This is a genomic window from Prevotella sp. khp1 (assembly GCF_900102205.1).
Taxonomy (GTDB): Bacteria; Bacteroidota; Bacteroidia; order Bacteroidales; family Bacteroidaceae; genus Prevotella; species Prevotella ruminicola.
Genome location: NZ_FNJZ01000001.1, coordinates 403,700 through 634,385 on the forward strand (window position 1 = coordinate 403,700; position 230,686 = coordinate 634,385).

The following is a 230,686-nucleotide window of genomic DNA, read 5'->3' on the forward strand; positions in this document are numbered from 1 at the left end:
ATCAGGGGCAAAGGTAGACATTTTTGCGCAAACAGCCAAAAAAATACGGCTTAATTTGCATAAGCCGTATTTTTATTCATATAAACTTTCAGTTTTTTAATTTCTACAATCTAAAACCTTACAATTTTTACATTTTCTAATTGTTACATTTTTACATTATCAGAAAGTGTATCCGATGGTAAGCAAACCTTGGCTGCGCTTGTTGCTAACCTTAGTAACACCTGTGCTAACGCTTGTTGAAGAAGTGAGACTCTGATAGTCCTGGAATGGGTGGAACTCACCATCAGTATTGCTCAGCTGGTAAGCCAGGTCGATGTTCATCTTACCTACCTTGAAACCTACACCGCAGGTAAAGCGATTAGTATCCTTCCAGTTTACATAGTCGGTTGTAGAAGCGTACATAGTGCCTGGGCTGTCGACAGTCATATCGCGAACACCATCCATCTTGTAACCGCTGGTGATGTAGTTGTAGCCTACACGGAATGCTACTTCAGGAACGGGCTTGTACTCTGCACCCAACTTCAGGGTTGATACACCCTTGAGCGAACGCTCGGTATTGGCCTTCATGGCTACATCCTTCGAGGTCTCGGCATTGTCGTAATAGTCGTAACCATCGATGATGCGGTTCTGGCTGGCGCTGTAGTCGGTGTACTCGTAACCTGCACCCAGAGCAAACTGGGTACCGATGGTGGTTCCAAGGCTCAAACCAAACTTCCAAGGTGTGTGGTAAGCAAAGTCGTAGCTCTCCTGACTCTGACCCTTATCCCAAGAACCGTAAGGGGTGTTGTTAACCATAGCGCTTGAGTTGCTCGAGGTAAGCTCGTACCAGGTTGGTGTGTGGATGTAAGCACCGATGCGGAATGGCGACTCCTCGACAGGACGGAAGATAGCACCAAACTTCAGGTTGATACCAGTACCGGTAATCTTACGCTCGTCGCCATAAGCCAGCGAACCAGTTTTAATACCTTGCGAATCAAGGATGGTCTCGGCATACTCCGAATAACCCTTATAGTGTACATCCTGTACGCCAACAGTCAGTCCCCAGAAGAAACGGTCGTTGTAGTTACCGCTCAGGTTGAAGTCGTAATCGGCAATCCATCCGCGATGGGCACGATCAAAGCTGTAGGCACCAGCCTCGCTCCAATAAAAGTACTGATCATCAGGATCGAGCAGGAACACGTTGGCGTTCATATAGTCGGCCTGATTATAGCGGTATGAGCGATAGTCGCCCTCCCATCCCATCACTTCGCCTTGCTTGTTCTCGTCGAACTCATAAAGTCCGCGAGCGGCCTTCTCGTAGGTGAGTCCGTTCTGTGAGCAACCGCGCAATGAGTTGGCAGCCGACAGAATCTGGTCGAAGTTCTTACTCTTGTGGTAGTTGAAGCCCACATTAATAAAAGAGGTGGGACTAACGCGAGCCGAGTAAACAAATCCAGCCTGATCAAAACTCATATTGGTCTTATTCAGTCCGTCGAACTCCTTAGCGTCGGCCTGCGAAACCACGCCGAAACTCAAACTGGCTGTTGAGTGACGGAAGAGTCCGATACCAGCAGGGTTAGTACCCATGGTTGAGATATCGGCACCCAAAGCCTCCATTGCTCCACCCATACCTACATAGCGGGCGGTTCCGTTCAGATCGCTACCCAGCAAGCGGGCGCTCTCGTATGTATCCTGTGCAGCTGCTGGCAAAACTAAGCCCATAGCAATCGCTGCCAATAAAACCTTCTTCATAATGGCAATATAATGTTTAATGTATTAATGTTCAATGTTCAATGTCAGCGGCGTCCTCCCATACGGCTACCACCGCCGCCACCGCCACCAGAGCTACGAGAGCCTCCGAAGCTACCACTGCTACTGCTGCTGCCAAAGCTACCGCTGCTTGAGCGTGATGGACTGCTGTAAGTAGAGTTAGAGCGAGTTGGTGACGAGTAATTATAATTAGAATTAGAGTTGTTACCACCACGGCGACCGCTGAAGTTACCAGAGCTGCTGCGCTGTGTGTTACCGCTGCTATATACACGGTCGCCACCCATTCTGCTGGCGCGATCTCTCAGGCTACCCATACGCGAACTGCTGTTGGCAACAGAGTTGCGGTATGAAGGTCGACGACCTGTGCTGCCCTTGATGTCGATAGAACCGGCATTGCCAGTGTGACCGTAGTAGTGTGTTCGGCCACCGCCGCCACCACCATAGTAATAGGGATAACCCCAGTAGCGATAAGGCGAATACCAGCTGTAGTAGCTGTAGTAGCCATAATATGGCCAACCCCATGTGCTCCAATATGGATCGTACCAGCCGTAGTAGTAAGGATCCCACCAGCTCAGGTAGTATGGATTGTTCCACATTACGCTGCTATACCATGAACCATAGTACCAGGGATCGTACCAGCCGTAACGACTGTAGTACCAAGGTGAGTGCCAACCCCAAGTGCTTGAACCGGCACGATAACCAGCCCAGAAAGCAGCATTGCTGCTCACGTCGTAGTCATCAAAGCGAACCATGTTCTTGGTCAGGGCGAAATCCTCAGCCTCAAGAGTGTCGGCAGGATAAACACCCTTTCCATCAGTAAAGTCGATTACATCTAACTTGGTAGTATCACCGTCAATCACCTCGTAGCTGCTCTTGGCTTTTGACTGCGGAGCCACCACGGGGGCGATATCCTTCACATGCTCTACCTGTGCCTTCTTCTTCTTTGGTACGAAGTAGAGGTCGTCGTCCTGAGCCATCATCGAGAGAGGCATGGCTCCGATCAGCATTGAAATTAGTAACAGTTTCTTCATTTTCTTCTAAGTTTAATGATTCACGTTGCAAAAATACAACGAATTTTGGTGCAAAAATAGGGAAAAACCCTAACTTATGATAGGATTTTCCCTAATTTTTGTAATTTTGCCTCAAAAATTAACGATTATATGAAGTATTTTGAGGTAGAATTCACCATTTCACCCTATTCGGCCGATGCTGCCGACCTGTTTGCATCGCTTGCTGGCGAGGCTGGTTTCGAAACTTTCGAGGAAACCGAAACAGGCTTGAAGGGTTATGTGCAGCAGTCGCTCTTCGATGAAGATGCACTGCGCGAGTGTATCGAGGATTTCCCTTTCGAGGGTACCTCTATTATATATAATGTACGCGAGGCCGAGGATCGCGACTGGAATGAGCAATGGGAACAGGAGGGTTTTGAGCCCATCGTGATTGCCGACCAACTGGTGATTCACGACGGTCGCCATCTGCCCGAGGTGGATAGTAAGATACAGATCGAAATCGATGCCAAGCTGGCCTTTGGTACCGGTACCCACGAAACCACACGTATGATTTGCACCCAGCTGCTGAAGTTGGCCAAAGGTCGCGTGCTGGATTGCGGCACAGGTACGGGTATCCTTTCTATCTGCGCCCTGAAATTGGGTGCAACCGAGGCTGTAGGTTATGATATCGACGAATGGAGCGTAGATAATGCCCGCCATAACGCCGTGATTAATCGTGTTGACGATCGATTCACTTCGCTTTTGGGCGACGCTAAAATACTCGAAAATATCGACGAAAAATTCGATATTGTGCTGGCTAACATCAACAGAAATATCCTTTTGGCCGACATGCCGATGTTTGTTAGCAAGATGCATGAGGGCTCGCTGCTTATCCTAAGTGGCTTCTACTCAGACGATTGCGAAATTCTGATAGAAAAAGCCCATTCCATCGGACTAAAGTTGGTATCGAAGACTACCGACCATGATTGGGCTTGCCTGGTACTGAAGCATTAATATGCAGATAATATAAATATTGTTAAGAATACACCGAAACATTTGGTGATTACATTTTTAATCAGTACCTTTGCACTCGATTTTAATGGTTAAGGTTTATGGTTGATTAATTTAGTTTTTTAACGAAAGAGGCTAGCAGTGAATGCTCGCCTCTTTTTGTTTTATAAAAAATCGCAGAAAAACGCATTTTCGTTTGGCGGTTAGCAAAATTTGCCTTATCTTTGTCGCCGATAATTCATTTATCAACTATTTTGTACAACCAATTAAAACTTTTCAGAAATGAAGAAACTAACAATGATGATTGCTGCCCTTGCAATGGCTATGACTATGCAGGCACAAACCAAGTTCCACGACGTTGAAGCTAACGAGGCTAAGGGCGCCGTTAAATCAATCAGCATGACCGTGATGGGTATGCCACGTAACACCACCTTTACCGAGGACGGTAAGATGCAGCAGGACGGTCTGACCGATGCCAAGTACGACGAGAATGGCTACATTCAGAGCGCCAAGATGAGCATGCAGGGCCAGGAGGCTGAGGTTAAGTTCACCTGGGAGAATGGCAAGCTTGTCAGCCAGACCACAAACGTTATGGGTCAGGAGATTAAGCAGGTCTTAGTTTACGACGAGAACGGACTGGTAAAGGCTCAGAAGATGAACATGATGGGTCAGGATGTTGAGGTACCCCTCACCGACTATAAGTTCGACGATAAAGGTAACTGGATTAGCCGTAAAATGAGTATGATGGGACAGGAAATGGAAATGACCCGTACCATTACTTATTACGAGTAAAACGCATAAACATTTAGTTTATATCTAAAGGGCTCACTTTTTAATAAGTTGGGCCCTTTTTTTAACACTTTACAAGACGCTGTTTTTGGAAGTTTAAAATAAACTTCGTATCTTTGCAAGCGATTTTATGCAATCTTCAAAATAAAAACCAATACGAATATGAAAAAAGAACTGAAAAAGGTGCTGGTTCTCGGATCAGGTGCCCTGAAAATCGGACAAGCAGGAGAGTTTGACTATTCAGGCTCTCAGGCCCTAAAGGCACTTCGCGAGGAAGGCATCAAGAGTGTACTCGTAAACCCTAACATCGCAACCATTCAGACCAGCGAGGGTATTGCAGACAAGGTGTATTTCCAGCCGGTAAATACACACTTCGTAACTGAGATTATCAAGAAGGAGCGCCCCGACGGCATCCTCTTGGCATTTGGTGGACAGACCGCGCTTAACTGTGGTACTGAGCTTTACTTGAACGGAACTCTGAAAGAGTATGGTGTTGAGGTACTTGGTACAAGTGTAGAGGCCATAATGAACACCGAAGACCGCGACCTGTTTGTAAAGAAACTGGGCGAGGTTGATCTGAAGGTTCCTGTAAGCCACGCTGTAGAGTCGATGGAAGATGCCCTGAAGGCAGCTCACGAGATTGGATTCCCCATCATGATCCGTTCGGCTTATGCACTGGGTGGTCTGGGTTCAGGTATCTGTCCCGATGAGAAGAAGTTCATCGAGTTGGCCGAGTCGGCCTTTACTTTCGCTCCACAGATTCTGGTTGAAGAGAGTCTGAAGGGCTGGAAAGAAATCGAGTTTGAGTGCATCCGCGATGCTAACGACCGTTGCTTTACCGTTGCCTCGATGGAGAATTTCGACCCACTGGGTATCCATACTGGCGAATCCATCGTAGTTGCGCCTACTTGCTCGCTGCGCGAGGAGCAGGTTAAAATGCTGCAGGAAATCACTATTAAGTGTGTAAAGCACCTGGGCATTGTGGGTGAGTGCAATATTCAGTTCGCATTCAACGCTGAGACTAACGACTACCGTATCATCGAAATCAACGCGCGCTTGAGCCGTTCTTCGGCTTTGGCATCTAAGGCTACTGGCTATCCCCTCGCCTTCGTTGCTGCCAAGATTGCACTTGGATATACACTCGACCAAATCGGCGAAATGGGCACTACATCAAGTGCTTATGTAGCACCAAGTCTCGACTATATGATCTGTAAGATTCCTCGTTGGGACCTGACTAAGTTTGCTGGTGTGAGCCGTCAGATTGGTTCGTCGATGAAATCGGTTGGTGAGATTATGAGTATCGGTCGCAGCTTCGAGGAGATGATTCAGAAGGGCTTGCGTATGATTGGTCAGGGCATGCACGGTTTCGTGGGCAACGACCACACCAAGTTTGATAACCTCGACGAGGAGTTGGCTAACCCAACCGACCTGCGTATCTTTGCTATCGCTCAGGCTCTCGAAGAGGGCTACACCATCGAGCGTATCGAGCAGCTTACCAAGATTGACGTTTGGTTCCTGGAGCGCCTGAAGCATATTGTTGACCTGAAGCACGAGCTGCTGAAGTATAATCAGCTTGAGGAACTGCCCGATGAGCTGCTGCTGGAGGTAAAACGTTGCGGTTTCAGCGATTTCCAGATTGCCCGCTTCGTTCTCAAGCCACAGGGTGGAAATATGGAGAAGGAGAATCTGGCTGTTCGCAAGTATCGTAAGCAGCGCGGCGTAGTGCCATCGGTTAAGCGCATCCCAACAGTTGCCTCTGAGCATCCTGAGCTTACCAACTACCTCTACTTCACCTACACCCATGTTCCAGCATTCGGAAATCCTGAGGGTGAGAAATATGTAGCTGCACACGACATTAATTATTATAATAATGAGAAATCGGTGGTAGTACTCGGTTCGGGTGCTTACCGTATCGGTTCGTCGGTTGAGTTCGACTGGTGTTCGGTTAACGCCATCAACACCGCTCGCAAGCTGGGTTACAAATCTATCATGATTAACTACAACCCTGAGACCGTTTCGACCGACTACGACATGTGCGACCGCTTGTATTTCGACGAACTTTCGTTGGAGCGCGTGCTCGATGTGATCGAATTGGAGTCGCCTCGTGGTGTCATCGTTTCAGTGGGTGGTCAGATACCTAATAACCTGGCAATGAAATTGCATAGACAGGGAGTTCCCGTGCTTGGAACCTCGCCTGTTGACATCGACCGCGCTGAGAACCGCGACAAGTTCTCGGCCATGCTCGACAAGCTTGGAATCGACCAGCCAGCATGGCAGGCACTCACCAGTTTCGACGATGTGAAGGATTTTGTGGCCAAGGTGGGTTACCCCGTTCTGGTTCGTCCTTCGTACGTTCTTTCGGGTGCCGCCATGAACGTTTGTTACGACGAAGCAGAGCTGCTTCGCTTCCTGAATATGGCTACCGAGGTATCAAAAGAGTTCCCTGTAGTAGTATCTAAGTTCATGACAGAGACTAAGGAGATAGAATTCGACGCTGTAGCCGACAAGGGCGAGGTAATCGAGTACGCTATCTCTGAACATGTGGAGTATGCAGGTGTTCACTCGGGCGACGCCACGATGGTTTTCCCCGCTCAGAACATCTATTTCTCTACTATTCGTCAGATAAAGAAAATTGCACACAAGATTGCAGCCGAATTGAACATCTCTGGACCGTTCAACATACAGTTCCTCGCCAAGAACCGCGAGGTTAAGGTTATTGAGTGTAACCTGCGTGCCAGCCGTTCATTCCCATTTGTGTCAAAGATTTTAAAGCGTAATTTCATCGAAACAGCTACCAAAATCATGCTCGACGCACCTTATCAGAAGCCTGACAAGAGTGAGTTCGACATCGACCGCATTGGTGTGAAGGCCAGTCAGTTCTCGTTCGCCCGTTTGCAGAATGCCGACCCAGTTCTGGGTGTCGACATGAGCTCAACTGGTGAGGTTGGTTGCTTGGGCGACGACCTGAACGAGGCCCTGCTCAACTCGCTCATCGCAACCGGTTACTCTATTCCTAAGGATGCCGTTCTGATTTCTTCTGGTGGCGCCAAGGGTAAGGTAAGCTTGCTGGAGCCAGCTCAGCAGTTGGCCAAGAAGGGTTACACCATCTACGCCACCGCTGGAACCGCTAAGTTCTTTAACGATAACGGTGTAAAGGCTGTAGCTGTAGCATGGCCCGATGAAACCGGCGAAAATAATGTGATGGATCTTATCAGTCAGCACAAGGTTGGTTTGGTTATCAATGTACCAAAGAATCACACCAGTCGCGAGCTCACCAATGGTTACAAGATCCGTCGTGGTGCCATCGATCATAACATTCCTTTGATGACTAACGTGCGTTTGGCCAAGGCATTTATCGAGGCCTTCACCGCTATGAGCATCGATGATGTGAAGATCAAATCATGGCAGGAGTATAATAATTGATTGAACATTGACCATTGACGATTGACCATTATTGCTGCGCCTTTAGAGACAGTACAATATAAATGGTCAGTGGTCAATGATAAATGGTCAATGTTCAATGGTCAATGTTCAATGATAAATGATTGACGAGTATAAAACACTAAAAAGCGGAGGTGAGGGATATTACACTGAAAAGCGTAGCAAGTTCCTCGCCTTCGCTCATCATGTAGAAACCCTTGACGAAATCAAGGAATTATTAGCCGGATATCGTAAGAAGTACTACGATGCCCGCCATGTTTGCTATGCGTATATGTTAGGTGCCGAACGATTGGAGTTCCGCGCTAACGACGATGGCGAACCATCGAGCACAGCCGGCAAACCCATTCTGGGACAGATTAATAGCAACGAGTTAACGGATATCCTGATAGTAGTGGTGCGTTATTATGGTGGTGTGAACTTAGGTACATCGGGTTTGATTGTGGCCTATCGCGAAGCAGCTGCCGATGCCCTCGCCCACTCCGAGTTTGAAACCCGTCAGGTTGAGGAGATTGTGACCTACACTTTCGCCTATCCGCTGATGAATGATGTGATGCGAATTGTGAAAGAGATGCAGCCACGAATTGTTTCGCAAACCTACGATAATACCTGCGAAATCAAGCTCAGCATTCGTAAATCGGAAGCCGAACAACTGCGCAACCGACTCTCTAAGCTGTCATTCGAATAAAAATCGCATTTTCCGCAAAAAATGTTTGGTGGTTTCCTAAAAAAGCATTACCTTTGCACTCGCAAATATAAAACGAGTACATCGATTTGCTTAATCTTGATTGGAGAGTTGGCAGAGTGATCGATCGCGCTGGACTCGAAATCCGGTATACCCCTTTCGGGTATCGGGGGTTTGAATCCCTCACTCTCCGCAAAGAAAAGAATAAGGCTTCGGAATTTCCGGAGCCTTATTTCTTTATTATCCCTCTAATGGAGCATCTTTGAGTTTCTCAAGTGCCCGGCATAACTGATCGGGGCATGATGTACCTTTGGCACCACAACGAATGCCGTTGATCTTGGGTATCACATCGTCTATCTTCTGTCCGCGCACCAACTGGCTTATTCCCTGAAGGTTGCCGTTGCAACCTCCAAGGAAAAACACCTGCTGTATCACGTTGTTCTCATCGGCAGTCACGTCGATCAGTTTCGAACATGTGCCCTGAGTTTCGTACTGTATATGCTTAGTCTTCATCGGCTTAGCTCAACTTGTGAATTACCAGTCCTGAACGCAGCTTTGGCTCGAACCAGGTTGCCTTTGGTGGCATAATCTTACCGCTGTCGGCAATATCCATAATCTGCTGCATTGATACGGGATAGAGAGCCAGCGCAGCACGCATCTCACCTGAGTCAACACGGCGCTTCAGCTCTTTCAGTCCGCGCAGTCCGCCTACAAAGTCGATGCGCTGTGATGAGCGTAGGTCGCCGATGTTCAGAATCTCGTCCAGAATCAGGCGGCTCGAGATATCTACATCCAGCACGCCGATAGGATCGGTATTATCGTATGTTCCCTCCTTAGCCTTCAGACTGTACCAGTGCTGGTCGAGATAGAGCGAGAACTCGTGCAGCTGCTGGGGCTTGTAAATCTCGGGACCCTTATCCTCAACCTCGAAGTTTACCTGCAGGGCAGCCAGAAACTCTTCTGATGACATGCCGTTCAGGTCCTTCACTACGCGGTTGTAATCCAGAATAGTGAGCTGCGATGCCTGGAAGCAAACAGCCATAAAGTAGTTATACTCCTCGGTACCATTGTGGTTGGGGTTCTGCTTCTGCTTCTCGGCACCAACCAGAGCGGCAGCAGCCGAACGGTGGTGACCATCGGCGATATACAGCGATGGCATCTGGGCAAACTGCTCAGTAATAGTCTGCATATCCTTAGCGTCGCTGATTACCCAGAACTGATGACGGAAACCATCGATAGGAGCTACGAAATCGTACTCAGGCTCGGTAGCAGCATAACGCATAATCAGCTCGTTCAGTACAGTGTTGTCGGGATAAGCAAAGAATACAGGCTCGATGTTAGCATTGTTCACACGCACATGCTTCATGCGGTCCTCTTCCTTATCTCTGCGGGTCAGCTCGTGCTTCTTGATGTTGCCCTTCATGTAGTCATCTACATAAGCGCCAACCACCAGTCCGTACTGCGTCTTTCCGTTCATGGTCTGCGCATAGATGTAATAGTGGTCGTCGGCATCCTGTACCAACCAACCCTTATCCTGGAACTTCTGGAAGTTCTCGGCAGCCTTCTCGTATACACGTGGGTCGTACTCCGAGGTACCAACTGGGAAATCAATCTCTGGTTTGATAATGTGATAGAGGCTCTTCTCGTTGTCGCCAGCCTCTGCTCTCGCCTCTTCACTGTCGAGCACGTCGTAAGGACGGCTCTCAACTTGCTCTACAAGTTCTTTTGGTGGGCGAATACCCTTGAATGGTTTGATAATAGCCATGTTATATGTTGTACATTAAAGATTAAACATGAAACTTTAAAGATTGGCCTTGATTTTTTCGATCATCTCGGCATATTCGGCATCAGTCAGATATACCTTGCCTGGGTTCATCTGGAACACGCCGCCGTAATCGGGGCCATCTACATATTTGGGAGCCAGATGGAAGTGCAGATGCGACAGCTTGTCGCTATAGGCACCATAATTGATTTTCTCGGGGTTGAATGCTTTCTGCATGGCACGAGTCACCTTGGCCACATCGGCCATAAAGGCATTGCGATCTTCGTCGCTCAACTCGTTCAGATCATTCACGTGGTCCTTATAGGCCACCAGGCAGCGACCGCGATAGGTCTGCTCCTTAAAAAGAAAAGCTCGCGACACCGACAGTTGAGCAAACTCAATCATCAGGTCGTGAAGCGTCTGATTATTCGTGCAGTACAAGCACTGCTTGGGATCACTTTGCATAATTAAAATAGGTTTTAGGAAAATACAAAAGTGCACAAGTAGGGCTTAAACCCTCCTGTGCACCTTATATATCAGTAAATTACTTATTTACCTGGAACTTGGTGTCGCCATCCTTGAAGAAGGCGTTGATCTGCTTGGCAGCAGCGATACCAGCATTGATGTTGGCCTCGGCTGTCTGAGCACCCATCTTCTTAGGAGTTGAGAAGTAGCGACCCTCGAACTTAGCGAACTCATCGTTAGCATCTGGCATGATGTCGGTCACGAACTTCAGGTCCTCACGCTCAGCCATCAGCTTAATCAGCTCGGGCTCGTTGATAACCTCCTTACGGGCTGTGTTAACCAGCACGCCACCCTTCTTCATCTTGCCAACCAAAGCAGCGTTGATGCTCTGCTTGGTCTCAGGAGTAGCAGGGATGTGGAGTGAAACAACATCGCAAGTCTCGAACAACTTCTCCTGGCAGCAAACAGCATGCACGCCAGCAGCCTCGATAACATCTGCAGGGCAGAAAGCATCGTAAGCGTAAACGTCCATACCGAAGCCCTTGGCGATGCGAGCCACATTGCGACCTACATTACCGAAAGCCAGGATACCCAGCTTCTTGCCCAGCAGCTCACTGCCGCTCTTACCGTTGTAGAAACCACGAACGGCCATCACGAGCAAACCGAATACCAACTCGGCTACAGCGTTTGAGTTCTGACCTGGGGTGTTCTCGGCTACTACGTTGTGAGCAGTAGCAGCAGCCAGATCGATGTTGTCGTAACCAGCACCGGCACGAACCACAATCTTCAACTGCTTAGCAGCGTCCAATACCTCAGCATCCACCTTATCGCTACGGATAATGAGTGCGTCGGCATCAGCAACGGCTGCCAGGAACTGAGCCTTTTCTGTATATTTCTCGAGCAGTACCAGCTCATTGCCGGCTGCCTCAATCTCTGCCTTAATACCATTAACAGCAGCTGCTGCAAATGGCTTCTCTGTTGCAACTAATACTTTCATTTTACTCATTGAACATTGAACATTGACCATTGACCATTATTTCTCATCGACAGTTTTTGTTGTTTTGATAATTTTGGTCAGGGTTGCTGCGATTTTTCCACAATCATTATAAATAGATTCAAATTGCATTTCATCCAGATAATCTGACTCATGGAGCAACTCCAGCCAATATTCAGTTTCGTTTGCCTCCTTTAAAGCAATATTTAACTTGTTAATAAAATCCATTCGACTTTGAGCATTAACGCTTTCGCGAATGTTGGCTCCAATGCTTGTGCCACTTCTCAGTACTTGCTTTGACAGGACATATACCTGTTTTTCTTCTTTCAGATAATTATATAATCTGATAATTCGAAGAGCAAAAGCTTTACTGTCATTCAGCACCTGATTGTCCGCCTTCATAATGGTCAATTGTCAATGCTCAATGGTCAATGACTTAATGATTTGCTTCGAATTCCTTCATGCAAGCTACGAGAGCGTTGCAGCCTTCGATGGTCTGGGCGTTGTAGCAAGATGCACGGAAACCACCAACTGAGCGGTGACCCTTAACACCAACCATACCCTTCGAAGTAGCGAAGTCGAGGAAGTCCTTCTCCAGCTCCTTGTACTCGTCAGCCATTACGAAGCAGATGTTCATCAGCGAACGATCCTCAGCCTTAGCTGTACCTACGAACATCTTGTTGCGGTCGATCTCGCCATAAACAATCTCTGCACGCTGCTGAGCCAGCTTATCCATAGCCTCTACACCACCCTGGGCCTTGATCCAACGCAGATTCTCGAGAGCGCTGTAGATAGGAACTACAGGAGGAGTATTGAACATACTGCCCTTATCTACGTGTGTACGGTAGTCGAGCATGGTTGGGATCTCACGTGGAGCCTTACCCAGAGCGTCGTCCTTAACAATCACGATAGTAACACCTGCCATAGCCAGGTTCTTCTGAGCACCAGCGTAGATGGCATCGTACTTAGCAACGTCAACAGGACGGCTGAAGATATCTGATGACATATCGGCAATCAGACGAACGGGAACGTCGAGGTCCTTACGGATCTCAGTACCATAGATAGTATTATTTGTTGTGATGTGCAGATAGTCAGCATCAGCGGGAACAGTCCAATCCTTAGGGATGAAGGTGTAGTTGGCATCAGCTGAAGAAGCCACCTCTACTACCTCACCGAAAAGCTTTGCTTCCTTCATAGCCTTCTTAGCCCAAACACCGGTGTTCAGGTAAGCAGCCTTCTTAATCAGGAAGTTATAAGGAATCATACAGAACTCCAGACTGGCACCACCACCAAGGAAAATCACGGAGTAACCCTCGGGAACGTTAAGGAGTTCCTTTACGAGAGCTACAGCCTCGTCAACTACAGGCTGAAAGTCCTTTGCACGATGGCTGATCTCCATCAGAGAGAGACCTGAGCCGTTGAAATCAAGACACTGCTGTGCGGTCTTCTCAATCACCTCGCGAGGAAGCATCGAGGGACCGGCGTTAAAGTTGTACTTCTTCATTTGATTGTTTATTTATTAAATGGTTTATATTCTATGTCTTTGAAAAACGCTGCGAAATTACACTTTTTATTTTAATCCACCAAATATTTAAGCAGAAATTCACAATATTTCCTCTTTTTCTTTCATTTTGTCAACTCAATATGGCATTTTTCTACCGCTTTTGATAGATTGCTACACCTTATTATATATATTGACCTTGCAAAGGTAATGAATATTTTTGTATTCAATGCGGGTTCGGTAGATTTTTTTTGAAATCATTTGGAATTTTGCACGCTTATTTATACCTTTGCAATCGTTATGATACAGAAAGAACATCATATTATTATCAGTCTGGCTTCGAATATCAATCACGAGGCCAACTTAGAGGCTGCCCGCACCCAGCTCACCCAGCTGCTCAGCGAGGTACATTTCACCTCCGCCATCTACACCGAACCCGTAGGAAATGGTCAATGGTCAATGGTCAATGGTCAATGTCCCAAATATCTTAATCAGTTGTGCAAAGGCACCACTGCCTTGGGTATGAACCTGCTGAACGAGGTGCTGAAGGAGATTGAGAAACGTCTGGGTCGCACGCATAACGAGGATGGTATTGTAACCGTCGACCTTGATTTGCTGGAGTACGATGGCGAGCGTTTTCACCATCGCGACTGGGAACGAAACTACGTAAAGGATTTAATTAACGAATTATGAGGAAATTATTTATTGTCAGTGCGTTACTTTTATCATATTTTAGCGCACAAGCACAGAACTTCGACGATTATTTCGAAGATAAAACCCTGCGATTAGACTATACTTTTGCAGGCGATGCTACCCGTCAGCAGATATTTGTCGACGAGTTGGTAAGCTTGCCCCGCTGGTACGGTCGCAAGCAGCATCTGGCCGAGCTGCCACTCAAGGGCAACGGACAGATTACCGTGCGTTCGCTCGCCGATGGAATGGTGATTTATCGCCACTCGTTCTCAAGTTTGTTCCAGGAGTGGGTATCTACCGCCGAAGCCAAACAAACGCAGAAATCGTTCGAGAACGTGTTTCTGGTGCCCTTCCCCAAATCGCCCGTCGAAATCAAGGTCGAGCTCTTTGATTACCACGATCAGGTCATCAGCTGTCTTACCCACAAGGTAGATCCTAAGGATATTCTGATTCGTAAGGCTGGCGAGCGCCAGATTACACCCCATGTCACCCTGCAGCAGGCTGCCGATACCGCACGCTGCATTCGCGTGGCTTTTGTGGCCGAAGGCTATCAGCAGCAGGAGATGGACGTGTTCCTGAACGATTGTCGTATAGCGATGGAATCGCTGTTCGAACACGAGCCCTTTAAGCAGAACCAGCTGAAATTCAATATGGTAGCTGTGATGCCGCCATCTGTTGAGAGCGGCACCAGCGAGCCCAATAAAGGCATCTGGAAGAATACCCCACTCGGCTCGCATTTCGACACCTTCTATAGCGAGCGCTACCTCACTACCCTGCACCTGAAGAAGCTGCACGATGTGCTGGCAGGCATCCCTTACGAGCACATCATCGTGCTGGTAAATACCGATCGCTATGGTGGCGGCGGTATCTACAACTCTTACAACCTTACTTATGCCCACGGCAAGCACTTCCGTCCCGTTGTGGTTCACGAGTTTGGTCATTCGTTTGGCGGTCTGGGTGATGAGTACCCTTACGGCGACGACGATCCTATGTATTTTGCCGATACCGAGCCTTGGGAGCCCAATCTCACAACAAAGCACGATTTCAACGGCAAATGGGAGAACCTGATTAAGGATAAAAAGGCCGGTTTTATCGAGGGCGGCGGTTACCTCTCAAAGGGTGTTTGGCGTGGTTACGAGAACTGTCGCATGCGCACCAACGAGGAACCCGAGTTCTGCTTGGTTTGCCAGCAGGCCCTGCAACGTTTAATTGATTTTTATACTAAATGATTACTGAAATACAATCCTTACAACAGCCTGGCATTGAGGTGTTTGGGGCGCTCACCGAAGCGCAGCTCCGAAACAAACTTGATGCCGAACGCGGCTTGTTTATTGCCGAGAGTCCTAAAGTGATACGTGTGGCCCTGCAGGCTGGCTATCAGCCCCAGGCGCTGCTTTGCGAGCGCAAGCATATTACAGGCGATGCAGCCGATATTATTGCCGCCTGTGGCGATATTCCTATCTATACTGGCGAGCGCCAACTGCTGGCCCAACTTACCGGCTATACCCTCACCCGTGGCGTGCTCTGCGCCATGCGTCGCAAACCTGAATTGAGCGTACAACAGGTGCTGGGTAGCATTCCCAGCGGTCAGAAACATCGCATCGTGGTGATCGATGGCGTGGTTGATACCACCAATATCGGTGCCATCTTCCGTAGTGCAGCCGCTCTGGGCATCGATGCCGTATTACTTACCCGTAACAGCTGCGATCCCTTGAATCGCCGCGCTGTGCGTGTATCGATGGGTTCGGTATTTTTAGTTCCCTGGACTTGGCTCGACTCTTACGATACCCTGCGCTCATTGGGCTATCAGACAGCCGCAATGGCCCTCACCGATAAATCCATCTCGCTCGATGATCCTGTGCTGAAGCAGCAGGAGCGCCTGGCATTTATCATGGGTACCGAGGGCGACGGTCTGCCCCAGCAGACTATCACCAACGCCGATTTCACCGTGCGCATACCGATGTCACACCAAGTTGATTCACTCAATGTGGCAGCGGCAGCGGCAGTGGCTTTCTGGGAACTCAGAAAGTAAGTACTTATTTATCAGATAGTTTATCTACGTATTTCATCTCGCGCATAATCCTTCCTTGGCGCTTGTACATATAGCCCGAAGGATTCTTGCTCGAGAATTTACGTGGATTAGGCAGTGTAGCTGCAATCAGGGCGCATTGGGCCTTTGTTAGCTCCGATGCATCGGTATTAAAGTGCTCTTCGGCAACGGCCTGTGCACCATAGATACCATCCCCCATCTCAATCGAGTTCAGATACACCTCCATAATTCTCTCTTTACTCCACATCAGTTCGATAAGTGCTGTAAAATACACCTCGAACCCTTTACGCACCCACGAGCGTCCCGGCCAAAGGAACACATTCTTAGCCGTTTGCTGCGAGATGGTAGATGCACCCAGCTTACGTTTCTCGGGGTGCTTGCTGTTACGTTTGGCAGCCTTTTCGATAGCCTGGAAGTCGAAACCGTGATGCTGCAGGAATTTAGCATCCTCGCTCGCCATCACCGCCATGGGCAACGATGGTGATATCTTGTCCAGCGATACCCAGTGGTGTTTCAGCTTCAGGTCCTTACCCTCGCTAATCTGCTGCGAACAGCGTATAAACATCAGAGGTGTAAAGTAAACCGGCAAGAAACGTAGTGCCATAACAGCAAGAATAGTGGAGGCAAAAAATACCACCACTATCCATTTTATTATGCTCTTAAATACTTTCAATTGAAAATGGTCAATTGTCAATGTTCAATGTTCAATTATTTAGAAGCCTCAGCATTAGCATCCTTAATCATCTGCTCCGAAGCGTACATGTAAACCTCAACGCGACGGTTCTGCTTGCGGCCCTCGGCTGTGCTGTTGTCAGCAACTGGGTTGGTAGAACCCTGACCGTCAACCGATTTAATCTGTGAAGCAGGAACACCCAGCGACTTCAGATAATTAGATACGCTCTTAGCACGGTTAACCGACAGAGGATTGTTGATAGCATCGCTACCAGTATTATCGGTGTGACCGTAGATAGCAACGTCGCAAGCGCTGTTGTTCTTCAGTACGGTAGCAAACTGCTGCAGTGAGCTCTTTGACGAGGCATTCAGGTCAGCCTTGTTAGTAGCAAACAGAATACCCGAATCAAATGTAACCTTTACAGCCTCAAGTCCGTTAGCGTCGGTGATAGTCTCAACCTGAGCGTTCTTAACGGCCTCAGCCTCCTTCTTAGCCTTGTCCATCTTCTTACCGATGATTGCACCAGTACCAGCACCTACAGCACCACCGATAGCGGCACCAACAGCTGTGTTACCAGCAATCTTACCAATAATAGCACCCAGGGCAGCACCGCCACCTGCACCAATCATTGTACCCTTAGCTGTGTTACTCATGTTACATCCAGCCAGCACCATCGAAGCGCACAGTGCTACGGCGATTGATTTCATTCTTTTCATACTCGTTCTAAATTTGTTAATTAATCGTTTACTATTGTTTCTGCCTGCAAAGATAGTACATTTTTTTAAAGCGAGTATCATTATATCGATATTTTTTTGTATTTTTGTTCCGATTAATGATTTTTATGTAGAGAGATGCAGAATTTTACTCAGCAGTCGATTTCAGACTAAAGCAGAATGGCTTGTTATAGTGGCGCTGCGAATAATAGGTAACCGAAGGGTGCTTCAGGTTCATCACCATGGTCCACGCTGTACCCAGAAACCCTTCGCGCTGTGGTTGCGATACCGATGCAATCGCGTTTGTAAGCTGCTCCATGTTCATTACACCGCTGTTTTCGGCATATCGCTCGCATAGCATGTCGTAACGCTTATCGCCAGGCTCCAACCCCGCGTTCAGCTTCTGCTCGCACAGATAGTGGTTAGCCACAGCAGGCGATTCTACCACCACCATTTTATTGTCAACATACTCCACAACTACACTTTTGCCCGTAGCATCGGCCATTGCGTAATGGTGAGCCGAACCTATGTCCGAGTGCATATCTATGCCCTCCAGCAGTTTCAGCGCCTCGTCAACGGTAGCAGCATTTTTCAGCATATAAGGTATGGCGGCCGTTGTAGTCAGGTCGGGTTTGCTGGTGTTCTGGTGCGTCTGCACAGTGTCGCCCGCCATCAGGTCGGCAATGGCCAGTCCCTTCTCGTTAATACCGTCCAGCGCCACAAACAGTCCTGTAAGCGCCATATACTGATTCTTAAAACCCTCGGGTTTGTAATTCTCGCCAAAGTTGTAGAACTCCACGTTAAAGGTGGTGATTGTTTCGTAGCCTTTGTCGGGGATGCAATGCATTATCACGCCAATGGCCGATGTGAAATCAAAGTTGCGCCCCATCAGAATATCGCCCTCAGGCGTGTTTACGGTTAGTGCCGAGCATCCGTATGCCTGCTTCGATGTACTGATTTCGGGCTTGTAATGACCCTTCGACAGGAATTCGATGGCATATCCGGCCAGCTCGTCGGCTTTAGCTATGCCCCCCTTGGCCATCAGTCCGTCAAACCCGTCGTCGCCCTTGTACTCCATGTAGTACAATCCGTCGTCCAGTTTCACACACGAGTTTGCACCTTTAACCAGATGGCCGAACTCTAACCACACGGCAATTCCCAGCAATACAACCAATCCCATGACGCTGAATAGCGCAATTATCAATACTTTCTTCATTAGTTTATAGTTTATAATTAACGTTTTCAAATTTATGTTTGATGCTGCAAAGATACAAAAAAGTTTCTTCTAACTTGCTTTTTTCCGAAGAAATTCTTAATTTTACACCCGAGATCTATAATTTGCGAAGAATTAAATATGACTATGATGAAAGAAATAAGCCATGCTCTTGCGCACGACGGCTATGTAGGTGGCTGGTTTAATAAAGATATAAGCTTATGAACGAAGACATACTGCGAATTAATTTAGACGACTATATCCAGACTGGTGAGGGCGGTACTGCTCTTACTTACACCCATAAGGATGGCCTTTCGCTGGCTAAGCTTTATAATCCTGGATTCGAAGCCGACAGAGCCAAAGCCGAGTTTCTTACCGCCCGCGCCGTGTTTGAGTTAGGCATCCCATCGCCCGAACCCTTCCGATTGATTACCGATGGCCAACGGAGCGGCGCCGAATACGAACTTATCAAAAACAAGCGCTCATATACCCGTATTATTTCCCAGGAACCAGAACGATTAGAGGAGATATCGCTCAAATTTGCACGTATGGCTAAGGAGCTGCATGCCAAGCAGGCCGACACCACGCGCCTTCAGTCCTATAAGCAGAGAATCGCTAACTTCTATCACGAAAAGGATATGGTACCCGAGGATTACAAGCAGCGAGTATTGCAATTTCTGGATACTGTACCCGATACCCCACGCTGCCTGCATGGCGATCTACATATCGGCAACATCATTACCGACGGCCAGCGCGACCTTTGGATAGATTTAGGCGAATTTGCTTACGGTGCACCCGAGTGGGACTTGGCGCTACTCTGGACCATGTGTCACAATATGCCTGGCGATCGTGTTGAACACATATTCCATATCACACACGATACGATGATGGCCCATTGGGACATATTCTTCCCAGCCTATCTTGGCACCAGCGACCCGCAAGCCATCCACGAGGCCACCCAGCGCTTGCTTCCTTATTACGCTGCAAAGGTGCCCTACATCTTCCACATGGTATTCAATCGTCCCATGCCCGATGCTGCCCTGCAGAACATCGGGAAGTATTTATGAAAAGTAATTACCCTAACACTAAACAGCCTTTAGTATCAAGGTATAACACCTTTTGTATAAGGGTAAGTTTATATTGATCCAGATAGTCTCTATCATATATTCGGATAGTCTTAATGAGTTGTTCAGATAATCTCCATACCCCTATAGGGATTATCTGAATGTTTTGTTCGTGACGTCTGAACAAACGATAAAGCCTATCTCTATGACGATTTTGAAATCTAACTGGTTTTCAATAGAAAAGTGCCTAGGCTGTAATATTTCTTTAGGTACTTTGCAAATGAATTAAAGAAAAGAGTGCTATTTTCTTGTAGAGATGTATGCTACCATCAAGGCGCTGTTTAATAATGCAGAGGAGCGCAGAAGCAGTGAGCTAAAATATCTGGACATATCGCTGACCGAATTGGATGATGGTTTCCAAATGACCATCAAGGACTGCGGACGGCCTTACGACCCGGTGGCCAATGGTATGGATGCGGCATCGTTCGGGGCACGATCGGCCTCGCTACATGTTTACCATGAATGTTACAACGATAGTATGGGATAAAATATAAAAATAAAAGCTATTTTATTTTGTATTTCGCGCGATTTTCAGTACCTTTGCACGCAAATTAGGAAACATAGAAGAAAAATATGGCAAAAGAATTAAAAGAATTAACGAAAAGAGCCGACAACTACAGTCAGTGGTTTAACGACCTGGTAGTTAAGGCTGATTTGGCAGAGCAGAGCGCTGTACGTGGCTGTATGGTTATTAAGCCTTACGGTTATGCTATCTGGGAGAAGATGCAGCAGCAGCTCGACAAGATGTTTAAGGAAACTGGTGCTCAGAACGCATACTTCCCACTGCTTATCCCAAAGTCGTTCCTCTCGAAGGAGGCCGAGCACGTTGAGGGTTTTGCTAAGGAGTGTGCTGTGGTAACACACTACCGCCTGCGCGCAAAGGAGGATAAGAGCGGTGTTGAGGTTGACCCAACAGCTAAGCTCGAGGAGGAACTGATTGTACGTCCTACTTCGGAGACTATTATCTGGAATACATATAAGAACTGGATTCACTCATGGCGCGATCTGCCACTGATGTGCAACCAGTGGTGTAACGTAATGCGTTGGGAGATGCGTACTCGCCCATTCCTGCGCACATCGGAGTTCCTTTGGCAGGAGGGCCACACAGCCCACGCTACTCGCGAGGAGGCCGAGGAGGAAGCACAGAAGATGCTGAAGGTATATGCCAAGTTTGCTGAAGAGTGGATGGCTGTGCCTGTGGTACAGGGTGTGAAGAGCGAGACTGAGCGTTTTGCCGGTGCGTTGGATACTTACACCATCGAGGCTATGATGCAGGACGGTAAGGCACTGCAGAGCGGTACCAGCCACTTCCTGGGTCAGAACTTTGCCAAGGCATTCGAGGTAACTTATCTGAATAAGGAGAACAAGCCTGAGTACGTATGGGCTACATCGTGGGGCGTTTCGACCCGACTGATTGGTGCGCTGATTATGACTCACAGTGATGATAACGGACTGGTATTGCCTCCACGTCTGGCTCCTATCCAGGTGGTAATTATTCCTATCGCTACCAAGCCTGAGCAGATGGAGCAGGTTAACAAGGAGGTGACACCTATCATCGAGGCTCTGCGCGCTAAGGGTATCACCGTGAAGTTTGACGATGCCGACAACAAGCGTCCTGGCTTTAAGTTTGCCGATTATGAGCTGAAGGGTGTTCCCGTACGTTTGGTTCTGGGTGCTCGCGACTTGGAGAACGGTACTATCGAGGTGATGCGCCGCGATACGCTGGAGAAGGAGACCCGCTCGATTGACGGTATCACCGAGTATGTAGAGCAGCTGCTTGAGGATATCCAGAAGAATATCTTTGAGAAGGCTAAGGCTTATCGTGATGCCCGCATCTACGAGTGCGAGAACTACGAGGAGTTTAAGGAGAAGGTGAAGGACGGTGGATTCTTCCTGTGCCACTGGGACGGTACTGCCGAGACCGAGGCTAAGATTAAGGAGGAGACTCAGGCCACTATCCGCTGCGTGCCTTTCGGCGTAGAGCAGACTCCTGGTGTGGATATGGTAACTGGTAAGCCAGCGAAGGCTCGCGTGATTATAGCTAGAAGCTATTAAACATTAAAGATTAAACATTAAACATTTAAGATTTAATGATAAAAGTAAAAGAGGAACCTTCTCAGGTTCCTCTTTTTTTAACCATAAACTAATGTTCTAAAAAAATATATTCAAACATTACTTTATGGAGGCCGAAATATCACTTACCTCACGATAAATCCATTTCTAATTAACCTTAATAATCTAATACCATGAAAAACACATGTGCAAAGGTAATTCATTTCTTCTGAAAGTGGAAAATCAGAAGCCATAAACTACATTAATTTAACGTTTGTTTAGCAATTCGTCGTCCCGCTTCAGGATATTTTGCATTTCGAAACGCTTAATTCTTTGGCTTTGTGCTTCGGTAAATTGGGGTGCTGCGATGGGCTGCCAAGCGGTGGTAAAGTAGTGTACCCTACTCTGTCCGTAGATGGAATCGACGGTAAACGTTTCGATCATCACTACGGTGCTGTCCATCAGCAACATATCGGTTCGCAACGACGGGTTCATGCGGATAGTGAGACTATCATCGCCCAGCGCAATCATCTGGCTGGTTCCGCCTAACTGATTCTTTACTTCGGCCTTCATCCCTGAATCCAAAAAGTCGATAAAATCCAAACGATTATTCTTGGAGAGATAAGGCATCAATGAGTCAGGCATCTGCTTGAACACTTCACGCAGGGTGACGCTCTGAGCTGATGCCTGATTAAGTGTTGTGGCCAACAAAAGGGCCATCATGAATTTCTTCATCCGCGACTGGGTCTTTTATCTATTACACGAACGGCCTTGCCCTCGCTTTGTGGCAACGAGCCCTTCTTTACAAGTTTTACTACTGGGGTGAGCAGAATCTCGTCCTTGAGTGCACGCTGGATGTCCTTCATCATCTTCTGCATCTCGGGATAAATCTCGGTCTCAAGGCTGTCGAGCTCAACCTCAACGGTCATCACATCGTTGTCGTCGATGGTTTCGAGGGTGATGAGGTAGTTGCTACCCAAACCAGGATACTGCACGAGAATCTTCTCGACCTGCATGGGGAATACGTTTACACCCTTGATGATGAACATATCGTCGGTACGGCCCTTGATACGGTCGATACGACGGTGGGTACGTCCGCACTTACATGGCTCGGCGATGATGCGGGTGAGGTCGCGCGTACGGTAACGCAGGATAGGCATCATGGTGCGGTCGAGTGTGGTAAGTACCATCTCGCCCATCTCGCCATCGGGCACAGGCTCGAGGGTGTCGGGATCTACAATCTCAACGATATAGTTGTCCTCCCACAGGTGCATACCTTCCTGATACTTACACTCGAAGGCTACACCAGGACCGTTCATCTCGGTCATACCAAACGAGTTGTAGGCCTTTACGCCCAGCATACGCTCGATGCGGCGACGCTGCTCCTCAGTGTGGGGCTCGGCACCAATGCAAAGGGTGCGCAGCTTGGTGGTGGCGGGATCGACGCCCTCTTCCTTGAACACCTCGGCCAAACGGATGGCATAGGATGGAATGGCGTGCAGGCAGGTGGTACCAAAATCCTTAATGAATTTGATCTGACGCTTAGAGTTTCCGGCTGCGGCTGGTACCGTCATAGCGCCCAACCACTCGGAGCCGTACTGGAAACCAAGTCCACCGGTAAACATACCGTAACCTGAAGAGTTTTGGAACACGTCGCTCTTGCGGCATCCTACCATATACAGATTGCGGGCAATCATGTTAGCCCACGAGCAAATGTCGTGTTCGGAGTAAACAACCACACATGGATTACCGGTTGTACCACTGGTAGAGTGGATACGTACGGCATCGTCGAGATTGCCGCCAACGAGTCCGTAGGGGTAGTTATCGCGCAGGTCCTGCTTTGTGGTGAAAGGAATCTTACGCAGATCGTCCAGACTGTTGATTGAGTCGGCTGTGATACCCAGTTCGCCTAATCGTTTCTTGTAGAAAGGCGACTTCAGACAAACGTTGATCGTGTCCTTTAGTTTCTTAACTTGCAACTGCTGGAGTTGCTCTCTTGGCATTTTCTCGATTTCGGGCTGCCAGCACTCGCCATCGGGCTTGATGGTAGCCATAATCTTCTCGTCAGTCATATCTTATAGTTTATTTGGTTTATCGTTCTATGTAATTGTTATTTCTGTGCCAGCTGCATCATCATCACGGCGGCTAAACCGGCCGTTTCGGTGCGCAGGCGACTTGAACCTAAGCTTACTGATACCCAACCGGCAGCTACGGCAGCTTTCACCTCGTCGATAGAGAAATCGCCCTCGGGACCTACCAGCACGGTTGCATCCTGACTGTCGGATGGTTTGCGCAGCTCGTCGAACAGCTCTACACGGGGTACCTCCTCGTAGCAGTGGGCGATGTACTTACGACCCTGAATGGGCTGCTCGAGGAAATGGTTGAAGTGTACCATCTCGTTGACCTGGGGCTTCCAGGCTTTGTGACTCTGCTTAACGGCGGCGGTTACAATCTTATCCAGGCGCACCAGCTTTACCAGACGGCGCTCGGAGAACTTACAGTTAAGGAACGACACCTCGTCGATACCAACCTCGGTGGCTTTCTCCATCATCCACTCCATGCGGTCCATCATCTTGGTGGGCGCAATGCCTAAGTGCAGGTGGCCTTTCCACTGGGGCTCCTGTGGCAGTTTCTCCAATATTTCGTAATAGCAGTGATGGGTGGCTGCAACCGTAACCTGCGCACGGAAGTAGTTACCTACCCCATCCATCAGAAACAGCTCGTCGCCACTCTTCAGGCGCAGCACACGCATGGCGTGCATGGCCTCGTCGGTAGGCAACTCGGTCTGGTTCTCGGCATCAGGCACAAAAAAATATCTTGCTTCCTTCATATTCTATTTAGAGTAATCTGTGTTATTTCTTTTCCGGATGGAAAACAAGGGCGAACGATATACCTACTGCGAGTGCAAATGCGGCAAAGATAAACCAGCATGTGGTCCACTCGCCCTGCAGGAATCCATTCTCCCAATAACAGTAATGGTTTACTATCTCGCCGGCTGCCAGCGTACCTACGGTAGCGCCAACGCCATTGGTCATCATCATGAACAAGCCCTGAGCCGATGCCTTGATGCTGGGTTCGCACTCCTGATCGACGAAGATACCTCCCGACACGTTGAAGAAGTCGAAAGCCACACCGTAAACGATGCAAGAGAGGATGAACATGATAACACCTGGCATGGCGGGGTTACCAACACCGAAGAATCCGAAACGGAACACCCAGGCGAACATAGACATGAGCATCACAGTCTTGATGCCATAACGCTTGAGGAAGAATGGTATCATGAGGATACACAGGGCCTCGCTAATCTGCGAGATACTGGTAAGCAGGGTGGCATTGTTAGCGGCAAACGAACTGGCTATGGCTGCATCGGCACTACCCTTGAAGCTGGTAATGAACGGACCGGCATAGCCATTGGTTACCTGCAGGCACATGCCCAGCAGGGCCGAGAAGATAAAGAACAGGGCCATATTGCGGCTCTTGAACAGCTTGAAGGCATTGAGGCCAAGGCTCTCGATGAGCGAAACCTTCTCCCTTACCACCACCTTACACTCGGGCAATGTGAAGCAATAGAAGCAGAGCACAATGCTGAGGATGCCTGATACAAAGAACTGCATGTAGGTGTACTGGAACTTATAGGCGCTGTCGGCGAGCGTCATGCTGAAGCTGCCATCCTGCCATACGGCGCAGTTAACAAACCACATGGTGACGATGAAACCCACGGTACCCAGCACGCGGATAGGTGGAAAGTCCTTAACGGTATCAAGGCCGTTGTTCTTCAGAATGGTGAACGCGGCTGTGTTAGACAGCGCGATGGTGGGCATGAAGAATGCCACACTGAGGGTGTAAAGGGTGATGAACAGCGACTTATCGGCCAACTCGTTGCCGAAGCCTGCCTGGAGGCCTAACCACCAGCAACCCAGCATAAAGCCGCCTGCTGCCATGTGGCACAAGCCCAGCAAGCGCTGTGGCTGAATATACTTATCGGCTACAATACCCATCAATGTGGGCATAAAGATACTTACAATACCCTGAATAGCATAGAACCAGGAAATCTTGTCGCCCAGTCCGGCCACTCCGAGGTAATTTCCCATACATGTAAGATAAGCTCCCCAAACTGCGAACTCCAGGAAGTTCATCAATGACAAACGGAATTTCAGATTCATAATTATTACTTAGATACTTGGTTTTACTTTTTGGTTTCTTTCTTGCGCATCTTCTGAATATCGCCAATGGTTAACGGGCGTCCGGCTACATGGCGGCCTGGGCGGCGTAGCGAATCGTACTGAGCCGTATCGGGCTGCAGTTCATGGATGCTGTCGGGCTGTTGTGGCACAACGGGCTGATTGGTAAGCTTGTTATGGAAGCGGAACAGCTGGATGTTGTTGACAAACAGCAGACAAAGATTGCTGGTGGGGTCGGTAGATGGGCGCATGCCACACATCACAAAGCCCTTGATTTCTTTGACACGCTCCTTACAGTAAGGTATGCGCAGGTTTGTGATGCCCGACGACGAAACGGTAGAATACTGCTTAACAGTACTATCGTTGGCATAGGTAACGGCCATATACACCGAGGCCTGACGATTGCCTTGCTGCATAAGCCATGTGGTGTTCATACTCAGCATAAAGCTGTCGCCTGCGCGATAGGCAGTGTCGGCTTTCTGAGCAAACTGATAAAGATGATACGGACGATCGTTGAACAGCAGGAGTGCACGGTTGCCTTTCCATATATCGGCCGTATCGCCACTGAGCGAGGCAGCTGCAATCTGCACATCGCCAACAGCGGCACCGTATTTCTCGGCCTCGGTATTCAGGCGTTCCTGTACATGCTTGTAAATCTCTTGGAATCGGTCGGCACGGGTATAATAATATACCAACGACGAATCGAATTCGGCTTGTGTGAGTCCGTGCTTCTTGAGCACTAACTCGAAAGTCAAACGGCGGTTGTAATCCTGATTACCCTCCTGCTGCGCGGCAATGCCTTGCGCTACGTGGTAATCGTAAATCAAATCCTCCATATCGTCGGGCTGGATATACTCCGATGGCACCGATGGCTTACAGCTAATCATGAAAGCAGCTGCGGCCACCAAAACAATATGTAAAGCCTTACTCTTCAACGTTATTCGTTTCTTTCTTAAGTGTAATCTTACTTATTTCTTCACGATAGAACAGCAACAGCAGCACTACGCTGACACTGATGCTGGCATCGGCAAAATTAAATACCGGACTAAAGAACACAAAGTGCTGTCCGCCCACAAACGGCATCCATGTGGGCCATTCGGTCTCAATCAGCGGGAAGTAGAACATATCTACCACCTTACCCATGAGGAAAGGTGCATAACCCGTACCAAAATCAACTAAGTATGACAGATAGTAGGGCGACGACTCGTTGAACATCATGCCGTAGAACATGCAATCGATGAGATTGCCTGCAGCACCGGCCAGCACCAACGAGAGGCACACGATATAGCCTGTTCGGGCATTACGTTTTACCTGCTGCCAGATGTAATAACCCAGCACACCGATGGCAACCACACGGAACAACGACAGCACGATCTTGCTGCCTAACTGCATGCCAAAAGCCATGCCCATGTTCTCGATAAACGTGATGTAAAACCAATCGGTAACGCGGATACTCTCGTGCAGCGTCATCGACGTTTTCACCCAGATCTTGATAGCCTGGTCAATAAGGAGAATGGCGACTATGATTAATGTCGCCAATCTTCCTTTTGTCATCAGAGGTCCGTGCGTCACTTTTTCTGGTTCAGCTTAGACTCTACACTCAGTGTTGCATGAGGAACAGCACGCAGACGCTCCTTTGGTATCAGCTTACCGGTAATACGATCGATACCATAGGTTTTGTTCTCGATGCGAACCAATGCAGCCTTCAGGCCCTGAATGAACTTCTGCTGGCGGGCGGCCATCGAGATCAACTCCTCTTTCGACTGGGTAGCACTACCCTCCTCCAATGCCTTGTAGGTGGGTGATGTATCGTCGACGTCGTTGCTGTCCTCGTTGGTCAGTACGCGCATCATCTGTTCGTAATCACGCTTGGCCAAAGCCATCTTCTCATTGATAATCTGACGGAACTCTTCGAGCTCTTCGTCAGTATAGCGAGTCTTCTCTGCCATAATACTTAATTGTTTAGTTATTGATTATTTTTAATTCTTTGTAACTGTTATGTTCAACTTGAAGTCATCGAACTCAACCTCCTGACCGTCATTAGGTTGTAGGGTAACATCATCGGCCAGAACCTGAGTCTTGATGTAGTCGGCAAAGCTGCTTACTGCCTTCTCAACCTCGGCATTTGGAGCAAGTACCACGCTGATACGGTCGGTAATCTCGAAGCCGCTCTCCTTACGGATGTTCTGGATGCGGTTGATGAGCTCGCGGGCCATACCCTCGTTCTTCAACTCCTCGGTGAGTTCAACCTCGAGTGCTACAGTAAGGTTACCCTCGTTGGCTACCAGCCAGCCTGGAATGTCCTCGCTGATAATCTCAACATCTACGGCCTCGACAGTGATGTCCTGACCCTCAACATTGATACCGATGGTACCCTGCTTCTCGAGTTCGGCAATCTGCTCCTGTGTCAGGGCGTCCATTGCGGCAGCTACACTCTTCATGAGCTTACCGAACTTCTTACCCATGGTACGGAAGTTACACTTTACCTTCTTAACCAGCACGCCAGCACCCTCAACAAAACGCAGCTCCTTAACGTTAACCTCGTTCATAATCAGGTCCTTAACGGCTTCGATGTGCTTCTTCTGAGTCTCGTCGACAGCAGGAATCATGATGGCCTGCAGTGGTTGGCGCACCTTGATGTTTACCTTGCGGCGCAGGGCTAGAACCATCGAAGTGATCTTCTGTGCCATCTGCATGCGAGCCTCGAGATCCTTATCAATCTGTGCCTCGTCGGCTACTGGGAACTTATCCAGGTGTACTGAGTCGAGCTCACCACCCAGGTCCTTATACAGCTGGTCGGCATAGAATGGTGCGAATGGAGCCAGCAGCTTGGCAACGGTCATCAAGCAGGTGTAGAGAGTCTGATAAGCCGAGAGCTTATCCTCGCTCATCTCCTTACCCCAGAAACGTTTGCGGTTCAAACGTACGAACCAGTTACTCAGGTCGTCGTTTACAAACGCATCGATCAGACGACCGGCACGTGTAGGATCGTAGCCATCCAGCTCGGCCTCGACGCCCTTGATAAGGGTGTTCAGGCATGAGAGGATCCAGCGGTCGATCTCAGGACGCTTATCGAATGCCACCTGTGCTGTTGCGGGGTCGAAACCGTCCACATTAGCATAGAGTGCGAAGAAGCTATAGGTGTTATAGAGTGTTCCGAAGAACTTACGACGTACCTCATCTACGCCCTCTGGGTCGAATTTCAGGTTGTCCCAAGGCTCTGAGTTGGTCATCATATACAGGCGTACAGCATCGCTACCGTACTTGCCAATCATATCGAATGGGTTTACTACGTTACCAACGTGCTTCGACATCTTATTACCCTTGGCATCGAGCACCAGACCTGAAGAAATTACATTCTTGAAGGCTACTGAGTCGAAGATCATGGTAGCAATAGCGTGCAGGGTAAAGAACCAACCACGGGTCTGGTCGACACCCTCGTTGATAAAGTCGCATGGGAAGGCGATACCCTTGTCGATCAGGTCCTTATTCTCAAATGGATAGTGGATCTGTGCGTATGGCATAGAACCAGAATCGAACCACACGTCGATCAGGTCGGTCTCGCGCTTCATGGGCTTACCGCTCTCTGATACCAGAATGATGTTATCAACGTATGGACGGTGCAGGTCGATCTTATCGTAGTTCTCCTTGCTCATGTCGCCAGGAACAAAGCCATTGTCCTTCAATGGGTTGCTAGTCATAAAGCCGGCCTTAACAGCCTTCTCGATCTCGTTGTAGAGCTCCTCAACCGAACCGATACAGATTTCCTTGCCATCCTCGTCGCGCCAGATAGGCAGTGGTGTACCCCAGAAACGTGAACGAGAGAGGTTCCAGTCGTTCAGGTTCTCCAACCAGTTACCAAAGCGGCCTGTACCTGTGCTCTCGGGCTGCCAGTTGATAGTCTTGTTCAGTTCGAACATACGATCCTTCTTGGCAGTTGAGCGGATGAACCAAGAATCCAATGGATAATAGAGTACAGGCTTATCGGTACGCCAGCAGTGAGGATAGTTGTGCACGTGCTTCTCGATCTTGAATGCGGTGCCCTCCTGCTTCATCTCCATACAGATAACGATGTTCAGGTCCTCGGCCTTAGCGGCTGCCTGCTCGTCGTACTTACCATCCTTGTTGAACTCGGGTGCATAGGCGTTCTTTACGTAGTCGCCAGCGTGGTGACCGTAAGCCTTTACATCAACACACTTCTCAACAAAGTTATTATCCAGTTCGTCCATTACATAGTACTTACCCTGGAGGTCGACCATTGGACGTGTTTCACCTTTCTTATTAATAAGGAACAGGCTTGGGATGTGAGCATCCTTAGCTACCTTGGCGTCATCAGCACCGAAGGTAGGCGCAATATGTACGATACCTGCACCATCCTCGGTGGTTACGTAATCACCAGGGATAACGCGGAAGGCCTCGCTCTCCATCTCAACAAACTGATCCTTGCCATTCTCGCTGGCGAATACCTTCTCAGGATGTGCTGCGGCATACTCCTTTACATAGTCGGCAGCATTCTGATCGAGCTTAGCCGATGGTTTTACCCAAGGCATGAGCTGCTGGTACTTCATACCTACCAGCTCCTGACCGGTATAACGGCCTACGATGCGGTAAGGTACAAACTTCTCGCCCTTGTTGTACTCAGGCATCTCGTCGCCATCGGTGATGTTACCCTCGGGTGAGAGATAAGCATTCAGTCGGCTCTCGGCCAGAATGATGGTCATCTTCTCGCCGTTGTAGGCGTTGTATGTCTGTACTGCTACGTAATCAATCTTCGGACCTACGCAGAGTGCGGTGTTCGAAGGCAATGTCCAAGGAGTGGTTGTCCAGGCTACGAAGTAAGCCTCGCCCCACTTGGTCCACTCTTCCTTAGGATCGAGGGCCTTGAACAGCGCTGTAACAGTGGTGTCCTTTACATCGCGATAGCAACCAGGCTGGTTCAGCTCGTGTGAGCTCAGACCAGTACCGGCACCTGGCGAATATGGCTGGATGGTGTAACCCTTGTAAAGCAGGCCCTTGTTGTAGAACTGCTGCAGGAGCCACCACAGAGTTTCGATATACTTGTTGTCGTAGGTAATGTAAGGATTATCCAGATCAACAAAATAACCCATCTTCTCGGTGAGGTCGCGCCACTCCTGTGTGAACATCATCACGTTCTCGCGGCACTTCTTGTTATAATCCTCGGTTGAGATGTACTTCTCTGATGCTTTGTTGTCGATATCAGCCTTGGTAATGCCCAGCTCCTTCTCAACGCCCAACTCTACGGGCAGTCCGTGGGTATCCCAACCAGCCTTACGTTTTACCTGATAACCCTTCATGGTCTTATAACGGTTGAAGGTATCCTTAATGGTACGAGCCAGCACGTGGTGAATACCAGGATGACCGTTAGCCGAGGGAGGACCCTCGAAGAATACAAACTGTGGACATCCCTCACGTTCGTCGACCGAACGCCAGAATACGTTCTTCTCGCGCCACATCTCCAGGATATCATTGTTAACCTGGGTCAGATTCAAGCCGTTATGTTCTGCAAACTTCTTTGCCATATCCTACTTTTTTAGCTTCTATTTTTTAACCTTTATTATTTAGCGTGCAAAGGTAGTGAAATTATCTGACCTGACCAAAGAAATAAATAATTTTAAGATTTATCCGCGAAAAAATGCGCAAAAATTTCGTATATCCAAATAATTTGCCTATATTTGCCGTCATAATTCTAATAATAACAACTTAAAACAATCGAATTTTAACGTATGATTACATTTACAATGGTTCTGCAGCTCTGTATCGTTCTTGGTGCACTGTGGGTTGGTTCCCGTTATGGCAGTCTGGCCTTGGGAGCTATTTCGGGAATTGGATTGGCTATTCTGGTGTTTGGCTTCGGACTTAAACCAGGAACGCCACCAACAGATGTTATTTACATCATCATTGCTGCTGTAACGTGTGCAGGAATCATGCAGGCTTCGGGCGGTATGGACTGGCTGATACAGATAGCCGAAAAGCTGCTGCGCAAGCATCCTGACCACATCACGTTTTTTGCACCGCTGTGCACATTCTTCCTGACGGTGCTGGTAGGAACAGGTCACGTGGTTTACACGCTGATGCCTATCATCTGCGACATCGCGCTTAAGAAAGGCATCCGTCCGGAGCGCCCGTGTGGTGTTGCCTCTATTGCCTCGCAGGTTGGTATCACGTGTTCGCCTATTGCTGCGGCTGTGGTGGCCTTCGTCACCATTTCTAATGCCAACCACTTCGACATCACCATTCCTCGTGTACTCATGATCAGCATTCCTGCTTGTCTTTGCGGACTGATGGCAGCTGCTGCCGCTTCGTATCATCGCGGACTGGACCTGGACAAGGATCCTGAGTTCCAGAAGAAGATTGCCGATCCTATTCAGCGCGAGTATATCTACGGTTCGAACGCTACCACACTCGACAGACAGATTCCACAGTCGGCTAAGAATGCCGTATTTATCTTCCTGGGTGCGCTGGCTGTTATCGTAGTGTTTGCTGCCCTACCCGACCTGCTGCCTTCTTACCCCACCGTTAAGGCGGTTAAGGGTGCTGGCGATTTGACGCTTGCAAGCGGTGTTACCATCACGGCTTCGGCGCTGGCAAAAGCTGGTGTTGTGGCCGAAGGATTTACCGAGAAAGGTATGGTGGACCTGAAGATGAACTTGGTGATTCAGATTGTAATGATTTCGGCAGCTGCGCTGATGATTATCTTCTGTAAGGCACAACCTAAGAAGGCGGTGGCTGGTCCGGTTTGGCAATCAGGTATGGTTGCGGTAGTTGCCATCTATGGTATCGCCTGGTTGGCCGACACATACTTCTCGAACTACATGAGCGAGATGCAGTCGATGCTGGCTGACATTGTCAAGGAATATCCATGGAGTATTGCTATCGTATTCTTCCTGGTTTCGGTGCTCATCAACTCGCAAGGTGCAGTGGTTGTAGCCATGCTGCCGTTGGCCTATAAACTGGGTATACCTGGTCCCGTACTGCTGGGTGTACTGCCAGCCGTTTACGGTTACTTCTTTATCCCTAACTACCCATCGGATATCGCTACCGTTAACTTCGACCGTTCGGGTACTACGGTGATTGGTAAATACCTGCTGAACCACTCGTTTATGATGCCTGGTTTGATTAGCGTATTCACCTCTACGATAGTAGCTTATCTGCTTTCAATGATATTCTACTAAAAGGTATAAAAATAGCCCTCGCCGATGTGACGAGGGCTTCTTTTTTTTTATGTATATGCTTTAGAGATTCAAGCTCTTCTTCAGGGCCTCGATCTTCTCCTCGGCAGCCTTGGTGCAGCGCTCGTAATCGGCAGCATCCTTAAAGCTGGCATCCTTCACCTCGGTGTAGAACTTAATCTTTGGCTCGGTACCTGAAGGACGAACTGATACCTTTGTACCATCCTCGCAGAACCACTGCAGAACGTTGCTGGTGTCAGGCATATTCAACTTCTCAACACTACCGTCGGCCTTCTTAGCCTCTAGAGTCTGATAGTCCTTCCACAAGCAAACCTTGCTACCGCCCAGCTCCTTTGGAGGATTAGCACGGAAGTCGGCCATCATCTGCTTAATCTCGTCGGCACCGGTCTTACCAGGACGAACCACATTGATGGTTACCTCCTTAGAGAATCCGTACTCCTTGTAGATGTTCATCAGCAGGTCGTACAGAGTCATACCGTTATCGCGAGCCCATGCAGCAATCTCACAAATCAAGCAGATAGATGCTGGAGAATCCTTATCGCGAACCTTATCGAATGGCAGGAATCCGAAGCTCTCCTCACCACCACCGATGTACTTCTTAACGCCCTCAGAGATGCGAATCTCGTTGGCAATCCACTTGAAGCCTGTATAGCAGTCGCGATACTCTACGCCGTTCTTCTTAGCAATCTCGGCAATCACCTCGGTAGTAACGATGGTCTTTACCAGGAACTCGTTGCCCTTGAGCTGACCGAGCTTCTTCTTGTTGGCGATGATGTACCATGAGAACATCATACAGGTCTGGTTACCATTCAGAATCTCCCACTCGCCCTTAGCGTTGCGGCAAACGATAGCCAAACGGTCGGCATCTGGGTCAGAAGCGATTACCAGGTCGGCATTCAGGCGTGTACCCAGCTTCATACCCAGTGTCATAGCCTCGGCATTCTCGGGGTTAGGACTAACTACTGTGGGGAAGTTACCATCGATAACCATCTGCTCGGGAACCACGTGGATATTCTGGAAGCCCCATGAACGCAGAGCCTCAGGAATAATGACGCGACCAGTTCCGTGCATGGGGCTGTAAACGATATTCAGGTCCTTCTGGCGCAGGATGACATCCTGATCAACCATAGCCTCCTTAACAGCCTGCAGGTAATCCCAGTCCATCTCACCACCGATGATGTCGATGAGCTCCTTGTTACCATTGAACTTAACGTCCTCGATCTTTACCTTGTTAACCTCGTCGATGATACCCTTATCGTGTGGAGCCAGCACCTGAGCACCATCGTCCCAGTATGCCTTGTAGCCATTATACTCACGAGGGTTGTGCGATGCGGTTACGTTTACGCCAGCCTGACAGCCCAGCTGACGGATGGCGAACGAAATCTCAGGTGTTGGGCGAAGGCTCTCGAACAGATAAACCTTAATGCCGTTAGCCGAGAAAATGTCTGCTACAGTCTCAGCAAACATACGACCGTTGTTGCGGCAATCGTGACCTACAACAACCGAGCTCTGCTTGCCTGGGAATGCCTTCAGGATATAGTTGGCAAAACCCTGTGTAGCCATACCTACAATGTACTTGTTCATGCGGTTGGTACCAGCACCCATAATACCACGAAGGCCACCTGTACCAAACTCAAGATTCTGATAGAAAGCATCGATCAGCGCTGTCTTGTCAGCATTGTCGAGCATTGCCTGTACTTCCTTACGTGTCTCCTCATCAAAGGCTGGAGAAAGCCATTCCTTAGCCCGTGCCTCGCACTGAGCAATCAGTTGAGCGTTGTCTGCCATAATCTTTCTGTTTTATTTCTTTAGATTATAAATAAATTCTATTTTGCGAAATTACAAAAATAAAACGAGAAACGACCTAAATCATCTCTCGTTTTATAATTCATTAACTAATTAATTCTTCTTATCTTACTTCTTCAACAGTTTATCGATTTCATCAAACTGTTTACCCATATTCAGGTTGAAGTAGATGCGATATAATGCGGGCGCCCACTTATCGAGCTCCCTTGGAGCCATTTCGCGATATTTTTCCATATAGGGGCGAGCCTTTTCGTACATCTTCAGAATCTGCTTCTTGTTCTTTCGGGGATCCATGCGCTGAGCAATGTTCAAGCAGGCCAAACCGGCTGTGTAATAAATGTCGGGCTGCTCTGGGTTTACCTCAATCAGCTGCTCGCTGAACTTCAGGCAGTCGCTATACTTCTTCATGTTCAGCATCACGGTGCTCTTGGCAAACAGATACAGCTCGTTGAGCGAGTCGATAGCCAATGCCTCGTTAACCACACTGTCAGCCATCTGATAGTTGCCGCGAGTGTTGTAAACATCCATCAGTCGGGGAAAGAAGTAGTTGGATTTGGGGTACTTCTTAAAGCCCTGCCAAAGGGTTGCGATATGCATCGAGTCGTCGTTGAGTTTATCCCATGCTTCGGCCATATACTGCAAGGTGTACTCCAGCTTCTGCTCGTCGCGCTGGGCTGTAGCTGCATGGCGCAGGGTAAGTACAGGGTCGTTCAAGCGATAGCCGCAATAGGTAGCCCAGTAAGCCACCTCGCCCATCTTGGGGTCCTTGTACATATAGTCGTAGCCTGTAAACAACGGCTGTCGGTCGCAGTCGAGATAGGTCTCAAAGAATTCAAGTGCGGTCTTGAAATCGCCCTTCTTCAGATGGTGGGCGCCTCCGTAATAGATATTGGGGCGATAACCATTCATCTTGGCAGCGTTATCCTTGCGATATTCGGGGTGCGAGTTACCTTTCTTGTCGGGTATGGCATCGATAGAATCCAATTTCTCGGCTACGGTAAACATACGCTTAGCCAGATTAAAGAAGGCAGCTGTATCAACCTTCTGCTTGATATACATCTTCTCGTTAATGGCCAGATACTGCTTCTCAACCGACTGCAACCAGATGTCGTATATACGTACGTTCTGCTGGTTGGCAGAATCCTTCAGCAAGTCGGTCATCAGCTTCTCTGCCTGCTCTAAATTCTTCCCACTCTTCAGTATGGTTCGTGCTTCGCCAATCTGCTTACGCTGAGCGCTCATAGGGGCACTCATTATCACGCAGCTTATGGCCATAATTATCAATCTCTTCATCCAGTTTATACCTTATTATATATATAAGCGGGTGCAAAGGTATAAAAAAATGCTTAAAATGTTTGCAAACTACAGATTTTTTAGTATTTTTGCATCGTATTTATCAACTAATAACCTATTTGGGGCATGAAAAAGAAATATCTTTTATTGGGTTACGCAGTTATTGCGCTTTGTATTTTTATTATTCTATTAGCCATCACTGTTACGTCAATTGCAGGCGCTCAGGGAGCGCGAAACCATATGGCCAATCCGGAGAATCGTAAAGGTATCTACGATACGGCCGCCAAAGTGAGCAGAGATACGGGACTGAAGTTCCCGGAGTTCCGCATTAAGGAGCACAAACCAGGCGAATATCTGGACGGTGGACAGTTCCGCGATACTCTGATTGTGTACTTCTACAAGGGTATCCCCGACTCTGTTTATCGTTCGTTCGAAGAGCGTGCTAAGAGCATCGAGGCTGGTAACGACAGCTGCAAGAGCGTAGAGATCGACAGCGTTACTTATAACTATCAGGACTTTTATGTAGGTGGTTTCTCAAGCTATGTAGGTGTGCAGGTATCCAGGAATTCGCCTTACGGTCGCATCATCTTCGGCAACTGGAAGCCTGCAAAGAAGTAACATCCAAATAAACTTTGCAAAGATTTCAAGGAAAAGTTTGGTAGGTTCGAAAAAAATAACTACCTTTGCAGCCGATTTCTTAAAAAGAAGTCAAACAAGGCTGGTTCGGTAGCTCAGCTGGATAGAGCAACTGCCTTCTAAGCAGTAGGTCTTGGGTTCGAGCCCCAACCGAATCACGAAAAAGTGGGATATTATATAATATCCCACTTTGTATTTTTATAATAAAAATCCTGCTTTTATTTCTTATCGGCAAAGTCATCTATCTCCTTGATGGTTTTATTAAGCGTACGCTTCTCGCGGTAGAAGATATAGAAAACAAATGAAAGACCTATAAGAATGATTACGGCATCCTCGATTAAATGGGTAGTTGAGGGTAATGGAATATTTGTGCCATAATAAATATCAAATAAAATCCATACTATCCATAACAGAAGGATTGGTAAAACAATAAAAAAGGAAAGTTTCTCCCTGCGCCTGAAAGCTGTAAGTCGCTGCTGTACACTGAGCACGTTGTCACATAGCAGATGCTTATCACGAATGGTACTTATGTTCCAGATGCCGAAGGCAGCACTAAGGATAAGTATCAGTTCACAGAACAGAATCGGGCCCCATGAACAACCTACAATGTTTCTAAATACCAGAATCACTATTGGTATCATCACTATATTTATGATAGCTCCCCCGATATTAAGCTGTTTTATCCATGAAATATGTCCTTTTGTTGTTGCAGCCATCAATAGTTTTCTATTTACTATCTCCTGCTCATCCATGCGGTTCTTAAAATCGGCCACTTGTTGGCGAAGTAATTCCAATTCCTGCAAGTTGTCATTCTGATTTTCCATAATTTTGTTTTTATTCGTTTGACATGTTTTTTAATTCCTCCTTGATGCGATAGAGTCGAACAGAAACGTTTTTGACAGTGATTCCCATAATGGCGGCAATCTCCTCATAGCTAATATTCTCCAACCACAGCAAGATGATAGCACGATCGAATTGGCCTAATTTGGCGATGCGTCGTCGTAGCATATCCATCTGTCGTGAGTTCTGGTTGGATTCTGTTTCCTCAAAGGGATTGACACCCATTGTTAAAGGAACTGTTTTGCGACGGCGCTTCTTGCGGTCGAGCGAGATGCACACGTTAAGGCTTACGCGGTAGATCCATGAGCGCACATCACTACGTCCCTTAAACGATGGCAAACTGTTCCATAGGTTTATAAGCACCTCCTGAAACAAATCGGCCACTTCATCCTGGTCGTTAGAGAACATGTAGCAGACGGTGTAAATTGTGCCTCGATGTTCTCTCACTAATTGTTCAAACTCTTGTTCTAAATCTTTCATTTTAGTCTTGATAAATAAACTTTGATAATAAGTCGCAAGAAGGATACAAAAAACTACATAAAAACAAAAAAATGTTGGAAATTCAAACGTTTATTATAAAGTCTGAAAGTTTTTGGTTAGGGATTTTGTTCTTTAAGTAATAGTTGTTATTTGTCATTATAATGGCCCTCTAATTCCAAAACAAGGACAGTTACTACTTCATCATATATATCGTATATTATTCGGTCATGACCAGACAAATGACGTGAATATGTCACATCATTGCCTCCTTTAAGTGCCTCAGGATGCCCTGTGCCTGTTCTTGGATGCTCTTCTAGTTCTGGTAAGAGTTTATAGAGTTTCTTGAAAGAATTAGGATTCGATTTCTTCCACTTCTTAATGACTTTTTGTGCGTCCTCAGAAAATTCTATCTTATAATTCATAATTCCTCCATCCATTTCTGGGCATCTTTTGCACTCTCAAACTTAAGTGTTTTGCCTTCCTGGTACTCTTTTCGAGCCTTCTCTATCTTTTCTGCCATTTTTGGCGTGATAGAGAGATCGTCATCATCCATTAACACGATTGCATATTTCTTTTTATTGCCTCGGTTAATGAATACAAACTCACCAGCATCGACACGGTCGAATGAACTGGCCATGTTCTTTCTGAAATCGGTAAATGATAATGCTGTCATAATTCTATTCATTTATATGTTACGGCGGCAAAGATAGGCAATTTATTATAATCTTCCAAATGTTTATGTACTTTTTTAAGTACTTTTTAATTATTTCTTGATATAATTTGGTGGTAACACAAAAAATGATTATCTTTGCATTGTCCTAAACAACTAACTAAGTTAGTTAGTAGGAAAGGAGCAAAGGGATGCTCCCTGAGAATTGATATACTGGAGTGAAGATCACTTTTGCTACCGCTGTCCACTGGGTAACAAAAAGGCTCGTAAATAGTTGATTATCAAGGTAGGTTCTAGCCCCAACCGAATCACAACAAAAAAGGTTAGCAACTCGCTAACCTTTTTGTTTTTTACTTAAATATTACCTTGCTTCGGCAACATTCGGTATCGCCATCTTTGCAGATGCGGATGCAATATTCGTTCTCGCCTGTCTGCATGCGGTAGAACGAGAGCGTATCACCCTGATGGGCCTCGGCTACGTAAGCTATTTCGAAACGCTTAATCTGATGCTCACGATACCAATCCAAATCCCATAAGTCGAGCACATGCTCGATGTACTTCACGGAATTGATATGCCCATTGATATCTACATCGTTATATTTGGTTTCTACTGTACCAACCAGCTGGGCGCTATCGTCCATCTTTACACGACCGCCTTTATCAATGGGGCATTCCTTGTCATCTACAATCCAGTTGTTGATGGCACCGTTGTCAATCGCAAAGATATCGGTTGGCTGGCGGGTTTCGGTATCAATCATGGCCCAGATACTGCGTCCGTAGCCATATACCTTACCATCCTCGCCTACTACACGGAAGTTACGACTGGTAAAGAAACGCATAGCACTCTCAACCCATGTCTCAACATTAAACTTAGTGTACATCTGTGGCATCTCGTCCATCTCGATGGCCAGTCGTGAGAGTACCCACGAACGCTTGATGGTCATGAGATATTTCATGCCAAAACCACGTGCCGACGAGTGATAATCGGCAGCATTCAGCATGTGATTGCCCATATGGCCCATAAACAATCGCTGCGAAAAGTCGCAGTGAAAGGGCTCTGCTAAAAATTCATATTTTCCTACTTTATCCATTCTCCTGTCTCGACTCTAAGAATTCACTAACCTGCTCCTGCATACCACGGGTTACGGCAATACGTCCACTACGGGTGTACTGTAGCACGCAACCAAACGTGTCGAGGGCGCGGAACAACGAAATAATATCCTCGGTTACACCATGCATCTGTACAATGGTATAGGTGGGATTCACCTCGATCATGCTGGCCTGGAACCTGCGGATAGTACGCGATATCTCAGGATTCTCGAGCACCATCGGGGTTGACAGCTTGTAAAGACCCGATTCACGGATAAACAGCTGTTCGTCGGTAAAGAAGTTGGCCTTTACCACATCTATCTTCTTCTCAATCTGACGGGTAATCTTTACTATCTGATCTTCGTTGCTCCAAGCAGTGATGGTGTACTTATGTACGCCAGGAATACTTGATGCCGATACATTCAAGCTCTCGATATTTACCTGGCGACGGGTGAATACAGCTGTAATCTGATTCAGAATACCAGCCACATTCTCCGAGTAAACCAGCAGTGTATATAATTTCTTCTTATTTTCCATAATTATCAAAACTATTAAATCTCAAGCTGCATTTTGTCAACGTCCATACCTGGAGGTGTCATTGGCAGAACATTATCCTCCTCGAGGATGGCGCACTCCAGCAGGAATGGGCCATCGGTAGTAAGCATCTTCTTTACAAGGCCGGGCAGATCCTTACGATCGACTGCTGCCGCATAGTTAATACCATAACCTTTGGCAATGAGCTCGTAGTTAGGGTTCATCATCTTGGTGAACGATTTACGGCGCATCCAGAACATATCCTGCCACTGGCGTACGTTACCCAGGTAGTGATTGTTCATCACAATCATCTTTACAGGCTTCTGCTGCTCCATGATGGTGCCCAGTTCCTGAATACACATCTGGAATCCGCCATCGCCCATAAAGCAGCATACCGTACGGTTAGGGTCGGCAAAGGTTGCACCGATGGCTGCGGGCAAACCGTAGCCCATAGTTCCCAAACCACCGCTGGTACACAAACTGCGCTTGTGGTGATACTTAAAGTAACGGGTTGCAAACAGCTGGTTCTGACCAACATCCGTAACAAGAACGGTGTCGTCTGGAGACATCTCGGCTACCACGTTTACTACCTCGCCCATCTTCAGCGGACCTTCGGTTGGATGGATGGCTGGCTCGATGACCTTTTCGCGCTCCATAGCGTCTAACTCCTTAAACGAGTCGCGCCACTTCTGATGGTCGTTGGCCTCAATCAGCGCTGTGATAGCAGGTAACGATTCCTTACAATCAGCTACTACAGCTACGTCGGTCTTTACGTTCTTATCTATCTCGCTACGATCGATATCCAAGTGAATAATCTTGGCCTGTTTGGCGTAGGTTTTCAGATTACCAGTTACGCGATCGCTGAAACGCATACCGATAGCAATCAGCACATCGCACTCCTGCTCCTTCAGGTTCACGGCATAGTTACCGTGCATACCCAGCATACCCACATTGAGTGGATGGTTTGATGGCAATGCCGAGAGGCCTAACATGGTACGACCAGCAGGGATATCAGCCTTTTCGAGGAATGCCTGCAGCTCTTTCTGTGCATTACCCAGCTCTACACCCTGACCAACAAGAGCCAAAGGTTTCTTGGCATTATTAATCAGTTCGGCAGCCTTGCGTACAGCCTCGTTATCCAGCTTTGGATAAGGTACATACGAACGAATGAAGTCGCACTTCATGGGCTCCCAGTCGATCTCCTCTACCTGTGCGTTCTTGGTAAAATCGAGTACCACAGGACCAGGACGACCCGTACGGGCAATATAGAAAGCACGACTTACAGCCCAGGCAACATCTTCGGCATGACGAATCTGGTAGCTCCACTTTGAGATAGGCTGCGATACGCCAACCAAATCTACCTCCTGGAAGAAGTCTGTACCCAGAGCGCCTGTTGGCACCTGACCGGCAATCACCACGATAGGTGTAGAGTCCATCATGGCATCGGCAATACCTGTTAACGTATTGGTGACACCAGGACCGCTGGTTACCAAAACTACACCTACCTCGCCACTAACGCGGGCATAGCCCTCAGCGGCATGGGTTGCACCTTGTTCGTGGCGCACCAATATATGGTCGAAACATTTCTTTTCGCCTCGTGTATAATCAAAGAGCGCATCGTAGGTAGGCATGATCGAACCGCCGGGATAACCAAAAATGGTTTTTACACCCTCGGCCTTCAACGCCCTCATCAGCGCCTTTGCACCTGTTATTCTATCCTTCATAATTCATTGTACATTGATCATTGACCATTTAGTCGATTATTCTAACACCGCCTTTATCGGCACTCGATACACTCTGGGCGTAGGCGCGCAATGCCTTGCTAACCACGCGGTTACGCTTAAGTGGCTGCTGTGGGCGTGCTGCCAGTTCGTCGTCGCTCAGTTTTACGCTGATAGAACGACTGGGAATATCAATCACGATGATATCGCCATCCTTTACCTTGCCGATGTTACCACCATTGGCAGCCTCGGGTGAGATATGACCGATACTCAAACCTGATGTACCACCCGAGAAACGACCATCGGTAATCAGCGCACACTCCTTACCCAGGTGCATGCTCTTGATATAGCTGGTAGGATACAGCATCTCCTGCATACCAGGACCTCCCTTTGGTCCCTCGTGGGTAATCACCACGCAGTCGCCACTCTTTACCTTGCCACCCAGAATGCCCTCGCAGGCATCCTCTTGTGAGTCGAACACCACAGCAGGGCCCTCGAAGTGCCACAGACTCTCATCTACACCAGCGGTCTTAACTACGCAACCGTCCTGGGCAATGTTACCAAACAGTACGGCCAGTCCGCCATCCTTGGTGTAAGCATGGGCCAAGTCGCGGATACAACCGTTTTCGCGGTCGGTATCAAGTGTGCCCCACTCTTCGCTCTGCGATCCCATCTTGGTTGAGAAGCGATTGCCAGGAGCCGTCTGATAAATGCGATTAGCTTCGGCATCTACAGCACCATCCACAATACTATATTTCTGCATGGCCTCGTTGAGTGTCAAGCCATCCACACGTGGGGCTGTGCCATCAATCAATCCACCTTTATTCAGCTCGTTCAGAATACCAAGAATACCACCTGCACGACCGCACTCCTGTACCGAGTACTTCTGGGTGTTAGGAGCCAGCTTACACAAGCAGGGAACCTTGCGGCTCAGAGCGTCGATATCCTTCATGGTGAAGTCGGCACCAGCTTCCTGAGCCACAGCCAACAAGTGCAGCACCGTATTGGTACTACCACCCATAGCGATATCCAGAGCCATCGCATTCATAAAGGCCTTGCGGGTAGCAATATTGCGTGGCAATACGCTCTCGTCGCCATTCTCGTAGTAAGCAAAGGCGTTCTTTACCACCTGACGGGCAGCAGCCTTGAACAGTTCGATACGATTGGTGTGAGTTGCCAAAATGGTACCATTACCAGGCAGCGACAGTCCGATGGCCTCAGTAAGCGAGTTCATCGAGTTGGCTGTAAACATACCCGAGCAGCTACCGCAACCAGGACAAGCACACTGTTCTATCTCCTTGATTTCGTCGTCGGTCACACTTGGGTCGGCACCTTTAATCATGGCGGTAATCAGGTCGGCATTCTCGCCGCGCCATTTACCAGCCTCCATCGGGCCACCACTACAAAACACCGTAGGAATATTCAGTCGCATTGAGGCCATCAGCATACCAGGTGTAACCTTATCACAGTTTGATATGCAAATCATGGCATCGGCCTTATGGGCGTTTACCATATACTCTACGCTGTCGGCAATAATATCACGACTGGGCAGCGAGTACAGCATACCATCGTGACCCATAGCAATACCGTCGTCGATAGCAATCGTATTGAATTCGGCAGCATAGCAGCCCATCTTTTCGATTTCCTCGCGCACAATCTGACCAATCTCGTGAAGATGTGTATGACCGGGCACAAACTGGGTAAACGAGTTCACAATGGCAATAATGGGTTTGCCAAACTGCTCGTGTTTCATACCCGTGGCTACCCACAATGCGCGGGCTCCAGCCATTCTACGTCCTTCTGTGCAGACTGCGCTGCGTAACTGGTGTTTCATATACCTATTTACTTTTAAAATCCGAAATTTAGCCGCAAAAATACAAATAAACTATCAAATAGCCAACTATTTCGGAAAATTATTAGTAAATTTGCAGCAAAATAATGATTACTAATAACAAATTGAAATGAAAAAGGGACTAATTACAATGCTGTTGGCAGCCCCGTTATCGGTGTTTGCCCAACAGCGACAGGAAATCACATTGAGCGATAACTGGCTCTTCTCACAAAACAAATCCGATTGGCAAACCGTTTGTGTGCCTCACGATTGGGCTATTGCAGGACCGTTTGATAAGAAATGGGACTTGCAGAAGGTGGCTATCGAACAGAATGGCGAAACCGAAGCAACCGAAAAGAGTGGACGTTCGGGTGCCCTGCCCTGGATTGGCGAAGGACATTATAAGCGAACCATCACTATCCCAGAAGGTTACAAGCATGCAATGCTGGTGTTCGATGGGGCTATGTCCGAACCTACCGTAAGCATCAACGGCATGCAGGCCGGCTATTGGGCCTACGGCTACAATACCTTCCGCGTGAATATCACCCCATTTATACAAACAGGCGACAACCTGCTGGAGGTTGATCTGCAGAATGTAGAAGAGAGCAGTCGCTGGTATCCTGGCGCTGGTATCTACCGTCCTGTAAAACTGGTACTTACAAAATATGGATGGATTGATCCTTGGAAAACTTATATCCGCACCCGCGAACTGAGTGCCAACCAGGCTGTACTTGATGTAAACGTGGGTATCGGCAGTGCGCTGGATGGTGGTTTGAAATTCGATGTGGAGATTTGCGATGCTACTGGTAAAGTAGTAGCAAGCGGCAGTAGTGACGACCTGAACAACGAAGGCATTGCACAAATGGCTATAACCGTTAATCAGCCCCAGCTGTGGAGCCCTGAGTCACCTTATTTATATACTGCTCGCATCAAATACTCGCAGAGTGGCGAACTGCTTGATGAAGTAACACAGAAGTTTGGTATCCGTACCATCAAATGCTCAAAGGATGGTGGTTTCCGGCTTAATGGCGTATCGCGCAAAATTAAGGGTGTTTGCTTGCATCACGACCTTGGTCCGTTGGGTGCCGCCATCAACAAGAGTGCCTTGATCCGTCAGATCAAGATGATGAAGGAGATGGGCTGCGATGCAATTCGTACATCGCACAATATGCCCAGTCAGATGCAGATGGATGTTTGCGATTCGTTGGGTATGATGGTGATGGCCGAGAGCTTCGACATGTGGAAATATCCCAAGTGCAAGAATGGTTATGCACGTTTCTTCGATGAGTGGTGGGCGAAGGATATCACCAACCTGGTGCTTGCCAACCGTAATCATCCCAGCATCATCATGTGGAGTATCGGCAACGAGATTCCTGAACAAGGCAATAAAGTCGAAGGTCCGAAGATGGCCAAGGCCCTGCAGGATCTCTGTCATCAGCTCGACCCCTCACGTCCCGTTACACAAGGTATGGACCGTGTAGATGAAGCCGTAAACTATGGTTTTGCAGCCGTGATGGATGTACCTGGCTACAACTACCGACTGCCTAAATATAAACTGTATTACGATAAGCTGCCACAGGGATTCCTGTTAGGTTCCGAAACGGCTTCAACCGTCAGCAGTCGCGGCGTATATAAGTTCCCTGTCGAGATTAAGGACAACTCGCAGTATGCCTCATGGTCGCCTGGTTATATTCCTGGTGCCGTACTGAAAGAAGACGGACAGTGTTCGGCTTATGATGTGGAGCATTGCTCGTGGAGTAATCTGCCCGACGACGATTGGGTGATGCAGGACGATCTGCCTTGGGTGATTGGTGAGTTTGTTTGGACAGGTTACGACTATCTGGGTGAGCCTACACCATACGATGAGTACTGGCCTGCACGCAGCAGCTATTTCGGTATCTGCGATTTGGCCGGTCTGCCTAAGGATCGTTATTTCCTGTATCGTTCTAAGTGGAACAAGGATCAGCATACTATCCATCTGCTGCCTCACTGGAGCTTTGGCAAGGAACGTGTTGGCAAGGTAACACCAGTTTATTGCTACACCGATTATCCTGCAGGCGAACTCTTTGTAAATGGTAAGAGTCAGGGTAAGGTAACTAAGAATCCAGCCGAGCGTTTGGACCGTTATCGTCTGCGTTGGAACAATGTGGTTTACAAGCCAGGCGAGGTAAAAGTGGTGGTTTACGACACCCAAGGCAACAAGGCTGGCGAGCAGACCATCCGTACAGCTGGCAAACCATCAGCCATCGCTTGTGATGTTTGGACACAGCACGATGCCCCATGTCTGAAGGCCGATGGCGACGATTTAGCCTTCGTTACTGTATCACTTACTGATAAGAATGGCATCATGATTCCAGAGGTCGACGATCAGTTGACTTTCGAGGTAACGGGTGCCGGTAGTTTCGAGGCTGTCTGCAATGGCGATGCCACCAGCTTAGAGTCGTTCAAACAGCCTACTATGAAACTGTTTAAAGGTCAGTTGGTAGTTATTGTTCGTGGTGCTAAACAGCCAGGAACAGTCATCTTGAAGGTAACCGATAAGAGCAGAAAACTGAGTAAGACTATCGAGATTAAAGTAGGCTAATAAGACTACTTGCTAACACGATAACAACCATGATGATTTCAGCTGTGCGATTTACTCGTACAGCTGTTTTCATATCTGCTGTAGTCAACTCGCGATCGTTATCACCAATATAAGGTTTATCGAATACTTCGCCGAAATACTTATGTGGTCCACCAAACCTGCAATTCAGAATGCTGGCTAATGCAGCCTCAGGATAACCGCTATTTGGTGAAGCATGACAGCAACCGTATTTGCGCACGAAACCAAGGCACTTTGGGCACCAAATAACCATCAGTAACGCAGTTAAGCGCGCGGGGATGTAGTTGGCTACATCATCGATACGGGCAGCCCAGCAGCCAAACTGCAGGTAGCGTTCGGTATGGTAGCCAATCATCGAGTCGAGTGTGTTCACCATCTTATAAGCCAGCATACCAGGTGTGCCCAGCAACATCAACCAGAACAGCGGCGCTATTACTCCATCGCTCAGGTTCTCGGCCAAAGTCTCGAGTGCTGCCGTACGTACCTCTTGGGCTGTGAGTTCTGAGGTGTCGCGACCAACGATACGGGCCACCTGCGCCCTACCCTCGTCCAGTGAACGGTCTAAGGCCAGAAACACCTGGCGCACCTCACGTATCAGCGTGGTGCCAGCTAAGCAATAGAATACGATGAGGACATCGAAGATAAGTGAGAACTGAGAACTGAGAACTGAGAGGTATGAATGGATGAGGCATGTGATGGTGAAGACACCGACTATCAGGGATACGGCCAATAGGGCGCCTTTTAGTTGGCGGTGGGTGCCGCGATTCAGATGCTTCTCACCAAAGGCAATCATCCGTCCAAACCACACGATTGGATGCGGCAACCTCACTGGGTCGCCGAATATCAAATCGAGTAGCCAACCTATCAATAATGCTATCGGATTAATCATGACTCATAATCTCATAAATACGCTGTATATCAACATGCTGGCGCACGTGGGCTGCCAACTTATTATACTGCTCGTTCTTAAAAGAATCGGCATCCTGCGCTGTGACAGTCTGCTTAGTACCCAACAGATAGTCGATAACCGACTGATTGTCGAGGAAACCGTGAATATATGTACCAATACAATGATCCGTCTGCATGATCATCTCATCGGTATCACTCACGCCCTGATGAATCTCGTAACCCTGACAGGTCTGACCATTAAACTGGAAACTCACCTGACGGGTGGTCTTCTCTGCGCTCATGGTGGTGTGGATGGGCAGCAGTCCAAGACCAGGCAGACTGGCTATCGAACCTTCCACACCATCAGGATCATCCACCGAAAGTCCCAGCATCTGATAACCACCACAGATACCTATCACCATCTTACCATCGCGATGGGTGCGCATGATAGTCTGTGCACAACCGTTCCGACGCAACTCCAACAGGTCGTCGAGGGTTGATTTCGTGCCAGGCAGGATGATGATATCAGCCTGCTCCAGATCCGAGATATTATTGGTATAAAACAGGTTCACACGCGGATGACGCTCCAGGGTGTCGAAATCGGTATAATTGGAGATATGTCGCAACAGCACCACTGCCACGTTCACCTTTCCAGCTATCAACTGCCGGCGCTTCTGCTCCAGCGCCACCGAATCCTCCTCGTCGATATAGATATCCTTATAGTATGGCACCACGCCTAACACAGGTACTCCACACAGATCCTCGAGCATCCGTCGCCCCTCGTCGAAAAGACGCATATCACCACGAAACTTATTGATGATAATACCCTTGATGAGTTTTCTATCCTCAGGTGTCTGCAGTGCAATACTGCCATAGACCGATGCAAACACGCCACCTCTATCAATGTCACCCACCAGTATCACATCCGCCTGCGCATGGCGTGCCATCGGCAGATTCACCAAGTCGGTTGCACGCAAATTGATTTCCGAGATACTGCCAGCGCCCTCCATCACGATGGGATTATAGCGAGCCGCCAAGCGATCGAAGGCTCCGCATACTTCCTGTCGGTAATCGATATCGGAACAGCCCCGCCGCCAGTAGTCGTAGGCATGCTTGTTGCCCAATGGCTTGCCATGCAGCACCACTTGCGACGTATGGTCAGAACTGGGCTTAAGAAGTAGCGGATTCATATCCGTCTCACAAGGGATGCCAGCTGCCTCGGCCTGTACAGCCTGTGCACGTCCTATCTCGAAACCGTCGGGTGTGGCATAAGAGTTAAGCGCCATATTCTGTGCTTTAAAAGGCGCTGGCGCATATCCATCCTGACGGAAGATGCGACAGAAGGCTGCAGCTAGGATGCTCTTACCCACATCACTGCCTGTACCAACGAACATCAGGGGGTGTAACTTCTTCATAAGTCGCGACCAGGTTTTAGTTGTGCAGCATCATCAAAAGTCAGAATCGCATTACAGAGTGTCGCAGCCAGATTGCTACCGCCTTTACGTCCTTCCACTATCAGTTTGGGAATATCGCGGAAAGGTTTCACCATGTGTTTCGACTCGCACACATGCACAAACCCCACAGGTGCCGCGATGATACCGGCTGGATGCGCTTTGCCTTTGCGCACCAGTTCACACAGTTCCATAAGCGCTGTTGGTGCATTGCCAAAAGCAAACAGTGCATCAGGATGCTCCTCCACAGCCAGACGAATGCCAGCCTGCGTACGCGTGATACCCAAGCGCTCAGCCATCTCAGTGGCACGTGGGTCTGAGAGATAACATTTCACCTTAAGACCCAGTCGCTCTACCGCCCCCTTGCGGATACCACTGGTCACCATCGTCACATCGCTGATGATCGTCTTCAGTGTGCCATCCTTCACCTTCTGATAGAGCGTTTCTACAGCCCCTTCGTCTGAATACAGGATATTCTCCATATCAAAGTCGGCTGTAGTATGGATGGCATGCAGCAGTGCCCATTTATGGTCGAGCGGATAGTCCTGTCGTTTCAGTTCCTTTGCGATGGTGCGGAATGAGGTTATCATGATGTTCTGCCCCACTTTCTCGCCTTCAGCCACCACCTCACGGTAGTAACCGCGTGGCGTAATCAGTCGGCCGTCAGCTATATAGGACTGGGAATTACCGATGATGATGACGGTAAACATATCCACATCCTCAGGGTCGAAAGCGCCGAGAGTCGTCAACTTCACCACCTCGTCGTCGCGACCCGCCTGGCGCACATAGCCCACAGGGGTTTCAGCCGAACGATGCTGCAGGAATATCTCTTGCAAGCGATAAAGCTGCCAGTAGCGCCCATGCGATTTGGGATTATAGACTGCCGTCACAAAGTCACCCATCGCAGCCGCCACTATGCGACGTTCTATCACCTCCCAAGGCGTCATCAGGTCGCTCATCGAGATGATACACATATCATGCCCGATAGGCGCACCCAACAGTGAGGCAGCCTTCTGGAAGGCGGATATGCCCGGCAGCGACACGATCTCGATATCCGAGCCACGTTCGCGGCGCATCTCATAGATCAAGGGCGTCATACCGTAGATGCCGGCATCACCCGAAGAGATCACCACCACCGTCTTATCCTGTTCGGCCAGTTCAAAAGCCTGTTCAGCGCGCTGGCGTTCCTTCTTCATGCCCGTATCGATACACTCACAGTCGGCCTTTACATAAGGCATGATAAACTGAAAGTAATACTGATAGCCCACTATCACGTCGGCCTGTCGCACTGCCTCGAGCACTGCAGGTGTGATGTCCTGCTGCGAACCAGGACCAATGCCAGCTACGATAATCTTTCCCATATCCTTTTAGTTTTTGAATTTCACTTTCAGTCCTACCACCAGCATGCGTCCTGGTGTGTAGAGCGCATACTTGCGCGTAGAAGAGTCTAAGCGACGGTCAACCTTATCGAAGATATTATCTACACCGATGCTAGGCTCCAGATAAGCCCACTTGGGCACATCAAACGCATGCGTGGTATGCAGGTTCCACAAACCGAAACCAGGCGCATCTTCATAACTGCCCGTATAATAAGTCTTCGACTGCAATCGTCCATTCAAGTTCACGGTGAGTGCATATTTTCCCCAGGCATGATGGTAGTTGGCTGCCACCGTAGCAGCGTGGCGCATACTGCGCTCCAGCACCGTCCACACCTCACCACTATGGGTGCGGGCATACGTATAGACATAGTTGGCTGAGAGGTTGAAACCATTGAAGAGATTAGCCGACACATTCATCTGCATACCCTTCACGTCGCCTTTATCACTGTTCTGATACAGGGCGTAGCTCACCATCTTGTCGGCCTGGTCCTGTGTCATCTCCGGGAATTCTGTCATGAGCATCTGCCTACTGGCATCATCCACATCCACATTCTGTTTCACCACCATATCGTTGATACGGTTCAGATAGCCCGTCACACTCACAGCCAGAGCCTGTGTGCGATATTCAGCATTCAGTGCGAAGTAGTTGCTCTTCTCAGGCTTCAGGTCCTGATTGCCAAAGCTGATCTGTGCCTTACCACGATTCACTGAGAAATAGTGGTAGTAGAGTTCATCGAGCCCAGGTGCACGGAAACCGGCAGAGTAAGTAGCTCGGAATCTGAAGTTTCCCGTTGCATACATCAGTGTGGCTTTTGGTGTGAGATGCTGGTCAAACGTCTCATGATGCGTCAGTCGCAATCCCAGTGTCGCCGTCAGGTTCTTCAGCAGCGTCATCTCGTGCTGGGCATAGGCAGCGAGCGAATACACATGACTGTCGATATTACCGCTGGTGGCATTGAGATACTCCTTGCGCCAGTCGGCACCGAAGATGGTGGTTGAGTGAGCCGTCAGTCCTAAGATAGTTTTCAACTGTCCCTCCATCATGCGCTGCTTCTTCGACTGCACGTAGTCGCCAATGGCATTGGTCTTCGTGGCCACATCATACTCCTTGCCATAACGGAAACGGTCCACCACGAAATCGGCCTGAATCGAGTTCTTGGCCGTAAACTTATAGATTCCGCCCACGTTCCATCGCAGTCCTTTGTATCGCATCTCGTAGTCGGTACCGCCAGTGATATCGCTGCGTGTTTCTGGGCGATCGGTTATCTTATATGAATAGTCTATACCCGCATTCAGCGCCAAATGCTTATTGGGGGTATAAGTAAATTTCTGTCCGATGATATCAGAGCGATAGCCGGTGAACAGCGGGGCTATCGACGCCTGAGTTTCTGTGTCGGAACCTTTCACCAGTTCCAGGTCGTTGTTACGATAACTGTCGGCCCTATCATGCATGAACGAGGTATAGGAGCCGAAGCCATTCTTGAAGATGTCGAGACCAACCGACTCTGTGAGCACACCATGCCCTGACAAGCGCGTGTCGCTGCTGACGCTCATCATTTCCTGTGTGGGCTGATCGGTGATGATATTGATAACGCCTGCGATGGCATCACTACCATAGAGTGACGAGGCAGCCCCATCAAGCACCTCGATACGTTTTACGCGCGACATGTTGATACGATTCAGATCCACATTGTTTGAGATGTCGCCCGATAGTTTCTGACCGTTTATCAGAATCAGGATATATTTATTGCCAAGTCCGTTCAGTCTGAGAAAGCTACCCATCGAACTGGGAGCCATCGATGCCTGAGGCATCATACGTGTGAGTGCGCCGTCGAAGGTCGTGATACCTTGTTCACGCATCTCCTGACTAGAGAGCACCCTCACAGGTGTGGCTGTTGATTTCAGGCGCTGGTGATGACCAGAACCGGTAACCACAATTGGATTAAGGTTGTAAGAACGACGGACAGCCGACGAGTCCGTCTGATGAATTTGCGAAAAAGCGGTACTCCCCGAAAGGAGTACCACTAGTAATGCGAATAAATTATACCTCATTTAGCAATTTTAAATCATGATTATTCTGCTGCTGTTGTAGGAGTCGAGAGGGCGTCGTCGGTGCCCAGCTTGGCGATAGCCTCACGGGTGTGGTTCATCCACAACTTGCGCACGGCACTACGCTCAGCCAGTCCGGGGATATACTCCTCGCCGCTCTTATACTTCTTCCAGCAAGCCTCAGTGTAGTTGGTCTCATAGGCAGCAGTCTCAATGCCTGCAGCATTAAACATAGAGAACCAGCTCTCATCATCCTCATCATCAGCCATATCGTTGTGGGCGTGATCACCGGCGATACTCATCAGCACAAACAGCTGAGCCTTCTTGCTTGCATTCTCAGGATAAGATATGGTCTTGGTTACATCGCCAATCTGATAGTCGAATGTGCCACCAGCAATGTGGTTAAGAACATCCTCGGCATAAGTCTCGTCCATATCAACGGTACCTACATAGAAGTTAGGATTGATTTCGCGCAGATACTCCTCGAGCTGCAGATAACGTACGTTACCACCATAGTAGTCGTAACCCTCTGGATTACCATGACCCATGAAAGCCACGATACCCTGAGCCACAGCGGCCTTCACGTCAGCCTCGTTGTTCAGTGTGGTAGCCAGTGTCTTGGCGTCGCTCTCCTCTGCCATCAGTGGGGTACCTACCACCACCTGTCTGTCCAGACTCTTCATGTAAGCATCAGTAAAGTCGCCATTACGGTTGTTCATGAAGTCCTTCACATAGCTGTCGCGCACACGGCGATACTCTTCACCAGGGATTACCTGCAGCGACTGCACCACCACCTGCTTGTAACCAGCCAGTCCGATAGCAGTGAGCCAGTGCTCTGGGTCGTAGTAGTCCTTTGGATCCACATTCTCACCCGCACGGGCATTGTTGATACAGATGGCCGAAGAGAATGAGAGATATACATCCCATCCACCGAACTGAGCCTTGTAGTCATCCACCACCTTATCAAAGGTATCGTAAGCCTGCTCCCAGGTAGAGCCGAAGGCTACCAGCAGGATCACCTTGTCACTCTTCTTCTGTGCATTCACTGTCTGGTTCACAGCCTGCTGATACCTGTCATAGTTCGACTGTGTTGATTTGTTGTCATCATCGCTGTCGCAAGCTGTAAACAGTGCGCTGCCCACTACTGTCAGCATGGCCAGCATCAAAAACTTAATCTGTTTCATTGTTGTTGTAATTAAAATTAGACTTATACTTATTTGATAGTTTCTTACCTTGATTGAGTCTCAGCGTGAGCGAGGCATAGATAGTTCTGCCTGGCGAGGTGGTGCCCAGATGCAGTCCGTGAGGCGTGCGGTCCACGAAATCAAAGATGTTGTCGATACCGGCATCCACTTTCAGCAGTCGGCCTATCTGATGATTGGTTGAGAGTCGCCACAATTGATAACCCTTGCCGTCGCCGTCTATCTGATAGTAGCGCTTACTGCTCAAGCGTCCGTAGATACCCACGCCCAACTGGTATTTCTTTGAGAACTGATGGTTCCAGGTGGCATATACGTTGGCCTTGTGATGCGCCATACCGTCGATGGTCACCTTCTGCATCACGTCGTTCTCAGTGTCATACTGGTTGGCTTCGGTGTCCAGATAGCTGTAGCTACCACCAGCGGTGAAGTGCTTACCCTGATAGCGCACGGTGAAATCCACGCCATAGGTCTTGGCATCTTCCATATTCTGATATTGGCGCACACGGATGGGGTCGTATTTCGTAATCAGTTCGCCCGGAGCCTGCTTGGTAGGTATGGTCACCAGCGTGATCATGCGGTCCACCTTATTAATATAAGGCGCCAAGGTCAGCGTCAGGTGCCCGATGGTATATTCCACGCTGGCACCGAAATAATTCGAGGTCTGTGCCTTCAGGTCTTCATTGCCCAGGTAGAGATACACACCATTCATATTCTTGATATACTGATAGTGCAACTCCTTAGGCGTAGGTGTCTTGTAACCCTGACTCCAGGTGGCTCGCAGTCGCAGGTCGCCCAACTTCAGCATGGCTGACAGTTTGGGTGTCAGTCGGGTGCCGAATCCCTCATTGCGGGTCAGTCGCAAACCGCCTGTGATGTAGAGTGGATCCAGCAGTGCCCACTCGTCCTGCACATACAGTGCTTCGGTATTGTCAGTCGCTTTTCCGCCAGCCACACGCATCGGCGCTTTCAACCAGTCGTAGCGATACTCCAGTCCGGCACTCAACTGCTGCTCATAGGGCAACGCAAAGATTCCTTTCAGCGAGATGTTGGTCAGTCGCTGGTCGCTCTGCAGTTCCTTATCACCGGGGAAGTAAGGGAAATAATTGGTAAAACGGCCGTTCACATAGCCATCCGTCAGCGTGGTGTCGGTATAGGCGTAGTTATAGGCATGCTTCTTCCAGTCGGCATCCAGCGTAATCACGTCGGTCTTGTTCAGCTTCCACTTACCACCTACCGACGCCGACGCATTGTTGTACTGCAGATCCCATGTCTTCACGTCCACACCGGGATGATGACCGCAGGGGCGATAGATGCGCTTCCAGTAGATGCTACCGTCGGCATAGAGTTCGATGGCAGGCGTGAGCTGATAAGTCAGTCGCTCAGCTATCTGCCAGTTGGTATGCCGGTTCACCGTCTTGTTGCGCGAGTCGGTGATGTGGTATTCCGTTTGTTGGATAGCTTCCTCGGCGGTGTTCTGCCAACCGTCGGAGTGCTGCAATTGGAAGTTGGTGTAGCTCGACAGTTTACCATAGTTGAGCGCCACGCCGTTATGCTGCCTGATGTCGCCATAAGAGCCCACGCGCGTGGTGTTCTCCACCATCACGCCCTGTTCGCGATGCTTGCGGGTGATGATATTGATCACACCAGCTATCGCATCACTGCCATAGAGGGCACTCGAGGCACCCTTCACGATTTCTATCTTCTCGATATTATGCGGGTCGATAAGACTCAGGTCGTTCTCGCCACCATTATCACCATGCAGGCGCCTACCGTCTATCAGTATCAGCACATACGCGTTGCCCAGACCATTCATCTGCAGTCTGCTACTCATATCGTTCTCGCTGAAATCGAACGATGCCGTGAGTCCCGACAGGATATCCTCGATACTCTTGCCGGCATACTGCTGCAACTGCCGGCGACTGATTACCTCGGTCTGCACGGGCGCATCTTTCAGCAGGTGCTGCGTACCAGTACCTGTCACCACCACCTCCTGCAAACTATCAGCACGCCAAATGTCCGTCTGGGCATTTACACCAATAGCAAGCAAACTCAGGCCTATTGCCAATTGCTTCTCTAGTTTCATTACTATCAAATTATCACAACCGCTAACTCCTGAACGGTCTAAAGTTAAATTGTCAATCTTCAATTGACATTCGGCAGGTCTTCTGACTTTCCTCAGTCTGCCTTACCTTCCCGAGCCTGTGGCTCAGTGGCGTTATACAGGCAAACCCTTTTTGCGAGGATTACAGCTGCAGGTACAGTTACGGATTCTCACCGTATTCCCTTTTCATCGTAGTGGCATCGGCCACCAGATGACCTTATTTTGGCGACAAAGGTACAACTTTTTTCGGTTAACCACACATATTTAGCAGAAAATTTATATATTTGCACCCAAATCAACTTCAGAAGATGTCGAACAAGACAGCGTTTATGATAGCAGCACCCACCAGTGGTTCAGGCAAGACAACCATTGCCCGAGGCCTGATGCAGTGGTTCACCCAGAACGGTTACCGGGTGCAGCCTTTCAAGTGCGGGCCCGATTATATCGATACTAAATTCCACACAGCTGTCTGTGGGCGCCCATCGGTCAATCTCGATACCTTTATGACTACGCCCGCACACGTACGCGCGCTATTTGCGCACTACGGGACTGATGCTGACATCTGTATCGTCGAAGGTATGATGGGCCTTTATGATGGCTACGATCGCGAACTGGGTTCGTCGTACGACATCGCCCGCGTGCTTGATATTCCCGTGATTCTGGTGGTCGATGCTAAGTCGGCAGCCTACTCGATGGCAGCCCTCTTATCGGGCTTTATCCACTTTCGCGGCGACGTTCGTATCGCCGGTATAATATTTAACAAAGTTGGTTCGCAGCGCCACTTCAACATGCTGCGCGAAGTGTGCGATGAGCTCCATGCCAAGTGCCTAGGCTACCTGCCTAAATCGCCCGACCTGGAGCAAAATTCACGCTATCTAGGGCTCGATTTCTCTCAGCTACCCGAGTCAGACCAGCTGACTGCCCTTTTAGAGGAGAATATCGACCTCCCATCTCTCAAAAGTCTCACTACCACACTCCTTGACGAGGTGGAGTCCAAAACAAGAAACTGCGAGTTCCAGCATCTGGAAACAAAAACGCTTATAGCCAGGAATCATGAAAGTTTTTCGTTCATCTATCAGGAGACTTTAGACCAGTTTGGCGACGTCATTTTCTTCGATCCTGAGAAAGATGTGCCAACTTTTGATGGCATCGACCTGCTCTATCTGCCAGGCGGTTATCCTGAGAAGCACCTGGAGGCATTAGTGGCCAATCAGGCATGTCTGCATGCTATCAAAAAATTTGCGGAGGATGGCGGCAGGATTGTTGCCGAATGTGGCGGCATGATGTACCTCTGTCAAGCCATCATTACCGACGATGACAGCTACCCCATGTGCGGTGTACTGCCCTACTCGATCACTGCCCGCAAAGCTGATCGCAAGCTGTCCTTAGGCTACCGCCAGTTCACCCTCGATGGCAAGACCTATCGAGGGCACGAATTCCATTACACGCAATTCATCGGCGATACCCCTGAGAGTATCACGCAAGTCTATAACGCTAAAGGTGAGCCTGTACCAACGCCAATTTTCAGATATCACAACGTACTGGCCAGCTACACGCACCTTTATCAAATACCCAGCATCCTATGAAATTCATCGTCATCGGTATCACAGACAACCCCAACCCCTATTTCCCCCCTGAGGTGATGGCCATCATACGCGATGGAAAGGTGTTTTCTGGCGGCAAGCGCCACCATGAGATTGTAGCCCCACTGCTGCCTGCAGATGCCGAATGGATAGACATCACTGTACCGCTCGATGCCGTATTTGATAAATACTCTCAACATGCATCACTCCACTCGACCTTTGGTCGCTCGCAAAGCGAGAACACTAGACACTCAACAGAAATCATCGTCTTTGCTTCTGGAGATCCGCTGTTCTTTGGGTTTGCTAATACGATTCGTAGGAAGATGCCTGATGCCGAAATCATCGTCTATCCTACCTTCAACTCGCTGCAGTTGCTGGCCCACCGATTGGTGATGCCCTATCACGACATGCGTATCGTGTCGCTCACAGGGCGCCCCTGGGCAGAATTCGACAGAGCACTCATCGAGCGCGCACCGAAGATAGGTATCCTGACCGACCGCGTACATACACCTGCCACGATAGCCCAGCGCATGACCGACTACGGATATACCGATTTCATCATGCACGTGGGCGAGAAATTAGGCAATCCATCGGAAGAGCACCTTTCTACGCTTTCGCCGAAAGAGGCAATCCATCGTGATTTTGCCATGCCTAATTGCATCATCCTGGAACACCGTGGCGCAGTGCCACCACGACCATTCGGCATTCCCGATGCTGCCTTCACGCTCCTCGACGGGCGCGAAAAAATGATCACCAAGATGCCCATCCGCTTGTTGACGCTGCAGGCCCTCCAGTTGACCGGTCGCCATGTGCTCTGGGATATCGGCTTCTGCACAGGTAGCGTCAGCATCGAGGCGCGACTGCAGTTCCCACACCTGCAAATAGAGGCTTTCGAGATTCGTCCTGAGTGCGAATCCATCATCCAGCAGAACACCCGGAAGTTTGGCGCGCCAGGCATCCATACCCATATAGGCGACTTCCTTGAAACAGACTTGACCACCCTTCCAAAACCCGATGCCGTGTTCATTGGCGGGCATGGAGGAAAACTTAAAGAAATCATAGCTAAGTTGCTGACAGTCATATCAGATAACGGCATCATTGTATTCAATAGCGTCACCTCACCGAAGGTCACCACCGACAGTCATCAGCTCTGGGATGAAGCCTGTGCCGAACTCGGTTTGCAGCAATTCCCACCCCAACGCATACAGTTAAATGATTATAACCCCATAGTGATATTATCATGCAAAAAATAGCCATCATACAGATTAGCGAGGCAAGTAGCGAAATAGCTGCGACACTCAAAAGAGAACTCAGTGCGGATTTCATCCAGCGAACCGACGTCGGTAAACAATGGAAGGCATACGACGCCTTTGTGTTCATAGGTGCTATGGGCATCTGTGTGAGGACGATCGCTCCTTATATCGATGACAAGCACACAGACCCGGCCGTGGTCTGCATCGACAGTTTCGGGCTCAACGTCATCTCCGTTCTCTCCGGCCATATTGGTGGCGCCAACGACCTGACACGCCACATTGCCGCCCATCTTGGTGCGCACGAAGTGATCACCACCCAGAGCGACAATGCCGGATTGTGGCCTCTCGACACGCTGGACAAGCAGTTCAACTGGAATATGGTGGGGTTTGACGATATCAACGCGTGCATCAGCGCTTTCGTGAATCGCGAGCCCACTGCACTGCTCATGGATATCCGCGACGCAGGTACCGACTTCCTGGAGCGCACCCTGCCCGACCATGTCACCATCGTCAACAGCATAGATGAGGTTACCCCCAAAAGATTCAGACTGCTTATCCAGGTGACGCCCTACATCATCGACACCCCACCAGGCGTACTCGAGGTGTGCTATGTGCCAAAGGTAGGCGTACTGGGATTTGGTCTGGCTAGTCATCCTGCCAACTACGAGTACATCCTTGATGAAATCGATACTGCTCTCGGCGAGTTCGGCTTGATGCCTTGCTACAAGCGCTTCTGCACCATCGATGTGAAGCGGGATGAGGAGTTCTGCGCCGAGCTCAGAAAAGAACCAAATAGCGAGGTGGTTTATTACACCGCCGAGGAGTTGGCCAAGGTAGAAGTACCCAATCCCAGCGAAACCGTAGAGAAACATGTAGGAACGCCCTCTGTCTGCGAGGCAGCCGCCATTCTCGGGTCTAATCACGGACAACTGATTGTCCCAAAGATAAAAGGCAAGAACTGGACGGCGGCCTTGGCCATCGACCACAAATACCTGCGCGAGCAGAAAGGACACATAGAGATTGTAGGTGCCGGACCGGGCAATCCCGACCTGATTTCGGTGCGTGGCCGCAAGATGCTGGAACGTGCCGACCTGATTCTCTATGCCGGTTCACTGGTGCCCAAGGAACTCACCTACTGCCACAAGCCAGGCGCTGTGGTGCGCTCTTCGGCCGATATGGCACTCGAAGAGCAGTGCGCACTGATGAAGGAGCATTACGACAAAGGCCATTTCATCGTTCGTCTGCACACCGGCGATCCCTGTATCTTTGGAGCCATTCAGGAACAGATGGCCTTCTTCGATGCCAACCACATGGAATACCATATCACCCCAGGCATCAGCTCGTTCCTGGCGGCAGCAGCCGAACTGCAGAGTCAGTTCACGATTCCAGAGCGCTGTCAGACGATTATTCTGACCCGTGGCGAAGGACGCACACCCATGCCCGAGAAAGAACAGTTGCACCTGTTGGCCAAGAGTCAGAGCACGATGTGCATCTTCCTCTCAGCCAGTATCGTAGATGATGTGCAGCGCGAACTGCTGCAGGAGTACCCCGAGGATACGCCCGTAGCTGCCTGCTATCACCTCACCTGGCCCGACCAGAAGATCTATCGCGGAGTACTTAAAGATTTAGCTCAGATAGTTCACGATAACCACTTGACGCTCACCACAATGCTCGTCGTTGGCGAAGCCATCGATAACCGTCAAGGACTGTCTGAACTCTATTCAAAAAACTTCACTCATCTATTCCGAAAAGGCAAAGCATGATACTGGTATTTGGTGGAACAACAGAGGGACGCAAAGCCGTGGAGGTGCTGGAAGAAGGGGGGGCGCCCTACTTCTACAGCACAAAGACCGGCGAGCAGGACATCACGCTGCAGCATGGTGTGCGCATAGACGGCGCACTCGATGAGGCAGCAATGATGCACTTTTGCACCGAGCACGGCATCCGGATGATAGTGGATGCCGCCCACCCCTTTGCAGCACTGTTGCACCAGACCATTGCCAAGACTGCCAGCGCACTCTCGCTGCCCGTAGTACGCTTCGAGCGCATCTACCCGCCATGCGACCCTGCCATCACCTGGATTGACGACTACACCCAGATACCACGCGACATCCATAGCCTTCTCGCCACCACCGGCGTGCAGAGCATCAGCAAACTGAAACCGCTCGCGGCCGATGGAATCAGTATTTTTTATCGCATCCTCAACCGACCGTCGTCGATCGCCTTAGCTCTGAAACAAGGTGCCACCCAAGCGCAGCTATGCTATTACGACGACCCCAACGATATACCCGTTCAAGTAGACGCTATCTTATTGAAAGAAAGCGGTTTATCAGGCGGATTTACAGAAAAGGTAGTAGCAGCCAAAGCCTGCGGCATGCGGGTGATAGCCATCAAGCGCCCAGAACAGCCCAAATCATTCATCGTGGTTGACGGTCCTTACGGGCTACGGAGAATGGTAGAGAAGCTACTGCCAGAGTTCTATCCCCTGCATAGCGGACTCACCACGGGCACCTGTGCCACAGCAGCAGCGGTGGCAGCCTGCATCCGACTGACTTCAGGCGAGATGCCTGCCGAAGTGCCTGTGATGCTGCCTAACGGCGAGACCATCCATGTAGCAGTGAGCTATGGCGACGACTATGCCGCCTGCATCAAAGAAGCCGGCGACGACCCGGATGTTACCAATGGCATCGAGGTCAGGGCCCAGGTCACCGAATCCGATCACTTTGAGATTCTTGGTGGCGAGGGTGTTGGCAGGTTTACGCTGCCTGGCTTCGATTATCCCCCAGGCGAGGCTGCCATCAACAAGGCACCAAGGGAGATGATTCGCCAGAACTTAGAAAGATTGAAGATGGAAGATGGAAGATTGAAGATTGTGATTAGTGTGCCGCAGGGGGCTGAGATTGCGCGCAGGACTTTTAATCCGCGATTGGGGATTGAAGGGGGCATCTCCATCATTGGTGTTTCGGGCATCGTAAAGCCGTTTAGCGAGGAGGCGTTTGTGGATAGTATCCGTAAGTGTATGACGGTGGCTAAGGCGTCTCAATCGGCAAGAGTGGTGATCAATAGCGGCGGAAAGAGTGAGCGGTTTGTGAAGGCCCTCTACCCCGAGCTGCCCCAACAGGCGTTTGTGGAGTATGGCAACTATATTGGCGAGACGCTCAAGATAGCCCACGAACTGGATATACGCAGCATCACACTCGGCGTGATGATAGGCAAAGCCGTCAAACTGGCGGCTGGTCATCTCGACACGCATAGCAAACGCGCCACCATGGATAAAGCGTTTATCAGTGAGATGCTGCACGAGGCCCATTGCGATATCGACATCAGCGATATCACCTTGGCACGCGAGATATGGGAGAGACTCTCCCCAGAACAACAACAGGATTTTGCCGACGTCATCATCAGCCATTGCGCCGTTTATTGTCAACCGCTACTGCCCAATGGCGAGTTGACTATTCTTCTGATTGCCGACGACGGAACAATACTACCGCTATCACCGGCGCACCAACCAGTGCCGTCACGGAGTTAACGGGCAGTGCACCCTCGAAACCAGGCATACGGGCTATGAGGTTGCATACCAGCGCCAAGGCCGCCCCACAAAACATCGTGGCAGGCATCAGCACGCGGTGATCGCTACTGCCAAACAAGGCGCGCGCCAGATGGGGCACCGCCAATCCGATAAACATGATAGGTCCGCAATAAGCTGTGACGATGGCCACCAGCACACCCGAGCTCAGAATCACCAGCAGTCGGGCACGCTTGATGTTCAGTCCCAGATTGGCAGCATATCTATCGCCCAGAAGCAGCAGATTCATCGGTTTCACCAGCAGGCAGGCCAGCGGCAGCAGCACACACATCAGTACCACAAACAGCACCATTTCATCGCCCGATACGCGCGAGAACGAGCCTAAGCCCCACACCACAAATGCCTTCACATCCTCTTCGGGCGAGAGAAACTTCAGTACACCGATGATGGCATTGGCCAGATAACCTATCATCACACCGATAATCAGCAGCGTGACATTTCCCTTCACCTTCTGCGAGAGCCATACGATGAGCATCATCACCGCCAGGGCACCGATGATAGCCGCCACACTCATGGCAGCATCGCCCAGATAACCCAGTCGGCTCAGTGCCACGCCACCTATCCTACCCGACAGTAGCACCACGAAAGCCACACCAAGCGCCGAACCATTGGAGATACCCAATACCGAAGGTCCTGCCAACGGATTGCGGAACACCGTCTGCATCTGCAGTCCGCTCACCGCCAGTCCGGCACCAGCCACAACAGCCGTCATCACCTGTGGTAGTCGTGATTGCCAGATAATATTCGTCCATATCTCGTTGGAGGTATCACCAGCCAGAATGCGGCACACATCCCCCACCGGAATCTCTACCGACCCCAGCAGCAGGTTTACAATCGCCAGCACAGCGATACCCAGCAACAGTGCTATGAACTTCGGTGCTTTCATTTCAGCAAGCGATAGAATGTAGGTTTATAATCAGACTCCACCAGTTCTGGATGGAAGATAGCCACAAAATCCTTCAGCAGCACGTCGGGCCTCACGGGCGATATCTCGTAATAGGCCGTCTGCTTCATGTTGCAGTAGATCACCTTTTTCTCCTTATAAGCCTTGAAGAGCTCGTTGCGCGGTTCAGATGCCTTCAGCGCCTCGTACGAGAACTCACCGGGATAACTATTCAAGATGCGCCAGTAGTCGGCATTGGCCGCCATGGCGTACATCTTCTCAAACTCCAAGTCTTCGCCACTGGTCTCCTCATCGTCGATCACGTAGTCGGCTCCTGCATCGCGGAATATCTGAGCCAGATAGTTCTTGCCGCCCACCGCATGCCAGTTGCCGTAGTGCATCTCACCACTCAGCACGGTGGGGCGTTTTGTCACGTTCTGTGTTTTCTCTTTCAGAGCGTTATACCGACTCTCTATACCGGCAAACACCTCGTTGGCCTGCTGCTCCTTACCTATCAGCATACCCACAAACTTGATCCATTCAGCCTGTCCCAGTGGGTCGAGCTCTTTATAGCCCAGATGGGGCACTAGTGTGATACCCGTCTCCTTGATGGCATCATAACCGCCACGTTTAGAAGGAGATATCAGGATTATCTGAGGATTTGCTGCAAGCACTATTTCGGTATCAAAATTACCCTCCATACCTATCTTTACAATCTTGCCATCCTTCACGCGTTGCAGGATATCCTGGTTATAGAGGTTCTTGGTGCCAGTGATGCCCTTCACCACATCGTGCGCATCCAGCGCGGTGAAGTTAGACAGTTGCAGTGCCGTCATACAGATGGTGCGCGTGATGGGCACCTGAATCCTGGTATAGCCCTCAGGCGCGTCGGCATCCGATTTCATCAGTGCAAAATGATACTTGTCACCGATATCTACCAGTCGCACGCCGGCCGAATCCTTCACGCTGAACCCTGTGGCATATTTCACGGTGATAGCAGCGGTAGAGTCGGCCTCACCATCGCCCTGCGCCTGTTGCACACCCTTACCCTTGCACCCCACAAAGAGTGCTGCAGCCACTATCATCCATGCTATTTTCTTCATTTTTTATCATTTTATTGGTTTCGTGTGTGCAAAAGTACAAAAAGTTTTCATATCTTTGCCCTCAAAAACGAAAATTATGCAGATAAATATTGATCAGACACATTGGTACGACAGGATATGGGCGGCACTGATATTTTTTACGCGGTTGCCTTTCTGGCGATTGCATCAGCCGCCTAAGGCTTGTTATGCCACGGTAGTGGAACACTGGCCACTGACAGGTTGGCTCACCGGCGGCACCATGGCTGCCACGCTCTATTTCGGCAGTTGGTATCTACCTTATTCGATAGCCGTATTGCTGGCTATCGTGGTACGATTGCTGATTACAGGTGCGCTACATGAGGACGGTTTGGCCGACTTCCTGGATGGCTTTGGTGGTGGCGGTAACAACCGAGAACGTATCTTGGCCATCATGAAAGATTCGCATATCGGCACCTATGGCGTTATCGGTTTGATTTGCTACGAACTGTTGCTATTTGCTGCTTTGTTCGCCATGCCTCCCGCTTTGGCAGCACTCACCATCTTGGTCGCCGATCCATATGCCAAAATGGTTACTTCGCAACTCATCATTATGATGCCATATGCCCGCAATATCGAGGAGTCGAAAGCTCGTACCGTATATCGTAAAATCAGTGTAAAGGCTGGTATAGGGTTAGCCATTCAAGGGCTCCTGCCAATGGCGGCTTACATCTGGTACACGGGCATGCGCTGGGATCTGATTATCTTCCTTCCTGCCCTCGTGATGTATTTCCTTTATCTGCTCATCTGGCGCAAGATTCACGGCTATACCGGCGACTGCTGTGGTGCCGTTTGCTTGTTGGTTGAGTTGAGTGTTTATTTGGTTGTTTGTACGCAATGAAAAAGATTATATTGATTACAGGCGGTCAGCGCTCGGGTAAGAGCACTAAGGCCGAAGCACTGGCTTTAGAGTTGAGTGACAATCCCGTTTACCTGGCCACGGCTCACATCTGGGACGAGGAGTTTCGCGAGCGCGTGCGCAAGCATCAGGAGCGTCGCGGTCCGGAGTGGACGAATATCGAGGAGGAGAAATACCTCTCGAAGCACGACCTGACTGGCCGCGTGGTGGTGATAGACTGCGTGACGCTGTGGCTGACGAACTGGATTTCGACTGAAACCACCGACATCGACACAATCCTAACAGCAGCGAAACAAGAGTTCGACCAATTCACCGCTCCCGATGCCACCTATATCTTCGTGACCAACGAGATAGGACTGGGTGGTGTGAGCACCAACCAACTGCAGCGGCGCTTTACTGACCTGCAAGGCTGGATGAACCAATACATCGCCCAGAAGGCCGACGAGGTGATTCTCATGGTCAGCGGCATCTCAGTAAAAATCAAATAAATCCGTGTTAATCCCCGTTAATCCGTGCCTAAAAAAATGAAGTCATTCGCAATACATCCCATAGATAATTCCTTTGCGCCACAGATTCAGGCAAAGATAGACAATCTGAACAAGCCCAAAGGGGCGTTAGGCAGATTAGAAGATCTGGCCCTGCAGATCAGCTTAATCCAACAGACATTAGAACCCTCACTCGCTCACCCTTGTCATTTGTTATTAGGTGGCGATCATGGTATTGAGCGCGAAGGCGTGAGCGTGTCGCCACGCGAGGTCACCTGGCAGCAGATGATCAACTTCACCCATGGCGGTGGCGGTGTGAACATGTTCTGTAGGCAGCATGGTTTCAAGTTGCGTATTGTGGATGTGGGCGTGGATTATGATTTTACAGGTATCGATGGCATTATTAATCGCAAGATAGCCCGAGGCACCAAGAATTTTCTGTATGAAGCAGCGATGACCGAAGCAGAGCTTGATCGAGCCATCCAGATTGGGTGCGACCTGGTAGATGACTGTATCGCTGAAGGCTGTCGTGTGCTGAGTATCGGCGAGATGGGTATTGCCAATACCTCACCCTCCAGCATCTGGATGCACCTGTTTACAGGCGTCCCATTACAAGAATGTATCGGTGCAGGTGCCGGTCTCGATACCCCAGGCATCCGCCACAAGTACGAAGTGCTCTCAAAGGCATTATCAAACTACCAAGTTACCACCCCAAACCAAGCACCTATCACCCCACTCGCCTACTTCGGCGGCTACGAGATGGTAGCTGCTATCGGCGCCATGCTAAAAGCCGCCGAAAAGCATCTGGTGATACTCGTCGACGGCTTTATTATGACGGCCTGTGCGTTGGCTGCTATTCAGCTATATCCTGCCGCTCAGGACTACATGGTTTTTACACATTGTGGTGATGAGAGCGGCCACAAGCGCATGCTCGATGCGATGGGTGCAAATGCCTTGCTGCATCTGGGTTTGCGGTTAGGCGAAGGCACTGGTGCTCTCTGTGCATTCCCGATAGTTGATTCAGCCGTTCGGATGATGAACGAGATGAACAACTTCGAGAACGCCAATATCACCAAGTATTTTTAACGGAGCATTTCCTTTACAGCACGCTCCAACTGACGGTCGCGACCGTTGATGTAATCCTCGGGTGTGTTATACACCTCGATATCAGGATTCAGTGTAGTGTTCTCGCCGAACACACCACGCATATCGCGACAGCCCACCTGAGGAATACCGAAAATCATTCCGTTCTGCAGGGTCTCCCACCAAACGGCAGTCATTGTTCCGGCTACAGGTGCACCAATCAGCTTACCAATCTTCAGCTCCTTATATACCCATGGGAAACCATGTCCGTTACTGTAGTCATCCTCGCAAATCAGCACGCACGATGGCTTCAGCCATTTGTTATAAGGATCAGAGCCCACATACTTACCATGAGGCACAAACTCCTGATACTTCTTACCGCTCAGCAGGGTGCACAAATCGTCGTGTAACCAACCACCACCGTTATGACGCTCGTCAACTACAGCAGCCACACGATTGCGGTTCTTGTCGCTCAGCAGCTCACGGTAAACCGTACGGAAGCTGGGACTGTCCATAGCCTTTACATGCACGTAGGCCAGCTTGCCATCCGAGAGACTGTCGGTCATCTCACGCTGACGGTCAACCCAACGCTTGTACAGCAACTCAGTCTGTGCACTACGACTGATGGCTTTGATAGTCACATCGTTACGCTTACCGGTTGAAGGATTCAGAATGGTTAAACGTACGCGCTTTCCAGCCTTTCCATCCAGCAGTGGGAAGTAGTCGTCGTTAGCCTTGATGGCTACACCGTCGATAGCCTCAATCACGCATCCGGCTACCACACCAGTCTTCTTCTGGGCCAATGGCGAACGCTTGATAACCTCCTCGATACGCAGTCCGTCGCCCTGATAGTTCTGGTCGATAAACACACCTAATGTGGCGGTGCTGAGTGATGCACCATTAGGATAATATCTGGCACCTGTGTGCGATGCATTCAGCTCGCCCAGCATCTCGCTCAGCATATCCCTGAAGTCGTACTCATTATTGATATATGGCAGGAAACGGCGATAGTTATCACGATAGCCTTCCCAATCTACATTGTGCAGATTCTCTACATAGAACTTATCCTTAACCTGGCGCCAGATGTGGTCGAACAAGTAGGCACGCTCCTCGTAAGGACGATAGTTGAATACGGTCTCGAAGTCAATGTTCTTGGTAGATTTCTTACCGAGATCCAACTTCTTGATACCACCATGCGATACCAGGAACAGGTTATTAAACTTCTTGTCGGGCTGCATAGCGCCGCCGCCAACACCCTTTATCAGCAGCTCGGTCTTATCCTCGCGCAGGTAGTGTACCCACAGGTCTCTGCCACCTTCGAACGAGGCCTGATAATACAATGTGTCGCCCTTCAGTACAGCGTCGCCCATACGAGCAGAATTATCAGTTACGCGCACAATGCGATCGCGACAGTTTTCTAAGTCGAATGCCAGCAGTTTCTCGGTCTTTGGCTTCTCGGCAGTTTTCTTCTTACTGTCTTTTTTCTTCTTAGCATCCTTATCGTCAGCCTTTTCATTCTTCTTAGCCTCCTTCTCAGCCTCTTCCAGGATTTCCTTATCCTCCTTACTCATGGTAAAGCGGTCGTAAGCATCTACATCGAAGAACATCACGTAATAGTCAGACTCGGCACCCCAGCTACCGTGACTGCGATAGCCGGCGCGATCACTCTCAAACAGCATGGCCTTACCACCAAGCACCCAACGGGCTGAACTCTCGTTGTAGCCACTCTCGGTCAGGTTGTGTACCTCGCCATTACCGCTGGCGTTTACCAAAGCGATATCGCTGCTGTTCCAACCGCCAGTACCTATATAGCTGGCCAACAGCCACTTGCTGTCGGGACTCCACTCAAACCAAAGGTCGCCATCGCGGTACGAGAAGTTGTACTTACCATCAAGCACAGTGCGCTCCAGTCCGGTCTTCAGGTTAATCACGCACAGCTCCGAACGGTTCTTGAAGTAAGCTACCTCTTTGCCATCAGGACTGTACTTTGGCTGCAGCGATGTCTCGTTGCTGTTAGTCAGACGCTCCTCTTGCAGGGAGGTAGCGTAAGTAAAGAGTTTCTCGTTCTTATTCTTCAGTTTGGTCTGATATATCTGCCATACGCCACCACGCTCTGCACAGTAAACCAGACTGCGGCCATCAGGTGCAAAATCCACACTGCGCTCCTGCTGTGGTGTGTTGGTAATCTGCTTGGTAGTCTTGTACTCAACCGATGTCACGAAGATATCGCCACGCAGAATAAAGGCCACCTCTTTGGCATCGGGCGAAAGACTGATCTCGGTTACACCACTCGAACGGAGCTGACGAATCAGGTCCTTATCCTGACGGTCGCCGGTAATAGTTACCTTTACCTTCTGTGGCTCAGAACCTTCCTTCAAGGTATAAATCTCGCCATTCTGACTGTAGCAGAGTGTACCCTCGTTGCTTACCGAGAGATAGCGTACGGGATTCATTGTGTGGTGCGAGAGCTGCTTTTTACCTGTGCCGTCGATATTTCGGCGATACACATTAAAAGTACCATCTTCCTCGCTGGTGTAATAATACGAGTTGGCATCAGCCCAGCGTGGTGTACGATCCTCGCCCTTAAAGTCGGTCAGTCTGGTGTAGTGTCCATCCTGCATCATCCAAATGTCGCGACAGATAGGACTCTGATGGTGCTTGCGGAAAGGATCCTCGTAACCCTTATAGTCGTGATACAATATACGACCATCCTTGGCAAAGCTAATATCCTCCATTGGCAGTGTTGAGAACATGCGAGGACGACCGCCCTTGATGCTCACCTCGTACACCTGATTCTCGCCAGGGAACAGAATCGACTGTGCCGATGGCATCCACGAAGCCGAGAACAACACATGTTCGTTGTCTCGCCAAACCACAGGCATCTCGTTGGTGCTGTTGGTTGTCAGGCGCACAGGTTCGCTACCTTGCGCATCCATCACATATACATCCATGCTACCCTCACGACTCGAAGCAAAAGCCAATTTGGTGCCATCGGGGCTCCATACCGGACAAGCATCGTAAGCCGCATTGGTGGTAAGCTGTCGGGCCTGTCCGCCAGTTGATGCTACTGTATATACATCACCTTTATACGAAAAGGCAATCCTTTTGCCATCAGGCGAGATGGCAGTGTACCGCATCCACAGCGGACCTTCTTCGGCATGCGAACTAAGCCCCGCCATCAGGAGCCCAGCAGCCAGAATCAATTTACTAGTTTTCATCACGTTATTTTAAGTTTATCTATTGTGTTTGAAATTTCAACAAAATCGGGTGCAAAGATAAGAATTTATACGCATTATGCAAAAAAATACGCTAAATTTTCGCATTTTTCGTTACTTTTTGTTACTTTTACAGCCAAAAAACAGTCAATATGAAACGATTACTCACATTTGCATGCGCCTTTTGCCTGGCATCGGCAACATTAAATGCACAAACAACTAGTACCGAAGTGCTCTTCGAAACCACCAAGGGTAACATCCGTATCGCCCTTTACGACGAGACACCACAGCACCGCGACAACTTTTTGAAGCTTACCAAAATGGGCTCGTACGATTCGCTGCTGTTCCATCGTGTGATTAAGGATTTTATGATCCAGACGGGCGATATCTTCAGTAAGAAAGCCAAACCCGGACAGTTGTTAGGTTCGGGTGATTACGATTATACTACCGAGGCTGAGTTCCGTTTGCCTAAGATATTCCATCGTCGAGGTGTGGTAGCTGCTGCACGCGAAGGCGACGAAAAGAATCCAGAGCGCCGTTCTGGTGCCAGTCAGTTCTACATGGTTTGGGGTAAGGTGTACGACGATCGCCGACTGGATTATACCCAGCAGAAGATCGATTCGATTACCAATGGCCAGGTAAAGATTACCCCAGAGATGCGTGAAGTTTACAAAACCATCGGTGGCACGCCCCATCTGGATGGTCAGTACACCGTGTTTGGTGAGATTGTCGAGGGGTTGGATGTAGTCGAAGCTATCCAAGGTGTGGCTGTAGATAAGAACGACCGCCCCTTAGAGGATATCCGCATCCTGAAGGCCACCGTTACAAAGGACCTCCCTGCCCCACCTGCTCCCAAAGCTACTCCCAAACGTAAAGTAGCACCAAAGAAAAGAAGATAATACATATTATTTATTATTCATATCGCAAGCGATATTTAGTTAATTCTTCTTAAAGTGTTATCTAAATCGCTTGCGATATAAATTATTCTTATTACCTTTGCACCGCTTTTAAGTTGATAACATCACAAAAACAACAATATATATTAAATACAATGATTTACGGAAAAACGAAAGGTACCGATTTTGAAAAGCTGTGCGACGGAGCTGCTAAGGCCGAGGCGCAGGGAGTAATGGTTTATTATGCGCTGGCTCGAATGGCTCGCGAACAGGGCTATCCCGAAGAGGTTTCGGCTACGTTTATTGAGATGGCGAATCAAGAGGCAGTACATGCAGGATTCTATGCTACCCTGATGGCTAAGTACGATAGCGATATCTGGAAGATTGCCGAGAACTTTGCCAAGGGCGAATATCACGGCGAGCAGCAGGTAAACCAGTTTGCTCAGGCATTACGTGCTGTAGGACTGGATGAAGTAGCCAACGAGATGGATGTGTTTGCCAAGCAGGAACGTCATCATGGTGATACGCTTACAGAGTTGATTAGCAAGTATAAAAAGTAAATCAGTATGGAAAGTCAGAGTGCCATCAATTTGGCAGAATACATGAATGGCAGCATTCGCAATATAATGGCTACAGCCTATAAGAATGTGCTGAGTAATCCCCGTGAAGCGAAGTTTGCCTTCAAGATGCAGCGCCTGTTCGAGAAATCGGAAAAACGCCGTAAGAAGATGGCAGAAAGCGAAGGTTTAGATGTGCCACCTTTCTTAATTAGTAGTATCTCAACCACCTGCAATCTGCATTGCAAGGGTTGCTATGCCCGCTCCAACGGAATAGCCGAGGATAAAGAGTCCGACCGCAAGGCCACACTTACTCCCGAGCAGTGGCGCCACATTTTTGAGGAGGCTGCTGAGATGGGTATCAACTTCTCGCTGCTGGCTGGTGGCGAACCTATGATGCGCAAGGATATTCTGGAGCAGGTGGCTGAGGTTAAGGACATGATATTCCCCATTTTTACCAATGGCACACTGATTGGTCCATCGTACATGGAGTTTCTGCGTAAGAATCTGAACATGGTGCCTATCATCAGTCTTGAGGGTACTGCCATCGGTACCGACGAGCGTCGAGGTCAGGGTGTGTTCAAGCGTGCTATGCAGTCGATGGAGATGCTGAAGACCGAGAATCTCTTCTTTGGTACCAGCATCACCGTTACTACCGAGAACATGCAGCTGGTAACATCTGCTGATTTCATTAATCAGCTACGCGGCTATGGTTGTAAGATCGTGTTCTATATCGAGTATGTGCCCACAGAACCAAGCACTGAGCATTTGGCATTTAGCGATGCACATGTGGCCCAGATGGAGCAGGTACTCGAAGAACGCCGCACGATGTATCAGGATATTATCTTCCTGTCGTTCCCCGGTGACGAGAAGGCTTTAGGTGGCTGTCTGGCCTCAGGTCGCGGCTTTTTCCATATCGGTCCAGATGGATCGGCCGAGCCCTGTCCGTTCTCTCCATTTAGCGATAGTAATGTGTTAGAACTTGGTGTACGACAGGCACTTAAATCACCTTTATTCAAGAAGATTAGAGCTGCCCGTGCATTAGGTTGGGAGCACACAGGCGGCTGTACCCTCTTTGAGCACCGCGAAGAAATAGAACAGATGATGAACAAATAAATAAGCTCAAGTAGATTAAGCTATAGCACAACTGCAGTGCCGCTGGCGGCTACCATCAGCATAGAGCCGTTAGCACCAATGGTTTCGTAATCCAGGTCGATGCCTACGATAGCGTTAGCACCTAACATCTGGGCGCGCTCCATCATCTCGCGCATAGCCTCGTCCTTGGCCTCGCGCAGCACCTTCTCATAGCTACCGGCGCGACCACCTACGATATCACGGATACCAGCAAACAGGTCCTTAAACATGTTTGCACCGATGATTGTTTCACCTGTCACTACACCCTTATACTCACGGATAGTGTGACCTTCGATTGTTGGAGTTGTTGAAAGTACCATAATTTTAAAATTTAAGTTATTATTACCAATATTCTTTTGCGTCAAGTATCACATGTTTCTGCTGGCCCTGTGGCGTCACGATATCAAGCTCGTGGCGTGGTGCTTTGTGCAAGGCTTCCTCCTCGTCCCAGGTGTAATCCTTTACATCGCGACCATTAATGGTGGTAATCGTGTCACCGATCTCTACACCAGCCTCATGGGCCTCGCTCGAGTGGTTCATATAATACACCACCCAACCGCGACAGATATCCGTACGGTTTCGCCAGCCGTAACCATATCTCTTACCGATGGGGGCATCAGCCTTATGCCGGCGCAGATAAAGTTTCATGTTCTGGGCATCGATAATAATGTTAAACCTATCCCAAACGTCGTTACCGATAATACCCAGATAAGGTCGGTCGCTCATAGCCCCTACCCCCTCGGGTACATAGCTGATGTCAGTATAACGGATGGTGTCGCCACCTATCAATATATGGTCGCTCATCATTTCAACCGATGTCTCCATCGCCTTGTCGCCAATGCCAGGCTGAGCCATATCTGCCAGGTAGCGCTTGCCTTCAATCTTATCAAGAGCGAACTCGGTCACGGCACCCGACGTAAAGGTAACCGAACCACCACTGCCCGTATCCATCAAGTACCAGCCACGTATCTTCTTGCCACCCAACTGTACCTCGGCCTGCAGCATAATCCTATTATTCTCGTATTTTATGGGTAACTGCTGATAGCCCTCGGTATTGGGCTTGGTGCTGGTGTACTGCTTAAGATACTGCTTCTCGAAGTTGATCTCGAGCGGATATTTCGAGATATCCTTGATACCCCAGATACCATCCACATGGCGACTTACAATGTCACGCAACTTAAATATCGGCACTATCTGATATTGCTGCACCACATTTCCCATCTGTACCTTGGTGCCATCGGCTATCACACGTACCATGGTCGATCCTGCGGCACCACCAGCTCTGGCCTTACCTACTTTCTGTGGATGCCAGGAAGATTGCGCAAGCGCTACGCTGTCGATACCAAAGATGTTAGCTGCACCTGTATCAAACAGCGTATTTACGTGCAGATTATCGTTAATGGTAGTCTGCAGATAGATATGTCCATGATACACAAACGGCATCGTATTATCGTTGGCTTTATTCTGTGCCAAGCCATTCAGACTGCTTAATGCAAGTATGATAGTTGATAACAGTTTCATAAAATAGCGTTTTTAAATAATCCTATCTGTTGCAAAATTAAGCATAATTTCTGAAAGGCCCAAATATATTAGCGTTTTTTGGTAATAATTTGCTAAACCAATATTTGGTGGTAAACAAAATAATATGTACCTTTGTCAGCGAAAACAAACAATAAATATCAAAAACAAACAGCAATCAAGATGATAAAAAAACTGATTTTTGCACTGGTGATTGGAGCCAGTAATAGCGCATTGGCTCAGGTAAGTATGGTAAAAATGCAACCCGCATGTGGGGCACATGATGTAAATATCGATACCCATTTGGAGCTCACACTTTCCGACACTGCCTCAATCGGCCAGAAAGGTTTCATCTCGGTTTACGATAAACAATCGGGCAAACTGGTTGATCGCTTGGACTTAAGCATACCTGCCGGTCCTACACAAGGACAGTCGCGTAATCCTGCAGCACAATACACGCCTATACCTTATATGTATAAGGCATCACAAAACATCACCAACCGCAACACCAAAGCCGGAACACCATCGGGCGTAAACGCTATCGATAGGTCGCGCTATCAGTTGGATATCATTGGCGGATTCTCCGATGCCTTCCACTTCTACCCCATCATCGCTCACGAGCGCCGCTTTACCATCTACCTACATCATAACATGTTGGAGTACGGGCACGAATATTACGTAACCATTGATAACAACGTCATTAAAGGTTTTAAAGGTATAAAAGGAAAAAATGCGTGGTCTTTCAAGACAAAAAGTAAAGCTCCCGATGCAAATAAACGCACGCTAACAGTTTCTGCCGATGGACAAGGTGATTTCTCTACGATACAAGGTGCCATGGATTTTATCCCTGATTCGCTAGCTACAGAATACAGCCGTTATTGCGTGCAGGTAAAAAATGGCGATTATCAGGAGTTGGTATATTTCCGCAACAAGCGCTTTGTAACCATCCAAGGCGAAACACGCGATAGCGTGGTTATCCATTACCCCAACAACGAGGTGTTTAATCCTCATCCATCTGATATCAAGACCAACGAGGTGCGTGGCACATTCCCATCACGACGAGCAGCCTTTGCAGCCGACAACTGTAGCGATCTGATTTTCAAGGATATCACCATTAAGACCGATTGTAAAGGTCAGGCCGAAGGACTCTTGGTTAATGGCGAACGGAACTACTTTGAAAACGTTCATGTTATCGGCGACGGCGATGCCCTGCAGGCCAATGGTAGCTGTTACTGGTTAAACTGCCAGATTGATGGTGGCGGCGATACGATATTAGGTCGAGGTCCTTCATTCTTTAATCATTGTACGATAACCAGCTATGGTGCGTTTATGTGGATACGCAACACTGCCGAAAACCATGGTAACGTGTTTGTTGATTGTCACTTCAAAGGCTTGTCGGATTACGCAGAATTGGGTCGTTTACCCGACAATAAGGGGCGTAACTATCCCCATGCCGAGTGCGTACTACTCAACTGCACACTCGAGAACATCCCTGCAAGAGGCTGGGGCGTGATTGATAATGGTGCCCAAACAGCCACCATCCTCGAGTTTAACAGTCACGATACCGAAGGATATCCTGTAGATACTACCAAACGTAACCCTCTCATGCGTCAACTGCATCCAGTCCGCGATGCCGAGCTGATTGGAAAATACTCGGATGCCAACTGGGTACTTTACCATGGGATTTAAGATTATATAGGAAATACAAATGCAGACAAGCTTCACAGCTTATCTGCATTTTTAAGTTGTTTTATTATAAATGATTTACTCAAAAAGTTAATTCACTTATTTCAGTCGCTGGTAGCCGTAAGCAGCTGTACTGCCCAGCTCTTCCTCGATACGAATCAGCTGATTGTACTTGGCCATACGGTCGGTACGAGAAAGTGAACCAGTCTTGATTTGCCCAGAGTTTGTGGCTACTGCGATGTCGACAATCGTGGTGTCCTCTGTTTCACCTGAGCGGTGAGAGGTCACTGTGGTGTAGCCGTGACGGTGCGCCATTTCAATAGCCTCCAAGGTCTCTGTCAACGAACCAATCTGGTTCACTTTAATCAGTATCGAGTTAGCAGCGCCCATCTTAATACCCTTCTCCAGGAACTTGGTATTAGTCACAAACAGGTCGTCGCCTACCAACTGGCAGCGGTCGCCAATCTTCTCGGTCAGTTTTACCCAGTTATCCCAGTCGTTCTCATCCAGTCCGTCCTCGATAGAATCGATAGGATACTTGGTGATGAGCTGCTCCAGATAAGCAATCTGCTCATCGGCCGAGAGCTTCTTGCCGTTAGGATCCTTCTTCGCACCGTTCTTAAGCTGACGGTAGTCGTAGAACCACTGTCCGTTCTCGCAGGTAGCAAATTCAGATGCAGCACAGTCCATTGCAATCTTTACATCCTTACCAGGCTCATAACCAGCTTTCTTGATAGCCTCTACAATGGTGTCGAGTGCATCCTCGATACCGTCGAAGTTAGGCGCATAGCCTCCCTCATCACCTACAGCTGTTGACAGTCCACGTGCCTTGAGCAGCTTGGCCAGGTTATGGAATACCTCAGCACCCATACGGATGGCCTCGCGCTCATTGCTGGCACCTACAGGACGAATCATAAACTCCTGGAAAGCGATAGGGGCTGCAGAGTGTGCACCACCATTTACAATATTCATCATAGGCACGGGTAAGGTGTATGCATTGCAGCCGCCTATATATCTATAAAGAGGTATATTCAGTGCCTTAGCTGCAGCCTGAGCGCAAGCTAACGATACACCGAGGATAGCGTTGGCACCCAGTTTCGACTTGGTAGGAGTACCGTCGAGAGCCAGCATCTTATAGTCGATGGCACGCTGTTCCAGTACGCAGTCTCCCTTCAGCGCAGGTGCAATCACTTTGTTTACGTTGTCAACGGCCTTCAAAACACCCTTGCCCAGATAGCGCTCTTTGTCGCCATCGCGCAGTTCCAGGGCTTCGTTCTCGCCGGTTGATGCACCTGAAGGTACAGCGGCACGACCCATTACACCATTCTCGAGTGTTACTTCTACCTCTACTGTTGGATTACCTCTTGAATCGAGAATCTCTCTCGCATGAATCTTTTCAATTTTCATTTTTCTTCTTACAATTATAACTAATAACTAACAAAATTGCGCTGCAAAGGTACGGCGAAAAAAAGAAGTGCGCAATACCTAAAACACGGGGTTTTAAGCACGGCGCACTTACCACGTATGCAGAAACGGATTAATTATAAGTAGGTATTACTTATGTTTCTTGTAATAATCCAAACCGGCTTGTACGTTCTTAATCACCGCTTCGGATGTATAGGTGGCGCCGGTCACGCCATCTACCTGCAACTTCTGAGCCTCGCTCACCTTCAGATTGTTCCACTTCTCAAACAGCGCCTTCTTCACACGGGCATAGTATTTGGGAGTCTCCTGATTCTTCAGAGCTTCAATCTTAACCACCTTGTTCTTCTTGATGTAGATTTTCAGCGGGGTTGGACCGTTATAACCCTCGATATTCTTACCCAGTTCCGTGGTGTTAATGATGTACGTACCATCCTCTTTGGTGATGTTATCGTCCTTCAGACCAGCACTCTGTATGCAGAGCGCCAGTCCTAGGATACTAAAAAGCTTGATCTTACTATTCATATTCTTATTTTGTATGATTTTGATTAATATCCGGGATTCTGTGTCAGGTTGCGGTTACGACCTATCTGCTGTTCGGGGATGGGCAGCAGCGACTTGTACGACTGCCAGTTCACCTTTTTATAGCTGTTCTGACTGTAGATGGCATCGGCACGACCCGTACGGTTCAGATCCATCCAGCGATGACCGCACTCGAAGAAGAACTCCTTGCGACGCTGACTCTCAATCTCCAACAACAGCTCGTCCTTACCCTGCCCGCCTGCATAGTTGCTAAGTGCGGCACGATGGCGAATCTTGTTGATGTCGGCTATGGCCTGTGCTGCATCACCCAGATGTGCGCTTGCCTCGGCACGAATCAGATACATCTCGGCCAGTCGCAATATCACGTAACTCTCGTACGAGGCCGCACTGGCTGGGGTGGTCATATTCTTATATTTATAAGGATAATAGTATGTCTTACCACCGCTGCCGGCCTTCTCCCCTATCCACTCGTTACGCAGGTCGGTTGGCTCCGAACGCAGGTCGTCCACCAACTCATCACTGAAGTAATAGCTGGCATAAGTGGCGCGGGCATTGGGGATAAACAGATTGCCGATACGGGTGTAGCCCACGTAGCTGCCTGTGCCGATAAATCCCTCCTGATTACTCTGCAGGATAGCCTCGCTACTGGTTGAGAGGAATACGCGCTGGGCTGTTTCGAGGGCATATTTGCTACCCTGTCCGCCATCGGCTGTAGGTATCAGCTTGTTGGCCTCACTGATGGCTTTATCCCACTGTTCGGTATAAAGATACACACGGGCCAACAGGGCTGTAGCAGCATCGGCCGAGATACGGGTGGTACCATTGCCGGCATCCTTCAAATACTGCTGTGCCTGCTGTAGGTCGGCTATAATCTGCTGATACACTTCGGCCTTTGGTGCACGTGGTGCTGTAGCCGTCACACTCACATCGTAAGTAGTGAGCAGAGGTACATCGCCAAACAGGTTAACCAGATAGAAATAAGCGTTGGCACGAAAAAACAGTGCCTCGCCACGATACTTATTCAGCTCGTCGGCAGGTATCACTGTCGACCCCTCTACATGTCCCAAGAAATCGTTAGCGCCATAGATACTTGAATATGGGGCGCTCCACAAATTGGGAATATAGCTTGTTGATGAGTTGTAGTTGTTCTGATACAAATCGGCAAACTGACCTGAACGTGCCAGCAGCTCGTCAGTTATCTGACTCACGTAGAGCTCCAGTCCCTGATAGTACATCAGGTTGTTCAGAAAGTTGTCTGTATAGAATCCAGTTGCGGCGGTACGTATGCCTTCTGGGGTTGAGAATGTCACCTCGGCTGTTAGCGAGTCGGTAGGCGGATCAATCTCGAGTATGCTTTCGCACGAGGTGAGTGCAAGAGCGGTTGTTAATGATAATGCGATATATTTCAGTTTCATACCTATTAATAATTAGAATGTTACGTTTAATCCGAATACAACCGACTGCGTTGGTGGCACAGCCTTCACGCTGGTCTCAGGGTCGTACGCATCATAGTTGGTAATGGTTACCAGATTCTTGCCCTGAACGTATAGCTGCAGGGCGCTGATGCCCAGTCGGCCAATCACTTTCTGGTCGAAGTCGTAAGCCAGTCGCACGTTCTGCAGGCGCAGATAACTACCTGTGCTGAATGCTGCGTCGCTATACGACATGTAGCGGTAGTAAGCATCGTAGATGTCGCTGGCACTGGTGGTCGTCAGTCCGGGATATTTGGCATCAACTCCCGGTGTAGTCCAGTAGTTGCTGGCCATCTCACGGGTCACGTTCTCGCTCATACCCAGTGGATAGTAGAATATCCACAGGTAGCCGTATTCAATAGGCTTGTTACGATAGTACAGATTAAAGTCGAAGGTCAGGTTCTTCCACTTGATGGTGTTCTGCAATCCGGCGTAATATTTAGGATCTTGACTGCCCAGTGTGATGTAGTCGTCGTTGCTGTTAATCTTACCGTCGCCATTCTGATCCTGCACCATTGGCACACCCGTCTGATTGTCAACGCCTAAATACTTGTAGCCGCGGATGATGTTCACCGACTTGCCTATCTCGTAGGTGTTGTAGTAGCCCGAGTTCTCCAGGTCGGCAAACTTGGTCAGTTTGTTGCTGGGGATGGTCAGTGTCAGCTGTGTGGTCCAGCGGAAGTCCTTGGTCTTGATGTTCTGGGTGTTCAGTTCCAACTCCAGTCCCTTGTTCACAATCTCTGCATCCAGGTTCGTCATCATATACGAGAATCCAGTCTGGTTGGGCAGATACTGTCGCGTCAGCAGGTCTTTGCTGGTGTTGTAATAGTAGTTGGCGGTCAGCAGGATGCGATCGCTGAAGAATCCAAGCTCCAGTCCAACATCAAACTTGTCGGTAGTCTCCCAATGCAAATCGTCGTTAGCCAGATTGCTAGGCACGATACCCACGCTGCCCTCGTAAGGATACTGGCTGGTGGTATACTTGGTCATATACTGATAGTCGCTGATACCATCGTTACCAGTACGACCTAACGAAAGGCGCAGTTTACCATAGCTCAGCCACTTCAGGTTGTTCTTGATAAACTTCTCGTTACTGAACAGCCAACCCAGTCCTATCGAGTAGAAGTTACCGTAGCGGTGATTCTTACCAAATCGCGACGAACCATCGCGACGGAATGTGGCATTGAGCAGATAGCGGTCCTGCCAGTCGTAGGTGATACGTCCGAAGAACGATGCGCTTTTGGTCTGTGTCGAAGGGTTCTTGTGATAATTGATGAGCGATGCTGCGTTGGCATCCTTCAGGAAGATATCGCCAGGATATTTCTGTCCATAGAGATATAGCACGTGAGTATCCGAACTCTGATAGGTCGTACCCAGCAGGAAGTCGGTTTTACCTCCCAGAATCTGACAGTTGAACGTGAGTTGTGGCTCAACAATCAACGTACTGGTGTTCATCGAATAATATCTTGCCTGATTATAGGCTGTTGTGCTCAGTGGATGATAATAGCTGCGTGGATACAGGTCTTTCTGGTCGCTCGAGCTGTAGTTATAACCAGCCTGCAGCTTAAAGGCCAACTGGTCCCAGATGCGATAGCTACCATTGAAGCTGGCATTGAGCGATGTGGCATCGTTGGTGCCACTATAGTTCAGAATACTCAGTGGAGAGCTGTAGTTACTGTTCTCCATCAGCCAATAGGGATCGCCGTTCTCGTCGTATGGTGGCATGTTGGGCTGCGATACTACAGCCGAATAGCCCGAACCAGCTGCATCGGCATCCATCTTTAGTTTGGTCAGAGATATGCCTGCATCCAGATGCAATCGGTGGTCGTCGCTCTGGTGCTGCACGTTCGAACGACCTGTCCAACGGGTGTACTTATCGTCGCCTACGGTTACTGTACCCGAACTGTAGTAGCCACCGCTAATCATAAACGATGTGTTCTTGTTACCACCCGACACGTTCAACTGTATGTCGGTGCCCCAGGCGGTGTTGCCAAACAGAATGTCCTGCCAGTCGTAGGTGGTGTGTTGGTCCCAAAGTGTCAAGTCTGGAAATTTTGCGGGTGTCAGGTCGGCATCAGTCACATAGCCCTTAGCCTTATCAGTCTCGAAAGCCTTGTGGCGCAAAGCGGTGTATTCCTCTGTATTCAGAAAGTCGAGTCGCTTGCTCATAAACTGGGCTGTGGTACTCATCTTCAGGTTTACTTTTACGCGACCCTCGCGACCTTTCTTTGTTGTAATCAGTACCACACCTTTCGATCCGCGCGTACCATATATAGCAGTAGCGTCTGCATCCTTCAGTACTTCGATACTCTCAATGTCGCTGGGGTTGATGAGCGACAACTCATCGGGCAGACCCAACAGTCCGGTTGATGTGTATGCGATGGGGTTCTCTGGGTTTGAGTTCAGGGGTACACCATCCACGATATATAATGGATCCTTGCTACCGGTAAGCGTGTTGGCACCACGGATCACCATACTGGTAGAACCGCCTCCAGGCACACCTGATGCCTGTGCCACATACACACCCGATGCAGTTCCTTGCAGTGCCATGATAGGAGCATCCTGTGTGGCCTCGCTCACCACATCGCCCTTCACCTTTGATACGGCACCTGTCAGTTTCTTACGCGACTGCTGACCATAGCCCACAACCACTACATCGTTGAGCGAGTAGCCATCCTCGTGCAGCTTGATGGTACCCAGGTTGCTCTTATTACTAATTACCTTCACTTCCTGTTTCTCATAGCCCAGGTAGTTGATGGTGATGACCACCGGCAGTTTGTTCGAAGTCAACTGCAGGTTGAAGTTTCCCTCGGCATCGGCTACGGTTCCCTCTTTCGAGTTGTTCACCCTGATAGTTGCGCCTATCAGCGGATTGCCGTTGGCATCAACCACCTTACCTTTAAGCGGATGAGCCTCTGTATTTTGAGAAAAAAGGAAAATTAGTGTTAATAATGCGAAATATACTCGTGTTTTCTGAGGCCACCCTACGATGGTCTCAACCAAATTATATACTTTTGCCATGCTTATCTAAAAATAAGTAAGGCACCACCGCTGTTGCACTTCTATTGCCGTAGTACCGCAACAGCGTGGTGCCTTTTTATTAATGGTTAATGTTACTTCTGGGCCTCGGCCTCTTTCTTGGCGTGGTGTCCGCAGCCTCCATGACCATTCTGGCCTTCGTGCTTACCGCAACCACCTTCCTTACCTTCGTGCTTGCCGCAGCCACCCTTGGCCTCTTTGCCATCGCACTGTTTCAGGATCTCTGCCTGGTACTTAGCATCGGTCAGGGTCTTCAGCAGGGCCTCTGCATTAGCCTTCGAAGCATCGTAGCTCACGCATACGGTCTTGGCCTGCAGGTCAACATTAACCTCCTGTACAGCCTCGTTTGCTTTAAGCGTCTTCTCTACGCGCTTAGCGCAGTTCTGACAGCGAATGTTGGTTACCTTGAACTTCACGTTGTCTGCCAATACGTTCATCGCGAACAGGGCGGCAAACATCATCATTACAATCTTTTTCATCTCTTTTAAAGTTTAAATTAATAATGTATAAAAATGGTTGTTTAAAAACGAGTGCAAAGGTACGGCGAAAAAATGAGTTGCGCAATACCTAAAACACGGGGTTTTAAGCATTGCGCAACATTTAAACGCAACATTTGCGATTAACCATAAGTAGGTATTCGCATTACATAGAGATGGGCACTACCAGTTTGAAGGAGATGTTGCGGCCCATGTTATATACGCCTCGGCGACCGGTAACCACATTCTCGTCGGCATACTTCAAACGACTCAGGTGATTCTGATAGGCCTTGTTCAGCAAGTTATCGGCGGTGATGTATAACTCTGCTATCTTCTTACCTTTTACCTGAATATCGGTTCCTGCCGAGAGATTCAGCAACGCATAGCCGGGTGTGACAGTTTCGGTATCGTCGGCGCTATAGATATGCGACTGCTTCAGATAACAGTCGAGACCAGCTGCAATATAGAGGTTGTTCAGCACCGAACGGTGGGCTGCATCGGTAGTATGGTGATGATTTACCGTGGTATGCGAGTGGTGGAACAGCTCCCACTTCAGTTCCGAAGCCCATTTGGGTGCTGGCGTAAAGGGCAGATACTTGGTGCCAGGATCGGCATGCATCTGCTGTGCATCAACGTACGAGAAGGTATTCGAGAAATGTACGCTGTGTACAGGATGTAAATCCACGCCAGCCTCGAAGCCTAACAAGCGGGCATCGCCCTGGGTATAGGCATAAGTCAGGTAGCCTTCTTCAATCTCCTCGGCCAATCGATGGGTGAAAATGTAATTATCGATGCGATTGGCAAAGAGTGCCAACTGTGCTGATACATATTGCGAAGTAAACTCCATTCCCAGATCGGCCTGCATACTATATTCAGCCTTCAAATCCTGGTTACCAATCTCGTAGCGCAAAGAACCCTCGTGTACACCGTTCGAAGCCAGTTCACTCATGTTTGGTGTGCGGAAACCGCGGGCCAGATTCAAGCGTACATTAAAATGCTCGTTAATGTTGCATACAGCACCGATGCTACCTGTTACACCATTGAAATGGCGACTGAAGTTGGCGAAACGAACGTCGCCATCCTCCATCAGCTCGTAACCGTGCAGTCGGCGATGATCGTAGCGCAATCCACCATTCAGTGTCCAGTTGTCGCCAAGACTCTTGGTGGCAGTGGCATAGAAACCGAAGTCGAACAGTCGGTAGTCGGGAATCAGATACTCCTCACCCTCGTTACCCGACTTCTGATACATACCACCAATACCAGTCGACAGTTTCCAACCGTTAAACTCGTTGGTAACGTAACGCAGGTCGTATGTCAGTGTGTGCAACTTGAAATACAGCTCGTACTCATCCATTTCCTCCTCGAACTCCTGACGGCGGTTCTGCTGGTAGCCGATGATGGCCTTGAGATAGCCCGACGACAGGTTCAGCGAGTTGTCCCATACCACCTTGTAGTGCTTTACCTGCTGGAATGGGAGTGCTTTCGAGTACTGATGTCCGGTCCAACCCTCTTCGTGTTCCAGTTCACCAGTCTCGGCATCACGCTCTCCTTCAACGATTCCCGGTGTTAAGTGATAGGCGGTCCACGTCAAGCGCGAGTGCCCCCACCCTTTGTTCAGTCCCAGCATCAGTCGTCCTGCTCTTTCGCGGAACTGTGAGCCAGGCACATAGCCATCGTACTTATTCTTATAGGCATGTGCCATCTTATCGCTATAGCGGGCGTCCCACACAAAACCTTTCTGGTTGCCTGCCATTTGCAACGAGTAATTAAAAAGACCATTGTTGGTTTGGTATTCGGTACTGATATTGCCTTTCAGCTCGCCATCGGCCAATGTAGGTTGAGCGTGCAGGATAACCACACCTGCCATAGCATCCGATCCGTACATCAGCGAGGCAGGACCTTTCAGAATCTCGACACTGCCCACGCTGCTGCCATCAACCTCAACGCCATGCTCGTCGCCCCACTGCTGTCCTTCCTGGCGCACACCTTCGCTCATCACCACCACGCGGTTATAACCCAGTCCGCGAATGATGGGTTTCGAGATGCTACCACCGGTAGTGAGCTGACTCACACCTGGCTGATGGGCGATGGCATCGATGATATTGGTAGAGGCCGTGGCCTTTAATATCTGTGGTGTAACAATGCTCACGGGTGCTGTAGCGTGTTTCAGTTTTGTATCGCCCGTTACGCCTGTTACTGTTACTTCGTTTAAGTTCAGATGGCGGAAAAACACATCTGTTGAATCTTCAATATGGTGATGTTTACTATTATCCTGAGCTGCCACGGTCATGCATACGCACAACAATGGCAGAATGATATATCTTGCTTTCATTCTGTTTTGTAATTAATTGTATGTTATATAAATATGTATGTAAATAATCCGAGGTAATCAGAGTGTTGGAGGACCTCGGGTTACGATGTTGCCACAGCTGTTGGTGCGAAAACCGCACAAGGGCTGGGCATAACTCTTGATACATACATGAACATATAACGTAACAGCCATCACAGCGGCTGCCAACATAGTCAGCGTCAGGAACTGGCACAGCACGCAGTCGTGATCCCACGAGGCCACCGACGAAAGGTGACCATGACAACTATGGTGTACGCAGTCGTTACACTCGGTAGTTGTTGTGTCGCCAGTTTCATGAATGTGAATAGACGACAGCAGCAGTATTGGCACAAAAACTGCCAATAGCATCCAAGCCGCCATATGTCGTTTATTCGCTAGTTTCATATATCGGCTGCAAAAGTACGAAAAAAACTGCTACAAAGTAACTTTTTTACTTTTTTTTTCGTATATTTGCCACAGATATGTACAATGGAACGATGAAAAAGATTATTCAAACTGCTTTATTACTGACACTGACAGTACCTCTGACAGCACAGACGTTACGCGACTCTACGTCAGTGACGGGAGCCACGAGTACGGTAACGCAGGAACGCATGAACAAAGGTATGATAACCAACTCGCTCGATGCTCTCAGCGGGCAGGCCGCAGGTGTGCAGGTGCAGTCTGGGGGTAATCACGAGGCCATGCTGTCGGCAGTACGAGTACGTGGTACCACATCACTCACAGGTGGCAACGACCCGTTGGTGGTGATCGACGGTGTACAATCCGACATCATCACACTGAGCACCATCTATCCTGCCGACATCGAAAGTTTTACTATTCTGAAGGACGCATCCGAGACATCACAATATGGTAGCCGCGGTGCTGCCGGTGTGATACAGGTGGTAACGCGTAAAGGTACAGCTGAACAGTTCCATATAGCCTACGACGGTAGCGTTGGTTTAGAGAGAACCTACAAGAATCTACACATGCTCAACGCCAGTCAGTTCCGACAGGCAGCCAGCAATTTGGGTATGAGCATACTCGATAAAGGCGCTGATACCGATTTTACCAAAGCCCCTATCCGTACGGGCCTTGTACAGACTCACCACTTGGCCTTTGGTGGTGGTTCGGAAACGGCCAACTATCGTGCCTCAATTGGTATGACCGACCAAAAGACTACCGTTAAGAACTACAATCTGCGTAACTACATAGCCAAGCTCGACTTGCATCAGAAGGCTTTCGACAACCATCTGACAGTTGATCTCGGCGTATTAGGTTCGTTGCAGAACAATAATGTTATCCCTTCCAAACAAAAACTATTCTATTCGGCAGCCACCTTTAATCCCACCATCCCAGCTGGAACCAATGCCTCTGGTGGTTACGACGACGTAACCGAGGCCTGGTGGATTAATAATCCTTATGCCTTGCTCACCATGAAGGAGGATGAAGACGATGCCCACGTGAATGTACACGCCAAGGCAACCATCAACTTGGGTTACGGTCTCACCTTGGGCCTTTTCGGTAGCTACTCCTATTCCGACTTTGGCAACGCCCACTATTATCCCACCTACGTGTGGAGTCATGGCGAGGCCTATCAAGGCGACAAAAAACGCATAGAACTGTTAGGTAATATAGCTCTGAGTTGGAACAGACGTATAGCCATGCGCCACCAGTTGGAGCTGCTGGCACTGGTAGAGGAAAGCCGGGAAAGGATTAAAGGATTCTATGCCACCTCGTCGAACTTCAACACAAATGCCTTCGGTTACGACAACCTATCTGCTGGATCTATCCGCCCTTGGGAAGGTACCAACTCTTATAACTATAGCTCGAGCTTAACATCGTATCTGGCTAAGGCACAATATACTTACAACGATCGCTACACACTTAACCTCAGCACGCGTATCGATGGTTCCTCAAAAGTGGGCGAAAACAACCGTTGGGGTTTCTTCCCCTCTGTCAGTGCCGCCTGGAACGTTTCTAAAGAGCCTTGGATGGCGCCGCTCAAGCGAATTATCCCGAAACTCAACCTGCGTGTAGGCTATGGTAAGAGTGGTAATCTTGGTGGTATCGATGCCTTCCTGTCGCAACAGCTCATTCGCCCCAACGGCGTAGTGAGCGTGGGTGGTATGCCTACCACTACCTTAGGTATCATTCGCAATGCCAATCCCGACCTGAAGTGGGAAATCAAGCGCACCTTCAACGTAGGTGTGGACATGGCCTTCTGGGACCATAGGATTGTGCTAACAGCCGATTTCTATACCTCGCGTACCACCGACATGCTCTACAACTACACCGTACCCGTACCACCTTTCACTTACGACCATCTGTTGGCCAACCTCGGCAGAATGCGTAACCACGGTCTGGAGATAGGCTTTGGTATCACACCGTTGCAGAAACAAGATATCGAGCTGAACATCAACATGAACTGGACCTTTGAACGCAACAAGCTTGTAACCCTCAACGGATACTATCAGGGACAATACATTACAGCGCCCGACGTGCAGGGCATCAGCGATCTCTATGGAGCCGGCTATCATGGGGCCAGTGGTGTGTGCTTCCAGATTGTAGGTCAGCCGTTAGGCGTGTTCTATCTGCCTCACTGCAAAGGCTTTACGATAGCAGATGACGGTTCGAAGCGTTACGACCTGACATCAGAGTCATACATCTGTGGACAGGCAACCCCCAAGGCGTTGATGGGTTCAAACTTTGCCTTCCGTTACAAGCAGTTCGACATCACCATGCAAGTAAACGGCGCCTTTGGTCACAAGATATACAACGGTACGGCGCTGGCCTACATGAATATGGCTTCGCTACCCAACTACAACGTGATGCAGGGAGCACCCGAGATGAATATTCAGGACCAGCACATCAGCGACTACTGGTTGGGACCCGGCGACTATGTAAACATCGACTATGTCACGTTGGGTTGGAATGTTCCCAACCGCTCCCGCTACATCAGCAAAATGCGCGTGGCCTGTTCTGTAAACAATCTCGCCACCATCACCTCTTATTCAGGTCTTACACCTATCATCAACTCATCGGTAGTAGATCCTACACTCGGTGTCGACGACAAGCGCACTATACCGCCCTACCGCATCTATTCACTCGCACTTAGCATACAGTTCTGAGAATTGATAATTAAGAATGAAAAAATATATAACCCTCTGCATCATCATCGCACTTGCCTTTACGTCGTGCTCGCTCAACGAAACACCAAGCAGCGAGTTACCCGAGAGTGAGGCCTACACATCCAAGGAGAACTTGTATCTCAATACCGTTGCCACCTTATATAATTACATAGGCGGATACGAAGATGGACAGGGACTGCAAGGCACCTGTCGAGGTATCTATGATCTGCAGACCTTTGGCAGCGACGAGGCCATGATTCCCCAACGTGGTGGCGACTGGTACGATGGTGGTCTGTGGCAAGCCATGTATAAGCACTCGTGGACAGCTGGTCACGATTTGATGAAGAATTCATGGATATATCTCTATAAGGTTATCACCCTTTGCAACAGATCGCTCGAGACACTCGACACCTACAAAACTCTGGCAGGCGAAGATAATCATCGTGCCTGGACAGCCGAGGTGAGAGCGTTACGTGCCATGTATTACTGGTATCTCATCGATCTCTTTGGCGATGTGCCTTTAGTTACCAACAGCAGCGTTTCGATGAACGAGGTGAAGCGCGAGCAGCGCGCCGTTGTGTTCAACTTCTGCGAAGATGAACTCCTCAGCGTTCTCAACTTCCTTCCCGACAAAAACAGCACCCACGAGGGCGACTACTACGGGCGTATTACCCAACCCGTGGCATTCTTCATTCTGGCTAAGCTGATGCTGCAGGCGGAGGTATATACAGGTGTGCCCCGATGGAACGATTGCATCAGCTACTGCAACGAACTGGATTTCCTGGGTTACAGTCTCGAACCTGTTTATAGCTCTAACTTCCAGGTTTACAATCAGAATTCAAAGGAGAACATCTTCACCATCCCCATGAACAAGAATCTCTTCTCAAATCAGCAGCAGAATATCATCCGATCGTTGCACTACCGTCATGCAGCAGCCTACGGTTACAATGGCGAAAATGGTGCTTGCGCCACGCTTAAAACACTACAGGTGTTTGGATATCCCGACGACCTTGATCCACGTTTCATCGACTGCTACCATTACTCAAATGTATATGGCCCAGAAGGAGAACATGTAACCGACCGGACAGGGAACCCACTGACGTACGAACCCGACAAGATACAACTTGACCTCAGTGGTTCGCCATACGTAGAGACTGCAGGCGCCCGTATGTTCAAATACCAGTTCGACAAGAATGCCATCAAGGATGGCAAACTGGTCGACAACGACATCGTACTTTTCCGCTATGCCGATGTGCTGCTGATGCGTGCCGAATGTAATGTGCGATTGGGAAAGGATGGCAGTGCCGACTATAATGCTGTGAGGAAACGAGCCGGCGCTACAACTCGGGAATGCACTCTGGATAACATCCTCGACGAGCGCTTGTTGGAATTAGCTTGGGAAGGTTGGCGCCGCCCCGACTTAATCCGCTTCCATCGTTATGGGTCGCTTTACGAAGGACCTGATGCTATCAATGAGTCGGATGGCCACACCGAGGTATTCCCCATCCCAGCCGATGTACGGGCATTAAACCAAAATCTTACTCAAAATCCTGGGTATTAAGCCAATTCTATTGAGATATTCAATGCTTTTTCGAGGTCATGATGTTCAAAACCATATCATCGGTTTTACACATGGCCTCGGCACCAATGCTGGTAAGATTGTGAATGCTCTTATCAACACTGTCGTCCACGATACCTTCGTCCTGCGATACGCATTTGCCCTCCATAGCCAGCAGTGCTGACAGCAAAGCCGTGCTGACGCCACTGGTAATCTTCAACGAGCACGATGGTTTGGCACCATCACAGATCATACCCGTCAGATTGGCAATCATATTCTTTACAGCATAGCAGATACGCTCGTAGTCGCCTCCCATCAGGTAGGTAATGCCACAACTTGAACCTATCGAGGCTACCACACAACCGCAGAGTGCCGACAGTTTTCCAAGACTCTGTTTGATATAGATGGCCGTCAAATGACTCAGCATCAGGGCACGCAGCAGTTCCTCCTCCGTATTCTCGTTTTCTTTGGCATACACACATACGGGGTTTGTGGCACATATGCCCTGATTACCCGAACCTGAGTTACTCATCACGGGAATCATGGCACCACCCATACGGGCATCACAAGCCGAAGCTGTTCGCGAAATAATGTGCGAATAGATGCTGTTACCGAAGATGCCTTTGGCCAGCGGACGATCGATAGTCTTACCCAGATTATGACCGTGGTTGCCCTTCAGCGCCTCGCGGGCAGCATTCATGTTGTAGGTGCGTGTCTCCTCAATAAAACGTATCTCGTCCAAAGGAGCGGTAGTTGCAAAGTCGTACACCAGTCGCATGTTCAGTGCTATCTCGTCATCTTCATCGCTCGCCGCAGTCCTGGCGTAACTGGCATCACCCGAAACAAAATGGGTATGACTGCCTGCGATGATAGCCGTTTCCTGTCGGTCGCCTGCCGATGCAATAATCTCAATGTACAGTTTGTCGCACTTTCCATCCTTTAACCGGATGTCAATTCTATCCTCCGTGATATATTGTTTGCCCTCTTCAAGTGCCTCAGGAGTAAGGTCCTTCAGCACCTCCAACTGGTATTTGCTCTTGCCTATGAGCGCACCCAGGGCGATGGCAATGGGAAGTCCTATCATACCTGTGCCTGGAATACCAACACCCATAGCATTCTTTAGGATATTGGCACTCAGCAGGGCCACAATCTTTTCTGGTTTACAGCCTAACTGCTCTTTAGCTTTTGCCGTACACAGTGCCACCGCCATCGGTTCGGTACACCCGATAGCAGGCACCACCTCTTTATGCACCAAAGCTATTATCTGTTCGCGTATATCTTTACTTATCATAGATTTTTAATAATTTGGTTGCAAAGATACAAAAAAATCCCAAAGCATGTTGATTCTGCCTTGGGATTTATGATTTATTTGGTATCGTTTATATTATCGAAGCAAGTGCCACTACCTTCCGTTTGGTTTCCTCGGTCTTCTGCTCGTCAATCTTGGCAGTAACAAAGCCCATGTTCTCTACCTTCCAGTAGTTGCAGATATCGCGGAACTCGGCTTTAGCACCATCATATACACCAGGCGAGTACGACGATATCAGCAGCGCCATCTTCCTCACGTTGGCTGGCTTGTTTACGCAGTACATGCGCTGGATGGCAGCCTGAATCTGTGCACAGATTGTAAAGTAGTAGATGGGTGCAGCCAGTACAATTACCTCGGCCTCGTTCATCATGGGGCAGAGTTCCTGCATGTCGTCCTTCTGGATGCAGGTGCCGTTGCCCTTCGTATGACAGTACTCGCATGCCAAGCAGCCTGCAATTTTCTTTTTGGCTACGTTCACCAGTGTCACCTCATGACCTGCTGCCTCGGCAGCCTTCTTGTACTCTTCCGCCATCCAAGCGGTGTTTCCATTAGCTCTTGGAGAGCCTTGTAAAATCAAAACCTTCATAATCGTTATTGTTTAGTTATTATAATATTGTCGCAAAGTTACAGCACAACTTCCATGGTTATTTTCTGTACTTTCATGCCCATGTTTTTGTAGAAGGATAATGCGGCATCGTTGCCCTCCCACACATTCAGGGTGATGTTATTGCATCCAATTGATGCGGCGTAATCGCGCACGTATTCGTACAAGGCCTTGCCCACATGCTGGCCGCGTGCATTTTCATCTACACAGATGTCATCTATATACAGTGTTTTGATGTCCTGCAGCAACTTGTCGCCCTTTACTTCGGTTATCTTGCAGAAAGCATGGCCTAACACTCCCCCATCTTCGAAAACAAAGATAGGTTTGCTGTCATCGCCTATCAGAGCCTCCAGTTCCTGCTCGTTATACTTGGTGGTATAGGGCTTGAACAAATCGGGGCGCAATACATGATGCACCATGTTAACCTGATGCAACAGTTCAATAATACCTGGTATATCTTTTATTTCTGCTCTTCTAATCATCGTTTTAATTAATTAATTATTTAGCTAACTCTTTTTGCATCTCCAGTCCTATCTTGTTCCAATAAGGTAGGTGCTACTTTCGTCCCTTAAACGTATATCCTATACCCTCAACTGCTGTGCGGATGGCCTCTTCGGTGGCAGTACCTTTGATAGTAAGGGTGTTGGCAGATGCACTGGCCTTAGCTTTCTCAACGCCAGGCAAATCCTCAACGGCACGAACCACGGCTGCCTCGCAATGACTGCAATGCATGTCCTCAACTCGGTAAAGAGTTACATCTGGGTCTAACGTTTTTTTGGTGGTAAACTTGCTGAAAAACTTCATCATAAGCGCAAATATAATTAATAATGTTAATACTGTGGCACAAACAATCTTGAACACACTTGGCATAGCCGATTCATTCATGCAGCAAGCATCCTGAACGGCAACGGCAAAGTCGAGCCCCGTAGCATTGAGCAGCAGACCGAAGAGAACGGCAAAGCCTACGATGGTCATCAGATAAATCGATGTAAAACGACGCCCCATCGACTTATGAACCACCAGGATTGATGCGAGATTAACGGCAGGCCCTGCCATCAGCATCACCAATGCTGCACCAGGCGAGAGTCCCTTCATCATCAGCGCGGCTGCCACGGGGATGCTACCCGTAGAACAGATATACATCGGCACTGCAATGATCAGAATCACCAGCATCTGCAACAATGGCTGACTGCCGAAACTGAGGAAAAACTCATCAGGCACAGCCACCTGAATCAGCGCTGCTACAATCAGTCCGATAAGCAGTCGCAGACCGATGTCGCGAAGCATATCGTAATAGGCATATCGCAGAACACGCCAAATTCTGTTTCCACTTTCCACCTCACACGAAAAGTTGTCGATGCTGGAGATATCATCCTCGCGAACCAGTCGGTTCACCAGCAGTCCGCCGCAAACACCGGTGATAAGTGCAGCCACAGGACGGATAATGGCAAAGCCAAGTCCCATCAGCGAGAATGTGGCCAAAATAGAGTCGATACCCGTCTGTGGTGTGGCAATCAAGAACGAGGCAATGGCTCCCTTCGAAGCCTTCTCGTTCCTCAAACCAATAGCAGTTGGGATTACTCCGCACGAACACAACGGCAGTGGCACACCCAACAGCGCCGCCCAAAGCACTGAAAACTTATTATTACGCGAAAGATAATTTGCATAAAACCTCTGCGGCACAAACACATGTAGCACGCCTGCGATGAAGAATCCCAACAGCAGATAGGGAGCCATCTCGCAAACTACATTCAAAAGCGATATAAAGAAACTCTGTAAATCTATAATCATATTTGTCATAGTCATATTGTTTAGTAATTATTTTGCAAAGATACGAAAAATATCCCAATGCAGTATCACTTTGCCTTAGAATTTAACTGTTCTTTTGTTTTAGGATGGGTGTCAGCATTGCTTGGTGATGATGACTACCCCTATGCCGTTCCCATCAGTTATGTCTATTATGAAGGGAAACTGTATTTCCACAGCGCTTTAAATATACTTAAATCATCTTAAATGTTGCCACAAAAGTACTGAATTCTGCTGGATTTTTACTACTTTTGAACAATCAAATTAACATAAACACATTGGAAGAATGAAAAAACTACTACTAGTATCACTTACATTACAATTGGCTCTGGTTGGTTGTACGGTCGATAACTCTGTCGATAACCCGGTAAAAGATTTGTCCACTCAAGAGGCTTTCGACGAGTATAAATCATCGTATATAAGCTATCAGTTGGCTGAGGCGAATTTCTTTGAACCTGAAGCATCGTTCCGTCAAAGTTCGCTCTACAGAATGTGTCAGGCAATGCCTAAGGGAGCCGACCTGCATGTGCATTGTGATGCATTATTGCCCATCGTGGAACTGATAAAGTTTGTGAGCGATCATCCAAACGAATTGGTTGTTTGTTGTGTTGCGGGAAAGGACTTTGGCATGTTGCGCTATATTGGCGACGGTACGCCTTGTCCCGAAGGTTACAAGACCATGGCCGATGCATTGAAAAGCGGATGCACGCAAGATGATTTCGTCCGCGCTTGGACGATAAAAGGCACAGGAACTCAGCGTGCATGGGACTGGTTTGAGGGAATCTTTGACAAAAACATAAACCTGACATCATCGGTTTCTTTGTTAGAGGACTATTACACACGCGCCTTCAATTTCTATCTTGATCAAGGCGTGGTTCACATGGAGCTAAGGCCTCTGTTCTTCGGCGACCATGCTGCGGCTTTGGAACGAGGCCGTGCTTTCTATCGTGCCATGAACACTGCTCGCAAGAAGAACCCCGAGTTCAGCGTGCGCCTTATAGGCTGTGGACTCAAGGCCAAGACTGATGCGTATGACAAAACGCAATATAACGAAATGCTTATTGATAATGCCGTCTATGTAAGTCTGAATCTGAAGGACACCGTAGCCGGGCTCAAGGATTTCCTCGTCGGCTTAGACTTGGTCAATGAAGAAGACCTGAGCGTGAGGCTTACGGATTTCAAAGAGCTGTTGGCGAATGCCCGCAAACAGAATCCTAACCTGCACCTCACACTTCATTCAGGAGAGAGTCTGAAGTCAGACAACGTTGAGATAAGCAGTGCCCTGTCGCTGGGTGCAGAGCGTATAGGTCACGGTTTCAATCTGTATAAATATCCCGATGTACTTGCGCAAGTCAAACAAAAGGGTATCGCCCTGGAGGTGTGTCCTATCTCGAACCATTACCTGGGTTATGCAGATGACCTCACCCAGCATCCTGCCAAAGACTATATCCGTCAGGGAGTTAGTGTGGTGCTTTGCGACGACGACCCTGCCTACTTAGAGGGCAACCCCTATGTCGATGATGTTTTTGCTGCAGTAGTGGCATGGAATCTCAGTCTTGACGAACTGGAGCAGCTCTTCCGCTTGAGCATCACGAAGTCATTCTTGACAGAGGATCTTAAACAACAGCATCTCGCTTCGTTTGAAAAGCGATGGGCAGCGTTCCGAGCTCAGAAATGGCAGTAAGAATTAATCCGAACGATGATGAGAACTTGCAAAAGGAGATTGAGAGCGGCTTCTCCCGTATGCTGATTTTTTCATTGTCATTCGCTATAATTATGATCCACTACGACAACCACTTGCTGGTCGGGAACTAACGGCTGAAGTTCTGCGGTAAGCTGACTGATAAAGGCAGCCTCGTCGTGGACGGAGATATCAGGCACAACATCTACAGACAGATACTTCCTTTTCTCAGAATAGTAGAAGCCATGCACCTGTACGATGTCCTTGTGGGCTGCGAGGGTCTGCGTCACCGTTGCTTGCAACTCAGCCCGCTTGTTATCGCCCGTAGCGATGGCATATACGCCAACAGTCATGATAATACCATGCTTCACATACATCTGCGTAGAAATCCGTCGTGTCAAGCCGTGAATCTCATGGGCTGTCATCGTATCATATACGTTGATGTGCAGCGAACCAATCTTTACGTCAGGGCCGTAGTTGTGCAGTATCAGGTCGAAAACACCATGAACACCCTCGAAGTCTGCGACCTCCTTCTGTATCTGTTTGGCAAAGTCTTGCGAAATACTCGTACCCAGCAGTTCGTTGACGGGCGAAGCCAGCATCTCGATACCTGCCTTGATAATCACAACTGATATCAGTGCACCCAGAATACCATCCAGCGACACGCCCCACAGTAGCATAACACCAGCCGAGATAAGCGTTGCCAACGTGATAACGGCATCGAACAGCGCATCAGAGCCGGAGGCAATCAGGGCATCGCTCTTCAGTTGTTCGCCCTTCTTCTTCACATACTGGCCGAGGATGAGTTTTACCACGATAGCCACCACAATAACCACCAGTGTCGTCGTAGTGTATTCTGGCTCTGTGGGGGCGAAGATTTTCTTCACCGACTCGATGAGCGAGGTGATACCTGCCGACAGTACAATAACGGCAATGATGATGGCGCTGAAATACTCGATGCGGCCAAAACCAAAGGGATGCTTTCTGTCGGCAGGACGCTGCGAGAGCTTGGTGCCTACGATGGTGATGACACTCGACAGTGCATCACTCAGGTTGTTGATGGCATCCATCACAATAGCCACACTACTGGCCAGTATTCCTACAGCGGCCTTAAAGCCTGCCAACAGCACGTTGGCTATAATACCTATCCAACTGGTACGGATGATTTCTTGACTACGATCCATTGTATCTTGTATTAAAGTCCAGTTTGTGTGGGATTACAGTACGTTGTCCTCTATCACCACCTTCCCAAGCGAGAGAATGGTGGCACCTTTGTTGATAGTGACATTCTTGTAGACAGAACCCGTAGCATCTATGATATCAAACATACCTTATTGTTTTTATTATTTGGCAAAGATACGAATAAGTGATAACAAAATGGTATTAATTAACATTATTTAGGATATGCCAGGTACCAGGTCCCTGACATACGAGAAGAAAATCCCAAGGCAAAAACGCTATGCCTTGGGATTTAATGATTTTTATTTACTTGGGCTGAAGGTCGGCGTACTCTTTTGTAACACTCTCGATGCACGGGCAGGCCTTCATCGGGTTCAGATCGTGGTGGCCCACGATAACCGCACGGGGATAGCGCCGGTGCAGATCTTCTAATAGTGTGCGCAGGGCCGCCTTCTGTTCCGGTGTACGCGTATCAGCGGGTTGTCCGCGGGCATTCAGTCCTCCCTCGTAGCACACACCGATGGAGTACTTGTTATGGTTCATGCAGTGAGCCCCAGCCAACCATTCCGGTCTACCCTGCTCTATCTCTCCGTTACGACGCACCACGTAATGGTAGCCAATGCCGAGTTTAAAACCTCGCTGGCGATGCCATGTATCTATCTGGGCTGCCGAGGATGTCTGGTTGGTTCGCACTGCCGAACAATGAAGAACAATCATTGTTATCGACCGCATGACTGTACAGCAATAGTTCCCAGAACTGTTGTAATCACTGTTGCTGCAAATCGCAACCACTTAGCTACTCTATTCCAATTTACTTTTATCATAAAATTACTTTTAAATTTAAAATCGTTTTTTTCACAACCTCCTTAGTCCTCCTTATCCTAAGGAGGATCTCAAACCACTCCCCAAACCCCTCGCCAATCTTTGGCAAGGGACTTAACCGCTCCACCTGTCGCTCTTTCATTAAGGTACGCTCAGGGCGTCAAAGCCCTGGCGTGATTGTTTATATTAGCGGCCAAAGGCCGCTGGGGTTTGGGGGCTCGCCCCCATTAAGCAATATAGGCCGAAGTCCCGGACTGCCAAAAAGGTAGGAGGAATTTGCGGTTTTCCCAAATCCCGACTTTACATCCCCTCCATATAGGGAGGGGCTTGGGGAAGGTGGATGCTTCTTTTACTTCTTTTCTTCGCGCCGAAGAAAAGGAGAATCTCCCCTCTTCGGCTTACGAAGAAATTGGCTTAATCACCAATAGGCTCGTGACTTGAGTTACCGCCACCTGAGGTATTACCGCTGCCACCGGTATTGCCACCGCCATTACCAGTAGAGGGTGATTCGCTCTCGGTGTTCATGGAGTTATCATGTGTCTCCTCGAACACCACATCCTTCAGCAGGGAGATGGCCGTAACATACTTCTGCTTAACGGTGCCATCCGTGCGCTTCTGCTGACCAACCACAACACGCTCTGTCTCAGGCTGGAACAGGATGCGGCGGGTAGTGATGGTTGAAGCCGAGCACTCTTCGGCCTTACTTACACCGATACTCGAGAAACCAACCTTCAGGATACCGATGCCCTCCAGCTTAATCTTCTGTCCCATCTCAAAGAAATGCTTCATGGCCTCGCCCAGCTCCTGCAGCACAGCCTTGATATCGCTCTTCTTAACCGAGGCCTGGCGCTGGATAAAATCAGCAATCTCGTCGGTACCCACAAAATGGTTGTCGTAAACTGCAGTGGCAAAATACTTACCGTAAGCCTTCGCATTGGCGCGGTTGTTGTTCTTAAGTTTAATAAACTTCTGACTCATAATTTTTTTGATTGTTACATTTTTGAATTTTTACATTTTTCGGCAGCCGAGGTAGGTTGTGGGTTGCTCAGATAGTCTGCGTGTGCTATCCGGATAGTCTTTACCAGGTGTTCGGATAATCCCTATAGGGGTATGGAGATAATCTGAACGAGTGGTTCGTGACGTCTGAGCGAGGCATAAGTGCCATCCCCACGGCTCATCTTGCTTACCGCTTACAAAGATACCACATTTCGGAGAGCGTTTTGTCTGCATATTCAGCACTATCCGTACAATCGGCAGATTCTGCAATAATTTAACATTCATTCAAAAAAAATCGATTTTTTCTTTGTTGCAATCATAATTAATCGTATATTTGCGCAATATAACAATCTTACTCTACTAATTATTTTACAATCTATGGTGACATTCTTGATTATTTTACAACTGTTTATCGTATTGGCCCTTATATTTATCGGCGCCAGGGTTGGTGGTATCGGACTGGGCATCTACGGTATGGTGGGTGTGTTCATACTCGTGTTTATCTTCGGCATGCACCCCGGCAAGGTGCCCATTGATGTGATGCTGATCATAGCATCGGTAATTACGGCTACGGCGGCGCTGCAGGCTGCTGGTGGCTTGGATTACCTGGTAGGATTGGCAGCCAGGTTCCTGCGTAAGCACCCTACACACATTACTTATTATGGTCCGCTCACCACCTGGTTGTTCTGCTTGGTAGCAGGCACAGCCCATACCTCTTACTCGTTGCTGCCTATTATCTCGGAGATTGCCAAGAATTCTAAGATACGTCCGGAGCGCCCCATGACAGTGGCCACCATCGCGGCCTCGCTGGGTATCACTGGTTCGCCCATGTCGGCGGCTACGGCAGCTGTTATATCCACCGACCTGCTTGGCGGACAGGGCATAGAACTGAAGGATATCCTGCTGGTGTGTATCCCAGCCTCGCTGATAGCCATCCTGGTGGCTTCGTTTGTGCAGAACCGTGTGGGCAAGGAACTTGAAGATGATCCCGAATACCAGCGCCGTGTACGTGAAGGACTGATTGACCCGGAAGCCGAAGCCATGGCGATGGCACAGATGGAGCAGAGTCCCAATCCACGTGCCAAGTGGAGTGTGCTGGCATTCCTGTTGGGCGTTGTGCTAGTGATTGTTTTTGGTAGCGCCCCTTCGCTGCGCCCATCGTTCGAGGTTGACGGCGTGGTTACCCAGCTATCGATGCCTGAGACCATCGAGATACTGATGATGTCGATGGCAGCAGTGATTCTGCTGGTTGGTAAGGCCAGTGTGAAGCAGGCTGTGAGCGGCAATATATTCAGTGCAGGTATGAATGCCATGATAGCCATCTTTGGTATTGCCTGGATGGGCGACACCTTCTTTAATGGCAACCTGGAGTTCTTTAAGAGTCACATAGCCGACGTGGTAACACAGTATCCGTTCCTGTTCAGCGTGGCCCTGTTTATCATGAGTATCATGCTGTTCTCGCAGGCAGCCACGGTACGCACGCTCTTCCCGCTGGGTATTGGCTTGGGCATTCCGCCATTGGCACTCGTGGCTATGTTCCCCGCTGTCAACGGCTACTTTTTCTTCCCCAACTATCCTACCGAGGTGGCAGCCATCAACTTTGATACCACGGGTACTACCCGTATCGGCAAGTACGTGCTTAACCACTCGTTCCAGCTTTCGGGCTTTATCACCACTTTTGTGAGCATTGGCGTAGGCTATCTTATCATAACATTCCTATATTAAACTTATATTTTACTAACTTCTTAAAACAATTATTGTATGAAAACATGGCGTAATGTATTGCTGCTTTTAGCAGTGTTGGTTTCGGTCAACATCGTGGCCAAACCCAAAATCCGTATTATTGCTACCGGCGGTACCATCGCTGGTGTAAGCGCTTCTTCTCAGCTATACCGATAAGGCAAAGGCATTTGGTGCCGATGATTACAGCACCAACCGCATTTCGTTAGGTTACATCTGGCAGTTGCCGATGTTCTGATACATGAAACATGATACATTAAACATTAAAGATTAAACATTAAACATTAAAGATTAAAGATTATGGCAGAACAGAAATATAGAATAGAGTCTGACCTTTTAGGCGAACTCAAAGTACCAGCCGATGCACTCTACGGCGTACAAACACAGCGTGGTATTAACAACTATCATATCTCGCGCAAAAAAATGTCGTGGTATCCCGACTTTATCATTGCCATTGCTTATGTAAAGCTGGCAGCAGTTGAAACCAACCACACCCTGGGCGTGATTAACGACGAGATAGCTGGCGCCATTTCGCAGGCCTGTCGCGAGCTGATTGACGGCAAGTGGCACGATAACTTCCCCATCGACATGATGCAGGGAGGTGCTGGTACGTCGGTAAACATGAATGCCAACGAGGTGATTGCCAACCGTGCCCTTGAGATTATGGGTTACGAGAAGGGCGACTACCAGCACTGCTATCCTAACGACCACTGTAACTGCGGACAGAGTACCAACGATGTATATCCTACCACCATCCGTTTGGCTTTGATACGTATGAACAAGAGTCTGGTAGCTGCACTCACAGGCTTGATCAGTGCCCTGCGCTACAAGGGCGACGAGTTTGCCGACTGCATCAAAATGGGTCGTACCCAGCTGCAGGATGCCGTGCCAATGACCAGCGGACAGGAGTTTAATGCCTATGCCAACAACTTGGAGGAGGAGATTCTGAACCTGGAGCGCAACGTAAAGCTACTGCACGAGATTAATATGGGTGGTACAGCCATCGGTACAGGCTTGAACGCCGTTCCTGGCTTTGCCAAACTGTGTGCTGCCAATCTGGCTAAGCTCACTGGCGAGGCATTTGTAAGCGCTACCGACCTGGTAGAGGCAACACCTGATACGGGTGCTTACGTAAGCTACTCGTCGGCCCTGAAGCGCCTGGCCGTGAAGCTCTCTAAGATCTGTAACGACCTGCGACTGATGGCCTCGGGTCCACGTTGCGGTCTGAACGAGATCAACCTGCCACCTAAGGCACCTGGATCATCAATCATGCCAGGAAAGGTTAACCCAGTTATCCCCGAGGTGGTTAATCAGGTTTGCTTCAAGGTCATTGGTAACGATACCGCCGTTAGCTTTGCTGCCGAGGCTGGTCAGCTGCAGCTTAACGTGATGGAACCTGTGATTACCGAGTGCCTGATTGAGAGCCTGATTTGGCTGAAGAACGCCATCGAGACCCTGACCGAGGAGTGTATCCTGGGCATCACCGTTAACAAGGAGCGCTGCATGGAGATGGTTAAGAACTCTATCGGTATCGTAACCGCCCTGAATCCTTACATTGGCTACAAGACCTCTACCAAGGTGGCCAAGGAGGCTCTTGAAACCAACCGCTCGGTTTACGACATTGTACTGGAGAAGGGGCTGATGACGCAGGAGAAACTGGACGAGGCCCTCGACCCGAAGAACATGCTTGTATCCCACAAGTTTATCAAGTAAGATACTTAAGGATTTCCTGATAAAAATCTCCTGTCGCATAGTTTTTGCGGCTGGAGAATTTTTATGATGCATCGCCCCCACCCCGTTAGTCAATACACAGCCAGTATTTGATGCGCTCCACCATCTGGGCTGTAAACCCCGTATCACCGCTATGGTAGTGCAGGCGGTACAGATCGCGCAACAAGTCGGGGCACCTGTTAATATCGCGCCACAGCTTTTTCATTCGGCTCTCAGGTTTAATGTTACCGGCATACAAAGCATCCGCCAGTTCCTGCTTAGAATAGTCTTTTACTTCTAACATAATCAATTCAATTTTTAATTTTTCTCCTGCGTACGTGCAGGAAGTTTTTTTTCGGTTTTGAAGTTCCTGCACGTACGCGAGGAAAGTTTAAAATATCACTGCTCCGGTGCTCCGCCCTCAACAGCTGTACCCATTCGCTTGCTTTTATTGTACTTCTTTTCCATGTCGTTATAGCGGTACACCCAGTAGCCACGCTTCTTGTTGTGCTGCGTACGCTCAAAGCCCAGTTTAGCCATAGCCGGACCGATATTCTCTATCTTGAGTTTAAGCGTAGGGTTCCAACTGATAGTCTGGAAAATGATGGTACGAGTCACAAACTCAACCGTATCGCCGGGTTTGGGGAGTCGGAAATTTTCCTCAATCATTTCAAGCTCAGGCATCGCACTCTCAAACGCTTCGTTGTGCTCCGAGAGCTGATCCATCTCGTTCGACTTCACCCAGTGACAGAAGCCCTGTTTATACAGTGCATAAGCTTCGGCAAATACGCCCTCGTAGTCGATAGGATGAGTGCGTGGATTATGAATACTCTCTACCTCAAAAGGCATCCAGCGGCGGTTACCTGTATTATCAGTCAGAAACTGCACCTTATTACCCGTAGCACAAAACGAGGCTATATGCTTGCGGTGCTCGTGATAGCGGGCATAGGCAGCACGCTCGTCGATACTCTGCATGGTTACTGCAGCCTTCAGCTGGTTCAGCTCGGCATCGCGCATGGTGTCAAGCTCCTCGTAACACACCAAGCCGTACTGCGCCAATGTCAAAAGATCGTCGCGCGACATACGGTTAGCATTCGTTTTAGTGTAAAAATAATTACGCAGTTCTGGCGGAAGCAGATACTGGAACCAGGTAGTTTTGTAAATTCCCTGGTCGCCTACAAGCACCAGTATCTCATGGTTCACCTCGTTTTTGTCAACCCAGCCAGCCACCATACCCACCAGCCACTTTCGCAGGTATTCATAAAACAGCATCTGCTGATCTAAATCGCCTTTTACTGTCACACTCATCGATAGCGCCAGAATATTGTTACCGCCATCCCATGGTGGCAGACTTTCGAGATAGCTGGTAAATGGGTTAAAATCAGGCACATAGTCCGATTCAATCACTCGAAACATATCCTGTACTCGCACAGGTTTATCGCCCGACATTTGGGCCCAGAGCGAGTTTACCACACGGTCGTCGATAGGTCGCCAATCCATGTAGCTATCAGGCTTACGATACTCCACACGCGATATAATCACATTACGCCGCAGCATCATGTGATTATCCAGGAACACGCGTATATCCTGCACACTGGCATACAGCTCTTTCCAGTTAGGTTTACGTTCCTTGGGTTGACCACGGGGTTTGCGCCCCTCGATTTTAGCCGCATTAGCCTCTTTTATCTCCCACACATAAAACGGCTCGGCATAGGTTTGATAATACACCTCGGCATCGTGAACCAGCTGCACCATACGCCCCTTATCCTTACGGTTGGCACTCTGCCCCATCAGCTGGTCGTAATAATCGCATCCAAAGTCGTAGGCCTTGGCATAAAACAGCCTTTGTTGTCGCAACTCGTACGCCCGGTCAAGTTCGTAGCTGAACACAATGTGTATCACATCGGCAGTACCAAACAGCAATAGTGTGTGCGGGTCGGCTCGTGCCTCCTCACGGAGCTCCGCCACACTATTGCCATCGGTACCATGATAACTAACCACCGATAAGCCCGTAAAACTTATGATGTCCTTCAGTCGGTAGCCACCCTCTAAAATGGCGGCCACCGAGCATAGCGGCATCGACAGGTTGCTGCCTGTGGTTATCAACTCTACCACCTGCTCAAGCGTCACTGTGCGCGGGCAGGCATCCTTGCTGTGTAGTAATAATGATAGTTCCATTGTTGTTGTATTTTATTATGTAATATATTTCATCTGTCGGTTCAGATTGTGTCGAATGGTCTCAGTCCTGATGTCGAAATCCTCGTTTTCGGCGATATTAGAGTAATTCGCCAAAAATCTCGCCATCTCTTTAACCGACCTGAACCGTGTCCATTTCTTATTAAAAGCACGCATCAATTCGCGATATACATCGTGCTTTTTATGATTCTTGAAGTCGAACGTCAGATGCTCCCACTCTTCCACTGGCAGCCACTGCAATTCCTCGCACATCATGTCGCGCCACGACTCCATAACTATTTTCATTTCCTCTTGATAATGGGGCCATATTTTTCCCAAAAGGAAGCTTTTGCTTTCTTTTACCATTGATAAAATTGTAAAAAGTTATACAATCTTATTACACTCTCTTCGTAACAGGTTTACACCTATAGTTGTTGTTAAGTAGTTGCACCTTTTGTGGGTGGTTTGGGTCTCAGGGCGGCAATTCTAAGAAATGCTGCCCAACCTATTAGGTTAAGTTGATAGATACTCATTGTAATTTAAGCTTTATGTTTATTTTCCACAAAGGTACGAGTAATCATTTGCACTTGCAAAATAATCATCGATTATTTTATTTATTAAGCCCGATATTACGAAAAAACATGTACCACCCTTTATTTTTCTCCTAAATTCTTGCATATTTCCCAATTATTCTCTACCTTTGCACCTGATCACCAGCGTAAACTTCAGAGGAAGGTTGGTGTGACATCGTGGGTAAATTAATAACAGCATTAGCAGTTATTCGGCGAACATAGAAACCTGAGAAATTTCTAAAGATGTATCCAAACAACCGATAATTGTGAATGTCTGCGCTTTTAGCGTGGACGTCACTTATCAGTTTGGTGGGCTTTCTCAGGGCCTCTATGTTCGATAAGGAGCGGACACGCTTTTTTCGTGCATAGAGGTCTTGACGTTTCAAGCCCAAAAGAATCCGATAAGTGCTTTTGCCATTAGCTATAAGCGCAAAGAATGCCAGACAACGACAACAGTTATCCCTGTGTAGATATCAGGGAGAACGACCTGTTGGAATTGTCGCGTGATGTATTGGATGCTTTACTACGCGACCATACCACAGGACGCAACATATTCTGGGCAACTCATGACTATGAGGCGCTTGGATGTGGATATGATTACCATTCGGAGATATTGCCAGAACTGATTACGGGCGATAACGGAATGGTGATAAGACCTCGTGTGCTCAAATCAAAGGAGAACCAGACCGATCGTGCCAAAGATATGGCCGAGGTATTCACCCCATCGTGGGTTTGTAATGCCCAGAATAATCTGGTTGACGAAGCCTGGTTTGGCCGCAAGGATGTGTTTAACACCGAAAACAGCGAAAACCATACGTGGAAACCCAATCCCAAACACATCTCTTTTCCTGAAGGCAAAACGTGGCGTGATTACGTGAGAGCCACCCGCATGGAAATGACATGCGGAGAGGCACCATATCTGGTAAGTCGGTATGACACCACCACAGGCGAAATGATTCCTTTAGAACAGCGTATAGGACTACTTGACCGCAAACTACGTGTGGTGAGTGAAAACACGGAAACCAGCGGTGATTGGTTAGACTGGGCACAGATTGCTTATCAAAACACTTATGGTTTTGAGTGGCAGGGCGATAACCTGCTATTGGCTCGTGAGGCTCTACTTTGGACGTTCATTGAGAACTACCAAGCCAAATTCCATAAGCAGCCTATGCTAAAAAGCATCAAGTACATTGCTTACATCATTTCGTGGAATATTTGGCAGATGGACGGCCTAAAAGGTGTGGTTCCTGGCAGTTGCCACGAAGAGATAGAAATGACCGATATGTTTAGTGGCGAAGGCAAAAGGAAACCTTGCCAAGGCTGTTTGGATGGCGGCTACTATCACCACAATGGCATCTACTGCAAACTTCGTGATTGGGGGGCTAAAGATCCTCTTACCGGCGAAAACAATCGCAAAATACGTTTTATCGACCTGATTAACAAGAAATAAAATCACTGACCTATGGCAACATTCGAATCCTCTTTAAAACCCAGGCTCATCTACATCTTTGCCATTAACGACGAGTGGCATAAAGACTGTTTGAAGATCGGTGAGACCACACTGGATGAAGATGGTGGCGATTTTGTAGCACCCAATGATCCCCTACTCCAACAGGCTGCACGCAATCGTATCGATCAATACACAAAAACAGCAGGTATTGCCTATCAATTGCTTTATACCGAACTAACCATCTACTTCAGTGGTGGTAAGGTGTGCTCGTTTAACGATAAGCAAGTACACACAGTATTAGAGCGTAGCGGCATCAAAAAGAAAACCTTTGATACCGTAAAAGGAGCCAATGAGTGGTACTGCTGCGACTTAGAAACAGCCAAGAAAGCCATCAAAGCCGTAAAGGATGGTATGAGCAGCTTAAAACCTGGCGATATTACCCAAGAGCAAACGCCCATCGTGTTCCGTCCTGAACAGAGCAAGGCCATCGAGATGACCATCAAGCAATTCGGTCGTAGCAATCAGATGCTTTGGAATGCCAAAATGCGTTTTGGAAAAACACTGTCAGCACTAGAAGTAGTAAAACGACAAGGCTACCAGCGCACACTGATATTAACCCATAGGCCTGTGGTTGACGAAGGTTGGTTTGAGGATTTTAAGAAGATATTCTACGACCACAACGATTACCATTATGGTTCAAAGAACAAAGGCGAACAATACGACAAATTAGAAAAGCTGGCCGCAAAAGGCGACAGTTACGTTTATTTTGCCTCGATGCAGGACTTGCGTGGTTCCGACCTTGTTGGTGGTAAATTCGAGAAAAACAGCCAGATATTCAACACATTATGGAACTTGCTGATAGTTGACGAGGCCCATGAGGGCACTCAAACAGAATTAGGAAAGAACGTGGTAAGCGAACTGGTTAAGGCTGACACCAAGGTACTACGACTATCAGGCACCCCGTTTAATCTGCTTGACGATTATTCCGAGAACGAGATATTTACCTGGGATTACGTGATGGAGCAGCGAGCCAAAAACGAATGGGACTTAACCCACTTTGGCGATCACAACCCTTACGAATCGCTGCCTGCCATCAATATCTATACGTACGATTTAGGAACGCTGTTAAGCGAATATATTGAAGACGAAAAGGCCTTTAACTTCCGTGAGTTTTTCCGAACCAAGGATAATGGCACGCTGGTTCACGAAAAAGATGTTGACAGATTTCTAGATCTTCTGTGTAAGGATGATAACGAAAGCCTATATCCATATAGCTGCGATAAGTTCCGACGCATCTTCCGCCATACGCTATGGGTAGTGCCAGGCGTTAAGGCAGCACGTGCACTGAGTGCAAAATTAAAAGCACACCCAGTATTTAGCTTATTCCAAGTGGTAAATGTAGCAGGTAATGGCGATGAGGACGAAGAGAATGCCGAAGCCCTGCAGATGGTTGACAAAGCAATAGGCCCAGATTCGGACTTGACCTATACCATCACTCTGAGTTGCGGACGACTCACCACCGGTGTTAGCATTAAACCATGGACTGCCGTATTTATGATGGCAGGTTCGTTCAGTACCTCAGCTGCACAATATATGCAAACCATCTTCCGTGTTCAAACACCATACACCCACAACGGCCGAATGAAGGAACAATGCTATGCTTTCGACTTTGCACCCGATCGCACTCTGCGCGTACTTGCCGAAACAGCCAAGGTTAGTGCCAAAGCAGGCAAGCAATCTGATGAAGACCGCAAGATACTTGGCGACTTCCTGAACTTCTGCCCTATTATCTCAATAGATGGTAGCCAAATGAAACCATACGATGTAAACAAGATGATGAGTCAGCTTAAAAAGGCTCAGATTGAAAAGGTAGTACAAGGTGGTTTTGAAGATTTCGCACTCTACAACGATGAGTTGCTGAAACTGACAGATGTGGAACTCCATGACTTTGATGAACTTAAAAAGATTATTGGTGCTACCAAGGCCATGGGTAAAACTGGTGATATCGACATAAATAACCAAGGCTTCACCAACGAACAATATGAAGAAAAAGAGCGACTTGAAAAGAAGCCAAAGAAAGAACGTACACCCGAAGAACAGGCAAAACTCGACGAACTGAAAGCCATGAACAATCAGCGTCGTAACGCCATCAGTATCCTTCGTGGTATATCAATCCGTATGCCGTTGCTCATATATGGAGCTGAGCTTACAAATGAGGACGAAGAAATCACTATCGATAACTTTGCATCACTGATAGACGACCAATCATGGGAGGAGTTTATGCCCAAAGGTGTAGATAAGAAGAAGTTCGAGAAGTTTAAGAGATACTACGAGCCAGATGTATTCCGTGAAGCCGGTAAACGTATCCGTGAGATGGCACGTGCAGCTGACAAGTTCACCATCGAGGAACGCATTGAGCGCATAGCCACCATCTTTAACACCTTCCGTAATCCCGATAAGGAGACTGTATTAACCCCATGGCGTGTAGTAAACATGCACATGAGCGACTGTTTGGGTGGCTGGTGTTTCTACGACGAAAGCTTTAAGCAGATGCTAGCAACCCCGCGTTATGTTGACCAAGAAAAAGTTACAGCAGATGTATTCCGTACCGATAGCCATATTTTAGAGATCAACTCTAAGAGCGGTCTCTACCCTCTCTACATTGCCTATAATATATATAGGTGTAGAGTGGAAGAAGCCAAGAAGAAATATGGTGAGGTTGGTATTGGATTCTCAAAAAGCCTTTGGGATGCCACTATCGAAGAGAACATTCTAGTGGTATGCAAAACCCCAATGGCAAAAAGTATTACCAAGCGCACCTTGGCAGGCTTCCGCGATACCAAGGTCAACGCACAATATTATCCCAACTTAATAGAAAACATTTCAGAACGTCCGGAGGCCGTTGTCAACACATTCCGTGATGGCAAGCACTTCTGGCATATCAACGAAAATCAAAATATGAAATTAGACGCAATAGTAGGCAATCCACCGTATCAGGTTATGGATGGAGGTGCAGGAGTTAGTGCAATTCCTGTTTACAACAAATTTGTAGACTTTGCTAAAAAAATAAATCCTCATTATATATCTATGATTATGCCTGCAAAATGGTATAATGCAGGACGAGGATTAGAGCAGTTCAGATACGAAATGCTTAATGACAAATGCATTTCTAAACTCTATGACTACATAGACCCACACGATTGTTTCCCAACAGTTGATGTTGCTGGCGGTGTTTGTTATTTCCTCCGCGACAACAAATATAACGGGCTTTGCAAGTTTGTTTCTTGCAAATCAGGCTCTCAAATTCCTCATATGAGAGATCTTAGTGAATCAGAAATCCTTATACGTCACCAAGAAGAAATATCCATATTAAGCAAAGTTCTGATTGAAGGTCAAACTTATCTGAACGAAATTGCATATTCTCAGAAGCCATTCGGATTACGTACCTATGTAAAACCGATGGAAAAGGGAAATATATTATTACGTTATAACGGCGGTATTGGCCCCTATGATAGAGATTGTATCACAGTAAACAAAGATCTTATTGATTGTTGGAAGATAGTAACTTCGTGTCTTACTGCGGAACATGCAGGAGAAACAGACAAGAATGGACAAAAGCGAATATTCGCAACCTTAGAGATGCTTGAACCTGGAACAATATGCACCGAGACTTATATGATGCTATGCACATATAAAAGCAAGACAGTATGCGCTAATGTGTTGAAATACCTAAAAACTCGATTTGTTAGGGCTTTAATTGCAATGGCGACATCAACCCAACATATGTCAAAGGCTAATTTCCGATTCGTACCCCTCCAAGACTTCACCAAGTCATGGACAGATGAAGAACTCTACAAAAAATACAACCTAACAGACGATGAAATCAAATTCATCGAATCGATGATAAAACCAATGTAATAACCTGATATTATGCTTTTTTCGCCAAAAAATTTGGAACTTTCAGAAAGAGTTCGTATCTTTGCAGCGTGAAAGGTGGAACCAAGTAGAGCCACGATGTGCGGAACGGTGGCATGGCTGCAGTAATGCAGAGATGATGAGCAATTCGACCTTGCCGCTTGGTTTCATAAGCATAGCGACCATCACTTGTTTGAGTGGTGGTCGTTTTTATTTTACCTTTTTATATTTTGGTAAAGTAAACTCCATCGGATCTTTAACGCGTGTTGCCGTAATGAAGTTTACAAGCTTTACTTGTTCGCGATTTACTTTCATTTTATAGTTCGGATGAATGATGAATTTAGAAACTTCGTCGGTATAGATGAAGCATTCGCCATCGTAGTATAGATCCATCTTAAATCGGCTTTTAGGAAAACGCACAAGCTCTTCTGCAGAAACAACCAGCCCCTTGGCACCTTTTGAGGCACGCATGCAATGCTGTAACTGTTTGGCGCTCATATATAATTGCTCGCAGGCCAAAGCTATTCCGTTGTTCTGAGCAAAGTGTTTCATGCGCAGTTCAACATCACCAATACTAAACGGCTGTATAGCAGAAAAACCTTTCTGCTCTATATCAATCAAAACAGCTGTGATCTGTTCTTCTATCGTTGGCTTATCTGATTCCATATACTTTCTTAAGCAAATCAACGACAAAGATACGATTTTATTTTAAAACTTACAAGCATATAGGCAAAAAACAAGAAAAAAAATCCACGATGTGCGGTGCTCGTCCCAGACTTCCGAAATATCATTGAAGGTCGCAATAAGTTGGTCTTCTTCATGAGGATCACATTCCCCCTAAAACGCATCTCGTTCTTAGGGAATAATGAATAAAAAAACGACCATCACTTAAGCAAGTGGTGGTAGTTTTTTATACTTTATGCGGTTTCTAATTCGTAGTCCGCAACTTTTACAACTTCAGTTTCAAGAGCAGCAGAAATCTTACATATCGTGGCAAGAGTCAGATTATGTGTACCAGACAACCAACGGCTCACTTCTGTTTCTGTTTTACCAAGTCGCTTTGCAAGATCTTTCTGCGTCATTCCTTTCGCTTCGAGAATCTCATAAATACGATTAGCAATAGCAACCGACATTTCCATCTGCATTTTCATCTCTGGTGAGATGCTGCTGCGAATCTCATCCATAATCTTGTTTGTTTTCATACTCATTCCTCCATATTAAATTATTTAATCGTCATTAATAGTAAAAGTAAGCTCACCTAAAAGCTCGGTACCTGATACTGTTATAACTTTGTCCTTTTCTTTTTGTTTTATTTGTATATCAATCTTCTGCAGTGTTTTCACTTGACGATGTAGATTCTCGTCTTCTTCATAAGTGGCTGTTGTTTTCAACCCGCCATTACCCAAAATAAGAATCTTAGCCTGGATGTTTAGCAAGTAGAGCCTTAGTGACGTAGTTTCAAGATGTGATGGTAGAGCCATCACTCTATCACGGCGTGTACCCTCGTATCTGAAATGTCTATCGAGAGCTCCATCTCGCTTAATAATGTCGAGTCGGTATACCAACTGACGTACATCATTAGGATATGTATCCTTATAAGCCAGAAGAAACTTTTCGAATTCAGAGTATTCCTCACCCTCAAAGTGAGGTGAGTAGAGACTAACATTGTCACCGTCTTCCAACAGTTCTATAAATAGGTTTCTTTCCATATTATTCACTATTATGCCGCAAAAATAAACATAAAAGTTGATATTGCCAAATATTTATGGCATAAAATAAACTTTTATGCTGATTTTAACGTTTTATACAATAAAAACGCATCTCGTTCTTAGGGAATAATGAATAAAAGCAATTCTCTTAGAAAAAGTTTGGAAGTTTAAATAATCTTCGTATCTTTGCCTCCAGTAACGGAACCAAGTAGAGCCACGATGTGCGGAACGGTGGCATGGCTGCAGCAATGCAGAGATGATGAGCAATTCGACCTTGCCGCTTGGTTTCATAAACATAGCGCCCATCACTCAATCGAGGGATGGGCGTTTTCTATTTCTTATTCAGGGCTATTTGTTGCCGGAAAAATTGTCTATTTCCTCTACATCAGCAATCATCCTGTCGATAACACTTTTCATCCTTGGCACGTCTTCCTGCACAGTGCGAAACACGACGTCGGTGTCAACTTCAAAATAATGATGAGCTATTTTGTCGCGCATCCGCATCACACCACTCCAATAGATTTCGGGATAGCGAGGCAGCAGATCACCGTGCGTCTGCTTGTCAAGCCCCTTCACTGCCTCACCCAGTGCAATCAAATTCATGCAGATGGCATCAAGGCGCATCATGCCTCCCGGCGATTTAAGAAGTTCATTGGGGTCGCTGACCACGGCTGAACGCTCCAGAATTGTTTCAATGGCCTTACTGATTTTTCGCAGGCTATCCATCACAATCTCGTGATCAAACATAGACAGCCTCCTTTCTGATGCGCTCACGGAGCAAACTGTTCATACCATCACGGACACGCACCAAATCGACGCGACTGCCCAGCATACGCTCCAGTTCTGTCTGAATGAGGTCGAGCGTAAGCAGCGATGGAGCCTTGCCTTCATAGCACACATCAACATCGCTTTCATCGGTCTGTTCGCCACGAGCTACGGAACCAAAGATACCGATGCGCGTCAGTCCGTACTTGCTCTCTGCCGTCGGCTTATAGACACTCAGCAGATGTAAAATTTCGTTTTTTGTCTTCATCGCGTTTGTTGTTTTCTATAATGGACTGAATGATTTCAGTTCGACTCATATCTGCTGCAAAATTACGACTTTATTTTAAAACTTACAAGCAAAAAGGCAAAAAATAGGAAAAAATTACTTTACCACGAGCTTATCGCCGGAGAGATCTACTTCGAAGAAATGGGGGATGCGGACGGTGCGGCCTAGGGAGTCTTTAGCATGACTGTGAACCGACATCATCCACTGACCATCGAAACGCTGGAACAGCATACTGTGACCGTAAGTGGGAGGTGTGATGGGCTCGGGCTCCTGAATCCATGGACCATCAAGGGTGCCGCTGGCAGAATAAGCCACACCCTGGGTATAAACATCATATACCCACGATGTCCACAGCATACCAAGACGACCAGTACCGGTGCGGAAAAGCCATGGACCATCGGTTACTTTATTCCACGTAATGTTGCCCTTATCATCTTTTTCGCGACTCCAGGGCGAATCGCTGGCACGGAACAGCAGCTTGGGCTCGCCAACCGTTCCACTCAGGTCGGGCTTCAATTCAATCTTCTCGATGGTGCCGTTCCAATTCTGCAGCCACTCGCCACAGAACACCATATAGGGTTTGCCATCGGTATCACGCCAAAACGTACCATCAAGTGTAGGCCGATTGGCAGGTAGATAGGTGGCATCGCCAAAAGCACGATATGGTCCCATAGGGTTATCGGCACGTAACACCTGACTGGCACGGCGCTCGATGACATTACCACGAACGGTATCAATCTTTACAGCCTGATTGGTAAACGTAGCAAAATAGTAATAAAAGCCATCGCCCGTCTGGTGCAGCTCGGCAGCCCATATCATAGGATGTGCGCCCATCCATGAGTTGGCATCGAACTCGGTAACGCGAAATGGTCCCTCCCACAGTTTTAAATCTGCACTACGCCACATCATACCGCCAGTACCCGTCATGTAGTACATCTTTGTTTTCTGATCGGCCAGGATGGCTGGATCGCTTAATCGGATTGAGTCGGTAGGAATATTACTACGAACCTTAAAGGCCCGGGGCTGAGCCTGAACCATTGTCAGACACATCAAAGCGACAATACTGAGAAATACTCTTTTCATACAAAATATTATTAGTCAAAGTACTATACACAAGATTATTTCTTCTTGGTTTTTCTTTTGGGGGTGAAGAGCTCGGAGATAATGTCAAGTGTGGTGTCGAGAAGGGCATCGCCAAAGGAGTAATCTCCATACAGTTTCTGGCGCTCTTCCTGATCTTCAAATAATCCTTTCTGCTCAGGCACCCATACAACGCCGGGGATTTTGAAGGCATTGGGATTGGCTTTAAGATGGCCATAGCGATTAACAAGCAACGACTGTTGATGCTCGGATTCGATACGCAGCAGATGATACGGATCGTACTTCGCCTGCAACTCTACCATCACAGAATCGACATGATGCATCTCGGCTGTTAAGCTCTGTGCCAAGCCTGCAACAGGAGTCACCAACAATAGCGCTATTAAAGATGTAAAGAATCCTTTTGCTGATATCATACACTTATATTTTGAGGGCAAAAGTACAAAAAACTAATCAGTAGTCTCGATAACGAGTGTATCGCCGTTGTCGAGAGCAGATTTGATGTCGCGGCCACCACTCTGCACCTTACACAGACTGATGTCGTCGCCCTGAACTTCCTCGATCTTCAGCTTGCCAATCTGCTTCTTGGCCTCCTTACCGGCAACGGTCTTTACGGTATATACACCCATGTGCAGACCCTTGTAAGCACCCTCGGCACTGCCCAGGTCGATATACACTTCCTTCTGTTTGTCCTTCTTGTCGCGAGCACCCTCCAGTACGTTAGCGCGCAAAGGCAGCCAGCGGTTGCAGTATCTGTTTACATAATATGAAAGACGGTCAAGGGCCTTCAGCATAGCGCCGTCTTCGGTCTCAATCCACGACAAGTCGGTTTCGGTTACGTTGAACGTAGGACTGGCCAGAATCTCGTCGGTCTTGGCGCTCTTAAACTGCATGGTGATACCAATCAGAGCCTTGTAATAGGTCTTGGTGCGGGTCTTTTTCTTCTCCTTGTCGATATACTCTGTTTCGGTTTTAGATGTGGTCGATAAGGTAGATACAGTAGCATCTACATAGCGTGCGCCTGGGAGTGCAGCCTCCTGAGCCGACAGCTGTCCGTCGATAGCCGACATGCGGTGCGACTGCGATATTCCCTTCAGGATAGCAGCCCTAACGGCATCCTGATACTTCGACTGATCCTTCGAAACCTCACCTGTCAACAGTACATCCAGTACCTTTTCAAGTGTCTTTGTCTTTTTCACCGTATAGGTAAGATTGTTCATACCTACCACTACACGGGCATTTCTCTCATCCTGTGCCCAAGTTTCCAGTCCAAAAACCAGACAGAGGGCCATTATCAGCAATTTTCTCATACGTTGTAATATGGTTAATGTTAATATTTGGCGGCAAAGATAGTACTTTATTATGAAACATACAAGTGCTTGCTGAAGAAAAAAGCAGGTTGGCTGAAATTATTTTGCTGGTATTGAGCATATTACTATCTTTGCAGCGTCGTAATACAACATCGGCGATATTAATAGTAATAACAATTTAAATAACTTAGAAACAATGAAAAAGATTTTATTAGTAATGATGGCCCTGCTGACTATGACTACAGCAATGGCTCAGCCATCGGACCGTAAGGCTCCCAAGAAGATGACGCATCAGGAGATGACAACCCAGATGACCTGTAAGCTGAAGCTGAACGATGCACAGAAAGCCAAAGTGGCTGCGCTGAACAAGGAGTATCAGGATATACTGATGCCACCCGAGCCACCTAAGAATGCCGATGGCAGCCGACCTGAGCCACCAAAGAATGGCGACAAGGCTATGCCAAAGAAACCCGACAGCAAGCACAAGGCTAAGCGACAGGAGTACGAGAAGAAGCTGAAGCAAATTCTTACCGACGAGCAGTACAAGAATTACCAGAAGATGCAGCCGCCACACGGTAAGCGACCAGGAAAGAAAGAATAAACAAATATAAAAGCGAGCCTGTTATCAAACAAGCCCGCTTTTATAATTATTTTTCGTATCTTGAAAATACCTGATCTACCAGGGCAGCGAATTCTTGGAAAGCATCGGTGTCGCTGAGCGACGAGAGACTTTTTACCAGTTGGCGATAATACCAGGCGTGGCACGCTGGATCTTTCTGATTAAAGCGCTGCCATACCTGCTCGCCCTGCTCATGATAATGAAGGAGCATGGCGCGCATGTTTGACAGTTTATCGCCAAGCGCCACAATCTTAACATCGCGACTGGCTGCTGCGAGATGATCGATAGCAGCCTGTTTGCGTATCTGCCAGCTATCAATATGACTCATGCCAGGCACCTCGCTGTCGGTCTCGGAATCAACCAGAGCTGCTACACGGTCGCCGAACTCGGTGCGGATATCGGCCACATTTACACCGGCATCCTCAACCACATCGTGCAGTACGGCTGCTGCCAACAGTTCCTGATCGTCGGTAATACTACCTACGATAGCCATCGCCTCGAGAGGATGAGCAATGTAAGGAATTTTAGTACCCTTACGAACCACACCCGAATGGGCTTTGGTAGCAAAACAGATAGCACGATCAACCATGCTTGAATCGATGGTTTGCTTTTTCTTGTCGTGAGGTTTCTCGTTGGTAAGATGCTTCAGCAAATCACTCTGAATGATGCCATTGGTAGCTACCACACTGTTGCCTTGGGTAAAGTCGGTCTCGCCTTCGTAATTGGTTACGGTGCCGCCTGCCTCTTTTACTATCAACGCACCAGCCATGAAATCCCACTGACCGATGTACTGCTCGGCATAACCGTCGTATCGGCCTGCTGCCACATAGCACAATGCCATGGCAGCCGAACCGCACATACGGATGCTACCTACATGGCCGTAAAGCTCATCGATTAAGCGCTTGATAACGGGCTTATAAGCATCGCTGTTATAAGGCAGTTGCAAGCAGAGCAAAGCATCATTTATTTTCTGTGTACTTACGTGCAGCAGTTGGCCGTCCATATAGGCGCCCCCACCCTGCCAGGCGTAAAAACACTCGTCGTGACAAACCTCGTAAACCACACCTAACAATACCTCGTGGCCTTGCAACAGCGCAATGCTAACGGCGTAAGGTGCATACTGATGAATAAAATTGGTGGTACCATCAAGCGGATCTACCACCCATAAAAGCTGCTCCTGATTGTGACCAGCCAATCCTTCCTCGGTAATAAAACCTGCCTCGGGCAGTAACTGGCGCAATGCGGTTACAATCAGTTGCTCGGAGCCCTTGTCGACATACGACACGTAGTCGTGTGCATGCTTGCGCTCCACGCTCTCTAACGAGAACTTGCTTCGTTCGTTCCTAATGTAAGCGCCCGCCTGCCTAGCAATCTGGCAGACGGCGCTTGTTAATTGTCTTAACTCCATTTATTTGATTTCCTGGATAATCTTAGCACCCTCTTTCAGGGCTTCCATATTCAGAGGAATCAGTCCGTGGTGGCGCTCAGGCAGAGTTTTGTAGAGAGCCTTCTCTACACCCTTGTCGCTTACCACAGGGGCTACCTTTAAGAGTCCACCCAAAACGATCATGTTGAACACTTTACCGTTTTTCATCTCGGCAGCCTTGTCCATCGCATTGATCTCGTAAACGGTGATATCCTTACGGGTTGGCTTGTTGATGATACCAAAGCCATCGTAAATCAGAATGCCACCGGGCTTGATTTTGGGCTCAAACTTCTCGAGTGAGGGCTGATTGAGTACCACAGCGATGTCGTACTTACTGAGGATAGGCGAAGAGATGCGCTCGTCGCTAACGATCACTGTAACGTTGGCTGTACCACCACGCTGCTCAGGACCGTAAGCAGGCATCCATGTTACCTCCTTATCCTCCATCAGTCCACTATAGGCCAGAATCTTACCCATTGAGAGCACGCCCTGACCTCCGAAACCAGAAATAATTATTTCTTTTTTCATAAAACTTCGTTTTATGCATCATCGGCTGCACCTCAGCAAAGAGTAAACTCTCTGCATTCGGTTTGCACGATAATTCATTATTTATTTGTAGTATCTTTTAAGTCACCTTTGGGATAGAAGGGGAACATATTCTCCTTCATCCATTCGTTAGCCTTAGCGGGCGAAAGTTTCCAACCGCTGTTACAGGTTGAAACAAACTCTACCAGCGATGAACCCTTACCAGCCATCGAAGCCTCGAAAGCCTTACGCAGAGCCTTCTTAGCCTTGTTGATTGAGGCCACGCTCTCTACACTCTGACGGGTAACATAGCAGGTACCCTCGAGCTGAGCAGCGATATCGGCCATCTTCAAAGGATAACCGTGAATCTCAGGATCACGACCATAAGGACAGGTAGAGGTTTTCTGACCAATCAGTGTGGTTGGAGCCATCTGACCACCCGTCATACCATAAATGGCATTGTTAACGAAGATAATCACGATGTTCTCGCCACGGTTCAGTGCGTGGATGGTTTCGCAGGTACCGATACAAGCCAGGTCGCCATCGCCCTGATAGGTGAATACCAGGCGATCGGGCCAGGTGCGCTTGATACCAGTGGCCAGTGCGGGTGCACGACCATGGGCAGCCTCCTGCCAGTCGATATCAATATAATTGTAGGCGAAGACAGCACAACCTACAGGCGAAACACCTACGGTCTTGTCTTCCATACCCATCTCTTCGATGACTTCGGCAATGAGCTTATGTACCACGCCGTGGCTACAGCCTGGGCAGTAGTGCATATTGTTGTCGTTCATCAGCGTCGGCTTCTTGCAGACGATGTTCTCTGGTTGAACTATTTGATTTCTATCCATTTTCTATTAATTTTGGCAACGGACTTGCTACATAATTTTCTCTTTTAACGCATCTACAATTTCCTCGGGATCGGGAACGATACCTCCCAGGCGACCGAACTGCTCTACGGGAACTGCGCCGTTGGCAGCCAGACGAACATCCTGTACCATCTGACCAGCATTGATCTCGGCTACCAGGATACCCTTTACCTTCTTTGAAAGCTCGGCAATCTGCTTCTCGGGGAATGGGAACAGTGTGATAGGACGGAACAGACCTACCTTGATACCCTGCTCGCGGGCAATCTCTACGCTCTTCTCAGCAATACGGGCAGCACTACCGAATGCTACGATAGCATACTCGGCATCGTCCATCTGCTGCTGCTCAAAGCGTACCTCGTTCTCCTGAATCTTGCGATACTTCTCCTGCAGAGCCAGGTTGCGCTGCTCCATGATCTCAGGCTTAAGCTCGAGTGATGTGATGACCACACGCTCGCGGTTCTTTGGCTTACCAGTTGAAGCCCAAGGACACTCCTTAATAACCTCCTCGTCGGTACGACGGGGCTTGAATGGGGGCAGAACCACCTTCTCCATCATCTGACCGATAACACCATCGCTCAGAATCATGGCAGGGTTACGATACTTAAATGCCAACTCGAAAGCGAGATCTACGAAATCGGCCATCTCCTGAACTGACGATGGAGCCAGAACGATAACCTTATAGTCGCCGTTACCACCACCACGGGTAGCCTGGAAATAGTCGCCCTGCGATGGCTGGATGGTACCCAGACCTGGACCTCCACGCTGAACATTGACAAACACACCCGGCACCTCGGCACCAGCCATGTAAGTGATTCCCTCCTGCATCAGTGCGATACCAGGAGACGAAGATGAGGTCATGGCACGCTTACCGGCACCGGCAGCACCATAAACCATGTAGATACTGGCCAGCTCGCTCTCGGCCTGAACTACCTGCATACCGGTAGTCTCCCAAGGCTTCAGCTCAGCCAATGTCTCGATCACTTCACTCTGCGGAGTAATAGGATAGCCGAAATAGCCGTCGCATCCGCATCGAATAGCAGCGTGGGCAATAGCCTCGTTGCCTTTCATCAATACAACTTCCTTTTCCTGTGCCATAATTACTCCTCCACTTTTTTACGATACACGGTGATACAACCATCGGGGCAGACGATGCCACACGAAGCACAGCCTACGCAGGCCTCTTCGTTGACTGCCTCCACGTAGGGGTAGCCGTGCAGATTAACTTTGTTGGCAAGGGCGATAACCTTCTGAGGGCAAGCAACGATGCAGAGGCTGCATCCCTTACACCTCTCGGTATTCACCTCAATAGCGCCTTTCATTTTTGCCATATTCAGTATTTGTTTATGGATTATACATATCTTTACAATAGAAAGCCATGATGTCGTCGAGCATACGCTTGGCTTCCACAGCGGGACTCTCGGGATCGAGCTCAATAGCCTGGATATAGCTATTGATAGCCTCGTGCCACTGACCGCGCTTGCGGGCCTCATTGCCTTGCTGGTAATACTCTTCGGCTGTCATTACTTATAGTACTCTTTTTTACCTGCGGCTAAGGTATTCTTCATGAGCGAACAGATGGTCATAGGACCTACGCCACCAGGAACAGGTGTAATATACGAGCACTTTGGTGCAACCTCGTCGAACTTCACGTCGCCATTCAAACGGAATCCGCTCTTACGGCTAGCATCGGGTACGCGAGTGGTACCTACATCCACAATCACAGCACCCTCCTTCACCATATCGGCGGTAACAAAGTCGGGCTGACCGATGGCTGCGATAATAATATCGGCGGCACGGCACTCCTCCTTCAGGGTTTTAGAACGCGAGTGGCATACGGTAACGGTAGCGTCGCCATACTGCTTCTGCATCATGAGCTGAGCCATGGGCTTACCTACGATGTTTGAGCGACCCAGAATGACACACTTCTTACCGCTGGTTTCGATACCATAGCGCTTAAGCAGGGTGATAATTCCAAGAGGTGTGGCCGAGATGAAGCAAGGCAGTCCGATAGCCATACGACCCACGTTAATGGGGTGGAAACCGTCGACATCCTTACGGTAGTCGATTGCCTCGATAATCTTCTGCTCGTCGATATGCTTTGGCAAGGGCAACTGCACGATGAAACCATCTACATCGTCGTCCTTGTTGAGCTTATCAACGCAACATAAAAGCTCATCCTCCGAGATATTATCCTCGAAACGGATGAGCGTACTTTTAAAGCCACAGGCCTCGCAGGCCAGCACCTTATTTTTTACATAAGTCTCCGATCCCCCATCGTGACCCACCAAGACGGCAGCCAGATGGGGTTGTTTGCCTCCTTGGGCAACAATCTCTTTTACCTCCTCAGCGATTTCGGCCTTGATAGCCGCCGCTGTTGCTTTTCCATCAATCAGTTGCATATGTGTTGTATTTAGAACTTGGGCATACCACCTCGCATCTTCATGGCTGCAGCCATCTGAGCCATTTTCGACGAATTGAGGCCGGTAACCATCTTCATCATCTTGCGAGTCTGTTCGAACTGCTTCATCAGTCGGTTCACATCGTCCAATTTGGTACCAGAACCGGCTGCGATACGACGGCGACGGCTTGGATTGATGATATCGGGATTAGCGCGCTCCTTTGGTGTCATCGAGTTGATGATAGCCTCGATACCCTTAAAGGCATTGTCGTCGATATCCAGATCCTTAATCTGCTTGCCAACACCAGGAATCATAGCAGCCAGATCCTTGATGTTACCCATCTTCTTGATCTGCTGTATCTGACCCATGAAGTCGTCGAAATCGAACTTATTCTTGCGGATTTTCTTTTCAAGTTTCTTAGCTTCCTCCTCGTCGAACTGCTGCTGGGCACGCTCAACCAGAGAAACGATATCACCCATACCGAGGATACGGTCGGCCATACGCTCAGGATAGAACACATCGATAGCCTCCATCTTTTCGCCCGTACCTACAAACTTAATAGGCTTGGTAACTACGGTGCGGATTGAAAGGGCAGCACCACCACGGGTGTCACCATCGAGCTTGGTAAGGATTACACCATCGAAATCCAGACGATCGTTGAACTCCTTAGCGGTGTTAACGGCATCCTGACCGGTCATTGAGTCAACTACGAACAGAGTCTCGTTAGGATTAACGGCCTTCTTCAGGGTCTCGATCTCCTGCATCATCTCCTCATCTACAGCCAGACGACCAGCGGTATCGATAATCACCACATCGTTGGCCTTCGACTTGGCCTCCTGGATAGCGTGGCTGGCAATCTCTACCACATTTTTATTATCAGGCTCGGAATATACGGGAACACCTACAGTCTCGCCCACTACCTTGAGCTGCTCGATAGCAGCAGGACGATACACGTCGCAGGCTACCAGCAAAGGCTTCTTGTGGTTGCGCTCCTTCAGCATCTTGGCCAGCTTACCACTGAAAGTAGTCTTACCCGACCCCTGCAGACCCGACATCAGAATGATGGCAGGCGCACCGGCACGACCCTCGATCTTCAGCTCGGCAGCCTTACCACCCATCAGCTCGGCCAGCTCATCGTGAACAATCTTCACCATCAGCTGACTTGGCTTAACGGCTGTAAGCACGTTCATACCCAAAGCTTTCTGCTTAACGGTATCGGTAAAGCTCTTAGCTACCTTATAGTTTACGTCGGCATCCAACAGGGCACGACGTACATCTTTCAGCGTTTCGGCTACGTTAATCTCGGTGATTTTACCCTCACCCTTCAGTATCTTAAACGAGCGTTCTAGTCTATCACTTAAATTCTCAAACATATTACTAATCTATTTTTAGGGCGCAAAGTTACAATAAAAAAACGACACACCCAAATTTTACTCGTCGTTTTTTACATTTTCTTTTATTTCTGTTGATTTTGGCCGCATACTGAACTCACAGCCGCAATACTGCTGATTATAGAACTGATACTCCTTAAGCAGTTGGTTGCGGCGTTCGTACAGGCCACCCTTGCGCCAGTTCTGCGCCCAGAATTTAACTTCATTGAACATTGACGATTGACCATTGACCATTTCCTCTGCGATATGGCCGGCACGCTCAATCTGCTCCAAACTTTTCCAGCGGCTCGATGCCAGCGTGGTGGTGAAATACTTAATACCTAATGCCTGGGCCTGCTTGGCAGCGGCTATCAGGCGCAATGTAAAACAGCGTTCGCAACGGCGCCCGCGTTCTGGCTCGGCCTCCAGTCCGCACACGCCACCCAACCACTCCTCGTGGTTATAATCGCCATCAATCCATCGTAGTCCTAAGCTCTCGGCATGACGCTTACTCTCCTGTTTACGAATCTCGTATTCCTCTCGGGGCCAGATATTTGGATTAAAATAATAAATCACAGGTCGAATACCGTTAGCCATCATCCATTCGACGATAGCCGACGAGCAAGGTGCGCAGCAAGCATGCAGCAATACCTCGCTGATATCTTCGGGTTTCTGTATAGCTGGTTGTTTCATCGGGTGCAAAATTACACAATATTATTGTTAATCTTCCCAAATTTTGCATTTATTTCGCCTAAAATGTGTACTTTCGCAAAAAATTTATACTTTACTACAATTAATATAACGATGATGAATTTAAATCTAACTAACAGTATTAAGATGCCTAACCACGAGCTTAGACGTCAGGTAATCGAACTGTGTGAGAAGGTAGAGAAGCCACTGCTGAAGCTTTCTACCAAGGATTATGTTGAGAATGGACTGGGACACCTGGTTGAGCAATTCGACGGTCAGGCCGGTCTGGTAAACATCGAGGTGTTTAACGAACTGCAGCACACCATTACTGGTTGGCCCGGCGGCAAACCCAATGTAGATGACAGCACCCGTCCCGAGCGCGCAAAGCCCTACCCCAAGCGTGTGATTGTATTCTCGCCCCACCCCGACGATGATGTGATTTCGATGGGTGGAACCATTCGAAGACTGATGCAGCAGAACCACGATGTGCATGTAGCTTACGAGACATCGGGTAATATTGCTGTAGGCGATGAAGAGGTACGCCGCTTTATGCACTTCATCAATGGCTTTAACACCATTTTTGCCAACGGTAGCGACGAGGTTATTAAGCACTCATACCAGGCAGTAAAGGCCTTTATCAAGGGTAAGAAACCAGGCGATCTGGACAACGAGCAGATTCTGCGTCTGAAGGGACTGATTCGCCGTGGCGAGGCCCGACTGGCTTGTGAGTACAGTGGTATCGACAGTAAGCATATCCACTTCCTCGACCTGCCTTTCTACGAGAGCGGTAAGATTGAGAAGCTGCCTATGACCGAGGCCGACGTAACCCCCATTATCGAGTTGATTAACGAGATTAAGCCACACCAGATTTACGTGGCTGCCGACCTGGCCGACCCACATGGCACACACCGTAAGTGTACCGATGCTGTGCTGGCTGCCATCGACGAGACCAAGAAGGCTGGTGCCGAGTGGTTGAAGGACTGTCGTGTATGGATGTACCGTGGTGCCTGGGCTGAATGGGATGTAGCCGATATCGAGATGTGCGTACCTATGAGTCCTGAGGAACTGCGCGAGAAGCGAAATGCTATCCTGCGCCACCAGAGTCAGATGGAGAGTGCCCCATTCCTGGGTAACGACGAGCGCCTGTTCTGGCAGCGTGCCGAGGATCGCAACCGCGAAACAGCCAAGCGCTACGACAATCTCGGACTGGCATGCTACGAGGCCATGGAGGCGTTTGTAGAGTACAAATTCTAAACGTAATAGATTAAACATTAAAGATTAAACATTAAAGATTAAACATTAAAGATTAAACATTAATGAAGACCGTAAACATGAAGTTTAAAGGAATGGTGTTAACAGCACTCATCTCGTTAGGCTCAATGACAGCTGCGGCTGGCGAGCCTGCCAACTACAACGTGGTACCACTGCCACAGTCGATTGTGATGACAAAAGGTGCAGCCTTTGAGGTTGACGCCGACGTACAGATTCTGGCTCCTGCCGAACTGCAGAACGAAGCAGAATTCCTGAAGCAGTACATCAAGGAGCTGACCAAGTGCGACCTGACCATCGTGAACAAGCGTGCTAAGAAGGTGCGCTACATCGAGCTGGCCGTATCGCCAAAGGTAACCGCTAAGGAAGGTTATGTATTGAACATCAACCAGAAGGGTGTTACCATCCAGGGTGGCACAGCAGCTGGTGTGTTCTATGGTATCCAGACCCTGCGCAAATCGCTGCCTATCGCCTGCAAGTGCGGTAAGCACAAGGGTGGCAGTCTGCCTGCCGCAACGATTACCGATGCCCCACGCTTTGGTTATCGCGGTATGATGCTGGATTGCTCGCGCCACTTCTGGAGCGTGGATTTCGTAAAGAAGTTCATCGACCTGCTGGCTATGCACAACATGAACACCTTCCACTGGCATCTGAGCGACGACCAGGGTTGGCGTATCGAGATCAAGAAGTATCCTAAGCTTACCACTATCGGTTCGCAGCGTTCGGGTACTATCCTCGGCACCAACTCTGATTTGGACGATGGTATCCCCCACGGTGGTTTCTACACTCAGCAGGAGGCTCGCGACATTGTGAAATATGCCCAGGAGCGCCATATCACTATCATCCCTGAGATTGACATGCCCGGACACATGCTGGCTGCACTGGCTTGCTATCCCGAACTGGGTTGCACAGGCGGTCCTTACGAGGTAGGTCACTACTGGGGTGTTTACACCGATGTGCTGTGCGTAGGCAATCCTAAGGTTTACGAGTTTGTAGAGGGTGTGCTGGCCGAGATTATGAATATCTTCCCATCGGAGGTAATCCATATCGGTGGCGACGAAACTCCAACCGTAAAATGGGAGGCATGTCCTAAGTGTCAGGCCCTCGGACTGAGCAAGGATAAGCTGCAGGCTCACTTTACACAGAAGGTATTCGACTACCTGACAGCCCATCAGCGCCGTGCCCTGGGATGGGACGAGATTCTGGATGGCTGTCCACAGGATGCCATGATTATGTCGTGGCGTGGTAGCGAGCCAGGTGCAAAGGCTGCCGAGTTAGGTCACGACGTGGTGATGACGCCTACATCGCATGTTTACTTCGACTATCTGCAGTCGAAGGAGGCTCAGTTCGAGCCAAGCCGTTGCGGTGGTTTCATTCCTGTAGAGAAGGTATATTCGCTGGAGCCTGCTCCCGACACCCTGTCAGTCGAAGCCAAGAAGCACATCTTGGGTACACAGGCCAACCTGTGGGCTGAGTATCTGCTGACTGAAGGACTGGTGGAATATCAGGCCCTGCCACGTATGTCGGCTCTGTCGGAGGTACAGTGGACACAGCCTGAGCTGAAGAACTACGACGCCTTTAAGGAGCGCTTGACACGATTCACAAAGCTGTTCGAGTTCTACAACTACAAATATGCCAAGCATCTGTGGCCTGAGCGTCAGTTGCCAAGTCGCTGGCAATTCTAACAAATTCAAAACATCTACCAACACTTTTTATGAAGAAAATCATTTTACTGCTATTTAGTATCCTGAGTCTGGGCATCCAGGCTCAGGTTAACTTAGTACCTGCGCCACAGAAAGTAACTGTTGGCACAGGCGAGTTTAATCTGGCACAAGGCACTACCATTACCTACTCATCGGCTGCACTGAAGCCTGCTGCTGAGTACCTGCAGGTATGCTTACAGCGCTATGCAAAGGTAAACGCCACGCTGGTTGCCGGCAAGCAGGGCGACATCCGACTGACTACCAAGAAAGGTATAGCCAAGGACGGCTACCAGTTGAATGTAAAGGCCAACGGTATCGACATCAACGCTGCCAACTACAGCGGAACCCTGTCGGCTATTGCCACCTTGAACCAGTTGCTGCTACAGAACGATGGCAAAGCTGCCATCCCTACTGTTGCGGTTACCGATGCACCACGCTTTAACTGGCGCGGATTCCATCTGGATGTATCACGCCACTTCTTTACCGTGGACGAGGTGAAGGAGATTATCGACCTGATGGCACTGTACAAGCTGAACCGATTCCATTGGCACCTGACCGACGATCAGGGCTGGCGTATCGAGATTAAGAAGTACCCACTGCTGACCGAGAAGGGTGCCTGGCGTATCTACAACAACCAGGACACTGCTTGCATGCAGCTGGCTGCCCGCGATGATAATCCCAACCTGCTGATTCCGAAGAAGAATACCCGTGTAGAGAATGGCGATACCCTGTATGGCGGTTACTACACACAGGATCAGATTCGCGACGTGGTGGCTTATGCCAAGCAGCGCGGTATCGAGATTGTACCCGAGATTGACATGCCAGGTCATTTCCTGAGTGCCATCGAGAACTACGAGGGTCTGTCGTGCTTCCCCACCATCGGCTGGGGCCAGTATTTTACCACCCCACTCTGTCCCGGAAAACAGAAGGTGCTGGATTTCTGCAAGGATATCTGGAGCGAGATTTTCAAGCTGTTCCCCTATGAGTATGTACACGTAGGTGGTGACGAGGTGCGTAAGGATACCTGGAAGGAATGTCCCGACTGTCAGAAGCGTATCAAGGATAACCATCTGAAGAACGAGGAGGAACTGCAGTCGTGGTTTATCCATCAGATGGAGGCATTCATCAATAAGAACGGTAAGAAGATGATGGGCTGGGACGAAATCCTGGAGGGTGGACTCTCGAAGACCGCTACCGTAACCTGGTGGCGTACCTGGGTGCCCGATGCACCAAGTCAGGTAACAGCACAGGGCAACGATGTCATCTTCTGTCCTGGTTCGCCCATGTATCTCTCGCAAGCCGAGGAGAAGACCAGCATGCGCAGCATCTACGATTACGACAAGGAGATGCTGAAAGGCATGAACGCCAAGCAGAAGCAGCACGTGATTGGCGTACAGGGTAACATGTGGTGCGAGTATATCCCTACCCGTGAGCGTGTGCTGTTCCAGTACTTCCCACGTATCTTAGCGCTGTCGGAGCTGGCATGGACCAAGCCCGAGCTGAAGGATTACGATGAGTTCTACAGTCGCCTGCCTAAGCAGTTTGCCATGCTGCACAAGCTGAACGTGCCTTTCCGCACCCCAAGTCTGGATGGTGTATATCACATAAACGCCTTTACTACTGAGGGTACCATGGCAGTGAGCTGTGCCGACCCATTGGCAACAGTACGTTACACCACCGATGGCAGCTTCCCCAACAAGAACTCGCAGCTATATAACGGACCTGTGAAGGTTGATGAGACCACGCACTTTATTCTGCGTACGTTTGCACCTAACGGACAGGCTGGTGAGATGTTGAAGGCCGACTTCCTGAAGCAGGGACTGCTGGAGCCAGTAAAGGCAGATGCCAGTAAGCTGACTCAGGGTTTGAACGCAGCCTGGTACAACTATCGCGGTGAGAAATGTCGCGAAATCCACAAGGTCCCATTCAATGGCAACTATGCAGCTAACGATGTGGTGATTCCCGAGGGTGTAAAAGGTAACATCGGACTGATTATTACCGGTTACCTGCGTGTGCCTGAGGATGGTGTATATACCTTCTCGCTGATGAGCGACGATGGTAGCTGGCTGAAGATTGATGGCAACATGGTGGTAGATAACGACCGTCCACAGAGCCCTCACGAGGAAGTAAGTCAGCAGGCACTGAAAGCCGGACTGCACAAGATAGAGGTTCGCTACTTTGATAGCAACGGCGGTATGCTTCGCCTCTGGGTATTTGATACCAAAGGCCAGAAGATGCAACCCGCCGACATCTACTTTAAATAAAAAAGAAATCCCGCTTCAGTTTGTTTGAAGCGGGATTCTTTTTATAGATTATTCAATAACTCGGTTTTGCCATCAGCTATGAGTTTTAATACCAACTCGCCAAAGAGTGTGTTCTGCCAAGCAAACCACGGACGGGTGTAATCGTTGGCATCATCCTTATTAAAACTCTCGTGTATAAAACCTGTACCGGCATCGGTAGCTAACAGGGTTCGCATGCACCAGCGAATCTCATGATCATCGGTGGCGGTAAAGCACTTCATCATAATCGACATAGGCCATACCATATCGTAGCCGATATGCGGACCGCCTATACCCTCGCCAGCCTTGCCACGGAAGAACCAGGGGTTATCCTCGCTCCACACAAAACGACGGGTATTCTGATAGACAGAATCGTCCATAAGCACATCGCCTAAGTAACCCATACCCAACAAGCTGGGCACGTTGGCATCGTCCATCAACAGATGATTACCGAAACCATCCACCTCGTAGGCATAAATCTTTCCGTACTTAGGATGATCAACCACGGCATACTGCTTCAGGGCGGTTTCTACCTCACTGGCCAAAGCCTGGCACTCGGCAGCCTTTTCGATCTTGGTGTTAACCTTAGAAAGAATCTCAGCCATCTTTTTAAGTGATGACACTGCCATGAAGTTAGAAGGCACCAGGAAAGGTAACGAGGTACGATCATCAGATGGACGGAATACCGAAGCTATCAGACCTACAGGTTTTACTGGAGCGCCGTAGCCATTCCATCCCACGGTATCGTAGGTACGATCGGTCATACGGAAGAATCGGTACGGACCATGTCCATCCTTACGCTGCTGCTCGCGGAAGGTTTTTACGATGTTATCAACTGCCTGCAACCAGATGTCGCCAAAGATAGTAGCGTCGCCCGTTACCAGCCAATACCAATAAGCCAGGCGCACGGGATAGCACAGCGAGTCGATCTCGTACTTACGCTCAAACACATCCTTGGTCATCCTGGTCACATCCTTCTGCCAACCGGCACCGGTAGGACCATCGTTAAAGGCATTCGCGTACCTATCTATATTAATACACTTCAGCTGGCGCAGAATCACACCACGCAGCATTTTTCTGAGTTTCTTATCCTTGGCACACAACTGCACGTAAGGCCATACCTGAGCACCCGAATCGCGCAGCCACATGGCAGGAATATCGCCGGTATATACAAAGGTATCATCCTCGCCATCTACCACACGGTAATGCACGGTAGATTCCAAGGTGTTAGGAAAGCAGTTGGCAAACATCCAAGCTAGACGCGGATTGCCACTGAGCAGTTTCTGCACCTCGCGGATCTTGGCCTCTACGGCATCCGACGTAAAAAGGCGCTCGACTACCGGTGGACGTTTGGAAGGATACACCTTAGTATTATCAGAAACCACAGAGGTGTATCGGGCATTGACTTGCTGTGCTGAGGCTGTGAATAGTGAACAGTGAATAGTGAATAGTATCACTAAACACCATCTCACACAGCTCACACTTAGCGTATATCTAATCATCACAATACTTTTCACTTTTCACTCTTCACTAAAATTAAGGACGATTCTTAATCTGAGTACCCCATGCTGAAGGCTTATTGCCCATCTCGAGTTCGAGTACACCACCCTTTACGATATCCTGGAACATCAGGTACGACTTAGCATAAGGCTTGCCGTTCAACTTGGCACTCTGCACGTAGATATTCTCCTTGCTGTTGTTATGAGCCTTAACAGTAAATGTCTTACCGCCACCTACGTTAACCTTTGCCTCGTTGAAGAGCGGACTGCCAATGATGTACTTACCACCTGCAGGCTCTACCTGATACAGACCTAACGACGACATGACATACCAAGCCGACATCTGACCTACATCCTCGTTACCCGACAGACCGTCGAAATCGTTGAAGTAGAGCTCACTCATGGTCTGGCGCAGCAACTTGGCTGCCTTCCAAGGCTGACCTACGTAGTTATACATATATAATATGTGGTGACTAGGCTCGTTGCCATGTGCATACTGTCCAATCAGACCAGAGATATCGGGCGAAGCCTCGGCACCCATATCGCCACTGACGATGAAGAGTGAGTCGAACTTCTCAACAAAACGCTTCTCGCTGGGGAACAAACTAACCAGTCCGTGTACATCGTGAGGTACCAGCCAGGTGTACTGCCAAGCATTACCCTCGGTATAGTCGTCGGCGGTGTGTACACTCTTGAATGGATTGAATGGCTCGTGGAAACTACCATCGCTACCACGTCCACGCATAAACAACGTCTTGCGATCGAAATAATGCTTATAGCCACGACTGCGGTTGTAGAAGTACTTGTAATCGGCCTTCTTACCCAACAGCTTAGCTACCTTGGCGATACAGTCGTCAGCCAGTGCATACTCCAAGCCCTTAGCCACCGTCTGGAAAGTAGAATCCTTATCGTAAGGCAGATAGCCATACTTTTTGAGCAGATCCATACTGCGCTCATCAAGCATAGCCGATGTCTTCATCGCATTAAAGGCAGCCTCCTTATCGGTTACAAAACCTTTCAGAACCATATCGGCCAGCACAGCTGCACCGGGGTTACCCACCATACAGTCGGTCTCGTTACCCATCAGGTGCCATACAGGCAGCTTGCCCTGCTGCTCAAAGATGTGCAGGAAGGTGGCAGCCATATCCTTCTGCTTCTCAGGATGAATCAGCGTCATCAAAGGATGAGCTGCACGATAGGTATCCCAGAGCGAGAAGGTGGTATAGTTGGTAAAGTCGCCATGATGCACCTTACCATCGGCACCACGGTAGTTGCCTGTAACATCGCTGAATACCGATGGTGCAGTCATGGTGTGATAAAGGGCTGTATAGAAGATGGTACGAACGGTATCATCGTCGGTATCTACATCAATCTTACCCAGCTCGTCGTTCCATGCCTGATTAGCAGCAGCTACGGTAGCCTTGAAATCCCAACCTGGCAGCTCGGCCTTGAGGTTAGCCTTGGCATCCTCGACACTAACAGCAGATATACCACATTTTACCATCACAGGCTTTGAAATATCCTCGAAGGTAAGCACCATGATAGAGTCGCCTACCTGCTTCTTCACTTTCACAGGGGTTGAGAACTCGGCAGCAAAGAACACATGCTGATTACGGGCCCAACCTGACGACTGACGGAAGCCAGTAACCATGGTAGGACTCTCAACAGAAAAACCGCTCTTACGCCAGTTGTCCCAACCGGTACCCTGTCGCAAATCGATACGCAGCATACCTTTATGATTGTCGGCACCGAATGTATAACGGTGGAAACCAACGCGTTTTGTAGCAGTGAGCTCAACAAATACATTAGGCTGCTGCAAACGGATGGCATAGTAGCCTGGACGAACCGACTCGTTGGCATGTGAGAACTTAGTCTCGGTAGCGCTGCAATGAGCCACTGGCAGGAAACCGATATCACCCAGATCGCCGATACCCGTACCACTCAGGTGGGTATGACCAAAACCTACCAGTACCGAATCGCTGATGTGATAGCCCGAACACCAGTCCCATCCATGGGTGTGCTCTGTTGGTCCGAGCTGTACCACGCCAAAGGGCACGTTTGCACCCAAGAATACGTGACCGTGACCACCGGTACCAATCCAGGGATTAACATAATTTGTAAACTCGTTTTTGTGTTGGCAAGCATCTGCCGCCATAACCTGACCAGACACTGCAGTCATGGTCAACGCCAGAATAAATTTATTTAAGCATTTCATAATTTAAATAGGTATATTAGCAATTCGCTTACAAAATTATAAAATAGTGTACGATAACAGAACAAAATGCAAGATTATTATATGAATTTAACCTAAATTAACCTAAAAGTCTTGCTAGTTTGTATAATTATGTTTAGATTTGCACCGTTTTTTATAACTATAATTACTATTCAATTAATTAAAACCAACAACATGAAAATGGGAAATTACTTTCTTAGCTCTCACATGAGAGCGTGTATGATGGCCATTTGTCTGCTTTTTGCAGCAGTTGTCAATGCACAGAATGTTACGGTTAAGGGAAGTGTTCTCGACACTAAGGGTGACCCCATTATTGGAGCCACTATTAAGGTCGAAGGCGCCCAAGCCGGAACGGTTACTAACTACGATGGCGACTTCACCATCTCTTGTCGCAATGGAGCTACGCTTAATGTCAGCTACATTGGCTTTGCCCCAAAACAGGTAAAAGCCGAGACAGGCAAAGTTCTCAAAATTGTTCTTGAGGAAGAAGCAACTACACTTAACGAAGTGGTTGTAACTGCTCTCGGTATCAAGAAGGATCAGAAGAAACTGGGTTATGCCATCAGTTCGATCAATAGCGACGAGCTGATCAAGACTGGTGCCTCTAACTTCGCATCAGCCCTGTATGGTAAGGCTCCTGGTGTTCGCATCCAGTCAGCCCCTGGTGGTAACACATCTGCTGTATCTATCTCGGTACGTGGTATGTCATCAATCACTGGTAACACCCAGCCTCTGATCGTTATGGACGGTGTGCCCATCCACAACGGTAATACCAATAACGAAGGCTACTGGGACAACCAGCGTATCCGTTCAAACGGTTTGGTTGATATCAACCCAGAGGATATCGAGAACATCTCAATCCTGAAAGGTGCTGCCGCTTCTGCACTGTACGGTTCTGAGGCTGCCAACGGTGTTGTAATGATTACCACCAAGAAGGCTGCCAAGGGTACTGGTACACGTGTAAACTTCAGCGCTAACGTAAGCTGGGACAAGATTGCCTACATGCCTGACATGCAGACAGAGTTCGGTCCTGGTTACGACAACTGGGTACTGGGTAACGACAACCAGGAGGCTCTGACCGGTATGCGTAATGTATATGTTGACCGCAATGGCAACAGCATTACCACTCCACGTGCAGCCTACTATTCTTATGGTCCTCGTTACGATGGCCGTGAGGTAACTTACTTCGATGGTACCAAGCGTGCTTACTCACCTATCGGTGGTAACCAGTGGAACGAGGTATTCCGCACAGGTTTCAACCAGAACTACAACGTTGCTATCACTAACAGTTCAGAGCGTAGCAACATCCGCTTCTCATACAACTTCAACGATGTGAAGCCCATGCAGTTCAACTCTGCTAACCACAAGCACAACTTTAATGTAAATGGTTCATTTGATATCACCAACACCATTAAGTTGAACTATACCGCTACTTATCAGAAGCAGTTCATTAAGAACCGTCCTTATCGTATCAGCCGTATCGTCCAGAACTACTCTGGTATGTTCGGTAGCTTCACAGATGTTAAGTACATCCGTGAGCACACCATGACAAGTCTGGGCTATATCAATAGCGTATATGCTGCAAATGGTGGTACAACCAACACTCTGACTCCCGACGAGCAGTTCCTGTACAGCCCAATGGGTTCTACCTCATTGATCAGCGAGTACTTCTGGAACATCCTTGGTAAGGAGCAGCTTGAGGATCACCAGCGTTTCATCGGTAGCGTGAACCCAACATGGGAGATTATCCCTGGTCTGACTCTCGGTGCACGTATTGCTACCGACCTGACATCAGATAAGATTGAGAATAAGAACCGTGCCGAGAGCGCACACATCTTCTCTTCTAACGGTCAGTACAGCGATGCATACGCACTCGAGAACAGCAAGTATGAGATTGTTTACGGTGACGTGATGCTGAGCTTCGACAAGACATTTGCTGATGTTCACAACGTACAGGCTAACTTCGGTTACAACGCCCGTCAGGAGACATACTACATGTCAAGCGTTAGCACCAGTCAGGGTCTGAGCCAGGAGAACTGGTTTAACCTCGCAGCTTCTGTAGGCACCAAGAACGCCAACATGAACAAGCAGGATATGCTTCGCACAGGTATGTTCCTCACCGCCAGCTACGGCTACGACAACTGGGCATACATCGAGGGTACTATCCGTAACGAGAAGACCTCTACCCTGAAGAAGGGCAACAACTCATTCTGGTATCCATCAGCCAGTGCCAGCATTCTGTTCACAGAGCTGATGAAGGATAACAAGCCAGCTTGGTACGACTATGGTAAGATTCGCGCTTCTTACGGTATCGTAGGTAACGCTCCTGAGATCTACCGCGCTAACTTGGCTTACAGCCAGGGTAACCTGCAGCACGGTGATACTTACATCTACAACTACATGAGTACATCAGTAGGTAACGAGAGCATCAAGCCTGAGAAGAAGTACGAGTTCGAGATTGGTCTCGAGAGTAAGTTCTTCAACAACCGCTTAGGTTTCGAGTTCTCTTACTACCACAATGATATCAAGGACCAGATCCTGCAGACAACTTCTGCCTACTCTATGGGTGCACAGAGCATGCTGATGAACGTAGGTGAGCTGACTAACTCAGGTGCTGAGTTCAGTATCTATGGTACTCCATTCGAGAATAAGGACTGGCGTGTTGACCTGCGTGCTAACATCGCTGTTAATAAGAATAAGGTAAAGAAACTGGCCGATGGTCTGGATGTTCTTTCACACGCTAACTGGGATAACGGTGCAGCTACCCTTGAGTCACACGTTGGTGAGCCTATGGGTGACTTCTACACATACACTTGGAAGACCGACGAGAACGGTAACCGTATCGTAGGCGAGGATGGTTTGTACATCACCGATACTTCTGAGCGTCACAAGGTAGGTAATGCTATGCCAGATGCCGTTGGTGGATTCGCTGCTTCGGTAAGCTACAAGAACTTCACACTGGATATGAGCTTCGACTACCGTATCGGTGGCGACGTTATCAACCAGCCTTGGCAGTACTACATGGATACCGGTATCATCAAGGACGCTGTTGGTGCTCGTGACTACCAGAGCGGTGGTATCTTCTACTACAGCACTACCGAGAATGTTGACGATAAGGCCAGCATCGTACGTGTTGATCCTTCACAGGTTCCTAACTACCAGCGTGGTGTAACCAAGATCGATGGTCACTATGTATGGGATAACGGTGTTATCCAGAAGGGTGTAAAGGAGGATGGTACTCCTAACGACATCATCACCACTCAGTTCGCTATCAACGACATGCAGTATGGTTGGGGTACCAGCGCTACTCAGAGCTATCAGGAGGCTATCCAGAAGAACAGCTACGTGAAGTGCCGTGAAATCAGCCTGTCATATCAGCTCCCAGTAGAGTGGACCAAGCGTTTCGGATGCAGCAACCTCACAGTATCTGCATTTGCACGTAACCCATTCTATCTCTATCGTACATTGAAGTTGTTCGATTCAGAGACTACCGATGGTACTAACTGGATCTACCAGGCACAGGTTGGTGGTTCAACTGCCAGCGCACGCACATTCGGTGTTTCACTCCGTGCAAGCTTCTAATAGATGGTGCAATAGAACATTTGAAACTAACTAAAAGATTATAAGATTTATGAAAAAGATATTTTTTACAGTCTTTGCCGCAGTGGGAATGATGTCTCTCGTATCTTGTTCTGATTCAGACTTTAACGAGAAGTATGCTGACCCATCAAAGACTACAACAGTAGGCGTTCCACAGGTGTTCACCGGCGTACTTGATGCTGGTAACCGTTGGATGAACCTGGATTATTGGCGCTATTACACCCAGTCAACCACATCAGGTTGCTTCTCGGGTGTAATCGGTAACGCTAACGGACGCGGTCGTTTCCGTGGAGCCAGCGAGGGTTACTTCAATATCCGTTGGCAGGATTTCTACAACATGCTGACTCAGTTCCGTGTGCTGGAGGATACCTATAACAACCTCTCTGACGACGAGAAGGTTGCCAACAAGATTTTCTTCTATCTGGGTCGTACCATCATGCAGGCTCAGCTCCACGAGGTTATCTCAATCTGGGGTGATGCTCCCTACTCTGGTGCAGGTACTCTGTGGAAGACCGGTAACTACGATGCCGCTAAGACAGCAGCTACATACGACGACGACGTACAGATTTACAAGCAGATTCTGGCCGACCTGAAGGAAGTTGGTGATTACTTCGCCGCTGGCAACTTGAATGCAGCTGGTGTCAGCGCACTGAAGCGTCAGGACTATACTTCTGCCGCTGGTTCTACCGACATCTGGCAGCGTTACGTTAACTCACTCCGTCTGCGCATCGCTCTGCATCTGGCTACCAATGGTGACCTGACTGCCGACGCTAAGAGCGCTATCCAGGAGATTCTGAGCAACCCAACACAGTACCCTCTGATTGAGAGCAACGATCAGAACATCGGTGTAAACGGTGATACAGCTACCGACCACTTCAACTATGGTAAGGGTATTGCTCAGGCTCTGGGTGGTAGCAGCTCATACGCTGCTGGTTCACAGGCTATGCTCGACGCTATGAACGTTCCTGCTAACGGTGTACCCGATGAGAATACCGACCCACGTCTGGCTGCTATCTACGATTGCAACCCCGACGGTGAGTATGTAGCTTACGACAACTCACTCACCAGCAGTGAGATCGACGACATCGCTGATAAGAAGAATAAGGAGTATATCGATCGTGGTATCACCTCTTCAAATTATTACTGTCGTATCGATACCATCGCCTTCGCTGGTTGGGCTTCTTTACAGGGTAATGCTAACCTGAATGGTACTTGGATCAACGCTGCTGAGGTAGCTCTGAGCAAGGCCGAGGCTTACCTGATGGGTTACGGTGTGGCTGCCAACGAGGCTACAGCTAAGGAGAACTTCATTAAGGGTGTAGTACTCTCTAACGAATACTACTGGAACATGAAGACCACTTCTTCACTGTACAAGGAGGGTAACGACTCATACAGCGGTTTCCGTGCACTGACCGTTCCTACATCAGCCGACTTCGAGGCATATGCCAACAAGATCTGGAAGGCTACTCAGGAGTGCGTTGCTACTCAGCTCTGGCTGAACTTCGCTTACCTGAACGAGCTGGAGGCTTGGAACGTAAACCGTCGTACTGGATTCCCCAACGTGAAGTTTGCTAAGGACACCCAGATGGCTGACTATCCTACTCCTCCAAACCGTCTGCCTTACCCAAGCGACGAGTTGAACTTCAACAAGGACAACTGCGAGGCTGCTAAGGCTATCAACTACTCAGAGAGCACTGGTTACTACACTAACCTGTTCTGGGCTAAGCAGACCTACTACTCACTCTATTAAAAAATAGATTGAAACACAATAATTATCCCGAGACCCTTTGCGGGTTTCGGGATTTTTATTAAAACCCAACAAACCCAAAACTGAAATGAAAAGACTTCTATTGCTAATTTTCGGATTATGCGCATTCTGGTATGGTTATGCCGGAAAGCTAGTAACAAATCGTGTAGTGGTAGCTTATGTTACCGCAGGTACAACAGAGATTCCCGATCCTACGTTGATGACCCACATCAACTATGCATTCGGAACAGTCAACAAAACATTTAATGGTGTAGATATCCAGAAGCCAGAACGCCTACGGGTGATTGCTGGTTTGAAACAGCAGAACCCCGACTTAAAAGTGCTGCTGTCGATTGGTGGATGGACAGCAGGACGATTCAGCGAGATGGCAGCCACCAAACAGAACCGCGCTGCCTTTGCCAAGGACTGCAAACGCATTGTAGATGAGTTCGGACTGGATGGCATCGATATCGACTGGGAATACCCGTCATCAAGCGAGGCTGGTATCTCGTCATCACCCGACGACATAGATAACTTTACGCTGCTGATGAAGGAACTGCGCCGCGTGTTAGGAAAACAGAAACTGCTTACCATCGCCACCATCTGCACCGCAAAGTATATCGACTTTAAGAAATGTCTGCCTTATCTCGACTTGGTAAATGTGATGTCGTATGATATGAGCGATCCCAATAAGGCACACCATGCAGCCCTCTACCCCTCGCCTATCTCAGGTTACTGCACCGGCTCTGAAGCTGTCGAGGCACACCTGAAGGCAGGCGTACCCAAGGAGAAACTGGTGATGGGTATGCCTTTCTACCAAAAAGGCAGAAGACAGGATGCTGGTGTTGACGAATACCTGCGTACGGGTATCCTGCCCGTTGGCTACACACGTCAGTGGAGCGATGTGGCACAAGCCGATTATATTTCCAACGAAAAGGGCGAGTTTGTATGGGCCTACGAAACCACACGTTCGTTAGGTGCCATCTGTCAGTATATCCTGGATAACAACCTGCGTGGCGGTATGTACTGGGAATACTCGAACGACAGAACGGGTGAGTTCAGTTCGCTGCTCAGTAAAATGCTATTAGAACAACCTACCACTGTAGGCCATAAAACCGCAGCCCTTAACACATCAGCCTGGCAGAATGCCGAATGGATTTCGGTTGTGAATGCCCCTGTAGTAACAGGTCGTGCCGACAAAGTGATTCGTGCTGCCGATGGCGCTAACTGGTTTGTATCTACCATCCAGAACGAAAAGCCCGTTACCAAAGCCGTATGGATGACAACGGGATTAGGTGTGTTTGAACTTTACCTGAACGGACAACCTGTAGGCGACGAAATCCTGAAGCCCGGATTTACACACTACACCAAAACCAAGCGTTCGTTTACTTACGATATCACAGAGGCTTTCCAGAAGCAGACTGGTAACGAGAATGTACTCTCGGCTCAGGTCACACCGGGCTGGTGGGCTGATAAGATTATCACTCCAGGCGATCACGAAGGGATGATTGGTAAGAAGTGTGCCTTCCGTGGTGTATTGGAACTGACATTTGCCGATGGCACCAAACAGTACTATGGCACCAACTGCAAGGATTGGAAAGCAGGTATTGCAGGTCAGGTAAAGCACGCCGGTATATTTGATGGCGAGGCTTATGATGCCCGCGAACTGCCTGGATTTGCTACCCCTGAAAAACTCTCAACTCCCGAGGTAAATAGCGAGTTTACAGGCGAGATTGTACCATCCGATGGTGCTGAGGTTTATCTGCGTCGCGACTTGGCATTACGCCCCGCCATTGCCTATATCTGGCAAGGTGTAACCGGCGAGAAGCAAGCCGCCGACAAGAAGGATATCGAATATGGTAAGGTTATCATCAAACGTAACTATGCCCTGGGCGAAATCATCACTCTGAATCCTGGCGAAACGCTGATTGTAGATTTCGGACAGAATACATCAGGTGTACCATTCTTCAGCTTTAAAGCCAACGAAGGTACTACCCTGACTTGTCTGCCAGCAGAAATCCTGAACGATGGCAACGGTGCCGAACGACGAGGTATGGACGGACCAGAAGGTAGCGTGCATCGTCGCAACCTGCGTATCCAGAACACTGGTATCCGCATCGATTACACCTTTGCCAACAACCCCAGCTTTGTAAGCTACTATCCCCACTGCACCTTCTTTGGCTACCGTTATATCTCGGTAACCGCTACCGATAAGGTAGAGATTCAACGCGTTGAATCACTACCTGTAACCAGCATCGCTAAAGGACTGGAAATAGGTAAAATCACCACAGGTAACGACCTGATTAACAAGCTGATTTCGAACACCGTTTGGGGCCAGCGCTCTAACTATCTCTCGGTTCCTACCGACTGTCCGCAGCGCGATGAGCGATTAGGTTGGATGGCTGATACTCAAGTGTTTACCGAAGCCGGTTCGTTCTTTGCTAATACCGACGGATTCTTCCACAAATGGACCCGCGATGTACGCGACTCACAGAGTGCTACAGGTGGATTCCCAGGCGTATCGCCTACTGCCCAGTATGGTAATGAGATGATGCGTTTGGGTTGGGCCGATGCCGGTGTGATTGTGCCATGGACAGTATGGAAGCAGTTTGGCGATAAAGCCATCGTAGATGAGAACTGGGAAGCGATGGAACGCTTCATGAATCACATCAACGAGGTGAAATACAACCACGAGGCACTCGTAAAGGAAAACGGCAACTACCAGTGGGCCGACTGGCTGAGCTGTGAGGCTTTGGAGACTTGTATCAACCTCGCTTTCGACGAGAACTGGAAGCCACGTCCCGATGCCATTGCCTACTGGAATTACCTGAGTGCCTGCTACTGGCAGATTGATGCCGAGATGATGCGTGACATGGCACTGGCAACAGGTCGCGATGCCTCGAAATACCAGCAGATGGCAGAGGCTGCCCAGACCTATCTGAAGCAGCAGTTCCTGAATCAGGATGGTACCTTTAAGACTGACGTGCTGAACACCATGCAAACCCCTGCCCTGTTTGCTTTGAAGAACAGTCTGGTAGATGGTGCTGCCAAGGAGCGTATGATTCAGCGCCTGCGCCAGAACTTTGAGGAACATGGCAACTGCTTGCAGACCGGTTTCCTAGGCACCAGTATCCTGATGGCTACACTCACCGAAAACGGCATGGTAGATATTGCTTACGAGCTGCTTTTCCAGCGTAAGAACCCCAGTTGGATTTACTCGATTGACAACGGTGCCACCACCATCTGGGAGCGTTGGAACAGCTACCGTCGCGATAATGGCTTAGGACCTAACGGCATGAACAGTTTTAACCACTATGCCTACGGTGCCGTATGCGAGTGGATTTGGGAGACTGCAGCCGGTATTGCCACCGACCCCCATGTACCAGGCTTTAAGCAGATTATCATGAAGCCTATCCCCGATAAGCGTTTAGGCTTTATGAAGGCCGAATACCAGTCGGCAGCCGGTTTGATTAAGAGCGAATGGAAATACGAAGGCGACCTGTGGTTGTGGAACTTCACCGTTCCCGAAGGAGCCACCGCCATCGTTTCCCTACCCGGCGAGACAACCCCGAAGACATATCCAAGTGGCACTTACCACTTACAAAAGAAACTCTAACAAAAAAGCCGCCCTTCAGCATTTTGAAGAGCGGCTTTCTTTTTGGAATATCTGATTAGTTAATCGGAGTTACCTCAATCACAGGACTCTGACCTCTACCATCCTCAGCTTTCCATTCGATGGTAACCACCTTCTGTTCGCCAGGCATCAAGGTGAAGTAGTTATCGCTGTAAATCACAGGCAGAATCTGCTCGCCATCGGCACCCTTCAGATTGATACGCAGGAATGGAGCTACCGACTTACCAGTGTTCTTCAATGTCACAACAGCCTTGGTACCAGTAACCTTCACGCTCTGCTGCAAGGCTGGTTTTGGCAGGGTGTTCAGGGCACGGTAGTTATTCTCCTCGCGACCCATGATATACTCGTTCTCCGAAATCACACCACGCTTACCGGCAAGTGTCAAACGCAGGAACCATACATCTGATGGCGCCTGAGCCTGCAACTTAGCCAACTTCAGGATGGCCTTGGTGGTATCCTCGTTGCTATTCAAACGAACCTTCTGCTGGCGCACTTTCTTACCATTCAGATCGAATACCGTTACTGTAGCGGTGATACCAGCCACATTTCCTGCAGAGTGGTTCACTACCTCAACGCTATCCGTCAGAGCGTTATACTGGATATGTAAGGGCTCGCAGGCCTTCTTTACACCAAAGTAAGCCGCTGTGGGGTCGAAATAGTAATCGTAAGTCTGCCAAACCATTGATGGCCAGCAAGCATGACTCATCCAGATCAACAGTCCTGCACGACTCTTGCTGGTGCTCTCGTACATGCCACGATAACCATTATAGTTAATGAGCTGAGCCCAACGGGTAAACTCCTCGGCGCTGTTAGCCTTGCCAAGACCCTCTTCAACCAGTCCGTTAAACTCGCGGGCACGCTGGGCACCTAACAGGGTGTAATCGTGCATACCCCACTGTACGCTCTGTGGCCAGAGTGAATCAGGACTCAATGTACGCTTCAAGCTCTCGATATTCATCACGTTAGGCATACCACGCTCGGTGTGAATCTTACCACTCTGACGAGAGAAGTACTCCTTCATAGGCAGTGCCCAGTATGGACCGTGACCACTCACACCATCATCAGCCGAGCTTGAGATAAACTCCAATCCAGGCGACAAGGTATGTACATACTCACGCAACTTGCGATCGATAGCCTCAGGTGGGAATCCCTCGTTACGTCCTACCCAGATACCAATGCTGGCATGACTGCGGATACGGCGCAGATAATCCTGTGCATTGCTCAGGAACAGCACATCGTCGTGGGGATCAGGTCCGTCGGCTGGGTTAGCCAACCAGAAGTCCTGCCATACCATGATACCATGCTTATCGCAAGCCTCGTAGAAAGCCTCGTCGCCAATCTGTCCTACCCAGTTACGAATCATGGTGCAGTTCATCTCCTTGTGATACCCTACAGCAATATCGTATTCACGTGAGCGGTACAGCAGATTGTGCTCATCGAAGCCCCAGTTACCACCCAGTGGAATAAAGCGGCGTCCATTGATATACATGATGAGCGAATCCTTCAGTCCCTCGTATTTCATCTCGCGGATACCTGCCTGATAGTTGATGGTAGATGCCACGCCGTTATCAGGTGTGAAGGTAAAGCCTGCCTCGTAGAGATAAGGCTCACCATAACCGTTAGGCCACCACAGCTTAAAGTCGCTGCTGGTCAACTGCTTGTTGCAATGAGGACAGAAGCTTACCTCCTGCTCGGTGTTGGCAGGCAGCGTCATCTTCTTCTCAAACTTCACGTCACCAATCCAGCCCTTCAGGGTACCAGTAACTGGCTTGTTATCGTTGTTGCGTACAAACACAGCAGGCTTTACACTGGCGGTTTTGCCATCAGCAGCCAACTTGGTTTTTACATATGGATCGCTCACAGTCACATTACCTGTTGAGGTGAGATAAACCTCGTTCCAGATACCAACCTCGCGTCCACGTACAGTGGTAATCCAGTCCCATCCGATAGTAGCGTGGAAGGTAGGATTATCGGCACCAAGCAGTCCACCATTCAACTGGGTGGTGTTGCGGTCCTTCTCCTTTACGGCACCAAAGTACTTGTTGCACTCCACCTCTACTGCCAGGTAGTTCTTACCCTTATGCAGCAGACCGGTTACATTGAATTTGCCACGCATAAAGGCACCCTCAATACGGCCCAGACGCTGTCCGTTCAGATAAACGTTAGCTTTCCAGTTGATACCATCGAAGTTGAGCCACTGCTGCTCGCCATCGATACGCTCTACGTTGAACTCCTGACGGTACCAGAAGTTTGAGCGGAAATATGATTCTGAAATCTGATTGATATCGTCGGCATAGTTTGGATCGGGCACAGCGCCGATATTCATAAACGATGCCAATACGGTGCCAGGTACTGTAGCAGGCACCCAACTTCTACTATCATAATCAGCCGATGCAATCTGCTCGCCACGGGCATCCACCTCCGATGCACGCAGCAACTGCCACATACCGCCACTCAACTCGTAGCGTCCGTTCTTCATACCAGCCACAGCATGTGGGGTGTAAACCTGTTTCTGTTTCGACAGCACCTCCAACTCACGCAGGGCATAACAGCCAGCCTCGCCGGGCTCCTGGAGGAGCAAGCGCACGTAGCGGGCAGCACATTGAACATTGACCATTGAAGATTGACCATTGAGAGATGCCACCTTTTTCCAGGTTTTGGCGTCGTCGGATATTTGGATGATACCTTTCTTGGGGGCATAAAGCCAGTCGAGATTAATCTGCTCGATAGGCAGACTCTTTCCAAGGTCGGTGTATATCCACTGCTCGCCACCGCCATCGCTCATCCATACGCTGCTGAACTGCTGCGATGGCAACAGCTCTACATACTCGCCGATGGCATTCTGGAACTGCAACTCGTACACGTCCCAGTGGGCAGCACCAGTCATATCCATGACCACACGCAAATGCTGGGTGTTTACAGGTGTTTTAAACTTAATCAGCTCATCCAACTGGCGTGCTGGCAACAGGCTCTCCTCGGTCTGTTTGTTGGGGTCGGAATGCAACTTATAATACAGTGGCTTACCAGGCAGTTTGTCGCCCTTCAGTTCGCCAACCACCTGCCAGTCTTTTCCGTTTTCCGAAACCTCGCAACGAATGCTGTAGCCCTCGGTAGCCAGCTGGTCGTTATAGGCCATCATACCTACCACACGTACCCCGGCAGTTTTTACTGTCATGGCACCGCTGTAGTCGTACTGCAGCCAGGTTTTCTCGCCCATCAGGATATTCTTTGAATAGGCACCGCCATCGATGGCCCATTCAGCCTCCTTACGTGGCAGCACACCATCCTGGGTAGAAACCTTCAGCAGGATGGGATCGGCAGTATCGCAGATACCATCTGTTACCAGATGTGCCGTCAGGTTGTAGTCGATAGCCGACGAAGCCCAAGCGGCTCGGTGGCGTGCTACATTTGTTAATGTCTGGCCATTCTCCACCCAGCTCAGTGTGGGTGCGTAATACTCACTCTTGGCACCCGGATACTGTCCGATGCCACGCGTGTAATCAGTTGGTTGAGGTGCAGCCACAGCGCACATGCCGATACACGAAAAAATTGCTGTAAGATACTTCATATTGTCGTAGTTTCTGATTTTTGTGGGCAAAAGTACAAAAAAAATGGATACCATACTAAACTTTCGTCATTTTTTTGCTATCTTTGCACCCATAACTAATAAACAATTTCATTTCATGCAAAAAACTAGAAAGATATGTCTGGCCTTAGGGCTGGCAGTGTGCCTGACGGTAGGCGCACAGGAAAACGAAATTCATCAGCGTTCCGAAACCTACGAGTGGCCAACCGACCAGCTGGTAGTAAAGAATCTTAAAGCATGGCAGGACCTGAAGTTCGGCGTGCTGTTTCATTGGGGATTGTATGCCGTACCAGGCATGGTAGAATCATGGGCTATCTGCGACGAGAACTGGATTACCCGCGACTCCACACGCACCTATCAGCAGTATATGGACTGGTACTTCGGACTGGCCGACGAGCTGAAACCCACCAAGTTTGATCCTACCCAGTGGGCCGAGGCCTGCAGCAATGCGGGTATGAAATATATGATTTTCACCACCAAGCACCACGATGGTTTCTGTATGTGGGATTCACAGGAAACCGATTTTACCATTGCCAAGCACGCCTTTAAGGACGATCCACGTCGCGATGTACTGAAGCATGTGCTGGATGCCTTCCGCCAGAAGCAGTTCACCATCGGTACCTACTTTTCGAAGCCCGACTGGCACTCGCAGTACTACTGGTGGGATGTATATGCCAAGAAAGGTCGCAACGTGAACTATCCCGTTGACCAGCACCCCTGGCGCTGGCAGCAGTTCAAGAAGTTCACCCACAATCAGATGAACGAAATTCTGTCGCGTTACGGTAAGGTAGATATCCTGTGGCTCGATGGCGGCTGGGTAGCTAAGGAAAACCGCGGTCAGGATCTGGATATGCCCGAGGTGGCCCGTATCGCCCGTAAGAATCAGCCTGGCATCATTATCGTAGATCGTACCATCCACGGTCCTTACGAGAACTACCAGACACCCGAGCGCACTATCCCCGAGACACAGTTGGATTTTCCCTGGGAGAGCTGTATCCCTCTGAGCGACGACTGGGGATGGGTACCTCGTCCACGTTTCAAGAGTCCTGAGAAGGTGATTGGCACCCTCATCGAGATTGTAGCCAAAGGTGGTAACCTGGTATTAGGCGTTGGTCCTACTCCCGAAGGACTGATCGAGCCTGAGAGCGTGAAGCGCCTGAATGCCATTGGTGCCTGGCTTAAGCTGAACGGTAAAGCCATCTATAACACCACCATCACCCCTTATTACAACGAGGGTAATGTATGGTTCACCAAAGCCAAGGATGGTAGTCGCTATTATGCCATCTACCGTTTGAACGATGGCGAGAAACTGCCTACCAGCATCACCTGGAGCCAGAATCTGCCAAAGAAAGCCATCCGTTTGGTTAGCAACGGCAAACGTGTAAAATACAAGCTGCAGGGCAATCAGGTAACCGTTTATCTGCCCAAGCAGCTGCCACAGCAGTCGGTTGCACTTGAAATAGAATAACACTTGCAAAACTAAACTTTGAACTTATGAAGACATTAAGCATGAAGAAGGCTTTCGTTGCCTTGTCACTTTTAACATGTCAGTCGGTTGCTTTTGCTAAGATGCAGCCGGTGGATTACGTGAGTACCTTGGTAGGAACCGAGTCGAACTACAACCTCTCAACAGGTAACACCTACCCTGCCGTAGCCATGCCTTGGGGCATGAACTTCTGGGTAGCACAGACCGGTAAGAATGGCGATGGCTGGCAATACACCTATACCGCCAACAAGATTCGCGGCTTGAAACAAACCCACCAGCCCAGTCCTTGGATTAACGATTACGGACAGTTCTCGCTGATGCCAACGGTAGGCCCTAAGGTGTTCAACGAAAACAAGCGTGCCAGCTGGTTCTCGCATAAGGCCGAGGTAGCCACACCCTATTATTACTGCGTGTATCTGGCTGATTACGATGTAACTGTCGAGGTGGCTCCTACCGAGCGAGCCGCCGTAATGCAGTTTACCTTCCCCGAGACTGATGAGGCCAACGTGGTGATTGATGCCTTTGATAAAGGTTCGTACGTAAAAATCATCCCCACCGAGAATAAGGTGATAGGCTATACCACCAAGAACAGCGGCGGTGTACCCGAGAACTTCAAGAACTGGTTTGTGATGGTGTTCGATAAGCCATTCGCCAGCAGCGTAACGGTGCAGGATAGCATTTTTACCAATCAGTTGGAGATGACAGCCCATCATGCCGGTGCCATCGTATCGTTCAAAACCCGTAGAGGCGAGAAGGTATGTGCCCGTGTGGCATCATCATTCATCAGTCTGGAGCAAGCCGAGCAGAACCTGAACGAGATTGGCAAGCGTTCGCTGCAGCAGGTAAAAGCTGCCGGCTGCCAACGCTGGAACGAGGTATTGGGACGTATCGAGATCGAGGATAATGATATCGACCACCTGCGCACGTTCTATAGCTGCTTGTACCGCTCGGTACTCTTCCCCCGCAGTTTCTACGAGCTCAACGCCCAGGGCGAGCCCATCCACTACAGTCCTTACAACGGCGAGGTCCGTAAGGGTTATATGTTTACCGATACCGGCTTCTGGGATACCTTCCGCTGCCTGTTCCCACTGCTTAATCTGGTTTATCCCTCGATGAACACCAAGATGCAGGAAGGACTGGTGAATGCCTATCTTGAGAGCGGTTTCCTACCCGAATGGGCCAGTCCAGGTCACCGTGGTTGTATGGTAGGCAACAACTCAGCCTCGATTGTAGCCGATGCCTACCTGAAGGGTCTGCGTGGCTACGATATCAACAAGCTGTGGGAAGCTGTGGTTCACGGCACCCAGGCTGTACACCCCGAAGTGAGCAGCACAGGCCGTTTGGGCTACGAGTACTACAACAAGTTAGGTTACGTGCCTTACGATGTAAAGATCAATGAGAATGCCGCCCGCACCCTGGAGTATGCCTACGACGACTGGTGTATCTACCAGTTAGGTAAAGCCTTAGGAAAAAAGAAAAAGGAGATCGACGTGTTTGCCAAGCGCGCCATGAACTATAAGAACCTGTTTGATGCCGAGACCAAGCTGATGCGAGGTCGCCTGAAGAATGGCGAGTTTATGAAGCCCTTCAACCCTTTGAAATGGGGCGATGCCTTTACCGAGGGTAACTCATGGCATTACACCTGGTCGGTATTCCACGACCCACAGGGACTCATCAACCTGATGGGTGGTAAGGCAGCCTTTAATCAGATGCTCGATTCGGTATTTGCCCTGCCTCCCGTGTTTGATGACAGCTACTATGGCTTTACCATCCACGAGATCCGTGAGATGCAGATTATGAACATGGGTAACTATGCCCACGGCAACCAGCCCATACAGCACATGATCTATCTGTATGGCTACAGCGGTGAGCCATGGAAAACCCAGTATTGGATTAACCAGACGATGAACCGTATGTACAATCCCTACCCCGATGGCTATTGCGGCGATGAAGACAACGGACAGACTTCGGCCTGGTATGTGTTCTCGGCTTTGGGATTCTATCCCGTTTGTCCCGGCAGCAACCAGTATGTCATCGGTACCCCATACTTTAAGCAGGCCACCGTACACCTGGAGAACGGCAATACGCTCTCTATCGATGCCGACGGCGAAGGCTGCTATATCCAGCAGATGACGCTGAACGGCGCCGACTACCAGCATAACTACCTGGATCACAACCAGCTGATGCAGGGCGCTACCATCCGTTTCGGTATGAGTACCACCGCCAACAAGCAGCGCGGCACCCAGCCACAGGATGCGCCGTATTCATTCTCGAATGCACAATAATAACACAAAATATGAAACAATTACTTTTACTATTCAGTTTTAACTTCCTACTACTCCCTACTTATGCCCAGAAGCAGGCCCCCGCACCAGTTGCGCCCCTGCCTACAGCCCATCAGGTGGCTTGGCAGAAGTTAGAGACTTATGCTTTTATCCACTTCGGTCCCAACACCTTTGGCGATCGCGAGTGGGGTTATGGCGATGCGCCATTGAGTGATTTCAACCCCACCAAGCTTGATACCGAGCAATGGGCCCGCACCATCAAGGCTGCCGGTATGAAAGGTGTGATACTCACCGCCAAGCACCACGACGGTTTTTGTTTGTGGCCCACCAAGTACACCGACTACAGCGTTCGTTATACACCTTACAAGGATGGTAAGGGCGATATTGTAGGCGAGTTGGCAGCCGCCTGTAAGAAGTACGGCCTGAAACTGGGTCTGTACCTCTCGCCATGGGATCGCCATCAGGCCTTCTACAGCACCCCACTCTATGTGGAGTATTTCTATGCCCAGCTCGAGGAGTTGCTCACCCAGTATGGCGAGCTTTTCGAGGTGTGGTTCGATGGTGCCAACGGTGGTGATGGCTGGTATGGCGGTGCCAAGGAACAGCGCAAGATTGATCGCCGTACCTACTACGATTTCCCCCGTGCCCACAAATTAGTGTATAAGCATCAGCCACAAGCCATCATCTTTAGCGATGGCGGCCCCGGTTGCCGTTGGGTTGGCAACGAAGAGGGTTATGCCGATGCCACCAACTGGTCGTTCCTGCGAATCAACGAGGTTTATCCTGGTTACGATAAGTACTACGAGTTGACCAGCGGACATGCCGATGGCGACACCTGGGTACCCTCGGAGTGCAACACCAGTATCCGTCCGGGCTGGTTCTATCACGAGAGCGAGGATGCCCGTGTAAAAAGCATCCCACAGCTCACCGACCTGTACTACCGCAGCGTGGGTCATAACGGCACATTCCTGCTCAATTTCCCCGTGGATAAGGAAGGACTCATCCATCCTATCGACTCGGCTAATGCCGTAAACTATCACCAGCAAGTAGCTGCCGAACTGAGTAACAACCTGTTGCATAAAGTCAGCATCAAAGCCTCGAACGTACGTGATAAGAAACTGTACGGAACGGCAAATCTGACCGATGGCAACTACGATACCTACTGGGCTACCGAGGACGGTGTAACCACTGCCACACTCGAGATAGCACTCAAAGGCACACAGAAGATTAACCGCATCATGCTGCAGGAGTATATTCCTCTGGGCCAGCGTGTTAGCAAGTTCCACTTAGAGTACTTTAACGGCGGCAAATGGCAGCCCATCAGCATCAAGGAGGCTACTACCACTATCGGTTACAAGCGTCTGCTGCGCTTCCAAGCCATTACCGCCAAGAAGCTGCGTGTATGCTTCGACGAGGCTCGTGGTCCGCTCTGCATCAACGGCATCGGTGCCTACTATGCCCCCAAGGCAATGGAGAGCTACCAGCAGCAGGAACTGAATCTGAAAGGCTTTGATTACACCATCCAGCAGCAGGATGCCAAAGCCATCACCATCGACCTGGGTCGCACCCGTCAGATCCGTTCGCTGCATTACAAGCCAACCACTACTGGTATGATCTCTCACTACGAGATATGGGCTGGAAATTCCCTCGACAACATGAAGCGTATTGCCGCAGGCGAGTTCTCGAACATCCGCAACAACCCCATTATGCAGGACGTGTATTTCGCACCCGCCGACTGCCGTTACGTACAGCTGAAAGCCGTACACCTGGTTAACGAATCAGAATCAGCATCTTACGATAAACTCATCATTCTGTAAACATGAAACGAATACTGATATCAACAATGGCTTGCTGCATGGCCCTGAGCCTGTCGGCCGCCAAAAAGAAAGCTAAGGAACTACTGCCCTACCAGAACCCGAAACTCTCGGTAGAACAGCGTGTAAACGACCTGGTTAGTCGTATGACATTGCAGGAGAAAGTGGGCCAGTTACGCTGCACCTTGGCATGGAACTACTACACCATCAAAGGAAAGAATGTAGAACCCTCGGAACTGTTCAAGAAGGATATTGCCGAGGGACAGATTGGTATGCTCTGGGGTACCTACCGCGCCGACCCCTGGACACAGAAGTCGCTCGAGAACGGACTCACCCCCGAACTGGCTGCCAAGACTGGTAATGCCCTGCAGAAGTACGTGATAGAGCACACCCGACTGGGTATCCCCCTGTTCTTAGCCGAAGAGGCACCCCACGGACATATGGCTATCGGCACTACCGTATTCCCCACCGGATTCGGTATGGCTGCCACCTGGAACCCAGCCCTGATTGAGAAAACCGGCGAGGTGATTGGTCAGGAAATCCGCTTGCAGGGCGGCCATATCAGCTACGGACCGGTATTAGACCTGGCCCGCGAGCCCCGTTGGTCGCGTGTAGAGGAGACGATGGGTGAAGACCCCGTACTGGCAGGCGAGTTAGGTGCTGCCATGGTAAAAGGACTGGGTGGCGGCATTCTGTCGAAGCCGTACAGCACCATTGCCACGCTGAAGCATTTTATCGGCTACGGCACCACCGAGGCCGGACAGAATGGCGGTATCACCATTGCCGGTGCACGCGAGTTGCAGGAGAGTTTCCTGCCCCCATTCAAGAAAGCCATCAATGCCGGCGCCCTGTCGGTGATGACCAGCTATAACTCGCTGGATGGTATCCCCAGCACCTGCAGCAAGGCGCTGCTTACCGACCTGCTGCGCACCCAGTGGGGATTCAACGGCTTTGTAGTCAGCGACCTGTATAGCATCGACGGTATCCACGGCACCCACCGTGTAGCCGAGACCAAGCAGCAAGCAGGTGTGATGGCGCTGAAGGCTGGTGTTGATGCCGACCTTGGTGCCCTAGCTTTCGGCAGACTGGAAGATGCCGTACAGAAAGGCATGGTAACTGAGGCTGAGATTGATGTAGCTGTCAAGCGCATCCTGAAGATGAAGTTCGAGATGGGCTTGTTTGAGCATCCTTATGTAGATGCAGCCCAGGCCAAACAGCTGGTTCGCAGCGATAACAACAAGGCTGTTGCCCTGCAGGTGGCTCGCGAGGTTATCACCTTGCTCAAGAACCAGAACCACGTGCTGCCACTTAACAAAAACAAAAAGGTGCTGGTGTGCGGACCTAATGCCGACAACGTGTATAACATGCTGGGCGACTATACCGCACCACAGGAAGATGGCAACGTAAAAACCATCCTCGCTGGCATCCGCAGCAAACTGCCCGCCAGTCAGGTAACCTACGTCAAAGGTTGTGCCGTACGCGACACCACCGCATCGAACATTGCCGAGGCAGTAGCTGCAGCCAAACAGGCCGATGTCATTGTGGTAGCTGTGGGTGGTTCGAGTGCCCGCGACTTCAAGACCAGCTATAAGGAGACCGGTGCTGCTGTTACCGACAGTAAGACCATCAGCGATATGGACTGTGGCGAAGGATTCGACCGCGCCACCCTCACCCCATTGGGTCATCAGATGCAGCTGCTCAAGGCCCTCAAGGCCACAGGTAAGCCTCTGGTAGTAGTTTATATCGAAGGTCGACCCATGGATAAGAGTTGGGCCGCCCTGCATGCCGATGCGCTACTCACAGCTTACTATCCCGGACAGGAAGGTGGTACCGCCATTGCCGACGTGCTGTTTGGCGATTACAACCCAGCCGGACGCCTGCCTGTATCGGTACCCGCCAACGTAGGGCAGATTCCAGTTTACTACAACAAGAAGCCACCTATGCCACACGATTATGTAGAGATGAGTGCCCGTCCGCTGTATGCCTTTGGCTACGGCTTGTCGTACACCACATTTAAGTACGACGATCTGAACATCGAGGAGACCGGCGACACCCAGTTTAAGGTAACCTTCAACGTTACCAATACCGGCGATATGGATGGCGACGAGGTGGTGCAGCTGTATCTGCACGACGAGTTTGCCTCTACTGCCCAGCCTATGATGCAGCTCAAGAAGTTCAGTCGTATCTTCATCCCCAAGGGCGAAACCAAGCAGGTATCGTTCACCCTCGAAGCCGAGGACCTGGAGATTGTAGATCAAAAGATGAACCACGTCGTTGAGACTGGCGACTTTACCGTGATGATAGGTCCCAGCTCGGATAACATTATTCTTAAAGCCACATTTACCCAGAATTAAATGAAAAAGCTCATTTTTACATTTTTAAATTGTTACATTTTAGGCTCTCTGTCTATCAGCGCCCAGCAGCCCGTGGATGACGTCGATCCCTTTATCGGCACCACTAACTACAGCGTGTGCAATCCAGGTGCCGTGTGCCCCAATGGCATGATGAGTGTGGTACCCTTTAACGTGATGGGTAGCGACCTGAACATGTACGATAAGGATAAGCGCTGGTGGTCGGCGCCTTACGAATATAACAACAAGTATTTCACCGGCTTTGCCCATGTAACGCTGAGTGGTGTGGGTTGTCCCGAACTAGGCACCCTGCTCACCATGCCTACCACCGGCAAACTGGATGTGGATTACCGCCACTACGGCTCGGAATACAGCAACGAGCAGGCCACCCCTGGCTACTATGCCGTGAGTCTGAAAAAGTACGGCATCCGTTGCGAGGTTAGTGCCACCACCCGCAGTTCGGCCGAGCGCTTCACCTTTCCTAAAGGCGAGGGCCATATCCTGCTGAACCTGGGCAACGGACTCACCAACGAGGTAGGTGGCATGGTGCACCGTGTCAGCGATACCGAGATTGAGGGGTATCGCCTGGTGGGTACCTTCTGCTACAATCCGCAGGCCGTGTTCCCCATTTACTTTGTGATGCGAGTGAACAAACAGCCCGTATCGGCAGGCTACTGGAAAAAACAGCCACCGATGGACGGACCCGAAAAAGACTGGGACCCCGATCAGGGCAAATACAAGCTCTACACAACCTACGGCAAGGAGTTGGCAGGCGATGATGTAGGCTACTATTTTAACTACGATTGTACCGAGGGCGAACAGATTGAGGTGCAGATGGGCGTATCATTCGTATCTATCGAGAATGCCCGCCAGAACCTGAACACCGAACAGCCCCAGTTTGCTTTCGACAACACCCGTCAGCAGGCCCGTCTGACTTGGGCCGAAACGCTGAACCGAGTTACCGTCGAGGGTGGCACCGAGGCCCAGCGCCGCATGTTCTACACCGCCCTGTATCACACCCAAATTCACCCCAACATCCTGCAGGACGTTAACGGCCAGTACCCCGAGATGGAGAGTTTTAAGATAGGCACCACTAGTACCAACCGCTACACCGTTTTCTCACTCTGGGACACCTACCGCAACGTGGGTCAGCTGATGACACTACTCTACCCCGACAAGCAGTTAGATATGGTACGCTCTATGATTGGCATGTACAAGGAATGGGGCTGGATGCCAAAGTGGGAACTGTACAGTCGCGAAACGTGGACGATGGAGGGCGATCCTGCCATCCCCTTTATTGCCGACACCTGGTTGAAGGGTCTGCGCGATTTCGATATCAACACCGCCTACGAGGCTTTCTATAAGTCGGCCACCATGCCTGGCAAGGATAACAAGATGCGCCCCGATGTAGACAACTACTACAAGCGCGGCTACGTGCCTATGGGCGAATATGCCGCCGATATGTCGGGCGACAACTCGGTATCGCACGCCTTGGAGTACTATATTGCCGATGCCTCGCTGGCTAACCTGGCCGAGGCCATGGGTAAGAAACAGGATGCCAAGCGATTCCGCCAACAGAGTCTGGGCTACCGTCATTACTATTCTAAGGAGTCGGGTACGCTGCGCCCCATCAATCAGGATGGCACGTTCCTCACACCTTTCGATCCCAAGGATGGTGCCGACTTCTCGAATGCTCCCGGATTCCACGAGGGCAGCGCCTGGAACTACACCTTCTACGTGCCTCATGACATCAAGGGACTGGCACGCCTGATGGGTGGCGACAAGAAGTTTGTGCAGAAGTTGCAACGTGTGTTCGATGAGGGTTTGTACGACCCCGCCAACGAACCCGACATTGCCTACCCTTACCTGTTTACCTATTTCAAGGGCGAGGAATGGCGCACCGAGAAGATTGTTACCAGTCTGATTAACAAATACTTCAGCGATAAGCCGAACGGCATTCCAGGCAACGATGATTGCGGCACCATGTCAACATGGCTCATCTTCTCGATGATGGGCCTCTATCCCGATTGTCCTGGCACACCCAGCTATGCACTTACCAAACCGGTATTCGATAAGGTAACGCTGCATCTCGATAAGCGTTATTACTCCAAGGGCGACGTCATCATCGATGGCACCAAACCCCTCAAGAAATATCGCATCTCGCATAGCGAGCTGGTGCATTAAACATTAAACATGAAACATTAAAGATTAAACATTAAACATTATATGAAACGAACATTAGAAGTATGTACTGGCAATATGGCCAGTGTGATTGCAGCTGCTGAGGGCGGTGCCGAGCGCATCGAATTGTGTACAGCTTTGGCATTAGGCGGTGTTACCCCCACCATAGGTATGATGAAGTGGATTCGCCAGCAGTATCCCGAACTCAAGATTCAGGTACTCATCCGTTCACGCGAAGGCGATTTTGTGTATAACAAGGCAGATATCGAGGCGATGCTCGAGGATATCCGTCTGTCGTTGCCATACTGCGATGGTATCGTGTGCGGCGCCCTCACTGCCGATGGCGATATCGACGTAGAGGCATTGAAGCTGATGGTTAAGGCTTCGGGCGACAAACCCTTTACTTTCCACCGTGCTTTCGACCGCTGTCGTGAGCCCGAGAAGGCCCTCGAGCAGATTATCGCTGCCGGTTGTGCCCGCATCCTCACCTCAGGTCATGAGCCATCAGCCGAGAAGGGAATTCCCCTGCTGCGTAAACTCGTAGAACAGGCAGCCGGACGTATCATCATCATGCCAGGCGGCGGCGTAACAACAAAAAATGCCCGTCTGATCATCGACCAGACGGGCTGTATGGAAATTCACGGTTCATTCTCGGCTGGCAGTGGTGTTACCAGTGCCGACGACGTGAAATACGTGCTTTCTACAATTGACGAATAACCTTGATCAGCTGCTCACCTAAGTTGATGGTGTAGCCCTGCTGAACAAATACCACGCGGTTAAACGAATCGCAAATCAGGAACACAGGGAGTGCTGGGCTCTGCAGTTTCATCTGCTGCCACACTTCCTGTTTTATTTTACCCTCTACATCGGTTCCCCAAACCACGGTGTTAGGCAGCTTGTCGAACTCGGCAAAGTTAAAGCGCTGTGCCTCGTCGTCGTTCTGGAACAGGAATATCATCTTTCTACCCCACTCCTCAAACTGCTGCTTGTAAACCGAGATATCGCGCATAGCGTGGTTGGTAGGCTCCTGGTTAGGTGCCACAATAGCCAACACATAATACCCGCGCCCAGTAGTAGAAAGCAGACTCTTATCGCTATCGGTAGCTTTGTCGTGATAGATATCCTCGGCATTTAGCGACCCAATCACCTGTACATCCTCCTGATTCTCGCGCAGGGCATAGCTGATGGTGGTATCGACGTTGAGAGTAAAGCGCTGCATACGAGCCAGTACCTTACCGCTGGCCATACGCACACCGGTAGTAAGGATATACTCACCCTTATCCAGCTCCTGTCCGTTCACGAAATCCTGCTGGGTGGCATCTTCGGGGAATGTCTGCAACTGCAGCTGTCCATCCACCACCTTGCTCAGCGTAAAGTGGATGTAGTACTTAGGATTATCGTTGTGAGCCGACAGCTTGTAATACAGCTTCAACTTAGCGGTGTTAGCCTGTTTGGCGTTCTGGGCCTTGGCAAACACGTCTACCCAACGTCCATCGGCATAGTACTGGGGCTTGCCGTTCACCTCGTTGATACGGGCAGGCATGCCTAAGCTGCGAGCCACCGATACAAAGAAGATGTTACGACCCAGATCGTCGGTCAGCTTTTCGCGATACACACTCATTGGCTGCATACGCAATCCCTGTGGGTTATGATCGTTGTCGATGCGGATGTTCTGGTTGCACCATGCCTCCAGCTGGGCAGGACTCTTGATGCTGCCCATGTGCTCGCGGAAGAAAGCCTTATAAGGTGTAAGCCACTCCAGCTCTACACGGGGGCACAGCACATACTTCAGATAGATATCCGATGTATCCACGGCAGCCACCTGATTATCCTTCAGTACAGCCAGTTCGATATCACGCAGGTCCTTCTTAGCCAATACGCCGAGCAGTTTCTCTGCCATCAGCTGGTTGGGAGCCTCGTTCAGGAACTGCTGGATGGTTCGGTGGTTACCGCGCCAGTCTTCAACCGGCATGGTAGCCTCGTAGGCATGACGGATACTGTCCTCGTAAGCCGAACGACGGTTGTTCTCGGCACGCTGCTCAGGAGTTACCAAAGGCAGCTGACCACTAACTGGTGGTGGCACGATGTCGAGATCCACCAAATCAGGCAATTCCTTGCTGTTCAGCACGATTTTCACCTGCTTGTCCTTACCGAACGATACCTTACGGGTAGCCACCAAGCCACCTTTCGATACCCACAGCAGCATGTCGCCCTTACCGGCAGTCAGCGAGGCATGTCCCAGCTTGTCAGTAGTCTTGTTAGCTACGGTGTAGAACTCAGCATAGTTATACAGCTTAAACTCTACGCGGGCACCCGAAACAGGCTTGCCTTTAGCGTTAACCACCTGTACGTTAACCTGCGCTGTAGGTGCATAGTTATCTACCACGTTAATCTCTGTGTAACAAGGTGTCTGGCTCATCACCTCCTCAGGTCCGTCGTAGTTACCAAAAGCCTTGGTGTGCATCAGCATACCACGCGAGGCACTCTCGTTAAACCAACCCAGGTTCAGCACAGGCTCTGGCTCGCAGGCACCCAAGAAGTACCACTTGCCATCGGCCCAGGCCTCTACCCACGCATGGTTATCATCGGTATGCGCCCAACGCGGGGTGTACACCTGACGGGCAGGAATACCCACGGCACGCAGGGCTGCAACAGTAAAAGTGCTCTGCTCGCCACAGCGTCCATAAGCCGTACGGAGCGTTGCCAGCGGACTGCTGGTTCTGCCATCCGACGGACGATACGTCACGTGCTCGTGGCACCAGTGGTTCACCTCGAGGATAGCCTCTTGCATACTCAGTTTCTCAACACGGGGCTTGAGGGCCTTATAGAACACCTCGCGACTGTTGTCGAGATTCTCGTTGTTAACTCGCACGGGCACCACAAAATGGCGGAACTCGCGCTCTGGAATGGTTTTGCCCCATGGCATCTCAGCACGTGCTTTGAGCGACAGGGCAACGTTCTGCTGGTAGAACTCGCGACTGTAATCAGTCTTGTCTGGCTGTGGCATAAACTGGTAAAGGTAGTCCACATAGCTGTCGCGGGTTTGAGCGCTGGCTGGTAGGCACATGGCGCTCAGCAGAATGGTGAAAATAGTTAGCGTTTTGTACATGTAAAATATCTAGTTAGCGTTTAATCTCTATGTCGTTCTTTACGTTGTTGCGAATCTTCGTCAGATAGCCCTTCATACCAGCAGCATCCTTCTGGTCGATAATCTCCAGCAGCTCCTTCAGCTCGGTACGAATCTGTGCCACCTGATCGTGCGTGTAGGGGTTGAACAGGATTTCCTGCAGCAGGTAGTCGTCCTCATTCAGCACGCCCTTGGCAATACGCATATGGCGCTTAAAGGTGGTACCAGGTGCATCCTGATGCTTCATCACAGCAGCGAACACAAACGTTGAAACAAATGGAATACTCAGCGAGTAAGCCACCGTTTTATCGTGCTCCTCGAAGGTATACTCGTAGATGTTCAAACCCAGCTTGCGATACAGCTCCTTAAAGAAGCAACGACCCATGCAGTCGCCCTCCTGGATAATGATGGCATTCTCCTCGCTCAGCTGTTGCAGGTTGGCGAAGGTAGGACCAAACATAGGGTGCGTAGATACAAAGCGCATACCGGTCTGCTCATAGAAGTCCTTCAGATCGGTCTTTACGCTGGCGATATCGCTGATAATGCACTCCTTAGGCAGGTTAGGTATCACCTCTTTAAACACGGGGATGGTATATTTCAGCGTTACCGCATTGATGAGCAGTTCGGGCTCAAAGGCCTTAATCTCATCGTAGGTGGTGAAACGCTGACAGTTGTATGTAAATCGCATGCGTTTGGCATCTCTCTCAAACACAGCCACTTCGTGGTCGAAACTCAGCAGGTCGATGAAGAACGATCCCATCTTTCCTGCGCCCATTACTAATATTTTCATTGCTTTTTTCTTTTGGCACGAATTACGCGAATTTACACGAATTTTAGCTTATTATTCAATAATTCGCGTTAATTCGTGAAACTCGTGCCTAATAATTACTTATTTATTATTTCAATCTGCTGGCGAACGCTCTCCTCGTGGATATTCTCGAATACGTGCGCTACGAACTCTGGGTCCATGCCACAGAGTGAGCCCTGGGCACCACGCTTGTTCAGAATTTCATTGTAGCGGTTGGCCTGCAGCACCGTCATGTTGTGCTCCTTCTTGTACTGACCAATCTCACGGCACACACGCATGCGCTTAGCCAACAGATCCATCAGCTGGTTATCCAGCTCGTCAATCTGCTTACGCAACTGGGTGATACCCTCGGTTGTGGTCTTCTCGTCGCGGATTACCAACAGGCTCAGGATGTAGTCGAGCACATCAGGTGTTACCTGCTGCTTGGCATCGCTCCAGGCCTTATCAGGATCGCAGTGGCTCTCCACAATCAGACCGTCGAAACCAAGGTCCATAGCCTGCTGACACAGAGGTGCTACCAGCTCACGACGTCCACCGATATGCGAGGGGTCGCTGATGATAGGCAGCTCAGGAATACGACGACGTAACTCTATGGGAATCTGCCACATAGGTGCGTTACGGTAAATCTTTTGTTCGTAGCTTGAGAAACCACGATGGATAGCACCAAGACGCTTGATGCCAGCCTGATTGATACGCTCCAAAGCACCAATCCAGAGCTCCAGGTCGGGGTTCACGGGGTTCTTTACAAACACGGGGATATCCACACCCTTCAGCGAGTCGGCAATGGCCTGCATGGCAAAGGGGTTAGCCGATGTACGGGCACCAATCCACAGGATATCTACGCCGTGCTTCAGGCACAGCTCCACGTGCTCAGGTGTAGCAACCTCGGTAGAAACCAGCATCTTGGTTTCCTTCTTCACCTGCTCCAACCAAACCAGAGCGGGCTCGCCATGACCCTCAAAGCCACCGGGCTTGGTACGAGGCTTCCACACACCAGCGCGGAAGTTATGGCAGCCCTTCATAGCCAGCTGCTTAGCGGTTGTCATCACTTGTTCCTCGGTTTCAGCACTACAAGGGCCTGCAATCACAAAGGGACGTTCGTTGTCACTTGGTAAATTCAATGGTGATAATTCTAATTCCATATCTTATAGTATTTTTTCAATTCTTTCTAATGCTTGTTTAATCTTGTCTTCTTTAGCGCACAAAGAGATGCGGATGTATCGCTCGCCGTTGCTACCGAAGATAAAGCCTGGAGTGATAAATACGCGGGCCTCGTGCAGCACACGCTCTGTCAGGTCCTCTACGTTCTGGACATCAGCGGGAATCTTTCCCCACAGGAACATACCCACCTGATTCTTATCGTAGGTACAACCCAGCACATCCATAATCTTCTCGGCCCACTGGCGGCGACGCTTGTAGTTATCGATGTTGAACTCGCGATGCCAGGCCTCGTCGTTGTTGTTCAGCGCCTCGGCAGCAGCCAACTGAATGCCACGGAAGGTACCACTCTCAATGTTACTCTGTACCTTCAGTATCCACTGGATAAACTGTGGGTTCGACAAGCACATACCTACACGCCAACCGGGCATGTTATGACTCTTCGACATCGAGTTGAACTCAATACAGCAGTCCTTGGCGCCTGGCACCTGCATAATGCTCATGTGCTCCTCGCTCAGGATAAACGAGTAAGGGTTATCGTTCACCACCACAATGTTGTGATCCTGGGCAAACTTCACCAGTCGCTCGTATGTTTCCATACGGGCACGTCCGCCTGTAGGCATATTGGGATAGTTGGTCCACATCAGCTTCACCTTCGAGAGATCCATCTTCTCCAGCTCGTCGAAATCAGGCTGCCAACCGTTGTCCTCACGCAGATTGTAGTTTACGATTTTGGCACCCAGAATCTTGCTGAGCGATGTGTAGGTGGGATAGCCGGGATTGGGCACCAGCACCTCGTCGCCTGGGTTGACAAAGGCCAGCGTTACGTGCAGGATACCCTCTTTCGACCCAATCAGCGGCAATACCTCAGTCTTCCAGTCGAGCTCTACGTTGTACCAACGCTTGTAGAAGTTAGCCATAGCCTCGCGCAGTTCGGGTGTACCTACTGTTATCTGATAGCCGTGTGCATCGGGCAGTTTAGACACCTCGCACAGCTTTTCGATGGTTCGCTCCGATGGTGGCATGTCGGGACTACCGATAGCCAATGAGATAATATCCTTACCCTCGGCGTTCATCTGCGCCACCTCCTTCAGTTTCCTACTAAAGTAGTACTCCTGCACCAAACTTAATCTATCTGCTGGTTGTATCATTTTAATCTTTAATGTTTCATGTTTAATGTTTAATCTTAATTGGTTTGCTTCCCATCCTTGTACTCACCCAGAATTTTCAGCGCCTTGGTAAGTGGGATGATGGCATCTACAGCCTGACGGTATCGTGTCAGATCGTCGTACATCACATCCACGTAGAACAGGTACTCCCACTCCTTGCCGATGATAGGCAGACTCTGAATCTTTGTGAGGTTGATGTGATAGAACGACAGGATGGCCAGTACGTGTGCCAGCGATCCCTGCTCGTGAGGCAGCGAGAAAACCATACTGCTCTTATTAGTATCTGTAAGCGGACGCATCATATCGGCCTTATTTGGATTGCTAACCACCAGGAATCGGGTAAAGTTATGCTTGTTGTCCTCGATATGATCCTCAAGCACCTTCAGTCCGTACAGCTTGGCAGCCTCGGCATGACAGATGGCAGCCCATCCGCGCTTCTTGCCCTCGGCTATCATCTTGGCACTACCGGCAGTATCCTCGGCCTCCACATTCTTAAGCTGTGGGTGCTGAGCCAGGAAGTTGCGGCACTGCATCAGGGCTACAGGGTGCGAGTGTACCTCGGTAATAGTGTCCCAATCGTCCTCAGGCAAACAGCAGATGCTGTGGGTGATATGCAACTTATGCTCGCCTACGATGGCAGTACCGCTATCACGCAGCAGCTCGTAGTTGTGCAGCAGACTACCCGCAATCGTATTCTCGATAGCCAGCATGCCTATGGCGGTAGGATCCTTCTGCATCTCCTGGAACACCTGTTCGAAGGTTGAGCAGCAAATCAACTGTATCTGTTCTCCCTCGAAGTACAGGTGCGCCGCGATATCGTGGAACGACCCGATTAATCCTTGTATTGCAATTCTCTTCATTATCTCAATTTTTACATTTTCTAATTTTTACACTTTAAAAAAGCAAGTCCCGCTATCACTTGGTTGTGAAGCGGGACCTTGTTGTTTTATCTTCCATTGTCATAAGTTGAACTTTACACGCAACTTCCCGCTTCACAGTGTCCTGCAAAGTAAAAATAATAACCGTAAAACCACGCATTCAACATTGACATAATTCTCTCGTTTATTTGTTTACGGCTGCAAAAGTATAGTATTTTTGCGAAACAAACAAATAAAATGGCAGAAATTTTGCGATTTCTGCCACAAATTGTTATTTTTCGTGCTTTTACCTATATATTTACGGTAGTTCTTTTAATATTTTACGATATACGCCATAACTTACTTTCTTGATTACGCCATCCTCTTTCAAGCGCTTTAGAGCACGCGATGTGGCAGAATCACTCGTGCCAAAACTGTCCTTAAACTGCTGCGTATTAAATTCATCAGGCAACTGGCGGAAACATTCTTCATAACGCGTGGTGCGGCGGCGCTGTACAAACTCCTTGTTCTGATCGGCAAAATAGTTAAACGCCATCTCGCCAAAGAAAAACTTCTGAGACTGATACTGAATGTCCATCACCACACGACAGAAACGCTTATCTGTCTCATCCATGGATAGCGTGTGGTGCTCCTGCCACTCGTCCCAATGGCGCATCAGGATAAAGGGCAACGAGATGCCAATACCGTAGTACGGAATACGCTTTAACAACATGCGGTCGGCCTTGTCGCCATTAAACTCGGCTATCTCCATCTTATCGGTCTGCCACTCATAGGTTTCGTCGTTCAGCGGTTCTATGGGTATCTCACCAGCCACCTTATCCAATCTGTAGGCCCACTTCTTCAACGTTTCTTCGCTACCCTCAATCACCTCTTGGTAACGCTCCACCTTACCTTTATCAGGCAAAGGAATCACAGCCAGTCGGGTACTCATACCCGTACCAAAGTTACGCTGGTTCACCTTGCGATGCAGGGCATAAGGCGTGCCGGTGTAGATAAAGTTCCAGTACACGTTGAACATACCCGTGACGCTCTCCTGATTGGCATACATCTGTCCGTCCTCCTCATTGTGGAAGGCTTTCAGTTCCAGTATCTCGCGGTCTTTCCAATCGCCACCTTTATTATTTTTGGTAACGTTGTCAAGTTCCGAGTCGAACGAGAACATGTGCAGGTTCAGCGGCTTGCCATCAATCGTTTCGATAGCGGCATTCATGTGGCGGATAAACTCACCTGTAGCCGTACGTGCCGGGTGTACGCGGATGCCTACAGCTGGCCGTTTCAACGCCTCGCCCTTCTGCGCCTTGGTGCTGGTGGTGCGTTCCGTGCGCCCCTCCTTGTAGCGGTTCACAGCATCTATCAGGCAACTGTCAGCTTGAATCATCGGGTCGGCAATCTGCTTGTAAAACTCCTCAATCATGTGTTTTCCCGCACCAGGATCGCCGATAATAAAGATGCAGTAATTCAGCCTGCGAACAATCTTTGGCGCAAACCAGAAGTGATACCAGGCACGCGTCATCAACGTCCCGAACAGCGCCGCCGATGAGAACAATACCGCTGGCAGCTTATGTGGATGCACATTCACAAACAGCTCCTTCATACAAGGATAAAACTCAGCCATCTCCTGCAATTCCGAAGCCCATTTATCCAGCGGCAGCTGCGCATAAACATCATCACTCCCGTCGGGAGAATTTACAGTTGGTTCCGAAGGCTCTAAAACCGCCTTCATCTCTTTTGAGATTTTTGGCAGCCAGGCCTTACCTTTCTTGGCATTCTCGTTTTCCTGTGCCGTTACGTAGTCGGCAGCATTATCCACGGTACGCTTCACATCCTCGCCGCGCTCTGCTATCATCTCCTGCACCCAAGGCTGCACCATCAGCAGGGCCAATGTCTTTGCCTTATCGCGATCAGTCATGATATACAAGTCGCGAGCCAGCACCACGCTGGCCTCATGCCTCGAAACCTCATCGCTGCTGGTAGATCGTTTTTTCCACCATGCTGCGATTATCGAGAGTAACGGCATGCCATTGTACGTCAGAAGCTCAGCAATCCGCAGGTAGTTTCCATCGCCAGCTGATAAAGCAGGTTGGTTTTCTCCAGCACTTTCCACAGCGGCCATATCACCGCTATCAGCACTATTCTTAGCAACGTTAATAGTAGGCTGGCTACGACCAGCATGGTATTCATCGTTATACTTCTTACCAAAATCTTCGTTTTCATACGTAATCAATTTTTCTTCGTCAATAAAAATAATATCTTCACTTGTAGTAAGGAACGCACCCCTTGAGGCATCCTTGCAAGCCTCATCGGGGTTAAGTCCCAGCTTTTTAGAGAACACTATCTGGTTGTCAATCAGGTTGCCTACGTTGGCATCAGCCATAAACACAACCTTCAATCCATGCCCCGATGGTGTAACGTACACAAACAGGACCCTCGCCTTATCCTCGTCAGATAGCTTGGCATAGGCCTCATCCCAAATCTGACGGACATCGCCCTCCACATGGTCATAGTCAATCACACACAAGCCGTTTAGCTTACAATGTTGCTGACTGCGCCAACTGCCCTTCTTAAAGGTTACATCGCCAGTAAGTTTGTTCTCAAACTTCTTATTCCATTCTTCATAGGTGGCAATGAAAATCACAAACGGCAGACTCTTTTTCTTGTTGTCGTAGGCATTCTTATCACCTCGGGCCAGCGCCTCGCGGGCTTCCTTTACTTTTCTGATAGTTTCAGGCGCCGTAATTAGCGCCCGAAACTGTTCTACTGTAACTATTTCGGTTGGTAAACCGAAGCTTCGTTGAAAGCAAAACATTTGTCAATCTCACTTGTTAGTTGGTACAACTGCTTCCTTACGTCCAATGCTCCTTCAATCTCGAATGTGAGCCAAGCCATCAGCTGGGGATGCTCACCTTTAACAAGACAAACCTTCAGGTTGTCGTTGTTTACCAGATACTCGCCTTTCGGCAAGGTAGGTTCCTCAATCTCGATGTCCTTCGTAAGCTTAGCCAGCTCCTTGCGGAAATAAGCAGCCTTATCAACTACTTCTTCGGGACATTTCAATTCCACACACGTCAGCGGGTTCTTACCCGAAGTCTGATAGCGCTTCGACTTCCCCACCTTCTTCACATCCTTCTGAGCCGGTGCTCCCTTCTCCTGTGGTGTTACCTCAATCGAATCATCATCAAACACTCGGGTGTTCGATTTGAAACTTCTGATGCACTTACGTTTCTTTACGTCTTCCATTTTACATCAAGCCGATTTTATCCACATAGATTGTTGTTGCCTGCATGGCATCACCCGTCTGCTGCGAGTTCCACTCACGAACCACCATCGAGCATTGCACCTTGTACTGACGCTGAGGGTCGAACTTAGGACAGTTCACCGCTCTCTCGCCTGTAATCTCACCCAGGAAAGTGTCGGTACCGTCGGTCAACTTCAGCACAACTGTGTTGATCACCTTCTGCTCACCCGTTTTCTTGTCGGTGTACTCGCGGGTGTTCAATCCGCTCTGATTCAAAATTCTTACTGTTGCTTCCATAATTAATGTTTAATTTTTAAATTTTTCCATTTTTACATTTTCCTTGTCGCCTCGTCCTTAATTCCGAATGCAAAATTATAGATAATGGAAACAAAAGAAAAAGGAAAGCAAAGGTTTCTCACAGACCGGAAACCTTTAGAAACCAATAAAAACTTATAAAAACAAAAACCTGAATCTTTCGACGCTAATAAGCATGAAAAAAGGAGAGTTAAACCACTCTCCTATTCCAGTTTTGTCGGCTTTTAGCATATAGCCCCGCATGATTCAGTATCTCCCATAGTTCACCTTTTCGACTATTTCCATAATCCGATATGCGTTTCTCTTTTACCCATCTGTTAACTACGTCGGTAATACCACTCGACTTCATTCCGTCAATCTCACTCAGGAATCGCAGTACCTCTTCCATATTATTATAAAATATAGGCATTAGTTTTTCTAATAGTTCGTTGTTTACAATATCTTCTGGTTCATCGTCCTCTTCCTGGCCGAGCTGTTCCATCTCCTTATTAATCAGATGCGACATCATATCAAGTTCGTAGATAGCCTTCTTCTGATTAAAACTTAGGTCGCAATAATGGTCCTGTATATATTTACCATATTTGGCATAGTTGATAATAAGTAGCGTACCATCCCAATGGAAATAATGCCTCCATTTGGCACACGAAATGATAAACTTCTCATTCATCTCAAAATTATAGGGCAGGAATCCCTTCAAGTAATCAACCCTCACTGCATTAATCTCGTCTTGCGAGGGCGTAGGTGCAAGGTACAGCACATTAGTTTTTAGCATCATTGCCACCTCCAGGGCCTGCAGTTCGCGCAGTTCTTTTAATGTAGGCGAGCTATGCTCGTATAACCAATCATTAAATCTGCCCACCACACCACATTCACTAAATTTCTTTTCCTCATTAAAGAAAAACTGTTCGAAGGTGTTGTGATCAAATTCCCTCATAATTGCCCAGGTATCTTCAAGCTGAGATTTTAAGTTTAGGATGGCATCATTCAACTCATTCCGAATTTCGTCCTTTTCTACCTTACTCACAATATTACCGCAACGCAACCAGAATTCGGCGTCATTCCGAAGTTTCGACAACAAGCAGCACATCTCCATCCTACGCCCCTGTTTCAAGTCAGCATTATACCCCGAGAGTTTCACATTTACTTTCTCGATCAATTCCATAAAGAAGCGCACAAACGTCATCTGCAAAAATTCGAGATAGAGTGTCATCTGATTTAATTCGTTGGCTATGGTTCTGATGTCGCTTATCATACCCTTTAGTTCTTTAAGATATTCCGGGGCAGCCATGTCGCCAACATTCAGGGCACCCCAAAGTTGAGCTCTTTCGAGCTCGTTAGTAATAATTTGAGTTTGCATAATGATATTGGTTTTATTAGTTATTAAAATATAATACTGCCGGCAAAGGTATAAAGAATAAATGAAATACAAACATTTTAGCCAATAATTCTTGGAATTGGAAAGAAATTCGTAATTTTGTACCCAAATAACAAACATTCAAAAACGATAAGCTATGATTAAGATGTATGTAATGGAGACTTGTCCCGACTGTGCTTATGTCGAGAAGCAAGTAGAAGGAAACCCTAATTTTGAAGTGATCGACATCGGTAAGCATGTCAGAAACCTGAAGCAGTTTATCAAGCTTCGTGATACACATCCGGCTTTTGATGAAGCGAAGGCCGTGGGTGACTTAGGTATTCCCTGCTACGTACTGGAAGATGGCACAGTAACGCTCTACTCGAAGGATGTCGGTTTGGAGCCACGTCCCCAGGACGAAGGTGCTGCTTGTAGCCTCGATGGACGAGGATGTTAGGTATGTAACTCAATCGTTTAGAAAACAACATATCCTTTATATTGGATATATATTTTCAAATGGAGCTATTTGACGAGGAGAATATACATACCACGCTTGATGAACAGTGGGAGAATTACGGGACGCTCAACTATATTGAAGATGAGCGTCGTGATAGCTATGCCGACTCTGCTGTGGAGCGTAGTGAACTACTTGGGCAGATAGCAGCAATGATAGATCGGCATCTTACCCGTCAGGAATCAGAAATACTCCGTTCCTATTTTGGGCTGCAAATGAAGCGCGTATCTGTAGAGGAACTGGCACTAAGGAATGGTGTGTCGAAAAAACGAATCATGCGTATTGTCGGTGATGCTGTAGATAAACTACGCTTCAGCGACGATGCTATTGACATCTGGAAGTATCTGTATAGAAAATGAATAAAGCCTGTCATCACGACAGGCTCTTCTTTTTGGAAGTTATTCAAACATGTAGATATTTTGGCTAAAACATTGTGGGTGCAAAGGTACGGTGATTCTCCGACATTTGCAATACCTAAAACATGGGATTTATATTCAGATCGATGCTATCAAAGAATAAAGGTAGCTGCCGAAGGATATGAGTGCCCATATCATGAGGGCGATCAGTAGCAGGAGTACAAACAGGACGATGGCGGATTGCAGCGCACGGCGGTTTACTTGTTTGATGATTGCTTCGTCGCCGTCGATAAAGCCCTGAATCATCGCCATGTTTTTCATGTTGGCGCGGTGGAAGATATCTATCACGTCGCCGATAAAGAATGGAATCATCCCTAAGAGCACGTCCCTCAGCGCGTTGTTGAGTACGGCTAATGTTAATGGAATGCTCTTGATGATACACATGGAGAAATAAACAAACGGCACCACGCAGAGCAAGGCCACAGCATCACCCCACCCCGGAATCAACCCGATGACCGCATCGAGATAGAAGCGATCCATATATCGGGTAAATGATTGCATCGACTGATAGACCTGATTGTCCATCAGCCGAGCACGCCGTTGCAGTCGTATTTCGTCGTTCATCTGCTGTTAGATAACGGCTCTGCCAAATGGTGAGAGGGATAATTTGGCCAGGCGGAAGTGCATTTTTCCGAATGGGATACCGATGATGGTGATGCAAAGGATGAACCCATAGAATATATGTGTGAGGCAAATCCATATGCCACCAACAAAGAACCACAGTACGTTCATAAAGGTGCTCAGGCAACCTGGTTGCGACTGCATCCACTCTACCTTGGTTCCGAAAGGCCACAAAGCAAGTATGCCAAGTTTGAAGCTTTGCAAACCGAACGGGATGCCTACGATGGTGAGCATCAGGATAAGTCCTGCAACAAAGTACTCGAGGGCGATGTTAATGCCTCCGAAGATGAGCCAGATGATGTTTCCTAATAGTTTCATATTCTGAATTTTTAAAAGTCTTCAACTTTTAGACGTATGAAAAGGTAGAAAAGTTGCATGATATACGAAAAAAAGTGTAATTTTGCAGCAAATTTAGTGATTATGAATGAACCAGAGATAAAAAAGGCGGATGTTTCTACCGAGCTGGAGTTGCCGATGTACGATGCGATAGCAGCCGGATTCCCCATTACCAGCGACTATCCTGCTGACAGGTTGGACTTTAATCGCGACTTTATCAAGCACCCCGAAAGTACGTTTTATGTGCGTGTGAAAGGTGACTCGATGAAGGAGGCCGGCATTTTTGATGGCGACTTGTGCCTGGTGGACAAAGCCGAGGAGATGGAACACGGCAATATCGTAGCTGCGTATGTAAACGGTGGCTTCACGGTGAAATATCTGGATACGTCGACTAAGGATCAGGGCTTTATCCGACTGGTGCCTGCCAATAAGGATTTCAAGCCGTTTATCATCGATTCGTCCGACGAGTTTACCGTCTGGGGCAAAGTGATTTTTACCATTAGGGACTGGAGGAATAGCTATTGTTTGCCATTATAGATTGCGATAACTGTTATTCCGAATAATTCTTTATTCCGAATTGTCTGAAAAAGTAAAGGAATAAAACTTTTGCAGTTTTGCGGTTTTGCAAACTTGACTTAAAGGTTTTTAGAAATCTATAATACTAAGCCTATTGTTATATAATATATATATTATATAACAATAGAGATATTTTACTAAAATATCCAATACCTTAATGTCAAGTTTGCAAAAGTGCAAAAGCGCAAAACCATCATCAGATAAAAAAAGTAGCTTTGTGGACTAAAATAACTACCAAAATATTTGCACAATTCAAATATTTTTTGTACCTTTGCAATGTTGTTGAAAGGCAACAAAAAAGAGCGCTCAAGCCATAGAAAAATTTTTAGTAGGCCTACCAGAAAATTTTAGATGGCTACACCCGCTCAAGCACGACTAAGGAAGAGGTTTTAAGGAAAAGGAAAGATTATAACAAACCCTTTAATTTAAAACAAAATTATGGCACTTAAAGTAAAGGCAGTTGAGCGACTGCTTAAGTTTGACAAAGAGAAAGAAGGTAAGTATCGTTATGTACTGAGCCCCGACCTGTACTCGAGTCTGGATCAGGACAAGGTAATCAAGGAGGCTGCCAGTCGCAGCGGTGTGATGGAAGGCGTAATGCAGGCCTGCTGGAATGCTGCTGGCGAGGTAATCAAGGCCTGGGCCACCGAAGGACACTCGGTTGCCATTCCCGGACTGGGCACCATGCGTTTCGGACTGCGTGGTAAGGCGGTTGAGAACGTGAACGAGGTTAAGGCCGGACTGATCAACACCCGTCGTATCATCTTTACACCAACGGTTAAGCTGAAGGAGGAGCTGGCTAACACCGCTATCCAGATTACCTGTATCGACCGCAACGGCAAGGAGGTGAAGCGTGTAACCAGTAGCGACAGCGGCGACGTGGAGGATCCTGAGAACGAGAATGGTGGCAACACCAATCAGGGTGGCAATCAGCCAAGCAATGGTGGCGGTAACCAGGGTGGTAACACAGGCGGTGGCAGCGGTAACCACGAGCCGATTGGAGACTAAGGGCTTGGGGCTTAGGCCCCAGCCTACTCTACCAATGTAAAAATGAAAAAATGTAAGAATGAAAAAAACTAAGAAGTTATGACTAAGAAAGAGACATTAAAGTTCATCGTACAGATGATAGCGAGTATCGCCACAGCGATAGTAACCGCCCTAGGCGCCACCAGCTGCATGGGCCTATAATCAAAGAAATCAGCCGAGGTACCCTACCCCTCGGTTGATTTTTTATTAGCAGCGCTTTGTGATGAATCTAACAAACACCTTAATAGACAAAGCTATACAATACATTAATTCGAAAAAGCTAAGTTTCTGTTCCTCGTTCCTTCCAAGTATCTCCCTTAAATACTGTTGTCTGAAGGATTCTTGATTTGTTTGTAGGTTATTCATATCCACATTATGTTTATTTGATTACGTTTAAAAACAACATCATTTCAACTTCCTGCATCATCGATTCCTTGGTACCTAGACCAATCTTGATAGGAATTGCTTTCAGGGATTTTGGCAGTCCAACCAACAGTTTCTCTTTTTCATCCTCTGTTACAGGATACTCCGACGATGCACGCAGGCAGATTATCGCATCATCGAATTGCAAGAAATCCACATTCTGATACTTGTTGATGGATTCCAGAATATAGTCGATACGCTTACTTTCATCCCAAGTTCGAGATGTATAAGGAAAATACTGGCCCTCATCCACCTGATGCAGATATTCTACCTCTTCTCGCTTAAAGGCACCACAACGGGTTAGCTTTAGTATGAAGTTTTCTCGCTGGCTATGCTTCCTAAGAAAGTTCTCCCTGCACTCCACGCGATAGTCGCGCTTACGTTTACTACGATTCTTGTTTCCCCTTTCATGATAGTCTATATCAGTACAGAGTGAGTGCCCCTTCCATCTATATCTGCGTGGTGTCGTATGTTTCCAATGGCTGAGTTGCAATCTGTACAGCGCCTTATCGTATTTATTTTTAAGTTCTTTTGGAATAGAGAAGCTAATCTCCGCCTCATCATCAGGCATACTACTAAAACCGTAGAAGGTCATCTCCCATAAACAACCAGCTAATACATAACGATCATCCAGTGGGTAATCATTATCAATTACCACATGTTTGGCAAGGCATTCGTCCCATGAGTAACCAAGATGCCAACATACAGGATTAGCCAGTATGTTACCATTTTTATCAAGAAAATCTTTTATCAAGACATCTTCACTGTTTTCATCCGATGGTTTCATCATCCGCAACTCGTCAAATGCCATTCTAAAGTCGGGCAACGAGTCTGGATTATCAGTAATTATCTCTTTGATAAAAGGAACAATATCATCAAACGTGTACTTGTCAAACAGTTCTTTCAGTTTCATATCATATAGGTTTTATTCATAGCTAATTACCGTCATTCTCATTCTATTACCTAAACTTTCGTCATAATTGATGTCCCAATTCAGTCTGTAACTATCATCATACAAACCAAATATCTCGTTGATAGAATTCATTTCTTCCATAGTGGGCTCATATTCAGGCGATACAGTAAAGCAGAAGATGGCATTGTGATAGAAACCTCTTTTGAAAGCTTCGTATTTCTCAATCAATTCCTTGAACCATCCGGCCCTATCACTTCCCTCATCAGTATATGATTCGTACTTGTATGCTTCGAAGTGATTGGCATCAAACAGCTCTCTAATACACTCTTTGGAGATAGCATTTTCTTTTATGTCGAATTCTTTTATCACATCACATAAGTCCAACACTCTCTCCCTGTACTGTTTATGTATAACTTTTCTTTTTATTCGCCTCCGGTTACGAGGATGGGACATATAAGAAAGGTACTTTATAAACTCATCAATTCTTTTTCTGATTTGATTCTTAAATGCAGGAACTTTCAGCATTTCTTTTACTGAAGGAACGTGGATACCTTTACTTTCTACGATGTCCTTTGCCCGTTTGGCCCTAATCTTTGTAATATCATGATCGAGCAAATTCTTCCCGTAATAATCAAGTCTCTCATTGGTTTCGTCTCTCTGGTCTCGTGTAAAACCATAGAACGAGGTGTGCCAAAGGCAGCAAGCTGCTATTTCTGCCCAAGTGGCATTTACATCCTCATTAACAATCAATTCTTTAGCCAAACTTGATTCCCACAATGAGCCCTCCATCGGATATGCGTCAAGATGAGGTTCCTCCCAATCGTAGTAGAGTTCAGCATTACTAATAGTTGCAGTTTTCTCGTCATCTTCATCCAAACGAGGTTCCAACAGACGCAGCATATCGTAATGTATCTTATACCAGGCTATACTCCCCTCCCCGCTACCATATTTTCTAATATATGGTGCAATCTCGTCAAACGACACCCGATGTAACAAATCACAATACGTCATTGTATATACTTTTTTAGTTCACGTTGCAAAGATAAGATAAAGGTGTGCCGTTTTAGGGCACACCTTACAAGAAGATTATATTCTTTAAAAAAATGTCTCTAACTATTCAAAATCCAAATGACATTCTGGGCTTTTCGATCTGTCAATCCTTCTTTCTCGTCAGTCAATACCAGATGCTCCTGCTGTTTGAGGAAGAAATAATCCTCATCATCGAGAATCACATAGCGATAATCCTTGCTTGCATTCTGGTAAAGCCATGCATTTATCTCAAGAGCTTTAGCTTCACGTAATGGCATCCCCATCATCTCGCCATTCATGGCATCCTGGAATGAAGTACTGAGCAGAATCGGAGTCATCGAGAAGATTTCGCCAGGTAAACCACGCTGCTTCCAAAGTTCCCTCATCTGCATTATCCCCTCATTACGCCAAGTGGTAGAAAGGACAATCTTACATCCCGTCAACTCCACGATATGCTTCAGGTTTGCAATCGCTTCAGGGTCGAACATCGCACCAAACTCATCAAATGGATCAATGCCCTCACGTTTCATCTGCTTAGCATATTTTCCAGTATTCAGTACACCATCGAAATCCAGAAACAGGTATCTATCCATATTCATAGCATTCTCTGCAGGCTGCAACTTCCTAGCCAAATCGTCAATGGCCTCTTGCGCTGTATTACCTTTACCAATGGCATATTCCTTCGCTTCATCAGCCCAGAAACAAGCACAATCCACATCGCTCCCATTCACATCTTCAGGCACATCCCAAGCTTCCAGATTGAAAGCAAGATAAATCCCTTTGGAATAACAACCACCATATCTATCCTCAACAACAGTCAGCGGATAAATGTCTTTTAACCCTTTCTTTCCCATACCAATAATTTTTTTGCAAATATACAAAATAATTCAAACTACCCAAACAAATGTTTGCCTATAATCACTCGTTTAACCAATTCCGCATCGATATTGACATGATTGACTAAAGAATAAGCCTTAAGTGAATTCACAACGCCTTCCAATCTAAAAACATTATCATTGACAGTATTCGCTATATATTCAATTACTTCTACAGGTATCTTCAGACCGTTTTGTTCACACTTGGCATTAAGGATATCTTTGCACAATTGTATAGTGGGCTTTTCCATCTCTATCACCAGTCCACTTACTAACCGACTCAATATTTGCTTTTTCATGCCCTGCAGTTTTACCGGAGCACGATCGCTTGCCAATATAACCTTCTTGCCGTTGCTGATGAGATGATTATAAATCAGAATGAAAGCTTCGAGTGTTTTGGGTGCATTCATCCACTCCTGGATGTCATCTACGATGAGAACATCGATCGACTGATAATAGTTAATGAAGTCATCCATCAAATTTTTGCGTACAGAATATGTATACTGCCGCTGTAGTTCTCGTGCACTGGCATACATCACTTGTTTCTTCGGATACTTTTCCTTGCAAGCCATACCAATAGCATTGATAAGATGAGTCTTACCACAACCAGACGGGCCATATATTAAGCAGGGATTGTTGGTTACTTGTCCTGGATTCTCTACTATTGATAACCCTATAGTACGTGCCACTTTATTATTATCTCCCTCAATGAAATTCTGGAAAGTCTTCTTAGAATCAAGTTGGGAATCAAACATAAAATAAGCTTCGCAGATACTGTCATCCTCAACATCAACATTGTCGAGTAGCTTACTTAAGAATTCCTGTACGCAGTTAATCAAACCAATAGCTTCTTCCAATTTCTTTCTATTCTTCATACGCATCTACTATTATTATCATGTTGCAAATATACAACAAAGGTGCGCCGTATCAGGGCACACCTAAAAGAAAATGTTAGTTAATGATGCTTATTTGAACCTGCTAGTATGCATATTCACCATATTGATTTACGAAACTACGTGCAATTTCGTATGATGTTTGATAGTCCTTTAGACTGTAAAAATATTTAAATGCATATCTAATCAATGTAAAAACACCTCTGCCTCCGTTAGAAGAATACTGAGAACCATAACTGGTAAGTATGTTATTCGTATTTAGTATCGCCTGTAGTTCCGATCCTTTCATAACCATATTGTTGTTTGTTAACAAATGAGCCAAAGATGCTATAAAATGATACTTAAACTCCATAGAAGACTTGTCTATATTTACAGTCTCTTTGAGATTCCAATCAACAAATGATGTTGGCAAGAATTCCCATACTTTATAATTTCTTATGTCATTAATTAAATAGTCAATATAGTTGTCTATTCCTATGCCACTATATAAGCCAATCCATCTTGGATGAGGCATTTTAAATATATGAGTACGAGAATTGCGAGCATAAAAATAGCTGTACTTCTTTTCAGAGTTTTCAATTGACAAATAATTGGATTTATCTCTGATGTTGATTCCAAAAATATGGCTTAATGAAGAATTGTTTAGGAAATATTCTTCCTTTGCATTATTATACAAGATAAAGACGAGCTTGGGAGAACAAGAATTGATGATATGATTTAAGTCATCAAATTTGTAGCTGGCATTTTTCACTTTCTCCCAATCTTCATAATTAGATTCCTGCGAAGATACTTCATATCTTTCTATAGAATTTGAATTTGCACATATAAAGCTATGCAATAGCTCTGGATATTTATTGTTTATCAAATTATTAAAATCAACATTATAGAATTTTGCAATGAATTTAAGTACAAATCCCCAAAATGTGGCATGATAATTCGAAGGCCATTTCAAATACTCATTATCATTAATGCATGAGTCTGTTATTGTTACAAGATTTTCGGTACTAGTATTCATAAACGTAGTAAGACTATCCCAACCATATGTTTCCCAGCCACAAAATGCAATTTTGTACTTTGCTGATTCGTAACAATTGCCAACACCTGGTAAATGGGGGCCTGTGATACCCTCCATTTTCACATCTTTCACTTCATTCTTGAAGTCCTCAATTAACTGATAATATTCAGCATATCTTCTATCTAATAATGTATTTGTTGCCATATTCAATTGGGTATAATCTTACTTTTTAAAAGTCACTTGATATCGGCCGTCCCATTCCACAAAGATTCCTTCACGTGCAAAACACGTGAAAGCACTTCTTTGTAGTGGGTGAACTTGGAGATATAGGTGAGCATATTATTTGGGGATTGCTTTTTTTACTTCTCTAATAATTTGATGAATATCCTCTGTAATCTCTCCGGCCTCAAGTTTACTGGCATCTTTGCAATAATACCACCATTCATTTCCTGTATATTTATCATAGCCTTCCATTATGAGGTCAGCTACTACATTTCGTTTATCATTGGAGATTTGTGTCCCTGGGGCTTTTCTGATTCCTAATTCTTGATATGGAAATCCTGAATCATCACGCGATGCATCAGCCTCTAGACAAACGTAGTAATCACCAATAACGACACCTATTCCAATCCATTTTTGAGTCCAATCTCTTAAAGAAAGGCAATTTGCCTCAACATCCTGCCCATTATAAACATAATAGATTTTTGAATCAGGAACATGTTTCATAACGTTCTCCATCATGTTCTTGCGATTCTGCAAATTATCAGAAAGTTCTGTTTCCTCAAAGACTGGTTGTAATATTTCATATATCCTTTCATAGATTCGTTCAATTCGCTGCTTAACAAGTTTTACGAAATCGATACTTATCTTATCATTGTAGGATAGGTCGTCGGTGATTTTACTAAATCCTTCATCGTACAGTAAACTATCTTTATATTCATTGTTGTATTCAGAAAAATCGTTCCTGCATCCCTTCCCCCTATTAGCTTCAAATGAGATAGCTGCAAAATTTCCAATACTCCAGACCCAGTTTTGAACATATTCACGATAATTATTCGCACTTCTGCTTTTGGCCCATTCCTGCGGGACAATATGATCGTAATCCCAAGGACGATTGTAATTCTCCCACATATCCTTACGGGCTGGGTCATATTTGGGGAAATGATTATTAATATATCGACGCTCAGAATATAAAAGCATCTCTTTTGAGTAATTTGAGTAGTCTTTTATTCGAGCATAAAAACCCAACCAAGACTGTTGAGTCACATCCCAATACCGCCATCTTGGACTCTCTCCAACTTCAAAGAAGCATTTGACTTCATCTGGAGTATATATTGGTAGTAATAGCCCATCATGCTGACATGAAGAAATGCCTTTTCTTATGTTTGAAATGTTTATTCCACTCCTACAACATAAAAATAGCTTTTGAACAACTTTGTTGATGTCTCCATTAACAAACCAGTGTATCCCAAAAGCTAAAGCTTTAATCTGTTCACTTGAAACATTGAAATGGTCAGGTTCTTCTTCATTATACTTTGCCAAATACATCAAAAATTGGTATAATGATGGAGAAGAATATGCCATACTTGTACGTAACAATGCTGGAGTATGCATGTCATTTTTATCATTTACTCCTAACCAATCGTCAATTCTATGCAAAACTTTTTTTAGGTTTCCATTCTGATAAAAATCAAGAACATATTTTTTGATGGTGTTATCTTCTGCCCATTTCCTTATTTGTTTTGGAGTAGTGTTTACTCCAAGTTTCTTATTCTGATCCGATAATAAAAGCCCGAAAGTCAAAGTGGCGAGTTTTGCAGGAGGCATATAATCTTTTGCCAAAGAATCGTTTATTTCTTGAATCTCTGGCCAAAATGCTTTTATAGAAGAATATGCCAAATCTTCTTGTGAGATTGTGGTACCACCAGTGTTCAGTCTTTTGAAAAGAAGTTCAAGGGCTGTCTGGTCATTATCATTATCCTTGATATCACCTTCTGATTCAATAACGTCCTTTGTAAGTAAATTGCAATTAATTTTATAATTTCTAATTCTCCGGATTGCATTAAAAATATGATCTTTCAGATATACTAAACTCTCATTATCAATTTCGGATTTATGAAAACAAGTGCTTTTTTGTAACTCGGAAAGGAATTTTTCACAAAACTCCGAAGGCGTATTTGCATCAATGTTTAGAATAGTATATAAAGGAACAGGCAATCCTGCCTCAATTGGCCACGTTTCTAATAATGAAAAATCATCACGATATATATTCTTATCTTTAAAGCCAAATGCTTCAGCAGCTTTTCTTCTGTCTTTTACATCCAAGATACTACATTCATCGTCATTATAGAATCCCCATGGGTGAGCTTCAGTTGTTACCTTTATCCAATATTTTCGTTCTGTTTGCTTTTGGGGTTTTAAATCAATCCAAACAACAGACTTTGCATTACTAACGGTATTAAAACCTAAGCTAATAGCATTAAATCTTTGCTGTCCATCAAGTAAATAATACTGGTTGTTGTCTGTTTCGGATAGAAGAAAAGAGCCAATAGGGAAACCGCGCAACAAAGAATCCCACAACAATTCAACTTGACGAGGTTTCCAAACAAGCCCACGCTGTAATGCTGGTATTTTAATGTTTGAACATTTGTCAGTCCAATTCGCAATTTCTCTAAGAGAGAATGTAATGCTATTATTATCCATAATAATATGTTTTTAGTCCAACTTTACGAAATCAAAATCAAATTTGGAGCAGTTGGCGCGCTTGTAGTCGAATTGGTACATGCGCATGTATTGCTCCTGAATTTCTACCGCGCCATTTGAGAATGGATCGGTAGTATGCTGACGAGTAGTAACAGTGATGACCATATCTGGAGTCAACACCGTGTTATTGGCTCGTTTGATACGCTTTGGCGTTATTCGAAAAACTCTGCTCATCGGCTCTTAGTTATTAGTAACGATTGCAAATATAAGGATTATTATTGAAAGTCGCAATTTTTATTTAACTCTCTTTCTATATCATCAATTGCATCTTCGATGTTGGCTATAAGTAATTCTGCACCATATCTGGCATCACCAATGTCAATAAACGTAGTGAGATCTTGGATGTCAGGATTTGATTTTTGGACGGATTCTAGAATCTTTTCCATTTTCCTACTCCTTATAATTACATCATTCGCCCAACTTTTAATTTCGTTGAGCTTCATAATTGCTTTTTCTTTTTTCTTATTCATCTTTATGTATTTATTTGTTCTTGACGCAAATATACAACAAAGGTGCGCCGGATTAGGGCACACCTATGGAGAAAGTGAAACACCAAATGTTTTTATTTCGCTAATATTGGGTCTGGGCAGAAGTCCTTGCGCTTACAGGTCTTGCAGTATTTACCCATCCATACTTCATCAAACTGGTTCATGGCTTGCTCTACGATTTCTGGTTCATCAGTTAGAATTCCAGCCTCAAAGTTACGCGTGCCATCAGCCTTCATGCCAATGCCGGCACCAGTGAGATTAGCACTCCCAATATAAGCTTCTTTGCCATCAAAGATCACCATCTTGAAATGCACCCTTGGGCAAAGCACCCTCTCCAGTCCATCATACAGAATGGGGAATCTGTCAAAGTCCTCTCTAAAGTTTGGTCCAGGTTCCTTGGCATGAATCAGCCTCACAGCCACACCTTTCTTTATAAGCTTAGCCAACTCCTCCAAGAAAGGCTTCTTCGTCTTCCTGTCCTCGATATACAAATCCTTGATATCAGCCGTACCAATCCACAAAGATTCCTTCACGTGCAAAACACGTGAAAGCACTTCTTTGTAGTGGGCGGAGTTCGAGATGTACTTGAGCATGTTTTATAAAAAACAATCATTTACGATTTCGGATATCCTCATCTAAAGTTTCAATTAGATGATTTTCAAGTACTTTATTAAGTTCTTTATCGATGATATTTACTATTTTATCACCTTTAACCATATCAACTAATGTATCCCAATTATCCCAATATTTTAAATTGGCAGGAAAATATTTAGAACCATATGGCCATCCGTCAGTAACCCCATCAGACCAGTTACTAAATACTTTTTTATTAACAATTCCTCCATATAGTTGCGTTATGCCATAATACACTTCGTTGTTTTCCTGTTCCAATACGAAAATAACATTTGGATAATTAGGGATCTTGTACATTATTTTTTTATACTTAGGTTGTCGTCCGTTGGGCAACATAGGAAATTCTTTCTCAAAGCAGAATTCCATATTGTATTTTGCTGCCAACGATTTTAACTTTTCATTAATAAAATTCAGCCTAATACAATTACCTATTTCAGATGACAGTGATAAAATAGAAATTGTCGCTTCTATGTTTGATTCATCTATCAGATAGTTTATTGTAGATTGATTATTGTTTTCACTCATAATATTCAGTGATTGTTTTAAATTAATAATATATTGTGATATCGTTTCTCTAATAGCAGGATGCAATGCTGCGGTAGCTACGCATTGTTTTAACCAAGTCAAAATGTCCGCTTTATAACTTATACAGAAATAATTGAATTTCGGATCCTTTCCAGTGGAGTCTTCACTTGGTTTTTTATTATCTAAGGTAAGATACAGCAAAATATAATTGCCAGTAGAACAATGCTTTTCTGCATATCTATTATATCTATACATCTGCCAAGGTTGATCACCTGCATATATTTTATTTTCGATAATAATTGTTGCTCCTTTCTTATCTCGAATGAGAATGTCTATTCTTCCACCTTCTTTGTAGTCTTCAGAGATTGTTCCAATATCATATTCAACATAGGTTTTTGCCGATTTTGTATCAAAATCAAAATTAGCTTTATTTCCAATAACTATCTCAAGAAATGCTTTTAAGAATTTATCTTCCAATCCATGGTCTCCATTTGGATTAAGGAGTTCAGCCAAGAAAGCTGAATGCAATCGAACTTCTGAAGAAGAAAGTCCCAGTACTTTAAAGATATTAAAGTTTTCCCCTCGTCTCCTACGTTCTTCCTGTTGTGTTTTCTCTGCCACAACAATTTTTGAGATTTGATTTAATAGTTCCTTGATTTTTTCCATATCTCATTTTTTTAGTCATCCATATTTTCATAGTCTTCAGCATCAAAGAATCTATCTTGTGAATCCAATATAACTTTTACAGTGTCAATAACATCTTCTTCAGAATCATAATCCTCATTATCTATGAAATCATAGGCAAGAGTTTGAATTTGATCAGCGATATATTCAAAGAGGAGACATTTTTCCTCTCCATAATATCTATCATTCTTGCTCATCCTTCGATATTTTTCGACGATGGCTTCTATATCTTCTTTAGTCATATGTATAAAAATTATTATGTAAGCAAGAAGTCTCCTTTTTCAACTAGGTTCAATTCCTCTTTGACAGCGGATAAAATCTCGGAATCAACTTCGTTTCGAAGCTCAACATATCGAGTAAATGCCGTTATTTCTTCTGCAAATCGATAATTAAGCAGATAGACAAATGCCCTAATATCTTCAATAGAAATCTCGCCTAATAAAGCAGATTTCATTTCATAGATATCCTGTGCTGCTTTTTCAATATCACCGTCGTTATAACCTAAGGCCATAATGCCTGTCAACCATTTTTCTACCAATGCATCGTTATTAAGAATGGTGTCAATCTCATCATGACCTGCGAGTCTCTTATACAGACTCTCCTTAATTAGTTGTTTTACCTCTTTCTCCATAATACTATATTTTAGTCCAACTTTACGAAATCAAAATCATACTTGGAGCAGTTGGCACGTTTGTAGTCGAATTGGTACATACGCATGTATTGCTCCTGGATTTCTACTGCGCCATTGTAGAATGGGTCAGTAGTATGCTGGCGAGTGGTAACGGTGATTACCATATCTGGAGTCAACACCGTGTTATTGGCTCGTTTGATACGCTTTGGCGTTATTCGAAAAACTCTGCTCATCGGCTCTTAGTTATTAGTATCGATTGCAAATATAAGGATTATTATTGAAAGTCGCAAGAAAAAAACAAATATTTATAACGAACCGATTATAATTCGATGTTCGTCCTTCATATAGATTCCTGCATCCTTGCATTCTTCTATCAACTCGCTTGCAGCACAACTGATGTGATGAATACTGTAGGCTATTTCATTGCATGTACAGGGTATATCCTTGTCTATTTCCTCCGAGAATTCTAATACATATTTTGTTTGCAAATCTATCGATTTCTGCTTAACCTCAGATGCCCAGAGAAGGATTTCCCTGAGCATCTGTTCTTTAGAATTGATGTCTTCTACATGCATATCTCTGCGGCAAGCTGCTTTGATCTCTGCTGGACAATGCTAGTCCAAAGGTTTGTGTTCTGAAGTTTGGAAACGGGGATGTAATCCTTGAACTTCTCGTAGAACTCAATAGCATACTTCTCAAAGATGCTATGTCTGTAACTGTCGATGATAGCTTCCCAGTCCCAATAGTCGGCATACTTCTCGAGGAGCTCGTATGTCAGATCTACGTCGCTATTAACTGAGAGTTCGCGCCAGTTCCACTTGTCTTTGAACGCCTCGATGATAGGTTCAGTAAGAACATGCTCGTCAGCATACTCAGAGAATCTGTCCCAGTTGATTTTCTTCTGGAACTTCTGAATCATTGGGAGAGTCCAACGGATGTTTCTGTTCTCAGAGAGCTCGTCCCAATTTACTTTGTCCTGGTACTTCTCCAGCAGGTTTTCTGTCCAGCTGAAGGTGCTTGATAACTCTTTCCATGCCTCTTCGGTAGCGATGTTCTGCATGAATTCGTTGCTTAATACTTTTGTTGCCATAATCTAACTGATTTAAATTATAATTCCATTTCTTCAACACCATCTGTGATTTGATCTGCAGAATCAATAATATCATCGATTCCATCTTCAACCTCCCACAAATCAAGAGAATAATTACCCCAACGAGTTCCGAAATTGCTCTTAAAAAGCTTTTTCATGTCCATTGCTTGCATTCTCACTTGTTTAGCCCAACTATCAATATAGTTAAGCGTACTCAACTTTTTTAGATTTTCTTTCTTCATATTGGTAGGTTTTTATGCCATGATTTCTTCCATCAACTGCATAACCTGCTGATCAATAATCCCTCTCCACAAGTTCGTGTGCTGGATATCGTTGGTAGAGATGCGATCTTTGTACTTTTCGTAGAAATCAATGCCTTTAGCCTCATAGAAAGAATCAACGTATCTTCTGATGATGCGGCTCCAATTCCATCTGTCTGCAAACTTTTCCACCATATCTTCTGTCAGCCTAATGCAATAGTTTTCAGAAAGTTCATTCCAATTCCATTTGTCTTTGAAAGTTTCAAGAACGGCTATTGTGAGAGTGTCTTTGGTGACATTCTTAGAGAACAGATCCCAGTTAATCATCTTCTGAAACTTCTGAATCATAGGAATGGTCCAGCATATGTTTCGATTCTCAGAAATACCATCCCAATTCACTTTGTTCTGGAACTTCTCCAACAGGTTTTCTGACCAGTGATACTCCCTTGAGAGTTCTTTCCAGGCCTCTTCCATAGTCATGTTCTGCATGAATTCGTTGCTTAATACTTTTGCCATAATCTAACTGTTTTAATTAATAATGAATTGATGTTGCAAAGATAAGAGAAAGGTGTGCCACTTTGGGGCAGAGGTTAGAGAATTAATCATCAAAATCATATCTGGACCAGTCGAGATCATCATTTGGATAATCCTCCGGATAGGTGCTGAAATTTGATTCGAGGCTTAGCTCGATATTGAAGTCGCGTACCCATAAGAGGTCGAAGATGGAGAAATCTAAGTGACTGTAGAGATTGTGGAATGGATGTATCAGATGCATGTCTTTTGTCATTTCCTGATCTAACTCATCGTTCCAATTATCAATCTTCTCATCAAGGTATAGCAGCTGATTCTCCGAAGGAAAATCACAATCGTTTCCTTCTGAGTAATCTAACTCGAAGATATCCACACCGTCCATATACAAAGGCATGTAGTCAGCGAGTGAGCCATTCAATACAGCCCACATCTTCTTGGCTCGCATCGTTTGAACAGGATGAATCTTCGAATACTCATAGCCCATGAAGCACCTTCCTTTGAGAGTAAAACTGGATAAAAGTCCACTGTTCACGTTGGAAGCATAGATAGATAATGCACGCTTTCTCATCTCTATCATCTGGGCTTTTAGTGCCTCGTTGAAATCTGATAAGAGATTTTTGCTCTCCTCATCCATCACAAACATCTTATTCAACAAAGACTTTCTTGTGCCCAGTAGGCACTTGATTACCTCCTCGCCAGCTTCATATTCGAAGTGTCTCTTCTCAATTTCATGCTGCATCAACAATATCTCATTCTCTATATCCTTGATAGCAGTAGAGTTGAAAATCTCTTGTACTTTACTTGTTTCCATCTTTACATCATTTTATGTTCACGATGCAAAGATACGAGAAAGGTGTGCCGATGGAGGGCACACCTTGTAAGAATCTTATTAAAAAGCGGAAAATTATAGGATTTCTCTTGCTATCCAGGCACAGGCTTCGGCATCGGCAAGGGCATGGTGGTGGTTCTCGAGTTCATAACCACATAGCTTAGAGATTGTGTGGAGCTGGTGGTTTTCAGCATTTGGGAATGCTTTGCGAGAAGCCACACATGTACAATGAAATTCATAATCTGGATAGTCCATCTGATAACAACGGAAAACGGCCTTTAGACAACTCTCATCGAAAGCCTTGTTATGTGCTACAAGTGGGAGCCCCTCAATCATTGGCTCAATCTGTTTCCAAACTTCCGGGAAAACCGGGGCCTCCTCTGTATCCTGACGTGTTAGTCCATGCACCTGACTACACCAATAATTATAGTAATTGGGCTCAGGCTGTATCAACGAATAGAAGGTATCCACAATCTCGCCATCTCTCACAATCACAACTCCTACTGAGCAAACACTAGTTCGCTCGTTGTTAGCAGTCTCAAAATCTATTGCAGCAAAATCTTTCATTTGTCGTTCTTATATTTGTTCCACATTTGTTTTGAAATTTCAGCAACCTCGTCGCGGAACCATTTGGGTTCCATTACCTCAATGTCACAACCTTGCGAAAGTATCTCCTGGCGGAAATCGTAGGTAGGACGCAGGCGCACAGTAAAGATGCTATACTCGTCATTTAGCTCGATTTCTTTTTGAGATTGATGTAAAGTTAGGCTACGAAGATAATTGGCCTGACCGGCTGAAACCTTAAGTTTAACTGTTTCTACCTTATAGTTGGCATCAGCAATAATACCAAAGCATTCGTCGAAATAATCCTCCGCCTTGAAATCTTCAGGATATTCGAAATGAAGAGCTGTTGGCTCCAACTGATGCACGCGATCGAGGGCATAAATCATAATCTTTTCATAATAAGGACTGCGTGCCACCAGATACCAACGCTGCTTGAATGCCTTAATACAGTAAGGCTCTACAGTAAAAGTATTTGCCTCGTCGCGAAAGAAGCTTTTGTAGGTCATCTCAAGTATCGTATTATTTTTTAGGGCCTCTATGATTACAGGGAGATACTGCTCGCCATCTGGGATTTCTTCGAACAAAATCTTATCCTTAATGCTTGCACTATCCATCATCAGATTACTAACAGTAAGCGTGTTAAATAACCAGCTGCGCAAAGAGCCATTATTGAGTTCGTGAGCATTCTCAATATAATAACGATACTGCCCGCCAGTTTCGTTTTCAATAATAATTCCAAACATCTCCTCGATATATTGGCGCCATTTATGAAAAGTGCGGATAGGCATTTCCTTGCCTTCACTTAAATCATTGTCAAGCCAACGCTTATTGATCTCTTTGAACGAAATCTTCTTGGCCTTGTAGATGGTTTCCACCAGCCATACGTACTTGTTTAATAGATTCTTTGCCATACTTTTAAAGATTAGACGCTGCAAATATACAAAAAACCTATGCAAAAACAAGGCATAGATTAAGAATTTTTGGATTGTTTATTGCAACCTGTGCAGAAATTGCACAAGTTCAAATTAAAGAAGATGAACTAGTAAGGAATACTTGACAGTTCAACAATAGATGATATTGGCTCAATAACACGACTACAATAACATGCATTATTTACACGTTAATGATGTCGGAAATTCCGACAAGTTCGGTTTGTCTATTGCATAATATAGGAAATTTTAGTGTCTTAGGAGCCACAAACTATATGGAGATATTACTCCTTACAAACAAAAAATCCCCAAAATATTTGGAACTTTAAGGAATACTTTGTATCTTTGCAGCGTGAAAGGAAACGCTTTCCTCCCGCTGAAATGAAAGAGTAGCACCGTAATCGGGTTAGCAAATCAGTTCAGCGGTTTTTTTTATTTTCTAAGGTTTGTTATTTCAGCATCAAAAGTTTTCTGATCAATTATTGCATATGGTTTAAACAAACCCGTGTTTTTAATTTTGCGTATGCAGAGATAAGCCTTTTCGCCAAGTTCACGACTGAAATATGCGAAATAAGCCGTTTCTGGATGTTTACCAGGTATAACCTCACGCCATCCTTCGTATTTTGCCTTTTCAATAAACCCTCTGATGTCCTGTGCAAGTTTATTCTTAAAAGCATTGAATCGGTTGTCTTGGGTATTCTTGCTTGCGATGGTTTTTAAGTCAGACTTTGTGACCTCGACATCCATCTTAATACCATTAGTCACAGTAAAACGCATAGGACTATTCTTTAAAGTATCAGCAATTTGCATCACTTCGGCCCTAAGCCTCTTACTCTCTAGATAATATTCCTCCTCAGTTCTATGGTTACTATTCTGTTTCATATTCAAGGAACAAAAGTACTACTATTTTACGAAATCACCAAAGAAATCTAAAGAAAAACAATAGGGCTCGCTATTTTGTTTGCGAACCCTATTGTTATTCTGTAACTACTTTTACCGTGGGGTAATTGCCGGGGGTGAAGGTGTAGTTGAATTTGGTGCGGAATTTTTTGGAATTAGACTCATTGCTATAGAAAGCATTCAAGTCATCGTTCAAACCATTTGTCGGATTCTCGCCATCAGTACCATCAATAAAATTAGTAAGGAACTCTTTTGTAAACGAGGTGATATCGCTGGCTTGGTAGCAACCTACGATGGTGCCGGTTTTATCTCCATCGGAGTTGGTGCCTACCAGATTGCCTGCGCCTGTGTAGTAACTGGCATGGATAGTACCGGTGTTGGTACCTACCAGGGCGCCAGCGGGGGTGCCAGAAAGGGTTACATCGTCGATAACCTTACAGCCACCGATAACACCTGTATTAGTACTTGCCAGAGCACCATTGGCAACACTACCTATGGTGGTGATATACAACTGCTCTACACAAGCCTGCTCGCCCAGCGCAGCAAACAGCGAGCTACCACTCAAGCGGTTGATGTAGCGATCGCCACCCAGAAAGGTGCCGTTGAACTCGTTACCACCCTCGCCTATTCCTTTCCACACATAATCGCTGGCAGTAGCGCTGCTTTGCATGGTGATATCAGCATCGAGTCGCACATATTTACCTGTGAAATCGTAATCACTATTCACCTCCTTAGCAAATGCCAACATCTGCAAGGCGGACGTGATACGGAACGCAGTAGCAGCACTAGTACCATCGTTGCCATAGACATCCTTCACGACATTGTTGGATTCATACAGCCAGATAGCATCGTCGATATTATCTACCAAACTATGCGTTTTAATAGCGGTATTATCTACATTCATAGTCATATAGGTAGATTTCTTACGCAGCACGCCTAAGTCGGGTGTTGGCACAAGATTCCAGTCGTTATAGGTCACACTCATATACATCTGCTCATTACGGTGATTAAGCGTAATGGTAAGTGTGGTGCATTTGCCAGAATAGAACTGTACATTTTCGAAAGTGCCCTTATAAGTTTTAGTAACCGTTTCGCTAGGGTTCAAGGCTTTAGGATAGGTTACATCGAACGAAAAATCTACATTATCAAGATGTGGTGTAGTAAGACCATAGAACGTAAAACCGCTCTGGAAAAGCTTGATATCCTTATACGACTGACCGGTAGCAACCAGATCGATATTCGTACCCTTGTCAGTCCAAATAAACTTGGTGGGTTGCAGCTGAATAACCATATTGGCGACGGTAAGCTGCTTATCGATATCGCCAGCGGCATAATCGTCGATATCTACCACGACACGTACCTGACTGAGCGCATGGGCAAAACTAACTTTGGTAGATAATCCACCCGTTTCGGCCTTGGTGTTGGCATTGAAATTCAGCAACAGGTCTTCGGCCTTCATGACATCGTTACCAGCACTAAAGTCGATAGCAGTTGTAAAATCTCTACCTAACTCGCCTGCGTAGGTACCATCACCATTATCGAACGGATAGTCGGACGATGGGAGACTATAGCCCACAAAGGTGTGAGCTGATGCGCCGTCGGTCCAGTAAATCTTTTCTTTACCAGACTCCACCTCGGTACGCGCCCAGCTCTTTCCATCGTACAGATAACGGATATTTTTGTAGGTAAATTCTTTGAGAGGCGAATTGGTGCGACGTATCTCGGTAAACACAATCTTTTCGTTAGCAGCAAATGCAGCGCGACCCACGGTAACAGTGGTTTCGTCGGTGGCACGCGTGGCAGCCACGTTATCGCCAACGATGGCAGCAGTTATGCCACGGATTTCGAGGGCAGCATCGGGTACGATAGCCTCATCGTTGGCTTGACAGGCCGACAGGAGCACTACGGCCAGAAGGTGAAATATATGATTATGCTTCATTCTGCTTATTTATCTTCATTGTTACTGTATAGAGTTTGCCAGCCTCGAACAACGTCTGACTAAGCTGCACCTTGTAGCGTTTATTACCATCGCGCAGCCAAAGGATGGCATGATTGGTTCCCAAATCGCATGGGGGCACTATCAGACGATACTGCTTGCTACCCGTGTTAAGGGCTGTATAGGTGGATGTAACATTAACAGGAATGGGAACAGTAGTAGCCTTTTTATCGCCTACCTGAGCGATGCCCAGCACTACTCCGTTCTTGGTTTTATCGTCGGTGGCATTCTTAACACTATAACCAAAGTTTGGTACATTCTCCTTACTCTTGGCAGCATAGTAATCGCCTACAATCACCTCAGCCTGATCGATATCGGGCATACCCTCGACGGTGAGAACAGCCTCGTCGGAGATACCAAAACTGGCATCGGCATCCACGGTGATGAGCAGCGCTGCCATCACGTGCTTAAAGCTGAGATGTACATTGTACGAGCCAGTTTGCTGGATGGTCTGCGCCCACATGATGTCGCTGGCCTTATAGTTGGCAGCCTTGCTCTGGTTGGCATGGAACACGTTGCTGTACTGCTCGATACGTGCTTTATTGCCAGTGATATAGATCTGCTCCTCGCTCCATGTCTGCGCCGTAAACACATATGGTGTGGGCTGTGCCAGATAGCGCTCGTAAACATCGGGACCATCCGAAGGCTTATAGTCGCCATTGACATCAAAGCCATCGGCAGCCACAAGCTTATCCCACGAATGGGCCGTATCATTCCACTTGAGCAACCAGAAGCCATCGAAACTGCCGCTATAGGTACTCTCGCCAAACTCCTTATGCGAGGTAGAAGAAGCGGGGCACACTATCTTAAGCTTGATTTTGTCGTTCTTTTCGAAGGCATCACCTATGAGATTGGTACGGGTAGCTGGCTCGCCCTCGAACTGCTGTACCGATGTGGTAAACGAGAGCGTGCCAGCCTGTTGCTGCGTGGGCTGCGGCTCGTCGGCCTGACAGCCCACTAACAGCAGGGCAATAGAGAAAAAGGGTAACTTATATATCTTCATGATTATTCGGTAGTTTTCTTTTTGTTTAACGTGGGGTAACGATGCGAGTAACCATCGGTGTTGCTATACACCATATCGCAGCGGCATTTCTCGCCAATGGTGCTGTTATTATAGGCATCGATGCCCTGGTTCATAGCCTTCCAGGGTGCCAAGCCATACATCTCGGCCTTGAGATTATCGGTAAGCTTGCTGATATCCACATCGTCGCCAATCATATAATCGTGAACAGCCTTCAGGATATGCGATTTGCTGCCACGTATGTACTTATCGTAATCGTAGGCATCCTGAACGGTACCCACGGCATAGGTATCAGGCGACAGCTCTACATCGTAAAAGTTATACATGAAGGTGGTTTTAGCCACACTACCCGAGCCTAACAAGGCACCCGTTTTGGCGGTGATACCAGCAGCAGCCTGCATGCATCCCGTCATATTAAGGTTTGAGGCCGAACCTACCAGCGCGCCACCGGCATTGCCTACATGGATGCAGCCCACCACGCTACTGGCACCGTTAAGGGTTTCGGCAATAGAGTTAGTCTGGCTGGGGCACAGCATAGATATGCCAGCGATATAACAGCCCCAACCGTCGGTAGAGCTACTATAGGTACCTGAATGCAGCAGACAGGTGTTATGGATGCTCTCGATCTTAAGATTGCTAATACAGCCATCCATCACATAATCGAACAGATAGCCGCTCTGCATATAAAGATTGGAGAGTGTTTTGCCATTGCCTCGGAACTGTCCGCGGAAGGGGAACTTGCTATCGGTAGCGATGCTGGGCAGCAGGCGATCGGCCAAATCGATATCATCACCTAAATTAACCACAAACCGGTTACCTGTTACCTCGTCGTAAAAGTTATAGGGACCGCTAACGCATATTTCCTCGGCATAGGCAGGATTGGTACCCACACTCTTATGGAACAGGGGGTAGAACAAATAGCCTTTTTCCTGCATCTCGAGTCGGGTGTATTTCACGGGTTCGCCATTCGCATCCACATCGCCTTCGATCGTCCACCAATAACTGTCGATATCATCTATTTTGATGGTGTTATCACCATCCTTTCGCAGCTCGCCACGGGTAGCCTTAGGCAGATGAGATGTGGCGGTACCGTTACACAGATGGATAAAGGTGATGAACTGTTCGGGAGTAGTGATGGTAAATACGGGATTGAACGAATTTTCGGTTTTCGAGTTTGTGATGGCCTTTTGGAAGGCATTTACCCACCAGGTGAAATCCAACTGGACCTCGCCCTTGGTATCATCGCTGGCTTTTGCCGCACCCAAGTCCTGCTGCACCCACGAGAAGTTGTCGGCAGGTGTGATGGTAAGATGATCGTACTGATAACCCACGCTAAACGAGTAGCTGTAGCCAGCCTTGAGTGTGATGCCTTGGGGGAACGCCTGTTCGGTAGAGCCACTCTTCATGATATCGCTGAGGGCAAAGATGTGATAATCGCCATCGTTACGCAGATACACACGGAATCGGGTGCAGGCGGGCAATACCAACTCGCTACCACCAGTTTCCTTGCTATTACTCATATCATATGGAATAGCCACAAAGTACTGATTGCCGTTGTTATTCTTGAATACTGGGTGCTGCACTTGAGTGGCAATATCCCCGGCACCAATAGAGCCCATGGTTACAATGCCCTCGGTGTACTGCTCAAGCTGCTTAAAGTTGGTGCTTTCATCGTTGTAAAGAGCCTGCGTCATGGCGGTAAGCTGGAATGTTTTATCGTTTACACCAGCAGGCATACACATCTTGTTATAAGCAGCCATCACCTCGTTAAGCTCCTTCTCAGCCTGTACGTCTGACTTGTCGGTTTCTATATTGTCGTTTTCCGTTTTATCGGCATTATCCTTACGCTTGTAATCGGCCAGCTGGGTACAGAGCTCTACACGACTGAACTCGTTACCATTCTTGGGGACAAGGGCTATACGACAGGCAATATGGCGCATGGTAAGCGGGATGTCCTGCGTGGGACCTGATACGGTTACCCAGTCGCTTACGGTATAGTCGGGATAATAGCTGTCGCGAGTACCGCTATCCAGACAGCCCGAGAGATTACTCTGGCCCCAGGCACGGAAACGCACGGTTTTACCATTCTCCCACGTCAGCGAGTCGCCCGAAGTCTGGGTAGAAAAGCCAGCATCTACATCGTATTTCTGTTTACCTAATTCCTGATAGCCAGGCATCCAATCGCTATTAATAGAGAAGTTGGTACCTGTAGCATAGTTCATCTTGTAATAATAGGTACGGAAAATCTCTTTAGCCTCGTCGAATGTGGTACCATCGGGATTGGCATACTGACGGAAAATGCGCATCTGATCGCCCTCGTTAAACGAACCATCAGGGTTATAGGTGGTACGGGTAACAAACTGGTCGGCCATGGTGGCACTAAAGTTTACCCCCTGCCCTATCAGCTGCTGCTGTTCGGCTGAAAGTTGCCAATCGGCATCGTCGGCTGTACAAGCCGTGAGCACAATAGCTGCAAACAGATATTTTATATGTTTGATATTCATCTCTTAATAGCTTGGAATTGTTGGTGTATGATTTGTTACGGTACCATTGCTGTCGGTACAGTTATTTACAAAACCGGTAATGCTGGGATTAGAGCCAAACAGGCTTGCACCAGAAATGTTTGTATTGACAATCTCGGCACGCCAACCCGCAGCAGGTACCCATTGAGTACCCTCCAGACGTACATTAGCCTCCCATTCTTTGCGGTCGGTTGTAACATTCTCCTGTTTGGTTACGTATTCGCCGTTTAAGCCATCGAACAGATAAGCACGTTTACCCGTGATGATGATGGTGTTATCAAGCGCATCGAGATGGCCTGTAAAAACAAAATTCTCAGGGAACTCAACATTATCGGTATTAATGGTGATATTTTTCTTCAGGATAAAGTAATCGCCATGATGCTTGCCACCCTCACAGGCCTGAAGCAGCATGCTTATCCATTTTTCGTCGGATACGTACTGTGCTTCAGGGTCTTCCTCATCAGCATCATAATAATGTCCATCGGTGACATCAACCTTAAGCTCGCTATTGGTATACGCACGCTGCCAACTGCTGCCAGCTTCCGAGAGGTAGTTATCATTCTCGTTATTCACACCATAGTAGCTGTCGCTATACGACGATGCTTTCCAAAGACGGGAACCAGTGCTGTTATAATCGATACGCTCGGGACTAACACGCAGATAAACCACCGTTTCGTCGTTGGCATTCAGGTCGAACTCAACCTGCTTTTCGTACTCCAGATCATTATCCAACGTGAGTTCAAAATCAATGTAGTTTTTATAACTGTCGGTTTTATTATCAGTCAACTCATCGTTCATCACATTGGTGCCTGTAGTTACAGATTTGTATGTGGGGCGCACAATCAGGTCGAAATAAGGTGCATTATCGTAATCGGTATAGGTATAGCCGCTGCCCGTAGGATTAGCTTTATACGCATCGTCGGCAGCCTTCCAGTTATCCTTATCCACGGGGAATATCAGTTTGTTTTTACTATCCTTATACACCCTTACAGGCTCCACCCCCAGGTAGTTTGGTGTGGCCTTACGTTCCAGTTTCCAAATGGGATGGCCCTGACCATCCACATAATCAAGCGTCCATACGTTACAGAAACGCAGCTTGATGTCGTCGGCATTAGGGGTGGTCTGATTGTACCCCTTGAGTTTGGCATCCATACCATCTATCAGCACATAGGCTACCACACGCGCCAAGCGGTGCTGCAACGGGATGGTGATACTACCTACGGTAGCAGCTATCGTGGTTGCGGGGGGCATAGCGGTGTAACGCTCCAAATCGGTATAGGTATGCTTGGTATCTTTCTCGTAAAGTGCTGTTGGCACATAAGCGCCCTGGAAGGTATGCTCGCCATTACCCAACCACTTACAAGGCTTTCGCTCAGTATCAGTTGCACTTACAGGCGTTTTAAGACTGTAAGTATTGTTGTTCTCAAGTTTCAGAATGGCTTGAAGTCCTGCTTCTTCAGAATCCTTGAAATAGTAGATATTCATGCCTTTACGCAATCCATCTTCAAGCCATGAGAGTTTATCATCGCCAATGATTGAGGAGGAACGGGTTACTGCTGCCGAACCGAGCATGTTGGCAACACTCACCTGTCCTACATGTATGATCGCCGCATCATCGTTCTGGGCATCGGGCAGCACATCGCTTTGCGAGCTGCACGAGGCCATCAGCACGGCGCCTAACATCAAGTGTATATATCGTTTATTCATCTTCATCATCACATAAATTTATTCGGCAGGTTTAACGGCATTACGTTTACCAATGGTTGCATCGGCGGTTACTCCGCTCTGCCAAGCAGCTACACCCTTACTGGCCTTGCCATCCGATTTGTTAGGCCACCAGTTACCCTGGCAATCCTTGGTACCATTGCTTTTATCCTCCTTCATGGCATAACCCAAAATACCTCCATGATAATCATCCTCTGGAGTGGTAATATAGCTGGTACAATAGCTGGTGCAGTCGGTAATAGTCAACTCGGGATTCTCGCTGTTATACGTTGCTACACCGCCTACGATGCCGCCATAGTAGATAACCGTGGCATCAGTAAACAGTGCATCAAGCTTACTGCCGGTATGGAACACGCACTTACTGATGGTAGCTTTCGAACCCAAAGCCACAATACCACCAGCACATTTACGCTCATTACTTGATTTTGGTTCACTTACCCAGGCACGGATATCGGCAGTCACTTCGCAACCGCTAACAGTGGCACCAGCACCAGCCCAAACCACCAAGCCAGCAGGGTTCGAAGCCTGAATGTAGGCACCATCGGCCATCGTCACCTTGATATTGCGGAGTTCGGCATCAGGACCCGCAACGGCATAAGCCACAGGGGCCATATAATCTCTATCCGCTTCTATATTTTCAGCAATCAGACTCTTGGTAACATGCACCTTCAGATCGTAAACACTACCAGTAATGGTACCGAAAACACGATTTGTGACAGATAACTGTTTTTTGTTACCATCCAGTTTGTAAGCCACATCGCCAACAGGCTCGTTAACCTCGAAATTTTTAGCCAGGCGATAGCGATAGCCAGTCTTATTATAGTCAGTAGTAGTCGACTGCTTAAGTTCGGCTTGGCTGTCGATGATGCCGGTATAAAGGTTCTCCTCGTTCTTATTATCCATTCCTGGACTTTCATCAACGGTGGGCCAGGCATTATTGGTAAACTGGTAGGCACCATCCCCTACTAAACCTACAATGTTTTTGTGGGTAGTCTTGTCCTGACCAATGGTAATACCATACTCAAAGGTATTGTTGGTTACAGTACCATCGGCATGGCCTACAATACCACCTCCCTTGCCGCCGTCAGCCACACGATTGGTTACGGTGCAGCCATCAATCATAACAGTTTCGTAGTCAAGATTCTTGCCATTGGCAATCAGCGAGGTGGCAGCAATACCACCTACAAAACCCGATGTGGCACCAGTAACAGCTAAAGCCGACTGGCACTTGGATATCACACCGGCATTATCTACCACCACGCCTGCTTCAGTGGCATGCGCCTCGGTAGTAGCGGCTGTTACCTTAACATCCTCGATACTGCCACTGTTCTTAGTAGCTACTGCCGCATCTACCTCGTCATTAATCTCAATAGTACCATTCTGCAGGTGGGCAGCCTCATCTATGTTTTTGAGCAAACGATGATTGCTGGTTAACTTCCAGCCGCCTAAGTTCAGCGTACAACTCAGATCGTCGCAACCATCAGTCCAATCCCCAAGATCGATATCGTTCAGCACCAAGCCCACGTTTCCTGGCTTGTTTACTTTCTTATCAGCAAGGAAATTCTTTAAATCTTCACGTGTCTTTATCTCGATAGGCTCGCCGGCATTACCATAATCGTCGCAGATGGTTGTGGTAACATCCTCGGTCCAATCCTCGATATAAGCAGTCATCTTGGTCTTACGCTGGTCACGACTCAAGGTAACGGTGATAATCAGGTTCTGTCCTGCCTGCAGCTGATAGTTATCCTTGTTAGCGGCAAGGTTATCATCGTTTCTGGCATAGAACGAATACTTCTGTCCAGAAAGGTTGATACGCACCAACAGATAATCTTCTGGTTTATCAGCATAATTCCATGGCTCTACAATCGCATCGTAACGAGTGGAGCTAACACCTATTTCAGCACCTCCGTTCTTATCAGCAATATAATCAACTGTTGTTGGCGCTGCTAACGGCTGAATCTCCAACGGAACAGCATTGCCATTTTCATCAGTATACGAATAAATAGTAGCACTCAAATCATTTTCAGCTACATTATAAGCCAGAGCCTGACGACTTACACCCTCGCCTGCCTTCAGTATCACAGTAATTAGCGAGCGGGTATGCTGCATGTTGAGAGGAACCGTTGTCAGGTCGGCATTTTCATTCTGCATGTTATATTGCTTCCATCCCTTAGCCGACCGATAAACATCTGTACCACCAGTAAGGCGGTCCTGCGACAGCCATTTGGTAGGGGTGTTCTGAATGCCGCTAAGTGTTGATGAGCCTGCCACAGCCTTAAATAAATAAGGTACAACATTGCTGGGCCAATACAGCTTTTTATCGGCCTGCAAAGCGCCACCTTTCTTCTCTACCGTATAAATACCATCATCGCCAACTTTTGTTTCTACCTTATCAACCATCTCATACATCCCGATAGTGAATCGATAGCGCGGAGCGTCTTCTTGTGTTTCGGCTGCTCGGGTTTTTACAGTTCGTTCCTGCACAGAGGCAGTAAACGCCACTTCATCGCCAGCCTCGATTCCATCTGAGAAAAGCTGCTCGATGGTTTCTCTACAGCTTGTGGTGAATAGCATCACACAAGCCGCAAGCAGCAGTTGCCAGAATTTATATCTATTGTTGTTACGTATCATTTTCCTTATTTACTCGTTAGTATCCGTAGTATCGATTGTGCCATCGGTAGTATGATCAGTCTTATCGTCAACCCACGGGGTAATCTCGGCCTTAATCTGGGCTATCAAACTACGGCGCAGCTCCAGATTATAGATGTACTTCATACCACTCTCCAGGTTTTTATGCTTGTTGTCGAGGGCCTTGAAAGTAACCACGTGTGTAACCGGCAATTCGCCCTCAGTTTCGTGCCAAGTAATACGAATGCCATGCAGCGTACCAAAGGTAATAGCCTCGAACGATTTAAGATAACCTGTTGGAACAGAGTTATTATCGAACATCTGGAACGCATCATCTACATTTGCAGGCGATGCAGTAGTGGCAGGCACAGTACCATCAGGCAGAATGCTATAAGCCACATAGCCAGTGGCACTAACACCCAGCAGCTCTACTTTCTCAATCTGAGCATAAGTGATCATAGCCGACTCGTCCTGCGAACTCTTCAGGTTTACCTGTATCTGCGCAAACTGGTGTTTGAAAAAAAGGTTTACGCGGTTTGCCTCGGAGCTGGCACCCTCGGGCTTCATCGTGGTAATAGCACGGATAGGATCTGGCTGCTCAGCCATCGAATTCTTGGAGCCTCGGGTAAGATCGTACGACTTCATATACGCACCGTTATATGTCTCCGTAAGATCGGGAAACAGTTTTAAGGTACCATTCTCTGAGCCATCTCCTGCTTTAAGTTGATGATTATCCGTTAACGCTAAGAAGATGTGTTTCAGGCGGTTCTGCCAATAAAAACACTTGGCATCCGGGTCGAAACCATAATCATCCAGATTGGTTTGGGCCACATCAGAGAATTCCTTGTTCCAATAAACGGCATTGCCATACTCGTTATTAACCTTAAGCCAGGCAGTTGACATATTCACATCAGATACAGGAGCGGCAAAAGGTGAGTCGTCGCTATCGCTGGCACCAGCGTGGAAGAACATCGAGCATACGAAACGGCTATTATTGGGCATATACGCCTGCGAGGCACGGGTAACGCCGGCATCCATATTATCAGCCGAAAACAGCACAGGCATCAGGCCCTGCTGCTTACCGCCGTTTTCAACCTCTGCATCCGAGCAAGCCCCCAAAGTCAAGGCAATTGCCATCGCCAAGGCCGCCGTAATCATATATAAATACTTTTCTATCTTCATTTTGTTAATCCCAATCAAGATCTGCTTTACCACTACCTGTCTTCTCTACCCAAGGCTGAATAGTTGCACTAAACTTAATCTCCTCCTTCTTCAGGTGAATGGTATAGATGTATTTATTACCACCCTCCCACTTGGGGATAGCAGTAATGCTACTGAGTTTCAACGAATAGGTTGTTTTATCAGCTAACGTAACAATCAGTCTGGCATCGGCACTAAACTCCTGTGGTATCATCAGCGTCGAAACCTGATATTTTTCACTATCTACAACACCAGTAAAGGCATTATCACTTGGAGTTTTGGAAGTTATCTCAGCATCAGCAATATTAATGGTACCCTCGGTATTAAGATTGGCAAGTGTAACCGAAGCACCAGCAAGTGTAACCGCAGCATCACCCGTAGTTGTTTCCAAAGTAACAATCACATTACTTAAAGCGTGCTTGAACGTTAAGGGCACATCGCCAGTACGTGGGGCAATAGCATCTTCACCAGAAGTTCCCCATAGCAAATCGGGCAACTTCGAATTGTCGTCCTTAACTATTGATGTAGTAGTCACAGCCTGGAGTGTATGAGCTGACGTCTGCTCTGCCAAGGCACGGAACTTAAACTTGGTGGTGCCATCAGGCCAGTAAACAGCTGTATTGTTAGTAAACCTGTTGGCATCTGAATCATAAGTAACTAATGTAGAAGCATCGCTACCAAAATCGACTCCAGCCTCAGCCATCCACAACGCAAACGAATCGCCAGCTTTTACTTTTTCATAATTACTACCAAGATCAGCAAAGTTACCATCGAATTGTATCTCGCCTTCACCTGTAGCTTTAACAGTATTCCAATTTGCCAGCGTTGCCGACACAGTCACCTTCTGCTTTTTAAGCTCAACAGTCAACTTATAGTTAACGCCACTCTTGCTGGCGGCATTTTCAATACCATCAGCCCATGATGTAAGCATGCCAGCAGAAATATTCACCTTATAGGTATTACCAGCCATAGTGATAGTTGCCAGATGCTTATTTTCGGCAAGTGATGTTGTTGGCACCACTATAGCCTCGAAAATACGCTGGTTCCCATCCTTCTCATTACCGAACATCGTAACAATATCTTTTGAGGTTTCGGTAACTTTTCCTGTTGGCGCAGTAAAGGTTCCCGTTATATTCATATCATGCAGCGTTACTGAGGCGCCAGTCAAATCATCAGCCTTAAAGCCATCGCCAGCCACAACTACCACAGTAAACTTACTCATAGCGTGGGTATAAGGAACGGTAAGCTTTCCACGCTCCAGCACGGCATGTTTGTATTCTACAGGGGCCTGTGTGTTTGACCACAACAAGTCGCTGGTTTTAATACCATCAGCACTCTGGTTGGTACTAGCCGACCAAGTGAGTACACCAGTACTTTCGGTAAGTGCACCACTTGTTATCTCCGTACCATTATAGCAATAACCATAGTACGAACGCAAGCCATGACCTACTGTATAAAGGTCGTTGGCGCCATCATCGGATGATTTGCTGAAATCATCCCAATAAAGAGCGGTTCCAGGTGTCAAGTTATAAGTGTTGCCATCAACTGTAGGATTTGTAAATTCTACAAGACTTGCCTGAATGTCAGGAACCTGCGTATAGTTTCCGTCTTTATTATATACATGCTGCACATAACTATAAAGCACATCGTCAGTCTCAAACTCGCTACCTACAGCTCGGGTTACATGACGATTGCCTGACAGGGTTGCTTCGAGGCGTAAAGGCAGACGTTCATCGGTAGATGAGCTGTTGTTAACCTCCTCATCACCCGCGCATCCTGCCAGCATCAGAGCTGATAGTGAAAGTATGAAATATCTCCTAATAATCATATCCTTATTATCCATTAATCTTTTTAGAACCACACTTCTTCACTTGCCGCTACGGTAGTCCAATCGGTAAGTGTGGCAGTAGCATTAATCTGCGTCTTGGTAATGTTCAGGTTATATACGTAATGTACACCTGCCTCCCAAACGTTTGTTGCTTTAGCTGTACCACCATTGGCAGCCACCTTAATAGGTGCTACATCAGCGTAGTACACATCTTTGGCGGCAGATGGATTCAGAACAGGGTCTTCACTATATACCGTAATCTTGAACTTTACCTTATTTTTATCATTATCAATCAGCGTTTGTGGTATGATAATATCATGATAGTGCTTATTATCACCATTTACCATGTGGAGTGCATATAGCTTATTATCGCTCTCGTCTGGAACTACAGCCGAACGATCGCTCAGCAGAATATTACCCCCGGTACCAACATTCACTAATTCTACCTTTACATATTTTAAATCAACCAACTTAGTGGAATTGTTATCATCAGCTTGTGAAGTAAGCTTCACCTCCACCTGACTCATCATATAGCGGAAGTTCAGGTTGATATAGCCTTCGCGTGCGCAGATACCACCGGTACGCATATCTACCTGCGTATGCCCAGTTTCCTTGTTCCCACATAATGTTTCATCATCAAACTCAGGCATACCAATCAGCAAATTACTTGGTGAAGTACTGGCATCATATGCACCATTCGCCACCTTAACTACATCTTCGCCAGCGGCATTACTAGTCACCTCCGTATCTTTGGGGTAGATACCACGAAGATGGTAATGGGTATTGTGGTCGGGCCAATATAGTGTAGTGGTTTCTGTCCAATCCACCGAACCATCAGATTTGATGGTAGGTGTGGCACCACAAACATATTTCTTGTCAATATCCGTACTAAGCCAAAAACCGAATTTTCCATTGAAATCAGAAGGTATCGAACCACCTTGGTTTCCAACAGGAGCTATTACATTGATTTTAGGGAATGCTTCTTCTGCATTAACCTCATTCCAAGCTGTAACGGTAGCGGTAGTGAGGATGCCTGTTTTAGTAACTGTTACATTAATAATGTAATTGTAGCCAGCTTTTGTGGTATAATTTGTTGATTCATCATTAGCCTTCATAGCAGCTCGGATTTGGTCGGCTTTTACATAATAAACATTACCATCGGCCTGTACCACAGCAATCACATCATCATCACTATCTCCAAACTGCGTGCCAGGATAAACTATCGCCTGCTTGATAACGGTATAAGTATTATCAGTAGTACTAGTGGTTCCAGCAACGACAGCAGCTTTAGTGCCATCACTCGTGGCCTTAGCACTTGCGATATTTACTGTACCATTTGTAAGACAATAGGCATTATCGCTGAATGTGGCCAACGTAGTAGCATTAGTCAGAGTTACGACTGGGTCTTCCACAAACTTATAAGTTGTATTGCCGATTTTACCATTTGTAAAACCAACACCAGCCTTAAGATTGATAGTAATCTTGCTCAAGGGGTGTACAAACACCAAGTTGCCGGGGTGATCCTTTGTAGGCTTAACAAACTTATAAGCATCAGTACCAGTGAGATTATTAGAAACAAGGATGTCGCTATTCAATACGTTTTTACCATTTGTAATAACGGGCCATTCTAGACTCTCCCACTCTGTAATTTCAGGCGCCTTATCCATACCATCCACAGCTACACCTAGCACTTGCAAACCGTTAGCATTGTTTTCGCTATTATCTGGGTCGCCAATGCCGTAATCATCCCAGTAAAGAGTCTCGTTTTCGGTAAACGATAATGCATTAGTTTTGGTAGCCTCGGTGGTGGCAGCTACAGTAGTACATGTGGTTTGCTTACTGATAGCTGAGGGGTCTTTTCTATTCCATGTGCCATCCACCTTAAGGCGAACCTGGGTGCCAGCCTGCATAGCATAATAGCTGGAAGTAGTTGTTGTAGTTGTCGTCTCCTCATCACCAGTACGAGTCATAGCACGCTGGGCTGGAGAAGCCTCTACCCCAACGTTAAACTCGATAGAACCATCAACGGTGCGGTCGAAGGTATCCCAGAAGTCCTCACTTGTACAAGAACCAAGTCCCAGTACAAGCGAGGCCGCAAGAGTATATATAAAATCTTTTCTATTCATTACATCGAATTAGTTTTCGAGAGTAATTGTCTGTTCTGTAGCAGTTACATCTGTCCATTTCTCAACAGTACAAGTTACATTCTTTATACCTGTCTTAGTAAGAATGAAGGTATAAGTGTAGTTGTGGTTGGGATACCAGAAATCTATTTTCTTATTAGTGTCAGTATAGTTCTGACTACCACCAGTTGAAGTAGCAAGGATATCACTCAGTTTCTCAACAATATAGTACTGGTTGTTGTCTGGAGTCTTGATGGTGATACCAACATACAGGTGTTCTCCTGTTGAACGCACCAAAGCCTGAGGAACAACAGCAAAAGTAAAGGCACCTGTTGAATTATACTTTGCATTAGATGTTTTGTCAATTCCGGCTTCAGGTGCATCGAATGGTACACTATTAGAGAGTTCACCTGTTGTGCTAACAAGTCCATTACCCATCTTTACCTGTCCATTGGCATAGAAATAGGTCAAAGAAACCTCACACTGTTTAGTGGTAGTGGTGGAACCATTAGTTTCTGTTTTTTCCAACACCACGTGATCAGAACTTGTATCCTTAGTAGTACGAATCACCACATTGATGTTACTCATCATGTGTAACTCTGTTATGTTGATAGTAGAGTTGGTGGCACCGATGGCAGGGCTCAGAAAAGCGGTATATCCATCTGATGTGCTATACTTGATAGGACTGGTTGTGGTAGCAATAAATGGAGCACCCCAGTGATAATCATGAGTATCCTGTGCACCAGAATAGATTTCGAAGTAGTCGTCTTTATCTGTATTCTTCTCCTTAACATCTGTTCCAGCGTTTACAGTACGGAAATGATAGAAAGCCTTATTATTCTCGAAATACCAGCTGGTCTCCCACTTGCCATTTTTCTTCTCTTTTTCTGCCTTATCAGTATAGTTTCCACCCCAGTTTTTAGCATCATCTCTAGTTTCTGTGCTAATATTAGTTGATTCGTCGTTCAGACGATACAAATCGAAGTTGTCACATGCCTTACCATTAGTATTGGTAAAGAGGCAGAGTGTGATGTGAGAGTTATCCATTGTCTGGTCGGCTGCAGTTACATTAGTCCAAGGCTCGAGTGTGGCAGTAACGTTGATAATCTTACTCTTACCTACGGTAATATTGAAGTTGTAATTAAGACCTTGCTCCATGATAACCTTTCCATTCTTCAGCGTCGACATTTTGTCTTTTCCTAAAGTAGCATTATTCAGCGCATCGAACATCATATCCTGGGTGATAAAGTATTTGTTGTCATCGATGATAAACTCCAAGACATTATCTTTATCATTACCATCTGTAATCTCATAACCTGGAAGAAGCTGAGCCATCAGCGTACACGCTGCACTACTTGTCGTTTCTGTTGTGTACATCTTTGTGATGTTGGCAGTTGTTTTGACTGCCCATGAACCATTCTCTATATCCAGAGAACCGGAGATAGGTGCATTCAGAAATGTTACGTTGGTTCCCGTTGCAAAACTGAAAGAACCATCAGCATAACCTGTACCCTTACTCAGGGTGATGGTTACACGGCTCAGAGCATGTGTAAACTTCAAATTACCCTGATCGAAAGTTCCAGGGCCATCACTTGAACTACCTGCAGGCTGACGGAAAATAAGTTTATTATCACCCTGAATATTATTACTATATACAAGATCTTCAGCATCAATCTTTCCAGAAACAGACTGGTCGGTAGAAACAGTCCATGTTACAGTCTCATCAAGATTCTTAGTACTCCAGGTATTATCACCAGAAAGATGATCTACAAGAGATTTATTTTCTGCACCATTCTTAACATCAGAAAGTCCTGGCACAGCAACAGCAAAAACAGAAAGTTGTGCAGAACGTCCAAAAGCATCGTCCCAATAACGAACATTATCACTATTAGGAGCTTCTATATTAGAAAAGGCAGCCTCGCCTGCAGCCAGAGCATTGGCATAGGTTCGAGTTTCACGAATGCCAGAACCGCCTTTTTCATTACTAAGAATATGCATGGCTATTTGAGTTTTAATATCAAATCCGGCACGGGTGATGGCTGTGTTGACAGTTTCGCCTACGAACGAAATGGGGGTTTTGCCGGTGGGATCGACGGCGGTTACGTCGTCCTCTTGATTGTTGGTGCATGCTGTTGCCACGAAAGCGGTGGCTATGAGCAGGGGGTAGAAAAGATTTTTCATTTTGTTTGTATTCTTTTTTTATGTTATTATTCTGAGTTATTTTTCGAGATCGGTGCTGATAGAACCAGTGACTTCGGTCCAAGGGGCTAACTCGGCACTAAACTCGATGGTTAGCGGTTTTAAATCGCTGATATTAATAAGATAGGTATATATCTTGTTCGACTCCCAAGTGAAGGAATCTATAGTAGTTTCGCCGCTTTTTACAGCGATGGGAATATCGCTATAAGGGGTGTCGTTGATATCGAACGATAACAACAACTTAACATCCTGCTGAGGTATCTGCAGCAGACCATTCTCGCACTGGAACCAATAGGGGTTTGAAGATGCGTTATATTTTGAGAATTCGTTAGTGCCACTACCATCGGTAAGTAACACATATTCAGATAGTTGAGCAGTAGTTTTTGTGAATTGTCCTGATAACATATTTGCCGTAGAAAGATTGGCTGTATAACCATTAGCCGCGGTAATAAAGCCTTCATCGCTTTGAGCCGTAATCTTGATATTACTGAGCTTAAAGGATGCGCCATTGGTACTATATATACCAAAGCGAACCTTTGAGGTGATATGGTGGAATGGCAGGGCTACATAGCGAGTAAGCGTAGTAGTGTGGCCGTCATTACTTTTATTTATAACACCATTAGCCAGCAAATCGACATCATTATTGTTAGACCCGTCCGGGCACTCTACCTGCGCTACGCTATATGGTTCGGAAACAGCAGAACATGTACCGTTCTCGCAAGTCTGAGAAACAAACGAAACCGTTTCGGGAATAACTAATTGCTTATCTGTAAGTGTAAATGTTTTTATCTCATCATGAGGAGGGCATGGGGTAATGGCATAGAAGCGATAAGCGAAAGCAGAAGCATCCCAATAACGCTGATACTGGTCCTGATAATATCCATCGGTGCTGGTAGACTTGGTGCCAACATAGTCCCAACGTGAACTATTATTCCATAAGTCCTGCTTATATTTTACCTCGTACTTATCCATCACCAACTGCTGCTTGGCTTTGCCGAAAGCTTTCCAGCAGCTTACCAAGAAGCCTTGCTCCAAGTTATGCGATGTGCCATCGGCACGGGTTGCAGGTGAATTAATTGCAGCCTGACTGAACTGCATGGGAACATCGTCGTGATGTTCCTCAACATCTTGAATTGTTGTATCAGAAGAACATGCCGAGAGGCTGGCACACAAAAGTGCGCCAACCCACCAGCATGATATCGTTTTTAAATGATTAAATCTGTGTATCACTTGGATCAAGAGTTGCTGCTTCGTAATCTACGATAGTAGGAGTATCAAATACAATAGGACTAAGAGCCGTATCTGTAATTGTGAAATTATAAGTGTAAGCCGTGTTTGACTTCCACTCTAACTGATTAGCTGGAATAGTCACTATAGCATCATTAACTACAATCTCCTCTTTATTATCATCAGCAATTAGCTTGTAAGACACGTGGAGAGTGAAAGTGTTAGTTGCCTTCTCTGGCTGAATTACTGCATAGTATGTAGTTGACGATGCTTTATATGTAGCATCGGCCCCCTCAGGAAGGTTTCCGGAAAAGATATCAAACTCCAAATCATCTGAAGAAGAACCTGCTGTAGATGTATTAACAGTAGGTTCATCTGGATTGCCATAATTGATTGTTACACTCGCTGTAGCATTATATGTTCCAGTAGGTTTAAGCACAACACCTTTACCTGTTTCAACATTAAGAAGCTGAACTTTATAACCATCGATATTCTCACGGAAGGCAATATTTACCTTTGCACCAACGTGCTTGAACGTAAGGGGCACATTTTTACCATAACCATTATCCTTTTCTACAGATTTACCTGCATAGATCACATCATTTTTAGCCTCGTAACCAGCAGTTGAAGAAACGGTGATAGTTTTGTTTGTTGCATCAAACTTTGTTCCAGAAACATAAGGTGCATAAGCATAGAAGTTTGTGACAGCAGTAGAATAATCCCAATAACGGGTAACCTGACCATCAACTTTACCTACATAATCCCAACTTGCTGGAGTCTCTCCTGCTGCAGCTGTATAAGCAACTTTGTAGTTACCCATTACCAGCTCTGGAGTTGCACCTTCACCACTCTTTACCTTATAGGCAAAAACTCCGAAATCAAAGTAACCATTCTTTTCGAGATTCTTAGAATCATCTACCGCACGGGTGATGTTACGCTGGCCGACATTGAAGGCGATGGGGGCCTCGTTGTTTACTTGTGAATCGCTTACCAGCGAATCGCTACTACAGCTGGCCAGGGCCAGAGCAGAAACTGAATAAGTTAGAATTTTTCTCATTTTTGTTAGTTGTTTTAATATAATTAAATAAGTTTTGTCAATCATCAAATATCAATATTCCACTCTACCTCATCGTAATCCTCGAGGGTTGGGATGAAGAGGCTGCCACCGCCTTCGGAGCCACCACTATCGGGAGGGGTGAGCTTGGAGCAGTCGATCCAGATGGTGATGATGCCGCCATGGGAATTGGCCTGCATCTGCGAGGTGACGTCGGCCTGATAGGTCTTAACCTGATCGTTGTTCCACACCAGATCGTAATACACGATATTGCTGAGATTGCTACGTGTACCTGCGTAAGGAGCTCCAGAACGGGTGTAGGGCTCGTTATCGCACAGTCCGAAGGTGGTAAGTTTGCCACCAAACACATCGCACATCTTACCATCTACCTCCCTATTCTCTTTCATACGGGTGTTGAAGTAAACCAACGTAGGCTGGTTGCTGGTATGTCCGGTATAGAGGTTGGTGCTGGCAGCCATTGACGAGATAGCGGCGTTGCCATTGATACCTTTGATACGTCCATCGTCGTTATTAAGCAGGATGAACTGCACCAGATAGATATATACCAGCGGACGGAGCTCGGCCTGGAGATGCTTGATGTAGACATTCTCGACGGGGTCGTACTCGTAATCCTTGAGATCGGGTGAGATATATACGTTTTCGGAATAACAAGCATAGAATATTTCAGGCTGATTGAGTACACCAAGCGGTGCATCGCCTTCGTCGGCACGACTGGCATTCAGAATGCTTCGTGACAGGCCGCGTGTACCGGTAGTGGTAGCGATAACCGAGTCGGCACTCTCCTTGATAACCAGCACCTGAGTGCCATCCTGAGAGTCGATATTGCTATAGAACAGCATATCGTAATAGCCGAACTGGAAGTAACGGCGGAATCGGTTGTTATCGATGGTAAACACATCGACACCAGAGTGCTTGGCCAGCGGATCATCGCCTTTATAATAGCGGTAAACCTCGTAGCTTGAGGGATGTGGATAGGCCAAGCCGCCCCAGATAGAATCGTCTTTCAAATCCCAGCCGTAATACCACTCGTGCTCAATCTGCACCTCGTTGTCCCATACCAGATTGAGCTCGGTCTGGGCTACCTGTACGTCGACAGCCAGATCCTGTCCGGGCAGATGCAGTGGGGGCTCGATACATGATACGAAGCCCAACATGGCTGCCATGATATATATAAGATGTATACGTTTCATCGTGTAACCTCCTTCTTCTTTCTGTAAATGATGTCGTAAGTAAGATGGATACCTGCGTTGGTAGGTCCGAACCACAGGAACTGGTGGTTACGACGCTTAAAGTCGCTGATGCTACCGTGATAATCGTAGTAGTACTTGCCATCGATAACGTTGCCATTACCCCACACGTAAGGATCGTAACGGGTAAGGAAGAAACCGAAGTTGGCACTCAGCTCCATACGCAGACTGCCGCGTTTGTTGAGTTTGAAGGTGTGACCCAAGCCCAGACCTGCGCCTCCACCCTCGCCTTCCCAGCCTTTGGTTTCGCTAAAGCCGATGCCATAAACCATACCTTCGGCATAGGCTGAGAGATAGGTACCGATGAACTGGCCCTGCCCCTTGAAATAGCGGCGAAGCTCTAACTGGGCATCGCGAATCTGCATGAACTTATGGGTTTCCCAATGGCGATGGTTGGTAAAAGTGAAACCTGCATTGAAGGTATAGTGACCCGATAACGGGTAGTACTCTAACTGGATATTGCCACCAAGTGCGAAACCGAACTGGGGCACATACAGGAAATCGTGCAGCAGATTGGTACGGATAGCTATCAAGTGGCGACGCTTGTAGGCCTTAGCTGCGATGCTATCGGATGCCAGTGGCAAGTAATCGGCAATACCGGGTACAGCCAGCATATCGACACGGTACAAAGGGTTGCACTTGGGGATAGGCATGTACTCGGGATTGATCATATACCACAGCACCATACGACTCTGACGCAATGTGGGGAAATACACCTGCAGCAGGCGTTTCCAGGTGGTGCCGCCATTCAGCGCCATGAGTTTGCTCTTACACAGGCGCTCATCGCCGTTGCAGGCATCCCAGATGGCTTTTACCTGCTGATATTCGGCATCGCCAGCCAGCTCCATCAGTTTTACCAGATAGGCATAATCCTCGGTAACAAACATGGAGTTGATGGGACGATGAGCGATGGGCTGATTGATGTTACTACTGAGGAACTCAATCAGGCAATTGGTACGCTCCCGGCTCAAACGCAGGTTGTTATTGTAAGGACCTTCGGGCGAAGCGGCTCCTTTAACAAATACCTGGCGCAGAATAAGATTGTGATTCTTGAGCCAAGGCACCAAGCTGTCGTTATACAACGAGATAAAGGGATCGTTAGAAGGAAGCTCGGTTCTGTTTACCTTGAATCGCACACCTCGCGCAATCATATCGAACAGCGAATCGCTGACAACCAACGGTTCTGACACCAGCGAGTCGGAAACAAACACAAAAGGGTAATCGGGCAGTTGTTTATACAACCGCGCATCAGGCTTCTGAGCCAAAGCGTTTGCTTGGACTAAAAGCACGAATAACACACACCACAAGTGTCGTAGTAGACAGTAGTTTACTTGTCGCACTTTAATTTTTTAAATAATTTTAATCAATATCCTTTTTTTAAGCGACTGCAAAATTATAAAAAATCTTGCAAAAACTCAAAAATTGAGTTTGGTGTTTAACATAATTTAGAATAAAAAGAAAAGAAGTTTGCGTTTTTGGTTGCGCAAACTTCTTTTACATGTTAGTTATTAACCGAACCACCCACAATATCGAGCAATTCGGATGTAATGGCTTGCTGGCGGCTCTTGTTGTATTGCAAGTTGAGCTGGCGCAGCAATTCATCGGCATTATCAGTGGCCGTTTGCATAGCTACCATTCGGGCTGCATGCTCGGAGGCATTGCTATCCAACAGGGCTGTGTAGAGCATCAGGTGAGCCAGTTTTGGCATGAGCAGCGAGAGCACACAGTTCATGTCGGGCTCAACGATAAAGTTATCGTTAAGTGGCTTAACCTCTTCGCTCTTAGCACCCTCGTCCTTACGCTCTCCCCTATTCTTAAGGTACTCCTGACTCTGCTTGGTGGCAATCACACTCTCAAGATCGCGTTCATGATCGGCCTGCAACTCACTCTCCACATCGATAGGCAGGAAGGTTTTGCGGGTAAGCACCTGCGAGCCTGCACTCTTAAAGTGGTGATAGATGAGTTCTACCTTATCAATCTCGCCCTCGGCAAACTTACGCCCCAGCTCCATAGCTATCTCGATGCAGTCGTGTACATTGGGATGATCGGCAAGGGCCGAATACTCGCCCTGCACATTCAAGCCCATCTTACGTGCCTTCTCGTACACCTTGCGACCAATGGGATAAATCTCCACATTATCGCGACCGATGGTTTCGGCGTACTCATTCACAGCATGTGTCATCTGCTTGATGATGTTGGCATTGAAACCGCCGCAAAGCGACGAGTTACTTGAGAACACCACCAGCGCAGCCCTTTTTACGGGGCGCTCCTGATCGTAGATAGTCTGAGCCTCGGCTTCGGCAGCTAAGAACGACTTGAGGATGTGCTCCAACAACTCCTCGTAAGGCAGCATATTCTGAATAGCCACCTGTGCGTGGTGCAGTTTGCTGGAGGCAACCATCTTCATAGCCGACGTGATCTTTCGCGTAGAATTGACTGAGGCTATGCGGCCTTTAATTTCTTTCAGGCTAGGCATAGGCTATCAGGCTTTATACGTTCCAGCAATGTCGGCCATTACAGCCTCGATAGTTGCGGTGGTAGCATCGTCGATCTTACCACTGGCCAGTGTCTCGATAACCTCGGGATGAGCTGAGCGCAGCTTATCGAGGAACGATGTCTGGCACTCGCGTACCTTAGCGATGGGCACTTCGCGCATCAGGCCGTGTACACCGCAATACAGAATGGCAATCTGCTCGCCTACTGGCATTGGGCTGTACTGTGGCTGAATCAACAACTGGTTGTTCTTACGTCCACGATCCAGTGTCATCGCTGTTACGGCATCCATATCACTCGAGAACTTAGAGAAGGCCTCGAGCTCACGATACTGAGCCTGGTCGATCTTCAAGGTACCAGCCACCTTCTTCATACTCTTGATCTGAGCCGAACCACCCACACGAGATACCGAGATACCTACGTTGATGGCAGGACGGAAACCTTGGTTAAAGAGGTCGCTCTCGAGGAAGATCTGTCCGTCGGTAATCGAAATTACGTTAGTTGGGATGTAAGCCGATACGTCGCCGGCCTGAGTCTCGATGATAGGCAGAGCGGTAAGCGAACCACCACCCTTAACGTGCCCCTTCATGCACTCTGGCAGGTCGTTCATCTGCTCGGCTACCTCCTGCTGTTCGTTCATCTTAGCGGCACGCTCCAAAAGACGAGAGTGCAGATAGAACACGTCACCGGGATAAGCCTCACGTCCTGAAGGACGACGCAGAATCAGCGATACCTCACGATAGGCCACAGCCTGCTTCGACAGATCGTCGTAAACTACCAGGGCTGGCAGACCACGATCGCGGAAGTACTCACCGATAGCGGCACCTGCAAATGGTGCATAGTACTGCATAGCGGCAGGATCGGCAGCTGTAGCGGCTACCACGATGGTATAAGGCATAGCGCCGTGCTCCTGCAGTGTAGAAACGAGGGCTGCAACGGTACTGGCCTTCTGACCGATAGCTACATAAATACAATACACGGGCTTACCAGCCTCGTAGAAACTCTTCTGATTGATGATGGTATCAACGGCGATGGCAGTCTTACCTGTCTGACGGTCGCCAATGATCAACTCACGCTGTCCACGACCGATAGGAATCATCGAGTCGATGGCCTTCAATCCAGTCTGCAGAGGCTCCTTAACGGGCTGGCGGTAGATAACACCAGGGGCCTTACGATCCAGAGGCATCTCGAATGCCTCGGTGAGATCGATATCACCCTTACCGTCGATAGCCTGACCCAGCGGATTGATAACGCGACCGAGCATGTTGTCGTTTACACGGATAGAAGCGATACGCTTGGTACGCTTCACTACCATGCCTTCCTTGATGCCTGAGGTAGAGCCCAAGAGCACACAACCTACGTTGTCCTCCTCAAGGTTCATCACGATAGCCATGGTACCGTTCTCAAACTCCAGCAGCTCGTTAGCCTCGGCGTTGCGCAGTCCGTAGATACGTGCCACACCATCGCTGACGGTGAGTACGGTACCTACCTCGTCGAACTTCTCGGCATCCGAGATTCCCTTGAGCTGATCGATCAGCACCTGGGAAACTTCGCTTGGTTTAATCTTATCTGACATTGTTGTTTACTTTTTTAATGTATTGAGAATACTGTTGAGTTTGGTTTTGACACTGGCGTCCATGCGGTAGGTGTCGTACTCGAGGATAAAACCACCGATGATATCGGGGTTAACCTGCGACTCAAACTCTACTGTTCCATTAGTCTTACTCTCCACCATGCGGCGCATCTTCTGTTCTGTTTCAGGCGATACGGCTGCAGCGGTGATGAGTCGTCCGCGGATGACATTCTTCTGCTGGCGGTAAAGCGTGACGTACGAATTGGCGATGAACTGCATCACACTCTCGCGGTCTTCCTTCAGCACAAGCTGTACGAAGGCCTTCATCAGGTTCGAAGGTTCCTTGCCTGCTGCTGTGAGCAGCAGCGCCTCCTTCTTATCCTTCGAGAGCATCGGATTGTCAATCGTAGAGCGCAACTGTGGCACCTCGATGTAGCTCTTTGCTATCTGCTGCATCTCGGCATACACCTGCTGCTCTATCTTGGCGTCGGTGGCACTCTTGAGGAGTGCTCGCGCGTATCTTACCGATATGACTCCTATATCCATACGTTTAATGCTTATTTATCAGTAGAAACATCATCCAGCATACGGTCAATCAAATCCATCTGTGCCTTGTCGTCCTTCAGGCTCTGCTTGAGAACCTTCTCGGCGATGCCAACACTCAGAGCGGCAACCTGCTGACGGATATCGGCAATGGCGGCTTTCTTCTCCTGGTCGATAGCCACACGGGCATCTTCCAAAAGTCGGGCACCTTCGGCCCTAGCCTTCTCCTGAGCCTGCTCCACAATAGCGTCGCGTGTTTCGGCAGCCTCCTTCAGTATCTGAGCCTGCTTGGCACGTGCCTCCTGCAAGATGGATTCTCCCTCCTTCTCGATGTTAGCCAAACGCTCCTGGGCCTCGTGGGCCTTCTTGAGGCTGTCTTCAATGTAGCGGTTTCGCTCATCAACCATACCTACGATGGCAGGGAAACCGTACTTGGCAAGTACGAAGAAGACGACGGCAAACGCCAGAAGCATCCAGAACAAGAGTCCCAGATCGGGGGTGAGGATTGCTGGCAGTTTACTGAAATCCATATTATTTCAATTTTTCAATTCTTGAAAACTTCAATTTTTGAATTCTTCAATCCTTACTTTATAAGGAATGCACAAGCAGCAATAGCGAAAAGGGCACAACCCTCAACGAAAGCAGCGGTCAGAATCATCTGAGAGAAAATCTTACCAGAAGCCTCTGGCTGGCGAGCGATAGCATCAACGGCGCTACCACCAATCTTACCAATACCCAAACCTGCACCAATAACTGCAATACCTGCACCAATACCGCAGCCCAGCTGAGCCAGACCCTCGGCTAAAAATAAAGCTGAAATCATAATACTTTTAATTTTTAATTATTAATAATGTTGTTTCTATTTCAATTTTGAATTTTGCAATTCTTACATTTTACTCGGCGTGATGGTCCTGATGTGCCAGTCCGATGAATACCGCACTCAGCATGGTGAACACATACGCCTGAACGAAGGCAACCAACAGCTCCAGCGCATTCATAAAAAGAAGCATGAGGATGCTGAACAGGTTAAGCCCAAGACCAAAACCTACTCCCATAGACCAACCGAGGAAAATCACACAGGTAAACGAAAGAATTACTGCGTGACCTGCCATCATGTTGGCGAAAAGTCGGATCATCAGCGCGAAGGGCTTGGTGAAGACACCGAACAGTTCGATAACAGGCATCACGGGGATAGCCTTCAGGAAGATAGGCACATCTGGCCAGAAAATATCCTTCCAGTACTCCTTGTTACCAAACAAGTTGATAGCCAGGAACGTACAGAAGGCCAAGAAGAACGTGATGTTGATGTTACCCGTTACGTTAGCACCACCTGGGAAGATGGGCAACAGTCCTACGAGGTTGGTAAACAGGATGAAGAAGAATACCGTCAACAGATAAGGAGCATAGGGCTTGTAGTGCTTCTCGCCGATAGACGACTTGATGACGTCATCGTGAATCATCATCACAAGCATCTCCACAGCTCCCACGAATCCGCCAGGCGCGTTACTCTTCTCGTCGTGCTTCTTATACCACTTGGCACAGGAGAGGAATACCACCAGCAGGAGGGCAACCACAATCCATATCTGCAGCACATTACGTGTAATGCTCAGGTCCAACGGACGTTCTACCGTGCCGTCGGCCATCCGCTCATACACCTTGCCATGTGCCTCTTCGTTAAAGAAGAAGCCATCGGGCAGACTATGTGCTGTGCAGAAGTACCAAGCACCCGTGTTCGAACTCCTGAGGATAATCGGCAACGGAATGCTCAGATGCTTACCTTGGTAAGAAGCAATGTGCCACTCGTAGGAATCGGCCAAGTGTTCGAGCACGATTTCCGGGATGTCGAGTTTCTCGCCCTCCTGCTCATTAGCATAGAGCGACAGCGGCAGAAACGCAACCATCAACAAGAGACATATTGACTTTAATTGTTTCATTTAATTAACTCATTTTATGATCGTTACAAACGATTTGATACTCTCGAAAAGAAGATGGAATGGTGAATTAGGGACACGAAGTAAAAGACCAGGAACACCACGAAGAACGTGATTGTTGACTGTCGGTTCGTAACCAGATACCAGACAAACATAACGGCCAGCGCCAACAGGAAGCGGAAGCCTGACACACCTGTAAAGAACGATGGCAGCATATCGGAATGCTTAACAGCCACCCAACGCCACAGGAATGCAGAAGAGAGCTCCATCACCAGCACAAAGAGCGAACTGACAATCAGCGGAACGATGATCCCGTCGGTCTGGCGGACATTCGCCACCAGCAAGCCCAGAAGAGCCAGTCCTGCCGTTAGCAGAATACTCTGTCGTGCGTAGCGTTTACTCAGTTTGTCAAAGTCCATTTTCACCGGTGTCATTAATTTCCACACAAAGGCTTACAACATTCTTCTGCACTTCAACGAAGCCGCCGCAAATGTCGAGCCTGTTCTTCTCACCAGACTCCAAGGTATAGACAACGGTTCCCTTCTCCAGCGACGAGATAATCGGCGCATGGTTGGTCAGAATCTCGAACTGTCCTAATGTGCCAGGCACGAGAACGCTCTCAACCGCACCGCAGAACTCTATCTTTTCGGGAGAAACAATCTTAAGCTGCAACATAAACTTTAATGTTTAATCTTTAATGTTTAATGTTACGCTTTAGCAGCTTCCAGCAGTTTCTTGGCTTTCTCCTTGGCATCCTCGATAGTACCAACATTCAGGAATGCCTGCTCAGGCAGATCGTCGACCTCGCCATCGAGAATAGCATTGAAGCCCTTGATAGTCTCTTCGATAGGTACCATTACACCAGGCAGACCGGTGAACTGTGATGCTACCGAGAATGGCTGCGACAAGAAGCGCTGTACACGACGTGCACGGTTCACAGTCAGCTTATCCTCGTCAGAAAGCTCATCCATACCCAGAATTGCAATAATATCCTGAAGTTCCTTATAGCGCTGCAGAATCTCCTTTACACGCTGGGCACAATCGTAGTGAGCCTTACCCACAATCAGTGGATCGAGGATACGTGATGTAGAACCCAGAGGATCAACAGCGGGATAGATACCCAGCTCGGCAATCTTACGATCAAGCACGGTAGTAGCATCCAGATGTGTAAACGTGGTTGCTGGTGCAGGGTCGGTCAAGTCGTCGGCAGGTACATATACAGCCTGTACTGAGGTGATAGAACCAGTCTTGGTAGAAGTGATTCGCTCCTGCATCGATCCCATCTCAGAAGCCAGTGTGGGCTGATAACCTACGGCTGATGGCATACGTCCCAGCAGAGCTGATACCTCAGAACCTGCCTGGGTGAAACGGAAAATATTATCGATGAAGAACAGGATATCGGCAGCACCGCCATCCTTACCGCCACCATCGCGGAATCCCTCGGCAACAGTCAGACCAGAGAGGGCTACCGAAGCACGTGCGCCAGGGGGCTCGTTCATCTGTCCGTAAACCAGTGTGGCCTGCGATTTCTTCAACTCCTCAGGGTCAACAAGACTCAAGTCCCACTTACCCTGATCCATAGCCTCGCGGAACTTCTCGCCGTAGCGGATTACACCACTCTCAATCATCTCGCGGATCAGGTCGTTACCCTCACGGGTACGCTCACCTACACCTGCGAATACCGAGAATCCGTTGTGACCTTTGGCAATGTTGTTAATCAACTCCATAATCAGCACCGTTTTACCTACACCGGCACCACCAAACAGTCCGATCTTACCACCCTTCATGTAAGGCTCCAGCAGGTCGATAACCTTAATACCTGTAGCCAGAATCTCTTTCTTGGTTGATAATTCTTCGAATGTTGGAGCCTCGCGGTGGATAGGATAAGCGCCTTCCATATCGAGCTGTTTCATACCGTCGATAGGCTGACCGATAACGTTCAGCATTCGACCCTTAATCTGATCGCCTGCAGGCATCACGATAGGTGAGCCCAGGGGGATAGCCTCAAGTCCACGATGCAGTCCGTCGGTATTGTCCATAGCCACGCAGCGCACCGTATCCTCGCCGATGTGCTGCTGCACCTCGACAATCAGGTCGCGCCCGTCGCCACGATCAATCTTCAGAGCATCGTAAATCTTTGGCAACACCTTTTCGGCATCCTGGCCCTCGGTATCGAAATATACGTCGATAACAGGGCCGATAATCTGCGAAATGTGTCCAGTAATTTGTGACATACGCTGTTTTATTTTTTAAGTTACTATAGATTTATAATTTCGTTATAATGCTTGCAAAGGTAAGTATTATTATCCGAACAAACGAACTTTTACACGACAAAATTCCCAAATTCACCATTTTTGGCGACTTTTCAATGTCGCAAAGCGATATTATAGTTCAGATATTTAGGATTTCCGGTCACATCCTCGAGCACTTTTACGAACGGGGGGAAGTTAACGGTTTCCTGTTCCGAAATACCTTTGGTTTCCATCATCACCAGATTGCTGACAGGGTCCTGGAAGGTGTCGATCTGGAAGAACTGACCTTTCCAGATAAAGCTCTGACGCTTTTTGTGGATGGTTACGCGGTAAGGATCGGCCTGCTGCAGCATCTGCTCGTACAGGTTGTTGTCAACCTGACGCTCGGTCTCAATCACTTCGGTTTCGCTGATGCGTTTCTTCGAGCGGTGAACATTCACCACCTTACCCCCACTCCACTCGCGGCGGCGCAGGCGTACCTCGCTACCAGGCTCAGCTACCAGATAGGTCTGGGTAATCATGCTCTCGGAGCACTCGGGAATCTCACCGATAATCTCTACGCGGAAGATACGCTCCTCCTGCACAGGCTGTGGCAAGCCTACAACCTTTGAAATCTCGGTAAGAACACGCTTAATCTTATTATCGAAATCGTCGTGATTGTTAATTACACGCAGATGGGGATGACCGGTCCAAGCCTCAATCACCTTCTTATCCAGTTCACGGGCAATACGCAATCCTTCTTCGTTGGCCTGCTCGTAGCGGGTGGCGTTGGTGGCAGTAGTATAATACTGCTCGGCGCCATCGGCTGCACTCACCAGGTGCAGCACGGCATCGTAACTTTCGCGCAAAGCCTCTGAATTGGTACCAGCCATGTGGGTAATCTCCTCCCACTCCTCGGGTTTGATATAGGCCGAAATATCCATCGCGCCTCTATCGCAAACCACCAGCACGGGATCTTCACAAACCTCGGCCAACTTCATAAACTGGTTTTCGAGTGCCAACTGGGTTTCCAGAATGGCACGTTCGCCTTGATAGTACAACTTACGGTTAGGCGTCAGGTAGTTCCAGCCTGCGGTGCTATAGATAGTAGGCACCTCGGGTACGTTAAACACCTTGTAACCAAACCCTGAGAAATACTCGGTAATCTTTACCAACGCGGTAGTCTTACCAGCACAAGGTCCTCCTGTCAGAACTATTTTCTTTATATCTGGCATTTAATGTTTAATCTTTTAATCGTTTCTTTAGTACGCTTGGCATCGCCAAGAATGTTTAATATCAAATGCTGAGCTCGTCGAGTACCTTAATCAGTCGCTTGTCGAAACGCTTATCAGTACGGATGCACTCGCTGAAAGGTACATAAACCACCTCGTTATTGCGGATACCAACCATCACGTTGCGCTGTCCCTGTTTGATGGCTTCGATAGCACCAACACCTGTGGTAGCAGCCAGAATGCGGTCGCGCGCTGATGGTGTACCACCACGCTGCAGATGGCCCAGGATAGACACACGTACATCAAACTCAGGGAATTCCTTCTTTACACGGTCGGCATAGTACAGAGCGCCACACTTAGGACTCTCCGACACAATCACGATACACGACTTCTTTGATTTACGGATACCACGACTCATGAACTGTGCCAGCTGGTCGACATCGGTACTCTCCTCGGGTACGATAGCAGCCTCAGCACCACATGCAATGGCCGAGTTCTGTGCCAGGAATCCGGCATCACGCCCCATCACCTCGACAAAGAAGATACGCTCATGCGAGTTGGCTGTATCACGGATACGATCGACACACTCCATGATGGTATTCATGGTTGTATCATAACCGATAGTAGAATCGGTGCCATACAAATCGTTATCAATCGTACCAGGCAGACCAATCACTGGGAAGTCGAACTCCATACCGAAGTTACGGGCACCGGTAAGCGATCCGTTACCACCGATCACCACTAGCGCATCGATTTCCTCCTTCACACATGTCTCGTAAGCCTTCTGCATACCCTCGGGTGTTGGAAACTCCTTCGAACGGGCTGTTTTCAGGATAGTACCACCACGGGTAACAATGCCACTTACATTTTCGGTGGTAAACTCCTGAACCTCATCATGAATCAGTCCTTCGTAACCACGATATATACCTTTAATCCTAAAACCGTTGTAAATACCGGCACGTGTCACAGCACGAATAGCAGCATTCATTCCTGGTGCATCGCCTCCCGACGTCAGGATACCAATTGTCTTAATCTTTGTCATATTACTACTATAATTGTTTAGTTATACATAATTCAACTCAATCCACAGCACAGCCAAGCCTATCAGCATACCTGCCAGCACCTTCAGCGTCAGGTTCTTAATATACCAGCCTAAACGCATGTGCTCCATCTTCATCAGGGCCAGTCCGCTAACCGAACCAACGCTGAGCAGACAGCCACCTACGGCGGTACAGAAAGCGATAATCTTCCAGTAGGCACCATTGGTTACGAAATTCTCGTCGTACGAACCAACAAGTGCAGCATCGGCTATCTGATAAAGTGAGATATCGCTCATGGCGATGGTGAAAGAATCAACGATACCGCTGAGGAAACCAGATACGATACCGAGTACCCATACGCTGTGAACGGTATCATCTATCCACTCAGCCACATCGCCAAACACGCCTGTTTCGGTTACTACACCCATCGCCAGCATGATACCCATTACAAACAGTATCTGCTGCAACGATCCGTACTGTACCGAGCGTGGTGTCAGGCGCTGCATCATCTGGTCGGCACTATTCAGCTTGCGGTTCATCACCTCGTTTACTACCCACAGTATGCTGAGTACACACAGGGCGCCAAGGAATGGCGACAGTTTGGTGATGGTATGGAAGGTAGGGATAAACCACAAACCACCGATACCTACAAACAGCATCACCACACGCTGCCAAGGCAACAGATTGGTATCGTCGCCACGGAACGGCATTGGCGCCCACTGGGTATCCAGGCGTTCAGGCAGTTCGCGGTTAATCAGTATGGTAGGTACTATCCAAGCCAAAAGGGCTGGCAGAGCCAGATACGACGAATAGTTGGTGGCTGTGATAGCCTCGTCGCCCCACAGCACCAGCGTGGTAGGATCGCCAATCACCGTCAGGCATCCACCACAGTTGGCAGCTATCACAATGGCAGCACCAATCAGCATACGCTGACGACGGTTCTGCACAATGCTATGCATAATAACCAGCATCATGGTAGCCGTAGTAAGGTTGTCGAGATTAGCCGACAGGATGAAAGTGGCCAGTGTGATGGTCCACAACAGGCGCTTCGAGTTACGGGTCCTGATCCACTTGGTAACAAAGTCGAAGCAACCGTTGTTATGCAGAATCTCTACAATACTCATGGTAGCCAGCAGGAACATCACAATGCTGGCAGCCCGACCCACATAATAAAGAAATACATTATTATATATATAGTACTTAACGGCCTCGCTCGACGGCAAGCTTCCCGCTAAGAACTCCCAGTAATCCTGGGCATGGCGCTGCATCACGAAATCGGTGCCGTAGCAGATGTATACCACCCACCCCACGGTGCCGATAAAGATGGCAATAGCCGATTTGTTTACTCCCGTTGTGTGACCAGTGGCAATCACAACGTACCCTAACAAAAGTAATATGACGATGATTAGTGTCATTTCCCTATGCCTCCTAGTTTAATATCTCAGTTGGCGTCCAATACCAGAAGATAGTGCCTCTGCCGTCTTCTGTGTTATCGCGCGCACCTATTTTTCCATTGCATCGGTCGATAATGGCCTTACAAACACTCAGTCCCAATCCTGGATTATCCTGATTCTCGTCGTGGGTATATGTATTCTTGTCGGCCAACAGTCCGAATATATTCTGTTTCAGTTTCTCGGGCAGTCCCTTACCCGTATCCTTTACCTCTACATACATACCGCCTTCTTTCAGGTAGTAAGTCAGGGTTATCTTACCCTCAGTAGTATGCTGCATGGCATTCTCAAGCAGGTGCATGGTTACAATTCGCATCAGCTTCTTGTCAACCAGCGCACGCAAACCGTCGATAGGTTCAATCACCTCAAGGGTTACGCCCTCTTTCAGCTGCATACGAATCTCTGAGGCATACTGTCCCATTTCGTAATCCACATCGGTAACCTCGCGCTTAAACAGCTGATTATCACCCTCAACCTCGCTTAACGATAACAGTTCGTTAATCAGGTGCAGCAGTTCCAGTCCGTTCTTATTAATCAGCTGCAACAGGTTAGTGCGCTCCTCGGGTGGCAAAGCACTATCATCCATCGTCATCAGCAGATCCGAGAATCCGATGATGGCATTCAGCGGTGTACGGAGCGAGTGACTCATGTTTCCCAAGAAGATATCTTTCAGCTCTTCGCTCTTTTTAGCAGCTTCGGCAGCCTCGCGGGCTTTTGCCTCGTTCTGACTGGCTACCATCGCATTATGTTCAGCCTCCTTGGCGTTGCGCTTTGCCACATCGGCAATACGCTGTGCCTCAGCCTCGCTGGCCCTGGCCTTTTCGGCATTAGCATTAGCAATAGCCTCGTTCTCCCTAGCCTTCTCAGCATTGGCACGTGCCACCTCCTCGCTCTGGTGTGCCTTTTCCTCGCTGGCTTTAGCTTTCTCCTCGTTTTCACGGGCTGTATCCAGCGCCTTCTTCAGCTGTCGCGTGTTGTGCATCTGGTTTAATATCACAGCCAGCAGCGCCACAATCACAAACACCACAATGGCCATATATACCCATCGCGGTATGATGATACCATTGAATGTCGAAGCCACGTTGCCATACACATCGTCCATCAGGCCCTCTTCCTCCATCTTATCCAATTCCTTGTCGATGGCATCAATCAGCTTTTTGTTGCTGCTTGTGTAGCAGTATTCGCGTGGTGTCAGCGTCAGTTCTTCCTGCTCCAGATTCTGCAGTTTATACTTGCCTATCAGATATTTAGCCTGATAACGATAGCACACCACCGCATCGTATTTGCCTGCCGACAGTTCCTTCATCGCCTTGGTCAGGTCATCTACTATCACCAGTCGTGCACCAATCTTCTGCAGCGTGTCGCGTACGGGCCTACTGGCCATCAGCGCCACCTCCACATTGTGCATGTCGCGCAGTCCGTAGTTCCTCTTGGTACCCTTACGAGTTACCAACTGGTAGTACAGTCTGATCACGGCACGCGAGTAATTGGTAACATCCTTGCGATAAGGCGAATAAACCATCATACCCAAATCAACCTTACCACCTAAGATATCGTTAGCAACAGCTCCCCATGTGTTAGGTGCAAACTTAAACGGGATGTTCATTCGCTTCATCAGAATCTTCGAGAATTCCACATCGGCGCCACTAGGTTTTCCTTTTTCATCCACATACTCTAATGGCGGATAGTCCTGATCGATTCCGATAACCAATGGTTTAGAATCAGAATAGCCGAGATTGTTAGCATTTACCTTGAGGGCAAACGTTAATATAAGTAGAATATTAATCAGTCTCAGCTCCATAAATTATCAACCTCAAGCTTTATGCTTGATGGGTACAAAAGTAGAAAAAAAACTTTAAACCTCCAAACTTTTTCTTGAAAAAGTAGCAAATTAGAGGTAGAAATGCGGCAAATTAAAGTCCACGTGCCTTCCAAATGCGGTCTTTGGCGGCATTTATCTCCTGGAATTTCTTCTCGGCAGCCTTTCGTACATCCTCTCCCAGAGCAGCCACCTTGTCAGGATGGTGCTGCAAAGCCTGCTTGCGGTAGGCCTTCTTTACCTCATCGTCGCTGGCATCAGGACTCACGCCCAGCACCTTATAGGCATCCTCAAGACTACCACCCTCCAGATGCAGCATCGAGTCAACCTCGTTAGCATGCAATCCCATCCACTGGGCACACTCTTTCAGGGCTGTAATCTCACTCTGGGGCACACTGCCATCGGCCTTAGCCACCATCACCAGATAGTTAAGCAGTTGCAAACGCTGCGAGTAGTCCATCTGTCGGCTTATCTGTGCACAGCAGTCGCATACCGTTTGCTTGAACTGCTGCCAGCCTTCGCGTTTCTGTTCCTCAAAAAGTCGGTTCAGTATCTCGTTACCCTGCTGTACGGCAGCATTACCAAAGTTCTGGCGCAACATCTGTCGAACCAGTTCCATCTCGGAATGCATGGCCTTACCATCGGCCTTGATGATATACGACGACAGCACCAGGAGCGAGAACATAAAACTGTTACGCTGCCCTTGCTGCTGTTGCCGTTGGTAAGCCTGCTGGTAGCTCTCGTTATACGATTGCCAGGTACCAGAGTTCTCGGGGGTATTCACCCCATTCAGCATAGTATCAAAAAGCGAGCCAAGCAGATAGCCTGCCAGCGCACCAAGAGGTCCGCCTGCCATCCATCCGGCAAATCCGCCAATCCATTTTCCTGCAGCCATATTATTTTACATATTTTGCAGTTCGGTATAAATGCGCTGAACGGGCAGGCCCATCACATTATAATAACTGCCGTTAAGTCCTGTAACACCTATGTAGCCAATCCACTCCTGAATACCGTAGGCACCAGCCTTATCAAAAGGACGATAGTGGCTCACGTAGTGCTGTATCTCGTCATCGGTAAGCTGTTTAAAGGTTACATCGGTAGTAACCGAAAACGAACGCTGACTGGTAGCGGTGAGCAGCGAAACACCTGTAGTAACCTGATGGGTACGACCACTAATTTCGCGGAGCATACGTACGGCATCGGCCGCATCGTGGGGTTTACCCAAGATATCGTCACCTACTATCACCACCGTGTCGGCAGTAATAATCAGCTCGTCTTTTTGGAGTGTTGGTTTGTAAGCAGCAGCCTTCTTTTCGGCAATATACTGTGCCACCTCAGCTGCAGGCAAAGTTTCGGGATACGACTCGTCGATACCATCAATCACACGCACCTCGAAATCCAATCCCAACCCCGCCAACAATTCTTTTCTACGAGGCGAATTACTCGCAAGAATATATTTGTATTTATCCATTGCCAATGTTTAATCTTTAATGTTTAATGTTCAATGTTTCATGTTTCATCACCACCCGAAGGCTTTGGCATTCATCACCCATTTGCCCTGGGCACGTAATACCTGTTCGATCACATCGCGACCACAACCATAGCCACCATCACAATCAGAAACATACACGCTTACCTCACGTATCTCAGCACATGCATCCTTAGGGCATACGGGGCAACCTACCCTACGCATTATCTCCAAGTCGGGGATATCATCACCCATGTACATCACCTCCTCGTCGGTATAGCCATAAATAGCCAAGAACTCATCATAGGTTGCAATCTTAACGGCACAACCCAGGTAAATATCCTCAACACCAAGACCCTCGTAGCGTACACGCAGACTATCTACCCTTGCACCCGAAAGGATGGCAATACGCAAGCCTAACTTCATGGCCAACTGGATGGCATAACCATCCTTGATATTCACCGTACGCAGCGGTGTACCATCAGCACTCAGATTAATCGTCTCGGCACTCAGCACGCCATCAATATCAAAGATGATGGCCTTGATTTTATTTAAATCGTAATTAATCACTTTAAAGATTAAACATTAAAGATTAAACATTAAAGATTAAACATTAAACATTCTTTGCAAACAAAGCGAACAAGTTCGAGCGAAACATTAGAATTTGTTCAAGTGAACGTTTTCCCACTTCAGTTTCTCTTCGTCCTGAGGCTTGCGCTCATCGGTCCAATGACCTATGGCAAGAATGCACAAGCAATTGTAGTTATCGGGAATACCCAGCACACCACGAATCACCTCGTCGGCTGTGGTACCGTCGCTCAGTCCGCGACCTCGCATCTGAATCCAGCAAGAGCCCAAGCCTAACTCTTCGGCCTGATACTGCATAGAGATAGTGGCTATCGAGCCATCCTCTACCCAACAGTCGTTCTGCATAGGATCGCCTAATACGGCAATAGCCACAGGGGCATCCTTCAGGAACTGCGAACCCATATTCTTGGCATCGGCCAACTTCTCGAGATCCATCTTATCATCTACAACCACGAACTGCCAGGCACGCTGACTCTTTGACGTGGGCGACATCAACGCTGCACGCAGAATAAGCTTCAAATGTTCGGGATCAACCTCCTTATCAGAGAACTTGCGATGGCTGCGGCGCAACTGCGCCAAATCTTTAAAACTTGTCATATCCTACCTAATTTTTGTGCAAAGATAGTGATATTTTGGCACGAATTACGCGAATTAACGCGAAAAAAGATTTTAAAACTAAAAAATTCGTGAAATTCGTGCAATTCGTGCCTAAAAATATCTATCTTTGCAGTATGAGCCAACTGATTACTACCATATACACCAAATCCAAAGGCATGCCAACATTGCGCCAGGGTAGCTATTTCCACAGTCAGGAACTGATGGAAGTATGCGAGGCCGCCCCACGCCAGCGCCCTTATATGGTAGTGATTAACGATGAAATAGGTCGCGAACTGTGCCACATGCTGGGTATTGTGAGATACCGCACTCTGATACTGCCGCCATTCCTGCTGATACATTGCCGGATATTAGGCGAAGGTGTGTATGATGAAGACTGCGGCTACAAAAAAGACGAGCTGTTCGACCGGATGCTAAGTGCACTCACCCACAAACTTAACAAACGCGTACTGTTTATGGAGATGAGTAACCTGAGCACCAAGATGTTTGGCTATAAGGTTTTGCGCGAGAACGGCTACTACCCTGTAAACTGGATGTCGATACACAACTCGTTGCATCGCCACGCACCCGAAGAACGAATCACTCCCAAACTGCAGAAACGAATCGACCACGCCCACGAACGAGGTGCAAAAACCGAGATAGTCAGCAACGAGCACGACTTTAAGGCTTTCTCGAAACTACTACGCAAGCACCATATCCTGAAGCCCAAACGCTATATCCCCGATGACATTTTCTTCCGTGAGCTGATGGAGGGCCAGAACGGCAATCTGTTTATTACCAAATACCACGAGAAAGTGATAGCCTGTGCCGCCTGCGTATATAGTCAGGGCGATGCCTACCTATGGTATTCGGCCTTCAGGCGCAAAACATTCCATGCCCTACACCCCGACACCATTGTGGTGTGGGATGTGATGAAGCACGCCTACAACGAGGGCTATCAACATATGCGATTCATGGATGTGGGACTGCCTTTCCACAAAAATCCTTACCGCGAATTCATATTACGTTTCGGCGGCAAGGAGCAAAGCACCTACCGATGGTTCCGTTTCTCCATCAGATGGGTGAATAAACTTTTGGCTTGGATCTATCGCGAGTAATCAATAATCGCCACCTTCTTTGGTCATATCACCATCACCAGTACCATCGATTATATCCTTAATCTCATCATCATTGGCTTTCATGTTGATTTTTTGGTCCGACGGCATTTCGGGATACTCCATAGCGGCATCCACATCTACCATACCAGCACTGTTAATCGAGTCGATTGCTGCCGAATCAGTCACCAATGGATGATATTCGACTTCCTCCTCAACATACTTCTGCGACTGAGATCGACCACGACAAGCCGACAGCAACAATATACCAACCGCAACATACAATAGTTTTTTACTCATACTTGCATCTATAATCATTATATTCTATCTACCTGTTTAACGCCCTTAACGGTACGCAGTTTCTTGATCAGCGCCTCCAGGCGTGAAGTATCTTCAAGCATCACCACGATATTACCGCTAAACAAACCGTCGTGACTATCAATATTGATACTACGCAGCACCAGTTTCTCTTCCTTCGAGATAATACTGGTAAGATTATTCACAATACCGATATCGTCGTTACCAATCACACGCAGGGCGATGCTATATTGCGACGAACCCTTACCACTCCATTTGGCCTTAACAATACGATACCCGAATCGGCGGCGCAACTCAGGCGCATTCGGACAATCGCAACGGTGAATCTTGATACCGCCATTAACGGTAACAAAGCCAAACACATCGTCGCCATAGATAGGCGAACAGCATTTTGCCAGCTGGTAATCCAAGCCCTTCAGGTTGCGGTCTATCACCAGCACATCATCGTTCACCTGCTGGTTCAAACCCGCAATCTTCGACTCATCAAGTTCGAATTCCGAAGCCGAACGCGCTTGATTATCTCCTGTAACAACGGCTTCTTTTCCTCTGAGTTCCAAGAACTTATCAAGCACATCGTTTGTATCCAACACACCATCGGCAATGGCCTTATAAAAGTCGCTTACCTCCTTGTAACCCATCTTACGGATTACGTTGAACATGATGCTATCGTCCTGTTCAATCTTACGGTTGCGGAACTTACGCTCCAGCATCTCCTTGGCAAACAGTCCGTCCTTAACCTGGGTTTCCTTCAGCGCCAAACGTATCTTGGATTTGGCACGCGAGGTCTTCACAATATTCAGCCACTCCTGTCGGGGTTTCTGGTTAGCCGATGTCAGGATTTCAACCTGGTCGCCACTCTTCAGTTCGTAGCGTATCGGCACCACTTTTCCGCTAATGCGGCCACCCGTACATTGGTTGCCCAGTTTCGAGTGGATATGGTAAGCAAAATCAAGTACCGTAGCACCTGCGGGGAACTTCCACAAATCGCCAGCAGGTGTAAACACAAACACCTCGTCTTCGTACAGTTCCATCTTAAACTGGTCCATAGCATCCAGTCCGTCGGCATGCTCCAGCATCGTACGTATATTCGTCAGCCACTCGTCCAACCCCGTCTCGCCCTTCACGCCTTTATAGCGCCAGTGGGCAGCTACACCGCGTTCGGCAATCTCGTCCATACGTTCGGTACGTATCTGTACCTCAACCCACTTCTGCTCTGGGCCCAGCACCGTGATGTGCAGACTCTCGTAGCCATTCGATTTGGGTACCGAAAGCCAGTCGCGCAGACGTTTAGGGTTAGGCTGATACATATCGGTAATAATCGAGTAAGCCTGCCAGCACTGCATTTTCTCCTGCTCCAGCGGACAATCGATAATGATACGGATGGCAAACAAATCATACACACCCTCAAACGGGCACTTCTGCTTCTGCATCTTCTGCCAGATAGAGTGGATTGATTTGGTACGACCCTTGATATGGCAACGGATACCCGCCTCCATCATCTTCTGTTCAACAGGCTTAATAAACCTATCTATATAAGCGTCGCGTGCCGCCTTGGTAGCACTCAGTTTTTCGCGAATATGGTAATAGGCATCGTGCTCCATATACTTCAGCGACAGGTCCTCCAGTTCGCTCTTCAGCTTATAGAGTCCCAGCTTATGCGCCAACGGGGCATACAGATAAGCAGCCTCTTGCGATACCTCCAGCTTGGCCTCTACGTTCTCCGTATCGCGAATCTGTCGCATCAGGTTCACGCGATTGGCAATCATTATCAGTATCACACGCATATCCTCGGCAAACGAGAGCAGCAGATTTCTGAAGTTCTCACTCTCCACCGCCGGGTTTTTATCATACAACTGCTGTATACGGTTCAAACCATGCAATATGCGCGCCACCGATGCGCCGTATTTCTGCTCTACCTCATCCAGCGCAATATTGCCCTCCTCTATCTCAGGTATCAGCTGTACAGCCTCTATCGCATCGCCTTTCAAACCGATTTCCTCAGTCAGGATCTCGGCCGTCTGCGATGCCATTCGTTTTCTTTCCTCGTATGTAAATGCGAATTTTTCCGCCATAATTTCTAAATTTTGCCACAAAGATACATTTTTCTTTCGATTAATTAGCATTTTTCGAAAAAAATGGTTACTTTTGCCGTTGTTTATTGACTAAATACCATTTTTATTATGTTAGAGGAGAAAGACTTGAAGCAGATTGCTCAAAAAGGTATCACCAAGGAGCAGATCGAAAATCAATTGAACGAGTTTAAGACAGGTTTCCCATTCCTGAAGCTGGAGGCAGCAGCAGGTATCGGTAACGGTATTATTGCTCCCGACGCAGCCGAGCGCCAGAAGCTGGTTGCCGCATGGAACGAGTACAAGGCAGCAGGCAAGCGCGTGGTAAAGTTTGTGCCCGCCAGTGGTGCCGCCAGTCGTATGTTCAAAAACATGTTTGCTTTTGTTGACGCCGACTACGATGTACCCACTACCGACTTTGAGAAGAAATACTTCGACCAGATAGAAAACTTTGCCTTCTACGAGGCACTCGACGCTGTTTGCCTCAAGAACGAGGGTAAAGGTATCAAGGCCCTGATGGCCGAGGGCAACTATAAGGCTGTAGCAGCCAACATGCTGAAAGCCGATGGACTGAACTACGGTCAGCTGCCAAAGGGCTTGCTGCTGTTCCACAAGTACCCCGAGGGTGCACGCACACCTATGGAGGAGCATCTGGTAGAGGGTGCCCTTTATGCTGCATCCAATGGCGAGGCTCACGTACACTTCACCGTCAGTCACGAGCACATGGAGCTGTTTAAGGCAAAGGTAGCCGAGAAGGCCGACTTCTTTGCTCAGAAATACGGCATCAAGTACGATATCAGCTTCTCTGAGCAGAAGCCATCTACCGATACCGTAGCCGCTAACCCCGACAACACCCCATTCCGCAACGAGGATGGCTCGCTGCTGTTCCGTCCAGGCGGTCACGGTGCCCTCATCGAGAATCTCAACGAGATCGAGGCCGACGTTATCTTCATTAAGAATATCGACAACGTAGTACCCGACCGTTTGAAGCCCGAGACTGTAGAGTGGAAGCAGGTACTGGCAGGCGTATTGGTAACCCTGCAGAAGCAAGCCTTCGAGTACCTCAAGATGCTCGATGCAGGTGCCAGCGAGGCCCAGCTGCAGGAGATTGCCGCATTCGTGGCCAACAACCTGTGTACCGATGCCAAGAATAATAAGGTAGATGCCGCTTATCTGCGTGGCAAGCTCAATCGCCCCATGCGTGTGTGCGGTGTAGTTAAGAATGTAGGCGAGCCTGGTGGCGGCCCATTCCTTACCTACAACCAGGATGGTACCGTTAGCCTGCAGATTCTCGAGAGCAGTCAGATTGATACCAACAACGAGGCCTACATGAAGATGTTCACCCAGGGCACCCACTTCAACCCAGTTGATCTGGTTTGCGCCGTTAAGGACTATCAGGGTAAGCCATTCAACCTGCCCGAGTTTGTTGATAAAACCACAGGCTTCATCTCATCTAAGTCAAAGGCTGGTAAAGAGCTCAAGGCTCTCGAGTTGCCAGGTCTTTGGAATGGTGCCATGAGCAACTGGAGCACCGTATTTGTCGAGGTTCCCCTGGGCACCTTCAATCCCGTTAAGACCGTTAACGACCTGCTGCGCGAACAGCATCAGTAAACAATATCGTAAAACATAATAACAAATCCCTGCCGGTTGGCGGGGATTTGCTATTTGTTTAAGCGTTAATGAAGCTCACTTTATGCCGATTCTCTTTCGGCCTCACCGCAAAGTGCAACCATACCGCCCCATATCGGTTCTTCTCTATCAGCAATTCATCAAACTCCTGCTGCGATTCTTTGGCATAATTGATGAGGATGGCCGCATACACTATCGCCTGTTCATACCCCGAAGTACGAATATCTGCTGCGCAACCTGTTAGGTGATTGCTGTTAGAGGCTCCACCAACCTTACGATTAAGTTGCGGACTTCGATATCCCGAGTTAATCACAATCGGCTCTCCCCTCTTTTTGGAGGGGCCGGGGGAGGCTTCCCGTAATACTTCCAGCCAAACACACAATCGCTTCATATTCGCAATCGCCTCATGACTTGGGATATTATACACTTCAGGATACTTGCTCCTGGTAAACTCCCCGAGCAAAAAGTGCTCGGAGAGGTTTGCTTTACTATTTAATTGTACTATTTCCATTTTTACATTTTCTCATTTTTTAATTATTACATTTTCCTTTGTATTTTTCGCTCTTAACAAAACTGAAATCTGAAATCTGAAACACATACTTTCTGCTTTTCCAAATTCTTATCATTTTGATGGCCCTACTTGCATCCATGCCTTGCTTTTGGCGCATGCGCTTTGCATCGTCAATCGTAAACTCATCTGGCAACAGCTCCAGCAGGTTACGAGGGCCACGGGTGCCCACGCGCTCGCCTTCTTGGTTGGCTTTTTCAATGTCCTCACCAAAGAACTGCATCTTGCACCAGAGATCGTACTGCAGACTCCAACGAACAAAATCTTCAATCGTATTTTCCCATTGGCAGCCATTGGCTACATACAACACACAGGCCTTTAACCAGGCTATCACAATGGCACGATGCGACAGGTTCCAGTAGGTTTCATCCTGTGACAGGCGAGCAAATTCTGCACATTCCTCCTGTAGCTTTTTGGCCAATTTGAATGCCTGCGGACAATCCACCACGCCATGAGCCGACACAAGGTTGTCGATATACGTTTTCAGCTCAGCATCAAATGCCTCGTCGTACTTGCCATAGATAGGTTGTTCAGCTCCAATTTCCATCTCTGGGATGGTGCAGAAGTTGATACGGCTGATAGGACCATCGGTGAGAACACGACTGAAAAAGCGACGACCTTTTTGGATGGTAGTACAGGCGTTCCAGTTGAACCTACACTTTGGCCTTGCGGTTACACTCTGGGTACCGATACGTGTCTGACCGAACTCAGCACCTGGATCGAAAGCCAAGCACATCAGCTGGAAATGCTGCTTGCCTGTCTGACCTTTCAGCTGCTCAAACAGGTCAATCTCGTTCAGCTTTACATATACAAAGTGGCCTTCAGCTTCGTCCATACGGGTAACCAATGCAGGCTTGGTCATATCGGGATCAATCTCCTGTATCACTAGTCCTTCGGGGCGTACCTGCTTATCCTTATTGGCGCCCTTCTTTTGGCAATCCTTTTTCCACTCGGCCTCTCTTCGGGTGTTCTCCGCATCGCGGGCTTTGATATCGGCCATAATATGACGGATAGGCTCATCTATACAGCCTTTACCTGCGCCCGTATGCGCCATCAGACAGTTCATCAGCGTGGCCTCATGCTTCACGTAATCGGTGTACTCAAACTCCACCTCTTTTAAATGGGTTCCAAGCGATGGAAACACCGCATGGGCCACCGCAGCTTTGTATTGGTTGGGGGTATTCTTGGTAAGCAGTTTAATCAGTTTTGGCAGTTTTGCCGGCATCTCTGGTGGCAGAGGAGTTGAGCGATCACACACTTCTGCTTCTTTATCATCTCCCAGCCTCCTACTCTTCGTAAATATCGCCTCCTCGTCCTTATTCAGTTTTCGTTCAGGATT

The 230,686-nt window shown here is 47.8% G+C and carries 193 protein-coding genes, 2 tRNA genes, 4 pseudogenes and 1 riboswitch (1 of these 200 only partly in view); of the genes and pseudogenes, 55 read left to right on the top strand and 144 right to left on the bottom strand.

Annotated elements, in window-relative coordinates; all coding sequences use genetic code 11:
* Positions 1 to 159: 159 nt before the first annotated feature.
* Positions 160 to 1,731, bottom strand: a complete 1,572-nt coding sequence (locus BLR73_RS01785) for an OmpP1/FadL family transporter (RefSeq protein WP_091858264.1) — start codon at positions 1,729 to 1,731, stop codon at positions 160 to 162.
* A gap of 44 nt (positions 1,732 to 1,775) precedes the next feature.
* Positions 1,776 to 2,780, bottom strand: a complete 1,005-nt coding sequence (locus tag BLR73_RS01790; protein ID WP_091858267.1) for a hypothetical protein — start codon at positions 2,778 to 2,780, stop codon at positions 1,776 to 1,778.
* A gap of 129 nt (positions 2,781 to 2,909) precedes the next feature.
* On the opposite strand from BLR73_RS01790, the gene prmA reads away from it, so the two are divergent.
* From prmA to BLR73_RS01815, 5 genes are all read left to right on the top strand, one after another.
* Positions 2,910 to 3,752, top strand: coding sequence for a 50S ribosomal protein L11 methyltransferase (gene prmA, locus BLR73_RS01795; RefSeq protein ID WP_091858270.1), 843 nt, complete (start codon positions 2,910 to 2,912; stop codon positions 3,750 to 3,752).
* Between the two features lie 279 nt (positions 3,753 to 4,031).
* Entirely contained in the window at positions 4,032 to 4,541 is a 510-nt protein-coding gene (locus BLR73_RS01800; RefSeq protein WP_074683752.1) for a hypothetical protein, read from the top strand.
* 159 nt (positions 4,542 to 4,700) lie between these two features.
* Positions 4,701 to 7,961, top strand: coding sequence for a carbamoyl-phosphate synthase (glutamine-hydrolyzing) large subunit (gene carB / locus BLR73_RS01805; RefSeq protein WP_033150914.1), 3,261 nt, complete (start codon positions 4,701 to 4,703; stop codon positions 7,959 to 7,961).
* Between the two features lie 118 nt (positions 7,962 to 8,079).
* Positions 8,080 to 8,664 (top strand): IMPACT family protein, encoded by a 585-nt coding sequence (locus tag BLR73_RS01810; RefSeq protein ID WP_091858273.1) that lies wholly within the window; start codon positions 8,080 to 8,082, stop codon positions 8,662 to 8,664.
* Between the two features lie 102 nt (positions 8,665 to 8,766).
* Positions 8,767 to 8,854, top strand: a tRNA-Ser gene (locus tag BLR73_RS01815).
* Positions 8,855 to 8,901: 47 nt separating this feature from the next.
* On the opposite strand, the gene BLR73_RS01820 is transcribed toward BLR73_RS01815, so the two are convergent.
* The 6 genes from BLR73_RS01820 to serC all read right to left on the bottom strand — a co-directional run bounded on the left by BLR73_RS01820 (position 8,902) and on the right by serC (position 13,386).
* Complete coding sequence (locus tag BLR73_RS01820; RefSeq protein ID WP_013064145.1) at positions 8,902 to 9,174, bottom strand: TIGR03905 family TSCPD domain-containing protein; 273 nt, start codon at positions 9,172 to 9,174, stop codon at positions 8,902 to 8,904.
* A 4-nt stretch (positions 9,175 to 9,178) separates the two neighbouring features.
* A complete protein-coding gene (locus BLR73_RS01825) occupies positions 9,179 to 10,426 on the bottom strand; it encodes a DUF1015 domain-containing protein (protein ID WP_091858277.1) in 1,248 nt (415 codons plus the stop codon).
* A 36-nt stretch (positions 10,427 to 10,462) separates the two neighbouring features.
* Complete coding sequence (locus BLR73_RS01830) at positions 10,463 to 10,888, bottom strand: HIT family protein (RefSeq protein ID WP_033150917.1); 426 nt, start codon at positions 10,886 to 10,888, stop codon at positions 10,463 to 10,465.
* Between the two features lie 79 nt (positions 10,889 to 10,967).
* Complete coding sequence (locus BLR73_RS01835; protein WP_091858280.1) at positions 10,968 to 11,885, bottom strand: NAD(P)-dependent oxidoreductase; 918 nt, start codon at positions 11,883 to 11,885, stop codon at positions 10,968 to 10,970.
* 36 nt (positions 11,886 to 11,921) lie between these two features.
* Positions 11,922 to 12,284, bottom strand: coding sequence for a four helix bundle protein (locus BLR73_RS01840; protein ID WP_091858283.1), 363 nt, complete (start codon positions 12,282 to 12,284; stop codon positions 11,922 to 11,924).
* 34 nt (positions 12,285 to 12,318) lie between these two features.
* A complete protein-coding gene (serC, locus tag BLR73_RS01845; RefSeq protein ID WP_028908247.1) occupies positions 12,319 to 13,386 on the bottom strand; it encodes a 3-phosphoserine/phosphohydroxythreonine transaminase in 1,068 nt (355 codons plus the stop codon).
* A 297-nt stretch (positions 13,387 to 13,683) separates the two neighbouring features.
* On the opposite strand from serC, the gene BLR73_RS01850 reads away from it, so the two are divergent.
* From BLR73_RS01850 to BLR73_RS01860, 3 genes are read left to right on the top strand one after another with little or no spacing between them, the layout of a single operon-like run.
* Positions 13,684 to 14,076 (top strand): 2-amino-4-hydroxy-6-hydroxymethyldihydropteridine diphosphokinase, encoded by a 393-nt coding sequence (locus BLR73_RS01850; protein WP_091858287.1) that lies wholly within the window; start codon positions 13,684 to 13,686, stop codon positions 14,074 to 14,076.
* Positions 14,073 to 15,305 (top strand): M64 family metallopeptidase, encoded by a 1,233-nt coding sequence (locus tag BLR73_RS01855; protein ID WP_091858290.1) that lies wholly within the window; start codon positions 14,073 to 14,075, stop codon positions 15,303 to 15,305. Before BLR73_RS01850 ends, BLR73_RS01855 begins: the two co-directional genes overlap by 4 nt.
* Positions 15,302 to 16,108: a TrmH family RNA methyltransferase gene (locus BLR73_RS01860; protein WP_091858295.1), complete on the top strand. Its 807-nt coding sequence runs from the start codon at positions 15,302 to 15,304 to the stop codon at positions 16,106 to 16,108. Before BLR73_RS01855 ends, BLR73_RS01860 begins: the two co-directional genes overlap by 4 nt.
* A 4-nt stretch (positions 16,109 to 16,112) precedes the next feature.
* Here BLR73_RS01860 and mtgA read toward each other — a convergent pair whose 3' ends face one another.
* The 3 genes from mtgA to BLR73_RS01875 all read right to left on the bottom strand — a co-directional run bounded on the left by mtgA (position 16,113) and on the right by BLR73_RS01875 (position 18,728).
* Positions 16,113 to 16,799 (bottom strand): monofunctional biosynthetic peptidoglycan transglycosylase, encoded by a 687-nt coding sequence (mtgA, locus tag BLR73_RS01865; protein ID WP_080517170.1) that lies wholly within the window; start codon positions 16,797 to 16,799, stop codon positions 16,113 to 16,115.
* A gap of 35 nt (positions 16,800 to 16,834) precedes the next feature.
* The gene (locus tag BLR73_RS01870; protein WP_091858297.1) at positions 16,835 to 17,515 is read right to left on the bottom strand and encodes a YiaD family glycine zipper/OmpA-like lipoprotein; all 681 of its coding nucleotides are present in this window, start codon (positions 17,513 to 17,515) and stop codon (positions 16,835 to 16,837) included.
* A gap of 145 nt (positions 17,516 to 17,660) precedes the next feature.
* Positions 17,661 to 18,728, bottom strand: a complete 1,068-nt coding sequence (locus BLR73_RS01875; RefSeq protein ID WP_091858300.1) for a linear amide C-N hydrolase — start codon at positions 18,726 to 18,728, stop codon at positions 17,661 to 17,663.
* Between the two features lie 218 nt (positions 18,729 to 18,946).
* On the opposite strand from BLR73_RS01875, the gene BLR73_RS01880 reads away from it, so the two are divergent.
* The 3 genes from BLR73_RS01880 (at position 18,947) to proS (ending at position 21,904) form a co-directional block, all read left to right on the top strand.
* Positions 18,947 to 19,792: a TIGR02172 family protein gene (locus BLR73_RS01880; protein WP_091858303.1), complete on the top strand. Its 846-nt coding sequence runs from the start codon at positions 18,947 to 18,949 to the stop codon at positions 19,790 to 19,792.
* A 313-nt stretch (positions 19,793 to 20,105) separates the two neighbouring features.
* Positions 20,106 to 20,336, top strand: a complete 231-nt coding sequence (locus BLR73_RS01885) for an ATP-binding protein (protein WP_091858306.1) — start codon at positions 20,106 to 20,108, stop codon at positions 20,334 to 20,336.
* 86 nt (positions 20,337 to 20,422) lie between these two features.
* A complete protein-coding gene (gene proS, locus BLR73_RS01890) occupies positions 20,423 to 21,904 on the top strand; it encodes a proline--tRNA ligase (RefSeq protein WP_013064667.1) in 1,482 nt (493 codons plus the stop codon).
* Between the two features lie 264 nt (positions 21,905 to 22,168).
* On the opposite strand, the gene BLR73_RS01895 is transcribed toward proS, so the two are convergent.
* Genes BLR73_RS01895 through ileS form a run of 8 tightly spaced genes read right to left on the bottom strand, consistent with a single transcriptional unit; the run spans position 22,169 to position 31,622 of the window.
* Positions 22,169 to 22,636 carry a DUF3256 family protein gene (locus BLR73_RS01895; protein WP_091858309.1) on the bottom strand — a complete coding sequence of 156 codons (468 nt, stop codon included), beginning with the start codon at positions 22,634 to 22,636 and terminating at the stop codon, positions 22,169 to 22,171.
* Positions 22,633 to 23,955, bottom strand: coding sequence for a phenylacetate--CoA ligase family protein (locus BLR73_RS01900; protein ID WP_091860045.1), 1,323 nt, complete (start codon positions 23,953 to 23,955; stop codon positions 22,633 to 22,635). Before BLR73_RS01900 ends, BLR73_RS01895 begins: the two co-directional genes overlap by 4 nt.
* A gap of 56 nt (positions 23,956 to 24,011) precedes the next feature.
* Complete coding sequence (locus tag BLR73_RS01905; protein WP_091858312.1) at positions 24,012 to 24,731, bottom strand: 16S rRNA (uracil(1498)-N(3))-methyltransferase; 720 nt, start codon at positions 24,729 to 24,731, stop codon at positions 24,012 to 24,014.
* A gap of 22 nt (positions 24,732 to 24,753) precedes the next feature.
* Positions 24,754 to 26,064 carry an MFS transporter gene (locus tag BLR73_RS01910; RefSeq protein ID WP_091858315.1) on the bottom strand — a complete coding sequence of 437 codons (1,311 nt, stop codon included), beginning with the start codon at positions 26,062 to 26,064 and terminating at the stop codon, positions 24,754 to 24,756.
* A gap of 23 nt (positions 26,065 to 26,087) precedes the next feature.
* Positions 26,088 to 26,969 (bottom strand): DUF4296 domain-containing protein, encoded by an 882-nt coding sequence (locus BLR73_RS01915; RefSeq protein WP_143010857.1) that lies wholly within the window; start codon positions 26,967 to 26,969, stop codon positions 26,088 to 26,090.
* 37 nt (positions 26,970 to 27,006) lie between these two features.
* The gene (locus tag BLR73_RS01920) at positions 27,007 to 27,636 is read right to left on the bottom strand and encodes a lipoprotein signal peptidase (RefSeq protein ID WP_091858323.1); all 630 of its coding nucleotides are present in this window, start codon (positions 27,634 to 27,636) and stop codon (positions 27,007 to 27,009) included.
* A 14-nt stretch (positions 27,637 to 27,650) separates the two neighbouring features.
* Entirely contained in the window at positions 27,651 to 28,031 is a 381-nt protein-coding gene (locus BLR73_RS01925) for a TraR/DksA family transcriptional regulator (protein ID WP_013065585.1), read from the bottom strand.
* A gap of 30 nt (positions 28,032 to 28,061) precedes the next feature.
* Positions 28,062 to 31,622, bottom strand: a complete 3,561-nt coding sequence (ileS, locus tag BLR73_RS01930; RefSeq protein ID WP_091858326.1) for an isoleucine--tRNA ligase — start codon at positions 31,620 to 31,622, stop codon at positions 28,062 to 28,064.
* A gap of 204 nt (positions 31,623 to 31,826) precedes the next feature.
* Between ileS and BLR73_RS01935 the strand changes: the two genes are divergently transcribed.
* A complete protein-coding gene (locus tag BLR73_RS01935) occupies positions 31,827 to 33,275 on the top strand; it encodes an anaerobic C4-dicarboxylate transporter (protein ID WP_033151085.1) in 1,449 nt (482 codons plus the stop codon).
* Between the two features lie 60 nt (positions 33,276 to 33,335).
* On the opposite strand, the gene BLR73_RS01940 is transcribed toward BLR73_RS01935, so the two are convergent.
* Together BLR73_RS01940 and BLR73_RS01945 are read right to left on the bottom strand one after the other, a co-directional pair.
* Positions 33,336 to 35,081 (bottom strand): phospho-sugar mutase, encoded by a 1,746-nt coding sequence (locus BLR73_RS01940; protein ID WP_028908263.1) that lies wholly within the window; start codon positions 35,079 to 35,081, stop codon positions 33,336 to 33,338.
* Between the two features lie 126 nt (positions 35,082 to 35,207).
* Complete coding sequence (locus BLR73_RS01945) at positions 35,208 to 36,392, bottom strand: tetratricopeptide repeat protein (protein ID WP_091858329.1); 1,185 nt, start codon at positions 36,390 to 36,392, stop codon at positions 35,208 to 35,210.
* A gap of 240 nt (positions 36,393 to 36,632) precedes the next feature.
* Here BLR73_RS01945 and BLR73_RS01950 point away from each other — a divergent pair, with 240 nt between their 5' ends.
* Positions 36,633 to 37,010 carry a hypothetical protein gene (locus BLR73_RS01950; protein ID WP_091858332.1) on the top strand — a complete coding sequence of 126 codons (378 nt, stop codon included), beginning with the start codon at positions 36,633 to 36,635 and terminating at the stop codon, positions 37,008 to 37,010.
* A 102-nt stretch (positions 37,011 to 37,112) separates the two neighbouring features.
* Positions 37,113 to 37,186: transfer RNA gene (locus tag BLR73_RS01955), tRNA-Arg, on the top strand.
* Positions 37,187 to 37,246: 60 nt separating this feature from the next.
* On the opposite strand, the gene BLR73_RS01960 is transcribed toward BLR73_RS01955, so the two are convergent.
* The 8 genes from BLR73_RS01960 to ilvD form a co-directional block, all read right to left on the bottom strand.
* Entirely contained in the window at positions 37,247 to 37,852 is a 606-nt protein-coding gene (locus BLR73_RS01960) for a hypothetical protein (RefSeq protein ID WP_091858335.1), read from the bottom strand.
* Between the two features lie 10 nt (positions 37,853 to 37,862).
* Positions 37,863 to 38,348, bottom strand: a complete 486-nt coding sequence (locus tag BLR73_RS01965) for an RNA polymerase sigma factor (protein ID WP_091858338.1) — start codon at positions 38,346 to 38,348, stop codon at positions 37,863 to 37,865.
* Between the two features lie 146 nt (positions 38,349 to 38,494).
* Positions 38,495 to 38,770 (bottom strand): type II toxin-antitoxin system YoeB family toxin, encoded by a 276-nt coding sequence (locus BLR73_RS01970; RefSeq protein WP_028913178.1) that lies wholly within the window; start codon positions 38,768 to 38,770, stop codon positions 38,495 to 38,497.
* Positions 38,767 to 39,021 carry a type II toxin-antitoxin system Phd/YefM family antitoxin gene (locus BLR73_RS01975; RefSeq protein WP_143010858.1) on the bottom strand — a complete coding sequence of 85 codons (255 nt, stop codon included), beginning with the start codon at positions 39,019 to 39,021 and terminating at the stop codon, positions 38,767 to 38,769. The genes BLR73_RS01970 and BLR73_RS01975 overlap by 4 nt, the downstream gene beginning before the upstream one ends.
* Before the next feature lie 347 nt (positions 39,022 to 39,368).
* The gene (locus tag BLR73_RS01980; protein ID WP_013064244.1) at positions 39,369 to 40,109 is read right to left on the bottom strand and encodes an acyl-[acyl-carrier-protein] thioesterase; all 741 of its coding nucleotides are present in this window, start codon (positions 40,107 to 40,109) and stop codon (positions 39,369 to 39,371) included.
* Entirely contained in the window at positions 40,102 to 40,644 is a 543-nt protein-coding gene (gene ilvN, locus BLR73_RS01985) for an acetolactate synthase small subunit (protein ID WP_013063605.1), read from the bottom strand. Before ilvN ends, BLR73_RS01980 begins: the two co-directional genes overlap by 8 nt.
* Positions 40,645 to 40,658: 14 nt before the next feature.
* A complete protein-coding gene (ilvB, locus tag BLR73_RS01990) occupies positions 40,659 to 42,368 on the bottom strand; it encodes a biosynthetic-type acetolactate synthase large subunit (RefSeq protein ID WP_033151088.1) in 1,710 nt (569 codons plus the stop codon).
* Between the two features lie 25 nt (positions 42,369 to 42,393).
* Entirely contained in the window at positions 42,394 to 44,196 is a 1,803-nt protein-coding gene (ilvD, locus tag BLR73_RS01995; protein WP_091858344.1) for a dihydroxy-acid dehydratase, read from the bottom strand.
* A 127-nt stretch (positions 44,197 to 44,323) separates the two neighbouring features.
* On the opposite strand from ilvD, the gene BLR73_RS02000 reads away from it, so the two are divergent.
* On the top strand, positions 44,324 to 46,777 hold the full coding sequence (locus BLR73_RS02000; RefSeq protein WP_091858347.1) for a glycoside hydrolase family 2 TIM barrel-domain containing protein: 2,454 nt from the start codon (positions 44,324 to 44,326) through the stop codon (positions 46,775 to 46,777).
* On the opposite strand, the gene cbiB is transcribed toward BLR73_RS02000, so the two are convergent.
* The 6 genes from cbiB to BLR73_RS02030 are packed head-to-tail and all read right to left on the bottom strand — an operon-like array spanning position 46,764 to position 55,847.
* Complete coding sequence (cbiB, locus tag BLR73_RS02005) at positions 46,764 to 47,684, bottom strand: adenosylcobinamide-phosphate synthase CbiB (protein WP_091858350.1); 921 nt, start codon at positions 47,682 to 47,684, stop codon at positions 46,764 to 46,766. The two genes, BLR73_RS02000 and cbiB, sit on opposite strands and share 14 nt — an antisense overlap.
* On the bottom strand, positions 47,677 to 49,098 hold the full coding sequence (locus BLR73_RS02010) for a cobyric acid synthase (protein WP_091858353.1): 1,422 nt from the start codon (positions 49,096 to 49,098) through the stop codon (positions 47,677 to 47,679). The genes cbiB and BLR73_RS02010 overlap by 8 nt, the downstream gene beginning before the upstream one ends.
* Positions 49,095 to 50,495, bottom strand: coding sequence for a precorrin-3B C(17)-methyltransferase (gene cobJ, locus BLR73_RS02015; RefSeq protein ID WP_091858356.1), 1,401 nt, complete (start codon positions 50,493 to 50,495; stop codon positions 49,095 to 49,097). The genes BLR73_RS02010 and cobJ overlap by 4 nt, the downstream gene beginning before the upstream one ends.
* Positions 50,496 to 50,501: 6 nt before the next feature.
* Entirely contained in the window at positions 50,502 to 52,565 is a 2,064-nt protein-coding gene (locus BLR73_RS02020) for a TonB-dependent receptor plug domain-containing protein (RefSeq protein ID WP_091858359.1), read from the bottom strand.
* A 20-nt stretch (positions 52,566 to 52,585) separates the two neighbouring features.
* Positions 52,586 to 53,746, bottom strand: coding sequence for a sirohydrochlorin cobaltochelatase (locus tag BLR73_RS02025; protein WP_091858362.1), 1,161 nt, complete (start codon positions 53,744 to 53,746; stop codon positions 52,586 to 52,588).
* Positions 53,733 to 55,847, bottom strand: a complete 2,115-nt coding sequence (locus BLR73_RS02030) for a TonB-dependent receptor plug domain-containing protein (protein ID WP_091858365.1) — start codon at positions 55,845 to 55,847, stop codon at positions 53,733 to 53,735. Before BLR73_RS02030 ends, BLR73_RS02025 begins: the two co-directional genes overlap by 14 nt.
* A gap of 54 nt (positions 55,848 to 55,901) precedes the next feature.
* Positions 55,902 to 56,092: riboswitch (cobalamin riboswitch) on the bottom strand.
* Positions 56,093 to 56,173: 81 nt separating this feature from the next.
* Between BLR73_RS02030 and BLR73_RS02035 the strand changes: the two genes are divergently transcribed.
* From BLR73_RS02035 to cbiD, 4 genes are read left to right on the top strand one after another with little or no spacing between them, the layout of a single operon-like run.
* Complete coding sequence (locus BLR73_RS02035) at positions 56,174 to 57,451, top strand: cobyrinate a,c-diamide synthase (protein ID WP_091858368.1); 1,278 nt, start codon at positions 56,174 to 56,176, stop codon at positions 57,449 to 57,451.
* The gene (cbiE, locus tag BLR73_RS02040) at positions 57,448 to 58,701 is read left to right on the top strand and encodes a precorrin-6y C5,15-methyltransferase (decarboxylating) subunit CbiE (RefSeq protein WP_091858371.1); all 1,254 of its coding nucleotides are present in this window, start codon (positions 57,448 to 57,450) and stop codon (positions 58,699 to 58,701) included. The genes BLR73_RS02035 and cbiE overlap by 4 nt, the downstream gene beginning before the upstream one ends.
* Complete coding sequence (gene cobM / locus BLR73_RS02045) at positions 58,689 to 60,464, top strand: precorrin-4 C(11)-methyltransferase (RefSeq protein WP_091858375.1); 1,776 nt, start codon at positions 58,689 to 58,691, stop codon at positions 60,462 to 60,464. Before cbiE ends, cobM begins: the two co-directional genes overlap by 13 nt.
* Positions 60,461 to 62,230: a cobalt-precorrin-5B (C(1))-methyltransferase CbiD gene (gene cbiD, locus BLR73_RS02050; protein ID WP_091858377.1), complete on the top strand. Its 1,770-nt coding sequence runs from the start codon at positions 60,461 to 60,463 to the stop codon at positions 62,228 to 62,230. Before cobM ends, cbiD begins: the two co-directional genes overlap by 4 nt.
* Here cbiD and BLR73_RS02055 read toward each other — a convergent pair.
* The gene (locus BLR73_RS02055; protein WP_013064059.1) at positions 62,154 to 63,173 is read right to left on the bottom strand and encodes an iron ABC transporter permease; all 1,020 of its coding nucleotides are present in this window, start codon (positions 63,171 to 63,173) and stop codon (positions 62,154 to 62,156) included. The two genes, cbiD and BLR73_RS02055, sit on opposite strands and share 77 nt — an antisense overlap.
* The gene (locus BLR73_RS02060) at positions 63,170 to 64,273 is read right to left on the bottom strand and encodes an ABC transporter substrate-binding protein (protein ID WP_091858380.1); all 1,104 of its coding nucleotides are present in this window, start codon (positions 64,271 to 64,273) and stop codon (positions 63,170 to 63,172) included. The genes BLR73_RS02055 and BLR73_RS02060 overlap by 4 nt, the downstream gene beginning before the upstream one ends.
* 76 nt (positions 64,274 to 64,349) lie before the next feature.
* Between BLR73_RS02060 and cobS the strand changes: the two genes are divergently transcribed.
* Genes cobS through cobT form a run of 3 tightly spaced genes read left to right on the top strand, consistent with a single transcriptional unit; the run spans position 64,350 to position 66,718 of the window.
* Positions 64,350 to 65,129, top strand: coding sequence for an adenosylcobinamide-GDP ribazoletransferase (gene cobS, locus BLR73_RS02065; RefSeq protein ID WP_091858383.1), 780 nt, complete (start codon positions 64,350 to 64,352; stop codon positions 65,127 to 65,129).
* The gene (cobU, locus tag BLR73_RS02070; RefSeq protein ID WP_091858386.1) at positions 65,126 to 65,635 is read left to right on the top strand and encodes a bifunctional adenosylcobinamide kinase/adenosylcobinamide-phosphate guanylyltransferase; all 510 of its coding nucleotides are present in this window, start codon (positions 65,126 to 65,128) and stop codon (positions 65,633 to 65,635) included. The genes cobS and cobU overlap by 4 nt, the downstream gene beginning before the upstream one ends.
* 36 nt (positions 65,636 to 65,671) lie before the next feature.
* The gene (gene cobT, locus BLR73_RS02075) at positions 65,672 to 66,718 is read left to right on the top strand and encodes a nicotinate-nucleotide--dimethylbenzimidazole phosphoribosyltransferase (protein WP_091858389.1); all 1,047 of its coding nucleotides are present in this window, start codon (positions 65,672 to 65,674) and stop codon (positions 66,716 to 66,718) included.
* Here cobT and BLR73_RS02080 read toward each other — a convergent pair.
* Positions 66,715 to 69,933 carry a S41 family peptidase gene (locus BLR73_RS02080; protein WP_091858392.1) on the bottom strand — a complete coding sequence of 1,073 codons (3,219 nt, stop codon included), beginning with the start codon at positions 69,931 to 69,933 and terminating at the stop codon, positions 66,715 to 66,717. The genes cobT and BLR73_RS02080 overlap by 4 nt on opposite strands.
* Before the next feature lie 149 nt (positions 69,934 to 70,082).
* Between BLR73_RS02080 and BLR73_RS02085 the strand changes: the two genes are divergently transcribed.
* The 3 genes from BLR73_RS02085 to BLR73_RS02095 all read left to right on the top strand — a co-directional run bounded on the left by BLR73_RS02085 (position 70,083) and on the right by BLR73_RS02095 (position 72,499).
* Positions 70,083 to 70,829, top strand: a complete 747-nt coding sequence (locus BLR73_RS02085; RefSeq protein WP_091858396.1) for a peptidylprolyl isomerase — start codon at positions 70,083 to 70,085, stop codon at positions 70,827 to 70,829.
* A gap of 152 nt (positions 70,830 to 70,981) precedes the next feature.
* Positions 70,982 to 71,386: a ferritin family protein gene (locus BLR73_RS02090; RefSeq protein ID WP_091858399.1), complete on the top strand. Its 405-nt coding sequence runs from the start codon at positions 70,982 to 70,984 to the stop codon at positions 71,384 to 71,386.
* Positions 71,387 to 71,392: 6 nt separating this feature from the next.
* Entirely contained in the window at positions 71,393 to 72,499 is a 1,107-nt protein-coding gene (locus BLR73_RS02095; RefSeq protein ID WP_091858401.1) for a radical SAM/SPASM domain-containing protein, read from the top strand.
* A gap of 20 nt (positions 72,500 to 72,519) precedes the next feature.
* Here BLR73_RS02095 and BLR73_RS02100 read toward each other — a convergent pair whose 3' ends face one another.
* Both BLR73_RS02100 and BLR73_RS02105 read right to left on the bottom strand, forming a co-directional pair.
* A complete protein-coding gene (locus BLR73_RS02100) occupies positions 72,520 to 72,837 on the bottom strand; it encodes a heavy metal-binding domain-containing protein (RefSeq protein ID WP_013064104.1) in 318 nt (105 codons plus the stop codon).
* A gap of 22 nt (positions 72,838 to 72,859) precedes the next feature.
* A complete protein-coding gene (locus BLR73_RS02105; RefSeq protein WP_091858404.1) occupies positions 72,860 to 74,038 on the bottom strand; it encodes a PDZ domain-containing protein in 1,179 nt (392 codons plus the stop codon).
* 180 nt (positions 74,039 to 74,218) lie between these two features.
* Here BLR73_RS02105 and BLR73_RS02110 point away from each other — a divergent pair, with 180 nt between their 5' ends.
* Positions 74,219 to 75,724, top strand: a complete 1,506-nt coding sequence (locus tag BLR73_RS02110) for a pectinesterase family protein (protein ID WP_091858410.1) — start codon at positions 74,219 to 74,221, stop codon at positions 75,722 to 75,724.
* Between the two features lie 96 nt (positions 75,725 to 75,820).
* On the opposite strand, the gene eno is transcribed toward BLR73_RS02110, so the two are convergent.
* The 7 genes from eno to BLR73_RS02145 form a co-directional block, all read right to left on the bottom strand.
* On the bottom strand, positions 75,821 to 77,128 hold the full coding sequence (gene eno / locus BLR73_RS02115) for a phosphopyruvate hydratase (RefSeq protein ID WP_091858413.1): 1,308 nt from the start codon (positions 77,126 to 77,128) through the stop codon (positions 75,821 to 75,823).
* A 147-nt stretch (positions 77,129 to 77,275) separates the two neighbouring features.
* Positions 77,276 to 77,668: an FMN-binding protein gene (locus BLR73_RS02120; RefSeq protein WP_091858416.1), complete on the bottom strand. Its 393-nt coding sequence runs from the start codon at positions 77,666 to 77,668 to the stop codon at positions 77,276 to 77,278.
* A 23-nt stretch (positions 77,669 to 77,691) separates the two neighbouring features.
* A complete protein-coding gene (locus BLR73_RS02125) occupies positions 77,692 to 79,101 on the bottom strand; it encodes a RagB/SusD family nutrient uptake outer membrane protein (protein WP_091858419.1) in 1,410 nt (469 codons plus the stop codon).
* A gap of 12 nt (positions 79,102 to 79,113) precedes the next feature.
* Positions 79,114 to 82,179 carry a SusC/RagA family TonB-linked outer membrane protein gene (locus BLR73_RS02130; protein WP_091858422.1) on the bottom strand — a complete coding sequence of 1,022 codons (3,066 nt, stop codon included), beginning with the start codon at positions 82,177 to 82,179 and terminating at the stop codon, positions 79,114 to 79,116.
* 92 nt (positions 82,180 to 82,271) lie between these two features.
* Entirely contained in the window at positions 82,272 to 82,676 is a 405-nt protein-coding gene (locus BLR73_RS02135) for a heavy-metal-associated domain-containing protein (protein WP_091858425.1), read from the bottom strand.
* Between the two features lie 163 nt (positions 82,677 to 82,839).
* Positions 82,840 to 85,005 carry a TonB-dependent receptor gene (locus BLR73_RS02140; protein ID WP_233456434.1) on the bottom strand — a complete coding sequence of 722 codons (2,166 nt, stop codon included), beginning with the start codon at positions 85,003 to 85,005 and terminating at the stop codon, positions 82,840 to 82,842.
* Positions 85,006 to 85,062: 57 nt separating this feature from the next.
* On the bottom strand, positions 85,063 to 85,407 hold the full coding sequence (locus tag BLR73_RS02145) for a hypothetical protein (protein WP_139294619.1): 345 nt from the start codon (positions 85,405 to 85,407) through the stop codon (positions 85,063 to 85,065).
* 92 nt (positions 85,408 to 85,499) lie between these two features.
* On the opposite strand from BLR73_RS02145, the gene BLR73_RS02150 reads away from it, so the two are divergent.
* Both BLR73_RS02150 and BLR73_RS02155 read left to right on the top strand, forming a co-directional pair.
* Entirely contained in the window at positions 85,500 to 88,133 is a 2,634-nt protein-coding gene (locus BLR73_RS02150; RefSeq protein WP_233456433.1) for a SusC/RagA family TonB-linked outer membrane protein, read from the top strand.
* Between the two features lie 16 nt (positions 88,134 to 88,149).
* A complete protein-coding gene (locus BLR73_RS02155) occupies positions 88,150 to 89,694 on the top strand; it encodes a RagB/SusD family nutrient uptake outer membrane protein (protein WP_091858431.1) in 1,545 nt (514 codons plus the stop codon).
* Positions 89,695 to 89,713: 19 nt separating this feature from the next.
* Here BLR73_RS02155 and BLR73_RS02160 read toward each other — a convergent pair whose 3' ends face one another.
* The 4 genes from BLR73_RS02160 to BLR73_RS02175 all read right to left on the bottom strand — a co-directional run bounded on the left by BLR73_RS02160 (position 89,714) and on the right by BLR73_RS02175 (position 93,395).
* Positions 89,714 to 90,982, bottom strand: coding sequence for an L-cysteine desulfidase family protein (locus BLR73_RS02160; RefSeq protein ID WP_091858433.1), 1,269 nt, complete (start codon positions 90,980 to 90,982; stop codon positions 89,714 to 89,716).
* An 88-nt stretch (positions 90,983 to 91,070) separates the two neighbouring features.
* Positions 91,071 to 91,586: a flavodoxin family protein gene (locus BLR73_RS02165; RefSeq protein ID WP_013063683.1), complete on the bottom strand. Its 516-nt coding sequence runs from the start codon at positions 91,584 to 91,586 to the stop codon at positions 91,071 to 91,073.
* Positions 91,587 to 91,624: 38 nt separating this feature from the next.
* Positions 91,625 to 92,086 (bottom strand): GNAT family N-acetyltransferase, encoded by a 462-nt coding sequence (locus BLR73_RS02170; RefSeq protein ID WP_033151117.1) that lies wholly within the window; start codon positions 92,084 to 92,086, stop codon positions 91,625 to 91,627.
* A 73-nt stretch (positions 92,087 to 92,159) separates the two neighbouring features.
* Complete coding sequence (locus tag BLR73_RS02175) at positions 92,160 to 93,395, bottom strand: permease (RefSeq protein ID WP_091860075.1); 1,236 nt, start codon at positions 93,393 to 93,395, stop codon at positions 92,160 to 92,162.
* A gap of 114 nt (positions 93,396 to 93,509) precedes the next feature.
* On the opposite strand from BLR73_RS02175, the pseudogene BLR73_RS14510 reads away from it, so the two are divergent.
* Together BLR73_RS14510 and BLR73_RS02185 are read left to right on the top strand one after the other, a co-directional pair.
* Positions 93,510 to 93,596: pseudogene (locus BLR73_RS14510) on the top strand (nitroimidazole resistance protein NimJ); the annotation flags it as partial.
* Positions 93,597 to 93,696: 100 nt separating this feature from the next.
* Positions 93,697 to 95,094: an amidohydrolase family protein gene (locus BLR73_RS02185; protein ID WP_091858436.1), complete on the top strand. Its 1,398-nt coding sequence runs from the start codon at positions 93,697 to 93,699 to the stop codon at positions 95,092 to 95,094.
* 77 nt (positions 95,095 to 95,171) lie between these two features.
* Here the strand turns inward: BLR73_RS02185 and BLR73_RS02190 are convergent, their stop codons facing one another.
* The 3 genes from BLR73_RS02190 to BLR73_RS02200 all read right to left on the bottom strand — a co-directional run bounded on the left by BLR73_RS02190 (position 95,172) and on the right by BLR73_RS02200 (position 98,070).
* Positions 95,172 to 96,275, bottom strand: coding sequence for a cation diffusion facilitator family transporter (locus tag BLR73_RS02190; protein ID WP_091858439.1), 1,104 nt, complete (start codon positions 96,273 to 96,275; stop codon positions 95,172 to 95,174).
* Positions 96,276 to 96,576: 301 nt separating this feature from the next.
* On the bottom strand, positions 96,577 to 97,002 hold the full coding sequence (locus BLR73_RS02195; protein ID WP_091858441.1) for an N-acetylmuramoyl-L-alanine amidase: 426 nt from the start codon (positions 97,000 to 97,002) through the stop codon (positions 96,577 to 96,579).
* Between the two features lie 504 nt (positions 97,003 to 97,506).
* Positions 97,507 to 98,070, bottom strand: coding sequence for an HU family DNA-binding protein (locus BLR73_RS02200; RefSeq protein ID WP_091858444.1), 564 nt, complete (start codon positions 98,068 to 98,070; stop codon positions 97,507 to 97,509).
* 396 nt (positions 98,071 to 98,466) lie between these two features.
* Here BLR73_RS02200 and BLR73_RS02205 point away from each other — a divergent pair, with 396 nt between their 5' ends.
* From BLR73_RS02205 to BLR73_RS02210, 3 genes and pseudogenes are all read left to right on the top strand, one after another.
* Positions 98,467 to 99,813 (top strand): anaerobic C4-dicarboxylate transporter family protein, encoded by a 1,347-nt coding sequence (locus tag BLR73_RS02205; protein ID WP_091858447.1) that lies wholly within the window; start codon positions 98,467 to 98,469, stop codon positions 99,811 to 99,813.
* A 36-nt stretch (positions 99,814 to 99,849) separates the two neighbouring features.
* A pseudogene (ansB, locus tag BLR73_RS14280) lies at positions 99,850 to 99,972 on the top strand (L-asparaginase 2); the annotation flags it as partial.
* Positions 99,973 to 100,128: 156 nt separating this feature from the next.
* Positions 100,129 to 101,541 (top strand): aspartate ammonia-lyase, encoded by a 1,413-nt coding sequence (locus BLR73_RS02210; protein WP_091858450.1) that lies wholly within the window; start codon positions 100,129 to 100,131, stop codon positions 101,539 to 101,541.
* An 85-nt stretch (positions 101,542 to 101,626) separates the two neighbouring features.
* Here the strand turns inward: BLR73_RS02210 and BLR73_RS02215 are convergent, their stop codons facing one another.
* The 3 genes from BLR73_RS02215 to BLR73_RS02225 form a co-directional block, all read right to left on the bottom strand.
* Positions 101,627 to 101,842, bottom strand: coding sequence for a DUF4248 domain-containing protein (locus BLR73_RS02215; RefSeq protein ID WP_013065491.1), 216 nt, complete (start codon positions 101,840 to 101,842; stop codon positions 101,627 to 101,629).
* Between the two features lie 95 nt (positions 101,843 to 101,937).
* Positions 101,938 to 103,716, bottom strand: coding sequence for a VapE domain-containing protein (locus BLR73_RS02220; RefSeq protein WP_091858453.1), 1,779 nt, complete (start codon positions 103,714 to 103,716; stop codon positions 101,938 to 101,940).
* Between the two features lie 15 nt (positions 103,717 to 103,731).
* Complete coding sequence (locus BLR73_RS02225) at positions 103,732 to 104,019, bottom strand: hypothetical protein (protein WP_143010859.1); 288 nt, start codon at positions 104,017 to 104,019, stop codon at positions 103,732 to 103,734.
* 702 nt (positions 104,020 to 104,721) lie between these two features.
* On the opposite strand from BLR73_RS02225, the gene BLR73_RS02230 reads away from it, so the two are divergent.
* Positions 104,722 to 105,735, top strand: a complete 1,014-nt coding sequence (locus BLR73_RS02230; RefSeq protein ID WP_091858459.1) for a restriction endonuclease subunit M — start codon at positions 104,722 to 104,724, stop codon at positions 105,733 to 105,735.
* A 12-nt stretch (positions 105,736 to 105,747) separates the two neighbouring features.
* Complete coding sequence (locus BLR73_RS02235) at positions 105,748 to 109,653, top strand: Eco57I restriction-modification methylase domain-containing protein (RefSeq protein ID WP_091858461.1); 3,906 nt, start codon at positions 105,748 to 105,750, stop codon at positions 109,651 to 109,653.
* Between the two features lie 207 nt (positions 109,654 to 109,860).
* On the opposite strand, the gene BLR73_RS02240 is transcribed toward BLR73_RS02235, so the two are convergent.
* The 8 genes from BLR73_RS02240 to BLR73_RS02275 form a co-directional block, all read right to left on the bottom strand.
* Positions 109,861 to 110,316, bottom strand: coding sequence for a hypothetical protein (locus BLR73_RS02240; RefSeq protein ID WP_091858464.1), 456 nt, complete (start codon positions 110,314 to 110,316; stop codon positions 109,861 to 109,863).
* 251 nt (positions 110,317 to 110,567) lie between these two features.
* Positions 110,568 to 110,852: a helix-turn-helix transcriptional regulator gene (locus tag BLR73_RS02245; protein ID WP_176763590.1), complete on the bottom strand. Its 285-nt coding sequence runs from the start codon at positions 110,850 to 110,852 to the stop codon at positions 110,568 to 110,570.
* Between the two features lie 24 nt (positions 110,853 to 110,876).
* Complete coding sequence (locus tag BLR73_RS02250; protein ID WP_091858472.1) at positions 110,877 to 111,359, bottom strand: hypothetical protein; 483 nt, start codon at positions 111,357 to 111,359, stop codon at positions 110,877 to 110,879.
* 348 nt (positions 111,360 to 111,707) lie between these two features.
* Positions 111,708 to 112,106, bottom strand: a complete 399-nt coding sequence (locus tag BLR73_RS02255) for a HepT-like ribonuclease domain-containing protein (RefSeq protein ID WP_091858475.1) — start codon at positions 112,104 to 112,106, stop codon at positions 111,708 to 111,710.
* Entirely contained in the window at positions 112,099 to 112,392 is a 294-nt protein-coding gene (locus tag BLR73_RS02260) for a nucleotidyltransferase family protein (protein ID WP_091858478.1), read from the bottom strand. Before BLR73_RS02260 ends, BLR73_RS02255 begins: the two co-directional genes overlap by 8 nt.
* Before the next feature lie 114 nt (positions 112,393 to 112,506).
* Positions 112,507 to 113,448 (bottom strand): glycoside hydrolase family 43 protein, encoded by a 942-nt coding sequence (locus BLR73_RS02265; RefSeq protein WP_369821133.1) that lies wholly within the window; start codon positions 113,446 to 113,448, stop codon positions 112,507 to 112,509.
* Between the two features lie 80 nt (positions 113,449 to 113,528).
* A complete protein-coding gene (locus tag BLR73_RS02270; RefSeq protein WP_143010860.1) occupies positions 113,529 to 113,924 on the bottom strand; it encodes a hypothetical protein in 396 nt (131 codons plus the stop codon).
* 33 nt (positions 113,925 to 113,957) lie between these two features.
* Positions 113,958 to 114,818, bottom strand: a complete 861-nt coding sequence (locus BLR73_RS02275) for a hypothetical protein (RefSeq protein WP_091858484.1) — start codon at positions 114,816 to 114,818, stop codon at positions 113,958 to 113,960.
* Between the two features lie 196 nt (positions 114,819 to 115,014).
* Here BLR73_RS02275 and BLR73_RS02280 point away from each other — a divergent pair, with 196 nt between their 5' ends.
* Positions 115,015 to 115,419: a lysozyme inhibitor LprI family protein gene (locus tag BLR73_RS02280; protein ID WP_091858489.1), complete on the top strand. Its 405-nt coding sequence runs from the start codon at positions 115,015 to 115,017 to the stop codon at positions 115,417 to 115,419.
* Positions 115,420 to 115,465: 46 nt separating this feature from the next.
* Here the strand turns inward: BLR73_RS02280 and BLR73_RS14690 are convergent, their stop codons facing one another.
* The 10 genes and pseudogenes from BLR73_RS14690 to BLR73_RS02325 all read right to left on the bottom strand — a co-directional run bounded on the left by BLR73_RS14690 (position 115,466) and on the right by BLR73_RS02325 (position 122,719).
* On the bottom strand, positions 115,466 to 116,026 hold the full coding sequence (locus tag BLR73_RS14690) for an HD domain-containing protein (protein ID WP_338063379.1): 561 nt from the start codon (positions 116,024 to 116,026) through the stop codon (positions 115,466 to 115,468).
* A 33-nt stretch (positions 116,027 to 116,059) separates the two neighbouring features.
* Positions 116,060 to 116,845: pseudogene (locus BLR73_RS14695) on the bottom strand (inositol monophosphatase family protein); the annotation flags it as partial.
* Positions 116,846 to 117,391, bottom strand: a complete 546-nt coding sequence (locus tag BLR73_RS02290; RefSeq protein WP_013063811.1) for a 2-oxoacid:acceptor oxidoreductase family protein — start codon at positions 117,389 to 117,391, stop codon at positions 116,846 to 116,848.
* 77 nt (positions 117,392 to 117,468) lie between these two features.
* Positions 117,469 to 118,239, bottom strand: a complete 771-nt coding sequence (locus BLR73_RS02295) for a thiamine pyrophosphate-dependent enzyme (protein WP_028907129.1) — start codon at positions 118,237 to 118,239, stop codon at positions 117,469 to 117,471.
* Positions 118,240 to 118,266: 27 nt separating this feature from the next.
* Positions 118,267 to 119,352 (bottom strand): 3-methyl-2-oxobutanoate dehydrogenase subunit VorB, encoded by a 1,086-nt coding sequence (locus BLR73_RS02300; protein ID WP_033151135.1) that lies wholly within the window; start codon positions 119,350 to 119,352, stop codon positions 118,267 to 118,269.
* Between the two features lie 2 nt (positions 119,353 to 119,354).
* Positions 119,355 to 119,585 carry a 4Fe-4S dicluster domain-containing protein gene (locus BLR73_RS02305; RefSeq protein WP_028907131.1) on the bottom strand — a complete coding sequence of 77 codons (231 nt, stop codon included), beginning with the start codon at positions 119,583 to 119,585 and terminating at the stop codon, positions 119,355 to 119,357.
* A 13-nt stretch (positions 119,586 to 119,598) separates the two neighbouring features.
* Complete coding sequence (locus BLR73_RS02310) at positions 119,599 to 119,778, bottom strand: tetratricopeptide repeat protein (RefSeq protein ID WP_033151136.1); 180 nt, start codon at positions 119,776 to 119,778, stop codon at positions 119,599 to 119,601.
* On the bottom strand, positions 119,778 to 120,656 hold the full coding sequence (gene folD, locus BLR73_RS02315; protein ID WP_091858496.1) for a bifunctional methylenetetrahydrofolate dehydrogenase/methenyltetrahydrofolate cyclohydrolase FolD: 879 nt from the start codon (positions 120,654 to 120,656) through the stop codon (positions 119,778 to 119,780). The genes BLR73_RS02310 and folD overlap by 1 nt, the downstream gene beginning before the upstream one ends.
* A gap of 11 nt (positions 120,657 to 120,667) precedes the next feature.
* Positions 120,668 to 122,029: a signal recognition particle protein gene (gene ffh / locus BLR73_RS02320; RefSeq protein ID WP_091858499.1), complete on the bottom strand. Its 1,362-nt coding sequence runs from the start codon at positions 122,027 to 122,029 to the stop codon at positions 120,668 to 120,670.
* A 57-nt stretch (positions 122,030 to 122,086) separates the two neighbouring features.
* Positions 122,087 to 122,719 carry an epoxyqueuosine reductase QueH gene (locus BLR73_RS02325; protein WP_033151138.1) on the bottom strand — a complete coding sequence of 211 codons (633 nt, stop codon included), beginning with the start codon at positions 122,717 to 122,719 and terminating at the stop codon, positions 122,087 to 122,089.
* Between the two features lie 126 nt (positions 122,720 to 122,845).
* Here BLR73_RS02325 and BLR73_RS02330 point away from each other — a divergent pair.
* The 3 genes and pseudogenes from BLR73_RS02330 to BLR73_RS02340 form a co-directional block, all read left to right on the top strand.
* Positions 122,846 to 123,970, top strand: a pseudogene (locus BLR73_RS02330) (PIG-L family deacetylase); the annotation flags it as partial.
* A 77-nt stretch (positions 123,971 to 124,047) separates the two neighbouring features.
* Positions 124,048 to 125,670, top strand: a complete 1,623-nt coding sequence (locus BLR73_RS02335) for a beta-N-acetylhexosaminidase (RefSeq protein ID WP_091860078.1) — start codon at positions 124,048 to 124,050, stop codon at positions 125,668 to 125,670.
* Positions 125,671 to 125,699: 29 nt separating this feature from the next.
* The gene (locus tag BLR73_RS02340; RefSeq protein ID WP_091858505.1) at positions 125,700 to 127,952 is read left to right on the top strand and encodes a family 20 glycosylhydrolase; all 2,253 of its coding nucleotides are present in this window, start codon (positions 125,700 to 125,702) and stop codon (positions 127,950 to 127,952) included.
* 41 nt (positions 127,953 to 127,993) lie between these two features.
* On the opposite strand, the gene BLR73_RS02345 is transcribed toward BLR73_RS02340, so the two are convergent.
* Both BLR73_RS02345 and BLR73_RS02350 read right to left on the bottom strand, forming a co-directional pair.
* Positions 127,994 to 129,472, bottom strand: a complete 1,479-nt coding sequence (locus tag BLR73_RS02345; RefSeq protein ID WP_091858507.1) for a glycoside hydrolase family 125 protein — start codon at positions 129,470 to 129,472, stop codon at positions 127,994 to 127,996.
* Between the two features lie 34 nt (positions 129,473 to 129,506).
* Entirely contained in the window at positions 129,507 to 131,684 is a 2,178-nt protein-coding gene (locus BLR73_RS02350; protein WP_091858510.1) for a GH92 family glycosyl hydrolase, read from the bottom strand.
* A gap of 237 nt (positions 131,685 to 131,921) precedes the next feature.
* Here BLR73_RS02350 and BLR73_RS02355 point away from each other — a divergent pair, with 237 nt between their 5' ends.
* From BLR73_RS02355 to BLR73_RS02365, 3 genes are all read left to right on the top strand, one after another.
* Positions 131,922 to 135,284: a SusC/RagA family TonB-linked outer membrane protein gene (locus tag BLR73_RS02355; RefSeq protein WP_091858513.1), complete on the top strand. Its 3,363-nt coding sequence runs from the start codon at positions 131,922 to 131,924 to the stop codon at positions 135,282 to 135,284.
* 49 nt (positions 135,285 to 135,333) lie between these two features.
* The gene (locus BLR73_RS02360; RefSeq protein WP_091858516.1) at positions 135,334 to 137,052 is read left to right on the top strand and encodes a SusD/RagB family nutrient-binding outer membrane lipoprotein; all 1,719 of its coding nucleotides are present in this window, start codon (positions 135,334 to 135,336) and stop codon (positions 137,050 to 137,052) included.
* A gap of 85 nt (positions 137,053 to 137,137) precedes the next feature.
* On the top strand, positions 137,138 to 140,665 hold the full coding sequence (locus BLR73_RS02365; RefSeq protein ID WP_233456432.1) for a family 78 glycoside hydrolase catalytic domain: 3,528 nt from the start codon (positions 137,138 to 137,140) through the stop codon (positions 140,663 to 140,665).
* A gap of 55 nt (positions 140,666 to 140,720) precedes the next feature.
* Here BLR73_RS02365 and BLR73_RS02370 read toward each other — a convergent pair whose 3' ends face one another.
* On the bottom strand, positions 140,721 to 144,251 hold the full coding sequence (locus BLR73_RS02370; protein ID WP_233456431.1) for a glycosyl hydrolase 2 galactose-binding domain-containing protein: 3,531 nt from the start codon (positions 144,249 to 144,251) through the stop codon (positions 140,721 to 140,723).
* Positions 144,252 to 144,366: 115 nt separating this feature from the next.
* Here BLR73_RS02370 and BLR73_RS02375 point away from each other — a divergent pair, with 115 nt between their 5' ends.
* The 6 genes from BLR73_RS02375 to BLR73_RS02400 are packed head-to-tail and all read left to right on the top strand — an operon-like array spanning position 144,367 to position 155,103.
* A complete protein-coding gene (locus tag BLR73_RS02375; RefSeq protein ID WP_091858524.1) occupies positions 144,367 to 145,737 on the top strand; it encodes an alpha-L-fucosidase in 1,371 nt (456 codons plus the stop codon).
* A 26-nt stretch (positions 145,738 to 145,763) separates the two neighbouring features.
* The gene (locus tag BLR73_RS02380) at positions 145,764 to 148,040 is read left to right on the top strand and encodes a GH92 family glycosyl hydrolase (RefSeq protein WP_255397348.1); all 2,277 of its coding nucleotides are present in this window, start codon (positions 145,764 to 145,766) and stop codon (positions 148,038 to 148,040) included.
* 11 nt (positions 148,041 to 148,051) lie between these two features.
* The gene (locus tag BLR73_RS02385; RefSeq protein ID WP_091858529.1) at positions 148,052 to 149,857 is read left to right on the top strand and encodes an alpha-L-fucosidase; all 1,806 of its coding nucleotides are present in this window, start codon (positions 148,052 to 148,054) and stop codon (positions 149,855 to 149,857) included.
* 2 nt (positions 149,858 to 149,859) lie between these two features.
* Positions 149,860 to 152,208 (top strand): glycoside hydrolase family 3 N-terminal domain-containing protein, encoded by a 2,349-nt coding sequence (locus BLR73_RS02390; protein ID WP_091858532.1) that lies wholly within the window; start codon positions 149,860 to 149,862, stop codon positions 152,206 to 152,208.
* Positions 152,209 to 154,389 carry a GH92 family glycosyl hydrolase gene (locus tag BLR73_RS02395; RefSeq protein ID WP_091858535.1) on the top strand — a complete coding sequence of 727 codons (2,181 nt, stop codon included), beginning with the start codon at positions 152,209 to 152,211 and terminating at the stop codon, positions 154,387 to 154,389. It abuts the gene before it with no gap.
* A 42-nt stretch (positions 154,390 to 154,431) separates the two neighbouring features.
* On the top strand, positions 154,432 to 155,103 hold the full coding sequence (locus BLR73_RS02400; RefSeq protein ID WP_091858538.1) for a copper homeostasis protein CutC: 672 nt from the start codon (positions 154,432 to 154,434) through the stop codon (positions 155,101 to 155,103).
* Here the strand turns inward: BLR73_RS02400 and BLR73_RS02405 are convergent.
* From BLR73_RS02405 to BLR73_RS02445, 9 genes are all read right to left on the bottom strand, one after another.
* Positions 155,087 to 157,495 (bottom strand): transglutaminase-like domain-containing protein, encoded by a 2,409-nt coding sequence (locus BLR73_RS02405; protein ID WP_091858541.1) that lies wholly within the window; start codon positions 157,493 to 157,495, stop codon positions 155,087 to 155,089. The two genes, BLR73_RS02400 and BLR73_RS02405, sit on opposite strands and share 17 nt — an antisense overlap.
* A 13-nt stretch (positions 157,496 to 157,508) precedes the next feature.
* Complete coding sequence (locus tag BLR73_RS02410) at positions 157,509 to 158,303, bottom strand: prephenate dehydrogenase (RefSeq protein ID WP_091858544.1); 795 nt, start codon at positions 158,301 to 158,303, stop codon at positions 157,509 to 157,511.
* 95 nt (positions 158,304 to 158,398) lie between these two features.
* The gene (locus BLR73_RS02415) at positions 158,399 to 159,463 is read right to left on the bottom strand and encodes a bifunctional 3-deoxy-7-phosphoheptulonate synthase/chorismate mutase type II (RefSeq protein ID WP_013064980.1); all 1,065 of its coding nucleotides are present in this window, start codon (positions 159,461 to 159,463) and stop codon (positions 158,399 to 158,401) included.
* Positions 159,464 to 159,466: 3 nt separating this feature from the next.
* On the bottom strand, positions 159,467 to 160,630 hold the full coding sequence (locus BLR73_RS02420; protein WP_176763591.1) for a pyridoxal phosphate-dependent aminotransferase: 1,164 nt from the start codon (positions 160,628 to 160,630) through the stop codon (positions 159,467 to 159,469).
* Between the two features lie 35 nt (positions 160,631 to 160,665).
* The gene (locus tag BLR73_RS02425) at positions 160,666 to 161,508 is read right to left on the bottom strand and encodes a prephenate dehydratase (RefSeq protein WP_091858550.1); all 843 of its coding nucleotides are present in this window, start codon (positions 161,506 to 161,508) and stop codon (positions 160,666 to 160,668) included.
* Between the two features lie 316 nt (positions 161,509 to 161,824).
* A complete protein-coding gene (locus BLR73_RS02430) occupies positions 161,825 to 164,332 on the bottom strand; it encodes a BT4734/BF3469 family protein (protein WP_091858553.1) in 2,508 nt (835 codons plus the stop codon).
* Positions 164,290 to 164,763: a hypothetical protein gene (locus tag BLR73_RS02435; protein ID WP_091858556.1), complete on the bottom strand. Its 474-nt coding sequence runs from the start codon at positions 164,761 to 164,763 to the stop codon at positions 164,290 to 164,292. Before BLR73_RS02435 ends, BLR73_RS02430 begins: the two co-directional genes overlap by 43 nt.
* A 1-nt stretch (position 164,764) precedes the next feature.
* Entirely contained in the window at positions 164,765 to 165,058 is a 294-nt protein-coding gene (locus BLR73_RS02440; RefSeq protein ID WP_139208820.1) for a hypothetical protein, read from the bottom strand.
* 208 nt (positions 165,059 to 165,266) lie between these two features.
* Entirely contained in the window at positions 165,267 to 166,433 is a 1,167-nt protein-coding gene (locus tag BLR73_RS02445; protein ID WP_143010861.1) for a hypothetical protein, read from the bottom strand.
* Between the two features lie 154 nt (positions 166,434 to 166,587).
* Here BLR73_RS02445 and BLR73_RS02450 point away from each other — a divergent pair, with 154 nt between their 5' ends.
* The gene (locus tag BLR73_RS02450) at positions 166,588 to 166,887 is read left to right on the top strand and encodes a glutaredoxin (protein WP_013065484.1); all 300 of its coding nucleotides are present in this window, start codon (positions 166,588 to 166,590) and stop codon (positions 166,885 to 166,887) included.
* 59 nt (positions 166,888 to 166,946) lie between these two features.
* Positions 166,947 to 167,303, top strand: coding sequence for a sigma factor-like helix-turn-helix DNA-binding protein (locus BLR73_RS02455; RefSeq protein WP_091858562.1), 357 nt, complete (start codon positions 166,947 to 166,949; stop codon positions 167,301 to 167,303).
* A gap of 135 nt (positions 167,304 to 167,438) precedes the next feature.
* Here BLR73_RS02455 and BLR73_RS02460 read toward each other — a convergent pair whose 3' ends face one another.
* Both BLR73_RS02460 and BLR73_RS02465 read right to left on the bottom strand, forming a co-directional pair.
* The gene (locus tag BLR73_RS02460) at positions 167,439 to 167,924 is read right to left on the bottom strand and encodes a DUF4112 domain-containing protein (RefSeq protein WP_091858565.1); all 486 of its coding nucleotides are present in this window, start codon (positions 167,922 to 167,924) and stop codon (positions 167,439 to 167,441) included.
* Positions 167,925 to 167,930: 6 nt separating this feature from the next.
* Positions 167,931 to 168,299 (bottom strand): YccF domain-containing protein, encoded by a 369-nt coding sequence (locus BLR73_RS02465; RefSeq protein WP_091858568.1) that lies wholly within the window; start codon positions 168,297 to 168,299, stop codon positions 167,931 to 167,933.
* 102 nt (positions 168,300 to 168,401) lie between these two features.
* Here BLR73_RS02465 and BLR73_RS02470 point away from each other — a divergent pair, with 102 nt between their 5' ends.
* From BLR73_RS02470 to BLR73_RS14285, 3 genes are all read left to right on the top strand, one after another.
* A complete protein-coding gene (locus BLR73_RS02470) occupies positions 168,402 to 168,854 on the top strand; it encodes a LexA family protein (RefSeq protein WP_013065178.1) in 453 nt (150 codons plus the stop codon).
* A 477-nt stretch (positions 168,855 to 169,331) separates the two neighbouring features.
* Complete coding sequence (locus BLR73_RS02475) at positions 169,332 to 169,901, top strand: HU family DNA-binding protein (protein WP_091858571.1); 570 nt, start codon at positions 169,332 to 169,334, stop codon at positions 169,899 to 169,901.
* A gap of 78 nt (positions 169,902 to 169,979) precedes the next feature.
* Positions 169,980 to 170,081: a smalltalk protein gene (locus BLR73_RS14285; RefSeq protein ID WP_013063239.1), complete on the top strand. Its 102-nt coding sequence runs from the start codon at positions 169,980 to 169,982 to the stop codon at positions 170,079 to 170,081.
* A gap of 217 nt (positions 170,082 to 170,298) precedes the next feature.
* Here the strand turns inward: BLR73_RS14285 and BLR73_RS02480 are convergent, their stop codons facing one another.
* The 51 genes from BLR73_RS02480 to BLR73_RS02730 all read right to left on the bottom strand — a co-directional run bounded on the left by BLR73_RS02480 (position 170,299) and on the right by BLR73_RS02730 (position 223,651).
* Positions 170,299 to 171,255 carry a DUF6557 family protein gene (locus tag BLR73_RS02480; RefSeq protein ID WP_091858574.1) on the bottom strand — a complete coding sequence of 319 codons (957 nt, stop codon included), beginning with the start codon at positions 171,253 to 171,255 and terminating at the stop codon, positions 170,299 to 170,301.
* A gap of 12 nt (positions 171,256 to 171,267) precedes the next feature.
* Complete coding sequence (locus BLR73_RS02485) at positions 171,268 to 172,266, bottom strand: FtsZ/tubulin family protein (protein ID WP_091858577.1); 999 nt, start codon at positions 172,264 to 172,266, stop codon at positions 171,268 to 171,270.
* Positions 172,267 to 172,364: 98 nt separating this feature from the next.
* The gene (locus BLR73_RS02490; RefSeq protein ID WP_091858581.1) at positions 172,365 to 173,138 is read right to left on the bottom strand and encodes an HAD domain-containing protein; all 774 of its coding nucleotides are present in this window, start codon (positions 173,136 to 173,138) and stop codon (positions 172,365 to 172,367) included.
* Between the two features lie 38 nt (positions 173,139 to 173,176).
* On the bottom strand, positions 173,177 to 174,034 hold the full coding sequence (locus tag BLR73_RS02495; protein ID WP_233456430.1) for a DnaA ATPase domain-containing protein: 858 nt from the start codon (positions 174,032 to 174,034) through the stop codon (positions 173,177 to 173,179).
* A 103-nt stretch (positions 174,035 to 174,137) separates the two neighbouring features.
* Positions 174,138 to 175,271, bottom strand: a complete 1,134-nt coding sequence (locus BLR73_RS02500; RefSeq protein WP_091858588.1) for a hypothetical protein — start codon at positions 175,269 to 175,271, stop codon at positions 174,138 to 174,140.
* A gap of 135 nt (positions 175,272 to 175,406) precedes the next feature.
* Positions 175,407 to 177,770, bottom strand: a complete 2,364-nt coding sequence (locus BLR73_RS02505; protein WP_091858591.1) for a DUF262 domain-containing protein — start codon at positions 177,768 to 177,770, stop codon at positions 175,407 to 175,409.
* Between the two features lie 12 nt (positions 177,771 to 177,782).
* The gene (locus BLR73_RS02510) at positions 177,783 to 178,004 is read right to left on the bottom strand and encodes a DUF6140 family protein (protein WP_091858593.1); all 222 of its coding nucleotides are present in this window, start codon (positions 178,002 to 178,004) and stop codon (positions 177,783 to 177,785) included.
* 41 nt (positions 178,005 to 178,045) lie between these two features.
* Positions 178,046 to 178,300, bottom strand: a complete 255-nt coding sequence (locus BLR73_RS02515; protein ID WP_091858596.1) for a hypothetical protein — start codon at positions 178,298 to 178,300, stop codon at positions 178,046 to 178,048.
* Positions 178,301 to 178,392: 92 nt separating this feature from the next.
* Entirely contained in the window at positions 178,393 to 178,911 is a 519-nt protein-coding gene (locus BLR73_RS02520; RefSeq protein ID WP_091858599.1) for a phospholipase D-like domain-containing protein, read from the bottom strand.
* 16 nt (positions 178,912 to 178,927) lie between these two features.
* On the bottom strand, positions 178,928 to 180,142 hold the full coding sequence (locus BLR73_RS02525; protein WP_091858602.1) for a PDDEXK-like family protein: 1,215 nt from the start codon (positions 180,140 to 180,142) through the stop codon (positions 178,928 to 178,930).
* A gap of 11 nt (positions 180,143 to 180,153) precedes the next feature.
* Complete coding sequence (locus BLR73_RS02530) at positions 180,154 to 180,402, bottom strand: hypothetical protein (RefSeq protein ID WP_091858604.1); 249 nt, start codon at positions 180,400 to 180,402, stop codon at positions 180,154 to 180,156.
* Between the two features lie 14 nt (positions 180,403 to 180,416).
* Complete coding sequence (locus BLR73_RS02535; protein ID WP_091858606.1) at positions 180,417 to 180,791, bottom strand: hypothetical protein; 375 nt, start codon at positions 180,789 to 180,791, stop codon at positions 180,417 to 180,419.
* Positions 180,792 to 180,802: 11 nt separating this feature from the next.
* Positions 180,803 to 181,024, bottom strand: coding sequence for a DUF6140 family protein (locus BLR73_RS02540; RefSeq protein ID WP_091858608.1), 222 nt, complete (start codon positions 181,022 to 181,024; stop codon positions 180,803 to 180,805).
* 72 nt (positions 181,025 to 181,096) lie between these two features.
* A complete protein-coding gene (locus BLR73_RS02545; protein ID WP_091858611.1) occupies positions 181,097 to 181,366 on the bottom strand; it encodes a hypothetical protein in 270 nt (89 codons plus the stop codon).
* Positions 181,357 to 181,881 (bottom strand): hypothetical protein, encoded by a 525-nt coding sequence (locus tag BLR73_RS02550; RefSeq protein ID WP_091858614.1) that lies wholly within the window; start codon positions 181,879 to 181,881, stop codon positions 181,357 to 181,359. The genes BLR73_RS02545 and BLR73_RS02550 overlap by 10 nt, the downstream gene beginning before the upstream one ends.
* Before the next feature lie 17 nt (positions 181,882 to 181,898).
* A complete protein-coding gene (locus BLR73_RS02555; protein WP_091858617.1) occupies positions 181,899 to 182,123 on the bottom strand; it encodes a hypothetical protein in 225 nt (74 codons plus the stop codon).
* 12 nt (positions 182,124 to 182,135) lie between these two features.
* On the bottom strand, positions 182,136 to 182,657 hold the full coding sequence (locus tag BLR73_RS02560; protein WP_091858620.1) for a hypothetical protein: 522 nt from the start codon (positions 182,655 to 182,657) through the stop codon (positions 182,136 to 182,138).
* Between the two features lie 82 nt (positions 182,658 to 182,739).
* Positions 182,740 to 183,327: a hypothetical protein gene (locus BLR73_RS02565; protein ID WP_176763592.1), complete on the bottom strand. Its 588-nt coding sequence runs from the start codon at positions 183,325 to 183,327 to the stop codon at positions 182,740 to 182,742.
* Between the two features lie 249 nt (positions 183,328 to 183,576).
* The gene (locus BLR73_RS02570; RefSeq protein ID WP_091858626.1) at positions 183,577 to 184,068 is read right to left on the bottom strand and encodes a 3'-5' exonuclease; all 492 of its coding nucleotides are present in this window, start codon (positions 184,066 to 184,068) and stop codon (positions 183,577 to 183,579) included.
* Positions 184,065 to 184,976 (bottom strand): helix-turn-helix transcriptional regulator, encoded by a 912-nt coding sequence (locus BLR73_RS02575; RefSeq protein WP_091858628.1) that lies wholly within the window; start codon positions 184,974 to 184,976, stop codon positions 184,065 to 184,067. Before BLR73_RS02575 ends, BLR73_RS02570 begins: the two co-directional genes overlap by 4 nt.
* Before the next feature lie 450 nt (positions 184,977 to 185,426).
* The gene (locus BLR73_RS02580) at positions 185,427 to 185,876 is read right to left on the bottom strand and encodes a hypothetical protein (protein ID WP_091858631.1); all 450 of its coding nucleotides are present in this window, start codon (positions 185,874 to 185,876) and stop codon (positions 185,427 to 185,429) included.
* Positions 185,877 to 185,970: 94 nt separating this feature from the next.
* Positions 185,971 to 187,833: a hypothetical protein gene (locus BLR73_RS02585; protein WP_091858633.1), complete on the bottom strand. Its 1,863-nt coding sequence runs from the start codon at positions 187,831 to 187,833 to the stop codon at positions 185,971 to 185,973.
* On the bottom strand, positions 187,823 to 188,893 hold the full coding sequence (locus tag BLR73_RS02590; RefSeq protein WP_091858636.1) for a fimbrillin family protein: 1,071 nt from the start codon (positions 188,891 to 188,893) through the stop codon (positions 187,823 to 187,825). Before BLR73_RS02590 ends, BLR73_RS02585 begins: the two co-directional genes overlap by 11 nt.
* Positions 188,894 to 188,895: 2 nt before the next feature.
* Complete coding sequence (locus BLR73_RS02595) at positions 188,896 to 191,415, bottom strand: hypothetical protein (RefSeq protein WP_091858639.1); 2,520 nt, start codon at positions 191,413 to 191,415, stop codon at positions 188,896 to 188,898.
* A gap of 3 nt (positions 191,416 to 191,418) precedes the next feature.
* The gene (locus tag BLR73_RS02600) at positions 191,419 to 193,140 is read right to left on the bottom strand and encodes an oligogalacturonate-specific porin KdgM family protein (protein ID WP_143010864.1); all 1,722 of its coding nucleotides are present in this window, start codon (positions 193,138 to 193,140) and stop codon (positions 191,419 to 191,421) included.
* 18 nt (positions 193,141 to 193,158) lie between these two features.
* Positions 193,159 to 195,789, bottom strand: a complete 2,631-nt coding sequence (locus tag BLR73_RS02605; RefSeq protein WP_091858644.1) for a fimbrillin family protein — start codon at positions 195,787 to 195,789, stop codon at positions 193,159 to 193,161.
* A 9-nt stretch (positions 195,790 to 195,798) separates the two neighbouring features.
* The gene (locus BLR73_RS02610; RefSeq protein WP_143010865.1) at positions 195,799 to 196,968 is read right to left on the bottom strand and encodes a fimbrillin family protein; all 1,170 of its coding nucleotides are present in this window, start codon (positions 196,966 to 196,968) and stop codon (positions 195,799 to 195,801) included.
* A 4-nt stretch (positions 196,969 to 196,972) separates the two neighbouring features.
* Positions 196,973 to 198,814 (bottom strand): fimbrillin family protein, encoded by a 1,842-nt coding sequence (locus BLR73_RS02615; RefSeq protein WP_176763593.1) that lies wholly within the window; start codon positions 198,812 to 198,814, stop codon positions 196,973 to 196,975.
* Positions 198,815 to 198,837: 23 nt separating this feature from the next.
* Positions 198,838 to 200,940, bottom strand: a complete 2,103-nt coding sequence (locus tag BLR73_RS02620; protein WP_091858654.1) for a fimbrillin family protein — start codon at positions 200,938 to 200,940, stop codon at positions 198,838 to 198,840.
* Between the two features lie 9 nt (positions 200,941 to 200,949).
* Positions 200,950 to 203,118 (bottom strand): fimbrillin family protein, encoded by a 2,169-nt coding sequence (locus BLR73_RS02625; RefSeq protein ID WP_091858657.1) that lies wholly within the window; start codon positions 203,116 to 203,118, stop codon positions 200,950 to 200,952.
* Between the two features lie 36 nt (positions 203,119 to 203,154).
* The gene (locus BLR73_RS02630; RefSeq protein WP_143010866.1) at positions 203,155 to 204,366 is read right to left on the bottom strand and encodes a fimbrillin family protein; all 1,212 of its coding nucleotides are present in this window, start codon (positions 204,364 to 204,366) and stop codon (positions 203,155 to 203,157) included.
* Entirely contained in the window at positions 204,350 to 205,465 is a 1,116-nt protein-coding gene (locus BLR73_RS02635; protein ID WP_091858663.1) for a fimbrillin family protein, read from the bottom strand. Before BLR73_RS02635 ends, BLR73_RS02630 begins: the two co-directional genes overlap by 17 nt.
* Positions 205,465 to 206,628, bottom strand: coding sequence for a hypothetical protein (locus BLR73_RS02640; RefSeq protein WP_091858666.1), 1,164 nt, complete (start codon positions 206,626 to 206,628; stop codon positions 205,465 to 205,467). Before BLR73_RS02640 ends, BLR73_RS02635 begins: the two co-directional genes overlap by 1 nt.
* Positions 206,625 to 207,950 carry a DUF3575 domain-containing protein gene (locus BLR73_RS02645; RefSeq protein ID WP_143010867.1) on the bottom strand — a complete coding sequence of 442 codons (1,326 nt, stop codon included), beginning with the start codon at positions 207,948 to 207,950 and terminating at the stop codon, positions 206,625 to 206,627. The genes BLR73_RS02640 and BLR73_RS02645 overlap by 4 nt, the downstream gene beginning before the upstream one ends.
* A 236-nt stretch (positions 207,951 to 208,186) precedes the next feature.
* Positions 208,187 to 209,161 (bottom strand): F0F1 ATP synthase subunit gamma, encoded by a 975-nt coding sequence (locus tag BLR73_RS02650; RefSeq protein ID WP_091858672.1) that lies wholly within the window; start codon positions 209,159 to 209,161, stop codon positions 208,187 to 208,189.
* 6 nt (positions 209,162 to 209,167) lie between these two features.
* On the bottom strand, positions 209,168 to 210,754 hold the full coding sequence (atpA, locus tag BLR73_RS02655) for a F0F1 ATP synthase subunit alpha (RefSeq protein ID WP_013063841.1): 1,587 nt from the start codon (positions 210,752 to 210,754) through the stop codon (positions 209,168 to 209,170).
* A gap of 6 nt (positions 210,755 to 210,760) precedes the next feature.
* Positions 210,761 to 211,297 (bottom strand): F0F1 ATP synthase subunit delta, encoded by a 537-nt coding sequence (locus tag BLR73_RS02660; protein ID WP_074832849.1) that lies wholly within the window; start codon positions 211,295 to 211,297, stop codon positions 210,761 to 210,763.
* A gap of 11 nt (positions 211,298 to 211,308) precedes the next feature.
* Positions 211,309 to 211,824 carry a F0F1 ATP synthase subunit B gene (atpF, locus tag BLR73_RS02665; RefSeq protein WP_091858675.1) on the bottom strand — a complete coding sequence of 172 codons (516 nt, stop codon included), beginning with the start codon at positions 211,822 to 211,824 and terminating at the stop codon, positions 211,309 to 211,311.
* Positions 211,825 to 211,877: 53 nt separating this feature from the next.
* Positions 211,878 to 212,120: an ATP synthase F0 subunit C gene (gene atpE / locus BLR73_RS02670; protein ID WP_091858678.1), complete on the bottom strand. Its 243-nt coding sequence runs from the start codon at positions 212,118 to 212,120 to the stop codon at positions 211,878 to 211,880.
* 67 nt (positions 212,121 to 212,187) lie between these two features.
* A complete protein-coding gene (gene atpB, locus BLR73_RS02675) occupies positions 212,188 to 213,228 on the bottom strand; it encodes a F0F1 ATP synthase subunit A (protein WP_091858681.1) in 1,041 nt (346 codons plus the stop codon).
* A gap of 23 nt (positions 213,229 to 213,251) precedes the next feature.
* A complete protein-coding gene (locus tag BLR73_RS02680) occupies positions 213,252 to 213,659 on the bottom strand; it encodes a hypothetical protein (protein WP_233456429.1) in 408 nt (135 codons plus the stop codon).
* Positions 213,634 to 213,900: an ATP synthase F1 subunit epsilon gene (gene atpC, locus BLR73_RS02685; RefSeq protein WP_091858686.1), complete on the bottom strand. Its 267-nt coding sequence runs from the start codon at positions 213,898 to 213,900 to the stop codon at positions 213,634 to 213,636. Before atpC ends, BLR73_RS02680 begins: the two co-directional genes overlap by 26 nt.
* Before the next feature lie 32 nt (positions 213,901 to 213,932).
* On the bottom strand, positions 213,933 to 215,459 hold the full coding sequence (atpD, locus tag BLR73_RS02690) for a F0F1 ATP synthase subunit beta (protein WP_013063092.1): 1,527 nt from the start codon (positions 215,457 to 215,459) through the stop codon (positions 213,933 to 213,935).
* A 131-nt stretch (positions 215,460 to 215,590) separates the two neighbouring features.
* Complete coding sequence (locus BLR73_RS02695; RefSeq protein ID WP_091858689.1) at positions 215,591 to 216,691, bottom strand: AAA family ATPase; 1,101 nt, start codon at positions 216,689 to 216,691, stop codon at positions 215,591 to 215,593.
* 61 nt (positions 216,692 to 216,752) lie between these two features.
* A complete protein-coding gene (gene pfkA, locus BLR73_RS02700) occupies positions 216,753 to 217,730 on the bottom strand; it encodes a 6-phosphofructokinase (RefSeq protein ID WP_013064537.1) in 978 nt (325 codons plus the stop codon).
* A gap of 21 nt (positions 217,731 to 217,751) precedes the next feature.
* Complete coding sequence (locus tag BLR73_RS02705) at positions 217,752 to 219,143, bottom strand: SLC13 family permease (RefSeq protein WP_091858693.1); 1,392 nt, start codon at positions 219,141 to 219,143, stop codon at positions 217,752 to 217,754.
* A 13-nt stretch (positions 219,144 to 219,156) separates the two neighbouring features.
* Complete coding sequence (locus BLR73_RS02710; protein WP_091858696.1) at positions 219,157 to 220,980, bottom strand: transporter substrate-binding domain-containing protein; 1,824 nt, start codon at positions 220,978 to 220,980, stop codon at positions 219,157 to 219,159.
* A gap of 112 nt (positions 220,981 to 221,092) precedes the next feature.
* Entirely contained in the window at positions 221,093 to 221,893 is an 801-nt protein-coding gene (locus tag BLR73_RS02715; RefSeq protein WP_091858699.1) for a DnaJ domain-containing protein, read from the bottom strand.
* A gap of 6 nt (positions 221,894 to 221,899) precedes the next feature.
* Positions 221,900 to 222,469, bottom strand: a complete 570-nt coding sequence (locus tag BLR73_RS02720) for a Maf-like protein (protein ID WP_091858702.1) — start codon at positions 222,467 to 222,469, stop codon at positions 221,900 to 221,902.
* A 48-nt stretch (positions 222,470 to 222,517) separates the two neighbouring features.
* A complete protein-coding gene (locus tag BLR73_RS02725; RefSeq protein WP_091858705.1) occupies positions 222,518 to 223,036 on the bottom strand; it encodes a KdsC family phosphatase in 519 nt (172 codons plus the stop codon).
* Between the two features lie 87 nt (positions 223,037 to 223,123).
* Positions 223,124 to 223,651, bottom strand: coding sequence for a nitroreductase family protein (locus BLR73_RS02730; RefSeq protein WP_013064502.1), 528 nt, complete (start codon positions 223,649 to 223,651; stop codon positions 223,124 to 223,126).
* 134 nt (positions 223,652 to 223,785) lie between these two features.
* Here BLR73_RS02730 and BLR73_RS02735 point away from each other — a divergent pair, with 134 nt between their 5' ends.
* Positions 223,786 to 224,766 (top strand): GNAT family N-acetyltransferase, encoded by a 981-nt coding sequence (locus tag BLR73_RS02735; RefSeq protein ID WP_091858708.1) that lies wholly within the window; start codon positions 223,786 to 223,788, stop codon positions 224,764 to 224,766.
* Here BLR73_RS02735 and BLR73_RS02740 read toward each other — a convergent pair whose 3' ends face one another.
* Both BLR73_RS02740 and BLR73_RS02745 read right to left on the bottom strand, forming a co-directional pair.
* Positions 224,767 to 225,063, bottom strand: a complete 297-nt coding sequence (locus BLR73_RS02740) for a hypothetical protein (protein ID WP_013065404.1) — start codon at positions 225,061 to 225,063, stop codon at positions 224,767 to 224,769.
* A gap of 17 nt (positions 225,064 to 225,080) precedes the next feature.
* Positions 225,081 to 227,153, bottom strand: a complete 2,073-nt coding sequence (locus tag BLR73_RS02745) for a RelA/SpoT family protein (protein ID WP_033150083.1) — start codon at positions 227,151 to 227,153, stop codon at positions 225,081 to 225,083.
* Positions 227,154 to 227,261: 108 nt separating this feature from the next.
* Here BLR73_RS02745 and BLR73_RS02750 point away from each other — a divergent pair, with 108 nt between their 5' ends.
* Positions 227,262 to 228,761, top strand: a complete 1,500-nt coding sequence (locus BLR73_RS02750; protein WP_091858711.1) for a DUF4301 family protein — start codon at positions 227,262 to 227,264, stop codon at positions 228,759 to 228,761.
* 58 nt (positions 228,762 to 228,819) lie between these two features.
* Here the strand turns inward: BLR73_RS02750 and BLR73_RS02755 are convergent, their stop codons facing one another.
* Both BLR73_RS02755 and BLR73_RS02760 read right to left on the bottom strand, forming a co-directional pair.
* Complete coding sequence (locus tag BLR73_RS02755; RefSeq protein WP_091858713.1) at positions 228,820 to 229,290, bottom strand: YcbK family protein; 471 nt, start codon at positions 229,288 to 229,290, stop codon at positions 228,820 to 228,822.
* A 19-nt stretch (positions 229,291 to 229,309) separates the two neighbouring features.
* Positions 229,310 to 230,686, bottom strand: partial view of a hypothetical protein gene (locus tag BLR73_RS02760; protein WP_091858716.1) — the 3' portion only. Its footprint extends 960 nt past the window's final position; the window shows 1,377 of its 2,337 coding nt (coding positions 961-2,337); its start codon lies beyond the right edge, outside the window; it ends in the stop codon at positions 229,310 to 229,312.

What these genes read in the sequence shown, in the direction of transcription:
- BLR73_RS02275 (WP_091858484.1), bottom strand. Translation starts at nt 114,818, where the DNA reads ATGAGAAAATTGCTGATAATGGCCCTCTGTCTGGTTTTTGGACTGGAA.
- BLR73_RS02550 (WP_091858614.1), bottom strand. Translation starts at nt 181,881, where the DNA reads ATGGCAACAAAAGTATTAAGCAACGAATTCATGCAGAACATCGCTACC.
- BLR73_RS02705 (WP_091858693.1), bottom strand. Translation starts at nt 219,143, where the DNA reads ATGACACTAATCATCGTCATATTACTTTTGTTAGGGTACGTTGTGATT.
- BLR73_RS02405 (WP_091858541.1), bottom strand. Translation starts at nt 157,495, where the DNA reads ATGTACAAAACGCTAACTATTTTCACCATTCTGCTGAGCGCCATGTGC.
- BLR73_RS02210 (WP_091858450.1), top strand. Translation starts at nt 100,129, where the DNA reads ATGGCAGAACAGAAATATAGAATAGAGTCTGACCTTTTAGGCGAACTC.
- BLR73_RS02745 (WP_033150083.1), bottom strand. Translation starts at nt 227,153, where the DNA reads ATGGCGGAAAAATTCGCATTTACATACGAGGAAAGAAAACGAATGGCA.
- BLR73_RS02215 (WP_013065491.1), bottom strand. Translation starts at nt 101,842, where the DNA reads ATGTTAGAAGTAAAAGACTATTCTAAGCAGGAACTGGCGGATGCTTTG.
- BLR73_RS01925 (WP_013065585.1), bottom strand. Translation starts at nt 28,031, where the DNA reads ATGGCAGAGAAGACTCGCTATACTGACGAAGAGCTCGAAGAGTTCCGT.
- BLR73_RS02080 (WP_091858392.1), bottom strand. Translation starts at nt 69,933, where the DNA reads ATGAAAACTAGTAAATTGATTCTGGCTGCTGGGCTCCTGATGGCGGGG.
- BLR73_RS02525 (WP_091858602.1), bottom strand. Translation starts at nt 180,142, where the DNA reads ATGGAAAAAATCAAGGAACTATTAAATCAAATCTCAAAAATTGTTGTG.
- BLR73_RS02000 (WP_091858347.1), top strand. Translation starts at nt 44,324, where the DNA reads ATGAAAAAGGGACTAATTACAATGCTGTTGGCAGCCCCGTTATCGGTG.
- BLR73_RS02200 (WP_091858444.1), bottom strand. Translation starts at nt 98,070, where the DNA reads ATGAGTCAGAAGTTTATTAAACTTAAGAACAACAACCGCGCCAATGCG.
- BLR73_RS02125 (WP_091858419.1), bottom strand. Translation starts at nt 79,101, where the DNA reads ATGAAACTGAAATATATCGCATTATCATTAACAACCGCTCTTGCACTC.
- cbiE (WP_091858371.1), top strand. Translation starts at nt 57,448, where the DNA reads ATGAAATTCATCGTCATCGGTATCACAGACAACCCCAACCCCTATTTC.
- BLR73_RS02575 (WP_091858628.1), bottom strand. Translation starts at nt 184,976, where the DNA reads ATGGCAAAGAATCTATTAAACAAGTACGTATGGCTGGTGGAAACCATC.
- BLR73_RS02450 (WP_013065484.1), top strand. Translation starts at nt 166,588, where the DNA reads ATGATTAAGATGTATGTAATGGAGACTTGTCCCGACTGTGCTTATGTC.
- BLR73_RS02590 (WP_091858636.1), bottom strand. Translation starts at nt 188,893, where the DNA reads ATGAAGATATATAAGTTACCCTTTTTCTCTATTGCCCTGCTGTTAGTG.
- BLR73_RS02420 (WP_176763591.1), bottom strand. Translation starts at nt 160,630, where the DNA reads ATGATACAACCAGCAGATAGATTAAGTTTGGTGCAGGAGTACTACTTT.
- BLR73_RS02410 (WP_091858544.1), bottom strand. Translation starts at nt 158,303, where the DNA reads ATGAAAATATTAGTAATGGGCGCAGGAAAGATGGGATCGTTCTTCATC.
- BLR73_RS02555 (WP_091858617.1), bottom strand. Translation starts at nt 182,123, where the DNA reads ATGAAGAAAGAAAATCTAAAAAAGTTGAGTACGCTTAACTATATTGAT.
- BLR73_RS02350 (WP_091858510.1), bottom strand. Translation starts at nt 131,684, where the DNA reads ATGAAATGCTTAAATAAATTTATTCTGGCGTTGACCATGACTGCAGTG.
- BLR73_RS02680 (WP_233456429.1), bottom strand. Translation starts at nt 213,659, where the DNA reads ATGACACCGGTGAAAATGGACTTTGACAAACTGAGTAAACGCTACGCA.
- BLR73_RS01790 (WP_091858267.1), bottom strand. Translation starts at nt 2,780, where the DNA reads ATGAAGAAACTGTTACTAATTTCAATGCTGATCGGAGCCATGCCTCTC.
- atpA (WP_013063841.1), bottom strand. Translation starts at nt 210,754, where the DNA reads ATGTCAGATAAGATTAAACCAAGCGAAGTTTCCCAGGTGCTGATCGAT.
- BLR73_RS02660 (WP_074832849.1), bottom strand. Translation starts at nt 211,297, where the DNA reads ATGGATATAGGAGTCATATCGGTAAGATACGCGCGAGCACTCCTCAAG.
- BLR73_RS02280 (WP_091858489.1), top strand. Translation starts at nt 115,015, where the DNA reads ATGAAAAAGATTTTATTAGTAATGATGGCCCTGCTGACTATGACTACA.
- BLR73_RS01975 (WP_143010858.1), bottom strand. Translation starts at nt 39,021, where the DNA reads ATGACAGCATTATCATTTACCGATTTCAGAAAGAACATGGCCAGTTCA.
- atpB (WP_091858681.1), bottom strand. Translation starts at nt 213,228, where the DNA reads ATGAAACAATTAAAGTCAATATGTCTCTTGTTGATGGTTGCGTTTCTG.
- serC (WP_028908247.1), bottom strand. Translation starts at nt 13,386, where the DNA reads ATGAAGAAGTACAACTTTAACGCCGGTCCCTCGATGCTTCCTCGCGAG.
- BLR73_RS02415 (WP_013064980.1), bottom strand. Translation starts at nt 159,463, where the DNA reads ATGGAATTAGAATTATCACCATTGAATTTACCAAGTGACAACGAACGT.
- cobJ (WP_091858356.1), bottom strand. Translation starts at nt 50,495, where the DNA reads ATGGGAAAGATTATCGTAGCTGGCATTGGTCCTGGTTCGCAGCAGGAC.
- cbiB (WP_091858350.1), bottom strand. Translation starts at nt 47,684, where the DNA reads ATGATTAATCCGATAGCATTATTGATAGGTTGGCTACTCGATTTGATA.
- BLR73_RS02380 (WP_255397348.1), top strand. Translation starts at nt 145,764, where the DNA reads ATGAAGACATTAAGCATGAAGAAGGCTTTCGTTGCCTTGTCACTTTTA.
- BLR73_RS02340 (WP_091858505.1), top strand. Translation starts at nt 125,700, where the DNA reads ATGAAGAAAATCATTTTACTGCTATTTAGTATCCTGAGTCTGGGCATC.
- BLR73_RS02570 (WP_091858626.1), bottom strand. Translation starts at nt 184,068, where the DNA reads ATGAAAGATTTTGCTGCAATAGATTTTGAGACTGCTAACAACGAGCGA.
- BLR73_RS02190 (WP_091858439.1), bottom strand. Translation starts at nt 96,275, where the DNA reads ATGGATCGTAGTCAAGAAATCATCCGTACCAGTTGGATAGGTATTATA.
- BLR73_RS01960 (WP_091858335.1), bottom strand. Translation starts at nt 37,852, where the DNA reads ATGGAAAATCAGAATGACAACTTGCAGGAATTGGAATTACTTCGCCAA.
- BLR73_RS02270 (WP_143010860.1), bottom strand. Translation starts at nt 113,924, where the DNA reads ATGATATCAGCAAAAGGATTCTTTACATCTTTAATAGCGCTATTGTTG.
- BLR73_RS02155 (WP_091858431.1), top strand. Translation starts at nt 88,150, where the DNA reads ATGAAAAAATATATAACCCTCTGCATCATCATCGCACTTGCCTTTACG.
- BLR73_RS02245 (WP_176763590.1), bottom strand. Translation starts at nt 110,852, where the DNA reads ATGAAAACAAACAAGATTATGGATGAGATTCGCAGCAGCATCTCACCA.
- BLR73_RS02170 (WP_033151117.1), bottom strand. Translation starts at nt 92,086, where the DNA reads ATGATTAGAAGAGCAGAAATAAAAGATATACCAGGTATTATTGAACTG.
- BLR73_RS01915 (WP_143010857.1), bottom strand. Translation starts at nt 26,969, where the DNA reads ATGATTAGCTGTAAGCCATCGGTGCCATCGGAGTATATCCAGCCCGAC.
- BLR73_RS02335 (WP_091860078.1), top strand. Translation starts at nt 124,048, where the DNA reads ATGAAGTTTAAAGGAATGGTGTTAACAGCACTCATCTCGTTAGGCTCA.
- BLR73_RS02365 (WP_233456432.1), top strand. Translation starts at nt 137,138, where the DNA reads ATGAAAAGACTTCTATTGCTAATTTTCGGATTATGCGCATTCTGGTAT.
- BLR73_RS02230 (WP_091858459.1), top strand. Translation starts at nt 104,722, where the DNA reads ATGCCAGACAACGACAACAGTTATCCCTGTGTAGATATCAGGGAGAAC.
- BLR73_RS01810 (WP_091858273.1), top strand. Translation starts at nt 8,080, where the DNA reads ATGATTGACGAGTATAAAACACTAAAAAGCGGAGGTGAGGGATATTAC.
- BLR73_RS02370 (WP_233456431.1), bottom strand. Translation starts at nt 144,251, where the DNA reads ATGAAGTATCTTACAGCAATTTTTTCGTGTATCGGCATGTGCGCTGTG.
- BLR73_RS02355 (WP_091858513.1), top strand. Translation starts at nt 131,922, where the DNA reads ATGATGGCCATTTGTCTGCTTTTTGCAGCAGTTGTCAATGCACAGAAT.
- BLR73_RS02360 (WP_091858516.1), top strand. Translation starts at nt 135,334, where the DNA reads ATGAAAAAGATATTTTTTACAGTCTTTGCCGCAGTGGGAATGATGTCT.
- BLR73_RS02035 (WP_091858368.1), top strand. Translation starts at nt 56,174, where the DNA reads ATGTCGAACAAGACAGCGTTTATGATAGCAGCACCCACCAGTGGTTCA.
- BLR73_RS02195 (WP_091858441.1), bottom strand. Translation starts at nt 97,002, where the DNA reads ATGCGGTCGATAACAATGATTGTTCTTCATTGTTCGGCAGTGCGAACC.
- BLR73_RS02720 (WP_091858702.1), bottom strand. Translation starts at nt 222,469, where the DNA reads ATGGATAAATACAAATATATTCTTGCGAGTAATTCGCCTCGTAGAAAA.
- BLR73_RS02310 (WP_033151136.1), bottom strand. Translation starts at nt 119,778, where the DNA reads ATGACAGCCGAAGAGTATTACCAGCAAGGCAATGAGGCCCGCAAGCGC.
- BLR73_RS02055 (WP_013064059.1), bottom strand. Translation starts at nt 63,173, where the DNA reads ATGAAAGCACCGAAGTTCATAGCACTGTTGCTGGGTATCGCTGTGCTG.
- BLR73_RS02205 (WP_091858447.1), top strand. Translation starts at nt 98,467, where the DNA reads ATGGTGACATTCTTGATTATTTTACAACTGTTTATCGTATTGGCCCTT.
- BLR73_RS02635 (WP_091858663.1), bottom strand. Translation starts at nt 205,465, where the DNA reads ATGATTGACAAAACTTATTTAATTATATTAAAACAACTAACAAAAATG.
- BLR73_RS02390 (WP_091858532.1), top strand. Translation starts at nt 149,860, where the DNA reads ATGAAACGAATACTGATATCAACAATGGCTTGCTGCATGGCCCTGAGC.
- BLR73_RS02425 (WP_091858550.1), bottom strand. Translation starts at nt 161,508, where the DNA reads ATGAAGAGAATTGCAATACAAGGATTAATCGGGTCGTTCCACGATATC.
- BLR73_RS02145 (WP_139294619.1), bottom strand. Translation starts at nt 85,407, where the DNA reads ATGAAACTAGCGAATAAACGACATATGGCGGCTTGGATGCTATTGGCA.
- BLR73_RS02475 (WP_091858571.1), top strand. Translation starts at nt 169,332, where the DNA reads ATGGCACTTAAAGTAAAGGCAGTTGAGCGACTGCTTAAGTTTGACAAA.
- BLR73_RS02385 (WP_091858529.1), top strand. Translation starts at nt 148,052, where the DNA reads ATGAAACAATTACTTTTACTATTCAGTTTTAACTTCCTACTACTCCCT.
- BLR73_RS02465 (WP_091858568.1), bottom strand. Translation starts at nt 168,299, where the DNA reads ATGAAACTATTAGGAAACATCATCTGGCTCATCTTCGGAGGCATTAAC.
- BLR73_RS02265 (WP_369821133.1), bottom strand. Translation starts at nt 113,448, where the DNA reads ATGGTTCAGGCTCAGCCCCGGGCCTTTAAGGTTCGTAGTAATATTCCT.
- BLR73_RS02130 (WP_091858422.1), bottom strand. Translation starts at nt 82,179, where the DNA reads ATGGCAAAAGTATATAATTTGGTTGAGACCATCGTAGGGTGGCCTCAG.
- eno (WP_091858413.1), bottom strand. Translation starts at nt 77,128, where the DNA reads ATGAAAATTGAAAAGATTCATGCGAGAGAGATTCTCGATTCAAGAGGT.
- BLR73_RS02185 (WP_091858436.1), top strand. Translation starts at nt 93,697, where the DNA reads ATGAAAAAACTACTACTAGTATCACTTACATTACAATTGGCTCTGGTT.
- BLR73_RS02460 (WP_091858565.1), bottom strand. Translation starts at nt 167,924, where the DNA reads ATGAACGACGAAATACGACTGCAACGGCGTGCTCGGCTGATGGACAAT.
- BLR73_RS02060 (WP_091858380.1), bottom strand. Translation starts at nt 64,273, where the DNA reads ATGAAGAAAATAGCATGGATGATAGTGGCTGCAGCACTCTTTGTGGGG.
- BLR73_RS02440 (WP_139208820.1), bottom strand. Translation starts at nt 165,058, where the DNA reads ATGGAAGCAACAGTAAGAATTTTGAATCAGAGCGGATTGAACACCCGC.
- BLR73_RS01820 (WP_013064145.1), bottom strand. Translation starts at nt 9,174, where the DNA reads ATGAAGACTAAGCATATACAGTACGAAACTCAGGGCACATGTTCGAAA.
- BLR73_RS02430 (WP_091858553.1), bottom strand. Translation starts at nt 164,332, where the DNA reads ATGTTTTGCTTTCAACGAAGCTTCGGTTTACCAACCGAAATAGTTACA.
- BLR73_RS02715 (WP_091858699.1), bottom strand. Translation starts at nt 221,893, where the DNA reads ATGGCTGCAGGAAAATGGATTGGCGGATTTGCCGGATGGATGGCAGGC.
- atpD (WP_013063092.1), bottom strand. Translation starts at nt 215,459, where the DNA reads ATGTCACAAATTACTGGACACATTTCGCAGATTATCGGCCCTGTTATC.
- BLR73_RS01830 (WP_033150917.1), bottom strand. Translation starts at nt 10,888, where the DNA reads ATGCAAAGTGATCCCAAGCAGTGCTTGTACTGCACGAATAATCAGACG.
- BLR73_RS02520 (WP_091858599.1), bottom strand. Translation starts at nt 178,911, where the DNA reads ATGCTCAAGTACATCTCGAACTCCGCCCACTACAAAGAAGTGCTTTCA.
- BLR73_RS02025 (WP_091858362.1), bottom strand. Translation starts at nt 53,746, where the DNA reads ATGAAACAGATTAAGTTTTTGATGCTGGCCATGCTGACAGTAGTGGGC.
- BLR73_RS02580 (WP_091858631.1), bottom strand. Translation starts at nt 185,876, where the DNA reads ATGAAACAGAATAGTAACCATAGAACTGAGGAGGAATATTATCTAGAG.
- BLR73_RS02735 (WP_091858708.1), top strand. Translation starts at nt 223,786, where the DNA reads ATGAGCCAACTGATTACTACCATATACACCAAATCCAAAGGCATGCCA.
- BLR73_RS02710 (WP_091858696.1), bottom strand. Translation starts at nt 220,980, where the DNA reads ATGGAGCTGAGACTGATTAATATTCTACTTATATTAACGTTTGCCCTC.
- BLR73_RS02165 (WP_013063683.1), bottom strand. Translation starts at nt 91,586, where the DNA reads ATGAAGGTTTTGATTTTACAAGGCTCTCCAAGAGCTAATGGAAACACC.
- BLR73_RS01950 (WP_091858332.1), top strand. Translation starts at nt 36,633, where the DNA reads ATGGCCAATCCGGAGAATCGTAAAGGTATCTACGATACGGCCGCCAAA.
- ilvN (WP_013063605.1), bottom strand. Translation starts at nt 40,644, where the DNA reads ATGGAAAATAAGAAGAAATTATATACACTGCTGGTTTACTCGGAGAAT.
- BLR73_RS01920 (WP_091858323.1), bottom strand. Translation starts at nt 27,636, where the DNA reads ATGACAAAAGGAAGATTGGCGACATTAATCATAGTCGCCATTCTCCTT.
- BLR73_RS02100 (WP_013064104.1), bottom strand. Translation starts at nt 72,837, where the DNA reads ATGGTACTTTCAACAACTCCAACAATCGAAGGTCACACTATCCGTGAG.
- BLR73_RS02260 (WP_091858478.1), bottom strand. Translation starts at nt 112,392, where the DNA reads ATGAAGACAAAAAACGAAATTTTACATCTGCTGAGTGTCTATAAGCCG.
- BLR73_RS02505 (WP_091858591.1), bottom strand. Translation starts at nt 177,770, where the DNA reads ATGGATAATAATAGCATTACATTCTCTCTTAGAGAAATTGCGAATTGG.
- BLR73_RS01885 (WP_091858306.1), top strand. Translation starts at nt 20,106, where the DNA reads ATGTATGCTACCATCAAGGCGCTGTTTAATAATGCAGAGGAGCGCAGA.
- BLR73_RS02755 (WP_091858713.1), bottom strand. Translation starts at nt 229,290, where the DNA reads ATGGAAATAGTACAATTAAATAGTAAAGCAAACCTCTCCGAGCACTTT.
- BLR73_RS02560 (WP_091858620.1), bottom strand. Translation starts at nt 182,657, where the DNA reads ATGGCAAAAGTATTAAGCAACGAATTCATGCAGAACATGACTATGGAA.
- BLR73_RS02375 (WP_091858524.1), top strand. Translation starts at nt 144,367, where the DNA reads ATGCAAAAAACTAGAAAGATATGTCTGGCCTTAGGGCTGGCAGTGTGC.
- BLR73_RS01875 (WP_091858300.1), bottom strand. Translation starts at nt 18,728, where the DNA reads ATGAAGAAAGTATTGATAATTGCGCTATTCAGCGTCATGGGATTGGTT.
- BLR73_RS02175 (WP_091860075.1), bottom strand. Translation starts at nt 93,395, where the DNA reads ATGATTATAGATTTACAGAGTTTCTTTATATCGCTTTTGAATGTAGTT.
- BLR73_RS14285 (WP_013063239.1), top strand. Translation starts at nt 169,980, where the DNA reads ATGACTAAGAAAGAGACATTAAAGTTCATCGTACAGATGATAGCGAGT.
- BLR73_RS02540 (WP_091858608.1), bottom strand. Translation starts at nt 181,024, where the DNA reads ATGAGCAGAGTTTTTCGAATAACGCCAAAGCGTATCAAACGAGCCAAT.
- BLR73_RS02020 (WP_091858359.1), bottom strand. Translation starts at nt 52,565, where the DNA reads ATGAGGTATAATTTATTCGCATTACTAGTGGTACTCCTTTCGGGGAGT.
- BLR73_RS02255 (WP_091858475.1), bottom strand. Translation starts at nt 112,106, where the DNA reads ATGTTTGATCACGAGATTGTGATGGATAGCCTGCGAAAAATCAGTAAG.
- BLR73_RS01850 (WP_091858287.1), top strand. Translation starts at nt 13,684, where the DNA reads ATGATACAGAAAGAACATCATATTATTATCAGTCTGGCTTCGAATATC.
- BLR73_RS02250 (WP_091858472.1), bottom strand. Translation starts at nt 111,359, where the DNA reads ATGGAAAGAAACCTATTTATAGAACTGTTGGAAGACGGTGACAATGTT.
- BLR73_RS02490 (WP_091858581.1), bottom strand. Translation starts at nt 173,138, where the DNA reads ATGGGAAAGAAAGGGTTAAAAGACATTTATCCGCTGACTGTTGTTGAG.
- folD (WP_091858496.1), bottom strand. Translation starts at nt 120,656, where the DNA reads ATGCAACTGATTGATGGAAAAGCAACAGCGGCGGCTATCAAGGCCGAA.
- BLR73_RS01855 (WP_091858290.1), top strand. Translation starts at nt 14,073, where the DNA reads ATGAGGAAATTATTTATTGTCAGTGCGTTACTTTTATCATATTTTAGC.
- BLR73_RS01785 (WP_091858264.1), bottom strand. Translation starts at nt 1,731, where the DNA reads ATGAAGAAGGTTTTATTGGCAGCGATTGCTATGGGCTTAGTTTTGCCA.
- prmA (WP_091858270.1), top strand. Translation starts at nt 2,910, where the DNA reads ATGAAGTATTTTGAGGTAGAATTCACCATTTCACCCTATTCGGCCGAT.
- BLR73_RS02610 (WP_143010865.1), bottom strand. Translation starts at nt 196,968, where the DNA reads ATGAAGATAGAAAAGTATTTATATATGATTACGGCGGCCTTGGCGATG.
- BLR73_RS02595 (WP_091858639.1), bottom strand. Translation starts at nt 191,415, where the DNA reads ATGAATATCAAACATATAAAATATCTGTTTGCAGCTATTGTGCTCACG.
- BLR73_RS02120 (WP_091858416.1), bottom strand. Translation starts at nt 77,668, where the DNA reads ATGAATAGTAAGATCAAGCTTTTTAGTATCCTAGGACTGGCGCTCTGC.
- BLR73_RS01935 (WP_033151085.1), top strand. Translation starts at nt 31,827, where the DNA reads ATGATTACATTTACAATGGTTCTGCAGCTCTGTATCGTTCTTGGTGCA.
- BLR73_RS02010 (WP_091858353.1), bottom strand. Translation starts at nt 49,098, where the DNA reads ATGAAGAAGTTACACCCCCTGATGTTCGTTGGTACAGGCAGTGATGTG.
- BLR73_RS02030 (WP_091858365.1), bottom strand. Translation starts at nt 55,847, where the DNA reads ATGAAACTAGAGAAGCAATTGGCAATAGGCCTGAGTTTGCTTGCTATT.
- BLR73_RS02160 (WP_091858433.1), bottom strand. Translation starts at nt 90,982, where the DNA reads ATGATAAGTAAAGATATACGCGAACAGATAATAGCTTTGGTGCATAAA.
- BLR73_RS02220 (WP_091858453.1), bottom strand. Translation starts at nt 103,716, where the DNA reads ATGGAACTATCATTATTACTACACAGCAAGGATGCCTGCCCGCGCACA.
- atpF (WP_091858675.1), bottom strand. Translation starts at nt 211,824, where the DNA reads ATGGATTTCAGTAAACTGCCAGCAATCCTCACCCCCGATCTGGGACTC.
- BLR73_RS02090 (WP_091858399.1), top strand. Translation starts at nt 70,982, where the DNA reads ATGATTTACGGAAAAACGAAAGGTACCGATTTTGAAAAGCTGTGCGAC.
- BLR73_RS02615 (WP_176763593.1), bottom strand. Translation starts at nt 198,814, where the DNA reads ATGATTATTAGGAGATATTTCATACTTTCACTATCAGCTCTGATGCTG.
- BLR73_RS02600 (WP_143010864.1), bottom strand. Translation starts at nt 193,140, where the DNA reads ATGAATAAACGATATATACACTTGATGTTAGGCGCCGTGCTGATGGCC.
- BLR73_RS02515 (WP_091858596.1), bottom strand. Translation starts at nt 178,300, where the DNA reads ATGAATAAGAAAAAAGAAAAAGCAATTATGAAGCTCAACGAAATTAAA.
- BLR73_RS02095 (WP_091858401.1), top strand. Translation starts at nt 71,393, where the DNA reads ATGGAAAGTCAGAGTGCCATCAATTTGGCAGAATACATGAATGGCAGC.
- BLR73_RS02325 (WP_033151138.1), bottom strand. Translation starts at nt 122,719, where the DNA reads ATGAAACAACCAGCTATACAGAAACCCGAAGATATCAGCGAGGTATTG.
- BLR73_RS02620 (WP_091858654.1), bottom strand. Translation starts at nt 200,940, where the DNA reads ATGAATAGAAAAGATTTTATATATACTCTTGCGGCCTCGCTTGTACTG.
- BLR73_RS14690 (WP_338063379.1), bottom strand. Translation starts at nt 116,026, where the DNA reads ATGGTTGATCGTGCTATCTGTTTTGCTACCAAAGCCCATTCGGGTGTG.
- BLR73_RS02140 (WP_233456434.1), bottom strand. Translation starts at nt 85,005, where the DNA reads ATGAAAGCAAGATATATCATTCTGCCATTGTTGTGCGTATGCATGACC.
- BLR73_RS02110 (WP_091858410.1), top strand. Translation starts at nt 74,219, where the DNA reads ATGATAAAAAAACTGATTTTTGCACTGGTGATTGGAGCCAGTAATAGC.
- BLR73_RS02225 (WP_143010859.1), bottom strand. Translation starts at nt 104,019, where the DNA reads ATGAAAATAGTTATGGAGTCGTGGCGCGACATGATGTGCGAGGAATTG.
- BLR73_RS01965 (WP_091858338.1), bottom strand. Translation starts at nt 38,348, where the DNA reads ATGAAAGATTTAGAACAAGAGTTTGAACAATTAGTGAGAGAACATCGA.
- BLR73_RS02345 (WP_091858507.1), bottom strand. Translation starts at nt 129,472, where the DNA reads ATGATTAGATATACGCTAAGTGTGAGCTGTGTGAGATGGTGTTTAGTG.
- BLR73_RS02455 (WP_091858562.1), top strand. Translation starts at nt 166,947, where the DNA reads ATGGAGCTATTTGACGAGGAGAATATACATACCACGCTTGATGAACAG.
- BLR73_RS02740 (WP_013065404.1), bottom strand. Translation starts at nt 225,063, where the DNA reads ATGAGTAAAAAACTATTGTATGTTGCGGTTGGTATATTGTTGCTGTCG.
- proS (WP_013064667.1), top strand. Translation starts at nt 20,423, where the DNA reads ATGGCAAAAGAATTAAAAGAATTAACGAAAAGAGCCGACAACTACAGT.
- BLR73_RS02135 (WP_091858425.1), bottom strand. Translation starts at nt 82,676, where the DNA reads ATGAAAAAGATTGTAATGATGATGTTTGCCGCCCTGTTCGCGATGAAC.
- BLR73_RS02445 (WP_143010861.1), bottom strand. Translation starts at nt 166,433, where the DNA reads ATGCAAACTCAAATTATTACTAACGAGCTCGAAAGAGCTCAACTTTGG.
- BLR73_RS02530 (WP_091858604.1), bottom strand. Translation starts at nt 180,402, where the DNA reads ATGACTAAAGAAGATATAGAAGCCATCGTCGAAAAATATCGAAGGATG.
- cobS (WP_091858383.1), top strand. Translation starts at nt 64,350, where the DNA reads ATGCAGATAAATATTGATCAGACACATTGGTACGACAGGATATGGGCG.
- cbiD (WP_091858377.1), top strand. Translation starts at nt 60,461, where the DNA reads ATGATACTGGTATTTGGTGGAACAACAGAGGGACGCAAAGCCGTGGAG.
- BLR73_RS01860 (WP_091858295.1), top strand. Translation starts at nt 15,302, where the DNA reads ATGATTACTGAAATACAATCCTTACAACAGCCTGGCATTGAGGTGTTT.
- BLR73_RS01835 (WP_091858280.1), bottom strand. Translation starts at nt 11,885, where the DNA reads ATGAAAGTATTAGTTGCAACAGAGAAGCCATTTGCAGCAGCTGCTGTT.
- atpC (WP_091858686.1), bottom strand. Translation starts at nt 213,900, where the DNA reads ATGTTGCAGCTTAAGATTGTTTCTCCCGAAAAGATAGAGTTCTGCGGT.
- BLR73_RS02295 (WP_028907129.1), bottom strand. Translation starts at nt 118,239, where the DNA reads ATGGATAGAAATCAAATAGTTCAACCAGAGAACATCGTCTGCAAGAAG.
- BLR73_RS01895 (WP_091858309.1), bottom strand. Translation starts at nt 22,636, where the DNA reads ATGAAGAAATTCATGATGGCCCTTTTGTTGGCCACAACACTTAATCAG.
- BLR73_RS02625 (WP_091858657.1), bottom strand. Translation starts at nt 203,118, where the DNA reads ATGAAAAATCTTTTCTACCCCCTGCTCATAGCCACCGCTTTCGTGGCA.
- BLR73_RS01840 (WP_091858283.1), bottom strand. Translation starts at nt 12,284, where the DNA reads ATGAAGGCGGACAATCAGGTGCTGAATGACAGTAAAGCTTTTGCTCTT.
- BLR73_RS02730 (WP_013064502.1), bottom strand. Translation starts at nt 223,651, where the DNA reads ATGACAAGTTTTAAAGATTTGGCGCAGTTGCGCCGCAGCCATCGCAAG.
- BLR73_RS02085 (WP_091858396.1), top strand. Translation starts at nt 70,083, where the DNA reads ATGAAACGATTACTCACATTTGCATGCGCCTTTTGCCTGGCATCGGCA.
- ileS (WP_091858326.1), bottom strand. Translation starts at nt 31,622, where the DNA reads ATGGCAAAGAAGTTTGCAGAACATAACGGCTTGAATCTGACCCAGGTT.
- BLR73_RS01940 (WP_028908263.1), bottom strand. Translation starts at nt 35,081, where the DNA reads ATGGCAGACAACGCTCAACTGATTGCTCAGTGCGAGGCACGGGCTAAG.
- BLR73_RS02105 (WP_091858404.1), bottom strand. Translation starts at nt 74,038, where the DNA reads ATGAAACTGTTATCAACTATCATACTTGCATTAAGCAGTCTGAATGGC.
- BLR73_RS02290 (WP_013063811.1), bottom strand. Translation starts at nt 117,391, where the DNA reads ATGAAAAAAGAAATAATTATTTCTGGTTTCGGAGGTCAGGGCGTGCTC.
- ilvD (WP_091858344.1), bottom strand. Translation starts at nt 44,196, where the DNA reads ATGAAACACCAGTTACGCAGCGCAGTCTGCACAGAAGGACGTAGAATG.
- BLR73_RS02300 (WP_033151135.1), bottom strand. Translation starts at nt 119,352, where the DNA reads ATGGCACAGGAAAAGGAAGTTGTATTGATGAAAGGCAACGAGGCTATT.
- BLR73_RS02545 (WP_091858611.1), bottom strand. Translation starts at nt 181,366, where the DNA reads ATGCATGTAGAAGACATCAATTCTAAAGAACAGATGCTCAGGGAAATC.
- carB (WP_033150914.1), top strand. Translation starts at nt 4,701, where the DNA reads ATGAAAAAAGAACTGAAAAAGGTGCTGGTTCTCGGATCAGGTGCCCTG.
- BLR73_RS02470 (WP_013065178.1), top strand. Translation starts at nt 168,402, where the DNA reads ATGAATGAACCAGAGATAAAAAAGGCGGATGTTTCTACCGAGCTGGAG.
- BLR73_RS02500 (WP_091858588.1), bottom strand. Translation starts at nt 175,271, where the DNA reads ATGGCAACAAATACATTATTAGATAGAAGATATGCTGAATATTATCAG.
- BLR73_RS02235 (WP_091858461.1), top strand. Translation starts at nt 105,748, where the DNA reads ATGGCAACATTCGAATCCTCTTTAAAACCCAGGCTCATCTACATCTTT.
- BLR73_RS01910 (WP_091858315.1), bottom strand. Translation starts at nt 26,064, where the DNA reads ATGAATCTGAAATTCCGTTTGTCATTGATGAACTTCCTGGAGTTCGCA.
- BLR73_RS01945 (WP_091858329.1), bottom strand. Translation starts at nt 36,392, where the DNA reads ATGAAGAGATTGATAATTATGGCCATAAGCTGCGTGATAATGAGTGCC.
- BLR73_RS01970 (WP_028913178.1), bottom strand. Translation starts at nt 38,770, where the DNA reads ATGAATTATAAGATAGAATTTTCTGAGGACGCACAAAAAGTCATTAAG.
- BLR73_RS02650 (WP_091858672.1), bottom strand. Translation starts at nt 209,161, where the DNA reads ATGCCTAGCCTGAAAGAAATTAAAGGCCGCATAGCCTCAGTCAATTCT.
- BLR73_RS01900 (WP_091860045.1), bottom strand. Translation starts at nt 23,955, where the DNA reads ATGGCTACCATCAAGCCCGATGGCGAGTGCTGGCAGCCCGAAATCGAG.
- BLR73_RS02240 (WP_091858464.1), bottom strand. Translation starts at nt 110,316, where the DNA reads ATGGAATCAGATAAGCCAACGATAGAAGAACAGATCACAGCTGTTTTG.
- BLR73_RS02605 (WP_091858644.1), bottom strand. Translation starts at nt 195,789, where the DNA reads ATGATACGTAACAACAATAGATATAAATTCTGGCAACTGCTGCTTGCG.
- BLR73_RS01800 (WP_074683752.1), top strand. Translation starts at nt 4,032, where the DNA reads ATGAAGAAACTAACAATGATGATTGCTGCCCTTGCAATGGCTATGACT.
- BLR73_RS02750 (WP_091858711.1), top strand. Translation starts at nt 227,262, where the DNA reads ATGTTAGAGGAGAAAGACTTGAAGCAGATTGCTCAAAAAGGTATCACC.
- BLR73_RS02395 (WP_091858535.1), top strand. Translation starts at nt 152,209, where the DNA reads ATGAAAAAGCTCATTTTTACATTTTTAAATTGTTACATTTTAGGCTCT.
- BLR73_RS02640 (WP_091858666.1), bottom strand. Translation starts at nt 206,628, where the DNA reads ATGAAACGTATACATCTTATATATATCATGGCAGCCATGTTGGGCTTC.
- BLR73_RS02485 (WP_091858577.1), bottom strand. Translation starts at nt 172,266, where the DNA reads ATGACGTATTGTGATTTGTTACATCGGGTGTCGTTTGACGAGATTGCA.
- BLR73_RS01905 (WP_091858312.1), bottom strand. Translation starts at nt 24,731, where the DNA reads ATGAAGGAAGCAAGATATTTTTTTGTGCCTGATGCCGAGAACCAGACC.
- BLR73_RS02585 (WP_091858633.1), bottom strand. Translation starts at nt 187,833, where the DNA reads ATGAAGCATAATCATATATTTCACCTTCTGGCCGTAGTGCTCCTGTCG.
- BLR73_RS01825 (WP_091858277.1), bottom strand. Translation starts at nt 10,426, where the DNA reads ATGGCTATTATCAAACCATTCAAGGGTATTCGCCCACCAAAAGAACTT.
- BLR73_RS02535 (WP_091858606.1), bottom strand. Translation starts at nt 180,791, where the DNA reads ATGGAGAAAGAGGTAAAACAACTAATTAAGGAGAGTCTGTATAAGAGA.
- cobM (WP_091858375.1), top strand. Translation starts at nt 58,689, where the DNA reads ATGCAAAAAATAGCCATCATACAGATTAGCGAGGCAAGTAGCGAAATA.
- BLR73_RS01880 (WP_091858303.1), top strand. Translation starts at nt 18,947, where the DNA reads ATGAACGAAGACATACTGCGAATTAATTTAGACGACTATATCCAGACT.
- BLR73_RS02305 (WP_028907131.1), bottom strand. Translation starts at nt 119,585, where the DNA reads ATGGCAAAAATGAAAGGCGCTATTGAGGTGAATACCGAGAGGTGTAAG.
- BLR73_RS02695 (WP_091858689.1), bottom strand. Translation starts at nt 216,691, where the DNA reads ATGCCAGATATAAAGAAAATAGTTCTGACAGGAGGACCTTGTGCTGGT.
- BLR73_RS02480 (WP_091858574.1), bottom strand. Translation starts at nt 171,255, where the DNA reads ATGAAACTGAAAGAACTGTTTGACAAGTACACGTTTGATGATATTGTT.
- ffh (WP_091858499.1), bottom strand. Translation starts at nt 122,029, where the DNA reads ATGTTTGAGAATTTAAGTGATAGACTAGAACGCTCGTTTAAGATACTG.
- pfkA (WP_013064537.1), bottom strand. Translation starts at nt 217,730, where the DNA reads ATGACAAAGATTAAGACAATTGGTATCCTGACGTCGGGAGGCGATGCA.
- BLR73_RS02495 (WP_233456430.1), bottom strand. Translation starts at nt 174,034, where the DNA reads ATGAAGAATAGAAAGAAATTGGAAGAAGCTATTGGTTTGATTAACTGC.
- cobT (WP_091858389.1), top strand. Translation starts at nt 65,672, where the DNA reads ATGAAGTCATTCGCAATACATCCCATAGATAATTCCTTTGCGCCACAG.
- BLR73_RS02435 (WP_091858556.1), bottom strand. Translation starts at nt 164,763, where the DNA reads ATGGAAGACGTAAAGAAACGTAAGTGCATCAGAAGTTTCAAATCGAAC.
- BLR73_RS02150 (WP_233456433.1), top strand. Translation starts at nt 85,500, where the DNA reads ATGAAAAAGATTATTCAAACTGCTTTATTACTGACACTGACAGTACCT.
- BLR73_RS02510 (WP_091858593.1), bottom strand. Translation starts at nt 178,004, where the DNA reads ATGAGCAGAGTTTTTCGAATAACGCCAAAGCGTATCAAACGAGCCAAT.
- BLR73_RS02400 (WP_091858538.1), top strand. Translation starts at nt 154,432, where the DNA reads ATGAAACGAACATTAGAAGTATGTACTGGCAATATGGCCAGTGTGATT.
- BLR73_RS01870 (WP_091858297.1), bottom strand. Translation starts at nt 17,515, where the DNA reads ATGAAAAGAATGAAATCAATCGCCGTAGCACTGTGCGCTTCGATGGTG.
- BLR73_RS01980 (WP_013064244.1), bottom strand. Translation starts at nt 40,109, where the DNA reads ATGGATAAAGTAGGAAAATATGAATTTTTAGCAGAGCCCTTTCACTGC.
- cobU (WP_091858386.1), top strand. Translation starts at nt 65,126, where the DNA reads ATGAAAAAGATTATATTGATTACAGGCGGTCAGCGCTCGGGTAAGAGC.